The sequence below is a fragment of the Prolixibacteraceae bacterium genome (genome assembly GCA_019720755.1).
Classification (GTDB): Bacteria; Bacteroidota; Bacteroidia; order Bacteroidales; family Prolixibacteraceae; genus Halosquirtibacter; species Halosquirtibacter laminarini.
Window position 1 is genome coordinate 2,768,228 of sequence record CP081303.1, and the last position, 230,686, is coordinate 2,998,913.

The 230,686-nt window shown below is 35.6% G+C and carries 201 protein-coding genes and 1 tRNA gene (2 of these 202 cut by a window edge); 67 read left to right on the forward strand and 135 right to left on the reverse strand.

What is annotated here, in order from left to right; genetic code table 11:
- Window positions 1-367: the 3' portion of a uracil-DNA glycosylase gene (ung, locus tag K4L44_10810; GenBank protein ID QZE13079.1), read on the forward strand. 296 nt of this gene lie to the left of the window's left edge; 367 of the gene's 663 nt are visible here — the last part of the coding sequence; its start codon lies off the left edge, out of view; its stop codon occupies window positions 365-367.
- 64 nt (window positions 368-431) lie between these two features.
- On the opposite strand, the gene K4L44_10815 is transcribed toward ung, so the two are convergent.
- Together K4L44_10815 and K4L44_10820 are read right to left on the reverse strand one after the other, a co-directional pair.
- Window positions 432-2,645, reverse strand: a complete 2,214-nt coding sequence (locus K4L44_10815) for a family 20 glycosylhydrolase (GenBank protein QZE13080.1) — start codon at window positions 2,643-2,645, stop codon at window positions 432-434.
- An 881-nt stretch (window positions 2,646-3,526) separates the two neighbouring features.
- Window positions 3,527-5,380, reverse strand: coding sequence for a DEAD/DEAH box helicase (locus tag K4L44_10820; protein ID QZE13081.1), 1,854 nt, complete (start codon window positions 5,378-5,380; stop codon window positions 3,527-3,529).
- A 315-nt stretch (window positions 5,381-5,695) separates the two neighbouring features.
- On the opposite strand from K4L44_10820, the gene K4L44_10825 reads away from it, so the two are divergent.
- Window positions 5,696-6,217, forward strand: a complete 522-nt coding sequence (locus tag K4L44_10825; GenBank protein ID QZE13082.1) for a CYTH domain-containing protein — start codon at window positions 5,696-5,698, stop codon at window positions 6,215-6,217.
- A 25-nt stretch (window positions 6,218-6,242) separates the two neighbouring features.
- The gene (locus K4L44_10830) at window positions 6,243-7,868 is read left to right on the forward strand and encodes an alkaline phosphatase family protein (GenBank protein QZE13083.1); all 1,626 of its coding nucleotides are present in this window, start codon (window positions 6,243-6,245) and stop codon (window positions 7,866-7,868) included.
- Window positions 7,869-7,950: 82 nt separating this feature from the next.
- On the opposite strand, the gene elbB is transcribed toward K4L44_10830, so the two are convergent.
- The 5 genes from elbB to K4L44_10855 form a co-directional block, all read right to left on the reverse strand.
- Complete coding sequence (gene elbB / locus K4L44_10835) at window positions 7,951-8,604, reverse strand: isoprenoid biosynthesis glyoxalase ElbB (GenBank protein ID QZE13084.1); 654 nt, start codon at window positions 8,602-8,604, stop codon at window positions 7,951-7,953.
- A 43-nt stretch (window positions 8,605-8,647) separates the two neighbouring features.
- Window positions 8,648-8,938 carry a hypothetical protein gene (locus K4L44_10840; protein ID QZE13085.1) on the reverse strand — a complete coding sequence of 97 codons (291 nt, stop codon included), beginning with the start codon at window positions 8,936-8,938 and terminating at the stop codon, window positions 8,648-8,650.
- 17 nt (window positions 8,939-8,955) lie between these two features.
- The gene (gnd, locus tag K4L44_10845; GenBank protein ID QZE13086.1) at window positions 8,956-10,407 is read right to left on the reverse strand and encodes a decarboxylating NADP(+)-dependent phosphogluconate dehydrogenase; all 1,452 of its coding nucleotides are present in this window, start codon (window positions 10,405-10,407) and stop codon (window positions 8,956-8,958) included.
- A 196-nt stretch (window positions 10,408-10,603) separates the two neighbouring features.
- Complete coding sequence (locus tag K4L44_10850; protein QZE13087.1) at window positions 10,604-11,716, reverse strand: 4-phosphoerythronate dehydrogenase; 1,113 nt, start codon at window positions 11,714-11,716, stop codon at window positions 10,604-10,606.
- 5 nt (window positions 11,717-11,721) lie between these two features.
- A complete protein-coding gene (locus tag K4L44_10855) occupies window positions 11,722-12,726 on the reverse strand; it encodes a Gfo/Idh/MocA family oxidoreductase (protein QZE13088.1) in 1,005 nt (334 codons plus the stop codon).
- Window positions 12,727-13,488: 762 nt separating this feature from the next.
- Between K4L44_10855 and K4L44_10860 the strand changes: the two genes are divergently transcribed.
- Both K4L44_10860 and K4L44_10865 read left to right on the forward strand, forming a co-directional pair.
- Window positions 13,489-14,526: a sugar kinase gene (locus K4L44_10860; protein QZE13089.1), complete on the forward strand. Its 1,038-nt coding sequence runs from the start codon at window positions 13,489-13,491 to the stop codon at window positions 14,524-14,526.
- Window positions 14,527-14,602: 76 nt separating this feature from the next.
- Window positions 14,603-15,274, forward strand: coding sequence for a bifunctional 4-hydroxy-2-oxoglutarate aldolase/2-dehydro-3-deoxy-phosphogluconate aldolase (locus K4L44_10865; GenBank protein QZE13090.1), 672 nt, complete (start codon window positions 14,603-14,605; stop codon window positions 15,272-15,274).
- Window positions 15,275-15,381: 107 nt separating this feature from the next.
- Here the strand turns inward: K4L44_10865 and K4L44_10870 are convergent, their stop codons facing one another.
- Entirely contained in the window at window positions 15,382-15,819 is a 438-nt protein-coding gene (locus K4L44_10870) for a hypothetical protein (GenBank protein ID QZE13091.1), read from the reverse strand.
- A 317-nt stretch (window positions 15,820-16,136) separates the two neighbouring features.
- On the opposite strand from K4L44_10870, the gene K4L44_10875 reads away from it, so the two are divergent.
- The 3 genes from K4L44_10875 to cysK all read left to right on the forward strand — a co-directional run bounded on the left by K4L44_10875 (window position 16,137) and on the right by cysK (window position 19,498).
- On the forward strand, window positions 16,137-17,057 hold the full coding sequence (locus K4L44_10875) for an ATP-binding cassette domain-containing protein (protein QZE13092.1): 921 nt from the start codon (window positions 16,137-16,139) through the stop codon (window positions 17,055-17,057).
- A 3-nt stretch (window positions 17,058-17,060) separates the two neighbouring features.
- The gene (locus K4L44_10880) at window positions 17,061-18,341 is read left to right on the forward strand and encodes an ABC transporter permease (GenBank protein QZE13093.1); all 1,281 of its coding nucleotides are present in this window, start codon (window positions 17,061-17,063) and stop codon (window positions 18,339-18,341) included.
- Between the two features lie 242 nt (window positions 18,342-18,583).
- On the forward strand, window positions 18,584-19,498 hold the full coding sequence (gene cysK, locus K4L44_10885; GenBank protein ID QZE13094.1) for a cysteine synthase A: 915 nt from the start codon (window positions 18,584-18,586) through the stop codon (window positions 19,496-19,498).
- 128 nt (window positions 19,499-19,626) lie between these two features.
- Here cysK and K4L44_10890 read toward each other — a convergent pair whose 3' ends face one another.
- Window positions 19,627-20,256: a flavodoxin family protein gene (locus K4L44_10890; protein QZE13095.1), complete on the reverse strand. Its 630-nt coding sequence runs from the start codon at window positions 20,254-20,256 to the stop codon at window positions 19,627-19,629.
- A 110-nt stretch (window positions 20,257-20,366) separates the two neighbouring features.
- Window positions 20,367-22,034 carry a formate--tetrahydrofolate ligase gene (locus tag K4L44_10895; GenBank protein ID QZE13096.1) on the reverse strand — a complete coding sequence of 556 codons (1,668 nt, stop codon included), beginning with the start codon at window positions 22,032-22,034 and terminating at the stop codon, window positions 20,367-20,369.
- A gap of 444 nt (window positions 22,035-22,478) precedes the next feature.
- On the opposite strand from K4L44_10895, the gene K4L44_10900 reads away from it, so the two are divergent.
- Window positions 22,479-23,744, forward strand: a complete 1,266-nt coding sequence (locus K4L44_10900; protein QZE13097.1) for a transposase — start codon at window positions 22,479-22,481, stop codon at window positions 23,742-23,744.
- Window positions 23,745-23,809: 65 nt separating this feature from the next.
- The gene (gene trxA / locus K4L44_10905) at window positions 23,810-24,226 is read left to right on the forward strand and encodes a thioredoxin (GenBank protein QZE13098.1); all 417 of its coding nucleotides are present in this window, start codon (window positions 23,810-23,812) and stop codon (window positions 24,224-24,226) included.
- Between the two features lie 202 nt (window positions 24,227-24,428).
- On the opposite strand, the gene K4L44_10910 is transcribed toward trxA, so the two are convergent.
- The 19 genes from K4L44_10910 to K4L44_11000 form a co-directional block, all read right to left on the reverse strand.
- Complete coding sequence (locus K4L44_10910) at window positions 24,429-24,749, reverse strand: DUF3467 domain-containing protein (GenBank protein QZE13099.1); 321 nt, start codon at window positions 24,747-24,749, stop codon at window positions 24,429-24,431.
- A gap of 11 nt (window positions 24,750-24,760) precedes the next feature.
- Window positions 24,761-29,017, reverse strand: a complete 4,257-nt coding sequence (gene rpoC, locus K4L44_10915; protein ID QZE13100.1) for a DNA-directed RNA polymerase subunit beta' — start codon at window positions 29,015-29,017, stop codon at window positions 24,761-24,763.
- 75 nt (window positions 29,018-29,092) lie between these two features.
- Window positions 29,093-32,905: a DNA-directed RNA polymerase subunit beta gene (gene rpoB / locus K4L44_10920; GenBank protein QZE13101.1), complete on the reverse strand. Its 3,813-nt coding sequence runs from the start codon at window positions 32,903-32,905 to the stop codon at window positions 29,093-29,095.
- 101 nt (window positions 32,906-33,006) lie between these two features.
- On the reverse strand, window positions 33,007-33,381 hold the full coding sequence (gene rplL, locus K4L44_10925; GenBank protein ID QZE13102.1) for a 50S ribosomal protein L7/L12: 375 nt from the start codon (window positions 33,379-33,381) through the stop codon (window positions 33,007-33,009).
- Between the two features lie 48 nt (window positions 33,382-33,429).
- Window positions 33,430-33,951 (reverse strand): 50S ribosomal protein L10, encoded by a 522-nt coding sequence (gene rplJ, locus K4L44_10930; GenBank protein QZE13103.1) that lies wholly within the window; start codon window positions 33,949-33,951, stop codon window positions 33,430-33,432.
- 14 nt (window positions 33,952-33,965) lie between these two features.
- Entirely contained in the window at window positions 33,966-34,658 is a 693-nt protein-coding gene (gene rplA / locus K4L44_10935) for a 50S ribosomal protein L1 (GenBank protein ID QZE13104.1), read from the reverse strand.
- Between the two features lie 22 nt (window positions 34,659-34,680).
- Window positions 34,681-35,118, reverse strand: a complete 438-nt coding sequence (gene rplK, locus K4L44_10940) for a 50S ribosomal protein L11 (protein QZE13105.1) — start codon at window positions 35,116-35,118, stop codon at window positions 34,681-34,683.
- Window positions 35,119-35,145: 27 nt separating this feature from the next.
- Window positions 35,146-35,694, reverse strand: a complete 549-nt coding sequence (nusG, locus tag K4L44_10945; GenBank protein ID QZE13106.1) for a transcription termination/antitermination protein NusG — start codon at window positions 35,692-35,694, stop codon at window positions 35,146-35,148.
- An 18-nt stretch (window positions 35,695-35,712) separates the two neighbouring features.
- The gene (secE, locus tag K4L44_10950; protein QZE13107.1) at window positions 35,713-35,904 is read right to left on the reverse strand and encodes a preprotein translocase subunit SecE; all 192 of its coding nucleotides are present in this window, start codon (window positions 35,902-35,904) and stop codon (window positions 35,713-35,715) included.
- Window positions 35,905-36,049: 145 nt separating this feature from the next.
- A complete protein-coding gene (gene tuf, locus K4L44_10955) occupies window positions 36,050-37,231 on the reverse strand; it encodes an elongation factor Tu (protein ID QZE13108.1) in 1,182 nt (393 codons plus the stop codon).
- Between the two features lie 78 nt (window positions 37,232-37,309).
- A tRNA-Tyr gene (locus tag K4L44_10960) sits at window positions 37,310-37,392 on the reverse strand.
- 102 nt (window positions 37,393-37,494) lie between these two features.
- On the reverse strand, window positions 37,495-37,797 hold the full coding sequence (locus K4L44_10965) for an HPF/RaiA family ribosome-associated protein (protein QZE13109.1): 303 nt from the start codon (window positions 37,795-37,797) through the stop codon (window positions 37,495-37,497).
- A gap of 17 nt (window positions 37,798-37,814) precedes the next feature.
- A complete protein-coding gene (locus K4L44_10970; GenBank protein ID QZE13110.1) occupies window positions 37,815-38,696 on the reverse strand; it encodes a tyrosine-type recombinase/integrase in 882 nt (293 codons plus the stop codon).
- A gap of 114 nt (window positions 38,697-38,810) precedes the next feature.
- Complete coding sequence (rpsU, locus tag K4L44_10975) at window positions 38,811-39,002, reverse strand: 30S ribosomal protein S21 (GenBank protein ID QZE13111.1); 192 nt, start codon at window positions 39,000-39,002, stop codon at window positions 38,811-38,813.
- A 372-nt stretch (window positions 39,003-39,374) separates the two neighbouring features.
- A complete protein-coding gene (locus tag K4L44_10980; protein QZE13112.1) occupies window positions 39,375-40,151 on the reverse strand; it encodes a helix-hairpin-helix domain-containing protein in 777 nt (258 codons plus the stop codon).
- Between the two features lie 246 nt (window positions 40,152-40,397).
- On the reverse strand, window positions 40,398-41,753 hold the full coding sequence (locus K4L44_10985; GenBank protein QZE13113.1) for a sodium-dependent transporter: 1,356 nt from the start codon (window positions 41,751-41,753) through the stop codon (window positions 40,398-40,400).
- A gap of 290 nt (window positions 41,754-42,043) precedes the next feature.
- Window positions 42,044-43,414 (reverse strand): sodium-dependent transporter, encoded by a 1,371-nt coding sequence (locus tag K4L44_10990; protein QZE13114.1) that lies wholly within the window; start codon window positions 43,412-43,414, stop codon window positions 42,044-42,046.
- A 1,175-nt stretch (window positions 43,415-44,589) separates the two neighbouring features.
- Window positions 44,590-45,669 carry a class II fructose-bisphosphate aldolase gene (gene fbaA / locus K4L44_10995; GenBank protein QZE13115.1) on the reverse strand — a complete coding sequence of 360 codons (1,080 nt, stop codon included), beginning with the start codon at window positions 45,667-45,669 and terminating at the stop codon, window positions 44,590-44,592.
- A gap of 147 nt (window positions 45,670-45,816) precedes the next feature.
- Complete coding sequence (locus K4L44_11000) at window positions 45,817-48,120, reverse strand: BamA/TamA family outer membrane protein (GenBank protein QZE13116.1); 2,304 nt, start codon at window positions 48,118-48,120, stop codon at window positions 45,817-45,819.
- Window positions 48,121-48,313: 193 nt separating this feature from the next.
- On the opposite strand from K4L44_11000, the gene K4L44_11005 reads away from it, so the two are divergent.
- Window positions 48,314-49,084: an RNA methyltransferase gene (locus K4L44_11005; protein QZE13117.1), complete on the forward strand. Its 771-nt coding sequence runs from the start codon at window positions 48,314-48,316 to the stop codon at window positions 49,082-49,084.
- Between the two features lie 60 nt (window positions 49,085-49,144).
- Here K4L44_11005 and K4L44_11010 read toward each other — a convergent pair whose 3' ends face one another.
- On the reverse strand, window positions 49,145-50,287 hold the full coding sequence (locus tag K4L44_11010; protein ID QZE13118.1) for an outer membrane protein assembly factor: 1,143 nt from the start codon (window positions 50,285-50,287) through the stop codon (window positions 49,145-49,147).
- Between the two features lie 128 nt (window positions 50,288-50,415).
- On the opposite strand from K4L44_11010, the gene K4L44_11015 reads away from it, so the two are divergent.
- Both K4L44_11015 and K4L44_11020 read left to right on the forward strand, forming a co-directional pair.
- Window positions 50,416-52,056, forward strand: coding sequence for a hypothetical protein (locus K4L44_11015; GenBank protein QZE13119.1), 1,641 nt, complete (start codon window positions 50,416-50,418; stop codon window positions 52,054-52,056).
- Between the two features lie 17 nt (window positions 52,057-52,073).
- Window positions 52,074-53,450 carry a hypothetical protein gene (locus K4L44_11020; GenBank protein ID QZE13120.1) on the forward strand — a complete coding sequence of 459 codons (1,377 nt, stop codon included), beginning with the start codon at window positions 52,074-52,076 and terminating at the stop codon, window positions 53,448-53,450.
- Window positions 53,451-53,496: 46 nt separating this feature from the next.
- Here the strand turns inward: K4L44_11020 and K4L44_11025 are convergent, their stop codons facing one another.
- From K4L44_11025 to hydE, 3 genes are all read right to left on the reverse strand, one after another.
- On the reverse strand, window positions 53,497-54,825 hold the full coding sequence (locus tag K4L44_11025; protein QZE13121.1) for a hypothetical protein: 1,329 nt from the start codon (window positions 54,823-54,825) through the stop codon (window positions 53,497-53,499).
- A gap of 634 nt (window positions 54,826-55,459) precedes the next feature.
- Window positions 55,460-56,035: a rubrerythrin family protein gene (locus K4L44_11030; GenBank protein QZE13122.1), complete on the reverse strand. Its 576-nt coding sequence runs from the start codon at window positions 56,033-56,035 to the stop codon at window positions 55,460-55,462.
- A 72-nt stretch (window positions 56,036-56,107) separates the two neighbouring features.
- Window positions 56,108-57,172, reverse strand: coding sequence for a [FeFe] hydrogenase H-cluster radical SAM maturase HydE (gene hydE, locus K4L44_11035; GenBank protein ID QZE13123.1), 1,065 nt, complete (start codon window positions 57,170-57,172; stop codon window positions 56,108-56,110).
- 210 nt (window positions 57,173-57,382) lie between these two features.
- Here hydE and mnmA point away from each other — a divergent pair, with 210 nt between their 5' ends.
- From mnmA to K4L44_11050, 3 genes are all read left to right on the forward strand, one after another.
- Window positions 57,383-58,564, forward strand: coding sequence for a tRNA 2-thiouridine(34) synthase MnmA (mnmA, locus tag K4L44_11040; protein ID QZE13124.1), 1,182 nt, complete (start codon window positions 57,383-57,385; stop codon window positions 58,562-58,564).
- A 114-nt stretch (window positions 58,565-58,678) separates the two neighbouring features.
- The gene (locus tag K4L44_11045; GenBank protein ID QZE13125.1) at window positions 58,679-59,719 is read left to right on the forward strand and encodes a hypothetical protein; all 1,041 of its coding nucleotides are present in this window, start codon (window positions 58,679-58,681) and stop codon (window positions 59,717-59,719) included.
- Window positions 59,720-59,801: 82 nt separating this feature from the next.
- Window positions 59,802-60,851 carry a hypothetical protein gene (locus tag K4L44_11050; protein ID QZE13126.1) on the forward strand — a complete coding sequence of 350 codons (1,050 nt, stop codon included), beginning with the start codon at window positions 59,802-59,804 and terminating at the stop codon, window positions 60,849-60,851.
- Window positions 60,852-60,968: 117 nt separating this feature from the next.
- Here the strand turns inward: K4L44_11050 and K4L44_11055 are convergent, their stop codons facing one another.
- The 7 genes from K4L44_11055 to thrS all read right to left on the reverse strand — a co-directional run bounded on the left by K4L44_11055 (window position 60,969) and on the right by thrS (window position 67,986).
- Window positions 60,969-61,487, reverse strand: a complete 519-nt coding sequence (locus tag K4L44_11055) for a GNAT family N-acetyltransferase (protein ID QZE13127.1) — start codon at window positions 61,485-61,487, stop codon at window positions 60,969-60,971.
- A gap of 30 nt (window positions 61,488-61,517) precedes the next feature.
- The gene (locus K4L44_11060) at window positions 61,518-62,918 is read right to left on the reverse strand and encodes a hypothetical protein (protein QZE13128.1); all 1,401 of its coding nucleotides are present in this window, start codon (window positions 62,916-62,918) and stop codon (window positions 61,518-61,520) included.
- A gap of 2 nt (window positions 62,919-62,920) precedes the next feature.
- The gene (locus tag K4L44_11065; protein QZE13129.1) at window positions 62,921-64,588 is read right to left on the reverse strand and encodes a hypothetical protein; all 1,668 of its coding nucleotides are present in this window, start codon (window positions 64,586-64,588) and stop codon (window positions 62,921-62,923) included.
- A 169-nt stretch (window positions 64,589-64,757) separates the two neighbouring features.
- Entirely contained in the window at window positions 64,758-65,102 is a 345-nt protein-coding gene (rplT, locus tag K4L44_11070) for a 50S ribosomal protein L20 (protein ID QZE13130.1), read from the reverse strand.
- A gap of 105 nt (window positions 65,103-65,207) precedes the next feature.
- A complete protein-coding gene (gene rpmI, locus K4L44_11075) occupies window positions 65,208-65,405 on the reverse strand; it encodes a 50S ribosomal protein L35 (GenBank protein ID QZE13131.1) in 198 nt (65 codons plus the stop codon).
- 25 nt (window positions 65,406-65,430) lie between these two features.
- A complete protein-coding gene (infC, locus tag K4L44_11080; protein QZE13132.1) occupies window positions 65,431-65,982 on the reverse strand; it encodes a translation initiation factor IF-3 in 552 nt (183 codons plus the stop codon).
- 54 nt (window positions 65,983-66,036) lie between these two features.
- Window positions 66,037-67,986, reverse strand: coding sequence for a threonine--tRNA ligase (gene thrS / locus K4L44_11085; GenBank protein QZE13133.1), 1,950 nt, complete (start codon window positions 67,984-67,986; stop codon window positions 66,037-66,039).
- A gap of 574 nt (window positions 67,987-68,560) precedes the next feature.
- On the opposite strand from thrS, the gene K4L44_11090 reads away from it, so the two are divergent.
- The 6 genes from K4L44_11090 to K4L44_11115 all read left to right on the forward strand — a co-directional run bounded on the left by K4L44_11090 (window position 68,561) and on the right by K4L44_11115 (window position 76,684).
- Window positions 68,561-70,759, forward strand: a complete 2,199-nt coding sequence (locus K4L44_11090) for a S9 family peptidase (protein QZE13134.1) — start codon at window positions 68,561-68,563, stop codon at window positions 70,757-70,759.
- An 82-nt stretch (window positions 70,760-70,841) separates the two neighbouring features.
- Window positions 70,842-71,309, forward strand: a complete 468-nt coding sequence (locus K4L44_11095) for a hypothetical protein (GenBank protein ID QZE13135.1) — start codon at window positions 70,842-70,844, stop codon at window positions 71,307-71,309.
- Between the two features lie 627 nt (window positions 71,310-71,936).
- Window positions 71,937-72,512, forward strand: a complete 576-nt coding sequence (locus K4L44_11100; protein QZE13136.1) for a TMEM175 family protein — start codon at window positions 71,937-71,939, stop codon at window positions 72,510-72,512.
- 71 nt (window positions 72,513-72,583) lie between these two features.
- Window positions 72,584-72,844, forward strand: coding sequence for an N-acetyltransferase (locus K4L44_11105; protein ID QZE13137.1), 261 nt, complete (start codon window positions 72,584-72,586; stop codon window positions 72,842-72,844).
- A 16-nt stretch (window positions 72,845-72,860) separates the two neighbouring features.
- A complete protein-coding gene (locus tag K4L44_11110; protein QZE13138.1) occupies window positions 72,861-73,493 on the forward strand; it encodes a CDGSH iron-sulfur domain-containing protein in 633 nt (210 codons plus the stop codon).
- Between the two features lie 1,517 nt (window positions 73,494-75,010).
- Window positions 75,011-76,684: a transposase gene (locus K4L44_11115; protein ID QZE13139.1), complete on the forward strand. Its 1,674-nt coding sequence runs from the start codon at window positions 75,011-75,013 to the stop codon at window positions 76,682-76,684.
- A 147-nt stretch (window positions 76,685-76,831) separates the two neighbouring features.
- Here K4L44_11115 and miaA read toward each other — a convergent pair whose 3' ends face one another.
- A complete protein-coding gene (gene miaA / locus K4L44_11120; GenBank protein QZE13140.1) occupies window positions 76,832-77,752 on the reverse strand; it encodes a tRNA (adenosine(37)-N6)-dimethylallyltransferase MiaA in 921 nt (306 codons plus the stop codon).
- A gap of 83 nt (window positions 77,753-77,835) precedes the next feature.
- Here miaA and K4L44_11125 point away from each other — a divergent pair, with 83 nt between their 5' ends.
- Window positions 77,836-78,402, forward strand: a complete 567-nt coding sequence (locus tag K4L44_11125) for a hypothetical protein (protein ID QZE13141.1) — start codon at window positions 77,836-77,838, stop codon at window positions 78,400-78,402.
- A 37-nt stretch (window positions 78,403-78,439) separates the two neighbouring features.
- Window positions 78,440-78,895 (forward strand): SsrA-binding protein SmpB, encoded by a 456-nt coding sequence (gene smpB / locus K4L44_11130; protein QZE13142.1) that lies wholly within the window; start codon window positions 78,440-78,442, stop codon window positions 78,893-78,895.
- Between the two features lie 47 nt (window positions 78,896-78,942).
- Here the strand turns inward: smpB and argF are convergent, their stop codons facing one another.
- Both argF and K4L44_11140 read right to left on the reverse strand, forming a co-directional pair.
- Entirely contained in the window at window positions 78,943-79,944 is a 1,002-nt protein-coding gene (gene argF / locus K4L44_11135; GenBank protein ID QZE13143.1) for an ornithine carbamoyltransferase, read from the reverse strand.
- Window positions 79,945-79,964: 20 nt separating this feature from the next.
- A complete protein-coding gene (locus K4L44_11140; protein QZE13144.1) occupies window positions 79,965-80,933 on the reverse strand; it encodes a carbamate kinase in 969 nt (322 codons plus the stop codon).
- Between the two features lie 264 nt (window positions 80,934-81,197).
- Here K4L44_11140 and K4L44_11145 point away from each other — a divergent pair, with 264 nt between their 5' ends.
- Window positions 81,198-83,708: a DNA translocase FtsK gene (locus K4L44_11145; GenBank protein QZE13145.1), complete on the forward strand. Its 2,511-nt coding sequence runs from the start codon at window positions 81,198-81,200 to the stop codon at window positions 83,706-83,708.
- A 42-nt stretch (window positions 83,709-83,750) separates the two neighbouring features.
- Window positions 83,751-84,383, forward strand: a complete 633-nt coding sequence (locus K4L44_11150; GenBank protein QZE13146.1) for an outer membrane lipoprotein carrier protein LolA — start codon at window positions 83,751-83,753, stop codon at window positions 84,381-84,383.
- Between the two features lie 66 nt (window positions 84,384-84,449).
- Here K4L44_11150 and K4L44_11155 read toward each other — a convergent pair whose 3' ends face one another.
- A complete protein-coding gene (locus K4L44_11155) occupies window positions 84,450-85,064 on the reverse strand; it encodes a WbqC family protein (GenBank protein ID QZE13147.1) in 615 nt (204 codons plus the stop codon).
- Between the two features lie 542 nt (window positions 85,065-85,606).
- Between K4L44_11155 and K4L44_11160 the strand changes: the two genes are divergently transcribed.
- Window positions 85,607-86,107, forward strand: coding sequence for a sigma-70 family RNA polymerase sigma factor (locus K4L44_11160; GenBank protein QZE13148.1), 501 nt, complete (start codon window positions 85,607-85,609; stop codon window positions 86,105-86,107).
- A gap of 303 nt (window positions 86,108-86,410) precedes the next feature.
- Here K4L44_11160 and K4L44_11165 read toward each other — a convergent pair whose 3' ends face one another.
- The 3 genes from K4L44_11165 to K4L44_11175 all read right to left on the reverse strand — a co-directional run bounded on the left by K4L44_11165 (window position 86,411) and on the right by K4L44_11175 (window position 88,253).
- Window positions 86,411-86,986, reverse strand: a complete 576-nt coding sequence (locus tag K4L44_11165; protein ID QZE13149.1) for an FKBP-type peptidyl-prolyl cis-trans isomerase — start codon at window positions 86,984-86,986, stop codon at window positions 86,411-86,413.
- 173 nt (window positions 86,987-87,159) lie between these two features.
- The gene (locus tag K4L44_11170) at window positions 87,160-87,543 is read right to left on the reverse strand and encodes a hypothetical protein (GenBank protein QZE13150.1); all 384 of its coding nucleotides are present in this window, start codon (window positions 87,541-87,543) and stop codon (window positions 87,160-87,162) included.
- Window positions 87,544-87,620: 77 nt separating this feature from the next.
- Window positions 87,621-88,253 (reverse strand): peroxiredoxin, encoded by a 633-nt coding sequence (locus tag K4L44_11175; protein ID QZE13151.1) that lies wholly within the window; start codon window positions 88,251-88,253, stop codon window positions 87,621-87,623.
- A 246-nt stretch (window positions 88,254-88,499) separates the two neighbouring features.
- On the opposite strand from K4L44_11175, the gene K4L44_11180 reads away from it, so the two are divergent.
- Entirely contained in the window at window positions 88,500-89,510 is a 1,011-nt protein-coding gene (locus K4L44_11180) for a YitT family protein (protein QZE13152.1), read from the forward strand.
- 160 nt (window positions 89,511-89,670) lie between these two features.
- Here the strand turns inward: K4L44_11180 and K4L44_11185 are convergent, their stop codons facing one another.
- The 5 genes from K4L44_11185 to K4L44_11205 form a co-directional block, all read right to left on the reverse strand.
- Window positions 89,671-90,789, reverse strand: coding sequence for a hypothetical protein (locus K4L44_11185; GenBank protein ID QZE13153.1), 1,119 nt, complete (start codon window positions 90,787-90,789; stop codon window positions 89,671-89,673).
- A gap of 104 nt (window positions 90,790-90,893) precedes the next feature.
- Window positions 90,894-93,122, reverse strand: a complete 2,229-nt coding sequence (locus K4L44_11190; protein QZE13154.1) for a patatin-like phospholipase family protein — start codon at window positions 93,120-93,122, stop codon at window positions 90,894-90,896.
- Window positions 93,123-93,158: 36 nt separating this feature from the next.
- Entirely contained in the window at window positions 93,159-93,734 is a 576-nt protein-coding gene (gene nadD, locus K4L44_11195; GenBank protein ID QZE13155.1) for a nicotinate (nicotinamide) nucleotide adenylyltransferase, read from the reverse strand.
- Complete coding sequence (gene gmk / locus K4L44_11200) at window positions 93,734-94,309, reverse strand: guanylate kinase (GenBank protein ID QZE13156.1); 576 nt, start codon at window positions 94,307-94,309, stop codon at window positions 93,734-93,736. Before gmk ends, nadD begins: the two co-directional genes overlap by 1 nt.
- 18 nt (window positions 94,310-94,327) lie before the next feature.
- Window positions 94,328-95,203, reverse strand: coding sequence for a YicC family protein (locus K4L44_11205; GenBank protein QZE13157.1), 876 nt, complete (start codon window positions 95,201-95,203; stop codon window positions 94,328-94,330).
- A gap of 307 nt (window positions 95,204-95,510) precedes the next feature.
- On the opposite strand from K4L44_11205, the gene K4L44_11210 reads away from it, so the two are divergent.
- Window positions 95,511-96,350 carry a hypothetical protein gene (locus tag K4L44_11210; protein ID QZE13158.1) on the forward strand — a complete coding sequence of 280 codons (840 nt, stop codon included), beginning with the start codon at window positions 95,511-95,513 and terminating at the stop codon, window positions 96,348-96,350.
- A gap of 35 nt (window positions 96,351-96,385) precedes the next feature.
- Here the strand turns inward: K4L44_11210 and murB are convergent, their stop codons facing one another.
- The 4 genes from murB to K4L44_11230 form a co-directional block, all read right to left on the reverse strand.
- The gene (gene murB, locus K4L44_11215; GenBank protein ID QZE13159.1) at window positions 96,386-97,399 is read right to left on the reverse strand and encodes a UDP-N-acetylmuramate dehydrogenase; all 1,014 of its coding nucleotides are present in this window, start codon (window positions 97,397-97,399) and stop codon (window positions 96,386-96,388) included.
- Between the two features lie 66 nt (window positions 97,400-97,465).
- Window positions 97,466-99,406 (reverse strand): DNA topoisomerase (ATP-hydrolyzing) subunit B, encoded by a 1,941-nt coding sequence (gyrB, locus tag K4L44_11220; GenBank protein ID QZE15996.1) that lies wholly within the window; start codon window positions 99,404-99,406, stop codon window positions 97,466-97,468.
- Between the two features lie 196 nt (window positions 99,407-99,602).
- Window positions 99,603-101,387, reverse strand: a complete 1,785-nt coding sequence (locus K4L44_11225) for a hypothetical protein (protein ID QZE13160.1) — start codon at window positions 101,385-101,387, stop codon at window positions 99,603-99,605.
- A 12-nt stretch (window positions 101,388-101,399) separates the two neighbouring features.
- A complete protein-coding gene (locus tag K4L44_11230) occupies window positions 101,400-104,591 on the reverse strand; it encodes a tetratricopeptide repeat protein (protein QZE13161.1) in 3,192 nt (1,063 codons plus the stop codon).
- 202 nt (window positions 104,592-104,793) lie between these two features.
- Here K4L44_11230 and K4L44_11235 point away from each other — a divergent pair, with 202 nt between their 5' ends.
- The gene (locus K4L44_11235; protein QZE13162.1) at window positions 104,794-105,459 is read left to right on the forward strand and encodes an ATP-binding cassette domain-containing protein; all 666 of its coding nucleotides are present in this window, start codon (window positions 104,794-104,796) and stop codon (window positions 105,457-105,459) included.
- A 41-nt stretch (window positions 105,460-105,500) separates the two neighbouring features.
- Here the strand turns inward: K4L44_11235 and K4L44_11240 are convergent, their stop codons facing one another.
- From K4L44_11240 to K4L44_11275, 8 genes are all read right to left on the reverse strand, one after another.
- The gene (locus K4L44_11240) at window positions 105,501-106,175 is read right to left on the reverse strand and encodes a PorT family protein (protein ID QZE13163.1); all 675 of its coding nucleotides are present in this window, start codon (window positions 106,173-106,175) and stop codon (window positions 105,501-105,503) included.
- 95 nt (window positions 106,176-106,270) lie between these two features.
- Window positions 106,271-106,720 (reverse strand): GAF domain-containing protein, encoded by a 450-nt coding sequence (locus K4L44_11245; GenBank protein ID QZE13164.1) that lies wholly within the window; start codon window positions 106,718-106,720, stop codon window positions 106,271-106,273.
- 7 nt (window positions 106,721-106,727) lie between these two features.
- Complete coding sequence (gene pyrI / locus K4L44_11250; GenBank protein ID QZE13165.1) at window positions 106,728-107,180, reverse strand: aspartate carbamoyltransferase regulatory subunit; 453 nt, start codon at window positions 107,178-107,180, stop codon at window positions 106,728-106,730.
- A gap of 6 nt (window positions 107,181-107,186) precedes the next feature.
- Window positions 107,187-108,098: an aspartate carbamoyltransferase gene (pyrB, locus tag K4L44_11255; GenBank protein ID QZE13166.1), complete on the reverse strand. Its 912-nt coding sequence runs from the start codon at window positions 108,096-108,098 to the stop codon at window positions 107,187-107,189.
- Window positions 108,099-108,243: 145 nt separating this feature from the next.
- Window positions 108,244-108,858, reverse strand: coding sequence for a YigZ family protein (locus tag K4L44_11260; protein QZE15997.1), 615 nt, complete (start codon window positions 108,856-108,858; stop codon window positions 108,244-108,246).
- A 52-nt stretch (window positions 108,859-108,910) separates the two neighbouring features.
- Window positions 108,911-110,398, reverse strand: coding sequence for a chromosomal replication initiator protein DnaA (gene dnaA / locus K4L44_11265; GenBank protein QZE13167.1), 1,488 nt, complete (start codon window positions 110,396-110,398; stop codon window positions 108,911-108,913).
- Window positions 110,399-110,697: 299 nt separating this feature from the next.
- Window positions 110,698-111,882 (reverse strand): MlaD family protein, encoded by a 1,185-nt coding sequence (locus K4L44_11270; GenBank protein QZE13168.1) that lies wholly within the window; start codon window positions 111,880-111,882, stop codon window positions 110,698-110,700.
- Window positions 111,883-111,913: 31 nt separating this feature from the next.
- Window positions 111,914-113,020, reverse strand: a complete 1,107-nt coding sequence (locus tag K4L44_11275) for an N-acetylmuramoyl-L-alanine amidase (GenBank protein ID QZE13169.1) — start codon at window positions 113,018-113,020, stop codon at window positions 111,914-111,916.
- Between the two features lie 178 nt (window positions 113,021-113,198).
- On the opposite strand from K4L44_11275, the gene K4L44_11280 reads away from it, so the two are divergent.
- Window positions 113,199-115,799, forward strand: a complete 2,601-nt coding sequence (locus K4L44_11280; GenBank protein QZE13170.1) for an LPS-assembly protein LptD — start codon at window positions 113,199-113,201, stop codon at window positions 115,797-115,799.
- A 153-nt stretch (window positions 115,800-115,952) separates the two neighbouring features.
- Window positions 115,953-116,858 carry an RluA family pseudouridine synthase gene (locus tag K4L44_11285; GenBank protein QZE13171.1) on the forward strand — a complete coding sequence of 302 codons (906 nt, stop codon included), beginning with the start codon at window positions 115,953-115,955 and terminating at the stop codon, window positions 116,856-116,858.
- Window positions 116,859-117,029: 171 nt separating this feature from the next.
- Here the strand turns inward: K4L44_11285 and K4L44_11290 are convergent, their stop codons facing one another.
- A complete protein-coding gene (locus K4L44_11290) occupies window positions 117,030-118,562 on the reverse strand; it encodes an arylsulfatase (GenBank protein QZE13172.1) in 1,533 nt (510 codons plus the stop codon).
- A 158-nt stretch (window positions 118,563-118,720) separates the two neighbouring features.
- Window positions 118,721-120,904 carry a sodium-translocating pyrophosphatase gene (locus K4L44_11295; GenBank protein ID QZE13173.1) on the reverse strand — a complete coding sequence of 728 codons (2,184 nt, stop codon included), beginning with the start codon at window positions 120,902-120,904 and terminating at the stop codon, window positions 118,721-118,723.
- Between the two features lie 507 nt (window positions 120,905-121,411).
- On the opposite strand from K4L44_11295, the gene K4L44_11300 reads away from it, so the two are divergent.
- The 5 genes from K4L44_11300 (at window position 121,412) to K4L44_11320 (ending at window position 124,676) form a co-directional block, all read left to right on the forward strand.
- Entirely contained in the window at window positions 121,412-121,849 is a 438-nt protein-coding gene (locus tag K4L44_11300; protein QZE13174.1) for a hypothetical protein, read from the forward strand.
- Window positions 121,850-121,989: 140 nt separating this feature from the next.
- Window positions 121,990-122,403 carry an IS630 family transposase gene (locus K4L44_11305; protein QZE15998.1) on the forward strand — a complete coding sequence of 138 codons (414 nt, stop codon included), beginning with the start codon at window positions 121,990-121,992 and terminating at the stop codon, window positions 122,401-122,403.
- 59 nt (window positions 122,404-122,462) lie between these two features.
- The gene (locus tag K4L44_11310) at window positions 122,463-123,338 is read left to right on the forward strand and encodes an alpha/beta fold hydrolase (GenBank protein QZE13175.1); all 876 of its coding nucleotides are present in this window, start codon (window positions 122,463-122,465) and stop codon (window positions 123,336-123,338) included.
- A 65-nt stretch (window positions 123,339-123,403) separates the two neighbouring features.
- Window positions 123,404-124,225 carry an AraC family transcriptional regulator gene (locus K4L44_11315; GenBank protein QZE13176.1) on the forward strand — a complete coding sequence of 274 codons (822 nt, stop codon included), beginning with the start codon at window positions 123,404-123,406 and terminating at the stop codon, window positions 124,223-124,225.
- 73 nt (window positions 124,226-124,298) lie between these two features.
- Window positions 124,299-124,676: a carboxymuconolactone decarboxylase family protein gene (locus K4L44_11320; protein ID QZE13177.1), complete on the forward strand. Its 378-nt coding sequence runs from the start codon at window positions 124,299-124,301 to the stop codon at window positions 124,674-124,676.
- A 267-nt stretch (window positions 124,677-124,943) separates the two neighbouring features.
- On the opposite strand, the gene K4L44_11325 is transcribed toward K4L44_11320, so the two are convergent.
- Window positions 124,944-128,171 (reverse strand): PDZ domain-containing protein, encoded by a 3,228-nt coding sequence (locus K4L44_11325; protein ID QZE13178.1) that lies wholly within the window; start codon window positions 128,169-128,171, stop codon window positions 124,944-124,946.
- 109 nt (window positions 128,172-128,280) lie between these two features.
- Between K4L44_11325 and K4L44_11330 the strand changes: the two genes are divergently transcribed.
- The 3 genes from K4L44_11330 (at window position 128,281) to K4L44_11340 (ending at window position 131,382) form a co-directional block, all read left to right on the forward strand.
- On the forward strand, window positions 128,281-129,987 hold the full coding sequence (locus tag K4L44_11330) for a glycoside hydrolase family 18 protein (protein ID QZE13179.1): 1,707 nt from the start codon (window positions 128,281-128,283) through the stop codon (window positions 129,985-129,987).
- A gap of 106 nt (window positions 129,988-130,093) precedes the next feature.
- A complete protein-coding gene (locus K4L44_11335) occupies window positions 130,094-130,903 on the forward strand; it encodes a hypothetical protein (GenBank protein QZE13180.1) in 810 nt (269 codons plus the stop codon).
- A gap of 74 nt (window positions 130,904-130,977) precedes the next feature.
- Entirely contained in the window at window positions 130,978-131,382 is a 405-nt protein-coding gene (locus tag K4L44_11340) for a hypothetical protein (GenBank protein ID QZE13181.1), read from the forward strand.
- 133 nt (window positions 131,383-131,515) lie between these two features.
- Here the strand turns inward: K4L44_11340 and K4L44_11345 are convergent, their stop codons facing one another.
- Window positions 131,516-132,127: a DEAD/DEAH box helicase gene (locus tag K4L44_11345; protein ID QZE13182.1), complete on the reverse strand. Its 612-nt coding sequence runs from the start codon at window positions 132,125-132,127 to the stop codon at window positions 131,516-131,518.
- Between the two features lie 529 nt (window positions 132,128-132,656).
- Here K4L44_11345 and K4L44_11350 point away from each other — a divergent pair.
- Together K4L44_11350 and K4L44_11355 are read left to right on the forward strand one after the other, a co-directional pair.
- Window positions 132,657-133,793 (forward strand): ISAs1 family transposase, encoded by a 1,137-nt coding sequence (locus K4L44_11350; protein QZE13183.1) that lies wholly within the window; start codon window positions 132,657-132,659, stop codon window positions 133,791-133,793.
- An 86-nt stretch (window positions 133,794-133,879) separates the two neighbouring features.
- Window positions 133,880-134,248 (forward strand): hypothetical protein, encoded by a 369-nt coding sequence (locus K4L44_11355; GenBank protein ID QZE13184.1) that lies wholly within the window; start codon window positions 133,880-133,882, stop codon window positions 134,246-134,248.
- Between the two features lie 481 nt (window positions 134,249-134,729).
- Here K4L44_11355 and K4L44_11360 read toward each other — a convergent pair whose 3' ends face one another.
- The gene (locus K4L44_11360; protein QZE13185.1) at window positions 134,730-136,304 is read right to left on the reverse strand and encodes an alpha-L-fucosidase; all 1,575 of its coding nucleotides are present in this window, start codon (window positions 136,302-136,304) and stop codon (window positions 134,730-134,732) included.
- Between the two features lie 553 nt (window positions 136,305-136,857).
- On the opposite strand from K4L44_11360, the gene folP reads away from it, so the two are divergent.
- The 8 genes from folP (at window position 136,858) to K4L44_11400 (ending at window position 142,557) form a co-directional block, all read left to right on the forward strand.
- Window positions 136,858-137,640, forward strand: a complete 783-nt coding sequence (folP, locus tag K4L44_11365) for a dihydropteroate synthase (protein QZE15999.1) — start codon at window positions 136,858-136,860, stop codon at window positions 137,638-137,640.
- Window positions 137,641-137,668: 28 nt separating this feature from the next.
- Window positions 137,669-138,460, forward strand: a complete 792-nt coding sequence (cdaA, locus tag K4L44_11370; protein ID QZE13186.1) for a diadenylate cyclase CdaA — start codon at window positions 137,669-137,671, stop codon at window positions 138,458-138,460.
- A 52-nt stretch (window positions 138,461-138,512) separates the two neighbouring features.
- Window positions 138,513-139,118: a ribosome biogenesis GTP-binding protein YihA/YsxC gene (gene yihA / locus K4L44_11375; GenBank protein QZE13187.1), complete on the forward strand. Its 606-nt coding sequence runs from the start codon at window positions 138,513-138,515 to the stop codon at window positions 139,116-139,118.
- Between the two features lie 116 nt (window positions 139,119-139,234).
- Window positions 139,235-140,170: a ribose-phosphate pyrophosphokinase gene (locus K4L44_11380; protein ID QZE13188.1), complete on the forward strand. Its 936-nt coding sequence runs from the start codon at window positions 139,235-139,237 to the stop codon at window positions 140,168-140,170.
- Window positions 140,171-140,289: 119 nt separating this feature from the next.
- Window positions 140,290-140,868 carry a 50S ribosomal protein L25/general stress protein Ctc gene (locus tag K4L44_11385; protein QZE13189.1) on the forward strand — a complete coding sequence of 193 codons (579 nt, stop codon included), beginning with the start codon at window positions 140,290-140,292 and terminating at the stop codon, window positions 140,866-140,868.
- Between the two features lie 100 nt (window positions 140,869-140,968).
- The gene (pth, locus tag K4L44_11390) at window positions 140,969-141,532 is read left to right on the forward strand and encodes an aminoacyl-tRNA hydrolase (GenBank protein ID QZE13190.1); all 564 of its coding nucleotides are present in this window, start codon (window positions 140,969-140,971) and stop codon (window positions 141,530-141,532) included.
- A 50-nt stretch (window positions 141,533-141,582) separates the two neighbouring features.
- Window positions 141,583-141,996 (forward strand): RNA-binding S4 domain-containing protein, encoded by a 414-nt coding sequence (locus tag K4L44_11395; GenBank protein QZE16000.1) that lies wholly within the window; start codon window positions 141,583-141,585, stop codon window positions 141,994-141,996.
- 15 nt (window positions 141,997-142,011) lie between these two features.
- Entirely contained in the window at window positions 142,012-142,557 is a 546-nt protein-coding gene (locus tag K4L44_11400) for a DUF4924 family protein (protein ID QZE13191.1), read from the forward strand.
- Window positions 142,558-142,719: 162 nt separating this feature from the next.
- Here K4L44_11400 and K4L44_11405 read toward each other — a convergent pair whose 3' ends face one another.
- From K4L44_11405 to K4L44_11435, 7 genes are all read right to left on the reverse strand, one after another.
- Window positions 142,720-145,227 carry a Smr/MutS family protein gene (locus tag K4L44_11405; protein ID QZE13192.1) on the reverse strand — a complete coding sequence of 836 codons (2,508 nt, stop codon included), beginning with the start codon at window positions 145,225-145,227 and terminating at the stop codon, window positions 142,720-142,722.
- A gap of 96 nt (window positions 145,228-145,323) precedes the next feature.
- Window positions 145,324-146,553, reverse strand: coding sequence for a metallophosphoesterase (locus K4L44_11410; GenBank protein ID QZE13193.1), 1,230 nt, complete (start codon window positions 146,551-146,553; stop codon window positions 145,324-145,326).
- Between the two features lie 145 nt (window positions 146,554-146,698).
- On the reverse strand, window positions 146,699-147,409 hold the full coding sequence (locus K4L44_11415; GenBank protein QZE13194.1) for a YebC/PmpR family DNA-binding transcriptional regulator: 711 nt from the start codon (window positions 147,407-147,409) through the stop codon (window positions 146,699-146,701).
- Between the two features lie 107 nt (window positions 147,410-147,516).
- On the reverse strand, window positions 147,517-148,812 hold the full coding sequence (locus K4L44_11420; protein QZE13195.1) for an NYN domain-containing protein: 1,296 nt from the start codon (window positions 148,810-148,812) through the stop codon (window positions 147,517-147,519).
- A gap of 120 nt (window positions 148,813-148,932) precedes the next feature.
- Window positions 148,933-150,930 carry an excinuclease ABC subunit UvrB gene (gene uvrB, locus K4L44_11425; GenBank protein ID QZE13196.1) on the reverse strand — a complete coding sequence of 666 codons (1,998 nt, stop codon included), beginning with the start codon at window positions 150,928-150,930 and terminating at the stop codon, window positions 148,933-148,935.
- Between the two features lie 2 nt (window positions 150,931-150,932).
- Complete coding sequence (locus tag K4L44_11430; GenBank protein QZE13197.1) at window positions 150,933-152,000, reverse strand: hypothetical protein; 1,068 nt, start codon at window positions 151,998-152,000, stop codon at window positions 150,933-150,935.
- A gap of 97 nt (window positions 152,001-152,097) precedes the next feature.
- Window positions 152,098-152,703: an HAD family phosphatase gene (locus K4L44_11435; GenBank protein ID QZE13198.1), complete on the reverse strand. Its 606-nt coding sequence runs from the start codon at window positions 152,701-152,703 to the stop codon at window positions 152,098-152,100.
- Between the two features lie 142 nt (window positions 152,704-152,845).
- On the opposite strand from K4L44_11435, the gene K4L44_11440 reads away from it, so the two are divergent.
- Entirely contained in the window at window positions 152,846-153,229 is a 384-nt protein-coding gene (locus tag K4L44_11440) for a hypothetical protein (protein ID QZE13199.1), read from the forward strand.
- A 2,450-nt stretch (window positions 153,230-155,679) separates the two neighbouring features.
- On the opposite strand, the gene K4L44_11445 is transcribed toward K4L44_11440, so the two are convergent.
- From K4L44_11445 to K4L44_11455, 3 genes are read right to left on the reverse strand one after another with little or no spacing between them, the layout of a single operon-like run.
- Window positions 155,680-156,159 (reverse strand): SEC-C domain-containing protein, encoded by a 480-nt coding sequence (locus K4L44_11445; GenBank protein QZE13200.1) that lies wholly within the window; start codon window positions 156,157-156,159, stop codon window positions 155,680-155,682.
- 7 nt (window positions 156,160-156,166) lie between these two features.
- Window positions 156,167-157,042 (reverse strand): carbon-nitrogen hydrolase, encoded by an 876-nt coding sequence (locus K4L44_11450; GenBank protein QZE16001.1) that lies wholly within the window; start codon window positions 157,040-157,042, stop codon window positions 156,167-156,169.
- 27 nt (window positions 157,043-157,069) lie between these two features.
- Window positions 157,070-158,107, reverse strand: a complete 1,038-nt coding sequence (locus tag K4L44_11455; GenBank protein ID QZE13201.1) for an agmatine deiminase family protein — start codon at window positions 158,105-158,107, stop codon at window positions 157,070-157,072.
- 153 nt (window positions 158,108-158,260) lie between these two features.
- On the opposite strand from K4L44_11455, the gene K4L44_11460 reads away from it, so the two are divergent.
- Complete coding sequence (locus K4L44_11460; GenBank protein ID QZE13202.1) at window positions 158,261-160,696, forward strand: TonB-dependent receptor; 2,436 nt, start codon at window positions 158,261-158,263, stop codon at window positions 160,694-160,696.
- 236 nt (window positions 160,697-160,932) lie between these two features.
- On the opposite strand, the gene K4L44_11465 is transcribed toward K4L44_11460, so the two are convergent.
- Both K4L44_11465 and K4L44_11470 read right to left on the reverse strand, forming a co-directional pair.
- Window positions 160,933-161,511, reverse strand: a complete 579-nt coding sequence (locus K4L44_11465; protein ID QZE13203.1) for an ISAs1 family transposase — start codon at window positions 161,509-161,511, stop codon at window positions 160,933-160,935.
- A 146-nt stretch (window positions 161,512-161,657) separates the two neighbouring features.
- Window positions 161,658-162,179 (reverse strand): transposase, encoded by a 522-nt coding sequence (locus tag K4L44_11470; GenBank protein ID QZE13204.1) that lies wholly within the window; start codon window positions 162,177-162,179, stop codon window positions 161,658-161,660.
- A 34-nt stretch (window positions 162,180-162,213) separates the two neighbouring features.
- Between K4L44_11470 and K4L44_11475 the strand changes: the two genes are divergently transcribed.
- Window positions 162,214-162,657 (forward strand): hypothetical protein, encoded by a 444-nt coding sequence (locus tag K4L44_11475; protein ID QZE13205.1) that lies wholly within the window; start codon window positions 162,214-162,216, stop codon window positions 162,655-162,657.
- On the opposite strand, the gene K4L44_11480 is transcribed toward K4L44_11475, so the two are convergent.
- A complete protein-coding gene (locus K4L44_11480) occupies window positions 162,605-163,819 on the reverse strand; it encodes an ISL3 family transposase (GenBank protein ID QZE13206.1) in 1,215 nt (404 codons plus the stop codon). The genes K4L44_11475 and K4L44_11480 overlap by 53 nt on opposite strands.
- A 72-nt stretch (window positions 163,820-163,891) precedes the next feature.
- Here K4L44_11480 and K4L44_11485 point away from each other — a divergent pair, with 72 nt between their 5' ends.
- The gene (locus K4L44_11485) at window positions 163,892-164,641 is read left to right on the forward strand and encodes an ISAs1 family transposase (protein QZE13207.1); all 750 of its coding nucleotides are present in this window, start codon (window positions 163,892-163,894) and stop codon (window positions 164,639-164,641) included.
- A gap of 219 nt (window positions 164,642-164,860) precedes the next feature.
- Here the strand turns inward: K4L44_11485 and K4L44_11490 are convergent, their stop codons facing one another.
- On the reverse strand, window positions 164,861-166,366 hold the full coding sequence (locus K4L44_11490; protein QZE13208.1) for a RagB/SusD family nutrient uptake outer membrane protein: 1,506 nt from the start codon (window positions 166,364-166,366) through the stop codon (window positions 164,861-164,863).
- A gap of 11 nt (window positions 166,367-166,377) precedes the next feature.
- A complete protein-coding gene (locus K4L44_11495) occupies window positions 166,378-169,455 on the reverse strand; it encodes a SusC/RagA family TonB-linked outer membrane protein (GenBank protein ID QZE13209.1) in 3,078 nt (1,025 codons plus the stop codon).
- A 1,554-nt stretch (window positions 169,456-171,009) separates the two neighbouring features.
- Between K4L44_11495 and K4L44_11500 the strand changes: the two genes are divergently transcribed.
- Window positions 171,010-173,136, forward strand: a complete 2,127-nt coding sequence (locus tag K4L44_11500) for an RNA-binding transcriptional accessory protein (protein QZE13210.1) — start codon at window positions 171,010-171,012, stop codon at window positions 173,134-173,136.
- A 134-nt stretch (window positions 173,137-173,270) separates the two neighbouring features.
- Here the strand turns inward: K4L44_11500 and K4L44_11505 are convergent, their stop codons facing one another.
- Window positions 173,271-173,522 carry a hypothetical protein gene (locus tag K4L44_11505; protein QZE13211.1) on the reverse strand — a complete coding sequence of 84 codons (252 nt, stop codon included), beginning with the start codon at window positions 173,520-173,522 and terminating at the stop codon, window positions 173,271-173,273.
- 233 nt (window positions 173,523-173,755) lie between these two features.
- Between K4L44_11505 and K4L44_11510 the strand changes: the two genes are divergently transcribed.
- The 3 genes from K4L44_11510 to K4L44_11520 all read left to right on the forward strand — a co-directional run bounded on the left by K4L44_11510 (window position 173,756) and on the right by K4L44_11520 (window position 181,544).
- On the forward strand, window positions 173,756-175,405 hold the full coding sequence (locus K4L44_11510; protein QZE13212.1) for a sodium:alanine symporter family protein: 1,650 nt from the start codon (window positions 173,756-173,758) through the stop codon (window positions 175,403-175,405).
- A 1,344-nt stretch (window positions 175,406-176,749) separates the two neighbouring features.
- The gene (locus K4L44_11515; protein ID QZE13213.1) at window positions 176,750-179,899 is read left to right on the forward strand and encodes a TonB-dependent receptor; all 3,150 of its coding nucleotides are present in this window, start codon (window positions 176,750-176,752) and stop codon (window positions 179,897-179,899) included.
- Between the two features lie 25 nt (window positions 179,900-179,924).
- On the forward strand, window positions 179,925-181,544 hold the full coding sequence (locus K4L44_11520; protein QZE13214.1) for a RagB/SusD family nutrient uptake outer membrane protein: 1,620 nt from the start codon (window positions 179,925-179,927) through the stop codon (window positions 181,542-181,544).
- Window positions 181,545-181,674: 130 nt separating this feature from the next.
- Here K4L44_11520 and K4L44_11525 read toward each other — a convergent pair whose 3' ends face one another.
- The 35 genes from K4L44_11525 to rpsL form a co-directional block, all read right to left on the reverse strand.
- Window positions 181,675-182,826 (reverse strand): BamA/TamA family outer membrane protein, encoded by a 1,152-nt coding sequence (locus tag K4L44_11525; GenBank protein ID QZE13215.1) that lies wholly within the window; start codon window positions 182,824-182,826, stop codon window positions 181,675-181,677.
- Between the two features lie 225 nt (window positions 182,827-183,051).
- Window positions 183,052-184,371 carry a citrate (Si)-synthase gene (locus K4L44_11530; GenBank protein QZE13216.1) on the reverse strand — a complete coding sequence of 440 codons (1,320 nt, stop codon included), beginning with the start codon at window positions 184,369-184,371 and terminating at the stop codon, window positions 183,052-183,054.
- 94 nt (window positions 184,372-184,465) lie between these two features.
- Window positions 184,466-184,936, reverse strand: coding sequence for a 50S ribosomal protein L17 (gene rplQ, locus K4L44_11535; GenBank protein QZE13217.1), 471 nt, complete (start codon window positions 184,934-184,936; stop codon window positions 184,466-184,468).
- 6 nt (window positions 184,937-184,942) lie between these two features.
- On the reverse strand, window positions 184,943-185,935 hold the full coding sequence (locus tag K4L44_11540; protein ID QZE13218.1) for a DNA-directed RNA polymerase subunit alpha: 993 nt from the start codon (window positions 185,933-185,935) through the stop codon (window positions 184,943-184,945).
- 18 nt (window positions 185,936-185,953) lie between these two features.
- Window positions 185,954-186,562 (reverse strand): 30S ribosomal protein S4, encoded by a 609-nt coding sequence (gene rpsD, locus K4L44_11545; GenBank protein QZE13219.1) that lies wholly within the window; start codon window positions 186,560-186,562, stop codon window positions 185,954-185,956.
- 30 nt (window positions 186,563-186,592) lie between these two features.
- The gene (rpsK, locus tag K4L44_11550; protein ID QZE13220.1) at window positions 186,593-186,982 is read right to left on the reverse strand and encodes a 30S ribosomal protein S11; all 390 of its coding nucleotides are present in this window, start codon (window positions 186,980-186,982) and stop codon (window positions 186,593-186,595) included.
- 12 nt (window positions 186,983-186,994) lie between these two features.
- The gene (gene rpsM / locus K4L44_11555; GenBank protein QZE13221.1) at window positions 186,995-187,372 is read right to left on the reverse strand and encodes a 30S ribosomal protein S13; all 378 of its coding nucleotides are present in this window, start codon (window positions 187,370-187,372) and stop codon (window positions 186,995-186,997) included.
- A 31-nt stretch (window positions 187,373-187,403) separates the two neighbouring features.
- Window positions 187,404-187,520 carry a 50S ribosomal protein L36 gene (rpmJ, locus tag K4L44_11560; GenBank protein QZE13222.1) on the reverse strand — a complete coding sequence of 39 codons (117 nt, stop codon included), beginning with the start codon at window positions 187,518-187,520 and terminating at the stop codon, window positions 187,404-187,406.
- 13 nt (window positions 187,521-187,533) lie between these two features.
- Complete coding sequence (gene infA / locus K4L44_11565) at window positions 187,534-187,755, reverse strand: translation initiation factor IF-1 (GenBank protein ID QZE13223.1); 222 nt, start codon at window positions 187,753-187,755, stop codon at window positions 187,534-187,536.
- Complete coding sequence (gene map, locus K4L44_11570; GenBank protein QZE13224.1) at window positions 187,734-188,546, reverse strand: type I methionyl aminopeptidase; 813 nt, start codon at window positions 188,544-188,546, stop codon at window positions 187,734-187,736. Before map ends, infA begins: the two co-directional genes overlap by 22 nt.
- Before the next feature lie 11 nt (window positions 188,547-188,557).
- Window positions 188,558-189,898 carry a preprotein translocase subunit SecY gene (secY, locus tag K4L44_11575; GenBank protein ID QZE13225.1) on the reverse strand — a complete coding sequence of 447 codons (1,341 nt, stop codon included), beginning with the start codon at window positions 189,896-189,898 and terminating at the stop codon, window positions 188,558-188,560.
- 6 nt (window positions 189,899-189,904) lie between these two features.
- Window positions 189,905-190,351 carry a 50S ribosomal protein L15 gene (rplO, locus tag K4L44_11580; GenBank protein QZE13226.1) on the reverse strand — a complete coding sequence of 149 codons (447 nt, stop codon included), beginning with the start codon at window positions 190,349-190,351 and terminating at the stop codon, window positions 189,905-189,907.
- 25 nt (window positions 190,352-190,376) lie between these two features.
- The gene (rpmD, locus tag K4L44_11585; protein QZE13227.1) at window positions 190,377-190,556 is read right to left on the reverse strand and encodes a 50S ribosomal protein L30; all 180 of its coding nucleotides are present in this window, start codon (window positions 190,554-190,556) and stop codon (window positions 190,377-190,379) included.
- 11 nt (window positions 190,557-190,567) lie between these two features.
- Window positions 190,568-191,083, reverse strand: a complete 516-nt coding sequence (rpsE, locus tag K4L44_11590) for a 30S ribosomal protein S5 (protein ID QZE13228.1) — start codon at window positions 191,081-191,083, stop codon at window positions 190,568-190,570.
- 8 nt (window positions 191,084-191,091) lie between these two features.
- A complete protein-coding gene (rplR, locus tag K4L44_11595) occupies window positions 191,092-191,448 on the reverse strand; it encodes a 50S ribosomal protein L18 (GenBank protein ID QZE13229.1) in 357 nt (118 codons plus the stop codon).
- A 19-nt stretch (window positions 191,449-191,467) separates the two neighbouring features.
- Entirely contained in the window at window positions 191,468-192,022 is a 555-nt protein-coding gene (gene rplF, locus K4L44_11600; protein QZE13230.1) for a 50S ribosomal protein L6, read from the reverse strand.
- An 18-nt stretch (window positions 192,023-192,040) separates the two neighbouring features.
- A complete protein-coding gene (gene rpsH / locus K4L44_11605; protein QZE13231.1) occupies window positions 192,041-192,439 on the reverse strand; it encodes a 30S ribosomal protein S8 in 399 nt (132 codons plus the stop codon).
- Window positions 192,440-192,462: 23 nt separating this feature from the next.
- Window positions 192,463-192,732: a 30S ribosomal protein S14 gene (gene rpsN / locus K4L44_11610; GenBank protein QZE13232.1), complete on the reverse strand. Its 270-nt coding sequence runs from the start codon at window positions 192,730-192,732 to the stop codon at window positions 192,463-192,465.
- Window positions 192,733-192,737: 5 nt separating this feature from the next.
- A complete protein-coding gene (gene rplE / locus K4L44_11615) occupies window positions 192,738-193,286 on the reverse strand; it encodes a 50S ribosomal protein L5 (protein QZE16002.1) in 549 nt (182 codons plus the stop codon).
- Window positions 193,287-193,297: 11 nt separating this feature from the next.
- A complete protein-coding gene (rplX, locus tag K4L44_11620) occupies window positions 193,298-193,621 on the reverse strand; it encodes a 50S ribosomal protein L24 (GenBank protein QZE13233.1) in 324 nt (107 codons plus the stop codon).
- A gap of 13 nt (window positions 193,622-193,634) precedes the next feature.
- A complete protein-coding gene (rplN, locus tag K4L44_11625) occupies window positions 193,635-194,000 on the reverse strand; it encodes a 50S ribosomal protein L14 (GenBank protein ID QZE13234.1) in 366 nt (121 codons plus the stop codon).
- Window positions 194,001-194,002: 2 nt separating this feature from the next.
- Window positions 194,003-194,257 carry a 30S ribosomal protein S17 gene (gene rpsQ, locus K4L44_11630; GenBank protein QZE13235.1) on the reverse strand — a complete coding sequence of 85 codons (255 nt, stop codon included), beginning with the start codon at window positions 194,255-194,257 and terminating at the stop codon, window positions 194,003-194,005.
- A gap of 11 nt (window positions 194,258-194,268) precedes the next feature.
- Window positions 194,269-194,469, reverse strand: coding sequence for a 50S ribosomal protein L29 (gene rpmC, locus K4L44_11635; protein ID QZE13236.1), 201 nt, complete (start codon window positions 194,467-194,469; stop codon window positions 194,269-194,271).
- Window positions 194,469-194,903, reverse strand: a complete 435-nt coding sequence (gene rplP, locus K4L44_11640) for a 50S ribosomal protein L16 (protein ID QZE13237.1) — start codon at window positions 194,901-194,903, stop codon at window positions 194,469-194,471. Before rplP ends, rpmC begins: the two co-directional genes overlap by 1 nt.
- A gap of 28 nt (window positions 194,904-194,931) precedes the next feature.
- Window positions 194,932-195,639 carry a 30S ribosomal protein S3 gene (rpsC, locus tag K4L44_11645; protein ID QZE13238.1) on the reverse strand — a complete coding sequence of 236 codons (708 nt, stop codon included), beginning with the start codon at window positions 195,637-195,639 and terminating at the stop codon, window positions 194,932-194,934.
- Between the two features lie 10 nt (window positions 195,640-195,649).
- A complete protein-coding gene (rplV, locus tag K4L44_11650; GenBank protein ID QZE13239.1) occupies window positions 195,650-196,057 on the reverse strand; it encodes a 50S ribosomal protein L22 in 408 nt (135 codons plus the stop codon).
- Window positions 196,058-196,072: 15 nt separating this feature from the next.
- On the reverse strand, window positions 196,073-196,342 hold the full coding sequence (rpsS, locus tag K4L44_11655) for a 30S ribosomal protein S19 (protein QZE13240.1): 270 nt from the start codon (window positions 196,340-196,342) through the stop codon (window positions 196,073-196,075).
- Between the two features lie 22 nt (window positions 196,343-196,364).
- Window positions 196,365-197,189 carry a 50S ribosomal protein L2 gene (gene rplB, locus K4L44_11660; GenBank protein QZE13241.1) on the reverse strand — a complete coding sequence of 275 codons (825 nt, stop codon included), beginning with the start codon at window positions 197,187-197,189 and terminating at the stop codon, window positions 196,365-196,367.
- Window positions 197,190-197,195: 6 nt separating this feature from the next.
- The gene (gene rplW / locus K4L44_11665; protein QZE13242.1) at window positions 197,196-197,486 is read right to left on the reverse strand and encodes a 50S ribosomal protein L23; all 291 of its coding nucleotides are present in this window, start codon (window positions 197,484-197,486) and stop codon (window positions 197,196-197,198) included.
- An 11-nt stretch (window positions 197,487-197,497) separates the two neighbouring features.
- Window positions 197,498-198,127 (reverse strand): 50S ribosomal protein L4, encoded by a 630-nt coding sequence (rplD, locus tag K4L44_11670; protein QZE13243.1) that lies wholly within the window; start codon window positions 198,125-198,127, stop codon window positions 197,498-197,500.
- Complete coding sequence (gene rplC, locus K4L44_11675) at window positions 198,127-198,747, reverse strand: 50S ribosomal protein L3 (GenBank protein QZE16003.1); 621 nt, start codon at window positions 198,745-198,747, stop codon at window positions 198,127-198,129. Before rplC ends, rplD begins: the two co-directional genes overlap by 1 nt.
- Before the next feature lie 20 nt (window positions 198,748-198,767).
- Window positions 198,768-199,073, reverse strand: coding sequence for a 30S ribosomal protein S10 (gene rpsJ, locus K4L44_11680; GenBank protein ID QZE13244.1), 306 nt, complete (start codon window positions 199,071-199,073; stop codon window positions 198,768-198,770).
- Between the two features lie 21 nt (window positions 199,074-199,094).
- A complete protein-coding gene (gene fusA / locus K4L44_11685) occupies window positions 199,095-201,203 on the reverse strand; it encodes an elongation factor G (GenBank protein ID QZE13245.1) in 2,109 nt (702 codons plus the stop codon).
- Window positions 201,204-201,238: 35 nt separating this feature from the next.
- On the reverse strand, window positions 201,239-201,715 hold the full coding sequence (gene rpsG / locus K4L44_11690; protein QZE13246.1) for a 30S ribosomal protein S7: 477 nt from the start codon (window positions 201,713-201,715) through the stop codon (window positions 201,239-201,241).
- Between the two features lie 193 nt (window positions 201,716-201,908).
- Window positions 201,909-202,286, reverse strand: coding sequence for a 30S ribosomal protein S12 (rpsL, locus tag K4L44_11695; GenBank protein QZE13247.1), 378 nt, complete (start codon window positions 202,284-202,286; stop codon window positions 201,909-201,911).
- A gap of 406 nt (window positions 202,287-202,692) precedes the next feature.
- On the opposite strand from rpsL, the gene K4L44_11700 reads away from it, so the two are divergent.
- Complete coding sequence (locus tag K4L44_11700) at window positions 202,693-204,846, forward strand: elongation factor G (GenBank protein ID QZE13248.1); 2,154 nt, start codon at window positions 202,693-202,695, stop codon at window positions 204,844-204,846.
- An 819-nt stretch (window positions 204,847-205,665) separates the two neighbouring features.
- Here K4L44_11700 and K4L44_11705 read toward each other — a convergent pair.
- Window positions 205,666-206,940: a gliding motility-associated C-terminal domain-containing protein gene (locus K4L44_11705; protein QZE13249.1), complete on the reverse strand. Its 1,275-nt coding sequence runs from the start codon at window positions 206,938-206,940 to the stop codon at window positions 205,666-205,668.
- 254 nt (window positions 206,941-207,194) lie between these two features.
- Here K4L44_11705 and K4L44_11710 point away from each other — a divergent pair, with 254 nt between their 5' ends.
- The 6 genes from K4L44_11710 (at window position 207,195) to dnaJ (ending at window position 213,943) form a co-directional block, all read left to right on the forward strand.
- Window positions 207,195-209,519 (forward strand): exodeoxyribonuclease V subunit gamma, encoded by a 2,325-nt coding sequence (locus tag K4L44_11710; GenBank protein ID QZE13250.1) that lies wholly within the window; start codon window positions 207,195-207,197, stop codon window positions 209,517-209,519.
- 67 nt (window positions 209,520-209,586) lie between these two features.
- On the forward strand, window positions 209,587-210,219 hold the full coding sequence (locus tag K4L44_11715; GenBank protein QZE13251.1) for a DUF4290 domain-containing protein: 633 nt from the start codon (window positions 209,587-209,589) through the stop codon (window positions 210,217-210,219).
- Window positions 210,220-210,245: 26 nt separating this feature from the next.
- Entirely contained in the window at window positions 210,246-211,556 is a 1,311-nt protein-coding gene (gene murA / locus K4L44_11720) for a UDP-N-acetylglucosamine 1-carboxyvinyltransferase (protein ID QZE13252.1), read from the forward strand.
- Window positions 211,553-212,071, forward strand: coding sequence for a TlpA family protein disulfide reductase (locus K4L44_11725; GenBank protein ID QZE13253.1), 519 nt, complete (start codon window positions 211,553-211,555; stop codon window positions 212,069-212,071). The genes murA and K4L44_11725 overlap by 4 nt, the downstream gene beginning before the upstream one ends.
- A gap of 140 nt (window positions 212,072-212,211) precedes the next feature.
- Window positions 212,212-212,787, forward strand: coding sequence for a nucleotide exchange factor GrpE (locus tag K4L44_11730; protein ID QZE13254.1), 576 nt, complete (start codon window positions 212,212-212,214; stop codon window positions 212,785-212,787).
- A 1-nt stretch (window position 212,788) separates the two neighbouring features.
- Window positions 212,789-213,943 (forward strand): molecular chaperone DnaJ, encoded by a 1,155-nt coding sequence (dnaJ, locus tag K4L44_11735; protein ID QZE13255.1) that lies wholly within the window; start codon window positions 212,789-212,791, stop codon window positions 213,941-213,943.
- 40 nt (window positions 213,944-213,983) lie between these two features.
- Here the strand turns inward: dnaJ and K4L44_11740 are convergent, their stop codons facing one another.
- The 7 genes from K4L44_11740 to K4L44_11770 all read right to left on the reverse strand — a co-directional run bounded on the left by K4L44_11740 (window position 213,984) and on the right by K4L44_11770 (window position 220,373).
- Entirely contained in the window at window positions 213,984-214,340 is a 357-nt protein-coding gene (locus K4L44_11740) for a hypothetical protein (protein QZE13256.1), read from the reverse strand.
- Window positions 214,341-214,430: 90 nt separating this feature from the next.
- Window positions 214,431-215,009, reverse strand: a complete 579-nt coding sequence (locus K4L44_11745; protein QZE13257.1) for a sigma-70 family RNA polymerase sigma factor — start codon at window positions 215,007-215,009, stop codon at window positions 214,431-214,433.
- Between the two features lie 90 nt (window positions 215,010-215,099).
- Entirely contained in the window at window positions 215,100-216,449 is a 1,350-nt protein-coding gene (gene lepB, locus K4L44_11750; protein QZE13258.1) for a signal peptidase I, read from the reverse strand.
- A gap of 11 nt (window positions 216,450-216,460) precedes the next feature.
- Entirely contained in the window at window positions 216,461-217,174 is a 714-nt protein-coding gene (gene dapB / locus K4L44_11755; GenBank protein ID QZE13259.1) for a 4-hydroxy-tetrahydrodipicolinate reductase, read from the reverse strand.
- 155 nt (window positions 217,175-217,329) lie between these two features.
- Entirely contained in the window at window positions 217,330-217,896 is a 567-nt protein-coding gene (locus tag K4L44_11760; protein QZE13260.1) for a hypothetical protein, read from the reverse strand.
- 20 nt (window positions 217,897-217,916) lie between these two features.
- Complete coding sequence (locus K4L44_11765; protein QZE13261.1) at window positions 217,917-219,326, reverse strand: redoxin family protein; 1,410 nt, start codon at window positions 219,324-219,326, stop codon at window positions 217,917-217,919.
- 12 nt (window positions 219,327-219,338) lie between these two features.
- Window positions 219,339-220,373: a hypothetical protein gene (locus K4L44_11770; GenBank protein ID QZE13262.1), complete on the reverse strand. Its 1,035-nt coding sequence runs from the start codon at window positions 220,371-220,373 to the stop codon at window positions 219,339-219,341.
- Window positions 220,374-220,664: 291 nt separating this feature from the next.
- On the opposite strand from K4L44_11770, the gene K4L44_11775 reads away from it, so the two are divergent.
- Window positions 220,665-222,023 carry an SPOR domain-containing protein gene (locus tag K4L44_11775; GenBank protein QZE13263.1) on the forward strand — a complete coding sequence of 453 codons (1,359 nt, stop codon included), beginning with the start codon at window positions 220,665-220,667 and terminating at the stop codon, window positions 222,021-222,023.
- Between the two features lie 331 nt (window positions 222,024-222,354).
- Here K4L44_11775 and K4L44_11780 read toward each other — a convergent pair whose 3' ends face one another.
- From K4L44_11780 to K4L44_11800, 5 genes are all read right to left on the reverse strand, one after another.
- Window positions 222,355-223,521, reverse strand: a complete 1,167-nt coding sequence (locus tag K4L44_11780; protein ID QZE13264.1) for an RNA methyltransferase — start codon at window positions 223,519-223,521, stop codon at window positions 222,355-222,357.
- A 71-nt stretch (window positions 223,522-223,592) separates the two neighbouring features.
- A complete protein-coding gene (locus tag K4L44_11785) occupies window positions 223,593-224,522 on the reverse strand; it encodes a serine acetyltransferase (GenBank protein QZE13265.1) in 930 nt (309 codons plus the stop codon).
- Between the two features lies 1 nt (window position 224,523).
- A complete protein-coding gene (locus K4L44_11790) occupies window positions 224,524-225,051 on the reverse strand; it encodes an ATP-binding protein (protein QZE13266.1) in 528 nt (175 codons plus the stop codon).
- Window positions 225,044-225,658, reverse strand: a complete 615-nt coding sequence (gene pnuC / locus K4L44_11795) for a nicotinamide riboside transporter PnuC (GenBank protein ID QZE13267.1) — start codon at window positions 225,656-225,658, stop codon at window positions 225,044-225,046. The genes K4L44_11790 and pnuC overlap by 8 nt, the downstream gene beginning before the upstream one ends.
- A gap of 218 nt (window positions 225,659-225,876) precedes the next feature.
- Entirely contained in the window at window positions 225,877-227,481 is a 1,605-nt protein-coding gene (locus tag K4L44_11800; protein ID QZE13268.1) for a S41 family peptidase, read from the reverse strand.
- 348 nt (window positions 227,482-227,829) lie between these two features.
- On the opposite strand from K4L44_11800, the gene K4L44_11805 reads away from it, so the two are divergent.
- Complete coding sequence (locus tag K4L44_11805; protein QZE13269.1) at window positions 227,830-228,306, forward strand: Lrp/AsnC ligand binding domain-containing protein; 477 nt, start codon at window positions 227,830-227,832, stop codon at window positions 228,304-228,306.
- A gap of 111 nt (window positions 228,307-228,417) precedes the next feature.
- Here K4L44_11805 and rlmB read toward each other — a convergent pair whose 3' ends face one another.
- Together rlmB and K4L44_11815 are read right to left on the reverse strand one after the other, a co-directional pair.
- Entirely contained in the window at window positions 228,418-229,161 is a 744-nt protein-coding gene (gene rlmB / locus K4L44_11810) for a 23S rRNA (guanosine(2251)-2'-O)-methyltransferase RlmB (GenBank protein ID QZE13270.1), read from the reverse strand.
- Window positions 229,162-229,198: 37 nt separating this feature from the next.
- Window positions 229,199-230,686, reverse strand: partial view of an ABC-F family ATP-binding cassette domain-containing protein gene (locus K4L44_11815; GenBank protein ID QZE13271.1) — the 3' portion only. 468 nt of this gene lie beyond the right edge of the window; the window shows 1,488 of its 1,956 coding nt (coding positions 469-1,956); its start codon lies off the right edge, out of view; its stop codon occupies window positions 229,199-229,201.

The window sequence follows — 230,686 nt, forward strand, 5'->3', positions numbered from 1 at the left end:
GGATGTAGGAGTTCCTTATACCACCAATGGCAACCTTATCCATTGGGCAAAACAGGGAGTCTTTATGCTCAATGCCACCTTAACAGTAGAGGCCTCGAAAGCAGGGTCACACCAAAAGAAGGGATGGGAAGTATTTACCGATAGTGTGATACAGACGATCTCTCAAGAGAAAGAGCATGTGGTTTTTATCTTATGGGGAGCCTATGCACAGAAGAAGGCAAGTCTTATTGATTCGCAAAAGCATCTAATTCTAAAAGCGGTGCATCCTAGCCCCCTTTCAGCACATAGAGGTTTTTTCGGAACCAAACCATTTTCTCAAACAAACACGTTCCTCGAAAGTCATCAACAGACACCTATCGCGTGGTAAAAAAAGGAGGTTGTCATTTTTATAGATGACAACCTCCTTCTCTTCAATGTAACAATCTTACATTTTACTCTACAATCAATTCATCAACATATATTGAAGCATAATCTCCTCTTTTCTCGTGCCACATAGGAACAATACGAAGATTCTTTGCAATCAATCTAATATAACGTGCTTTGGTTCCTTTAGGGAAACATGAAACGTTCACCACATGTCGCGTTCTATTATGGATTTCCTGTTCATATACCTCCTTGAAGATCGTCTTGAACGACTTTCCATCCGTAGAGATCATATAGGTCACAGAAGACGGCATAAAAGCACCTTTAGACAGATCCACCAACCAGTTAGAAGAGAGTTTAGAGAGAGGATGCAAACCTCCAAGATCCATGGACACATCCACGTCGCTAAGATCCATACGCTGGAAAAGGCGAGTATACCCATCACTGATATTCATTCCACCACCACTTCCATCAAGCTTAGAGAATGGATACTTCACTGTAATATAGCGGTGAATACCAAGATGTTTTAGAAAGTGTTTGTCTAGCATTACCCCCGGATTATCATTCTTGTCAAAAGAACAAGCTTTCAGGTCATAATCATTATCAATAACAATAGGTTCCTCATACATAGGCGACATGGTCGTTGGAGTTCTTCCATCTAATGTAAAATGTATTGGAGATCCATCCTCATTGAACATATGTAGAACAAGCTGTCCCGCTTCATTAAAATCATTATAAGAGTAAACAACCCTAGAAAGTTGACCATATTCTACATGATAATAAGAGAGCAACTTCTCATACTCAAAGATATCCTCTCTAAATCGATTCCAATTGGTATGGTTTGTTCCCATCCAACCTCTATCCGAAATAGCCAAAAGACGTGGAAATATCTTTGTTGTCATCTCATCGAAAGAGGATGATTTTGAAGCATCCATTAAAGCACATGAACCGACTACATCATTTTTATCAATAAAGTTTCCTTCGACATGTGGATTAAACTCATACACATCATTTAATGTTACTAATTCGGATTCATGAATACCATTCTTCATTTCCGAAAGGTTTTGTGGCTTGTCTAAGTTATAAAGAGTAATCGGAGCTTCCACAACACGCATTCCCTTCTTTAGGTTCAGATAAGAAGCCGCTGTAGATTGGGTCACAATAGAGAGAGCATTCTTGCGATCAGAATATTTCCAACCATCATTCATAAAGATCAACTCTATCCCTTTGGCATAGAAGTCGGCATCTATCTTTTTTAATAATAGGGATAGATTCTCATTATATTTATCGATTAGTTCGTCCCTCTTTGGATCAATTAATGAAGACTCACCTACCTCAGAGTTGATCTCTAATTCGCGAACATTTCCTATACAGATATTTTTTGCAGAAAATAGAGTAGTCACTTCATCGTAAACTTTTGTTACGAATTTATGCACCATCTGATCCGTTATATTTAAATAGCACTTCACATGATAATCTGTTTTATCGATCGCATCATCATAAGAAGAGTAATCACAATATTGAGGATAATGTGATTTTACCATTTCATTATCAAAAAACAGATCTACTTCTGGAATGATTGTAATGTTACGACGTTTGGCATAATGAATTAAATTCGAGATATCATTATGGCTGTACGACTCTTTAGGATGACTGTTTAAGTTTGGAAACGAAGGCAAATTTAATCGAAGATTTTCTCCTTTACCCAAAACAAGGATAAGCTTGTTCATCTTAGAAAATGCCATATAATCCATGATTTTCTTCAACTCTAAAGTTGGCATATAGCGCTTGCTAACATCTAAACGAAACATTCTGTTGGAATAAGTAGGTTTGTCCCGGATGTAGACACATGGAAAACAGTAGTTCCCTTTCTTATCCACCTTAACCAATTGTCTTAAGGTTGTAATCGCATAGATAATACCCCCAGTATCACCTGCCTTGATATTAATTCCATCGTCGGATATCTTCAGAGAGTAAGCGTCTTTGGCAAAACCAAGTTTTCTATCGTAAGTGATCTTAATATCAGCATCCTTAAACGAAGGTGCTTTTGATATTTTCACATTACAATAGCCATGGATAAATCGTGAGAGCTCTTTCTCTTGCAACAGGATAAAAGCACTGTTACTCTTATAGGTAATATTATCTCCCAACGTAAAATACCCTTCTCCATTGGTGACAGAGAAAGGTGATGGAATTATCGAATACAACTTCTTATTCGTACTCTCTGTTTGACAACCTGAAAACAGTAGAATTAAAAGAACACAACGCAACAGATGCTTCATAATTATATAATTTTACTTGTGATATAAAAGTTCCTTTTATATCACATCAACAATCTTAACATAAAAAGCAGAATTCTATATCCTGCCTTACACCAACTAAATTACATAATTAATATGATTATCCAAATTATGTAATTCGCATTATGAACGAGAAATAAATACTCTTAATCAAATACAATTTTATGAAAACAAACAATAGTTAACATTACTAAATATTTCATTAATCATAATTTATTAATTAATCATAATCAGAGACTTAAAACAAGAAACAACATATTATATATAAAGCAAAATGATCCATCACAAACAGCATAAAGCCAAATAAATAGGATGAAACTATTTACAGAAAAGACAGATGAAAATCGGCACAAAGATGAAGTAAAAGAGAAAGAATACACCAATACTTTTTATTACATCTTTTAACTTTTACAATAATGTTTATGCACATCCTTTTTTTAAAAATTATTTAAAAAAAAAGCCAATTATTATAGAGGACAGTACAAATAGAATAAACATATTAATTATACACTGTAATGATATGTATTAAAAAAGAGTTGTAACAGAAACGTTCGGTTATTGGCATTTTGTAAGGTATTCTATCGACTTCTACATTTAGAGTCATCATCCGAGATAGGACTAGATGAGTAAAAAAGAGTTGGTGTTTAATCTCATATCAAGAAAGGATAGTAACAACAAAGAGATTATTACAATAATTTAAAGAGACAAAAAAGAGTCAGGTATATTATATGAGAGCAAATTTATGTTATGGATACTTACATACTATAAACGGCAAAAACAGATGAAATAGAGGGCTAAAAACAAAAAAGGCTGTAACATAAATGTTACAGCCTTTTATATGGTAAGTCACTAAAATAAGCCTATTAGTTGCTTCTTTTAAAACTACGTCTTTTGTTTCCAAAACGACGGCTACCACCTCCATTATCATGGATGTTATCATCACCACCGCTGAATCCACGTCTACCACTACGACGTTCTCCACCTTTACGGTCAGAACCACCACGACGTTCTCCACCTCTACGGTCAGAAGAGCCACCACGACGTTCTCCACCTCTGCGATCAGAACCGCCACGACGACGCTCTCCACCACCTTCGGCTTTCTCCACTCTAAGTCCTTTTCCTTCGAATTCGAAGCTAGAAGAAGAATTTATAATTTGATCTTCAGAGCTATTCTCTACTTCGAAGAATGAATAAGCCGATTTGATATCAATCGCACCAATCATATGACCTCTCATACTAGAAGATTCACAGATGATACGAACCAAAGCACCTTTATTCAACCCATCAAGATGCCCCGCATTGATAAAGAAACGAGACATACCACTTTTAGAAGTAGAAGTAGAGCTAGTGCGTGCACCACGATCTTCTCTAGATCTCTTAGAAAGCTGTTTGAAAGTACAAGAGATATCACGAGCATCACGATAATAATCTAAGAATTGATTAAACTCTTTAGATACAATCTTTTTGATCAATTCTTCTCTTGACAACTCATCAAGCTTTTCAGATACTTTTTCGATATACTGATCAATCTCTTCATCATGAACAGTAACATCTTTCAAGTTATCAACAAGTGAATACAACTTAGATTGACAGATATCCTCGATAGAAGGAATCTCTTTCTCCACAAATTTTGCTTTCACCATTCTCTGAATATCCTGCAGACGACGTAGTTCTTTGCTTGTAATAAAGGCAACAGAAGTTCCCTTTTTACCAGCACGACCAGTACGACCACTACGGTGAGTATACACCTCTGGATCATCAGGTAACTTATAGTGAATAACATGTGTAAGATCAGAAACGTCAATACCACGAGCAGCAACATCTGTTGCCACCAACATTTGAATGCGTTTCTTTCTAAATGATTTCATCACAGAGTCTCTTTGTGCTTGAGACAAATCACCATGAAGAGAATCAGCACTATATCCGTCTCTCATCAATTTATCAGCAATCTCTTGTGTTTCCATTCTAGTACGACAGAAAACAACACCATAGATATTTGGCTGAAAATCGATAACACGTTTTAATGCTTCATAACGATCTCTTTCTTTAACAGGATAATATTCGTGTGAAATATTATTTGAAGTTTCATTAACTGCACCAACCGAAAGTTCTTTTGGGTTGGACATGTAGTCTCTTGAAATCCTTTTTACTTCAGATGGCATGGTTGCAGAAAACAACCAAGTCGATCGATGAGCTGGTGTGGCACTCAATATGGCATCTAATTCTGACTTAAATCCCATATTCAACATCTCATCAGCCTCATCTAACACTGCAACCCTCACTTGACTCAACTGTGCTTTACCACGGTTGATTAGGTCAACAAAACGTCCAGGAGTAGCAACAATAATATGTGCACCTTTCCTTAGTTCTCTAATTTGCAATGCAATATTAGCCCCACCATATACAGACACGACACGGATCCAAGACATTTTCTTGGAGAAATTATTCAAATCTTTCTCGATTTGAAGACACAATTCACGTGTAGGACAGACAATGACACCCTGTGTGTCACTAATAGTAGAATCAATACTATTCAATAATGGCAGACCAAATGCTGCGGTTTTCCCAGTTCCCGTTTGAGCCAATCCGACAAAATCAGACTGCTCCTCTAGCAATAAAGGGATCGCTTCAGACTGAATTGGTGTAGGTTTCTCAAAACCTAACTCTTTTACTCCTAAAACCAACTCTTCGCGTAATCCTAATGTTTCAAAACTCATATGTTCTCTAAAAAATAAGACTGCAAAAATAGACTATTTTATTCAGCTTCACAACTTATTGTAAACTTTATATTGCAATCGCAACTAAAAGATAAAAACATCTCATAATCAGGAACTTAAGATTAAAGCATTCAAAAACCTTTCTCTAAGAGGATAGAAAGCAGAGAGTAATTAGGAAAGTTGGACACGAAACAAGAAGCAAACCGTCCTCTCTTTTTCTAAATAATTACACAAAAATACGACCTCATAAGACCATAAGAAACCATAATAATAGATATTCGAAAGGCTTTTTTAGATCCTTGTTTGTCACAAAGAATGGTTATAGCTACCTTTGAAAACATAGAGTTAGATAATATATATAATCGAAGCATTACGATGGGGAAAGAGATAGAAAGAAAATATATTGTATCAGAAGATATCGATCTTGACAAATACACATTCTCTATCATAGAACAGGGATACCTGTCTACTGATCCAGATAAAACAGTTCGTATAAGAGTTAAAGATGATCATGCTTTTATTACGATTAAGGGACGAAACAAAGGTATTGAAAGAGAGGAATTCGAATATAAAATTCCGGTACTCGAAGCAAAACAGATGTTGGAGATGACCCCACATAAAATATCTAAAAGACGTTATTATATACAACACCATGGGCACCTATGGGAACTAGATATTTTTGAAGGAGAAAATAGTGGATTAAGAATGGCTGAGATCGAACTCAATAGCTCTAATGAAACATTCTCTACTCCACCATGGGCAATCGAAGAGGTTTCTGAAGATCCTAGATATTTTAACTCTCAACTATGTCTACATCCTTTTTCGAAATGGGAATAAAATAATCAATAACACAACACACATAATGAAATTTTTTACACGAATCGCTTTATCACTTTTCGCAATCTTCACCTACACCGCCTCTTTAGCACAGGATACCAATACAAAAGTGGTGGTGAATATCTTTGTTGAGAATATGCGAAACGACTATATCACTCGCTTTTGGTCACACCTAAGAGAGGATGGTTTCAAAAGATTCTATAATGATGGATATGTCTGTAGCAATGTAGAGATGAGTCAATCTGTCATGGAAAGATCTAGCTCTATAGCCACTCTCGCAACAGGAACTTGGCCTCAGTCGCACGGAATTGTCAGTGATCAATGGTATGATTGGCTGAACAGCAGCAAGGTACAAGCAGTAGAGGATCCATACTTCTTTACAGTGGGTAGTGACTCTGATGAGGGAAAAGCCTCCTCTAAAAACCTTTTGGTTTCGACCCTTTCAGACCAGATAAATAAGATCTCTCTTCAGAAAAACCGAACTTATACTGTCTCATTGAATCGAAATACAGCAGTTTTGGCTTCAGGACATAAATCCGAAGGTGCTTATTGGTTAGATAATCAAAGTGGTAACTTCATCTCTTCGTCCTTCTTTTTGGAGACTTTTCCAGAGTGGGCTTTTCTTTTTAATAAAAAAAGATTGATCGATGATTATGCTTCTCGCAAATGGGAGCCACTACTGCCCTCTACAGAGTATTCAGAGAGTATTGAGGATGACTATATCTTAGAAAAAGGGTATGCACAAAGATACAACTCTTTCCCCCACAACATCGAGAATTTAGTAGAGAAGAGCGGGAGCTTCAAGATCCTGAAATCGACTCCCTTTGGGAATCAACTTGTAACAGATTTCACAAAACAACTTCTTGTTTCTGAAGCTTTTGGAAAAAATAAGACATTAGATCAGTTAAATGTTATATTCTCAACGATGGACAAACAGGCAATTCACTTTGGGCCAACGTCTATGGAGATGGAGGACACTTTTCTAAGATTAGATGCAAACATCGCCTCTCTACTCAAGTTCATGGATCAAAAATATGGCAAAGGGAATTACCTCGTTTCGTTGGCAAACTTTAACCCAACGCAATATGGAATTGAATATCTTAAAGAAGAGCTAAAAATGCCAGTCTCTTATTTTGATCCAAGTTCCGCTACAGCCCTACTTAAATCATTTTTGAATATACGTTTCGAAAAAGGCAATTGGATATTAATGTCAGATAACCAACAGATATTTTTTGATCGCGAACTGATCAGAAAACGTAAACTTGATATCTCTACTTTTCAAAAAGAGACCGCACTATTTTTAAAGGATTTTGAAGCGGTAGCACAAGCATGGAGTGCCTCAACCCTGTTACAAACAGACTTCACATCAAAAGTAAATGCTCCTTTTAGCCATGGTTTCAATGCCAAAAGGTCGGGAGATGTGGTTTACAAGCTGAAGTCAGACTGGGCAGTAAAAGATAGATATAGTTCGCCATCTTATTACGGAGAGAAACAAGGGATGTTTCTATTTCTTGGAAATGGGGTTCAAAGAGCACTCGATCCGAAACAATACAATACCATTGATCTAGTTCCAACCATTAGCTATCTGCTATCCATTCCATCACCAAGTAGTTGTAGTGGGAAAGCCATTATCCCTGTAAAAAGAGACTAATTGATAGAACCAAAATAAAAAAGGCGAATCTCTTTCATATAAAGAGATTCGCCTTTTTTACATACTGTATCGTAATACAATCCTATTCGTTCCAAAGTTGGATAATCTCATCCACCATATTCAAAGCTCCTTGGAACACTTCTGCAATCGAAGCATTCAACATGTAACAAGGAGAAGTAACAAGGCGATACTTTGCATCGATAATTACCTCACAATTATCTGTCCTATGATGAACACCTTCCATCTCTTCGATCATCTTAACTGTATCAGGATCATTCCCGATAGTTACATCCGCTTGAGGAAGTACTTTGGCAATCATCGCAGGCGAGATACATAGTGCCCCAATAGGTTTCTCTAACTGAACCATCCATAAGATTACCTTACGAATATCTTCATTGACCTCACATGCAGCACCATCAAAAGCAAGCGTAGATAGGTTTTTCGCAACACCAAAACCACCAGGAAAAATAACTGCATCAAAAGTTTCAGCACTAAACTCTCCTATCTCTTTGATATCTCCTCTTGCAATACGAGCAGACTCAACCAGTACATTTCTGTCCTCTTGCATCTCCTCTCCAGTCAAGTGATTTATCACATGATACTGTGGAATATCAGGAGCAAAACATTGTGCTTCGATTCCTCTCATCGAAAGAGCAATTAATGTAGAGGTTGCTTCATGGATTTCCGATCCATCAAAAACACCACAACCAGATAAGATTACTGCCACTTTTTTCATAATGATATCTATTTAATTTGAATATTATTTTCAAAACGAGATACTATCTACCTCTGCTAAACTTGACATGTAACAAGGCACCCAAGAAGAGAGAGTATAATGCTCCTGCAAAGATAAGCATCGCATTAGAGATGTCGTAACACCATGCTGCTTGCTGATAATGTACTAAACAGTAAAAACCAAAAATGAACCATGCGACAGATTGCGCATAGTTCAATATCCAATTAAAGAATTTGGCAATTATTCCCTTTTTAGGTACTGGAGCTGGTCTAAAGAACACAAATAGTGCAGAGACACTCCAGCAACCAAGGATTAAATATACCCACTCGTTCATATTTTTTTTATAAATTGTTATACGTTATATGTTGAAGAAGCAGTATCCCCTCCTCTACCAGTCCAGTTCGTATGATGGAATACACCTCTTGGCTTGTCTTTACGCTCATAAGTATGCGCTCCAAAATAGTCACGTTGTGCTTGTAACATATTGGCAGGAGAATCCGCTGTTCTAAATCCATCAAAATAGGATAAAGCCGAAGAAAGAGCAGGTATAGCAATCCCATTTGCTACTGCCGTAGCAACGACATTTCTCCATCCTTTAGAAGCTCTCTCCAATTTCTCTCTAAAGAAATCATCAAGCATCAAATGTTCTAATGTTGGATTGTTGTCATAAGCCTCCTTAATCTTTCCTAAGAATGCCGATCTAATAATACAACCACCTCTCCACATTAAAGCAATACCACCATAGTTGAGCTCCCAATTATTCTCTTTTGCAGCTTCTCTCATCAGGTCGTATCCCTGTGCATAAGAGACAATCTTAGCTCCTAGCAGTGCAGCTTCTAGATCATCAATAAACTGTTTTACATCGCCCTTAAATGAGATTTCAGGGGTGTTATAAACAGCATTTGCATTCACTCTAAGTGATTTCTGTGAAGATAGACATCTAGCAAATACAGACTCTCCTATAAGAGTCAATGGAATCCCTGCATCTAAAGCAGAAACAGCAGTCCATTTTCCAGTACCTTTCTGTCCAGCAGCATCTAAAATATTCTCTACCAATGGTTCGTTATTCTCATCTCGATAAGCCAAGATCTCTGAAGTGATCTCGATAAGGTAACTATCCAAATCTCCTCTATTCCACTCCGTAAAGATACGACTCATCTCATCATGGGATAGTTGCAACACTCTCTTCATCAAGTCGTAGGCTTCACTAATAATTTGCATATCACCATACTCAATACCATTGTGTACCATCTTAACAAAATGGCCAGCACCATCTGCACCAACCCAGTCACAACAAGGAGTTCCATCCTCAACTTTTGCAGAAATAGCTTGGAAAATATCCTTAATAAGTGGCCATGCTTCTGGTGAACCACCTGGCATTAATGAAGGCCCAAGAAGTGCTCCCTCTTCGCCACCTGATACACCACTACCGACATATAAAAGATCATGAGATGTAACCTTTTTAGTTCTTCTAATAGTATCTGGGTAGTGAGAATTTCCACCATCAATAATAATATCTCCTGGCTCGAGAAGTGGCATCAATTGATCAATCAAAGCATCCACAGCTGCACCTGCCTTAACAAGCATCATCACTTTACGTGGTCTTTCTAAGGAGGCAACGAAAGATTCTAATGAGTCGGCACCAATAAAGTTCTTTCCTTTTCCTCTACCTTGAACAAAATGCTCCACCTTAGAGACTGTACGGTTAAAAACAGCCACAGTATAACCTTTACTCTCCATATTGAGAACGAGGTTCTCTCCCATCACAGCCAATCCTATTAATCCTATATCTGCTTTTTTCATATTATTTCTTCTCTAAAACTTATTTAAACAATAATCTTATAGTCTTACTCAATGATGACGGATGCCTATCATGGGTAAATATGACATGAACAAATGTAACGAGAAATAAAAAAAAAGACAAACTGATCCTATTATATCTTTTCTCTATTACATCATAGTTATCCTCTATATATCTATCTATTTTCTACTGCTACAACTAAAGTAAATTAAAGTTCAATTTTGCAAGCACTTCTTGAAATGGATAGTCTTTAGTTTTTACAGTATACGCAGGAAACTCACGGCGAAGAGGATAATCTCCTCTCTGCTGTTCGAAGGTTGCCACATGATGTTTTAATAGATCCACCTCCTTTTCTATCGGATAAGTATGATAAATAGTGTTCCATAATGCACTACGTCCTCCGTGGACATCGATATCAATAATAGGACACACTGGTGGTTCGATACCCTCAGGAGACCAGTCGAGAAGAGGAAGTTTAAAATATGCAGCCATAGAGTGAACACTCATCGTGGTTCCCATCGCTTTTCCATCTCTAGAATATCCTGCAATATGAGGTGTTGCTATAAAAGCAAGATTAAGTAACTCTTGATTAATCGCAGGCTCATCTTCCCAACAATCAATAACAACCTCTTCGATCATCTTCTCTTTGAGCGCAAGTAAAACAGATTCGGTGCTGAATACCTCTCCTCTACAAGTATTACAAAGTATCGGTGTACGAGAACATTCATTTAGAAACTGTTCATCAACCATATGAAATGTCTTATGCTCTCCTTCCATCGATAGAGGTACATGAAACGTAATGATATCACACTGTTCTTTGATCTCTTTTAAGCTCACAAAATCCATATAAGATCCAGACTGTTCTAATGGCGGATCGCAAAGTAGTACACGCATTCCTAAAGCCGAAGCATATTTCGCCACTTTACTCCCCACATTACCTACTCCTACAATACCGAGGGTTTTTCCTTGTACATCCACCCCTTTATTTATAAAAAGTAATGCAAAAACGGCAGCCATATACTGTGCGACAGACCAAGAATTACATCCTGGTGCATTTTTCCATATAATCCCTTTCGAAGCACAATAGTCACGATCAATATGGTCGAATCCAATTGTTGCAGTGGCAATAAATTTGACCTTAGATCCTTCAAGTAAAGATCTATTACATTTGGTTCGCGTTCTTATAATTAATGCGTCCGCATCTCTAACTAATTGAGGAGTAAAATCGCTACCTCCAACATAAATTACTTTTGCATATGGTTCAAAAACACCTTGAATAAAGGGTATCTTGTCATCAATTATAATCTTCATAATTTTCACTTTTTGTCAGTATAATATTGCTTCACCATAGACCACATCGCCCAATTGGTATTCATTGCAGACATTCCTGTACTAGGACAGTTCCCTTCTCCTAGCAGTGCTGACACAACAGTTTGTATTAGGTTCTGTTGCACATGCTCTGGTCGAGGATAATCCATTGTTTCAACCACTTTACCATCCTTCACAATCTGTATTGGAGTAAATTGGAAGGTGGACATATGAATCTCTCCACGTTCACAAGTTATTACAATTTTATCAGAAAAGTCCTCATAATTGGCATCAAACATCCAACGGCCTTCACCCTCAACTCCATTCTCGAAGCAGAAAGCCCCATGAACTCGCTCCTCGGCTTCGTGTAACTTACGCACATTCTCGGCACGCCCTCCCACCTTTAAGATAGGACCAAAAAGATACACAAGATAATCTAATGTGTGTGAACCCAAATCATAAAAAAGACCCGCGCCAGCCATTTCAGGGATTACCCTCCATGGCAATTCTTCGCTATATTTTTCAGATGAGTGATGTTGAAATAGCTCTACATAAACCCTCATCGGTTTTCCTATCTCACCACTTTCAATAAGACTTTTAACTTTCAGAAAACCAGGCAATGCTCTACGATAATAAGCGACAAAAAGAGGGACTCCTGTTTCCATCGACACTTGATTCATCTCGACACACTCTTCAAGGGTTGCAGCCATCGGTTTCTCCACATAAGCAGGTTTACCCGCTTTCATTGCTTCAATAGCATATTTAGCATGTAAATGAGGTGGAGTGGCAATATATACAGCATCTACTTGATCACAATGAATCAAATCAGAAGCATTGGTAAAAGTGAGTGGCACATGATGTCTCTGTGCATAATCTTTCAGCTTTACAGAATCTCTTCGCATAACAGCGACTAACTCAGAGTTAGGGACTTTATTAAAAGCAGGCCCACTCTTCTTCTCTGTAACGTTACCACACCCGATAATTCCCCATCGGATCTTTTTATTTGTATTCATAGTGCGTTCAACTTTTTCAGTTTAAAATGAGAGTCTCTTTTTATGATAAGATAAATCCTATTGCATTTAGAGTAATATGGATAGAAAAGATCACATGCAAAAGAATATTAATTGTCACAAATCTCTTAATCATCTTAATGGATTCATAATGATAAGTTCTTCTCCATCCTAATACCAATCTAACGCGAAATAAGCAGTCAAAAAACGCTCTCTTTTATTATTCAATAAAAGTAGTTCAATGGAACAACTTGACCAATAGCACTTCTTAAAAGATACCTCTATTAATATTTTTAAATAAGATCTTTCTGTCAAAACCATTCAATTACATCATCAAAAAAGAGATCCGGACAGAGATACATGTAATATATTAAGGATGCGTTCTCCCTAGAAAAGAGTACAAAGGAAAAGATTATAAACCTCGGATTTATCGATTATTTCCATTCCTCCCTTGAAAAATATTGTCGTTAATAAACAGTTACTTCTATCCAATCAAAACAGTTATGCAATCGAATTAACAAAACATGCCGTAAAACAGCTACTCTAAAACAAAGTACATATAATACTATAAATCAATATATTACAATCAACACACAATAAAACTCTAAAAAAATACTAACAAAAATAATCATGAAAATATTTTGGATTTTAAAATGAATGCCTACTTTTACAATCGATTGCACAAGCAAATAGTAAAATTATTATATAAATCCATCACAACTCCATGTAAAAGTGGAGAATAGTGACCAAAGTTATTATCAGACGATGACAAAAAAAGTAGTTACTTTCGGAGAGATTATGTTGCGTCTAGCAACTCCAGGTTATTTACGTTTTTCTCAATCAAAAGAGTTCACTGCAACTTTTGGAGGAGGAGAAGCAAACGTAGCAGTTTCATTAGCTAACTATGGTATTCCTGTAGACTTCGTAACTCGCCTTCCAAAGAATGACATTGGAGATTGCGCAATGAAAGATCTTCGCAAATATGGTGTAAATGTTGACAATATTGTTTGGGGTGGAGAGAGATTAGGTATCTATTTTTTAGAAACAGGAGCTGTAACAAGGGCATCAAATGTAGTTTATGACCGTGCTCATTCGGCTATCTCTTCAATCGAATTAGGAATGATTGATTGGGATGAAGTTTTCGCTGACACACAGTGGTTTCACTGGACTGGTATTACACCAGCTCTTTCTCAAGAAGCTTGCGATGTACTAGCAGAAGCTATTAAGAAAGCAAACGAAAAAGGAATTACTGTATCTACTGATTTGAACTACAGAAAGAAACTTTGGAACTATGGTAAGACTGCAAATGAAGTGATGCCAGATCTAGTAGCTGGTTGTGACGTAGTTCTTGGTAACGAAGAAGATGCTGCAATGGTTCTTGACATTCACCCAGAAGGTGTGGACGTAACAGGAGGTCATGTAGAAGGAGCTGCATACGAATCAGTTTCTCGTCAAATCATGGATCGTTTCCCACGTGTAAAGAAAGTGATCACTACACTTCGTGGATCAATCTCTGCAAACCATAACTCATGGGCAGGTGTACTATATGATGGAGAAAAACTTTATGAATCACCACAATACCAAATCACTCACATTGTAGACCGTGTAGGTGGTGGAGATTCATTTATGGGTGGACTAATCTACGGATTAATCTCTTATCCAAATGATGATCAAAAAGCACTTAACTTCGCTGTTGCTGCTTCTTGTTTGAAGCACACAATCTACGGGGACTACAACCTAGCAACCGTATCAGAAGTTGAAAAGCTTATGTCTGGAGATGCCTCTGGACGTGTATCACGATAAGTATTTAAGAAATCTGAATTATTAAAAAGTACTGTGGTTATTAAAACCACAGTACTTTTACTCAAAACAAGAAACAATGGCTCGTTTTAGCAAGTTAGAGGTAATTGCACAAATGAAAGAGACTGGCATGATCCCAGTTTTTTTCCACAATGATATAGATGTTTGTAAGAATATTGTAAAAGCATGCTACGAAGGTGGTGTACGTGTATTCGAATTTACAAACCGTGGAGATTTTGCTCACGAAATTTTCGCAGAATTAGTAAAATGGGGTGCAGTAGAAACTCCAGATATGATTCTAGGTATTGGATCTATCGTAGAAGCAGCAACAGCTGCTCTTTATATTCAATTGGGAGCAAACTTTGTTGTAGCACCACTTCTTCATGAAGAGACAGCAAAAGTATGTAATCGTAGAGGTATTCTATGGTCTCCTGGATGTGGATCTGTTTCAGAAGTAGGAAAAGCTCTAGAGCTTGGTTCTGAAGTTGCAAAGGTATTCCCAGGATCACAGGTTGGTGGACCAGCTTTTGTAAAATCAGTAAAAGCTCCAATGCCATGGGCTCTAATGATGCCTACAGGTGGAGTTACTCCTACTAAGGAGAACCTAGAAGGATGGTTTAACGCAGGTGTTACTTGTGTTGGTATGGGATCTCAACTAATCACAAAAGAGATTATCAAAGGAGCTAAGTATGCAGAGCTTACAGCACAAGTAAAAGAAGCAATGGCAGTAATACGCGATTTGCGTTCATAATATCTTCTCTTTGTTGATAAAGATTAAGACCTCTTTAATTTAGCAATTGACTAAAAGAGGATGTTCTCGTTTGAACATCCTCTTTCTTCATATATAGCTATCCCTATTTACTTAATATAGAGACCTATTCCTAAACCAAAATTTGTTGTTGTATTGAATTGAGCAGATACAAGAAACTTACTGACTCTAAGTCCAAGAAATCCTCCATATTGGAAATTATCAGTGTTATATAAGCTTTGTCCATATCCGACCATTGGACCAATAGATAAAAAATTTCCTAGCTGAACACCTACCACATTATAGAGACATCCCTTAGATATCGCATTCTCCTCAAATGCATTTTTATGATCCGAAGTGCTCTCCCCATATATTCCCCATAAAAAATTAGAATTAAAATAACCAATGGTTCTAATAGATCGATTATAAGTATCCACACTATGGATATATTCGATCGAGAACCTCATTTTTTTTCTTTTCTCTGGGATTGATTTACCAAATAAGTTTAACGAACTTAGTACTATTAATAATAGAAATAAAGATCTCATCTCCTCCCCCCTTTCTCCTTCTTTTACAATTCTCCTTTATAGATAGAACAGTAGAACATACGCTTAGTTTATTTCAAATCTCTTTTTAACACATAAAATGGTTGATTAGCAAAAAAGTATTAATATAATTAATGTCAGTACTTAAAGATAAATTTCAAATCAAGCAGATAGAACAGAAGATATTATCCTTACAAAAGTGCTTATACTCTTGATATCTAATTAAAACAATAAACTGTTTTTAACATTTAGTTAATAATCAATCATATAAAAAAACAATTTATATTACTATTATTAAGGATGAATAAAAATAAAACCCTATGAATATACTTGAAGTCAAAGGCGTGTCTAAAAAATATGCCAATCACCTTGCTCTAGATAATGTAAGTCTTTGCATTAAACCAGGCGATATATTTGGTCTTTTAGGTCCAAATGGAGCTGGAAAGACGACACTCATTAGAATGATTAATCACATAACAGCCCCAGATACTGGAGAGATTCTTTTTATGGGAAAGAAACTTACACGCGAGATGGTTCGTAGTATTGGATATCTTCCAGAAGAGAGAGGGCTCTATCCAAAGATGAAAGTTGGAGAACAGGCTGTATACTTAGCACAACTGAAAGGGTTAAGTCGACACGAAGCACTCAAAAGACTCAAGGTATGGTTTGAAAAATTTGATATCATCAGCTGGTGGGATAAAAAGGTAAATGAATTATCCAAAGGAATGCAACAGAAAGTGCAGTTTATATGTACTATTGTTCATGAACCAGACTTACTTATTCTTGATGAGCCATTTAGTGGTTTTGATCCTATCAATCAACAAATGCTTCAAGATGAGATTCAAAGATATAGCAATCAAGGCAAAACGATTATCTTCTCGACCCACCAAATGCATGCTGCAGAGAATATTTGTGATAAGATGGCTTTAATCAACAAGTCGAAGAAAATATTAGATGGGGATATAAAAGAGATAATTAAAGAGTTCGGTTCCGACAAGTATCAGGTGCACTATAATTCCAATACTCCTCTATTTCAAACACCTATTGAAGGAGTCAATCTAATAGAAAATGAGTCAGTCGATAGCAGAAGTAAATTGACTTTTGAAACGAAAGACAATACGGGCATAAAACATGTTATTAATACAGTACTTCAAGAAGGTTCTCTAATTGAATTTAAAGAACTTGTTCCAACTGTACATGAGATCTTCATTCAATGTGTATCTAACAACAACCAAAACTAGACTATGAATCCTATATCACTTGTTATAAAAAGAGAATACTTAACTCGAGTTCGCAAGAAAACATTTATTCTCTTCACAATACTAACACCTTTAATTGCTATCGGTATTAGTGTCATTCCTGCCTTGATCATGTCGAATACAGAGGCAACGAAGACCAAAATAGGTATTCTTAATAACTACGAAGAGATAAGCTACATATTTAAGGACTCTGATAATATTGAATACAAAACAATTACATCAGATATCAGAGATACATATCTTGCAAGCGATGTACTAAAAAAAGAGTATGATGCAATATTAGAGGTTCCAGAAAACATCATGGAGAAAGATCAAGTAAAGTTGATCTCCTATAAGCTACTCTCATTCAATGTGAGTACTAGATTAAAATCAAAGATATCCAATGCTATAACAAAGATTAAGACTGAAAATATCGTCAATAAGTATGATATCCCTGGACTTGACTCTGAATTTGCTAATGCAAAAACGAGTATAAAGATAAAAGAGCAGATCATTTCCGATGATGGAGAGAAGAAAGATAGCTTTTCAGGAGTTGCTTCGGGAGTAGGATATATCCTAGGCTTTATGATCTATATGTTCATCTTCATCTATGGAGGAATGGTGATGCAATCTGTGATGGAGGAGAAAAAGAATCGTATTGTAGAGGTTCTTATCACATCTATCAAACCTTTCCATCTAATGTTAGGTAAAATTATTGGAATTATATGTGTTGCACTTACCCAAATATTAATATGGGTTTCTCTATTTGGACTAGCACAACTATTTATGAGTTATGGAGCTCAATTGAGTCCAGAATTGATGCAAAATGGTTTCCTTAACGACATCAAAAATGGTATTGAGGTATTAAACTTAGGATATATTGTATCGCTTTCTATTTTCTATTTCTTAGGAGGAGTATTAGTATATAGCTCTTTAATGGCTGCTATTGGAGCAGCAGTAGACAATCAAGAAGATACGCAACAATTTATGTTTATTATCATTGCACCATTACTTATTGGTATTATCCTTATTGGATCTGTGATTCAAAACCCTACAAGTTCTCTTTCAGTATGGGCTAGTATTATTCCACTTACATCCCCTATCGTGATGACTGCAAGAATTCCATTTGATGTCCCATTGATAGAACTAATCGCATCCATGCTTTCACTAATAGTATTCTTTGTCTTATGTATTTGGTTCGCAGCAAAGATTTATGCAACGGGAATCCTTATGTATGGAAAAAAGGTCAACTTTAAAGAGATATGGAAATGGATAAGACACTCTTAATAAAAACAGATAATTTTGTCTTTATATTATTTTTATCTATATTGTCAAAAAATAGTTAATTGTAATGAATTTTATCAAAATAAATATGTGCTGCTGTTATAGATCCACCCAAAGGAGGCTATAGCTTTGCTGTGCATACAATATAACACAAAAAAGGCCTTCTTAATTAAAGAAGGCCTTTTTTTATGAAACAAAAAATTAGTTCAAACAGTTAATATATAACTTACAAAATCCTTCACAAAATGAAAGTACATAATATCTTAGAGACTATCGGCAACACGGAACATCTTAAAATAAATAAGCTTTATAGCCTGGATTACAATATCTACACAAAAGTAGAGAAAAACAATCCTGGTGGAAGTATCAAAGATCGAATTGCCCTCTCAATGATCGAAAAAGCAGAAGAAGATGGACTGATTACTCCAGGTAAGACAACCATCATTGAGCCAACATCAGGAAATACTGGAATCGGATTGGCATTAGTAACAGCCGTGAAAGGATACAAGCTTACATTGGTTATGCCAGAATCGATGAGTCTTGAAAGAAGAAGAATCCTTACCGCATATGGTGCGAAATTAGAATTAACACCGAAAGAGAAAGGAATGAAAGGGGCTATTGAACGTGCAGTAGAGCTACAAAAGGAATCAAAAGACAGTTGGATACCTTCCCAGTTTGATAATCCGGCTAATAATGAAATTCATATCCAAACCACTGCACAAGAGATATTAAAAGACTTTCCAGAAGGGATTGATTATCTAATTACAGGAGTTGGAACAGGGGGACATATCTCTGGTGTATCTAAAGTACTAAAAGAACACTTTCCAAACCTTAAGACATTTGCAGTAGAACCAGTGGATTCTCCAGTTATCAGTGGAGGAAATCCTGGACCTCACCCAATACAAGGAATTGGAGCAGGATTTATTCCAAACAACCTAAAGTTAGAGTATATAGATGGGACAATACAAGTATCGAAAGAAGCGGCATTTGAATATGCACAACGATCAGCAAAAGAGGAAGGACTATTTGGAGGAATTTCTTCGGGAGCATCGCTAGCAGCCATCGCACAGAAACTACCTGAAATAGAAAAGGGTTCAACGGTACTTACATTCAATTACGATACTGGAGAAAGATATCTATCTGTTGAAGGACTATTCTAAATAGATTATAGTGTTTTGCTTAAGTCTTTTCATTCAATCATTAATGAATCCATTGAGACTAATACGAAAGCCTTAATAAAATAGAAAAGAGGGATGCTTTTATACGAGCATTCCTCTCTATTTATTATCTAAAATAATGTCGGAAGATCATCATTTTGAACCTTCTTTACTTTCTTTTTCTTCGGTGCAACGCGATCTAACAACCAAGACATATTCTCACCTAGTGTAGTAATCGTATTAAGTCCCTCTTCATCCTTTAAAACATCTCCTGGCATCTTGCCATGTGCAATATTCCAATAGCTACTTCCAGGAACAATCATTTGATTGATTAAGAAGAAATTGTTCATTGCATCAAAAGCACTAATCTCTCCAGCACGACGCACAGCAACAACCGCAGCTCCTACTTTCTTTGCTAATTTATGGTCTGCACTTCTAGTAACATATCCTGATACATCTATTAATGCCTTCATCTCAGTAGTAATGTTTGCGAAATAGACAGGAGAACCTAAGATAATTCCATCAGCTTCCACCATCTTTTCAATACAACCATTCAAGAAATCATTGTTAGAATAACATTTCAAATCTTTTTTCTCTCTACAAACACCACAAGCTCTACAACCATTTATTTTATCACGATCAAGTCTTATCATCTCTACTTCGTGACCATGATTACTAAGAGTTTCTAACAAATGGTTAATCAGAATATCAGTATTACCTCCTTTGCGGGGGCTACCACTAAAAGCAACAATTTTAGCCATGACTTATCTATTTTTGGGTCTTACGGTGAAGATAAAAATTTCAACTGCGAATATCTACCACAGAGTATAAATATTCGCAGCTTATACTACCTAAATAAAATCATTTTATATTAGAATAGACCTGAAATCGATCCATCATCAGTGATATCAATCTTTTCAGCAGCAGGAGTAGCAGGCAATCCAGGCATTCTCATAATACTACCAGTAATTGGCACAACAAAACCAGCACCAGCAGAAATCTCAATACTACGAACAGTAACCACAAAATCTTTAGGACGTCCTAATAATTTAGGATTATCGGATAAACTCTTTTGAGTCTTTGCGATACAAATTGGCAAATGAGATAGCCCTAGTTTCTCTATCTTCTTTAGATCTTTCTTTGCCTGAGCTGTATAATCCACAGCGCTAGCCCCGTAGAAAGTGGAAGCAACTGTTTTAATTTTCTTCTCTACAGACCAGCTCCAGTCGTAAAGAGGCTCTACTTTGTCAATATTTTTTTCACATGTATCTACTACCATTTGAGCCAACTCTAGACCACCTTGGCCTCCTTTTGCCCAAATATCAACAGCAGAAGCCTTCACTCCCATTCGTTCGCATGCATCAAGAATACAAGCAACCTCTTCATCAGAATCAGTAGGAAACTTATTGATTGCAACTACAGGATTCTTACAGAACTTCAACATATTCTCAATATGTTTCTCTAAGTTTGGAATACCGCGCTTTAGGGCATTCACATCTGGTGTAGTCAATGTCTTTACATCCATCTCACCATGATACTTTAGTGCTCGCACCGTCGCAACTAGAACTATAGAATCGGGAGATAAATTACCGTACTGACATTTAATATCAATAAATTTCTCGGCACCTAAGTCGAACCCAAAACCAGCCTCAGTCACAACATAGTCGGAGAGAGACATACCCATTTTAGTAGCTAAAATAGAATTTGTACCTTGAGCAATATTTGCAAATGGACCACCATGGATAATCGCTGGAGTACCTTCGATAGTCTGAGCAAGGTTGGGCTTAATAGCATCTTTCAATAAGGCAGCCATGGCTCCTTCAGCATTTAAATCTCTCGCATAAATTGCATCTCCAGAATAGGTAAAACCAACAAAGATATTTCCTAAACGTTTCTTTAGATCTGAAAAACTTGTTGCCAAACAAAGTATAGCCATCACTTCTGATGCAGCAGTAATATCAAATCCAGTCTCTCTAGGAACGCCAGAAGTAGTACCTCCTAGTCCTAAAACAACATTACGAAGGGCGCGATCATTCATATCCATCACACGCTTCCACTCCACAGTACGTGGATCGATACCAAGAGATCGAGTCTTACTTTGCAAATTGTTATCTATCAATGCAGCCAAAAGGTTATTTGCTTTTTCAATAGCAGAAAAATCGCCAGTAAAATGTAGATTGATATCCTCCATAGGAAGAACTTGAGAATATCCTCCTCCTGTTGCACCCCCTTTTATTCCAAAAACAGGGCCCAAAGATGGTTCACGTAAAACAGCAGTAGTCTTTTTATTGATACGATTAAGAGCTTGTGAAAGTCCTATAGAAACCGTTGTCTTACCCTCACCTGCTGGCGTTGGAGAGATAGCAGATACTAAAATAAGTTTACTTTTTTTTACTGCAGTTTCATCAATTAAACTTAAAGGTAACTTGGCTTTATACTTACCATATTGTTCTAAATTGTCGGCATCAACACCAAGTTGATTGGCAATATTTACAATCGGTAACATCTCAACCCCTTGCGCAATATCAATATCTGTCATCGTGTGTATATTAAAAGAAAAGTTGTAACTCAATTTTACAATAAAAATAGGAACAATATTAGATAAACAAACAGCGAGAGGTACGAAAATATAGAGAATTTCTACGGATATAATTCTTTTCTTTAAATAAGGTTTCTACTAGACATGCTAACAGAACATTAACGAATATAAATACTTACTTCAAAAACAATTTCGTAAATTTATCACTTTAATTAAAAGTTAAGTGATCCCTATTTATATATAGTCTTTTTTTTAAGCATACATATATAAGGTAACATTACATCAATACATAGATCTATTTTTTATTTGACTACCTCCCGAAAAAAGTTGTATTATTACTGCAAGTATCTGACATTCACAATATAATATATGTGTAAAAACGAGGAAAGCTAGATTAAAAATGTTATTTTAAGTGTGAAAACATAATCATTTAAAACCTAGCTCATGAACAAGATACTTACAAAACAAATACAGAACAAGCTAAGTCTATATTTTTGTAAATTAAATAGTCATTTAACCAAACCAGAATTACGTTGTACACGTGAGATAACAACAGGTATTCTTAAGACAGGGTCTGTTATTATCAATCAAATAGCAACAGCTATAGGTGATTCTATAGACAAACAACAAACGACCAAAAGGCTTCGAAATCATTACAATAAAAAAGGTTTCTTTTTAAAACTTCTTAGAGGCCATATGGATTGTGTGTCAGATACAATTCATGAAGGAGACTACATTCTATTTGATGGATCAGATATTCAAAAGAAATATGCTAAGACCATGGAAGGTCTGGATTTTGTAAAAGATGGAGATGAGAAAAATAAGGTTGGATTAGGTTATTGGCTTATGAATGTTGTACATATTGATAAGGCCAATAAGATGACACCTTTGTATAATAAGCTGTACAGTTTCGATCATGGAGCCAAGAGTGAAAATAATGAAGCAATCGAAGCATTAAAAGAAGTAGATAATGCTATTTCAAAGAATGTAACTTGTGTGTTTGATCGAGGATTTGATCGTCAGATTATTAAGGATTATGTTGTTAGTCAACAAAATAACTTCATAATCAGATTGAAAAAGAATACCAAATTAATATACAAAGGCAAAGAAACTACTGTATCTACAATTGGGAAAAAGATTCCATTCTTCATGGAATTAACTGCCAATAAAAGAGGCAAAAACAAAAGTAAAAAGATAAACTTTGAGTGTGGTGCTGTTAAGGTTAAATATAGAATAAAGCAGAGGGAATTTGAGCTATGGCTTGTTGCTACAAAACGCAAATCAGGAGGGAAATGTTGGTTATTAACCAACTCACCTAAGCATACAATAACAGAAGTTATTAGTGAAGCTTTTCAAGCATATGGCTTTCGTTGGAAAATAGAAGAATACCATAGACATATCAAATCAAGCTATGATTTAGAGAATATACAAATAAAGAAGTTTGATGGACTGCAATGCATGTTGGCAATTTTAACCATTGCAATGGGAATCCTTTATAACACATTAGAGTCCATGCATCTAAGGTTGTTGCTAGATAGCAAAATTAAGATACTTGATAAAAACAAGGTATCTGAACTCAGAAATTTTATCTATTATAAGATAAGTACGATAATTAAAATTTTATTGGCAAATGTTTACACAAAACATATAATACAGAGTAAACAGACACAAGTAGACGTAGGACAAATGAGACTCAATCTAGATTTCTGACTAAAAAAACGGGAGGTAGCCAACTATTTTTTATATATTGTCCCAACTAAATATTAAACACGAAGATGAAGAAACTATTATTTATTGCATTTTTAGCACTATCAACTTTCACAACATTGACAGTGAATGCAAAACCGGCAACGGCACAAGACGACGATAAAATTGAAATCGAATTTAACGAAGCAAACCAGTCATTTGACAAGTTACTTCAATCAAAGCTACCTATCGTAGTAGATTTCTATGCAACATGGTGTGGACCATGTAAGCGTCAAGCTCCAATTCTTAAAGAGTATGCTAAAGAAAATAAAGGGAAAGTACTTGTAGTGAAAGTCGATGTTGACAAAAACAAAGCAGTAGCGAAAAAGTATGGTATCAGATCGATCCCGACTCTTTATATTTTCAAAGGTGGTAAAGCTAAATGGCATGCTACTGGAGTTCATACTAAAGATCAAATTCAAAAGGAAGTAAACAAGGTGAAATAGTACACTTCACCTAATATTATAAAAGGGTTGCTGTTATAGCAACCTTTTTTTTGTATCAATACATATCGAATGAATATATCTTAAGGCAATAGAATATATAGAACAGATAAGATGGCATTTGAAATAGCCACAATACACGTATCATATGTAAAGAGCAATAAAAAAAGGGAATTACTAAAGTAATTCCCTTTTATGTATCTAATTATGCCTCCCCTGTAGGACCTCCGAAACTCATTGGTGGTGGAGGTGTATTTACCTCTGCATCATGAAGTTTAATCGGACCTAACTGAGACTCATAACGTCTTATGTTTTCTTCTAAAGTCAAAAGAAGTCTCTTTGCATGTTCAGGACACATCACAATTCTTGATTTTACCTTGGCTTTCTCAATGCCAGGCATCATTCGGATGAAATCCAATACAAATTCAGAACTAGAGTGAGAAATCACTGCTAAATTCGAATAAGTACCTTCAGAAACCTCCTCAGGAAGTTCAATACTAATAGACTGATTCTCTTCTCTATTCATACGATTTAATTTTAATCTTTAGAATCTACCAAACGATCATAATCTTCCTTAGAACCAACCACTAAATTACGATACAATTGACGTCCTGTACCAGCAGGAATAAGGTGACCACAAATAACGTTCTCCTTCATACCCTCTAGATTGTCAACTTTACCATTAATGGCAGCCTCATTCAGAACTTTAGTAGTTTCCTGGAAAGAAGCAGCAGACATCCAACTCTTCGTTTGAAGGGCAGCACGTGTAATACCTTGAAGAATCTGACCTGAAGTTGCTGGAACAGCATCTCTAGATTCGATCACTTGCATGTCTTTACGACGAAGCTGTGAGTTTTCATCTCGCAACTGACGAGCATTTACGATCATACCTGGCTTCAAGTTTTCAGAATCACCAGAATCCAAAATAACTTTCTTATCATAAATCCAGTCATTCTCTCTCATGAACTCATGCTTATCAACCAAGTGACGCTCCAAGAATTTAGTATCTCCCGGATCATCAATCTCAACTTTACGCATCATCTGACGAACAATCACCTCAAAGTGCTTATCGTTAATCTTCACACCCTGCATACGATATACATCCTGTACCTCATTTACGATATACTCTTGAACCTTAGTAGGTCCTTCGATACGTAAAATATCAGATGGAGTAATTGCACCATCTGAAAGAGGAATACCAGCACGTACGTAATCATTCTCTTGAACAAGGATCTGACGTGATAGAGGGACAAGATATTTTTTGATATCTCCCAAACGAGTTGTAACAATAATTTCACGGTTACCACGCTTGATTTTACCAAAACTTACTTCACCATCCACCTCTGAAACAACAGCTGGATTCGATGGATTACGAGCCTCAAACAACTCTGTTACACGAGGCAGACCACCGGTAATATCACCTGCTTTACCAGAAGCACGAGGAATCTTCACAAGAACAACTCCCTTAGTCACAACCTGACCTTCATCCACGTTTACGTGACCACCAACAGGAAGGTTATAAGCTTTTATCAACTCACCATTCTCGTCAACAATACGCAAACTTGGGTTCTTAGTTCTATCACGATTCTCGATAATAACCTTCTCAGCAAAACCTGTTTGCTCATCAGACTCTTCACGATAAGTGATACCATCTTGAAGATCAGCAAATTCGATACGTCCTTCGTACTCTGTAATGATTACACCATTATAAGGGTCCCATTCACAGACTACATCGTTCTTCGTGATTTCATCACCTTCTTTGATAAACAACTTAGATCCATAAGGAAGAGAGTGAGTAGAAAGAGTAATGTTTGTATTCTTGTCAACAACACGAAGTTCTGCAAGACGACTCACTACTATCTCCACATTCTTACCATCCTCATCCACAAAAGGAACAGAACGCAACTCATCAATCTCTGCGATACCTTCATACTTAGCAACAACAGTAGATTGAGACGAAACATTACCTGCGATACCCCCTACGTGGAAAGTACGAAGTGTCAGCTGTGTACCTGGCTCTCCAATAGACTGAGCGGCAACAACACCAATGGATTCACCCTCTTGGGCCATACGAGCACTTGCAAGGTTTGTACCATAACATTTAGCACAAACACCTTGTTTAGACTCACAAGTCAGAACCGAACGAATTTCAACTCTCTCAATAGGAGAATCTTCGATCATCTGAGCAATCTCATCAGTAATTTGACCACCAGATCTAACAATTAAATCACCTGTCAATGGGTGGAAGATATCATGAACAGTACAACGACCAACGATTCTTTCATAAAGAGAAGCAACAACCTCCTCATTATTTTTTATTGCAGAAGCTGTTAAACCACGCAATGTACCACAGTCTTGTTCTGACACGATCACATCGTGTGCAACATCCACCAAACGACGAGTCAAGTAACCAGCATCGGCTGTTTTCAACGCAGTATCGGCAAGACCCTTACGAGCACCGTGAGTAGAAATAAAGTACTCAAGTACTGAAAGCCCCTCTTTAAAGTTCGCCAAAATTGGATTCTCAATAATTTGAGCTCCAGTAGAACCAGACTTTTGAGGTTTTGCCATCAAACCACGCATACCACAAAGCTGACGAATCTGCTCTTTAGAACCACGGGCTCCAGAATCAAGCATCATATAAACAGAGTTGAAACCTTGGTTATCAGAACTCAAAGTATTCATCACTGTATTTGTCAACTTCGCATTAACATGAGTCCAAGTATCAATTACCTGATTATAACGTTCGTTATTGGTAATGAAACCCATGTTATAGTTATTCATGATCTCATCCACTTCGTTGTAACCTTCCTGAACCATATCTGCTTTCGCATCAGGAATAACCACATCTGCTAGATTGAAAGACAATCCACCCATGTATGCCATACGGTAACCTAGGTTCTTGATATTATCCAAGAAATTCGCAGTTGTAGCATTATCAGTCACTTTCAAAATGTGAGAGATAATATCTCTTAGAGCCTTCTTAGTCAATAATTTATCCAAGTAACCTGCTTCTCTTGGAACAAATTGGTTGAAAAGAATACGACCTACTGTAGTTTCAATAAGTGTAATTTCAGACTCTCCTTTATCATTCAAATCGTAAGTTTTAACCTTTACGATAGCATGCAAATCAGCTTTACCCTCATTATAGGCAATCTCTACCTCTTCTGGAGAGTAAAAACATAGTCCTTCACCTTTAACTCCTCGACGTGGCTTAGTCATATAATAAAGACCAAGAACCATATCCTGAGAAGGTACAGTAATAGGAGCACCATTTGCAGGGTTCAACAAGTTATGAGCAGAAAGCATCAACAACTGGGCCTCAAGAATTGCAGCATTACCAAGAGGTAAGTGAACTGCCATCTGGTCTCCATCGAAATCGGCGTTGAAACCAGTACATGCAAGAGGGTGAAGTTGAATCGCTTTACCTTCAACAAGTCGAGGTTGGAAAGATTGGATAGATAAACGGTGAAGAGTCGGTGCACGGTTAAGCATCACTGGATGACCTTTCATCACGTTTTCTAGAATATCCCAAACAACAGGATCTTTTCTATCTACAATCTTTTTTGCTGACTTTACAGTCTTTACAATACCACGCTCGATCAACTTACGAATCACGAATGGCTTATAAAGTTCTGCTGCCATATCCTTAGGGATACCACATTCGTGGATCCTAAGAGTAGGACCTACAACAATAACCGAACGAGCTGAATAGTCAACACGCTTACCCAAAAGGTTTTGACGGAAACGTCCTTGCTTACCTTTTAGTGAGTCAGAAAGAGATTTAAGAGCACGGTTGTTCTCTGTTTTAACAGCATTCGATTTTCTCGAATTGTCAAATAGAGAATCCACAGACTCTTGCAACATCCTCTTCTCATTACGAAGGATCACCTCAGGAGCTTTGATTTCGATAAGTCTCTTAAGACGGTTATTACGGATAATAACACGACGATACAAATCGTTCAAATCTGAAGTAGCAAAACGTCCACCATCAAGCGGCACTAAAGGACGTAGATCTGGTGGAATTACAGGAACCACTTTCACAATCATCCACTCCGGACGGTTTCTTTTTTTCGATGCACGGAAAGCCTCTACAACTTGAAGACGCTTCAAAGCATCGTTCTTACGTTGTTGTGAAGTTTCAGTACTTGCTTTGTGACGCAACTCATAAGAGATAGAATCTAACTCTAAACGCTCAAGCAATGAGTAAAGAGCCTCAGCTCCCATCTTTGCGATGAACTTATCTGGGTCATCATCATCAAGCATTTGATTTTCTCTTGGTAGAGTATCTAGGATATCCAAATACTCCTCTTCCGTAAGAAAATCTAAATATTTAACACCATCATCACGCTTAACACCTGCGTTAATAACCACGTATCTTTCGTAATAGATGATTGTATCTAACTTCTTCGTTGGTAATCCTAAAAGATAACCAATTTTATTTGGTAGAGATTTAAAGTACCAAATATGGGCAACAGGAACAACCAAAGAGATATGTCCCATACGCTCACGACGTACTTTCTTTTCAGTTACCTCCACACCACAACGGTCACAAACGATACCACGATAACGGATACGCTTATATTTACCGCAGTGACATTCGTAATCCTTTACAGGACCAAAAATGCGCTCACAGAAAAGACCATCTCTTTCTGGCTTGTATGTACGGTAGTTAATTGTTTCAGGCTTAAGCACTTCGCCATGCGATCTCTCAAGTATCTCTTCTGGTGAAGAAAGACTGATAGATAGTTTAGAGAAGTTACTTTTAACCTTATTATCTCTTCTGAATGCCATAAAACAAAAATTATAAACTTATAGTTCAGCGTATGAAAAGGAAGGCATCGAAGACACCTCCCTTATTCAAATATATTATTCAAGGTCTACACTCAATCCTAATCCACGAAGTTCGTGAAGAAGAACGTTCAACGACTCAGGAATTCCTGGAGTAGGCATTGGATCACCTTTCACAATAGCCTCGTATGCTTTTGCTCTACCAATCACATCATCCGACTTCACAGTCAAGATTTCTTGAAGGATATTTGCAGCACCGTAAGCCTCAAGAGCCCAAACCTCCATCTCACCAAAACGCTGTCCTCCGAATTGAGCTTTACCACCCAATGGTTGCTGCGTAATAAGAGAGTATGGTCCGATAGAACGAGCGTGCATCTTATCTTCAACCATGTGACCTAGTTTCAACATATAGATAACTCCTACTGTTGCAGGTTGGTCAAAACGCTCACCAGTCTCACCATTGATAAGTCTTGTACGTCCAAAACGAGGAACACTTGCCTTATCACATAACTCAGTTATCTCATCTAATGTTGCTCCATCAAAGATAGGAGTAGCGAATTTACATCCTAACTCCATTCCAGCCCAACCTAAAACAGTCTCATAGATCTGTCCTAAGTTCATCCTTGAAGGTACACCTAATGGGTTCAATACGATATCCACTGGAGTTCCATCCTCAAGGAAAGGCATATCTTCTTGACGAACAATACGAGAAACGATACCTTTGTTACCGTGACGTCCCGCCATCTTATCACCAATCTGAAGCTTACGTTTCTTAGCAATATAAACCTTAGCCAACTGAATAATACCAGCAGGAAGTTCATCACCAATAGTAACGTTATAACGCTTACGTTTTGCTACAGCCTCAAACTCTTTATACTTCATGATATAGTTACGAACTAAAGATACGACCATTAAGTTCTTATCTTCATCCGTAGTCCAATCATTGGCATTCACTGTCATAAAGTCAATACCAGCAAGAAGTTTTTGAGTAAATTTAGTTCCTTTCGAAATTACATCTACGCCAAAATAATCCTCTACACCTTGAGAAGTCTTTCCTGTAACAATATTGAAAAGCTTATCAACCAAAATATCTTTCAAACGGTTTGCTTGAACATCAAACTCTTGGTCGATCTGCTCCAATAAAGGCTTAGTAGTAGATCTAGACTTTTTATCTTTCTGTACACGAGAGAACAATCTCTTATCAATAACCACCCCTTTTAGTGAAGGAGAAGCCTTCAAAGAAGCATCTTTTACATCTCCAGCTTTGTCACCGAAAATAGCACGTAAAAGTTTCTCTTCTGGAGAAGGATCTGACTCTCCCTTAGGAGTAATCTTACCAATAAGGATATCACCAGGTTTTACAACTGCACCAACGCGGATCAAACCATTCTCGTCTAAGTTACGAGTAGCTTCTTCACTTACGTTTGGAATATCAGAAGTAAACTCTTCTAAACCACGTTTTGTATCACGTACCTCAAGAGAATACTCATCAATATGAACAGAAGTAAATACATCATCACGTACGATACGCTCAGAAATTACAATCGCATCCTCATAGTTATAACCCTGCCATGGCATAAATGCCACCTTCAAGTTACGTCCTAAAGCCAATTCTCCTTGCTCAGTAGCATAACCCTCTGTAAGAATTTGTCCCTTCTTAACACGTTGGTTTGGAGAAACGATTGGTTTCAAGTCAATACATGTACCCTGGTTTGTCTTCTTATATTTCGGAACATTATAGCTCACTGTTTCGCCATTAAAGCTAACATAACGCTCCTCTTCAGTTGCGTCATAACGAACTACAATCTTACTTCCATCCACATAATCGATAACACCATCTTTCTCTGCAGAGATCTGAACACGTGAATCCTCAGCAACACGTCCTTCAAGACCTGTACCTACGATAGGCGACTGTGGACGCAACAATGGAACTGCCTGACGCATCATGTTTGATCCCATCAATGCACGGTTCGCATCATCATGTTCTAGGAAGGTAATCAACGATGCAGCAATCGAAGCAATCTGGTTTGGACCTACGTCCATCAAATCCACCTCATCGATTTCTGACATCGGATAATCTGCATCCAAACGTGCTTTCACACGAGGATTAACAAAAGATCCATCCTCTGCATAAGTAGCATTAGCCTGAGCAATAATCTTTCCTTCCTCTTCCTCTGCAGTTAGATAAACCACATCTTGATTATCCAAGTTCACTTTACCTTCGCTTACAGGACGGTAAGGTGTAGAGATAAATCCAAGATCGGTAATCTTTGCAAAGACACAAAGAGAAGAGATTAGACCAATATTCGGCCCCTCTGGTGTTTCAATTGGACACAAACGACCATAGTGAGTATAGTGAACGTCACGAACCTCAAATCCGGCACGATCACGAGATAAACCACCAGGTCCCAGTGCAGACATACGACGCTTGTGAGTCATCTCTGCTAGTGGGTTCGTCTGATCCATAAACTGTGACAACGCATTGGTTCCGAAGAAAGAGTTGATCACAGAAGACAAAGTCTTCGAGTTAATCAAATCTGTTGGAGTAAACACCTCGTTATCACGAACATTCATTCGTTCACGAATTGTTCTGGCCATACGAGCCAAACCAACACCAAATTGATTGTACATCTGCTCTCCTACTGTTCTAACACGACGGTTAGACAAGTGGTCAATATCATCGATATCTGTTTTCGAATTGATAAGCTTGATAAGATATTTGATAATCTCGATCATATCTTGGTTTGTCAAGACACGAGTATCTGAATCAATATCAAGATTCAACTTCTTATTAATACGATAACGACCAACCTCTCCTAAGTCATAACGAACTTCAGAAAAGAACAATTTATCAATTACGTCACGAGCAGTAGCTTCATCAGGCGGCTCTGAGTTACGTAATTGTCTATAGATATATAATACTGCTTCCTTCTCCGAGTTACAAGGATCTTTCTGAAGTGTATTATAAATAATTGCAAAGTCAGCTAGATTCTGCTCCTCTTTATGAAGAAGAATAGTTTTCGCTCCTGAATCTAGGATTTCATCCAAGTGCTCAGGCTCGATAACTGTTTCACGGTCGATAATGACTTCATTACGCTCGATAGAAACTACTTCACCAGTATCTTCATCTACGAAGTCCTCTACCCATGTTTTCAACACACGAGCAGCCAATTTTCTACCAACAATTTTCTTAATTCCAGACTTTGAAACGCGAATCTCATCAGCAAGTCCGAATATCTCAAGGATATCCTTATCACTTTCATAACCGATTGCACGTAACAACGTAGTTACTGGTAATTTCTTCTTACGATCGATGTAAGCAAACATGACACCATTGATATCCGTTGCAAACTCAATCCATGATCCCTTAAAAGGAATAATTCGAGCAGAGTAAAGTTTTGTACCATTGGCATGTACACTCTGACCAAAGAAAACGCCTGGAGAACGGTGTAATTGAGAAACAACCACACGCTCAGCACCATTGATCACAAAAGATCCACTTGGGGTCATATATGGAATTGTCCCCAAGTACACCTCCTGAATCACAGTGTCGAAGTCCTCGTGTTCTTCGTCAGTACAATACAATTTTAATCTTGCCTTAATTGGCACACTATAAGTCAAGCCTCTATCTATACACTCCTCGATAGTATAGCGAGGTGGATCGACTGAATAATCAATAAACTCAAGGACAAAGTTATTTCGAGTATCCGTAATTGGAAAATTTTCACGAAATACTTGATTAAGGCCCTCTATTTTTCTTTCCTCAGGCGATGCCCCCAACTGGAAGAACTCTTTGAAAGATTTGATCTGTACTTCTAGAAAATCAGGGTATTCGAAACGATTTTCTGCAGAAGCAAAACTGATCCTATTATTTACAGTTTGTGAAGACATGAATCAACCGAATTAATTGAACCTAAAACATAAACGCAAAAAGGCTTAGAACCCCGAATAGGGATTCTAAACCATAAACCTTCGTTAGAAAGGTCAACTTCTTATTTAAGCTCAACCTCAGCACCAGCTTCTGTTAGCTGTGTTTTAAGTGCTTCAGCTTCTTCTTTAGAAACTTTCTCTTTGATTGCTTTAGGAGCTCCGTCAACTAGTTCTTTAGCTTCCTTAAGACCAACACCTGCTAGGTCTTTAACCAACTTAACTACAGCCAATTTTGAAGAACCTGCTGCTTTCAAGATAACGTCGAATTCTGTTTGCTCTTCAGCAGCAGCTTCGCCACCAGCAACTGGTCCAGCAACAGCTACTGCAGCAGCAGCAGGCTCGATACCGTACTCATCCTTAAGGATAGTTGCTAATTCGTTTACGTCTTTTACTGTTAGGTTAACTAATTCTTCTGCAAGTTTATTAAGATCTGCCATTTTCCTCGAATTTAAAAATGATATAGTGAATAATTTATTTTCTTTTCTTTAAGCGTTTTTTTCCTCAAGTGCCTTAAGCACTCCAGTAATAGTTTGTCCAGATGACTGAAGAGCTGAAATAACATTCTTCGCAGGAGACTGAAGCAATGCGATAACATCTGCAACCAATTCCTCTTTCGACTTGATATTTACTAATTCTTCTAATGTTTCTGCACCAACATATACAGACTCCTCTACAAATGCTCCCTTCAATACAGGTTTGCCGTTCTCTTTACCAAAATCTTTAATCAATTTTGCTGGAACGTTACCAATATTCGAAAGCAGTACAGAAGTACTACCTTTCAATACGTCAAATAAGCCCGAAGCATCTTTATCTGATTCTTCAATAGCTTTGCGCAACAGTGTATTCTTTGCCACAACCAACTTTACTTCTTTCTGGAAGCAAAGACGTCTTAAAGCACTTGTCTGCTCTGCATCGAGTGCTTCTACGTCCGCCAAGTAAAAGTGACTATATGAATTCAACTGCTCTTTAAGTGACTCTACTAATTGTTGCTTTTCTGAGCGTCTCATACTTTCTTTTTTACTTAGTCAATAGACTTAGGTTCAACTTGAATACCTGGGCTCATTGTACTTGATAAGTAGATACTTTTAACGTACGTACCTTTCGCAGCCGAAGGCTTAAGTTTATTAATCATCTCAATAAACTCTTTTGCATTGTCAACAATTTGCTTAGGTTCAAAAGAAACTTTACCAATTGAAGTATGCACGATACCATACTTATCCACTTTGAAGTCGATTTTACCCATCTTAACTTCCTTCACAGCTTTACCAACCTCCATGGTAACAGTACCACTTTTTGGGTTAGGCATAAGACCACGAGGACCTAAAACACGACCTAGAGCACCTACTTTACCCATAACTGGAGGCATAGTAATGATTACGTCAACATCTGTCCATCCGTTCTTAATCTTATCGATATAAGCATCTAGACCTACGTAATCAGCACCCGCATCTTTTGCTTCTTGCTCCTTATCAGGAGTAACAAGAGCTAAAACACGAACTGCTTTACCAGTTCCATGAGGCAAAGTTACGACTCCTCGTACCATTTGATTCGCTTTTCTCGGATCCACTCCAAGGCGAACATCCAAATCCACAGAAGCATCAAACTTTGTTGAAGTGATATCTTTCACCAACGAAGCAGCTTCTTCTAGTGAATAGATCTTCCCCTGCTCCAATTTGGCAGCAGCAGCTTTCCTATTCTTTGAGATTTTTGCCATTTTTAAAAATAAATTTCATTAATTAAAAAGGTGCATCACCAGTTACAGTAATTCCCATACTACGTGCAGTACCAGCCACCATCGACATTGCAGACTCAACTTCAAAACAGTTAAGATCAGGCATCTTAGCCTCTGCAATAGCTCTCACTTGCTCCCAAGTAATCGATGCTACCTTGTTAACGTGTGGTTCAGGTGAACCTTTTTTAACTTTAGCAGCCTCTAAAACCTGTACAGCAACTGGTGGAGTCTTAACAACAAAGTCGAAAGACTTATCAGCATAAACAGTAATAATTACAGGAAGTACTTTTCCAGCTTGCTCTTGAGTTCTTGCATTGAACTGCTTACAAAACTGCATGATGTTCACTCCCTTAGCACCCAAAGCAGGTCCTACTGGAGGCGAAGGATTCGCAGCACCACCTTTAATCTGTAACTTAATTAACCCAGCAACTTCTTTTGCCATAATGTAATAAGTTGAAATAAATTATAACTACTCCTTTTCGACTTGCATATAACCAAGCTCCAAAGGAGTCTTTCTACCGAATATCTTAACCATCACTTTCAGTTTCTTTTTCTCCTCGTTGACTTCTTCAACAAGACCATTAAAACCATCAAATGGGCCATCGATAACTTTCACAGTTTCTCCCACTACAAAATCAACACCTGAACCATCAAGTGTCTCCTCTGCATCATCCATGGTACCTAAAATACGATTCACCTCGCTTTGACGCATCGGTATAGGCTCGTTTGTTTTTGTATCAGCTAAAAAACCGATCACATTCGAAACACCCTTCAAGATATGAGGGATCTCTCCAACCAACGAAGCCTCAATAAGAATATAACCTGGAAGCGAGATTCTCTCTTTAGTTATCTTCTTACCATTACGTATCTGATACACCTTTTCAGTAGGGATCAAGACCTGAGAAACATAATCCTGGAGACCTAAATTTGCGATCTCTGCCTCGATATATTCCTTGACTTTCTTTTCTTTACCTCCGACAGCCCGAAGAACATACCATTTTTTTGTATCCACACTCATTATCGACCTCCAGCAACATTAAAAGAATAAACCGTAAAGCATTCCCATCAACTCCTTAAAAGAGAAGTCAACAACAAACACCAACAGTGCAATAATAAAAGAAGCAATAATAACAACAAATGCACTATCAATTAACTCCTTTCGAGATGGCCAAGTCACCTTGTGAACCAACTCGTTATATGACGCTTTAATACTAGCAACTGCTTTCATATTTCGACTGTTTTTATTTAGACGAGTTTCTTGTCAGATGAAGATAATCGAAACCTAATATACCCCTACTGGCACATCTGTAAATTTGCGGTTCCCACAATTAGGAACCGCAAAAATATATTTAATTCATTGAAATAACAACAAATTACTTAACAATCTCAGTTACCTGACCTGCACCTACAGTACGTCCACCTTCACGAATAGCAAAACGAAGACCCATGTTCAATGCAACTGGGTAGATAAGCTCAACATTAATTGATACGTTATCACCAGGCATAACCATTTCAGTTCCTTCTGGAAGAGTAATCTCACCAGTTACGTCAAGAGTACGTAGATAGAACTGAGGACGGTATTTGTTGTGGAATGGAGTGTGACGTCCACCTTCTTCTTTCTTAAGTACATAAACCTCAGCTTTGAATACAGTGTGAGGAGTAATAGTACCAGGCTTAGCAAGAATTTGACCACGCTTGATATCTTTCTTATCAACACCACGCATCAATAGACCTACGTTATCACCAGCTTGTCCATCATCAAGAATCTTACGGAACATCTCAACTCCTGTACAAACAGTCTTTCTACCTTCAGCACCAAGACCGATAATCTCCATCTCATCACCAGTGTGAATAACACCAGTTTCGATACGACCTGTAGCAACAGTACCACGACCAGTAATAGAGAATACATCCTCAACTGGCATCAAGAATGGCTTATCCATATCACGTGGAGGAAGTGGAATCCAAGAATCAACTGCATCCATCAATTCCATAATTTTTTCAACCCACTCTGGCTCACCGTTCAATCCACCAAGAGCAGAACCTTTGATAACTGGAGATCCCTCGAAATCGTAGAATTCAAGAAGTTCAGTAACTTCCATTTCTACAAGCTCAAGAAGCTCTTCGTCATCTACCATATCAACCTTGTTCAAGAAAACAACGATCTTAGGTACGTTTACCTGCTTAGCAAGTAGGATGTGCTCACGTGTCTGAGGCATAGGACCATCAGTTGCAGCACATACAAGAATAGCACCATCCATCTGAGCAGCACCAGTAACCATGTTCTTAACGTAGTCAGCGTGACCTGGACAGTCTACGTGAGCATAGTGACGATTTGCAGTTTGGTACTCAACGTGAGCAGTGTTAATAGTAATACCACGTTCTTTTTCCTCAGGTGCATTATCGATTTGGTCGAAATCACGAGCTTCTGACAAACCTTTATCTGCCAATACTTTTGTAATAGCAGCTGTCAAAGTAGTTTTACCGTGGTCTACGTGACCAATAGTACCAATGTTAACATGGTCTTTGGTTCTTTCAAAATGTTCTTTAGCCATAACTCCAATAAAAAATTAGATTCTAAAAAAAATCAGTTATAAAATTATCTTTCGTGCTTAACTCTATTTAAACACACGTGGGGAGAGCAGGATTCGAACCTACGAAGTCATAAGACAGCAGAGTTACAGTCTGCCCCAGTTGGCCGCTTTGGTATCTCCCCATTTTCTTAACACAAAAACACACCACTTCTCTAGAACAGATGAAATGGTGTGCAAATGTAAAAACATTTTCAAGTAAAACACAAATTTACTTGAACTTTTTTCTATTTAAATCGAGACTTTTCTTTCACACGCTCCAACTGATGTTTCACAGCAGCAACAGCTAAATCTACAGCCTCTTCAAATGACACAGCATTTTTCTTTGCAAACAGGTAATCATGTTCTGGAATCGAAAGCTTAATTTCGGCTACCTTGTTTACTTTATCTTGATCAGACACGAGACGGAAAATCACTTCGGCGCCAATAATTGAATCAAAATACTGATCTAACTTTTCAACTTTTTTTTCAGTAAAGTCCAATAACTTCTGATCAGCTTTGAATTGTACAGATTGAAATGTTACTTTCATATATCATCCTCCATCTTTTAACCCCTAGAATGGGCTTGTTTGTAAACCTTCCTTAATTTATCAAAGGTAGTATGTGTATACACCTCTGTGCTCGCCAAACTTGCATGGCCCAACAACTCTTGAATTGCCCTCAAATCTGCACCCGAGTTCAACATATGCGTTGCATAAGAGTGACGCAACACGTGAGGGCTCTTCTTTGATATTGTTGATACTCTAGCAAGATAACGTTTTACAACCCTATAAACAAATTTATGGTATACTTGTTCACCCTTGTCTGTCAAAAAAAACACATCGTTTTTCTCATCAAAAAGACCATCACAAAACAGTAAATATCTAGACATCACATGAGATAACTCATCATTAAAAGGGACAATACGCTCTTTATTTCCTTTACCCAAAACCTTCATTTTTTTTTGAGCAAAGTCAATATTTCGTCTCTTTAACCCCACCAACTCCGACAAACGCATTCCAGTACCATACAAAACGTGTAATATTGCCTTGTCTCTCACCCCAGAGAAGTCATCCCTAAAATTGTCATGATCAAACAGATTATCCATCTCTTTGATACGAACGAAAAATGGAAGCTTTTTACGTATCTTGGGTAATACAACCAAAGAAGTTGGATCCTTCACCACATACCCATTAACCAAATAAAAACGGTATAGAGATTTAAGTGCAGATATTTTTCTATGGACGGTACGTGGTGCCATCCCTTTTCCCATAAGAAAAACCACCCATTCACGAATCAAAAAGCCATCAACTGTTTTCCACTCAAAATCATCAACCAATCCATGAGCAAAATCGATGAACTGATTCAAATCACTCTTATATGCTACAACAGTGTATGAAGACATTCTTTTCTCATGTTCGATATAGTTTAAAAAATCATTTAATCCCATAAGTTCTTCATTTGGTAAAATGTAAAGATAAAACTAGTTCAAGACAAAAAAAAGAGGATCATCTCACAATGGAGACAATCCTCTTTTAATATATTCTTAGCAAACAACTAGAAATTAATCTTCCTCACGGTGTAGTTGCTCGATATAGATAGCTTTTTTAACTTCTTCTCTTCTTACAACAGAAGGCTTAAGAAAATGCTTACGACCTCTTAACTCTTTAACTGTTCCAGTCTTTTCGAATTTACGCTTAAAACGCTTAAGAGCTCTCTCGATATTTTCGCCTTCTTTAATTGGTATTACGATCATTTTAAAAAATATTATTAATTACTATACTAAAAATAAAAATCTATTATAATTCAAAACATCCTATCGTAATCCCTTTTTTCAACTTCAATGTATACACCTCCAGTATATAACTTTAATTCAACAAATTTATATGGAAGGGAACACATGAAAGGATGATTTCCTAAATTCGTTCGCAAAATTACAAATTTTCGTTACACTTACAACTACTATAAGCTAAAAATCTACATTATTTTCACTTCTCACCCCAACAGATAACTCGATCAAAGAAGCGGAACTCAAAACACACTTCAAAACATCTAAAATAATAGAGTCACAAAAAGATCATTCCCCATCTACCAAAAGAGTCTAGTCGATAAAAAAGCCACAACGAAGTTAAAAATCCATGTAGTACCTTAAATACAAGTCGATCTGTGAATCATCATGAACACACGAGAGAAATTCACTAAAAGAGGCTATCCCCATATGTCTGGTCCGATAAGAGACAATCTGACCAATATCGTTTTTTAATAAATAAGGCAAATGAAACAACTCACTATAGGAGGCAGTATTCACATCTGTCTTTTCAATCTTCGTTCTGTCAATATAGAAAAACGAGCGACACAATTCCACAAACGATGTCGATACAAGATGCATATTTTCAACCTGTTTCCATGAAACAAAACCACCAATACGATCTCTATTATGGATCAACTCACGACTTTGTTCATAATAAGAAGCCCCCAAACAACTCACTACTCGAGACAAACTACTTGAGTTAAACTCACACCGAACCTTCGTTTTATCCACTTGAAACAAAACCAAAGGCAAAATATGTTGCTTCCACAAACTATCCTCATGGCAAAACTCACCAAAATGAGATCTAGACTTAAAGACGCCTCCTGCCTTTCGATATGACAAAATACGTGATCTTAAACGCACCTCCAATCCGAGCAATGCAAAAGAATCCACTGAGAGCTTATTGGGATCAAAAGCAAAACAATGACAACCATCCCATCGAATAGAGTCAATCTCTTCTTGGGTAATCCCTTTCTCCAAATCATAAAACTGATAGGTACTATTCGAAAGAGAGACTCTAATTATTACGATTAATACAAAGAGGGCAACAAAAAAACAATAGGATATAAAAACGCCCACACTACGATTTCTCATACCAATACATATTAATACAGCATCAGAACAAACAAACAATTGCGATAGTTCAAAACAAAAGATTCAACTCCAATAACTGCTTAAAACTACAATGTACGAAGAATGTAGGAAAGAAAACAAGCACAAAAGTCATCTAAAACAAGAGAAATGAACAGCAAGAAACTGAACAAGATTCTTAAAAATAGAGACAACAAAGGGGGTACTTTCAGTAAAAACACCCCCTTTATGAAACAGCAAAACAGTTTACTAAAACTTCAATAAGCCAATTGCATTAAGAAAGACCAATGCAATAGCAAAAGGAGCGATAAACTTAATGATAAACATATACAGTTTAAAGCCAAAGCTCTCCTTCTCTTCCTCTCCTAAAATCTCTTTTGAAATCGACTTTCTCGACCAAACCCAACCAGCAAAGATTACAATCAACATCCCCCCTAAAGGCAACAATATGTTGGAAGAGATATAATCAAAAAGGTTAAACAATGTCTTACCCGCTATTTGAACCCCTTTCATCGGACCAAACGACAGAGCACACATCGCACCAAGAATCGAGACACTCACAAAAGCAACAATAGTTGCTTTCAATCGAGACATGTTCAACTCCTCAGCAAAATACGCCACAATCACCTCTAACAAAGAGATCGAAGAGGTAAGCGCTGCGATGACCAATAAAAAGAAAAACAACACAGAAAAGAAATAGCCTCCAGGCATCTGTTGAAATACATTAGGCAATGTAATAAACACGAGTCCTGGGCCAGCATCTGGCTCAATCCCAAAGGCAAAAACAGCAGGGAAAATAGCAATCCCTGCCAAAACTGCAATCGCTGTGTCTGCCAATGATACAGATACAGCAGAAGTAAATAGATTCTCTTTCTTATTAATATAAGAACCATAAGTAATAATCGTTCCCATCCCCAAACTCAACGAGAAAAATGCTTGCCCCAAAGCCTCTAAAACAACCTTAGAGCTCAACTTAGAGAAGTCTGGATGAAACAAAAACCTTAACCCTTCTGACGCACCATCTAATGTCACAGCACGAATATCTAAGATAATAATAATCAAAAACAACAATGGCATTAATATCTTAGTATACTTTTCAATTCCTTTCTCAATCCCTGCAACCACAACAAGACCTGTAAGAAACAAAAACACCAAGGTCCAAACAACAGGCATATAGGTACTAGAGGTAAAAGCATTATAGACATTTTTTAAGGCAACCGGATCTTTCCCTACAAAATTATTGGCAAACGCATCATAAAGATATTGCAAAGTCCAACCAGCCACAGCACTATAGAAGGATAAAATCATATAGGCACCAACAACTCCCATAATACCGATAAGATACCATTTCTTCTTAGGAGCCAAAAAACGAAAAGCACCATAAGTGTTTCGTTGTCCTGCACGCCCAATAGACATCTCTGTTAACATTAAAGGCACTCCCAGAAAAAGGATAAAAAGCAGATAAAGCAAAAAGAATGCACCACCACCATTTTCACCTAACACATAAGGGAACCGCCAAATATTCCCAAGACCTATAGCAGAACCTGCTGCTGCTGCAATTACACCAAAGCGACTAGAGAATCCATCTCTATTATTATCTTGCATAAAATGAGATTATAATGAATTATTTTAATTTCAGAAACATGATTTTTATCAGAGTACAAAAATGCACTTTTTTCCTGCCCGATACAACAATTTTATACCAATTGTAACGTATAGCCCCCTAAACCAACCACATAAAACAAAAAAGGATGACCAACAAAGGGCATCCTCTTCTGTTTTTATTATGAATGATATAAAAATCAAGAACTATTGTCTTTTAAACGAAGAAGATATTTGAACCTTAAAATAAAAACACCTCTCTTACAGATCAACCACAGTCAAAATCTAAGAAGCTATATTTTAATACGACCAATGATATCAATAAGTCCGACAGCATGAATAAAAACCAACGCAATTGCAAAAGGAGCAATAAACTTGATAATAAACATAAACACTTTAAAAAGTGTCGTCTCCTGTTTTCCTTCTCCAAGAATCTCCGTTGCAATAGATTTACGAGACCATTTCCATCCAGCAAATAGCACAATGAACAATCCAGCAAGAGGAAGCAATATATTCGATGAAATAAAGTCAAACAGATTAAATATCGTCTTGTCTAAAACAGTAAACTCCTTCAGAGGACCAGAAGAAAGAGAAGAAAGCACACCAAATACACCAACACTAACAAAGGCTATTGCAGTGGCTGTTTTTCGACTCAACTTAAGCTCTTCTGTAAAATAAGAAACAACCACCTCTAGAAGTGAGATTGACGATGTCAATGCAGCAATCACCAACAACAAGAAGAAAAGTACAGAAAAGAAATATCCTCCAGGCATCTGCAGAAACACATTTGGAAGCGTAATAAAAACCAAACCTGGTCCTGAATCAGGACTAATACCAAAAGCAAACACCGCTGGGAATATTGCAACTCCAGCCAACACTGCAATCAATGTATCCGCAAGAGAAACCGAAGTAGCTGAAGAGAGCAAATTCTCTTTTTTCCCGATGTATGATCCATAAGTAATCATGGTTCCCATACCAAGACTTAGTGAGAAGAACGCTTGACCTAAAGCTTCTAATACTGCTTTTGAATCCAGCTTAGAAAAGTCAGGGTGGAACAAGAACTTTAGCCCCTCCTCTGCTCCATCCAATGTTACGGAACGAATATCTAAAATCACAATAATCACAAAAAGCAACGGCATCAAGATCTTAGAATACTTTTCAATACCTTTCTCTACACCTGAAACAACAACGAGTCCTGTTAAAAACAAGAAAACCAAGGTCCACACTGATGGAGCAACCGCACTAGAAGTGAAAGAATCATACATACCTTTCAGTTCGGCCGAACTCTTACCACTAAAATTATCCATCACAGCATCCGACAGATAATGCAATGTCCAACCAGCTACGGCACTATAAAATGACAATATTAAAAAAGCAGCAGCAACTCCCATTACTCCAACCAAATACCATTTTGTTTTTGGTGCTAAGACTCGAAATGTTCCATAAGGGTTTTTCTGTCCTGCACGCCCCACAGACATCTCTGTAAGCATAAGTGGAATACCAAGCAAGAAGATAAACCCCATATAAACAAGAAAAAAGGCTCCCCCGCCATTTTCACCTAACACATATGGAAATCTCCAAATATTCCCTAAACCAATTGCTGAACCAGCTGCTGCGGCAATCACACCGAAGCGACTGGAAAATCCATCTCTACTTTGTTGCATCTACTCTTTTGATAATACTATTAAACATATACAGGCCATACTGATAACAAAATATCACTATCTAGCATAACTTAATATCAACTTAAAACTAAATATGCAAAAATGCACTTTTTACATAAATGAACAAATAATTTCACGAACAATTTCATTTAAAAGAATAAATAGCGAGAAAGGAAGAGTGTTATAGAACAAATAACCACTTAAGTTTCATCGCTATTTGATTGAAATAAAACAAAATAAAAGATGCAATAGTAAACGAATAACCATAAAAAGCATCAGCAGAAAAAGACACATCAATGCAAGAATCTTATATCAAAATTATTAAGAAAGTACACGATAAGATCTTTTGGACATCCTTCACCATACGACTAAAGCATTTTAAAGGCATATTAATAGGGGATTCAACCCTACTTTGTTCATGGTTTGTTCATGGTTTGTTCATGGTTTGTCCATCGATTCTCCATCGATTCGATGAATGAAGCATGAACAAGCTATGAGTAACCCATGAACAAAAATGCCGTCAATCAGGGTTTAAATAGTATTCAATTGAAGGTAAAAATAACACAACACATATTCACTATATATCAGAAAACACCTCTGATACTAGTCATAAAAATGAATAAACGCGTTAATTATATTTCTCAAGCAATACATTACCCATCATCAATTAAATGCTAATTGAATAAAACAGGATAATAAAGAAATGATGATTCCTCAATAACTCAAGAAGTAAATAATTTAATTTTAGATATATTCATTCATTGAAACACTCTTTGTATCATGACGTTAAGATTTACCGTTAAACAAAACACAGTCTTTTTTATAAGAAGTAATGATATGACAAGGTATAGTATATGAATATAATTATGGGGAGTTACGATGCGTTATAATCCACAAATTCTAACTACTCAATATATATTGTATCATTGAGAAATAGAGCTAAAGAGAACAACATCAATACAATCACGTGCTAAAATAAACAGCATATCATCAAAAAAGTTATAAAATGCCGTAATGACAATTTAAATTTTGATTAAAGAACTCTATAAGGGAACAGAATAGAAAGAGTAGGCAAAATTGAGCATATGGCAGATATATGCTGAAAAAAAAGACACAAAAAAGGGTGAATCAAAAGATTCACCTTTTTTATATATCGCACAAACAAAAGTTTGCGATTAGTTTTTATCCAAACCATTAAGGTCAGAGTATGCTACTTGAAGACGAGCAATCATAGACTCTTGTCCTTTACGTAACCATACGCGTGGATCATAATATTTTTTGTTTGGCTTGTCATCTCCATCTGGATTACCAATCTGTGCTTGTAGGTAGTCATGGTTTGCAGCTTCGAAAACACGGATACCATCCCAAGTAGCCCACTGAGTATCAGTATCGATGTTCATTTTGATAACACCGTAACCAATTGCTTCACGAATCTCTTCTAGAGAAGATCCTGATCCACCGTGGAATACGAAATTAACTGGCTTCTCTGCAGTACCAAGCTTCTCTTGGATATACTTTTGAGAATCACCTAGGATAGAAGGCTTCAACACAACATTACCTGGTTTGTAAACACCGTGTACGTTACCGAAAGAAGCAGCGATAGTGAAGTTTGGAGAAACTTCCATTAGTTGCTCATAAGCATAACATACCTCTTCTGGTTGAGTATATAGAAGTGAGTTATCTACATCAGAGTTATCAACTCCATCCTCTTCACCACCAGTGATACCAAGCTCAATCTCTAGAGTCATACCCATTTTAGACATGCGAGCTAAGTATTCTTTACAAATAGCAATATTTTCTTCAAGAGGTTCCTCAGAAAGATCTAACATGTGTGAACTGAAAAGAGGAGAACCTGTTGCAGCAAAATGCTTTTCACTTGCATCAAGAAGTCCATCAATCCAAGGAAGAAGTTTTTTAGCAGCATGGTCAGTGTGAAGAACAACACGTACTCCGTAAGCTTCTGCTACAGTGTGTACGTGATGAGCAGCAGCAACAGATCCTAGGACTTGTGCTTGTTGACCATCTAACTTTAGTCCTTTTCCAGCGAAGAAAGTAGCACCACCATTAGAAAGCTGTACAATCACAGGAGAGTTTGCATTTTTTGCAGCCTCAATAACAGCATTAGCAGAGTCTGTTCCTACTACGTTCACTGCAGGAAGAGCGAAGTTGTTTTCTTTACAGATGTTGAAAAGTTTGGTTAGATCATCACCAGTAACTACACCTGGCTTAATCTCTTGAAATAAATTAGCACTCATAGCTTTGTAAAATTATTGTATAAAAAATCTGAATTTCTTGTAATTATTAACTACTTAATTTCAATCCATTATTGATTTAAATCAGAAGTCATGCAAATGTACAAATAAAAAACGAAACAGCATGTTGTATAGCAGAAAAATGACGACCTAGAATGGATATCCTATTGCAATAGATAGCGCAAAGTCTGACTTTTGAAATTTTCTATTCGCAGGAATCCATCGACTACCCTCTGGTTCAGAAGGATCACGTAGCTTCAAGCCGAGATCTGCACGTATAATAGCATAATCAAAATTTAACCTAACACCAACACCAGTGCTGACAGCAAACTCTTTATAAAATCGGTCGAAATCAAACTCTGCCCCCTCCCTGTTATCATCAATAGACCAAATATTACCAGCATCGAAAAAGAGAGCCCCTTCAAACATCCCTACCATTTTAAATCGATACTCAACATTTGCCTCTAATTTAACATCTCCTACTTGGTTTGGATATGAAGAAGGGTCTGATTTATAAGAACCAGGGCCAAGGGTACGAGCTCCCCAACCTCGAATATCATTGGCACCACCGGCATAATATTTTCGTTCGAACGGTAGCTGAACCGAGTTTCCATATGGGATACCAACTCCCATATATCCTCTAAAAACTAGTGTATTGTACTTATCTAACACGAGCCCACGTCGGGCATCCACATTAAACTTAACATATTGGGCATAAGGAGTATCAAAAAATGTATATTGAAGCTCTGGATTGCTATCAAATTGTGTTTTATCCTTATCCATCGAAGTATTAATCAACTGCAACAAGTTACCTGATGTTTCCAACTTCGTATAAAGATACCAATAGTCGGATCGCTTTCTCATATTCTGGGTATTATAAGTGTAGCTATAAGAGAATGCGAAAATAGAGTGGTCGGTATACGAACTTCGAATAGTTAGGTTTTCTATTGATGCTACGAATTCGGGGTCAAGCGCAAACATACGCACAAGATAGAGATCTAAGGGATTCACTTCGTGCGAAGAAAATTGACTAGACTTCCAACGATAACCAAATCCAGAACGAACAATTGTACGAGTATAGTCAGGGCGCTGTTGATAGTTGTAGGATAAGACGAATTGGGTTTGAGGAGTTGAGTAGTTAAACCAATTTCCGGAGTTAAATGGGAACCAGAATTTAGGGATGGTAAATTTGCCATCAACCCCCCCTTCAAGGGTATTAAATAGTTTAATGGTATCCTGTGTACCATAACGCTGTCGCTCTATTGCACCACTAAACTTTACATCGACTCTTTCGGCACTTTTAAAAAGATTTTTATGCTGGTATGCTAAATTCGTTCCAACCCCTAGATTACCCGACGTATTCGTCCCTTCCAATTCAAAAGAGTATGACTGTTCACTAGTTGGAGTAAGCTGCATGACACAATCCAGCAATGAATATCCATCATCGCTTCTCTGCTTGGTATCAATAAATTGGATATTCATAGCACGATATAGCTTCAACTGCGTAAGTTGGCTATAGGTTCTATCAACATTATAAGAGGAGTAAAATTCAGAATCATCGATATGGTTTGCCCTTATCACCAATTTCGGATTAATACGTAAATCGCCTTCGTATAAGAACATATAGTTGTCTATGCGCATGGTATCAAACTTAATAGGTTCCGATGACAAAATAAGCCGTTTGGGATCAAACTGAGGATATACTCGATAATGTCTAATTTTATATTTCTCATTAGGTCTTAATACCACTGAATCGTTCACAAGAACCCGCTTTGGCTGTACAACCATTGTTAAATCTACACTGGTACTACGCCCCAAAGTATCAGCTGTAAAGTATATTTCGTCTTCATCGAATTTATAGAATCCCTCTTTTTGAGACTCTTTCTTCATTTTATTACGAAACTTATCTAATTTATTGATATCAAACTTATCCCCTTTTCTTATCTCTTTCTCTGGCTTCACATTATTAACCACATTTCTCATGACGCTATCCTGAATATCCACAGTAAAATCGGAAATCAGATAAGGAGCACCAAGAGTGATAAAATAAGTAACATCCACCATGTTCTTTTTGAACTTCACAGAATCACGAATGGAGGCATGATAATAACCTAGATTTTTTAGGTGTTTTAACATTTCTTCCTTGCTACGTTCTGTTTTCGTATAACTAAAAACGACAGGGGGCTCCCCTATCCGAGTCCAAAAACTCTCTTTCTTTTTTCTAGGTGATAGATTATATAAACCTAAATGGAACTTCATAAAGCCTAAAATACGAGCGTTTGGTTCTTGACGCAGATAGGTATTTAAATCTTTCTTATCAATACCTTTTGTATCCATCTTAATGTGGACTTTATTTAAAAGATACTGATCTTTAGGCACATATTTTGTAGGGTTGCAAGCAACCATAAAGAAGACAAATGGAAGAAGAAGATATAAAAAGCTCTTTTTGAACATATTCAAATTATGTATATGTTATTACTTCATTAAAGAAGCAATCAACAAAGGGATGATATTCACTTTAACCAATATTCACAAAAATAGTCTATAAAATTGAGTTTTCAGAATTAAAAAGGTCAAATTAGAAATATATTTGATTATTCATTTGTTCCCATATGAAGGAACATTTACTTTTACAAAAAGTTTTTTTATGGAAGCAATATCGAAAAATCGAATCAAATATATAAAACAGTTATCACAGAAAAAGCATCGTAAACAAGAGCAGAAATACATTGCAGAAGGGGCAAAGATTATTGAAGATCTTATCCTTGCAGGTCAAAGCATGGAGACAATTTATGCCGATCCAGATGCCTATCAAAGGTTGTCCTCCATTGCAAGTAAAGCCAGCATACAGATCGTCAATGTAGATAACGAATCAATACATAAAGCTTCGGCACTTTCCACAGCATCTAATGCCATTGCCATAATCCCTATCAAGCAAGAGACGCTTGATATGACTGCCATTAAGAACAATCTTACGATTGCACTAGACAATATTCAAGACCCAGGTAATCTAGGCACTATTATTCGTATAGCAGATTGGTTTGGCATCGACACCATACTGTGTTCAAAAAACACAGTGGATGTATTTAATAACAAAGTTATCCAAGCCACTATGGGGGCTATTACTCGTATTAAAGTGCACTATGTAGATCTTCAAGACTGTTTAAAGAGTGCTACCGATCTACATATGCCAATATATGGAACATTTTTAAAAGGGGATAATATTTACACAAAGTCACTAAACAATCATGGGATTATCGTCATGGGAAATGAGGGTAAAGGAATTTCTGAAGAGATTGAGGCTATAGTCAATAACAAAATAACCATTCCATCATTCCGTCAAGAGAAAGGATCGGAATCATTAAATGTAGCTATGGCAACCTCTATTATTTGCTCTGAATTTAAAAGAAAAATATAATATTACTAAAAGAGGGAAGACTTCATCTTTCCCTCTTCCACGTCCCTTTGGTAACAGTATTTAGTTGCGTAACCAAGCACTACCGATGACGATTGAAAAAGCAAAGGTGTCTTTGCTCCACGCAAAATCGATCCCAGTCTTCATTCCAAACTTACGTGCTAATAGGTAACGGAAACCAAAACCACCACTGACTGCAACATCGTCTTCGAAAAAAGAACTTCCTGTTCCCCAAGCATCGCCCACTCCAACAAATGTAACACCAGACCAACGTTTATACAGAGAAAATTGATACTCAGCTTCTGCTTCAAACATCTGTTTATCCTGATAACGCATTATTGCAACTCCTCTCAGATTGACAAAAGGCTCCATATAGAAAGGGGCACCTGAAAAAGCGACATCATACTCTCCACGTATTCCTAAAGATTGTTTCTTGGTAATTGGGATATATCCGAAGAGATAACTATATAATCGAGAATAGTTATTATCAGCCCCTAACCATGTCCCACTATATTGATAATTCACTTCCCCTTTAATCCCTTTCGAAGGAGAAAAGAAGTTATTACGTGAATCATAAGACACCACCAATCCTATTTCACTCACGGTAGACTTAAAATCAAGATCTAAAAAAGAGACATTAGGAGATAAACGACTATCATTATTTACAAAAACATATCTTCCTCCAACAAAGAAGTTGGTGTTGTTTATACGATAAGAGCCATCTACAAATAACACCCAAGCATCCATCCCCAGCATCACCTCATGATTTTTAAGAAAATCAGTATAACCTCGGCCAAAAAAACGAAGGTTTACATCTCCATAGCCGAAGAAAGAGGTCAGGCGGAAACGATCCTCAAAAAAAGACTGTAGATGGTAGGCTCCAAGCATCCAGGAGCTATTTTCAGTCCCACCTCCGATCACTCCTGTCATGGTAGGAAACCCTTGACTTTCAGCGAAAGAACTATGAAAAAAAAGTGCGGTAGCATAACCTCCATATCCCACGGCAGGATTGGTCACAATACCGGGAACAGCTAAAAAGCCTGTCTTTGTCGCAAGGAAATCACTTACATCAAATGCACCATCCAATGAGTCTTTAAAAATCTTCTTAGTATGGTCATCTTTACTCTTTTCATCTGCAACCATTTGATGACTGAAAAACAAGAGAAAAAAGAGAAATAGAGTGGACTTAAAAAAAACAATTTTCATAATTATTTAATGTAAAAAAATTGTAAGAAACATACAATTATTGATTACTTTAAACATTTTAAAATCTATTAGTGTTATTACTCTTAATATACTGATATATAAATTATTTAATCTAAAGCCATCAACATATGATTTTAACAACCATCTCAAGGAATTGGTTCAAAATTGCGCCAATTGTAATCGCATCTGCTTTTTTTTCAGGATGTTCGAAAGACAATTACAAATTTGACAATATCGAAATTGAGGATATTAAGACACAAGTGTCTGCACCTGTAGCCAATGGAAAATTTCAGCTTTGGGATTTCTTCGAAGGGAATAGCAATGAAAATATTAAGAAAAGCGAAAGTGGAGATATCATTTTTACATACACAGAAAATGAGGTTATTAAATATGACCTTAGCGAACTTTACACTTTCCCAACAAGTATTCCTGCCGGAGATATAAACTTTGACATTCCAGCTATCCCATATGTACCAGGATTGACCATAACAGTTCCTCCTATTGAAGTGACAGAAAAGACTCCTGTCGTAACGACTTCTACTGACAACAGCTCACTTCAAGTATATGAAGCAAATATCACTACAGGTAAGTTGAAGGTCCATCTTACAAATCCTCATCCTTCATTGAATGCAGATATAGAAATGACACTAATAGGATCTACCCAAAAGACGACTAGTGGAGAGGAGGAGCTTGTCTTTAATTTGGAAGCTACTCCAGGAGTTAATAACGTGGAATTCGATCTAAATGACGTTACATTAAACTTTGACCATGAAGACAATGCAGATGTCTTACCTGTAAAAATAAAGATTCAATTCAAAGGGGATGTAAATCAAGCAACAGATGCTTCAAAAATGACACTATCTCTTCATATCGATGATCTCGTCTTTTACTCAATAGAAGCCAATTTAGGAAAACAAGAGATTAATATCGAGAACCAAGTAGTGGATGTCGATATTGATGCATTAAATGAACTTGGTGATGGACTTAAATTCACAAACCCAAGTATCGAAATTACAACCAAAACAAATATCTCTGCTTACTCTATATTGAATGCAAATATAGTTGGTTACAATACAGAACGTGATCCCGTGGACCTTAACCCTGCACCATACCATATTGTTACTCCTAGTAAAGAGGAAGGAAATATCCTTAAAGAAGGGAAATACATTATAAATAAAGACAACTCTAATATTGTTGATTTTATTGGCCTACCTCCGAATGAAAAAATAACATTTGATGGAAAAGTAAGTATCAATAAAGATTTAGATGGAAACAGTGTGGAGGTGACTCGAGACAATCCTAATATCATCTATCCTGACAGTCAATTTAAAGCCGACTTCAAAATGGAGTCTCCTCTACAATTTGAAGCTCATAATCTAAACTACAGCGATACTATCGATCTAAATGAAAATATAGAAGAGCTGGCGAATGTCAAGCTAATCTTTAAATACGAGCACAAACTTCCTTTAAACATTAGTGCTATAGCACAACCTTACAATAAGTCCAATAACACAAAAGTGGGAGACGAAATTACATTCAATCTCATCCCTAGTGCAGAGGTCGATGAAGAGGGAAATCCAATTGAAATGAAAGAAGGTTACTCTTACGTTAGCTTAACAAAGAAAGATATTGAAAACATTAATAATACAGATGCAATCATTCTCAAGTTAACGATTAACACCCCTGATGGTAAAAAAGCAAACCTTAAAGCGGATCTACCATTTAATTTTGAATTGGCGACTGAAATTGGAGTAGAAGTAAAAAACTAAAATAAACTGATAGAAAAATGAAAAGACTATATATATATATCATCGGCTTAATTTGCGGATTTACATTTGAAGCACAAGCACAGAATGCTACACTATTTAATTTAGATGGTCCAAATTCAATGGATGTCAATCCTGCCTATAAATTAGATAGTAGATCAACATTTTTTACGTTACCAGTACTTAATTATACAGATATTCAGTTCACTACAGGAAATCTAAATTTTTCTAATATTACAACCCAAACGGATGGAAAGAATATTATTGATTTTGATCTTATCCAACAAAATATGGGAGATAAAGAAATCATTTCATTAAATACAGAGATTGGTCTGTTTGGTATTGGAATCAAGAGTAGAAATAGTTACTATTCCTTTCAAGTGAAGGAGAAAGCAATGGGTTACTTTCAATTTGAACCAGGGTTGGCTAAATTAATCACTGAAGGTACTTCTATTGTCTACAATAACGACATTCCTCAAAAGTTCACAGATATAAATACGGGTAATATTGGTATTAACATGGTTCACTACCGTGAATTTTCCCTTGGCTATGACCGTATCATTAATGAAAATATTAATGTTGGAGTAAGAGGAAAATTCCTTTTTGGAATGGCAGGAATACAAGGAGATAACTTCAATATTAGAACAAGCTCTAACAACCTTTCGTCAATCGATATATATACTGCGGGGAAAATAAATGTAGCTGCTCCCATCGAATATACCATGAAGAAAGATGATAATGGGAAAGAGTATGTAGATGATATCGATACAAACTTCGATAGTGGTTATTTTACCAATACTGAGAATTTTGGTTTTGGAGTAGATTTAGGTATCACTTATAAGCTTGATTCATGTTGGTCTTTTGGACTAAGCGTCGTAGACCTAGGAGCCATTAGCTTTAAGAATAGTTCCCAAATATATCAAGAAGCTCATTATAATTACTCAGGTATTGATGTTTCTAATAGTGTAAATAACAACAACGAAAATTATCAAGATTTAGAAGATGCATCTGATAATTTAGTAGATGAAATTAAGGAGTCGTTTAGAGTCAGAAAAAGAGGAGACAATTTCTCTATGACACTTCCAATGAAGCTATTTGTCACTTCTACTTATCGTCATAATAAATGGTTGTCTGCAGGATTTTTAGGAAAATACCAATCCTTTAACGATATTTCTGAGACTATGATGCAGCTATCTACAACCATTAGTTGTAAACCATTACAATTCACGACAAACTACTCCTATTCAAACCTCTCAGGTAGTATGATTGGAATGGGTGGATCTCTTAAACTTGGTGTATTCCAAATATATGCCGTGACTGATAATATTTTGACCTATATCAATCCTAAGAAGGCGAGATTAGGATCTGTTCGTTTAGGAATGAATTTTATTCTATAGTTTTCAAACAAGAGGGTGACTAAGGTGCCCTCCTGTTTTTCTCCCCTCAATTCTTCTTAAGAAAAAATAGACACAGTGCATTGACTGTAAATGCAGATACGATTATCCAATTACCCCAACTATGCCCCATTAAAACTGCAACCTTTCCTATCAATGCAACAGAACCACCAAGTATCATTGCAACCATAGGATTACCTTTTGGCTTCTGTTTTAAGTATAATACGGCCAATACAGGGATGATGAATGCTCCTGAATAGAAAGATAGTGCAGTCAATAACATCTTAATAATAGAACCAATTTTAAGGGCAATTAATGTAGCAATAAGTCCTAGAAGGACTATGATGATTCTTGTACGTCTTAATGAAGATAGATCATCACTCTTCCTTATATCCATTAAGATGATAGATGCTGACAACAAAGTTGTATCAGCAGAAGATAATACCGCACTTAATAGAGACAAAGAACACAAGATAAAAATGGTTTCTGGTGCATATCCCTTTACAAATGCCATAAAATTAATTCCATTGCTATAAACAGGCATATTCAATCCATTAATGTACATGCCAACATAACATAAAACAAATGATAAGGGCAGCAAGAGAATCGCGACATTACGCACAGAATGCATTGCAACTTTCGATGAGGAGGACGAAAATATTCTGGTGTATATATCAGGACCTACTAAAAAAGTGGTGGAATAGGTCAATATCAAAATAAAAAGATCCCCTACACCAAAGGAAGAATTAAAGGGGAACGATTGCTGTAAAGGCTCTACGTGTTCAAAACCGTCTTTAAAAAGAAGAACTGCGGTGAAAACAAACAGACCGATATAGATAAAAACAGATTGTATTTTATCTGTCTTTATAATGGAAACTTGTCCTCCAAGAACAGTATAAGTAATCAAAACAAAACCTGCAATATATACACAGTTTTCATAAGAGGTTCCGGTTAAGGTGACCAAGATTTTTGCTGCTCCGATTATCTGTGCTGCAACGATCCCAACCCAAGCAATCGGAATTATAGCGGAAGAGATAAATTTAGCTTGATTTCCATAATAAGAACCTATTAATTGTGGTAACGTCAATTTTTGTTTATTATATATCTCCTCAACCTTAGGCACTAAAACCCATAGCCCTAAAGAGGCAGAGAAGAGAAACCATAAGGCTGCCCATCCTTGTGTAACAGTTAAATTAAGAGTCCCAAGAATTGCAGAACTACCAACAACAGTAGCCAATAAACTGCCTGTTATATCTACTTCCGTACCTTTTCTGCCTGCAACAATGAAATCATTAGAATTTTTAATTCTAAAATGAGATCGAAAACCTAAAGCAAAAAGCAGGAGTATGTATAGGCAAATTATAATATATAGAACCATAAAAGTAATTTGTATAAACAATATTCATTGTGACAAAGATAGAACAATCTTATCTTTTTAAATCAAAACGAACATGGATGATTACGAGTTCAACAGAAATCTTTATACTAAACAATAGACAATTATTAAGAAAAACTTATTCCATCATATTTTTTTAAAGTATTTATGATTCAATCATTATGAACAAATATATACAAGAGAATATTAATACTTAAAAAAGCAATTAATTGTGAATATTTATGAAAAACAAAAAAAGAAATTTACAATTCGTAAGAGATTAATAATCTTCTCACTAGAGAGGAGAAACAGCCAAACATCTTGCACAAAACATGCGACATTTTCTAGATATGAAAAAAGAAATAATATAGGGAGAAAATAGACTATAAAAATATAACTTATTGATTATTCGGCGAAAGAGAGTTGCTCAACCATGCTTAATTAATTATATTTTACTTTGGTTGTTATAAATAAATACATATATTTGTAGTACTTGAATTTAAGGGTAATTCTTTATGAATTCAAGGATTTGAGGTTAAATAATTTTTGTTGGTGGGAAGCAAGGATATTAATTATCCTTGCTTACTTTTTTTTATATCCTAAAGGTATTAACCGATTAATTAAGAATTAGTACCCATTAATAGTTATCCGCTTTAGGCTCAAAATAACTTTGTGGATGTAGACAAGTAGGACATGCTTTAGGAGCATTTTTACCAATATGTACATGTCCACAGTGGCGACAAACCCAAACAGTTTCTTCTTCACGAGCAAAGACTTCTTCTTTCTCAAGTCTCTCAATTAGCTTACGATATCTCTTTTCGTGTTCTGCCTCAACCTTAGCAACATTTCTAAAACAAGCTGCAATCGCTTTGAAACCCTCTTCCTCAGCAATATCAGCAAAAGTTGGATAAAGATCAGTCCACTCTTCATTCTCTCCATTAGCAGCTTCGTATAGATTCTGAACAGTAGTACCAACGATTCCTGCTGGATAAGTCGCAGTAATTTCTACTTCGCCTCCTTCTAGAAAAGAGAAGAATCTCTTTGCATGAACCTGCTCATTATAAGCGGTCTCTTCAAAAATAGCAGCAATCTGCTCATACCCCTCTTTTCTTGCTTGCTTAGCAAAGAAAGTATAACGATTACGAGCTTGTGACTCTCCAGCAAATGATTTCAGTAGATTTTGTTCTGTCTTTGTTCCTTTGATGCTTTTCATTACAATCAATTTTAAATTATTTATATAATAGAGAACAGTAATAATAGTCAATAGTTTTTTTTATTATGTAATTTAGATTCGTTCAAAGAAATGAGGGGAATCACCATACTCCCCAAAACCGATATCCCTATGAACCATAGACAATCGGGCTTCAAGACAACCTTTACATTCCCAAGCCTCTTCATCAATACAAGGTTTATTAGGATATAACTGATAATCAGCTCTTGACTTTTGTGGTGTGACATTAGGCATAATAATATTGGCACCTGCTCTAACTGCTTTCTCTCTTCCCATTGGATCTATTGCTTGTAAAGAGGTCGCAGCTGCGATATTGATAGTAGGCATCAACAATCTTAAAGAAGTAATCATTCTTAAAGAAAGGTCAAAACGATGCTTAAGATCATCGGAGGTCTCTTTTTTATCAAACAAAGGAGTATTAGGATGAGAAATAAAGGGCCCCATACCAACCATATCTATATCAAACGTTTTATAAAAAACAAGGTCATTCACCAAGTCATCAACTGATTGAAATGGAGCACCTATTAACACTCCTGTTCCCACTTGATAACCAATCTCTTTGAGAGAATATAGGGTACTTAATCGATTATCATAATCGTGTAAGGCATTATTCGGATGCCATTTATAATAGAGTTCCCTGTTCGATGTTTCAATACGAAGAAGATATCGATGGGCTCCATAATCAAACCACTTTTGAAGCGTCTCTTTAGACTGCTCACCTAAAGATAGTGTAATCCCTAAATGGTCTTTATATCGAGATTTGGCCTCTATTATAATCTCCGAGATCTTGTCTACAAATTGGATATCTGTACGCTCTCCTGCTTGAATCACGATAGAGCCATAGTTTTGTTCGTACGCAACATCAATGGCAGATAGAACATCTGAAACAGACAGTTCATAACGATGTGCTTCAGTATTCCCTTTGCGAATACCACAGTAATAACAATCCTTCACACAGTAATTAGATAGTTCTATTAACCCTCTGAAATAGACTTTATCACCTACATTATCTAAAGTAACTTTTTCGACTTTAGACAAGAGCTCTATATACTCCTTTTCATCAGTAATGAGGTAGCTTTTTAAAAGATCTTTTATATCATTATTATTATCGCTCAACATACTATCAATTCTATGGTGATTATACACCTCAAAGATAGTATTTAAATAATAAATGAATTGTCTATAAATGTTATACAAAAAAGAGAATATAAAAATTTAACATCATCTATCCCATGGATTACATTTTATTAATTGTACATTTAATTGAATTAAAAAGTAAAAGTTTTATTCAAAAACCCTATTTTTGTCACTTATTTTGAAGAGGACGAAATGAAGAAAAAAGTTGTAGTCGGTTTATCAGGTGGTGTAGATTCAAGTGTCGCAGCTTATCTGCTCAAAAAGGATGGTTATGAAGTCATTGGTGTATTCATGATCAATTACAAAGATACTGTTGGTACTTTAACTAGTAGTTGCACATGGGAGGACGATGTTGAATTTGCTTCAATGATTGCAAAAAAACTAGAGATTCCATTTCATGTGGTCGATCTCTCAGAACACTACAAAGAAAGAGTTATCGATTATATGTTCAGTGAGTATGAAGCTGGAAGAACTCCTAACCCAGATGTACTTTGTAACAGAGAGATGAAGTTTGATGTATTTCTTGATAAAGCACTCGAACTCGGGGCAGATTACGTAGCCACTGGACACTACTGTCAGAAATCTACCATCGATAAAGATGGACAAGAATATTCACAACTCATAGCTGGAGCTGATGGAAATAAAGATCAAAGTTATTTCCTATGCCAGCTTTCACAAGATCAGCTAAATAAAACTCTTTTTCCTATAGGCCATTTAGAGAAGCCTGTGGTAAGAGAGATAGCTAGAGAAGCAAAACTTATCACTGCTGAAAGAAAAGATTCTCAAGGTATCTGTTTTGTTGGAAAAGTAGACCTTCCAACATTCTTACAACAAAAACTTGAACCTAAAAAAGGGAATGTCATTGAAATTCCGAATACGTTCAGTGCAAAGAAAAGAGACTTTCCAATTGAAAAAGAGTCTTTCAATAAACATTGTTTTGAATATCCTTATAAACCTTGGAACGGAAAGGTTATAGGAGAACACAATGGAGCTCATTTCTATACTATTGGACAAAGAAAAGGATTGAATATTGGAGGATATAAAGAGCCTCTATTTATCATTGGAACTGACGTTAAAAGAAATATTGTATATGTAGGAGAAGGGAAAAAACACGCTGGACTCTACAGACAAGGCCTATTTATAGAACACACCGACATGCATTGGATACGTCCAGACCTAAAGCTATTTGTTGGATCAGAACAGAGAATGGACTTCAGAATTCGATATCGTCAACCTCTTGAGAAAGGGACAATGTATGTGGAAGAAGAGGGAGTATATGTTCTTTTTGACAATCCACAAAGAGGTATCACTCCTGGTCAATTTGCAGCTTGGTATGTAAATGACGAACTCATTGGTTCTGGGGTTATTAAATAACAAACAATATATTGTGTAACATTTTTTTGAACTCTTTATGTATAGAGTTGTTCATAAAAACAAAAACTGGTACTGTTTTTGACTAATCGTGAGCAACACTAAATATACATATTCATGAAGAAACTTTATTTATGTTTGATATTTGCATGCATTACATGGACTAATGTTTTTGCACAAGAGAAAAAAGAGAATGACCAATACCCATATAGCTTACCTATATGGGGAGATAAAGCATACGAAAGAGGAATTGATCTACCGTTACCCATCGGTATTGGAATCAATTATGTTTACAATGAGATGTACCTTGATATCACAGAGTTTGGCATGTCAGTCAATGGTTTAGATATGTCACCATGGCTCAATAAAGAGACTCTTGGTTTTCAACAAACAATGGCTTCATCCAATGGTATTAATCTTAGGATTGATGCATGGGTTTTACCATTTATCAATGTGTATGGTCTCTTTTCTCAGAATTCAGGTAGTACAGCGGTAAGCTTAAAACCTGATTTTTCTAACTTAGGAGCACAAGTCCCTGGTGCCTCGGGTTTGGAATTTCCTCTTTTTTCATCAACAGTTGATTTTGAAGCAACTGCATTAGGATTAGGTGCAACTTTAGTGTACGGATATAAGAATTATTTTATTTCTGGAGATATCAACCACAGTTGGACCAATACAGAGCTTCTAACCAATCAAGTAGGAGTACTTACATCATCAATTCGAGTAGGACACTCTTGGAAGATGGCAAAACAACGAAGATTTGTATTTTATGTTGGTGCTATGTATCGTGATTTTACCAAAGCTGAAGGAAACTCAGGTAGTATTAAATTCAACGAAGCACTTCCAGGGATAGATCAAGCATATGATGAATGGTACAACGGGTTAAGCAGAACGCAAAAAGCAGTTCTAAACGGGGTATATAATAGTATTGAAAAAGCTGTATACGATAAGACTGGTGAAGAAGTGAATATCGGGGATGGTAACCTATTTACTAGTGATATCGGTTATAATATTGAAAAAGATTTAATACAAAAGACCTCTATCGAATTTGGAGGACAATTTGAAATAAATAGACACTGGGCTTTAAGAGGAGAGTTTGGTATCGCTGATGAACTAAAGTTCATTCTATTTGGAATGAACTATCGCTTTGGCTTTTAGAAAGAGTCCAAGAATAACACAAAGGACTGTTCAATATTCATAAATTGAGCAGTTCTTATATTATCTATATTTAACTAAGAAAATGAGAGTAAGAAAATTTTTAATCATCATGGCCATGCTATGCGGGGGGATCGCTGTGGGCCAAGAAAACTTCAAAGTACCATTTGACAAGATAACCTTTAAAATTGATGGTCGTATTGACTACCAAGGACTAGACAATGAAGGGGATATCTCAAATGTAGATTCTAAGCAATTTATAACTTCGAAAGTTGTTTTACAAACAGATATCGATATATATAAAGGGCTTCACTTCTTCTATAGACAGCAATTTCGAAACTATAATGCATCTACTACAGATGGACTTGGAGGACAAATTGAAAAACTTGGAATTTCATACGAAAACAACAATTGGAAATTCACCGTTGGTAAACAGTGGTTCAATATTGGATCATACGAAGCACTTTACGATCCAAATGATGTATACATCTACAGTGGTGTAAACAACTTCCTTTCTGTTTGGAAAACAGGTATTAATGCTGCCTATAGATTCGATGGACAAGAATTGGGTGTCCAGGTTGTCAACGGATCAGAATCTATGAATATTGATGGTACATTTAATCAAGAAGACTTCTACTGGAATGTGTATTGGTATGGAGATCTTGGAGAGGGATTTGTAATGCCATTGGTAAACTTTGCAACAGATATGGATTTTGACAATTTCGGTATTCTATCAGAAGTAGGAGCTCGTTGGAACTTCGACAAAATAAAAATCGATACAGATTTTGCCTATGTCAAAAATATGAAAGGACAGACATTAGAAGATGAGACATTCTATTCAATTCCTTTACGATTCTATTACGAAGGGAAACACCTCCGCCCTGGAATCAAATACTTCTATGATAACAGAGAGGCTTATGACTCAAAGGGCATGGCTGTAGACGGTAAAAACTATACAGGCAACACAATTGAAGGCTTTATAAACTACTACCCTTTCGAAGGAAAAGATTTCAATCTACATGCTGTAGCAGGATATTCTCAATATGACTCTACAATCAATGATGACGAACAAAGCACATTTAAAGTCCTCGTTGGTATTCGTTTTGGGTTTGATGTTTTTGGAAATAAACACTAGTCCCAAAGATATGAAAAAGGAGAAGGTTTATATACAACCTTCTCCTTTCGCTATCTCTAGTGAAACAGGTATTTCCCTCATTAAGGAAACACTTTAAATTAAATCCAATAACTCTTCTTAATCCTCTAATAGTTTGTCATAACAAACAAAAGGTGTCTCTGTCTTAGCAAAATAGACCTGACCACAATAGCCATAACCTAATCTTTCAAAAAGACGTTGTGCTGATTTATTTAAAATGTTGGTATCAATTCTTATGTAGTTTGTTCCACTTTCTCTAGCAATATCTTCAGCCTTTTGAAAAAAAGATTCAGCAACACGTTTCCCTTTGAACTGTTTAGAAATAGCAATACGATGAATACCCCAATATTCGCCACGCTTTTCCCATACAAGCGTATCATATTCAGGAGTATGCTCCATATTAATCGCAGCTACACCAGCAATAACATCCCCACACACAGCAACCCATAATTCATTTAAAGAGATATCATTTAAGAAGACATCTTTCGTCGGATAGTTTACACTCCATTGATAGTTTCCATTTGCATTCATATACTTAACGGCATCCTTTACAATCGCTAAAATATCTGGGATATCCTGACATGAAGCTTTGCGGATTGAAACCACTATATTTTCCATATACAAGCTTTTCAATAATATATATGAGCACTAATATACGTGAGATTCATGTCTATCCAAAACAAAATAGACTCCAAAACTTACAGAAGAGTGTAAAGGGGAATTAATACTCGTTAAAGGAGATATATTGCTTATCGAACCATATATACTCCAGTTTCCAATATCCAAATTAGAACTAAAGCCAAAAGTCGGGTTATCATATCTCCAACCACAATTGGTTGAGACACGAAAATATTTATAACAATACCTTAACCCAATGGTTGGAACAATCGAAAAGACTCCTTGGTAAGATTGCATGTTCAACCATACATAAGACTCAAAGTTTTTAGTAAATAAATATGTACTACCAAAATTAAAGTGAAGAGGAAGCGTTTGAGAAAAGGGATGACTCATATTCTTTAACTCCAGCTGGCTGTCAGTCTTCTCTATCATTGCCTGTACAGCTTTATCAAAAGGAAGATATTGAATATTGTCCTCATTTATGGAATTAGAAATATCTGCCCCTTCTAACTGTATCTTGCTATTGGTATATATTTGAGAAACATTCGACTTATAAGAGATCGATCCTAAATCTAATAAACTCACAAAAAGAAGCCAACGTTTAGAAGGAGCATATTCAAGACCTAAATCCAAAGCTAGACCTAGATTATCAAAATTAAACCAATAGGATGAGTCAAAATTATATTCAAAATTACGAAACCTAGATCCCGAAAAATCATTTTTATATAACTCATAAGATATCGGAGCAGAGACATTGACATTCATATTTACATCAATATCTAGCCGGTCTAAACTCTTTGACGAACTTTTAATATAAGCATTGCTTGAAGAGACAGATGCCAATCCTGTCAATAGTTTCATCCGAAAACCAAAACGAAGATCGGAAGAGATATTCCTTTGAAATCCAAAAGCAAACTCCCTATAATGCATTAAATCTAAAGATACTGGACCTGTATTTTTATTTCTATAGGCCAAAGTATTACTTTCATTAGGTTCTATGGTAAACCCATTTAAAACAATATCTAGCATCTCTTTATGAAAAAGCTGCTGGTGATAAAAGACCTCATTTACTGAAAACATAAACGAACCTTTCTGATTAGAAGTAATAAATGAAAATAGATTTACCTGCCCTCCTGAAGAGAAGATACTTGTATTATCCATATTCGTATATATCTTATTTAGATCGACAGCCAATTTCCCATCAGAACCATACGAAGACTTATCAATAATGTCATTATATGATAATCCACCCATTGAGCCATTAACCTCAACACAAAGCAATGGTAAAGAAAAAAGAATCTTATTTTCACCAATATTATAGGCAGGATTAATTTTGACAGAGGCAATAGTAGACACTCTGTATAGATTTGCATCTTGAGCATTCAAAATATTCCCAAGAAAACAGAATAACAACATGTAGAATATTCGCATAATCATCTTGAGATTGTATTGTGATATTGGTTTTTATAAGAAACGGCAAAATCAAGATTGATAAAATCAGAAGCCAACAGGTCTATATACCGACCTTCTAACGTATTGGACTTAAGTTTAACAATAAGCTTATGACAAACACTTAAATGTTCTATACTCTCTTCTGAAAGCGAAACCTTAAGTATTCCTTTGGCAATACGAAGAGGACGACCATGCTCATCTATTGTTGGAGATAGTATTTCTCCAAGATGTATTGCATCCCCTAATACAACAGAGCTCTTTCCTTTTTCTTTTTGAGTATAACAAACAGGATACACATCCAACACCATTGTTAGAGGAATTTTATTAGAATATTTTAGATACAAAGTAACATCAGAAATATCTTCAAGATTTAATGGCGAAAAGTCAATGGTATCTCGAAACACCGTCTCATCAGAACGAAAAGCAATGGGAATAGATATTTGGGCATCAGCTTCAAAGGTTGCTCCTTGGTATATCATATTAGGATGAGTAGGATTCACTACTGGTAAAAAACCATTTTCAGGTTTATTCAAAAACACCCTTCCTCCAATCGTTAAATATTTAGAAGGAGGTAAAGAGAAGAGTTTATCAATATTGGAAATATGCTTGTCAAATGTAAATGCCCCATAGGCTACTGATCCTATATTGGTCCAATGCGGAATAAAAACTCTTGCATTAGGAGCCTCTAAACTAAAGATGTTTCCATTATTATCTTCGGCATCGATGTCAACCTGCAATTCCGCATCTACTGAAATCCCACATCGTGTAGAGATCTCAATCTCAGGATTCGTAAAATATATACCACTACTTAGTTTATCAAACACTGGAAAATCGAAATCAAGCTTTGATTTGGCTATATCAATAGTGTGTTCTCCAATATCCCCTACAAACGAGCTATAACTTATATCGTTCATGCTTATCTGAACATCAACAGAACAATCACGTACCGATGAATCATCCAATTTTGGAAACTCCAGATAATACTCTTTATCGATTTTCTCTGCAAAACTATTACTCTGAAAATCTAACTTTTTGTTCTTTATCGGAATAATTAAAGGAGTTGTATAATCATCTAAAGCTATTTCAAATTCCATCGGTACTTCTCTATCATCAAGACTCATTAAATTGCTGATCTTAACTTTTAGTATCGCACCATCTAGACCTCCATGTTTCTGCACACCGATAGATAAAGAACCAGAAGATATCACTGCACTATACACTTGTAACGATGGATTATCTTCGTTTTCAAATGAGAGATCATAAGATCTTTGGAAAGCATATCGATCAGTATTCCGAAAAAGAGAGGCAATGATATTCTTTTCATCAATAACAATCTGGTCATCTGCAATAGTCAAATAAGAAGGAAGTGAAACCAAGGGATCTACATTGTAACCAAACACATTTCGTTGCTGATATGAGAATAGCATATGCTCATTCTCATCTTTAGATAGAAGTTTTTTTGATTCACCTCCAATTAACCCCCACACTTCAAAAGTCCCACTGGAAACAGGAGCTGCAACATTAAACTCCGCTTGAATATAGCTGATTTCATCAAAATGATAATCATCTAAAGCGCAAGAATTACACAGAATAATTAGCAATAAAACAAGAGAATGCCTCAAAGACCTTTCAACAAAACGTAATAACATATAAAATCTTAATACTAGATTATATTCGAATATAATACATAATATTAAGACTAACATAAAAAAATATCATAAATGAAGCTGTTTATAAAACATGAATCATATAAAAAAAGATCGACGTGAACGTCGACCTTTTAATATATAGTGCTTAAATCACCTAATCAAGAAGATATTATTTTACTTTATTCACAATTGCTTTGAAAGCAGCAGGGTGATTCATCGCTAAATCAGCAAGAACCTTACGGTTAATCTCGATGCTGTTTGCCTTAAGAAGACAAATAAATTGCGAATAAGAAAGACCTTCCATACGTGCAGCAGCATTGATACGCTGAATCCACAAAGCACGGAATGATGATTTCTTCTTCTTTCTATCGCGGTACGCATAGCACAAACCTTTTTCGTAAGTATTCTTTGCTACCGTCCAAACATTTTTTCTAGCTCCCCAATAACCTCTAGTTTCTTTAAGAAGCTTTTTTCTACGAGCGCGTGACGCTACGTGGTTTACCGATCTTGGCATAATTTTAAATTTTGGAGCGACTTAGCGTTTCACTAAACATTAGTGAACACTTATACTGAGCTAAGCAACTCTAGTTAAATACAATAAAAAAAATCTTTAAAAAGATTACTTCATGCAAAGCAACAACTTGATGTTGTTTTCATCAGCTTTACATACAGTTCCGAAGTAAGTAAGATTTCTCTTACGTTTCTTGCTTTTTTTAGTCAAAATATGACTTTTATAAGCATGTTTTCTTTTAATTTTTCCTGACCCAGTAAGCTTAAAACGCTTTTTAGCACTAGGATTCGTTTTCATCTTAGGCATGACTCTGACCTCTTTTGAATTAATATTATTTCTTCTTCTTCGGTGAAATAAACATGATCATACGTTTACCTTCAAGTTTTGGTAGTTGATCTACTTTACCGATCTCTCCCAAATCTTGAGCAAATCTCAATAGTAGGATTTCGCCTTTCTCCTTAAACAGAATCGTACGACCTTTAAAAAAGACATATGCTTTTACTTTAGCACCTTCATTAAGGAACTTTTCAGCATGCTTCAATTTAAAGTTATAATCATGATCATCTGTGTTCGGACCGAAACGAATTTCTTTCACTACCACCTTAACCGCTTTCGCCTTCATTTCCTTTTGTTTCTTCTTTTGTTGATAAAGAAACTTTTGGTAATCAATGACACGACAAACAGGCGGATCGGCTTTTGGAGAAATTTCTACCAAATCCAAATCAAGCGCATCAGCAATCTTTATTGCTTCGTTTGTACTATAAACCCCAGGGTTTTCAATATTATCACCAACAAGACGTACCTGAGGTACTCTAATATATTGGTTAATTCGGTTAGCGGGTTTTGTTTCTTGATGTTGAAATCTTCTACCGCGTGGTCTCATTCCAGCTATGGCTAAATCCTCCCTACTTTAAGTTTTGTAATTCTAATCACGTTTTTATTCATAAATAGATCCTAGTTGAGAACGAACTTCGGCAGAGATAAAGGAAGCAAATTCTTCCATTGTCTTAGAACCTTGATCTCCCTCTCCTTGACGTCGAACAGAAACAGTATTATTTTCCGCTTCTTGTTCTCCAACAATTAGAAGGTATGGGATACGTTTCAACTCGTTATCACGAATTTTACGCCCAATCTTCTCATTTCTATCATCTACAATGCTGCGAATATCGCAAATATTTAGATAATTTGAAACTTTTTTCGCGTAATCATTATATTTTTCACTGATAGGTAGAATCACCACTTGCTCAGGTGTCAACCAAAGTGGGAACTTACCAGCAGTATGTTCAATCAATACAGCACAAAATCGTTCCATTGATCCAAATGGAGCACGGTGTATCATTACAGGACGATGATGCTTATCATCAGCACCGATATAAGTCAAATCAAAGCGCTCAGGCAGGTTATAATCCACCTGAATTGTACCCAACTGCCAACTACGACCAAGGGCATCTTTTACCATAAAGTCTAGCTTAGGACCATAAAAAGCGGCTTCACCTAATTCGGTTACTGTATTCAATCCTTTCTCTTCACACGCTTCAATAATTGCACTTTCCGCTTTCTCCCAATTTTCGTCAGCTCCGATATACTTTTCAGTATTACTTGGATCACGAAGAGAGATCTGCGCCGTGTAATCTTTAAAATCTAGTGCTTTGAAAATGATAAATATAATATCTATCACCTTCAGAAACTCTTCCTTCAATTGATCTGGACGACAGAAGATGTGTGCATCATCTTGTGTAAAACTTCTCACACGAGTTAAACCATGAAGCTCTCCACTTTGTTCATAACGATATACAGTTCCGAACTCAGCCATACGAACAGGAAGATCCTTGTATGAGCGAGGTTTGAAGCGATAAAGCTCACAGTGGTGAGGACAGTTCATTGGTTTCAACAAATACTCTTCGCCTTCTTGAGGAGTACTAATTGGTTGAAATGAATCTTTTCCATACTTCTGAAAATGACCAGAAGTCTTATACAAATTCACATCTCCAATGTGAGGAGTAATCACCTGATCGTATTCAAAACGTTTTTGCACACGCTTCAAGAAATTCTCAAGAGCTTCTCTTAACTGAGCACCTTTTGGCAACCAAAGAGGAAGACCTTGTCCAACTTTTTGTGAAAAAGTAAACAACTCCATCTCTTTACCGATCTTACGGTGGTCACGTTTTTTAGCTTCTTCCAACTGATGTAGGTATTCCGTTAGCATTTTTGCTTTAGGGAAAGTGATACCATACACACGAGTTAGCATTTTATTTTTTTCGTCACCTCTCCAATAAGCACCTGCTACGCTCAACAATTTAATTGCCTTAATATAGCTAGTGTTTGGCAAGTGAGGTCCACGACAAAGGTCTGTAAAAGCCCCTTGATTATATAGAGTGATGGTTCCATCCTCAAGATTGGAAATAAGTTCCAACTTATAAGGATCCTGTATCTCTTCAAATCGTTTTAATGCATCGGTTTTAGAGACATCTATACGGACGATATCGTTTTTCTGACGCGCTAATTCCACCATCTTCTTTTCGATCTTTTCTAGATCTTTTTCTGTGATGGTTTTACCTTCTGGCAGATCAACATCGTAATAGAACCCATTCTCGATCGTAGGTCCGATTCCGAATTTCGTATCAGGATAAACCGTTTCAATCGCTTCAGCCATAAGGTGAGCAGATGAGTGCCAAAAAGCCTCTTTTCCGTCACGGTCATCCCACGTATTGAGTTTAATTGAAGCATCTGATTCAATTGGGCGCTTTAAATCCCATATCTCTCCATTTACGGTCACAGACAAAACATCTTTTGCAAGTCGGTTACTAATTGACTTCGCAATGTCAAGTCCGTTCACTCCTGACTCAAATTCTTTTACCGAGCCATCGGGTAAGGTTATATTAATCATTGACATTATTATAATTTAAAACTGGCTTCAAAGATACACATTATCAGAAATAATTACTCATATTAATTACAGATTATCTTAGAATAACAGAAATCAACAAAAAGAATAGTCTCAACCTCTTTAAAAAGAGGACCTTTCATCTCAACACACACACCGACAGAGCTTTTCATTTAGCACTCTAATATAATAGACAGAAGCTCCAATAGACAGCGATCATAAAAAATTTGGGGATTTTTATAATCTCGAAAATTTAGCCCATGGATATTGCCTTAAAAAATGACAAGTCACATGTAAAGGAATTAAGTGTTCACAGCACAGAAAGCAATAAAAAAAACACCTCCCAATGAGGTCACGAGAGAGTGAATACTCAACAAAAACAAATTAATAGAACTATTTCAACAACAGTAAATTCCATTACCTTTATCATATATTATAGTATAGATCTTTGTTTTCTTTAGAACTCCTTAATACCTTTGAAAGGTTATAGTAAACATGAGCCAAACGACTACAACCTTTAATGGTAGTGGGACTCATAATTTTTTAATACAAATCATTTAACAACAGAACAGGCCTTATGAAGCAGCTATTGTTTTCGGTCCTAGCGATCTTTATATTCTCTTCCAGTATTTTTGCACAGAGCAAAAAGATATCTTTTGAAGATGTCGTTACAAACTACTCTTTTTATGCCAAAAGGATCTATGGAATCCGAAGCATGAACGACGGGCTATCTTACACTACAATTGAAGAAAATGGCTCTCAAATTGTAAAGTATAATTATAAAACAGGCAAGAAGGTAGCGGTTCTATTAGACTTGAACAAAATAGAGGATGCTCCAATAAAATCATTCTCTGGTTACGAATTTTCGGCGAACGAAAGCAAAGTACTTTTAAAAACTAAGGTTCACAAAATATATCGACACTCCTTCACAGCCGAGTATTACGTATATAACTTCGTAACCAAGAAGCTAGAGATTCTCTCTAAAAATGGACCCCAGCAGTTGGCAACCTTCTCTCCTGACGGGAACAGAATAGCTTTTGTTAGAAAGAATAACTTATACGTCTCTACATTATATTTTGGTACAGAGTTTAAGATCACCAAAGATGGAGAGTTTAATAAGATAATCAACGGAGCACCAGATTGGGTATACGAAGAGGAGTTTGGATTCAATAAAGCCTTTGCATGGTCGCCAGACAGCAAGAAACTAGCGTATATCAAATTCGATGAATCGAAAGTAAAAACGTTTAGTTTTCCTATGTATAAAGGAAGCCATCCAACATTTCCTGAATACAAAGAGTATCCAGGAGAATACACATACAAGTATCCTAAAGCAGGAGAGGCAAACTCTGAGGTTAGTGTACACATCTACGACATCAAAAAGAAAAACACTATTAAAGTAGATATAGGAGAAGAAAAAGACCAATACATCCCACGACTAAGATGGACCTTTTCAGGTTCTGACCTAGGAGTCATCCGACTAAATCGTCGTCAAGACAAACTAGAACTTCTTCTAGCGAATCCATTTTCTGGCGATACTCGTTTGGTTTATACAGATAAGAATCAGAGATATATCGACGAAAGCACCTACGACTATTTAACATTCCTACCGAATGACAAAGAGTTTGTGGTAGGGTGCGAAAAAGATGGTTACATGCACTTGTATCTATACGACAAGCTAGGGGGACTTGTAAAGAAACTTACTCCTGGCGACTACGATGTAACACAGTACTATGGCTATGACAGCAAACGAAAAGTATTCTACTATCAAGCTGCTAAAAGAAATGCCATGCAAAGAGAGGTGTACGCGACCTCATATAATGGAAAAAAGAACTATTCCATTGCAGACAAAAAAGGAACCAATAATGCAATATTCAGTAAAAATTTCACCTATTTTATCCACACATACACTAGTGTTAACACTCCTGTTGTCACTAGTTTAAAAGATAGAAAAGGGAAGACATTACGTGTTCTTGAAGACAACAATAAACTGAATAAAAAGATTGCGCAGTATCAGATGCCAACCAAAGAGTTCTTCACCTTCAAGAACAAAGAGGGCGTCTCATTGAATGGTTATATGATCAAACCATCTAATTTTGATAAAAACAAAGATTACCCACTTCTAATGACTCAATATAGTGGACCAAACTCACAACAAGTGTTGGATAAGTTCAATATCGATTGGTACTACTATATGGCAGAAAAAGGATATATAGTAGCATGTGTTGATCCAAGAGGGACTGGTGCTCGTGGTGAAGAGTTCAGAAAATGCACATACATGGATCTTGGACATCTAGAGAGCGACGACCAAATTGATGCTGCAAAATACTTAGGTAGTCTAAACTATATTGATCAGAAAAACATTGCCATCTGGGGATGGAGCTATGGTGGATTCATGTCAACTTTATGTCTAGCGAAAGGGGCAGATGTATTTAAGGCTGCCATTGCGATTGCTCCTGTAACAAATTGGAGATTCTACGACTCAGTATACACCGAGCGTTACATGAGAAGACCACAAGAGAATGCGGATGGATACGACAAAAATTCACCGATCTATTGGGCTCCAAAAATAAAAGGAAAGTATCTTCTATGTCATGGCACAGCAGACGACAACGTACACTACCAAAACAGTGCAGAGTTGGCTGAAGTATTAGTACAAGCGGGCGTTCAATTTCAGATGATGAGTTACACAAACAGAAATCATAGCATATATGGTGGGAATACACGAAATCATCTATACAGATTATTCACCAACTTCCTTGATGAAAATCTAAAGTAATTTTGTTTAACATCTGTAATAAATCTAAAAGCTTGCATACCAATAGAGGAAAATGGTATAATCACTTACAAATTTATTACAGATGATAAAAACAAACAAGGTCATAGGGATATTGGCTATCATGCTAATGTTAGCAGTAGACGTACAAGCAAAGAAAGTGATCAAGATTGTAACAACTGTAGAGTCTATTGTTCCAATGGGAATAGGTCGTTCTAGAATTATTGAAGAGAAATCTGAAATTAGCTCTAAGAACCTTACTACCGACAGAAAAGATGGAAAAAAAAGTTCTCAAAAAGATGTTTCTAGGAAAGCGATTAAAGTAAAAAAGTTTGACGAAACAAAGCTTCTTAACTTTTATAGCATGACTGGTATCAATTTTCAGAATATCGCCTCAAACGATGCAGTGATCTCAGATAAACTAACAAACCTTCTTGCAGAGGGCTGGGAACTACTTCATGTAACGAGTGCTGTAGAGAGCGACTCAGGAGATGGAGACCACAAAGGAATTTTTGTAACTAGATTCATCTTAGTAAAAGATATTGAGGACTAATACTTCTCATAAAATCTTAATTTCAAAAACCTGTTTATCATCATTAGATCATAAGCAGGTTTTTTCTTTTTTTATACTAGTAGAATTCTCCACTATAACATATCAGGCCATAGGCATACAAGTAAAATAGCAAGTAGATAAGCACCGAATTATACTATATCGTTTCAATTTTCATCCAAATAGACAACGATTACTCATCTTTAATGTGAGCAAGAAGCCTCTAAAAGACCCTGCAAACTTTAGCTTATCAACATGATATTCGAAATTTTGAAATTTACCTACACTCTCTCAACATAAATAATCCCCCAACCCTCTGAATCAAATTTATAGGATTACATATTTACAATAAACCCATTTGCTACAACAAAAAAAGCAATTGTGTAGATCACACATAAACATCGTTATATTATGATTGTTTATCTCCTCTTTCCTCCCTCCCCTATGATGTTATACATTACAAATATCTTTTATCAATTTCATTGGTTCTGTATCATAACCTATCACAAATAATCGCAACTCAAATAGAGAATAAAAGTATCTATTTATAACGATAAGGAGAGTAGTTCAATATTTTATGAACTTACCCTCGATCAGCTTGTTTTTGTAAGAAACAAGAATAAAGTTACCATGAAGACATCTAGACTAGAGGCGTTTAGCGATGCCGTAATTGCGATTATTATTACTATTATGGTCCTTGAGATGGAAGCACCACACACCTCTTCAATAGAAGAACTTGTCCCCCTACTGCCCACACTCTTTGCTTTTGCTATCAGTTTTATCATTTTAGGGATCTATTGGAACAACCATCATCACCTTTTGCATGCGGTTCGCAAAGTAAATGGAAAGATCCTATGGGCAAACCTGCATCTCCTGTTTTGGTTATCCTTATTCCCTTTTGTAACAGGTTGGGTTGGACACAATCTTTTTGCTAAGATCCCCACTCTTTTTTATGGTATAGTACTACTAATGGCTGCAATAGCATATCGCATTCTTATAATCACAATCATAAAGAGTGAAGGGAAAAGGTCATTTATTTCTCGATACATCGGCAATGACAATAAGGGTAAAATAACCATTGTAATCATTCTTTTGGCCATTCTAAGTAGCTTCTTTTTTCCAATAGTTTCAATGATATTATATCTAGTGATTACACTAATTTGGATTGTTCCTGATCGAAGAATAGAAAGGAACATCAAAAGATAGGCATTTGATTACAACTGGGTGCATTATACGATTTCAACTAAAAAAAATTCTTATGAAAGTAATTCAAGAAAATGAATAAGAAGAATGGGCTTTTTGATATTGAAAAGGATGATAAAAGGATTGCTTTAATGACTTACACTTGGGCAGGGGATAAAATGTTTATTATCGATCACACTGAAGTCTCAACGGAATATATCAATCAAGGACTAGGAAATATAATGGTTGAAGGTGCAGTGGTTTTTGCAAGAGAAGAAAGTGTTAAAATTTATCCATTATGCCCCTTTGCGAAACATGTTTTTGATACCGACAATACTTTTGATGATGTCTTATAACTAAAATAGATATACCATGAAAAAGAAACAATCTCAAATCATTCTATCAAAATATAGTCCATTAATGGCTGTAGATGCAGAGTTATTTACACAAGATGGGAATAAACTTCCTACACCAAGAGTATTCTCTTTATGTCGATGTGGTGCATCTAATAATAAACCATTTTGTGACGGAATGCACGCCACCATTCGTTTTTCAGGGGAACGCAAACCAAACAAAGCATTGCATAAAAAACCTCAAGAATACAAAGGGAGTAAAGTAACTGTACACGATAAAAGAGCCCTATGTTGCCACCATGGCACATGTAACCTTATTGGAGTATTTACCCATGAAAAACCATGGATCAAACCAGATAATGCAGAACGAACTGAGGATGTAGTTGAAATAGTTAAGAAATGTCCTACAGGTGCTTTAACTGCAACCATCGATAATAAAGAGATAAAAAATTGGTTTGAACAACAAAAAATAATCATACAGAAGAATGGCCCCTATTATATTCAAGGAGGAGTTAAATTAATCGATGATCAAGCCACGGATACAGTACTTGTCACAGAAGATCATTATGCATTATGTCGCTGTGGTGCATCGAATATTAAACCTTTATGTGATGGAACACATACATCAATCAATTTTAAAGATGAGAAGTAAATGACTCAAAATAAGACCACTGTAAGGGCCAATAAAAAAGAACACGGACATGAAGACAATGAACCTATGATTCTATATTTTGTAAACATTAAGAAAACACGACGTTGGTCGCAATAACATCAAATTCAATGTATACGACCTATACATTGGATTTGTTCAGTTCAGTAGTAATTTAAGGAACTCTTATCCAAGCCAATGGCAATAGGACTCAATACATGTATCATGAAATAGTAAAGTTATTTTATATCGCTACAGGATTGAAGACCTTTTATTCTCAAAACATATACATAGTTTCTACTCCAGATAGCTTAAATAGTTCTCTAAAGACAAACGTAATAACCAAAGGGATCCACTAGGATAAAACATAATATCATATTCAACCAATAGCCATTTCGTATTCATTTTTGTCATCTTCAAATTTCATCCTTCTCTTTATAATCATTATAATACCCTATCATCGACTATTTTATGATCTAGTTATGTCCCATTGTTTGATTTTATGAGTTCTATCATAATAAATTCTTTTAATCAATTATGAATGCTTCTTCATTACCTTTTTACAGTCAAAAAAGAATCAAGCATTTTACTTTTAAGTAGACATTGCATATCTTATTATTATCCCAACAGAGTTATCTAAAGCATTTACCGTGAACACATTACAAAAAAAAACAACATCTAATAAAAGGCGGAAAAACACTCACAAGTACCGATATATATGGGTTTACTATTTCTGCAATAAGGTTTTATAAAAATAAATATCATCCTTTCTGTAATATTTGAGATTATTTCGATACTTATAAATCAAAATCATTTTTAAATTAAAATCTAATTTTAACACTAGATTTACACTATTTTAGAAAAATATAAAGTATATTATACGATATAATAATAAATCGCACGCAACTTCATGTAGGATTTTCGGGGGATAAGCCTCATGAGGGTGACGGTTTGCTGTAAGGTTACTCATTTTAATGAGTAACCTTTTCTTTTTTCTTTCATACAAATAGAAGAAGGATCACATATTTTGATTTATTCTATAAAGTGGGACTACAACAGAAAAAAGAGGTTAAATATAAATACTCAAAAAGTAATTTTTTAAGGAAGTAAATCGAGAGAAAACCAATCCAATATAGGGTCTCAACAATTCTAAAAAAAAGGGACACATAGTGGGTTCGACTACTCTTCCGTTACTCTTTGGTTAGGGTTTGGTTACTAAAAGGGTAACCAAACCCTAACCAAACCCTAACCAAAGGGTAACGGAAATAGGGATCAATGTATAGAGAAGAGAGGTTCAAAATGGGAGGAATTTACCTCTTAAAAAGTCATCGGATACCTGTTGAAAGAAGTTGTCAAGCTAAAAGTTCAGAACCCATAGATATTATGGTTGAATATTATTACACAATGTGGAATACAAACAAACTATAGATATGAGTCCACTCCGAAAACCTTACGCCTAATATAATATATTGTTAATTAAAGTGTTATATTTATGGTATTAAGAACAATAATAATCCAAAATGTTTAAACGTAGTCCTGCCAACAAACAACTAGATATGTTTGATAGTCCCTCAATAATTGAAGGATTACCATCTCGTGCATCAAATATCTATCATGATGACAATCATTGGCACAATCAATTTAGAAAGCTCGTTGTTTATCAGATAAGTGAGGATATTTTTGCGCCGATCTATTGTCAAGATAATGGATGTCCCAACTATCCTATTCGTATTCTTGTTGGTATGATGATTTTGAAAGAAGGTGCTGGTATAAGTGATGAAATGTTGTTTGAAAACTGTCAATTCAATCTACTTTACCGATCAGCGTTAGGACTTTTACATGCTTCTGATTCTATTCCTGCACAATCTACTTATTATAAGTTTAGACAACAAGTAAAAGAATATAATGAGAAGAATGAATCTGATTTATTTGAAGATGTTTTTACACAAATCACTTCTTCTCATATAGAAATACTTGGCATTAAGAGTGATACTATAAGAATGGATAGCAAACTGCTGAATAGCAACATAAAATGGCTTTCTCGATATAGTCTAATACATGAGACATTGTCCTTGTTTCTGACAAAAGGTTGCAATAATTTTAATTTCTCTGATGATCTTAAACCTCATATTTCAGATGTGGTCTCAACAGATGGAGATAAGGTTGTTTATCGCAATTCAACAGATTCAATTAAACAAAAGATCGTGGATCTTGGGATACTCATTTCAAATATTCTTAATGAATATACTGGACCTGCCAATAGTTATTACGATAATCTATTACGTCTATTTAAAGAGCAGTTTTTCAAAGATGATCAGGGAGTTACCACTCCAATAAAAGGAGAAGATTTATCTGCAAAGAACATGCAAACTCCGTTTGATACGGACTGTGATTATAGAAATAAAGCAGGTGATAAATGCAAAGGGTATTCAGCTAATTTGACAGAAGTAGTTGGAGACAATGGACTTCCTAATATCATTACTTCTATACAAGTAGAAAAAGTATCTCATTCGGACACTGCTCATTTTAAGGGATCAATAGAGAGGACACAAGAAGTATTGGGATATAATGTAATAAACATTCATGCAGATGGGGCTTATAATAGTGAGGAAAATCAAGAATATTGTGCAGAAAACAACCAACACCTATATCTACATGCCATACAAGGTAAAGAAGGACGATTTCGGTTTAGTTTAGAGGCACAAGTTCTAAAAGTGTTTGATAATAAGCATCAACGGTATGTTGATTATACAAAATACAAAGGAAAAGATGAGTTAGATAGATATAAAATATATTTAGAAGAAGGCAAGTTTCGCTATTTTAAATTGACTGAGGTTGAGAAAAGTCTTTTAAGGCAAAGAATAAAAGAAACCCCAATAGAAAAGCTTCAAATAAGGAATAATGTAGAAGCGAGTATTTTTCAATTAGGTTTTCATTGTAATGGAAAAAACACTGTCTATAGAGGATTGATAAAACATCAAATGTGGGCAGTAGCTAGATCATTATGGGTGAATTTTGTTCGAATAGTAAAATACTATTCCGAACTAAACATTTCGATGGTCATAAACATGCTTAAATGTAAATTGTGTGATCTTTTTATTGCGAAAATGACTTTATTAGAAAGTGTTATTGTTACTAAGATTCAGATTCAGTTTTGTAGACTAAAAAGTCCCAAAATACGCATAATCCTATAATTCCATAAAAGGGGTTCTCGTGGGGGACTCATAGATATAAAAAAAAGACCTTGTAACATATTTATTCCTACAAAGTCTTTCAGTGAAGAAAACAACTATCGTAATGTGAGCTACTTTTAAAGAGCAACACTTTCAGCAGATTCCATTCTATTTTAAGAAAGATAAAACACGATCACATTTTTGCTCTAAAGGCAAATGTCCATCAATCCAATGGATCTCGAAACCATTCTTTTCCATTCTACGATACCATGTCATTTGACGTTTAGCAAACTGATGAATTGCAACATTAAGTCCATCTACGAGACGTTGTCTGGTTATTTTACCAATGAGATATTCTGTAATAAACTTATACTCTAAACCGTAATAGATCAACGATTCAGGGGCGACGCCACTATCTATCAAACCTTTCACCTCTTCGATCATTCCTTCTTCAAGGCGTTGATGCAGACGCTGGGTAATGCGTTCTCTTCTCTCCTCTCGTGAAAAATCTATTCCCACAATAAGACTGTTGATCTTAGGGAAAGAGAGGTCTAAGTCGGGGTGCTCAACCGTATACTCTTCTATTTCGATGGCACGGATTACTCTCTTCTTATTTTCGATATCGCTATTGTTATGAACACGTTTAAGAGCAGACAACCTATCAGTTAATTCTTGAAGAGACATCTCCTGTAAAGAGTCACGTAATTCTTGATTCACTGGCACTTGAGCCAATTGATATCCTTTCAAGACTGCCTCAATATACATACCAGAACCACCACAAAGGACAGGAAAGATATTGTTTGACCTCATATTCTCATAGACACTCTTAAAATCTTTCTGATATTCAAAAACATTATATTGCTCTCCAGCATCAAGGATATCAATCAAATGATATGGAACCTCGACCCCATCCACGGTATAATCTTCTAAATCTTTCCCAGTTCCAATATCCATCCCTCGGTAAACTTGACGAGAATCTGCAGAGATCACCTCTCCATTAAGTTTATGAGCAACTAGAGTACCTAGGGACGTTTTTCCAGTAGCAGTAGCCCCTAGAACTGTAATCATATCATATCTATCCTTGTACATGTTTTCTAAATATTAAAGCATCGATTGTAATTGAATTACAAAAATATCACTATTTTTAATACAAGAAGAGAAAACCACAATAAATGACAAGAAAACAGATCACCACCACACTCCACATCGTTCAGAATATTCTTAGTGTAGATAAGAAAAAGATTGCTAAAGTTGAACCATGTATCCAATATCGTAATAGCCAAATACTGTTAGGCATTATGATAATAGGATATGTATTGACAATTTTAATAGAACATTTTTTTCACATAATATTAGATACTCCTGTTCGAACCAACAGCCTATATCTCATTATTACCAAGCCTATTATATTATACACAACCCTATGGCTCGGTTCTTGGACAACCTATAAAGCGAAGGGGGTAACCCATAGCAATCTTCCACAAAAAGATATTTTTTCACATAGTTTATACGCGTATTTACCAGTATGGATCGTATTAATCATCACCACGATCATTCCTTGGTTATATATATTGTGGATTTTTGCACCTTATGGTATTTATGTACTCTATCACTTAATAAGTGCTAAAAAAGAGCATACAAGAGAAAACGCGATTCGACTTACTATTGCAACGGTTTTACTATATTTGTGCTTTTATCTTGGAACCTCACTCCTTTTAAGGATCATTGTATTAAAATAGGGAAGAGATAAAAGCGATTAACATTTCTTTTTAGATCATGAAAATTCAGAAGACTGTAAATATAAAAAATAAACGTGCCACATTCGATTATGAAATCATCGAACGAATGGTTGCCGGAATAAGTTTGGTAGGAACAGAGATCAAATCTATCCGTCTCGGGAAAGCAAACTTATCAGACTCATTTTGTTATTTTGAGAGATCAGAACTATATGTTCGTAATCTTTCTATTTCCGAATATGATTATGGAACCCACTATAACCATATCGCGAAGAGAGAACGAAAACTCCTTCTGCAAAAGAAAGAGATACGCAAATGGGAAAGGAAAATTAAAGAGACAGGATTGACTATTATCCCACTACGCCTTTTTATTAATGATAGAGGTTTTGCGAAGATGGAGATTGGTTTGGCAAAAGGTAAGAAGACTTACGACAAGAGAGAGACACTAAGGCTGAAAGATGCCAAACGTGAAATGGATCGTAGTAATAAGCACTAAAAAAAAAGGATTTCCATCCAAAAAGAAGATGGAAATCCTAGGACTTATTACAAACCTAACGTTGCAACCATCACTGCCTTGATGGTATGCATACGATTTTCTGCTTCGTCGAACACGATAGAAGCATCACTTTCAAACACTTCATCAGTAACTTCCATTGCTGTAAGACCAAACTTTTTATTAATATCTTGACCTACTTGTGTCTCGTTGTTATGGAACGAAGGCAGACAATGTAAGAACTTAACATCCTCGTTTCCTGTCATCACCATCACCTCTTTGTTTACCTGATAAGGTTTCAATAGTTCAATTCTTTCTGCCCATACTTCATCAGGCTCACCCATAGAAACCCATACATCAGTATAGATAAAATCACAATCTTTCACTGCTTCAGCTACCGAATCTGTAATGGTAATTTTAGCCCCTGTTTTCGAAGCAATCTCTTGACAGCGATCTTGTAACTTCTGCTTAGGCTGACATTGAACTGGAGCTGCGGCTCTAAAGTCCATACCTAGTTTTGCAGCCCCAACCATTAGAGAGTTGCCCATGTTGTTACGAGCATCTCCAAGATATGCAAACTTAACATCCTTAAGGTCTTTAGAGGTATGCTCCATCATAGTTAAGAAGTCAGCCAATATTTGTGTTGGGTGAAACTCATTGGTAAGACCGTTCCAAACAGGCACACCTGCAAACTCAGCAAGCTCATTTACAATTTGTTGTCCATAGCCACGATACTCAATACCATCATACATACGGCCTAAAACACGAGCAGTGTCTTTCATCGACTCTTTGACACCAATTTGAGATCCAGAAGGGCCTAAATAGGTAACTTGAGCTCCTTGATCATATGCAGCAACTTCGAAAGCACAGCGTGTACGAGTAGAGGACTTTTCAAAGATTAGTGCAATATTTTTACCTTTCATGGTAGGCTGCTCATATCCACCAATTTTGGCACGCTTAAGATCTGCAGCTAAATCGAGCAGATATTTAATCTCCTTTGGAGAGTAGTCAAGGAGAGTTAAGAAGCTTCTGTTTTTTAGATTAAATGCCATAATATTAAAGTTTATCGGTTTTATGCTTGATTTGCTTCTTCATAGTGAAGCGTGATTTTAGTTCCATAGCTCTTGTCTTGCAATTTCGTTGCTTCGGTAATAATGGCTTTCTCACCACCATTTTTCACAAAATCAAGACAAGCATTTACTTTCGGTTGCATAGTACCTTCACCAAAAGCTCCTTGATGGCCATATTCTACGGCATCGTTATAATCAAGAAACTCCAGAACCTTTTGGTTCTCTGTACCATAACTTGAATATAAATATGGAACATCAGTTAAGATATAGAATTCATCGGCATGAACACTAGCTGCAAGAACAGAAGATGCCATGTCTTTATCAATCACACCTTCTACAGGTACTAGATTGTTTATTTGATCATAGTAAACAGGAATACCTCCCCCACCACTGGCAATAACAATAACTCCTCTATCACAAAGCTCTTTAATCCAATCGGAATTCATTACTGAGATAGGAGTCGGAGATGGAACAACTCTTCTATAAGATCCCTCTTTCTTAGACGAAGATTTGAATTGCCATCCGTTCTTCGACTCAAGATCATCTTTTTGCTCTTGATTGTATGTTGGTCCTACTCGTTTGGTCCAATTTGTAAATGCTGGATCATCAGGGTCTACCTCTACCATTGACGACATCGTTATGACTTCGCGTTGAATATGATATTTTTTCAACATATTACGAAGATTTCGTTCAATGGTATATCCAATTCCTCCTTGGGAATCAGCAACACACACATCTAAAGGCATCGATGGAATGCCATACTCCTTCGTACCTGCTTCGTTTCTAAGAAGGATATTTCCAACTTGTGGCCCATTGCCGTGCGTGATGATTAGGTTATAATTCTGTTTTAATAAAAATACAATATTTTCTAGAGTATCCATTGTATTTTTATTCTGCTGATCCATATTCCCCTCTTGGTTTGAACGCAAAAGAGCGTTACCACCAAGGGCTATCACTGCAAGTTTTGTCATAATTACAAATATTTAAGGAATCATTGGTAACAATTAATAGAACTAAAATAAAGCATTTAGCATCTATTAACCAATGACTTGACTACTGCTAAAGAACATTGTTCTAACGAATAAAAGTCATATTATTTCCGAATTGTTTCACATAAATAGACAGATAGGTCACTTTTTAAGAGAAATTCTTCTTTAACTATAAAACTAGTACCATACAAAAGATTAAATTTGTAATAACGAATAACATTTTTCATCATATTTTTTGAATAAGGAATGACGAATAAAAAAAGTAATAAAATAGGTAATATATTTTCTAGACTTAAGAACCTAAAACCTGGAGGTAGAGTAAAGCTAATCTTAGCACTTCTCTGTTTTGCATTTGCACTTTATCTTTTAATCTCTTTAGTTCTGTTCTTTATACTTGGAAAATCAGATCAAAGTGCACTACATGTTACAGTCCAAAATATTTTATCAGATCCAACCAATTCAATTCACAATATTGGAGGGAAATCGGGGATCTATCTAGGGGACTTCCTAATTAATAGATACCTTGGAATAGCTTCGTTTGGTTTTGTTTACTTTTTTGTTTTACTAGGTTTTTTAGCTCTTGGAGGAAAGAAACGTTTTCTTATTCGTACCATTAAGCTATTCGTTGTCATGATGTGGACAAGTGTAACACTCGGTTACCTTTTTGTCTCCTTCTACGAGAACTCAAACTTCTTTCCAGGAGGAGCATATGGATTATACTATAGCCAATGGCTAAATACTGCTGTAGGTAAATTAGGAACATTTTTGATTCTTACCCTATCCGCAATTATCTATATGATCTATGAGTTTGAGAAGTTCCCGGATCATTTAAAAGGATTTATGGAGAAATCAATAGATTTTGTATCCTTTGGGAATAAGAAGGTGATTGATTTCTTTAAATCTCTTAGCTTTAAGAAGAAGATTAAAACCGATCTAGCAAATGTGGTTTCCAATAATGAAGCAACATTGGCAGAAGAGCATGATAATACAGAAAACAATTTTGTAGAGAAGGAAGAGGTCACTCAAGAAATGATCAAAGAGCAAGAGCACTCCTTTCCTGTCAGCCAAAACGAGCCTATTCCAATTGAATCAAGCCTAAGAGAGTCAGAAATATCCATTCCTGATATAAGTAGTGCAAATGATCTTGTCTCGCCAACTCCTTCACCAGGCGAGGTGGTTCAACCAAAATTAAATTTAGAGGTAGCAGAGGTGGTTCACGAAGAACAGGTTCAGACACTCGAACGCGATGAACTAGAGGATTACGATCCTACATTGGAACTCTCTTCGTATAAATTCCCTGGATTAGATCTTCTTCGTCAATTTGATACGCAGTCGAACATCGTTACAAACGAAGAGCTACAAGAGAATAAGGAGAGGATTGTAGAGACACTACGTAACTACAATATCGAGATACGTAGTATAAAAGCAACGACAGGTCCAACCATTACGCTATATGAAATCATTCCTGCTCCAGGGGTTCGTATAAATAAGATCAAAAATCTCGAAAATGATATTGCCCTTAGCCTTGCCGCATTGGGAATTAGAATTATAGCTCCCATTCCTGGAAAAGGGACAATTGGTATTGAGGTTCCGAACCAAAAAGCAAAGATAGTCTCAATGAGGGAGATTATTGGATCGAAGAAATTCTCTGAATCTGATTATGAGCTGCCAATAGCATTTGGGAAAACAATTTCAAATGAGGTCTACATGGTGGATCTGGTAAAGATGCCTCACATTCTTGTTGCAGGAGCTACTGGTCAAGGTAAATCCGTTGGACTTAATGCGATGATTACATCACTTCTTTATAAAAAACATCCATCTCAATTGAAATTTGTTTTTGTCGATCCTAAAAAAGTCGAATTGAGTCTTTATTCAGTGATTGAGAACCATTTCCTTGCGAAGATGGAGGATGAAGAGGAGCCAATTATTACGGATGTCCAAAAGGTAAAAAACACCTTGAATTCAGTATGTATTGAGATGGACAATCGTTACGATCTTTTGAAAAATGCACATGCCAGAAATATAAAAGAGTACAATAAGAAGTTTATTGAGAGAAAGTTGAACCCAGAAAAAGGACATCAATTCCTCCCTTATATTGTCGTGATTGTAGATGAATTTGCAGATCTTATCATGACTGCAGGGAAAGAGATTGAATCCCCAATTGCACGTATTGCACAATTAGCTCGTGCAGTAGGTATCCATATGATCATTGCCACACAAAGACCATCGGCGAATATTATCACTGGCCCTATTAAGGCAAACTTCCCAGCACGTGTTGCATTTAAAGTGGCTTCCATGATTGATAGTCGAACAATTCTTGATTCTCCTGGAGCAAACCAATTGATTGGTAAAGGAGATATGCTAATTCAAACAGGTAGTGAGATGACCCGAGTTCAATGTGCATTTATTGACACTCCTGAGGTAGAAGAGTTGGTTGAATTTATCGGACAACAACGTAGCTATCCAACTGCATTCCTTCTTCCAGAATATAAAGATGAATCGTCTCAAATGAGTGACGATGCAGACTTAGAAAATAGAGATGAACTTTTTGAGGAAGCAGCCCGTTTAATGGTAATGAATCAAGTTGGTTCGACTTCGGCCATTCAACGTAAGTTCTCTATTGGATATAATCGTGCAGGAAGGATTATGGATCAGTTAGAGTATTCTGGAGTCGTAGGACCTAATGAAGGTTCTAAAGCTCGCAAAGTACTTATTCCGGACGAAACAAACCTTGAAATGTTATTGCAATCTCTCTAAATGTTAACTATATTGTGGCACGATATTTATATTATATAAGACATGAAAAAAGCATTTATAATTCTTTCAATACTTTTAACATCATCTTCCCTTTTTGCACAGACAGATGGTAAGAGTATTATTGATAATTTTACCAAGACGCTAAAATCATATCCATCCATAGAAACAACTTTTGATTTTACTTTAGAGAATAAAGAGGCAGAGATTAGTGATACAAATTCTGGTAAATTGGTTATCAAAAATGAAAAATACAGACTTGACATGCTTGGGATTCAGATCTATTCTGATGGAAAGACTAGCTACTCTTTTATGCCAAGTACCAACGAAGTTAATATTACCAATGTCGGAGCAGGAGAAGAGGGTTCGGTAGATCCTTCTAAAATGTTTAACATGTACGAAGAGGGAATGAAAGTTACCCTTCTCAATACTGTGAACAAAGGGAATTTAAAAGAGTATGAAATTCAATTAGTTCCTGAAGAGCAGGATAATTTTGAGAAAATTATTGTATATATCACCTCTGATAATAGACTAAAGAAAGCGATCACTTATGCGATGGACGGAAATGTTTACACAATCTCTATTGAGAAGATGGTGACAAATAAAACATTTGAAGATACATACTTTAAGTTTGATACTTCTAAATATCCAGAAGTAGATGTGATTGATATGCGATAATCAATCCATTACATATTTTTAATAAAAAGAGGATATTTCATATGAAATATCCTCTTTTTATATGTCCTAAAGATAAAGATAAGATTCTGTACCTTGGTTAAATAGTAGATCTACAATCGACAAATTTGGGACAAACCCCTCTTTAGCAAAAATCATTTGCCTATAAGGCTTTGAAATAAAATGGGGATCATCTAGTGGCTTTTTGGGTGTAATGAATAGTCGCTTATCTTCTACTGCAAGTACTGGATCAATTTGGTTTTTCAATAGATGTACAACCGAAACATCTAATAGGTCTAATACCACCGATTCCAACTCCATATTAAAGTCCCAAAGATACTCATAGTGATTGGTATAAAATGGTTCAAAATAGTCTCTATAATATTCAAAATATGGAGAGTGATTATAAGAAGATAACAGAGCACCCCAATGTTGCTTTTGCCAATCAATACCATAAGAAATCTTCACATCTCTAATGATTGTTTTATTCTTGGCAACGACAGGGATTGTAAGACTCTGTACTCCATTGGCACTTAGAATCTGACATCGATTTCTAAATGTCTGCTTTTGATACCTCTCGGTATCATCATAAATCGTATTTCCATGTTTCATTCGATAAAAATAATGGTGGATATTGCCAAGATAAGAGATGGCAAGTATGGTATCTAAATTATGATCTGTCATATTATAAGCTTATTATCGCTGCAAAAATAGTGAGAACCAACCACTTTACAAAAAGAGACCAATAAAGGTCCAATATAATTATTTATCCTTTACATATTAATTACACTACTTTTTATGTAACACCAACACAACATCACAAAACCCTGAAAATATGAACTATAGCGTAATATAAAACTTAAACAAAAGGATAATACTATCACCAATATACTCCTAAAAAGTTTTTTATGTACGATACAAATGAAAAATAGAGTTTACTATGCATGTAAAAGTTGACCATCAATAATAACAACTATAGTAGACTAAAAGAACACCTTAAAAATATTTAATCAATTGAGATACAGAGTTATTAAATAAGGCACAAATGGAATAAATACAAATATTTTCAGCCTTGCATCTAACAATCTTTAATATATTATGATTGATTAACATTAAATTATTACCTACAATTGTTAAATTACACAAAAGACCTTTTTATCCTTATTTATTTTTCATATATTTATATAAGTGAAAAACATAAGATATTAACCCAAAACCTCGAGATTATGACAAAACTTCAGTTTCAAAAATCATTGGTCAGTTTAGAAGAGAGACTTTATTTCTATGCGCTGAGTCTTACAACAAACCAAGATGCGGCATCTGATTTGGTACAGGAGACATTTCTTAAAGCATTAAATTATCAGAACAAATTTCGAGAGGATACTAATTTTAAAGCTTGGGTCTATACAATAATGAAAAATACATTCATTAATGATTATAGAAAAAAGCAAAGAAATAAAACGAGTCTTGAGAGTAACACCAATGAATATCTTCTTTCGATTGCTAGTAATCGTGTTTTTGTAGCACCTGATGCACAACAGGAGATTAATGAGATTCATAGAGCAATCGATAAATTGCCAGAAAATATCAAGACTCCATTTATACTTTTTCAGAAAGGGTACAAGTACACAGAAATATGTGATATTTTAGGGCTTCCAATGGGAACTGTAAAAAGTAGAATATTCTTATCACGTAAAAAACTAGAAGAGCAGTTTATTACTAAATAATTCATAGGATATTGATTCCAAAAAACAAAAACCTAAATTGTATTTGATAAGGGTGGCCAATAAATGGCTACCCTTTTTTGTACCCATCTATGTAATATTTTAAAAGATATAAAACAGAGATACAAGATCACAACAAATAAATTTATCTCAAAACCACAACTGGCAACAAAATATTAATACCATTTGACTTATCAGTGTGTTACAAATTAAGACAAAGCCCAAAGAGTCAATCATCAAGACAAAGAAAAAGGGATAAGTCATGAAAACTTATCCCTTTTGAGTGAGATTATAATGATTTATGAATTAGCATCCACAGCCTGATCCACAGCCACCTTCATTATCTCCACAGCCTGACCCACAGCCTTCAGAAGATGAACCACATCCACATCCACCACCAGGATTGTAAACAGCTTCAAGTTCTTCGACAGTAGGCTCCTCAACAGAAACTATTTTACCTACGAAGAAAAGCTCTTCTCCAGCTAGAGGATGGTTGAAATCCATTTTCACCTCTTCATCTTGTACTTCAAGAACTACACCTGTCATGCGACGACCATCAGAAGTCATCATTGGAATCATTTCTCCAACTTTAATACGCTCCTCGTCAAATTTACCTTCTGTTACAAAAACAGATTTAGGAAGATTGATGACAGCTTCTTCGTTAACTTCTCCATAAGCATCTTCTTGAGACAAGTTGATTTTGAACTCTGCACCTTCAGTAAGTCCATCAATCGCTTTCTCAAATGCAGGAAGCATCTGATTTGTACCATAGATGAATTGAAGAGGGTTCTCTAATGTTGCAGACTCGTAAATCTCTGAATCAAATGAATCAATACGTAGATCATAGATTAGAGTAACCTTTTTATCTTTTGCAATACTCATAGTATTTCTCTTTAATGATTTAAAACAATAGGACAAAGAAAGTATAAATAGCTCAAGAAATAAAAGATTTACACCTTTTTATCTTCTATATACACATTTCACAACTAGTCTAAAAATAAAAAAAGTCCTATACCTAAAACTGGATATAGGACTCTTCCTTAAAAAGAATGATATTAGTCAACAACCTCAACAACAACCTCATCACTCTCCCAAAGACCGTGCTTAGTGCAGTATGCATGAGCCATTAACTTCATAGTTGATTTAGTAGGAACTACATAGAAATCAATTTCTGTTTGACCTGCAGCACTTCCTAGTGCACCAGCCATAAATTCAGCTTTCGCTAACATTCTTTCACCATCCCATAGTTGTACCCAAGAGATATAGTGATCAAAATCATCAGGATGAAGATACTCTTCACCAACCTTCACTTTCACTTTATATTTTTCCCCCTTTTTAGCAGGGCCATCAACATGTACAAAAGCAGAGTGACGATCGATATAATCTTTTTTTGCTTCTCTCTCTATTTGAGAAATATCTTCATATCTATTAATCTTCATAACAAGTTATTTTTAAGTTACCACATTTCAATTATCAAAACAATGTAGACAAAATAATGTTCTACATCAAATCAAAATTACTTAGATAAATACTCAGCTACACCCTCTTGAGTTGCTTGCATTGCATCATCTCCCTCTTTCCAGTTTGCTGGACATACTTCACCATACTTCTCAAAATGTTGAAGTGCATCAACCATACGCAAAGCCTCATCTACACTACGTCCTAGAGGAAGGTCGTTAATAACTTGGTGACGTACAACTCCTGCTTTATCGATTAGAAAAAGACCTCTGTAAGCTACTGCAGCACCATTAAAAGATACTTGACCTGTAACATCGTCGATCACCTCTTCCCCAGCAAGAACGCCGTAATTTTTAGCAATAGATTTAGAGACATCAGCTACAATAGGATATGTAACCCCTTGGATACCTCCTTTATTTTTTTCTGTTTGCAACCATGCGAAATGAGAAAATTCTGAATCAATAGAACATCCAACAACTGCTACTCCACGTTTCTCGAACTCTGCAAGTTTGTTTTGAAATGCAATAAGCTCAGTAGGACAAACAAATGTAAAATCTAAAGGATAAAAGAAGAACACCACTTCTTTTTTTCCGACAAATTGGTCCAACGAATACCCTTCAACTATCTGATTTCCATCTACTACTGCTGCTGCGCTAAACTGTGGTGCTTTTTTACCTACTAATACTTGCATAATATATAATTTTTTAATGATTGACTTTTTCGTTTGTTACTAAGACAAATATAGGGTAGAAGAAGGCCTTGAGCCAAAGAATCCTATTCGATATAATTTATAGGCACATCGATAATACTTATAAGTCATACAAAAAGCCAATCAAGCATCTGTAAACGAATAACTAACATAACTGAACAAAGGATTCATTGCAATAATAGCAATGAATAGGTTGATATGATGAAATTTTAAAATATGTGATCAATTATGAATAATATTTGGTTTGCCTCTAATTTACTTTTCTATATTTGCGAAAAACGTACCATTTTTAACCAATTTAAATCAACGAATATGAGTTTTATCCCAAAACAACGTATTTTCTCTAAACAGTGGTTTATAGATTATGGACTCATTGTCCTTGGATGCTTTTTAATGGCTATCGCCTATGATTTTTTCATTACACCGCATAAGATAGCCCCAGGTGGAGTATATGGTATTGCTATTGTAGTTCACCATATAACAAAAGGATTCTTTGATGCATTTCCAGAAGGGCTTCCTGTTGGAGCAACAGGATTGATCTTAAATATTCCTTTAACAATTGCAGGAATTTGGATTTTAGGTCCAAGATTCGGAGTAAAAACGATTTTAGGATTTGCAATATGCTCTATTCTAATCGATGGAGTAACTTGGTTACGTGTAGACGGTGAAGCTCCACTTGTGAATGATGTTCTATTATCCTGCATCTTTGGTGGAGTACTCATAGGGGTTGGACTAGGGCTTATATTCAAAGCGAAGGCAACGTCTGGAGGTTCCGATATTATCGCGATGATAATCCAAAAATATAGTGGATGGTCATTAGGGAAACTGATGATCTTGGTTGACTCGATGATCGTTTTAATTGCATTGGTTGCTTTTGAAGATTGGAAAATTCCTCTTTATAGTTGGCTAGTAATCTACATTACAGGTAAAGCCATTGATGTTACCATGGAAGGGGTTGATTACAATAAAGCTCTTATTATAGTCTCGAAAGAATACGATCAGATTAAAAATCACATTCTCGTTGACCTAGAAAGAGGTGGAACCTTATTACACGGAAAAGGGATGTATAGCGACGAAGAGAAAAAGATTATTTTCACCGTCATTTCAAGAAGAGAGGTTCCTATTCTAGAAGAACATATACAACGTGTAGATCCCGACGCATTTATTACCATAATGAATGCTAGTGAGATTCTTGGTGAAGGATTCCATTCACTAACGCAAAAAGTAACAAAAGATTAATCAAAAAGAGGCTTTCTTATAATGAAGAGAGCCTCTTTTTGTAGATATATATAAACCTTTAATAATTCCTCGATTGGTTAAAAGGTACAGAGGAATAAAAAATATAGGGTTGTCATTTGCAATTGACAACCCTATAATATTATCTTCTTAAAATAAGTGCTTAGATAGTCTCAAATGCACGAATCCATTCTATCTTCATTTGAGAAGGTTTTACAGACTCACTTTTTGCACTAACTAAAGCTGCAATCTCCCATTCAGATTTACCGAAGTTTCCAGAAGTACGAGCAACCTCAATATTGTTAAGATACCAAACAATACTTTTCGATTCTATCTCGACCTTATAAACATGCGTTTTTGTAAAATCAATAGATGATAGCGAAGCAGGTGAGTTACTGTCATTCATTCCAAATCCAACGGTTTTATTACCTGTTCTAAAGATATCAATAATCTGTCCACCGACCTTATCTCTTAGTAACATCGTATTTACAAGATCTCTTTGTGGTTGAAATCTAGCAGCGACTTCAAAAGACCACGTAGCCGATTTAATAGAGGATTTACTCAACATAAAACCAGATACAAAAGGAAACTTACGAGGGATAAAGCCCATCGATGACGACCACACCTTTCCTTCCACCGTTTTCGACAACAAAGAGATTATACAGTTGGATCCATCTGAAACTACTGCACTCTCATCGTATGCTTGGAAATCATCTAGTTGAGAGTAACTTCCACCAGACACTTCACTAAAATCTGGAGACAAAGACCATTTGTCTTGAAGATGTTTTTGCGAAGCAAAAGTTTCATCAATAAAAAGATTGTGTGAATTGAAGAAATTTAATGACTCATCTACCGACAATGATTCATATTTAAGGACTAAATCATTTTCTGATAGTCTACGGTATGTTGTTAGCTCCTCTGAATCTTCTTCATTATCCTTTTTCAATAGATGGGTTAAAGTAGCTTTTAACTCCATATAGTGAACTACTTCAAAAGGCTGGTTGTCAATATTCACCGTGTTTAGTGTGAGAAACTTTTTTATCTTACTTTTCTTTTCAAGCTTTTCAATCTCTTTTTGTAGATCTTTACACTCTTTATTTTCTCTCTGTTTAGTAAGATCACCAAATTGATTTTTAAGTTTAAGATACTCTTGAACCAACTCATGATTTGCTAACGAATCTAAAGAGTACTTTTTTTCTAGAAGATTGCTCCATTCAGTGGTAATCTTCTCGCTCTTTGGGATCATTCCCAATTTATATTTTAATCCGAATAAAAAGCTCATCTTATATTCTTAAATTTAATAATTTGCTATTTATAGATAGTTGTACAATCCTTGCTAAAGTTAAGTAAAAACTATTTAACATAGCATTACAACAGGTTGCTTTTTTAAAACCAATAGCCAATTGAAAAGAAAGCATTGACACGACTACTTTGACTAGAAGAGCCGACACTTAGCTCTACAGGCCCAATGGGGCTATCATAGGAATATTTCAGGCTAGCACCGTAAAGTGGATATTCCACCTCACTAGCCACTGTAGAAACCATAGAATTCGTAAACGATTCCACATTTAATGCAACATTTATTAATGCAGTAATATAGTTGTCTTTAAATATTTTAAATCTAAAATCAGAGCCAAAGATCAAGCCATTTTTAGTCAATATCTGCATATTACGTAAACCATTGAACGGAATTTGATTGGACAGTAACGAAGTACTAGTATCTCCACCTATTGCTGTCATTAAATAGCAAGGCATTTCATCCCAAGTAACAAAGCGTGAGTTGACATAAGGAATCCAAGTAAAGTATTCAGAAAATGAGATGTATTTCTTTACATTAAACTGAAGAATTAAATGATCAGCAAAAGAGTTATCTGAAAATACATCCTTCACCAAAGTCATTAAATTACCATTGACTTCCCAACCATTATTTGCAAAATATGCCCTATCTTTTGAGTCATACTTTAAATAGACAAACATTTTTGAAAAGGTTTCATCGGAGACATCGTCATCAGTCAACGACGAACTTACAACATTAGACACATTATACCAATCTTGTCCAACTCCAAAACCGATCAACATTCTATCGTAAATAATGGAGTGTGCATCCACATTAAATGTGATATACATATAATCTATTTCCCCATTGACTCTTCCATAACTATCATATAAAGGAAGACGTTCATCTTTTACCATAAAATTAGAACCTAGGCCAATATGGTGTCCTCTATCCATATTATATTTTAAACTGAATGAAGATCTATGAGATAAAATTAAATCTGAAGATAGACGCGAACCAAATGTAGACCTACCGAAAACAGTCGTATTAATTAACAGTCCTGCATTGTTCTCTGTATTGTAGTGAGCACCGACATTGAGCCAAGCATTATCTGCCTCATCTACATTTATAGAAAGGATATATCCACCATAACCATCTTCTTTCAACTCATAAGTCACCTGGTTATAATATCCCGTACCATAAATTTGATCGACTCCACGATGAATTTGATTTAGATTTGAAACGACACCAGCATCAATCTGAAGACGTCCTAAAACTTCCCGTTTGTTCACTTTGTCAGCACCATTGACCTCAATACCGGAAATAAAATAGCGATCCTTTCCACGAGGAAGAACCTTTGACAAATTCTTTCTCTCTGCTCTTAGACCTAACGAATCTCTAAACTGAATTAATTTTGGTAATATCTTTCTAGCATAATCCTCACCTATACGTATTAAAGAATCAACAAGCTCTGGTTGGAAATCCATGGCTGCATACTCTTCGATAGGAGGACGTAAATATAGATCACAATCATTCTTATTTAATTCATAAGTGTCCTTGGCCATCCATGTTGTAGCATTATCAAGGATTGAATATACACTCTTAATCTCGTCCCTTTTTAATAAACGAGCCTGTATATCCACACCAATAATTACATCTGCCCCCATGTCTCGACAAACATCTACAGGGAAATTATTAACCATCAACCCATCAAGTAGCATATGATCATTCCAATCAACAGGTGTAAATACCCCTGGAATAGCCATACTTGCACGAATGGCATTCTTTAGATTCCCATGAGAGATCACAACTTCTTCTCCAGTTAAAATATCAGAGGCAACACATCTAAAAGGAATAGGCAACTGGTCAAAATCAATATCTCCCTCATATTTAAAACATAGGTCAGAGAAAAACTTTAATACATTTTGTCCATCGAGAATCCCTTTGGGTAGTTCTAGCCCCTTTTTAGAGATAGGTATAGAGAAGTAATAACGTGAATCCTCCTCTTTAACAAAGATTGGGAAATGCTCTCTATTCACGTGATCATTCATTAAGCTTAACCAATCGGCAGTACGTACGATACTATCAAGTGCAGTAGCATTATATCCCATTGCATAGGCACCACCAATGATTGCACCAATACTAGTTCCTGCAATATAATCTATCGGAATATCATTCTCTTCTAAAACCTTTAGTACACCTATTTCAGCAAAACCTTTGGCTCCACCACCGCTAAGAACGAGTCCAACTTTAGGCCTCTTCTCCGTTTTCTGAGAATAAACAGACCAGGGGATTAATACCGAACATAAGATAAAAACAAGTAAGAAGTGTCGAATCATTGCGTTATAAGGTTTAGAAACAATTACAGGCAAAAACTATATTTTAATATAAGATACAATTTTTTGTTCAATACAAGAAGGTACCAAATCCTTTATTTGTTCACCGTTCTCTATCTTTTTTCTAATTATTGTCGAAGAGATATCAATGGTAGAAACATTTAACCAATGTATTCCTTTATTTTTCATGAACGTTGTTGAACCCTGAATATCAGTCTCTCTTGGGAAAATATATAGAGTAAACTCTCGAAGAAGGTTCTCTGCATTATACCAAGTATTAAAGTTATGAAAATTATCCCCTCCTACAAGAAGAGAAAAGGTGTTCTCAGTATATGATTCTTGTAGTGCCTTAAGTGTGTTGTAGGTGTATAATGGAAAAGAAAGAGTCTCCTCTATCTCTGTAATAAATACATTCGGACAATCTCGATAAACCTCTCTTACTAAAAGTTTACGAAAGTCTAAAGGCCATAAGTCGGAAGAGCTTTTGTGTGGATTAAGAGGTGTAACAGATATCCATACCTGATCCACCTCTTTTCTCTCTATAAGCTCCTTAACCAAAGAAAAATGTCCATTATGAAATGGACTAAAACTTCCTGAAAAAAGAACTATATGCATTAATTACTTTTATTTATAAATTTATCGACCACACTTTCCGCTTCTTCAAAAGCCTTGTCAATCTGATCGTTTATAAGAACGTAATCAAATTTGGTTTCAAAAGAAAGCTCATATTCGGCCTTTTCAATTCTCTTTTGTATTACCTCTTTAGAATCTGTAGACCTTGCATGTAATCGGTTTTCTAATTCCTCGACACTAGGAGGTTTTACAAAGATGGATAATGCAGAATCACCATAATAATTCTTAATATTCACCCCGCCAACGACATCCACATCAAAGAGAACATGATTACCTTTCTCCCTTATTCTCTCTACTTCTTCAAGTAAAGTACCATAGAAAGTTCCTTCATAAACCTCTTCCCACTCCAAGAAAGCACCTTCGTCAATTTTTTGTCTAAAAGTATCAGTAGAGAGGAAATAATAATCTGCACCATCTTCTTCTGTATGTCGTGGAGAACGACTAGTAGCAGAAACAGAAAATTCTAATGAGCTCTTCTTTGATAATAAATGTCTAACAATTGTAGTCTTACCTGACCCTGACGGGGCAGAAAAAATAAATAATTTTCCTTTCTTCATCAACACGATTATTTATTATTAAAGCACATTCAATACTTGTTCCTTAATCTTCTCTAAAGAATCCTTCATCATAATCACTTGCTTCTGTATTTCAGCATGATTTGCTTTGGAACCTAAAGTGTTTATTTCACGACCCATTTCCTGAGAAATAAAACCTAACTTCTTGCCAATAGCACCAGAAACCTTTAAAGTTTTAGTAAAGTATTCACAATGGTTTATCAGTCGCACCTTCTCTTCGTTAATATCAAATTTCTCTATATAATAGATCATCTCCTGCTCGAAACGATTACTATCAAATTTATCGACTTTAGTTAGCTCTTCAATGTGATCCATTAAACGAGAACGAACAGTCTGAACTCTCTCTGTTTCAAATTTTTCTACTTCAGGAAGAAGATTCTCAATCAACGATAAGTTCTCTCTTATATCTTTATCAAGAGCCACGCCTTCTTGTTGACGGAATAAGATAATCTCTTCTAAAGCGACATGAATAAGTTTTACAATCTCTTTCCATTCCGCATCATTTAACTCCTGGTATTCTGTTTTTAAAGCATCAGGAAGTTGAATAATCGAGTTGATTACACTCGCATCTAATGGCACTTCCATCTCCTCAGATAGTTGAGTTAACTGCTTATAATAACTCTTCAGTACAGGCCCATTGATATGAGTAGAAGATTCCTCTCCTAGATTTTCATAAAAAAGGTTGAATTCAACTTTCCCACGAACTAATTTTTCAGAAATTAACTTACGAACCTCGATATCTTTTGCCTTATAAAGACTTGGAATTCGAGCATTAATATCCATTTGTTTACTATTTAAAGACTTTATTTCAATGGTTATCTTCCTAGCCCTAATCTCTTTTTCGGCTTTACCATAGCCTGTCATTGAATGAATCATAATAAATTACTTTTGAACACAAAATTAATCAAATAGTTAGACTGCAACCACTTTTCACAAAAGAAAAAAAAGTCATAAATAATCATCTCATCAAATTATTTTTATTGCGAAAACAATTTCATAATATAACAAAATACACCATCTAAAGTTTTTTATCGTAATCAACTACACCTTTTTACGATATTCTGTAAGCTGTAGGAAATATATTAAATTGAGTATTTTGAAATAAATTTTTGTTATAACCTTTTTTTTAAGAAATTTAGCCCCTCAATTAATTATAGAACACGAAATATTTTGAATATCAGAAATGGGAAGCCTTTTAGAACTTATTAAACAAAGAAGATCAACTAGGACCTTTGAAAATACTCCTATGTTGGGGAAACTTTGTCACGATGTGCACCAAATAGTTCATAAAGACAATATTGGTCCGTTTAAAACGCCAATTTCTATTAAGTTCATCGATAGACAAGAGTATATCAAACAAAATAGAAATATGGGGACTTATGGTCTTGTTAAAGGAATAAGGAACTGTATAGTTGGAATCTTAGATGAAAGAAGTTCTAAAGGAATGATCGATTATGGATATATTATTCAAAAGAAAATTATTCAATTTATACAGTTGGATCTTGGAACATGCTGGATGGGAGGTTCTTTCAATCGTTCAGAATTTAAAGAGGCCTTGAATATATCAGATTCGAAATTTATTCCTGCAATTATCCCAATTGGAAAAACACATTCCAAATCACTTCTTGAAAGAGCACTTTGCTCATTAGTGAGATCAAAAACTAGAAAACCTTTTGATTCTCTCTTCTTCAAGAATAATATGGATACACCAATTACAGATATTCAAGCTCACGACTTATATATACCTCTTGAAATGGTTCGATGGGCACCTTCTGTTGATAATTCTCAGCCTTGGAGAATAATTCTTAAAGACAATTGTGCTCACTTCTTTATGAAAAAGATACAACCTTTAGAGTCCTCAATTGTACATATTGATCTAAATATGATAGATATGGGAATTGCAATGTCTCACTTTGAAATGGGATGTAATGAAGTTCATAGGTTCGGCAATTGGAAAGAACAAGATCCCAACTTCGATTTGGATCCAAAATACAAATACATCATTAGTTGGAATTTTTTTTAGATAATAAAGGCAGAGAAAATACTCTGCCTTTATTATTAAACGTATATTACTTCTGGTTCAAGAGTTACCCCAAACGAGTCGTAAACATCTCGAATTATCTTTTTTGCCAAAGAGACAATCTCACTGCCCCTGGCATTACCAAAATTAACCAATACAAGAGACTGTTTCTCATGAACTCCTACCGCTCCATCACGATAACCTTTCCATCCACAATACTCAATTAACCAACCTGCTGCAAGTTTCACAGTATTATTAGGTAAGTCATAAGTTACTAGATCTGGAAAATTTGCTTGAAGCTTATGTGCGAACTCTAAAGCTACAATAGGATTTTTAAAGAAACTTCCACCATTCCCTATATCTTTAGGATCAGGTAATTTACTCTCTCTAATATCTATTACTTTCTGCCTAATTTCTTGAATAGAAACACCTAAATGAAGCTCTTTTAACGCACCATAATTTAACTTTAAAAGATGGTCTTGAAGTGTGAGTTTAAAACGAACACTTAATACTATTATCTTCGATTTAAGATCATTTTTGAATATAGAGTCACGATAACCAAAGTGACACGATTCGTTAGATAATGTTTGTATACTTTCAGTCTCAAGATTCCATAGAGTCACTGACTCTATGGAGTCCTTAGCTTCGACTCCATATGCACCTATATTTTGAACTGGTGCAGCTCCAACAACTCCAGGTATTAAAGATAAATTCTCAACACCTCCCCATCCATGCTGTACACAATAACCAACAAATTCATCCCAATCAACTCCTGCACCTGCTTCAACATATACATGTTGTAAATCTTTCTCTACAACACGAATATGCTGTATCGAGGGGTGCAAAATCAATCCTTTAAAATCATCGGTAAACAATAAATTACTTCCTCCTCCTACAACAAAAAAAGGGAGGTCAGAATATTGTTCTTTTAATAGAGTGTTGACCTCTTCCACATCATCTAATTCATCAAATGAGAGAAAGAATTTTGTTTTTGCATCAATACCAAAGGTGTTGATTTCTCTCACTGAGAAGTCCTCTTTTACTATTATCATAAAAAGCGGAGTCTAGTAAACTTTAATAAAAAAAACCGCTCTAAGTTAAGAACGGTTCAATATATTTTAAACATCGATATTTGCATAAACAGCATTCTCTTCGATAAAATTACGTCTAGGAGCAACTTCATCTCCCATCAGCATCGAAAAAGTATGATCGGCTTCTGCCGCACTATCAATCGTAACTTGTCTTAACATACGTTGTTCTGGATCCATCGTTGTATGCCATAATTGTTCTGCATTCATTTCACCAAGACCCTTATATCGCTGAACGTGTACGGAGCTCTCATTTCCATGCCCCCATTCTTGGACCAATCGATCTTTCTGAGGGTCTGTCCAACAATACTCTTGTTTCGAACCTTTTCTCACTAAATAAAGAGGTGGTGTGGCAATATATAGATACCCATTTTTTATTAACTCCTGCATATAGCGGAAGAAGAATGTCATAATAAGTGTTGCAATATGAGAACCATCCACGTCGGCATCGGTCATGATTACAATCTTATGATATCTTAGTTTGGAGATATCCAATTCCTTCTCATCATCTACTGTCCCTACACGAACACCAAGAGCGGTATAAATATTACGGATCTCCTCACTTTCAAAAACCTTATGAGTCATCGCTTTCTCCACATTCAAGATCTTTCCTCGTAAAGGTAAGATGGCCTGAAATTTACGATCTCTACCCTGTTTTGCAGTACCGCCTGCAGAATCACCCTCGACAAGAAATACCTCACAAGCCTCAGCATCTTTAGAAGAACAGTCGGCCAACTTCCCTGGAAGACCTCCACCAGACAAGACAGTTTTACGTTGAACAAGTTCTCTTGCTTTACGTGCAGCATGACGAGCTTGAGCAGCAAGAATAACCTTATTAACGATCATTTTAGCAGCTTTAGGATTCTCTTCAAGATACAGAGATACCATTTCCGATACCGCTTGATCAACACTTAAGCTTACTTCAGAATTACCTAATTTTGTTTTGGTTTGTCCTTCAAATTGAGGCTCAGCAACCTTAACAGAAACAACTGCAGTTAGCCCTTCTCTGAAATCATCTCCACTGATATCGAACTTCATTTTACTAAGCATTCCACTTTGGTCAGCATAATTTTTTAAAGTACGAGTAAGTCCACGACGGAATCCAGTAAGGTGAGTACCTCCTTCAATTGTATTAATATTATTTACATAAGAATGAATATTCTCTGTAAATGAACTATTATAACACAAAGCAATCTCTACTGGGATATTATTTTTCTCCGTATTTATATGGATTGAGTTTTCAATAATTCGATCTCTATGACCATCCAAGTAGTCAACAAATTCAGCAAGACCTCGATCGGAGAAGAACGTCTCAGATTTAGGAACTCCCTCGTCATCGACCAAACGCATATCAATCAATCGAAGATCTATACCTGCATTCAAGAAAGCTAGCTCTCTCAACCTCGCAGATAACACTTCATATTTATAGACAGAAACAGTAAAGATAGAATTATCTGGCATAAAAGTGATTGTTGTTCCTGTTCTATCTGTTTCGCCAACTATATGAACCTCATTTTGGGGTTTACCACAACAATACTCTTGTTCCCAAACCTTTCCATCACGATAAACCTCAGCTTTTAAGTATGTAGACAATGCATTCACACAAGAAACACCTACCCCATGAAGACCACCAGATACTTTATAAGAATCTTTATCGAATTTACCTCCTGCATGCAATACAGTCATTACAACTTCAAGAGCTGATTTCTTTTCTTTAGAGTGATATTCAGTAGGAATACCACGTCCATTATCCTCAACTGTAATAGAGTTATCTTCATTAATTGTAACAGTGATACTGTCACAATATCCAGCTAAAGCCTCATCAATAGAGTTATCTACAACTTCATATACCAAATGATGAAGACCTTTTACATTTACATCCCCAATATACATTGCAGGACGTTTTCGAACGGCCTCAAGACCTTCTAGAATCTGGATACTATCTGCAGAGTAGCCAGAGACTTCATTCATTTTATCGTAATCTAAATCACTCATATATCTAATATTCTAATATTTTCTAATTAATCTCATTCCCATTTATTTATACAAAGAGGACAAAGGAGAACCTTATACAAATTTATGAAAAAAGACATCAGCAAATATACTGAAAATAGTTCTATTTTTAGCACTCTTAAATCAAAGATACAGCCTTTTTAAAGTAAGCTAATTAGAAGTTCCATGTAGCACCAAGTTTAAATTCAAAACCATTCTCATTATAACCTAACCATTTCTGATAATTCTGATTTAGAAGATTTTCAAAATCACAATATACAGTCAGGTTGTATGGGAGCTCATACTTTGCTCCAACTCCAATATTCCAATATGATTTTATTAAAACTGCATTATTTGCCTGCTTAGCAACATTCTCTTTACCCACACCATTATCAACAGTATTAATAGAATACACCATTCCATTTTGTTCCCCAACGAAATTAACCTTTGAATTTAAAGAGAGACGAGGAGTTACTTGGAAATGTCCATTTACATCAAATTCAAATTTTGGCTTATAATAAAGTGAGTCGCTATCGAGACTGTAATTATTATATTGAAAACCTGCAGATACGAAAGTCTTTTTTGAAAGAACAGCATTCAGTTTTAGACCAAGTGTGGTAGTATTAATATCCTGATAGAATACATTAAATCTATTATCATATACCTCAACACCATTATCCTCTACATACTTTTGCATTCCCCAATAGTGCTCATTTCCCACCACCTTATATTTCACAAAAGCATCATAGCTAATAATAGAAGCAAAGAGACCCTTCATTCCAAAGGACATTTTCAGCTTTTCTTTAGAATCCATTACCCTTTGTGAATTATTAATATAACTATTTTCAAAAATCATTTTACTATAGCTATTATTCTTAATGCCACCGTTCAAGGATAGATAAAGTTTCATATAACCTTTTAGAACATCATAATCCACATGAATCTCTGGGTAAACCAATATATTGTTCCCAAAAACAGAGTCAAATGAGCCATCAACACCAATCCCCACAGACCCTACAAAGAGGTCATTTCTAAAACTCACATTTGGAACGAACCTAAAAAAGAGATCCTTTGCTAAATCAGTTGGGAAAGCATGGCTACTATTAGACAATCCATCATAGACAAATTGAAAATCAACCCCACCATAGAGCTTATTAAACTTCTTCAATAGATCAAGGTCGAGAACAACATTATTTTCCACTTGATCATAGTTTGTTTTCAAATATGTATATTTTACAGCAGAATTAACAGAGACCTTGTCTGCAGGCTTTTCTGTTTTAAATGTCACTCCTATAGAAGCATGATTTTGTGAAAATCGGTCGCCATAATGATATGGATTTTGTGAATCATCTAGAATTGCCGAAGGGACTTCTCCCACATAACCATAGTAACTATTAAAATGATTTCCATACCCCACATCAACCCCTAATACTGATTCCTCAAGGAAGAAACGTGATGAAAGATCTACGAGTGTATTAGATCTTGGAGCACCTACTTTTTGACCAGAATCTAACTTTATATTCCCAAATTGCGAATTATGAAATACATTAAATCCGAAAAGGTATTTTGAAGCGTTCTTATTATTATAAACAGCTTCAAAGAGAGGTGAGATATAAGTACCAAAACCAGCTTTTAAATAACCATACCCCTTTCTATCATAAGTAGGCAAATCCATCTCAGCAGGTTTCATCTTGGCAAGTGTTATATTCTTACTAATAGGGTGTCCTAGCATATCATATTTCACATCCACTTTTTTACCCTGCTTCTCCAGCTCTGGCTCATCCATGATCTTCTGAACATTCTCGTAAACCTTGCGTTCACTTTCGAATTTAAAAGACTTATTAAAGCCAATCTTTGTTTTTGTACTGTCCTGCATTGCGGTAATAGATGAGGCCTTAGATTGCATCATATTACCGAATGAAATGACAGCTATAAATATTATAACAGTTATTTTTTTCATTTTTCTCAATCATTAAAAATGGACAGTTCCTGTTTTCCCAGGTTCCTTTTTAGTTGAATCACTCTTTGGTGCAGCACTCTTCTGCTCCTCTTGAATAATGGAATTATATATCTTCTCTAATTCATTCTTATGTTTGGCATCAATATTAAGATTCTGATCTAAGATTCCTTTCAACCAAACCTTTGCACTTAGCTTATCATTCTTCGCAATCATTGCTTGACATGCAACAATATAGTATCGAGCAAGAACATTTGGATTGGGACCTACTTTAGGACCGTACACCTTTAATAGAAGATTAATACAATCATCATAAGCTCCTTTTTGGTACAATAAAACACCTCTACGATATACAGAATTAACACTATAGGTATCATTATAGTCAATATACTTAACTCGTTCCATCGATTTTAATGCAAGGTCATCTTGTCTCATCTTTAAATAAGAAAGTCCCTGAAGATATAGAACTTCATTTTTAAGCGATGTAGACAAGTTTCCATAGTTTTTAATCTTCTCTGCACCCTTGACAACATTATTCCATTTTGCAGCCGCAAAAGATGCTCTAATATAACCAATAAAGCCTGTAACGTTCGCCTCCTTATCTCCTTCAATCCACATCATTCGCTGATATTGAAGCACTGATTCATCATAACGCTTCTCTTTCATCAGATAAGAAGCTGCATTTTTCAAAGAAGAAGCATAAAAAGGACCACGTCCCATTCGTATGATCATATTTGTATACATATATGATTTTTTCGAATCACCTAGAGAATCATAGAACTCAACTAAATAACGACAAATTTCACGTCGATATTTTCCATTAGGGAAACTGTTTAAATACTTCTTAAGCGATAATTCGTATGCACTCGTATGGTTATAACTAACAAGATCATTGTCTTTAGCACCACTTGCCAATAGAACATTTGGTTCTCTTTTAGCATCTATTTCCGATAAGGGTTTTGATCGACTAAACTGACTAAACTCAACAGTTTCATTTAATCGAACCTTTCTAGAGTAGTGACTTTCTATTGCTTGGAAAGCCAAAACATCTCTATCGATATCGCTCTTACTTACAGAAATATGATTTTTCTTTACGTAATCGACAAACCCATCGGGATCATTATTATTGACATATACACTACGAAGCTTAGCTAATGCCCTTTCTCTTTTATCCGAAGAGGGATAGTTTTCAATAAGAGACTTTAATGCATCTGAAGCCGCGGAATAGTTATGCTCTCTAATATAAATTCCAGACAAGCCTAGAAGAGCTTCGGGGACATATTGACTATCATTTGACTCTACTACCTTTTTAAACTCACCTTTAGACTGATCTATAGCATTTCTATTTCGCAAAGATTTTCCAATCTGAAGATGAGAATAAACAGCATAAATAGAATTTGGAAAATATTTCAACAATCTCTGCAGCGTCTCCTCCTCTTTGCTTGTATTATTGGTAATATTATAAATATTTGCAGATTGAAATAGAGAATAATCTGGATTACTTGAATTTAAATGATATGCCCTATCATACTGAGCTAAAGCAGTACCAAGTTGATTCATCACATAAAAACAGTCTCCATTACGATTATAACTATCTGCTAGAATAGGTTTGCTTGAATCCTTATATCCATAAATAAAACGTTCGAAATATTTCTGAGCAGATTTATAATCTTTCTGCATGTAATAACAATAACCAATACTATAGCTTACCTTGGTCCCTTGTTTACATAGGTATGCACCTGGTGAAGCTTGATACTTTTTATAATAAGTCAAGGCTTTATCATAATCTTTAAGATAATAATAACTCTCTCCACTCCAATAATAAGCAGTAGCTTCTTCTCTCTCGCTTTTAAAATTGTATTTCCCTGCTTTATTAAACATATCTATCGCATTACGATACTCTCCTAGCATAAAACTGTTAAGAGCTAATCGATTGCAATTTATCTCATATGCTACTTGCATTTCAGGATATATAGAAGGGAGTGTCTCAATAATCTCTAGTGCTTTTTTGTGATTTGGAGTATTACTAAATGTTAGTGCCAAAAAGTGGTAGGCTTCTCTATTACGATCACATAGCGGATACTTTTTTACATAATCTCTAAACATATCCAAAGGATCATTCGTTGCATTCCAATTTTGTAAGTAACTGATTTTTGTCGCTAGAAAAAATGAATCTTCTGAGATCTTTTCGTCATAATCCATTTTGGATGCCTTTAATAATGCATTAAGAGCATTAGACTTATCCCCTAACTCATCACAACAAGCCCCTACATGGTATAAGCTATTCTGTCCTAAAGCACTTTTATTATCCGCAACACGCACGAATATATCTTTGGCTTTTTCATACTTTTTGGCATGAAAAAGACAGTAAGCATAATAGTAATCTGATTGATCATTCTTACTTGTAGCTAATTTATCATATTCAACAAAATAAGGAAGTGCTTCTGTATAATCTGACTTTAAGTAATAAGCCTCACCAATAAGTCTAGCCATATCCCCTTTAAAAGCACCTTCAGACTCCTTATACAGAGCCTTAGCCATAGTCAAAGCTTGATCAATCGAACCTTTTTTCAACAATATCTGACATTTATATGTATCGACAAACCCTTTAAACTCTGGATCATCTTCGATTTCAGACAAGTGCGATAAAGAGTTCGCATACATTCCTTCCTCATAAAAGATAAAAGCCAAATATGAATGGGCAGCATGATCATACATCGACGATTGAGTCCTATCACTATTGGAAACCACATTTTGCAAATCGGATCTCGCTTGTTTATATTCAGATCTATTTAGATAACAAAAACCCCTTTTATAATAAAACTCATCTAATTTGGTTTCATCTAATTTGGTTTCATCTACATTTTTCAAATACAAAAGTGCATCATCATAAGAAGCATTTTCAAAATACTTTGATCCTAGCTCTAAACTTCCCGAAGTAGCCAATTTACTACCAGCATAATGATCAACAAAATTATGCATCAATGTATATCCTCGTTTCTGATTTAAATGCAACGAACATGAAGCATAATAATAAGCAGACTCTGCTTCATAATTATTTTGTAAGGTATTGGCATGCATTATCTTTTCAAATTCGATAGAAGCTTTACCATAATTACCACTATTGTACATTTCTAATGCCTTCTCAAACCTCTCAGACACATTCAACTGAATTATCTGTGCTTGAGAGATATACGCAGAAAACATAAATCCAAAAATTAAACATAGTGTTCTTTTCAATCCGCCCATTTTGTATGTTGATTTATGTCTATTAGTATTTTATTATAGGTCCAAACATGATTCCCCAACATAAAATTGGGTAAAATCTTCTCAAAAATGCATATTTTTGAACTATTTAGGGTAAAAAATCACAAATTATTTAACATCAAAAAAAATAACATATTTATAAATGGATATACTACTAGATATAAAAGATGCAACGCTAGTACTACAAAACAATGTTATACTTGAAAATATCGACCTTCGTATTAAACAAGGAGACTTTGTTTATATAATAGGAAAAGTTGGAACAGGAAAAACAACACTCCTAAAATCAATCTACGGAACGATTCCTATAAAAAAAGGACAGATTTTTTTTGACCATAAAAATGTGGGACTGATTAAGCAAAAAGAGATGTATCTACACCGAAGAAAAATTGGTATGATATTTCAGGAGTTTCACCTTCTAGAGGATAGATCTGTATTTCAGAACTTAGAATTTGTTTTAAAAGCAACTGGTTGGACCGATAAAAAAACGATAGAAAATCATATCAATACAACACTCGAATGGTGCAATATCGAATCATTAAGAAATAAATTCCCTAACGAACTATCGGGAGGTGAAAAAAATATTGCGTCCATCTCAAGAGCTATAATAAATGATCCCAAACTAATATTAGCAGATGAGCCTACACAAAACCTAGATCCAGAAACGGCCACATCTCAACTAGAACTATTAAACAGAATCAATCAAACAGGCACGACAATAATAATGTCAACTCACAATCATTCACTAATCAACAAATACCCTAAAACGACCTATAAATGTAAAGATAAAAAGTTTACATTGTTATAAACAGAAATAGGTGTTTTCAAAACTGAAAACACCAAAACACTTTACTTATGAAAATCATACAACCATGACAATGTAATACCTATATTTTGATTCCTAGAAGATGCATAACCAATAGTACCATCATCAAAAACATTTAGAAGACTTAATGTATATCTTCCTTCAAGAAGAATTGCCTGGTGAGAAAAACGATACTCTAAACCAGCTCCTCCACAAAATGCAAAATCAAAAGTCTTGTCCAAAGGAACACCATAATAATTTTGAGGTTTGGCACCTGGTACTGTAACCTCTTTTTTCTCTTCTTCTGACAAAAGAAAAGAGACCGATGGTCCAATATTGATAAATGCTCTAAAATTTTTCTTCCCTATCGAGATATGAGTCATCACAGGAACTTCAATGTAGTTTAGTCGACGTGAATAAGTAATTCCCACCCTATCCTTTTCTTGCCATCCTTTCTGCGTATAGTTTATTTCAGCCAAAATCCCAACATGCTCTTCAGACATATTACGAAAAACCAATCCAACCTGATATCCATTAAAACTACTAGCATCAGTAGGCAATTGAGTATATGGGTTCGTATTCGGGTAGAACTTCATCCAAGAAATTGAAGAACCCCCTTTTACACCAATATAGTTGTGAGCTTTTCTATAAAACTGACCATAACTAGACTGACAAACAGTCAAGAAAAAAAACAATAGAAAGAAGTAGTATCTCTTCATAAAAAAAACATTAACACATAGTGCCTACCAACAATAGGCAAGTTACGGACGATGTATAAGGATATTTTATTTCAAATATCCTTATACATACGAACTTAATAATATTTTGACAATAAATTTGAAACTTGTTCCAAGAAACATTGATCTTCATTTGTAAATGGAGCAATCGAACGAGAATCTATATCGATTTCTGCAACAAACTTACCCAATTTTTTGATCGGAACAACCACTTCAGATTGAACATCTACACTACAAGAGATATAATTACTCTCCTCTGAAACATCTTGAACAATCATTGTTGAATTTTTCTCTGCAACTTGTCCACAAACACCATTTCCTACAGCAATCTCCAAATGATCGGTTTTATTCCCTACATAGGGTCCTAAGACAAGAATACCTCTATTAAGATCAAGCTCATAAATACCAACCCAATCATAATGATAAACTTCTTCTTTCAAAACATCTACAACAAAAGACAGTGCATCCAACTTCTCTTTCCCATCAATGCCAAGCTCCAATTTCTCTAGTACAAGATTAAAATCCATGTAAATACTATTTAAGTTCTAATTGATCCCCAAAGGTAATCTTTTCACAATAGTGACACTTTAATGCAAGAGGCTCTGTAGATACTACTGCAAAATGTGTTGTCACATCTTCAAAGTTAGTAATACATTTTGGATTAAAACACTTTGCGATAGCATCAATTTTGGTCGGAATAGACACATTTCTCTTCTCTACAACCTTATAATCCTTAATTACGTTCAGTTTAGCAGAAGGGGCAATCAATGCAATTTTATCCACTTCATTATCATGGAAAAAGCGATTCTCGATCTTAACAATACCCTTCTTATGAACTTGTTTGCTCTCTAGATTATTCCCTATTGTGACCATATCAGAACATAAGTCAAGTTCTAATATTGCGATAACTTTAAATAGTACATTTGGAGAGATATGATCAATTACAGTACCATTCTTTATAGCACTTACATTTAATATTTTTTGCATAACGAATTACTTTAAACCTAAAACATGTGAAATTATTGCCATACGAGTATATACACCATTCTTGGCTTGATCAAAATAGTAAGCCTTTGGATTCGCATCCACGTCTGTAGCGATTTCATTTACACGAGGAAGTGGATGTAGAATACGTAAGTTATCTTTAGTATTCTGCAACATCTCATTCTTTAGGATATATACATTTTTCACCTTCTCATACTCTAACACATCTTGAAAACGCTCTCTCTGAACTCTTGTCATATACATTACATCTGCCTCTGAAATAATATCTGTAAATTCTCGATGCTCAAAATAACGTATGTTCTTCTCTTTGAGATAAAGCTTATACACCTCAGGCATCGAAAGCTCTTTAGGTGCTACAAAATTGAAAATTGGATTATCAAAATGAGACATGGCTTCAAGCAAACTATGCACGGTACGACCATATTTCAAGTCCCCAACTAAAAACAAGTTAAGATTATCCAATGTCTTTTGAGTCTTCTGGATAGAGTACAAATCTAACAATGTCTGGGACGGATGTTGATTAGAACCATCACCAGCATTAATTACTGGAACAGAAGACACCTCGCTTGCATATCTAGCACTTCCTTCAATTGGGTGGCGCATAATAATCAAATCGGAATAACTACTAACCATTTTTATGGTATCATGCAATGTCTCTCCTTTAGAAACACTAGAAGATGAAGAATCAGTAAATCCGATTAAACGCCCTCCAAGACGATTGATTGCAGTCTCAAAACTCAATCTTGTACGAGTAGATGGTTCAAAAAAAAGTGAAGCTACTACCTTCCCCTTCAACAATTCTTGATTAGGATTGGCTTCAAAATCAGCTGCTAGTTCTAGTATCCTAAGATACTCTTCTTTTGTAAAATCGGTAATCGATATTAAACTCTTAGTTGTCATAAAAGGTGAATTAATGGACAAAAAAAATACCAATAGTAATGAAACTATTGGTATATATATAAAATAATAAAGTGACTATCTCTTCGATTGAAATAATCTCGATATTCTATTCGATCAATATTTAAATTTATCACACTCATAAACTCTAAAGAACACCTACATTTTCTACAGTTACACTATCAATTTTCTTAAACCGTGAAACAATAGAATTTGTTTTCGTTTTTCTAATTGGTAAAACAATACTACACATCAAATCATACTCTGAAGAGATCTGTTTTAAAGATTCATCTTTAATCACCTTCATCACATCATTCATAACGAGATAATCAAAAGTAACTTGAATTAGATCCTCAACGATCTTCTCAATTACCTGAGCATTATCAATAACATCCAATGTACTCTTCTTATAGGCATTAATCAAACCAGGCACACCTAACAATGTTCCTCCAAAATAACGAACTACAACCACTAATACATTCGACAACTCATTAGACAATAACTGACCCAAGATAGGCTTCCCAGCACTACCTGAAGGCTCTCCATCATCATTTGCACGAAACTCATCTCCTTCAACGCCCAATCTATACGCATAACAGTGGTGTCGCGCACTATAATGCTCTTTCTTTAGTACGTCAATGATAGGCTTCACCTCAGATTGATCATAAATAGGATAGGCATAAGCGATAAACTTACTCCCTTTATCCTTAAATAAACCTTCTGCAGTTCCTTCAATGGTTTTATATGTATCTTTTAATTCTATCAAAATTTACCTAAAAAAAAGCAAACATAAATTATGTCTACTTTAAATATATCTATACTCGTATCTGAGATTCAATCTCAGATAAATATTTTTGAAATTTCTTATCTGTTTCCCGCAAATTAGTAATAGCCTTACAAGCGTGAAGCACTGTAGCATGGTCTTTTTTACCGATCTGTGCACCAATGGACGACAAAGAAGAATCAGTCATACTCTTTGCAAAATACATAGCAATCTGTCTTGCCTGTACAATTTCTCTCTTTCTTGTTTTTGCTTGCAATTGCTCGGGTTTCATCTTAAAGTAATCACAAACCGTTTTAGTAATCACTGGAATAGAATACTCCTTCTTAGCTTGTTTAACCAATTTTGATATTGCATCATTTGCCAAACTAACATCAATATTCTTATTATTTAATGTCGACTGAGCTAAAAGAGATATGATTGCCCCTTCTAATTCTCTCACATTATTTTTTACATTATTGGCAATATACTCTACAACAGAATCTTCAAGATCCAATCCATTCATTAATGCTTTCTGCTTCAATATTGCCACTCTAGTATCAAAGTTAGGCTCCGTTATATCAGCAGTAAGTCCCCATTTAAATCGAGTCAATAATCTCTCCTCCATTCCTTTCAATTCAACTGGAGGTTTATCTGAAGTCAAAATTAATTGTTTCTTATTTTGGTGCAGATGATTAAAAATATGAAAAAACGCAAGCTGCGTTTTTTCTCGTCCTGCAAGCTCTTGTATATCATCAATAATTAAGACATCAATCATTTGATAGAAATGTAAAAAATCATTTCTATTATTATTCTTAGTAGCCTCAGAAAATTGAGTCATAAATTTATTCGCAGAGACATAGAGAACTGTTTTCTCAGGAAAATTAACTTTCACCTCATTACCTACCGCCTGGGCAACATGAGTTTTACCCAGTCCTGAGTTACCATAAATAACTAATGGATTAAAAGCTGTTCCTCCAGGATTCTTTGCAATTGCAAATCCAGCGCTTCTAGCCAATTTATTACAATCTCCTTCGATAAAATTTTTAAAATTATTCACCGAATTTAATTGTGGGTCTATTTGAATCTTTCTAATCCCTGGAATAACAAACGGGTTTTTTATCGAATGATCTTTCTCAGCAGGTTGCATACGCTGAGCACGAGACCCAACGCTACTTTTAATAGGAACTTCATGCACAGTAGAAGTCTTTGATACAGAAGCTGTAGGCATAGTGGCCGTTGGAACTTCCACTTTTAAATTTACTGCATTCTTACTTTGTAGACTTGCATGATCCATCTTCACATGATAATCCAATTTTGCACCAAAACCTAAGTGAAGTCTCAATGCCTTTCGAAGAATATCAATAAATTGTTCCTCTAAATATTCATAGAAAAATGGACTAGGAACTTGTATAGTAAGAACCATACCCTCTAACTTTATAGGAATAATTGGTTCAAACCAAGTCTTATAGCTTATTGCAGGTATATTCTCACGAATTACCCCCAAACATTTACTCCATATTTCTACGTGATCTTTATTCATTTAATATATTAAAAAGCACAAAATAAATCTCCAAAAAAACTTAAAATTCTAGAGACAATAATCAGTTAACAAAAATTAAAAGGTGTCATACACATACAGTGAGTACAAATATCGAAAATTAATTGTTTATAAAAAAAAGACAAAATATTAGGTTTTCATTATTTAATTACATCTGACTGTAAATCAGTAACTTACACAAGTTACTGATTTGCAACACAATACAGTATATTAGTAAATAGAAAGCTCCACAGAGTCGAGACTTTTATTCAATCTCAACTTAAAGCAAACAAATCTTAATTTTAGTCAAACGCTTTATCTAAAGAAACTTCACGTTTCCCTTTATAAGCAACTAAATTTGCCGATGGGAAGAATACTTTTATTTTATCAAATTCTTTTCGAGCATAAGATAAATCATCAAAATAGTTTGATATCCATAGATCCTTTTTATTATTCAATCGATAATCTACCAAAAGCTTCATATTCTCTTCCTTCACCAAATGATTTTCAATCGTAACAGCTAATGAAATGCCAGATTTCAGTTTCAAATTATCCAAATCAACAAGAAACACCTTTCTTCCTAAACTTACGGCACTCAATTGAACGTATCTTTCTGGATATTTCTTAAAGTCTTCAACTAAAGAGTTTACCCCTTTGATCGTCTTCTCCAATTCATTATAAACACCTTCTTCGTTCAGAAGTTTGCCCGCAGTACCTTTTCCTTTAGCCAACTTTCCTGCTATAGTACGTAGATCTAAAACAAGAGAATCAATACCACTATTGTTTAGAGTAGATGCTACAGACTGTAGTTCATGAATCAACACGTTCACATTCAGTAAAGTTCCTTTAATAGAGTCTGTAATTGCCTCCGAATTTGCAACAACATGATTAAAGTGATTCTTATTTACTTTCAACACCTCGGATAAATCTCGTGTAATATTATTAAGATTAGAGATGGAGTTCGAAATATCTAGTTGGGTTTCTGGTGTAAGAATATTATTTAAAGCCGTCATAGTACTATCTGCATCAAGAACCAAAGTCTCTACGTGCTTCTGAAGAGGAGAAAGTCGTTTATTCAGTTCTGAAACCAAATCAGGCTCTACTGCTCCTTTTAAGACTTTATTCGATCCACTCGGATCAGAAGTCACATTCTCAAGACGAACTGCTTTAGAACCCAAAAAATCTGTACTTACGATCTTTGCAATCACCTCACGACCTAAAGGAAGATCGTCTCTTACATCCAAAGCAACAATCATTCGATCCTTTTCAGTATCTATTTCAATTTTAGAAACAACACCAACTTTTAACCCTTTGTAAAGAATCGGACTACTTTCAACAAGTCCATTAATATCTTCATAATATGCATGGTAACGATTATCTCCAAAAAAAATCCCTTTACCCTTCAAAAAATTAAGACCTAGAACAAAAACAACAAGAGTGATAACAAAGACCAACCCAATTCTAATATTTCTCTTATTTTTTATCATAAATTATTTAATCAAATTATACGATGAAAGACTATTTGATAATCTTTCTCTTACCACTTTTTGTCAAACCAACCACAAAAGCACTATTCACAAATTGCTTGACACTTTTCAAATTATCTTTTGCTATTTCAAATGATTTAAAATTTCCATAATAATAACGATACCATTTACCCTCTTTTATTTCTATGACATTCCCTGTTAATTCTTCAAACTTCTCAAGACTAATAGCATGACCAGAAGCAGCAACCTGAATCGCATAAGACATCTGAGAAACATCAGTTTTAATTGACTTCTTTGCTTTATCTAACGAAAAACCACTATTTTTTGTTTTATAGACTACTCCTCCTTGCTTCTTAATATATCGAAGAACTGATTTTGTTATGATTTGAGCACGTTGATTAATATAATCACTACTCTTCATCTCCAAAGCTTCTTCGGCATTACTAAGATATCCAACTTCAATCAATACACTTGGCATATCTGTCTTTCTTAAAACCAAAAATCCAGCCTGTTTAACTCCTCTGTTTTTCAATTTATGTTTATTAAGCTCTTCATTCATCAACTCGGTAAAATATATACTTTGTTGAAAATTTTCATCCTTAACCATCGTCATCATTATATACGATTCTGGAGAAAATGGGTCAAAGTTTTCATACGTTGATTCATAATTATCCTCAAGCAAAATTACACTATTTTCATTCTTAGCAACCTCATTCTCTCGATCGAGTGCACCCACACCTAAAGTGTAGATCTCCGTCCCTTTAATTTTTGGATTACGACATGAGTTTGCATGTATAGATATAAAGAGATCTGCCTTAGCCGAATTAGCAATCTCTGCACGCCTATTTAATTCTACAAATCTATCATCCATTCGAGTCATGATAACTCTCAAGTTTTTATAATTTTTTAATCTATTATGCAAAACTAGGGACAAATTTAAAACCACATCCTTTTCAAATGTTTTATTTCGTATTGCCCCTGGATCTTTTCCACCATGACCTGCATCAATAACCAAAACAAACTCCGATCTTTTAGCTGTTGCGAAAAGAGATAAAGTTGAGAAACAAGTGAAAAACAAAACAACACCTATCTTCGTTAAATTTAAATAGACATTCGTATTTAAAACAGTGATTTTCATAAATTGTAATTAGGATAATAACAGACGAGACAAATATAACTATTAAATTAAAAAACTTTAAACTACTTTTGATGAAGGGATTTTATATTTTTGCAGCAAGAGCACTCATCTGTGCAGGTATGTACAGTTATTAATACGGCCTACAGATAAACTTTGTCAAACAACAATTCAATATATCTTGAAGAAAAATAGTTTTATATTATCTTTTATTTTATGCTTTCTATGGATCAACACCTTAGTCCAAGCAAAACTTGAAAGCCACATCAATTACTCATTCGTAATTCAAGACTCTATATATGTAGTACAAGATTCTCTAAAAATCAAACAAGACACTACACGAAACGATTCCATTGCAAAAAAGTCAAACACCATTGATGCACAAATCATATCAACGGGAAAAGATTCCATTGTCGTTATGCCTCGTAAAGGGAAAACAGTCTATTATGGAGACGCATCTGTGATTTACAAAGACCTCTCTTTAAAAGCTGCTTACATTGAGATGACCATGGATAGTTCTGAAATATTTGCAAAAGGGATGCCTGATTCTACAGGAACTATTATTGGAAAACCTATTTTCAAACAAGGTAGTGATGAATTTGATGCAGAAACCATACGTTATAATTTTAAAACAAAAAAAGGGATTGTCTCGGGCGTGGTAACAGAACAAGAGGGAGGAACAGTAAAAGGAGGAAAAACAAAAATGCTTAATGATTCTGTTTTTTGTATGGTTAATGGAAGATACTCAACATGCGATCACATCGACCATCCCCACTTTTATCTTCAATTAACTAAAGCAAAAGTCATTAAGAATAAAAAAATTATCTCGGGACCTGCTTATTTGGTCATAGAAGATGTATCATTAAAATTCCTATTTATCCCATTTGGATATTTTCCAAACCAAAAGAAGTATTCTTCAGGTATTTTAATCCCATCCTATGGTGAAGAGCAAAACAGAGGATTCTTTTTACGTGATCTAGGATATTATTGGGCAGCAAGCCCATATTTCGACTTCCAAGCTCTAACGGATATATACTCTAACGGATCATGGGGTATCAAGGGAAAATCATCTTATAAAAAAAGATATAAATTTAATGGCAATTTCAACCTTCAATACTATAGCAATATTTTTGGAGAAAAAGGAATAACAACTGGAAAGCTAGCTTATCGAAAACAAAATCAGTTTAGTGTAAGATGGAATCACAGTCAAGATTCAAAAGCTAACCCTACGCAAAATTTTAGTGCTTCGGTAAATCTTTCATCTCAATCTTTTAATCAAGATAATGCAACAAACTATAACGACTACCTTTCTAGTACACAAAACTCTAGTATATCATACTCTAAAAACTGGCCTGGAACTCCATTTAGTTTCACATCAACCTTGAATGCATCACAAAACACGAGTGATAGTACAATAAACTTGACATTACCAAACATCTCTTTTAACATGTCAAGAGTACGTCCTTTTAAACGTGAAAATATGGTTGGTGGAGCAAAATGGTATGACAACCTTTCATTAAGTTACTCTTTGACAATGGCCAATAGCATCAACACCAAACAGGATCAACTAATGAGCTCATCTCTCAGTAAAGATTGGAGAAACGGTGTAAAGCATAGTATTCCTATTTCTACAAGTGTTCGATTCTTAAAATATATCACCGCTACGCCAAGTTTCTCATATAACGAAAGATGGTATACCTATTCCTCAGAACAATATAGGATGTCAGACGGAAAGGTTGGAAAAGATACAATTCCTGGGTTTACTAGAGATTTTGACTACTCTTTTAGCATTGGAACAAGTACGACTCTTTATGGTATGTACCAACCAATTAGCAAAAATTCTAAAATTAAAGGAATTCGACATGTAATGCGACCGTCAATCAGCTTAAGTTACCGTCCTGATTTTAGTGACCCTAAATATGGAATGTATGGTAGCTATATTGACAAAAATGGGAAAGAGGTAAAATATTCATACCATAGTGATGGTATTTATGGATATGCTGGATCAGGTAAATCGGGAACTATTTCATTCTCACTGGACAACAACATAGAGATGAAAGTACTTAACACCAAAGACACAACTTCGAATGAACCGTATAAGAAGATCCCTCTTTTAGATCAACTCTCGTTTAACACAAGCTATAATTTAATGGCTGATTCATTGAATCTTTCACCAATTCAAGTGAGAGGTAGAACCAAAGTAGCTGGAATAAACATTAATTTCGGTACCACTCTTGATCCATACTACTTTGATAAAAATGCAGGAACAAGAGTTAATAAATTTCTTGTCAATGAAACAGGACGTTTGGTTAGAGCAACAAACGCAAACCTCTCTTTCGGTATGGACTTTCACTCTAAAAAAGGAGAAGCAAAGAAGAATAATGACTCTGACAAACAGGTGGAAGATCCCTATATGCACATGACGCATAATTACGCAGATTTTGACGTACCTTGGAATTTCTCATTTGATTATGCGCTTAACTACTCCCATTACGATCCGAGAAACGATGCAAGTATTTCTCAAACACTAAATTTTAATGGGGACTTTAACCTAACAAAGAAATGGAAGTTCTCATTCAATTCAGGATACGATCTTCAAAAACGTGAGTTCACATTTACTCGCTTTAGTATCTTTAGAAACTTACATTGTTGGCAAATGTCATTTGATATGGTTCCTTTTGGTTATCGTCAAAGTTACACATTTACCATTCAAGCAAGTTCTTCAATGCTTAAAGATCTAAAACTAACGAAAAGAAAATCGTTCTACGATAAACAGTACTAAACTATAGCAAGAATATACGATACTGCAATTAAATCTTAAGATTAACGCAAACTTACAAACCTTTTTTAGACAAAGATTTGTAAGTTTGCGGCATCAAAGTTTAAATGCTTAAATATGACCTTTTTACTGCAAAGGGTTTATGGATAATATAAAATGAAAAAAAAGAACTCAGATTTTCACAATAAATCTAAACGTAATACGACCGAGTATAAAGTAGGAGAAGAAACTTCTTTAATGGAATTTTTACAAACTAAATTTCCTGATCGAAGTAGAAATTCAATCAAACAACTACTCCATAATCAAGTCATATTAGTAAATGATGAGGTTGCGACAAAACATGACCATGCCATAAAGAATGGAGATGTGATTACACTTCTTCCTGTTAAAAAGGTAAAGAACAAACGTATTAGAGGTATTGAAATCCTTTTTGAAGACAAATCTCTATTGATTATAAATAAACCTGCTGGTTTGTCTTCAATGCCATATGGACATGGATTAAAAGACTCTGTTTTCTCCATACTTACGTACTATGTGAAAGGCAAAAGTAAACGTCATGAGATCTACAATATCCACCGTATCGATAAAGATATCTCTGGAATTATGGTTTGGGCAAAAAATGAGCTTATTGCCGAGCAGATAAAAGAGAGTTGGATGACAACTCCTCCTAAAAGAGGCTTTTTTGCAATTGTAGAAGGACAGATTAGTCAAAACAAAGGAAAAATAACCTCATTTTTAAAAGAGACACCACAAAAAATTGTCAAATCAAAACAGGACATTTCCTTTGGTAAAGAGGCGACAACAAACTATGAGGTTATAGATGCCAAAGGGGCTTTTACACTAATGAAATTTTGGACTAAACAACCATTTAAACATCAATTTAGAGTACATGCAAAAGAGCTCAATGCTCCTATTCTTGGAGACAAATTGTATGGTTCAAAGAGAAATAATCTAAAAAGAATGGCTCTTCATTTTGGGGAGCTTAAGATGATCCATCCTGTAACAAATAAAACGATTGATATCGATACAGATGTCCCTTCAGACTATCAAAAGCTATTCTAAGAATCTCTTATATTAAGAATAAAAAAAAACTCAATACAAGCTATATAGGCTTACATTGAGTTTTTTTATTTGATGAAATGAAAGAGATTAATAGTAAAGATCCCTCATCTAAAGCATTATCGATATCCCAGTCAACGATTCAACTACTTATTTCACCATACATACCAAAGACTACTGTTCAAGTGCCTTTAACACAAAACTCTTGTTCACGGGAGTTTCATGTGACTCTTTCATAATCTGTGCCATCTCTTTTGTTATCTCTGGATATTTATCTGCAACATCGTGAAGCTCCTGAATATCTTTAGATAGATCATATAGCTCTATTTTCATATTCCCCGCTTTAATATTTTTTCGTATCGCTTTCCAATTTCCTTTTCTAACTGCCTGCTCTCCCTTCAACTCAGGAAATTCCCAGTAAAGATATTCATGCTCCTTCTGATTTTGATTATCTCCCATAAGAGTGGGGTAGAATGATATTCCATCAAGTTCAGAACGATCATAATCAAGCCTAGTGATATCGCAAATCGTTGGGAAAACATCATAGAAAGATGAAATATGATCAGAAATCTGATTCGTTTTAATCTTACTTGGCCATGAAGCAATCATTGGAACTCTAATCCCTCCTTCATGAACAAAACATTTACCCCAACCATACTCATTTTTAAAAGGACCATTACTATCAAACCATTTAGACTCCGTTCCTCCATTAAATGTTGCACCATTATCTGATGCAAAGACGATTAATGTATTCTCATACCTTCCAGTCTTTTTTAAGTGGTCTATCAACTGTCCAACTCTTTCATCCAAATAACTTATCATCGCAGCATAAGTTGCTTTCGGGTATTGAACAGGAAAATATCCACTTGTCCCAAGATAAGGTTTCTCATCCCCAAACTTCTTTCGATAATAATCAACCCACCTTTGAGGTGCTTGTAATGGCACGTGTGGAATAGGCGAAGCCCAATACATAAAAAATGGAGAATCCCTAGGAGTATCATCAATAAACTCAATCATCTTTCCAAACATAAGATCTGGAGAGTAGTCATTTAAATTGAAATCAGCATACGATTCACTTATATTCGGATCAGCACCTTTAGCAAGCTTGGAATGTGGAGCTACAGATCGATTATTCAGATATACTCTATGATCCCCATCATACAGATGCATCGGATAGTATGTATGAGCATTTCTCTGGCAATTATAACCATAAAAGAAATCAAACCCTTTTTGAATCGGTGTAGCACTCGTTTGAGGAGCTCCTAAACCCCACTTCCCAATCATTCCTGTACGATAACCTGCTTTTTGTAAAAGCGCAGGAAAGATCGTGGTCATATCGCTTAGTGGTCTTTGCCCTTCAAGAGTAGAATCTCGTTCACAAGCTTCATAACTCCAAACATCTCCTCGTGAGGTCCACTCATCATTGCCTCTTATTTCAGCATGACCTCCATGTTTTCCAGTCAACAAAACACAGCGTGATGGAGCACATACTGGAGCACCAGCATAGTGTTGGGTAAAACGTATACCATCTTTTGCTAGGCGATCAATATTGGGTGTTTCGATCTTCGTTTGTCCATATATCCCAAGATCTCCATAGCCGAGATCATCTGCAAGTATATATACAATATTTGGCCTTTTATCTTCGGTCTTACAGCCTGTGACCAGATGCAAAGACAACAGTCCTATAAATAGTTTAGAGTAGTTCATATCTAATTGTGTTTATTCTTAAATAAGTCTATTTAAACAAACTAAGATGGAATTTAATTTACGATTCTCAAAACAATTTATATAACTATAACAATGTTTATTCTCACTTACCTTTAAATTATGACAAAGGTAAGTGAAAACAATACATAAAGAATCAACTATAAAAGATGGAACGCAACAGTCACTCCAGCCATTACAATAGATACCATACTCATCAATTTAATTAAAATATTTAAGCTAGGACCAGAAGTATCTTTAAAAGGATCACCAACAGTATCTCCGATAACTGTTGCTTTATGAACATCACTTCCTTTTCCACCTAGATTACCTTCTTCTACATATTTCTTAGCATTATCCCAAGCACCGCCAGCATTTGCCATAAACACTGCTAGGACGAAACCACTTGCCAATCCTCCAACAAGCAACCCCATTACTCCAGAAACACCTAATACAAGACCAACAAGTATCGGAACTATTATTGCCAATATAGATGGCCAGATCATCTCAACCTGTGCTCCTTTGGTAGAGATCTCTACACACCTAGCATAATCCGGCTCCTGTTCTCCTTTTAATATACCAGGAAAAGTCTTAAATTGTCTACGTACCTCCTCAACCATTTTTTGTGCAGCACGACCCACAGCATTCATTGTCAATCCACAAAATAAGAAAGCCATCATACTACCAATAAAAAGTCCAACAAGCACCTTGGGATTCATTAAGTTCACTTCATAATAGTGCATAAAATCCACAAAATTTGCTTTATGAAGAGGTATATCTACCCCATCTACAACCAACACTTCATTTCCTAAACGCAATAACCCGACCTTAAGCTCTTCAATATAAGAAGCCAAAAGAGCTAAACCTGTTAAAGCAGCAGAACCAATAGCAAACCCTTTACCTGTTGCAGCAGTAGTATTTCCTAAAGAATCAAGTGCATCCGTTCTTTTTCGAACCTCTTCTCCAAGACGACTCATTTCAGCATTTCCTCCAGCATTATCCGCTATCGGGCCATAAGCATCGGTCGCCAACGTAATCCCCAAAGTGGAGAGCATTCCAACCGCTGCAATGCCAATTCCATAAAGACCAAGGCCAATATTATCAAAACTAAAATGAGATGCAAATAAGAACGACAACATAATTCCAACAACGATTGCCATCACGGGGATTGCAGTAGAGATCATTCCAGTACCAATACCTGAGATCACAACCGTCGCAGGGCCTGTCTCAGCACTCTCTGCTATTTTTTGGGTTGGTCGATAAGCTTGTGAAGTATAATATTCAGTACTTTTACCGATAATCAAACCAACGATCAATCCCACAACAATCGATCCTCCAATCCATAAATTCATATCCAAAAGGTATATGATACCAAAGGAGAAAATAGCGATTAACACCGAGCTGAAATTAACCCCTTTTCCTAAAGAACGAAGCAATTGATTTTGGGTAGCATTCTCATCGGTTCGAACCAAAAAGATCCCGACAATAGACAATATAATACCCACCGCCGCGATCAACATAGGAGCAATTACTGCGTTAAACTGAGCCTGTTCAGAAAGATGATAAGCTGAGGCACCAAGAGCAGCAGTCGCCAAAATAGAACCACAATAGGATTCATACAAATCGGCCCCCATACCAGCAACATCTCCTACATTATCTCCTACATTATCAGCAATTGTAGCAGGATTACGTGGATCATCTTCAGGAATACCTGCTTCCACTTTTCCAACTAAATCGGCACCTACATCCGCAGCTTTGGTAAAAATACCACCGCCAACACGTGCAAAAAGAGCCTGAGTAGAAGCACCCATACCAAAAGTCAACATCGTAGTCGTTAGTACAGTCATTTTTTCGGCTACAGGTAGAGAATCAAACGCATATTGAAGAAGTACAAACCAAACGGAAATATCTAGCAAGCCAAGTCCAACGACCACAAGCCCCATTACCGCTCCAGAACGGAAAGCAATTTTGAGTCCAGAATTTAATGACTCACGAGCAGCATTCGCCGTTCTTGCGGAAGCCATAGTAGCAGTACGCATTCCTATAAACCCAGCAAGTCCTGAGAAAAAACCTCCAGTCAAGAATGCAAACCAAACCCACTTATTTTGCAATCCAGGCCCATAGGCCATCCATGCAAATAAAATACACAGAGCCAAGAACACCCAAGCAACCACTTTATATTGTTGCTTTAAATAAGCTTTAGCTCCATCTCTAACGTGTTTTGCAATACGTTTCATTTCAGGAGTACCTTCATCCTGCTTCACCATATTTTTATAGAAAAAATATGCAAAAGAGAGAGCAAGAATAGACGCAACAGGTACGATCCAAAAGAGTGTCATTTCCATAGTCTTAATGTTTTATTTAAGTTAACTAGTTAAACTAAAGTTATAAACTAAGAAACAAACATCAAAATATAACGAGCTATTATTGGATATGTTACAGAGAAAAAACTAATAAAACACAAGGTTGTCTCCAAGAACTATTTATAATCAGATAGATGGCTAGAAGATTAACTTTTTCCATTACTAACAAAACAAATTTAAACGATCCGATTTCACTCTCCTTAACGCTTCATTTTTTTAAATAATTCGATTTCACCAAGAATATTAGAAACGAGATACATTTTCATGTCACAATCAATTAAAGAAGATAAAAATTTATTGACATATAAATATCTCAGGCATTTCATGTAGTGATAGCTTTTTATTCTTCCCCTCTTCGACATTTGCCATCTTGAGCAAATCACAGAAAATTCTTTTCTCAATAAAGTAGAAGTTGGATGTAATAAGTAAGTCCACATAATTACAGATAGTTTTTTTTCATGATTAAAATAGATGTTGTTTCTTTGAGACATGCGATATATAAAGTTAACACAGGATGCAGTTCTAAAACTAACTGCTCTATATGAACATTCAGACAACAAGGTGGAAAGAATGCGTTCACATTGCCTATTACTGTCCAATAGTCACTATTCTATGGTTGATATTTCAAGGATAATGGGAATATCTGTCATTACAGTATCACGTCTATTTGACAAGTGGTTAGAATATAATTTTGATGCACTTAGGATTAAACAAGGAAGAGGAGCAAAGTGTAAATTAGCTGGATTCGATGATATAATCAAAGATTTAGTAAAAACAAATAATCGTAATCTATCTTATATACTTCATCATTTGAAAGAACATTATAATCTTACCATTTCAAAAGAGACTTTAATACGTTTTTTAAAAAGATCGGGTATGTATGGAAGCGAGTCCGGCGATCACTCAAGACAAAACGGAATGATATAGACTTCCAACTAAAGCAACATCAACTAACAGAATTACGTAAGTGTGAGGATTCAGGATACTTAGATTTATATTTCGTTGATGAAAGTCACTTTAGTCTAACTCCTTATGTTCCATATGCATGACAGGACAAGAAGAGTCAAATATTACTTCCGTCATCAAGAAGTAAAGCTCTTAATGTTATAGGAGCAATGAATCGTAAAAATGAGATATTTTATGAAGTACATGAAACAACAATTAATAGTGATATTTTGATCTCATTTATAGATAAGTTATGTAATCAGATAACAAAGAAAACAATACTAGTCCTTGATAATGCGCCTATTCATAGATCCAAAAAATTTAAAGCAAAAATAGAAGAATGGAATGCTTTAGATCTTTATATCTATTTTATTCCTCCATATTCTCCAGAACTTAATATCATAGAAATACTTTGGAAACACATCAAATACTTTTGGCTTGAGTTTAAAGCATATGAAAGCTACAATTCTCTGAAAAAATGTCTATTGGAAACACTAGGAGCATTTGGTTTAGAACATACCATTAATTTTGCATGAGTACTTAAAAAAGGCAAATGACATACTTATTTTTAAAAATTCTATTTAATAATATCATCATGAAAAACATATCATTTTATTCAGAAAAATCGAAAATTTCAGGACTACTATATACACCAGATAATTTTAATGAACACCATACCTATTCAGCAATACTTCTATGTCATGGATTTGCTGGAATCAAAGAACTTCTAGTGGACAATTATGCAAAAGAGTTTGCTAAGCATGGTTTCGTTGCAATGTCTTTCGATTACAGAGGCTTTGGAGAGAGCGAGGGAGAAACGGTTATCGATCCTCTGAATCAAATACAAGACATCTATAACGCATCAGAATATCTTCGACACCAAACATTTGTCGACACAAACAATCTTTCTCTTTGGGGGTCATCACTAGGAGGTGCCAATGCTATTCTTGCATCTGCAATGGATTCAACCTATGCAAGCATCTGTGTTCAACTGACTTTCGGAAATGGAGAGAGGGTGGTTACCCAAGGAGATGAAGCAACGAAAGAAGCAACACTTGGAATGATACGCAAACTTTGGGGTAGAGAAGTATTAAACAACAAAGGAATGATGGTGCCATTAAATAAGATGCTACATGACGAGCAATCATTAATTTTTTTGAAAGAAAATGCAGAAGCATTTCCTGCGCTATTATCTAAAATACCATTTAGCACGTTGAAAAATACATTTAGACTCAAAGCAGAGAAATTCATACCCTTAGTAGAAGCACCAATCCTAATTGTAGGTGCTGAAAATGACGATGTCAATCCCATAATGGAGAGCCATCATCTATATGAAAAAGCAATCGAACCCAAAGAACTTCTTATCATAGAAGAAGCAGGACATTATGATGCATACAGAGGAAATGCATTTGATATGATTGTTAAAAAACAGATTGCATTCTTCAAATCAAATAAAAAACAACAAAAATAAGCGATCTACATTGTTTGAAATCGAAAAATGTAGATCGTCCTTTATCCTAACAAATTGCTGACATTATGAAAACCTATTCCTTAGAAGATATTATCATCTCTTCATGTAACAACCACAGCATATATATAGGAACGTTTCAAGAGACAGAAGATCCTGATATAGAATGGCCACATCGACACGACTTCTACTCACTTGTATGGTTCACTGAAGGATATGGAATCAATGTAATTGACTTTAAAGAATATCAAATCAGACCCAACCGACTATTTTTAGTCAAACCCAACCAAGTACACAATTGGTCCTACTCCGAAGACACCAAAGGGCATATTATCGTCTGTGAGCAACATATGATTGATCATGCATTCCTCTCTCTTTTTTGCCAATCCTATATCGACATATTTCCTTCAGAAGAACGCTTTCTTCTGAACACTTTTACAACACTATTATCAGACGATTCCCTTGAAGACGATATGAGAGAAAAGTTAATAAATATAGGAATAAACTACCTTTTCGCACATATTCATCGCAACCATAAACCGCCCAAGTTATTAGAAAAAGAGAGTCAAATCATTCTTCAGTTTAGTGAACTTATATATCAAAATATTTCAGAAAATATCCCAATAAAAACATTGGTAGAGAAACTTAAGATCACAAATGATCAACTCTCATTGATATGCCAAAATAGATTGGGGAAAAGTACAAAATCACATATCTTAGAGTTAAAAATCACAGAAGCTAAACGACTGTTGTACTTCTCCCAACGATCCATTAAAGAGATATCCTATCAATTAGGGTTTGAAGACAACTCCTATTTTGCACGGATATTTAAACAGAAAGTTGGAGTAAGCCCCAAACAATTTAGAAATAAAAGTACCATCAATACCTAGAAAAGTCCTACTCCAAACACTATGAGTTACACTACTTTTGTTCTATCAAATTTATCACGTAATAATATCAAAGATGAACAAAACTGAACGTTTCAACACAGGGTGGTCGAATATAAAAAAGATTGATGGAAAAGCAGGAATACAAGTAATAGAAAGCCTCAAAGAGATATCTCCCGATCTGGCCAAATACACTATTGAATATCCATTTGGAGATATATACAATCGAAAAACATTACATTTGCGAGCAAAAGAGATGTCCGTTGTTGCAGCTTTGGCAGCTATGGGAACAGCACAACCTCAACTGAAAGTTCATATTCATACTGCTCTAAACATAGGTATAACAAAAGAAGAAATTGCTGAAATCATGTTAATAATAAGTGTCTATGCCGGTTTCCCCGCAGCTTTGAATGGGACGTTTGCATTAAAAGAGGTGATGTATGAAAGAGACTAAAGACAACTAAATATCAAGATTCTTAAAATAGTTAAAGGGAAAGATAATTCTATACTTTACAAACCTCGTTATCATAGCAATTCTCATCAAAAGTAAATTACTATCAGGCAGATGTCTAGAAAACTAAATAACCTTCCTAAATATCTCCCTGATAGTAATTAACTTTCACTCCATACATCTGCCATATTTACACTATGAACTCAGTATAGGTAATTATCATTCATGACACATCAATAAAAAGGTCGCCTCGATGGACGACCTTTTTCTCTATTTTGTTTTATTTGGAAACTTAGGAATAGAAGGATGTTTGGGAGGATCACTTTGTAATTGTTTTGTGATAACCTCAATTGCTTTATTTAACTGGGCATCATTCCCAAGATAAAGTTGATGAGGATCATTCTCTACAATAATATCGGGGGTCACTCCTCGACCTTCAATAATAAATTCAGATCCATCCACCGCAAAAGGAGCATAAGAAGGAGTCACGATATGACCTCCATCCACACACCTTATATAACCAGAATAACCAACAACACCACCCCACGTACGAGTTCCAATGATAGTTCCCAAACCATTCTTCCTAAAACGATATGGGAAAAGATCACCATCTGATGCAGAATATCCATTACACAACAACACCTTAGGTCCAACATGCGTTCCCACAGGACTCACACTTCCCTCTTTTTGATTCGTGTGCATTGTATAAAATGTTGGGGTTCGTTTCAAACGTTCTGTGATCATAGGAGAAACATTTCCACCTCCATTAAAACGATCATCAATAATCAATGCCTTTTTTTGGAGTTGTGAATAGTAAAGACGTGCAAACATATTTAATCCATGAACCCCCATGTCTGGAATATGAATATACCCAACCTTTCCATTAGTTGCTTTAGATACTTTATCAATATTCGACTGTACCCAGTTATAGTAGTATAACGGATCTTCACTTGCAATTGGTTTTACAATAATAGTTCGTGCACCTTTAGTACTTGGAGTGGAATTCACATCAAGAGCAACAGTCTTACCTGCCATTCCAACCAATGCTTCATAAACAGATCCCAGATGAGAAACATCTACCCCATTCACGCGTATAATAAAGTCTCCCTCCACTACATTTAAACCAGGCGCTGTCAATGGAGATTGTATATGCTGGTCCCATGTTGGAGCTTTTAATATGTTCGAGATCTTAAAATAACCATTAGCTACCTTTGTTAAGGTAGCCCCTAAATATCCACCATAAACCCTTTTTGGTTCAGGATGCTCGCCATTTGCAGAGTAAGCATGACCGATATTCAACTCTCCAATCATCTCTCCAATGATATAGGTCAGATCAGAGCGATGGCTCACATAAGGAAGCAAAACAGCATATTTATCATGAATATTCTTCCAATTAACCCCTTGCATATTCTTTGCATAAAAGAAATCTCTCATCTGTCTCCAACACTCATTGTAAATTTGTTTCCACTCTTGACGTAGATCTAAAACCCCATTCATCTGCGACAAATCTACCACATTATCCATCTTAACAGGAGATTTCATCGAGGTAGTAACCTTTATCTTTCCCTGTTTATAGATTACAAATTTCTTCATATCATCTGTTACCGACCAAGAGAAATTACCAATCTTAGTCTCTTTCTTCTTCTTAAAATCAAATGCGTAAACATTAGAACCAGATCTACGAGTATATCTATTGTAGTATACAAAATTTCCATCAGATAGGATATTCCAATAAGCACCAGAAGGAACAGGAAGAAAAACCATACGATCAGCAGGATTACTAAAATCGATGGTTACTCGCAACGTCTCTTTACCAGACTCTTTCTTCTTTTCTGTGCTTTTCTTATCAACAATAGGATCATCCTCTAATGAAAATGGTGAAGAAGTATTATTATTTAAAATAAATAGACAAAGGTTATTCATATCATTATAGACATGATTCCACTCTGTTTCACTATAGGTTGGATTAAAACTTTGACGAGTAGAGAAAAAGAGATACTTTCCATCTTTACTAAATGATGGAGACCCCACATCACTCCATCCATCTGTTATATAGTGAATCTTTTTATCCGATAGACCATAAATAGCTATTTTATCCATACTCTTTTGAGGCTCTACAAAGGTGATCCATTTGCTATCTGGCGACCAAGAACAGCGACCATACACACGGATATCTGAATGAGCAAGTTTCACTACTTTTTTAGTGTCAACAACAATATAATAAAGGTTATTACTTTTATCTCGGAAGATCAATTTCTTTCCATCAGGAGACCACTGTACACCATACAAATAACTCTTAATCCGAGGAGTCAAACAAACCTCTTTGTTTCCATCAAGCCTATTTAGCCAAACGCGGAACTCTCCATCTTTGTCTGAGATATAAGCATATGCATCTCCTTGAGGAGACCATGCACCAGTATGATCGTTCGCTTTACTATTTTTTGTAAGATTATAGGTTACACCTTCATTGGTTGGTACAGAAAAAAGTTCTCCTCTGGCTTCAATCAACAACCTCTTACCACCATTTGCCAAACTAATCCCTTCCACCTCTTTGGAGTAGTTATGCCAATTGCTTCTTGCGTAAACTTGATCATTTTTAATCTCTACAGACACTTTTGTGGATTTTCCAGTGGTTGTATCAAAAATCTTCAAGAAACCGCCTTGTGAAAAGATAATCTGCCTCTTGTCAAAGCCAGGAAACTTAATATCATAGTCTTTGAAATGGGTCACCTTCTTTTCCTGTTTTGTCTTGGTATTATATACGAAGAGATTTGCTGTTCTATCTCGATCTGACACATAATATATATCATCTCCAATCCACATAGGAAAAACATCTTGACTAATATTATCTACAATACGCTCCACTGAACCTTTCTTAGTATCATAGATCCATATATCATCAGCCATTCCGCCTTTATAGTATTTCCAAGTACGAAACTCTCTAAACACTTTATTCATAGCTAGCTTATCACCAGACTCATTATAAGAGCAAAAACCAGCCACTTCTAAAGGTAATTGGCGAACCTCCTTAGTCTCGATATTTACTCGGTATAATTGTCCAACAAAGCTGCCGCCCGTTTTCCATCGAGATCTAAAAATCACCTCATTGCCATCATTACTCCATCCCATCACAATATTATTTGGACCCATTCTATCACCAACATCATCGCGTTTCAATGTAGGAGTAAATGTCAACCGTTTTGGAACTCCTCCATCTGAAGAAATTACATACACCTCCGTATTCCCATCATATTGTCCAGTAAAAGCAATATGCTTTCCTGAAGGAGAAAAGTGAGCAAACATCTCATAACCAACATCAGAGGTTAATTGTCTTGCAACCCCACCGACTTTATCCACAGTATACAGATTACCAGCATAAGTAAATACAACTTGACTGTTGTGAATATCAGGAAATCTCATCAAACGAGCCTCTTTAGCGTAGGATTGCAAATAGAATGCGAGGCAAAAACACCACAATAGGGCTATTTTTCGAATCATAACATCTAATTAATTAGGTTTTAAAAAACTATATAAAATTTATTCTGTATGGCTATCCTTTATCATCAGATAGTCTATATTTGTCGACCACTTAAAAAAACAGTCTATCTTGAGTAAAACGTTACGCTACATCCTCTATTGTTTCACAATAATTATAATACAGTCCTGTATACAAGATGTAAAAAAGGATGCTGTTTTAACAACCGCGTCAATACTAAAAAAGAACAACCCTCACCTAAACAGAGACTATCATGCAACCATTCAAGACAATAACATTGTTTGGGACGCTAAAAAAGAGTTATTTAAAAAAGATATCATAGTCACCTTTAGGCATTCTGGAGATACTATGATACCTCAATCCAATACGCCATTCAATTTATCAAAAAAAATAGACCTTTGTGTTATATCTGACTCAATTAATACAAATAAAGCAACACATACCCCCTATCACTTCAAGTTTCGAAATCCTGTTCCAAAAGTAAAAAGGAGATGGTCGAACTTAAGATTTAAAAAAAGCAGCAAGACAGACCAACGCCTAATTATTGGCTATTTCCCATCATGGCTAGAATCAACCCCAACTCCGAATTCAAAACTACGCGAAGTCCCTGGATGGATCAATCACCTGTTTATAGCATTTGCTAAGCCTGAAATGAGATATAAAAAGAAAAGTTACTCCTTAAAACACACAGGTTTACAATTCCATTACCCTCACAAACAGGCAGGAACGATCCTGAAAAACTCCATTAAAGTACTCCATGCCAAAGGGATAAAAGTACTTCTTTCAATTGGTGGTGGAACATATTGCAATGATCTTAATCTTAAAAAGATTCACTGGAGAGAAATAAAAAATTTTGTGGATGATATGGGGTTTGATGGGATCGACTGGGATATTGAGCCAAAAGGAAGTTTCTACCGAGTTGGCGAAAAAAAATATATATCCTACTATATCGAGGTAATAAGAAAAAGCCGAAAGTATTTCCCACAGAAAAAATATATCATAGCTTGTGCTCCTTCTGGGGTCGGAGCATTAGGGGGAAGAATAAACAATGATCCGACATCTCCTTTTGCTTATGAAAAACGTAACCTAAGAACACAGGAATCAGACTACTTTCTTCGAAAAAACACCACCGAAGATAAAAGGCATAAAAGCATCTCCCTGTATGGATTTCGTTCCACCGGACATATGATTCCCGTGATCAAAAGAGTCGGATACCTTATTGACATAATTGCATATCAAGGTTATAATATTGGAGTAGCTAAAAACAGAGAGATCTTGTACGACTCCTATGCATATTACGGGGGAAAGTATGGATTTTCTGTAGCAGCAGGAACACATGTTCCCCTTGAAGGATGGGGACCATTTTACAAATACGGAAAAAAAGATGTGGCAAACCTATCAAAACATATTGCACAGAATCAATACGGAGGCTCAAAAGACGGACTAATGGTTTGGCATCTTCTAAGAAAAGAGTCTTTCCTCAACAATCGTAAAATGGCACAATTTTGGAGAAAACTAAAATGGAATATTTGGGGAGGAAGTTCTGCTGATGGATATCAGTTTCTCTATATTGCCGATAGAATATTTAAAGGAGATAACACAACCCATACCCTTTCTATCGCAAATAACTATCCTAAAGAGTATTTTACGACAATAAAAAAATTGAAGTCTCGTAAGAAAATAAGCGTATGGAGCCAAAATAGGTATTACAGCAAAGGTGACATGGTCTCGTTTAATGGTATCATTTGGAAAGCAAATAACTATAACGTAAACCAAATGCCTAAATACAATCCAATGAATCCATGGATTGCTTTTTAAACGCCAAAACTAGGAAACATTTTTTTTTAGCTATTTTTGTTTTAACAATTAAAAGGAACTATCGACAGGTACTTATTTAATACATTTAACTCGCTAATTCAAAAATATGGGATATCAAGAACAGAGAATTTGTGTTTGGTTCGAGAGCGAACAAGCACCTTTAACTCAAATTAAACATGGCGTCCTGCTTGCAGAAATAATGAAAAAAGAGCTATGTTTTTATCATATCTCCACCAATAAATCGACACATAGTAATATAGAAAAAGCAATGGAAGTCGAATCAAATAAAATCGTTGAAAGGGATCCTATTCAACGAATCACCATCGAAGTGAAAGAAGGAGTATTTCATAAAAATCTTATCGATACCATTGAAGAGCTTGATCTCCTCCTATTTATTTTTGATAAAAAAAGAGATCACAAGAAACTTAAAACATTGGGAGATACCACCATCCCCTACCTCTTTACGGACGAAAAAGTCAATTTCAAAAAAATATTTACTGACATTGTTTTCCCTATTGGATATGTGAAAAGATCAAAAGATTCTGCTCTTTGGGCCTCCTATATTGCGAGATACAATCATACTAACGTTACTATTCTGCAAGCAAATGATAAGGACAAAGACGACAAGCAACTAATTGAGACACATCTCTATTCTATCGAAAATTTATTTGATAAATTTCAATTTCAACACCAAATTGAAAATCTTGGAGCTTCTTCATGGAGAATGAACAGAAATACTTTTAGATCTGCTGAGAAACATGATGCAGGACTTATTATTATGGCACTATCTCTAGACAACCACTTTATCACGAAATTCATTCCGGGTTATCACGAAAGCTATATCAAAAGATCAAAACATATGCCAATTCTACTGATTAACTCGACTAGAGACCTATACACAATGTGTGGTGGTTAAAGAGCGATAAAGAGTCTACCTGTATCATCAATAGAATTTATAGAAAATAGAAAACTCTTTAATTTAAAACCAATATGAAACATCTTAAGATTTACATTATCCTCCTATCCTCCCTTTTTCTCATGAACACATCCTGTTCTGAGCAAAATTCTGAGACACAAAAGATCTCAAAAGACAATACAGAAGAGCTTACCATTCTATGGACCACAGATAATGCAAACACTGCAATAAACTTTATCTCTATGTATAGTGGTTTTGCCAACAGTAGAAAATTCTTTAGCAAAGTAAATATCATCATTTGGGGAAGAGCCAATGAACTGATAAAGGACAATGATGAAATACACAAGACAATAAAAGGAATGTTGAAATCAGGTATCAAAGTGAAGGCTTGTCGTGCATGTTCTGATAAAATGGGGACAACCAAAATATTAGAAGAATTAGGAGTAGAAGTCGATTACCTAGGGAATGAACTTACCTAAAGAATTAAAGAAAAACAAAATCTTTTGACGATCTAAAAAAATTAAGAGACTCATAATGATATGTAAAACACCATCTTAATAATAGAAAAATAGTTTAAGGAGGAGGCCTAATTATATTAGCCTCCTTTATTTCTTAGATAGTCACCATTCTTGGTCCCTTTAACACCCTCTCTTCAAAAATATCTAAAGATTCATGCCAATTTGTATAAGTAACAATATATTGAACTTTCTCTAACATATCCTCAAGGTGATACAATACAGGAATCTCAATCGATTTATCCATCTGATCAAAATCATCGACGTATATCGTCTGTATCTTAGTCATAGGAATACCTGTACAACTGATTAATTCCATCAAACGTCTGGGAGTCACAATAAGCAGGTCTAGCCCCTCATAGACCATATCTTTCTGGTACTGAAGTATTCCTTGATCAAATGCTGTAAAAACACGAAGACCAGTTCTTTTTGATAGGGACAAAAAAGATGCTTGTAACTCAAATGCTTTTTCTTTTGTTGCTGCCACAATGATAGCTCGAGGTGCTTCCTCGACAGGTTTCTTTAGTCGCTGAATCGCTCCCATTACCAACGCTGTTGACTTTCCTGCTTCAGATTCCGCTTGGATCAAAGCATCCGCTCCAGACTTGATAACCGACATGGCAAGCCCCTCAATCTCTTTGGGGGCTTGATCATATCCCATGGAGATTATATTATCTACTAATTCAGGAATTAACTTTTTAAGTTTCATATTGAAATCACTTCAATTTGTTTTATTTAAACACAAAATATTATTCGCAAAGCTACTCAAAGTAATCAAAAATATCATGTTTTTCTGTGATAAATGAATGCCAAACATAGAACAGAATACCCCATTCTGATGAGCAATTAGAATCATGTAAATCGAGAAGCTACTCAAAATATTTTATCCCCAAAAGAGGATGTATAATCAAGGACAATCTAAGTCTCCCCAATCAAAACAAACATTATTTCATATTCATTTACATTATTTTACATAAAGTACGTATATTGCGATCCAAAAACAGATGAAATTTATCATTTTATTCACCCTCCTTTGTAGTACAGTATTTGCCCAACAAAAGACAAAATCGTTTCACTTTGATATCTTAAAAGAGAGATCAAAGAGAACGAAAGTAAGCAGGGAAATTGCATTTAAGTAATAAATAAATATTGTTATCTTTGCTACGTTAGTTATGGCATATTCTGCCTTTTACATTCTGTATTATTATTCAAGGGAGATGTCCCTTTCTAAAAAAAACATGAGTGAAGCAATAGTAAATAATTATGATAATAAGTTTGCTCTTTATTTCCTTCCATTAGAAGATCCTCGAAGAATACAAAAAGGCAATTTTATGTACCCACTTATAGAAGTTCTATTTCTTTCATTGTCAGCTATATTAAGTGGTTTTAAAACCAATGAAGATATTGCACAATTTGGAGAGCTTAAAATCGATTGGCTCAGAAAATTTTATCCGTACGCATCAGGGATTCCATCACACGATACCATTGGTCGAGTATTTAGACATTTAGATTCGTCTCTCTTTAACGAGTGTTTTATCAAGTGGTCTTCAAGCTTAACAAAGCTTACATCTAATCAAGTAATAGGTATTGATGGAAAGACCATTAAGGGATCTGCTAATGCAAAGAAGAATGCAATTCATGTTGTCTCTGCCTTTGCCTCAGATAATGGTTTATGTTTAGGACAGGTTACCACCAATAAAAAGAGTAATGAAATAACAGCCATTCCAGAATTGTTAGATCTTATTACTATCAAAGGCATGGTTGTTACAACAGATGCAATGGGCTGTCAAACTGAAATTGCAAATAAAATACTAGAAAAAGAAGGTGACTATATTCTACAAGTAAAAGGTAATCAGAAGAAAACTAAAGAGGAACTTGATATTCAGTTTAATACAGATATTGTTTGTGATTCTAATATAACAGAAGACTTTGGTCATGGAAGAATTGAAACTCGTATTTGTGATGTAATAAATGACTTTGAAGATGCTCCTGTGTTGACCAAATGGAGAGGTATCCATAGTTTAATTAGAATAACAACCCAGACATTAGAATCTTCAACAAATAAAGAACGAAGTGATGTGAGGTATTACATATCCTCTTTAGATACAACAGCTGAGAGGTTTAATAAACTTATACGTTCACACTGGGCAATCGAAAATAATCTTCATTGGACACTCGATGTAAGCTTCAATGAAGATAAACAGCAGCGAAAAAAAGATCATGCAGCTGAAAATATGAATATGCTTTGTAAAATGGCTCTTAATATCTTAAAGTTGGATACGGAGAACAAAAAAACATTGAAATGGAAGAAAAATAGAGCCATATATGTCGATGAATATAGAGAAAAGCTTATCGCTCGTTCACAGACTTGTTAATTCTATCTAATATCCAACATGTTATAAATGCAATTTCCCTGGATGCTTTACCATTTCCAGAGCAAGTCCTTTTTACCCCTGCATCTGTGAACGATATTGTCGTCTACAAGGAGAGATGGTCAGAGATGCGGAACAGAACCTTCTTCGGAGATAAAATTTACATACATAATGAATTTAACCAACAAGTGAAGAGTCAGTATAATTCAGAAATGTTGACACCTATTAAGGCAATAAAAGGGATGCCTTTGATAATCAAACAAAGAATAAAAGCAGCAGATGATTTGTATAATAGAGCTGTATCTAAAATTAGACAACCTATTGAAGCAATGTTCTCTTGGCTAATCGAAAAAACAGATATACAAAGAGCTAGTAAAGTAAGTTCTACAAAAGGATTAATGGTACATGCATTCGGTAAACTAACTGCAACGTTTCTTAATTATGTTTTGAACCCTTGATTCGCATTATTTAAATATGGCTATCACATATATCATTTCAAAAAGCAAAGTAGATATATACAAATAACCAGCATTATATATGTTGCCATTGCGCTAATCTATTTAGGTGCTACTGCAATACATTTATCCAAGGTCTATCTATAACGTTTAAAACCATTACGCTGTAGATATTTAAATCAAAACCTTCATGAAGAGATTGAAAGTATTCCATAGAACTGTTTATTAAGTTCCATGGAGTTAGGAATAGATAGGATATTCTAAAAAAGCATGATATCTCTTTGTCAAGACAAATATATCCCAGACCGATCTACATAAAATTAGAGGCTTCCTTTTAGGTTTGCATTGGGCTAATAGAGAATTTCGTTATTAAAAAGGTCCAGAAAACAATCTTATATTAGCTTTTAGTAATACAAGATGTTCTCCGGACCTTTTATATATTAATTATCAGCAATCTACATTCTCAAAAGAAAACATTTATTAATTATAAATTCAAATTAACTTTGTATACCGTAGCCAAGTAGAAGTTATTGTTCTTTTTAGGCTTGATAACCAATGCATGATCATCGATAGACCATTTCAACTCTTGTCCGTCCATTGTTTCCACAGACTTAATCTTAGCGGCATCCAAACTGTGGAGCTCATGAAGATGGATGTCTTGCGCATCATTTTGGAAAGAAGTCACAAAGATTGTGTTGTTTTTAGAAGTATAACGATACTCCTTTTCATGAATTCTCATGCTGTGATTATTATAATGCACCTCTTTTTCTTCAATGATATCTCCAGTAAATTCACCGTATACCTTCCATGGCTTGGTATCATAAATCGCATCGCCATTGTGCTTTAACCACTTACCCATTGCTAATAATCGACGCTGCATTCCCTCTGGGATGGTACCATCTGCTCTAGGTCCAATATTCAATAAAAGGTTACCATTTTTACTTACGACATCCACAAGAAGACGTACAAGTTCTTCTGGTGTTTTATAAAGATCGTGTATCTCTTCGTTTTGCATATAAGCATAGGAAATACCAAGCGTAGCAGGGTTTTGCCAGTGAGCACCAATTTTGTCCACCGCCATATTATCCATCTCATCACAACCAACACCTTCAGGAAAATTACGGTGTTTTCCTTTGTTATTAAAATAAACCTCTTTACCCCACTCTTTCGCATGATTTAAGTAGTCGGAAATCATCTTTTTATAAGCATTCTCAAATTTCTCAACCTGAGGATCTCCTTTTGCTGCATATAAGATAGGGACATCGTCAATCCACATAAAATCTGGTTGATACTTATCTTCAGCCTCTTTCCATCTCGCGACATAGTCACTAATAAACTCATCACTATAGTCAAAAGGACCATACAGATCAGCAGCACTAGGGTCTCTTTTGATCTCCTCTGCCACCTGTTGAAATGGTTTATCATGTACCTTAAATCCATCGGTAAAACGACTTGGATGACGCTCTCTATGGTAAGAGATCCCAAACTTTAGTCCTTCACTACGTACCGCTTTTGCTAAATCTCCAATTAAGTCTCTCTTTGGACCTTTTTTAGTGGCACACCACTCTGTTAAATCGGAGTCCCAATTCACAAAACCATCATGATGTTCTCCTGTAGGAATTACATATCTAGCACCACTATTTTTAAAAAGTTCGGCCCACGCTTTAGGATTCCAATTCTCAGCAGTATATAGTTTAACCCAATCCTTATATCCAAACTCAGGAGGTGCAGCACCGAACTTCTTCTTAAAAAAAGAGACATACTTCTCTGGATGCTGGTACATATGATTTGTAATGGCTTCAGCATAACCTTTATTACCATCTTTATATCCTGCGACACTATAAGGCCCCCAATGTATAAAAATTCCAAATTTCCCACTCTCCCACCATGTTGCAGGTTTGGCTTTTGCCAAAGATTCCCAAGTCGGTTTAAACGTCTCTTGACAACACGTTTTAGTTTTCTCTTTTTTCTCTTTCTTTGCTGTTTTAGAAGCGCACGAGAAACAAAAAACTAGAGCTAGAGACAAAGCTCCATACATAGATTTTTTTAATTGACTCATTATTTATCCCTTTATATATTTATTCTCTTTTTTAACGCCAATAAACCTCTCATTTATTGGATATTTACATCGAGGTAAAAATATATGTTGCACCTCTCATATAGAATAACAAAAATCTCAATTCGTAACACAAATAATACAAAGGATCTAATTACAGTACCAAAACGATGAGAAAGACCCACTCCTTATAAAGTTAGGATAAATGAGTATAGCACTCCCATTAACATGGTTCACAAAATCAATCTATAACATTCAACAAACCATAGATCTATTGAGAGGGAAGAGTATTTTAAATTATTATAAGGTTGATCTATAAAAAAAAGAAGAAACGAATCATCTTTAAACAGAATATCAAATCGAAGATGATAAAGAAATCACAAAGTACGTTTTATTTTGCTATTTTTGTGAAATAAATCGGTGGACAAACAGTCGATAAAATTCATTCCTGAAATAATAGACGATGTTATTTAATCAACCAGAAAAATATTTCTTCAAAAAAAGAAGAACCATTCAACTTGATGGAAAACTAATTTCTCTAGAACTTCCAATGGTGATGGGAATTGTCAATATCACACCAGACTCTTTTTTTGAAGGCAGTAGATGTAACACAGAAAAAGAAATTATTGAATCAGCTCGTCGTATGATTAACGATGGCGCGTCTTTCTTAGATTTAGGAGCCTACTCAACAAGACCCGGAGCAGCTGAAGTTTCAGTAAGTGACGAAATAGAACGACTTGATTTTGCGATGAATGCCATCAGAGCTCATTTTCCATCGGTTCCGATTTCGATTGATACTTTTCGTAGCGAAGTAGCCAAAGAGATTATTTCAAAACATGGGCCTTGTATCATTAATGATATTTCTGGCGGGACATTAGACTCTAATATGTTTGCAACAGTGGCTGAACTTAAAGTTCCTTATATACTAATGCATATTAAGGGAACACCACAAAACATGCAAGAAAATCCGACCTATGAGGATGTCTTTAAAGAGACTCTTCACTTCCTTTCGGAAAGAGTTGCAACTTTACGTAGTATGGGAGTAGCCGATATTATCATAGATCCAGGGTTTGGGTTTGGGAAAGATATCGATCATAACTATCAACTATTAAACAAGTTAGATGGATTTAAAATACTAGAAGCACCAATCCTTGTTGGTATATCTAGAAAATCAATGATATATAAACCACTTAATATCTCCCCTCAAGAGGCACTCAATGGAACAACAGTAATCAACACCATGTCCTTAATACAAGGAGCGAACATACTAAGGGTTCATGATGTTAAAGAAGCAGTGGAGTGCGTTCAAATAGTCTCGATGACTAAATGTTTTAAATAATAAATAATCCCATTAAAATTTTATCCTTTTGAGTTTATTCATCACCATACGTCTTTTAGATTTTATAGACATACTTCTGGTATCGATACTGCTATATAAGCTATTCAAACTTATTAGGGGGACAATTGCGTTCAATATTTCAATGGGGATTTTTACGGTCTATCTACTTTGGTTGCTAGTAAAAGCATTGAAGATGGAACTTATTAGTACGATCTTGGGTCAGTTGTTTGGCGTAGGAGTGATTGCTCTAATCATTGTCTTTCAACAGGAGATTCGTCGCTTTCTTATCATGTTAGGGTCTCAATACAAACTTCATAGATGGATTAACTTTGAGAAAATTCTCAATTTTGATAAAGAGCAAGAGAAGGCAGAACACTCAGAGGTTGTTGAAATCATTGTCTCTGCATGCAAAGAGATGGGAGCCACTAGAACAGGCGTCCTTATTGCAATACAGAGAAAAGCCAACTTGAATGAATATGTTGAAACAGGAGAGTTAATTCAAGCTAAACTATCGAAAGAACTTCTTAAAACAATCTTCTTTAAGAACTCCCCACTACATGATGGAGCTGTAATTATTCATAAGAACACGATTGTTTCTGCACGATGTATTTTGCCTGTTACAGACCAGAGAACATTGTCTCCAGACTTAGGACTTAGACATAGGGCAGCCATAGGAATGTCTGAAATGACCGATGCAATTATTGTAGTAGTTTCGGAAGAGAATGGAAGTATTAGTATCGTTCGAGATGGTCAAATCTTTAGACGTCTCAATAGCGAAGATTTTTCGAAACAACTCTACAAACAATTTGAAGAAGAGTAGTTTATCTACATATATTTTTAAAAAGTATTTATCGTTATCATAATATATTGTCATGCAAATTAAAACGGCCAAGTTTGTCATTAGTAACACAGATCCTTTAAAATGCCCTCAAAGTAGTAAACCAGAGTATGCATTTGTTGGAAGATCGAACGTAGGAAAATCGTCTCTGATCAACATGCTTACGAACCAAAAGAAATTGGCTAAGACTTCGGGTAGACCTGGAAAGACACAGCTTATTAATCACTTTATTATCAATGAATATTGGTATCTAGTGGATCTACCAGGGTATGGTTATGCTCAAGTATCTAGAACACAAAGACGTAAATGGCAAGATTTTGTAAGAAGTTACATACAACATAGAGAAAATCTTACTTGTGTCATGGTATTGGTTGATGTTCGACTTGAACCACAACAACCAGATACCGATTTTATCGAATGGCTTGGAGTAAATGGAGTCCCTTTTGCAATTATCTTCACCAAAGCAGATAAGATCTCAAAAAATCAATTGGCCAAAAATGTAGCACATTACAAAAAAGAACTACTTAAAACGTGGGAAGAACTTCCTACAACCTTCATCACTTCATCTGAGACAAAAGAGGGATCAAAAGAGGTATTGAGCTATATTGACCAAATTAATGAGCAATTAAAGAAGCGATAGTTTCATTAGCTAAAGTACATTACTAAATTTAACAGCGGTTTCATTGGTTATTCTTTTTTCATTTTATTAGTTTTGCCAACAGAATCCAATCACTAATTTGATTATAAATCTGAGAGATGTCTGTAGACAATAAATTAAAAATCTTTTCGGGTACTGAAACCCAATATTTGACAGAGAAAATTGCATCACATTTAGGTGTAGAAGTTGGAAAATCTGCTTGTCCAAGATTTGCAGATGGTGAATTTGAACCATGCTACGAAGAGACAATTCGTGGAGCGGAGACTTTCATCGTTCAATCGACATTCCCACCTTCTGATAATTTGATGGAACTTCTTTTGATGGTAGATGCTGCAAAAAGAGCTTCGTCTAAACAAACTGTTGCAGTAATGCCATATTTTGGTTTTGCTCGTCAAGACAGAAAAGACAAGCCTCGTGTTTCTATTGGTGCAAAATTGATCGCAGACATGCTATCGACAGCAGGTATTGACCGTTTGATCACAATGGATCTTCATGCAGATCAAATTCAAGGTTTCTTTAATGTTCCTGTTGATCACCTAAGCTCTACAACAATTTTCATTCCTCATATCCAGAATATGAATTTAGAAAATCTTGTTATAGCTTCACCTGATGTTGGAGGTTCTAAAAGAGCAAATGTATATGCAAAACATTTGGGAACAGAACTTGTCCTTTGTCACAAAACGAGAGCAAAAGCCAATGTTATTGGTAATATGACTCTTATCGGAGACGTAAAAGGAAAAGATGTTATCATCGTTGATGATATGATCGATACTGCAGGAACTATTACTAAAGCTGCAGATCTTATGAAGGAGATGGGTGCTACAAGTGTTCGCGCATTTGCTACTCATGCGGTACTTTCAGGTCCTGCTTATGAACGCATTGAAGCATCAGGACTAGACGAGGTTTATTTCACAGACACTATCCCTCTTCACAAAGAATCAGCGAAAATTAAGGTTCTTTCATGTGCTGAAATGTTCGCTAATGTGATTCGTAATGTATACGATAATCAATCAATTAGTAAATCGTTTATCTAATTTTTTGTTATCTTTGCCAATAGTTTTTTAATATCATATAATTAAAGGGTGTGATGCAGCAAATTGCTTTTATATCAAATTGCTGAGTAAGCATCTGTAACAATTAAAATAAAATAACAATGAAGTCAGTTTCTATTAACGGTTCAGAAAGAAAAGAGATTTGCAAAAAAGCAACCAAAGCTTTGCGTAACGCAGGACAAGTACCATGTGTACTTTACGGTGGTAAAACTCCAGTACACTTTTCTGCTGAAGTTAATGAGTTCCGTAAAATTGTTTTCACTCCAGACGTTTACCTTATCGATCTAACTATTGATGGTAACGAGTGTAAAGCAATCATGCAAGACATTCAATTCCACCCAGTTTCAGACGAGATCCTTCACGTTGATTTCCTTCAAATTTTTGAAGATAAAGCAGTGAAGATTAATGTTCCTGTTAAACTTGAAGGATTTGCAAAAGGTATCCAACAAGGGGGTAAGTTGAAGCTAAACCTTCGTACTCTTCGTGTTAAGGCTCTTCCACAAGATCTTCCTGATACTATCTCTATCGATGTAACAGAACTTGGTCTTGGTCAAAGTTTCCGTGTAGGAGATGTTGATTCTGAAGGTCTTGAACTTCTAAATTCTAAGTCTACTCCTGTTGCAACAGTAATGATTACACGTGCTGCACGTGCTGCAATGAATGCTGCAAAAGGGAAATAATTTATGAGTGTGATGCATTACGCATCTCAGTCAATGATATAAAAGTTTGTAAGGGTAGTTTACTACTCCTTGCAAACTTTTTTTAATATTATATAATCACATGAAATATCTAATTGTTGGTATCGGAAATATCGGTACTGAATATGAAGAGACTCGTCACAATATAGGCTTTAAGGTATTAGACCAATTGGCTAAAGAAAATGATGCCACTTTTAAAGCAGAAAAACATGGTGCTATTGCTGAAGTAAAATACAAAGGAAGAACATTAGTTCTTTTAAAACCATCAACTTATGTTAACCTTAGTGGTAAAGCCGTAAATTATTGGATGCAACAAGAGAAGATTTCTATTGAGAATATCATGATTGTGGTGGATGACCTTGCTTTGCCTTTCGGAAAATTAAGAATCAGAGCCAAAGGAAGTGATGCAGGACATAATGGGATAAAAGATATTACAAAAGTTCTAGGTCGTGCTGATTATCCTCGCCTGCGCTTCGGAATTGGTAGTGAGTTCTCCAAAGGGAAACAAATAGATTATGTTCTTGGAGAGTGGAGTAAAGAAGAAAAATTAGACCTATCTATCCGCATGGATGCGGCAATAAAAGCTATTGAATCTTTTACCACAATAGGTATAGAAAGAACCATGAATTTTCATAATACGAAATAATAGCTATCTTCATATATTAAGATAAATTATTCACTTTTTCGTAATAGATAATAGTCATGGATGAACAAGTAAGAGTAGATAAATGGCTCTGGGCTGTTCGTATCTTTAAAACAAGAAGCATTGCTGCTGAAGCCATAAAAAAAGGACGAGTTACTGTTAATAGAAATCCTGTTAAGAGTTCTCGTACTGTAAAGATTGGGGATACTGTAGAGGTAAAGAAGCAACCTATAACATATACTTTTAAAGTAGTAGGTATTATAGGCAAAAGAGTTGGTGCAAAACTCGTTCCTGATTATATGAAAGACATCACTCCTGAATCTGAATTAGCGATACTTAAAACACAAAGGTATGTTATGAATGGTCTCAGAGATAGAGGAACTGGTAGACCAACTAAAAAAGAACGACGAGATATCGATCAATTCCAAGATTATGATGACCTCTTTGATGAGGAGGAAAACTTTTGATTAAAATAGACTCAAATGTATATTGCAGAAAAAAAGAAAAAAGAAAATATTGCAGAGTATATTCTGTATCTATTTCAAATAGAAGACCTAATTCGTTCCCAGAAATTCTCTGAAGATAATATTCGAAAAAATATTGTCAACCAATACCCTGTTGAAGACCTTGAAAAAGAAAAGATACTCCATTGGTATTTGAACTTCGCAGAGATGATGAAAAGAGAACATATCGAAGAGAGTGGTCACATGCAATTTGTCACCAATCAGATGAATGATCTTTTTGAATTTCACACTCTTATTGTTAAAAGCAACAAGTATCCTGAGTATCATAAAACATATATGGATATTCAATCAATCCTTGTTGAAATTGCATCTAAGATGGGAGATCAAGCCATTAATGAAATACAGGTTTGTTTCTCATTTCTATATGGTGTAGTTCTTCTTAAATTGCAGAAAAAAGAGATAAGTGAAGACACATATAATGTTTCAAAACAAGTTTCCTCTCTTCTTGGAAAGATCTCTTTATTATACAATAAAAATCAAGAGGAGGAGCTGGACATATATTAAGTCTAGATCCCTATATATATTTTAAAGTTATTTACATTAAAAATAAAGCACTAATTTAAGAGGTGTTCTATCTTTAATGCTATTGATATAAAAAAGAGGATTCTATTAAAATCAAATAGAATCCTCTTTTTTTATATGTTTAATAATGGTACAACTGGTTTTCTAATTTAACGTTACAATAGAAATTCCTGAGCCTCCAAATTGAACAGGAGCATCTTTCACATTGCGAACCATTGGCTCTGCTTGCAACTGTTTTCTGATAAGTTCTCTTAGGATTCCACTTCCTTTACCATGCAATATTCTAAGCTCCTTCTCACCCAGAGTGATCGCCTTATCAACAAACTGCTGCACTTTACGCAGAGCATCTTCTGCCCTCTCTCCTCGGATATCAATCTCAGCCTTAAAAGTCAACTTCTCTTCTGATATCTTATCATTAATAATACCAAGAGTTTTATTCTTAGTGATCTTCTTAGCCGTACTTGCAGAGACGACCTCAATCTTATTCAATTTTAGGACGGATCGAAGCATACCAAAAGCAACGATTACCTGGTTACCTTCAATCTCTAATACTTCTCCGACATTAGATTGTCCTTTGATTCGAACGCCACAGCCTATTTCTAATTTGTGATCTTTAATCTTTGAGATCCCCTCTTCTTCTTTTCTTACAGTAGAACTTATGCTCTGTCCTCCCTGTTTAGACACTTTCTTCTTAATAAGGCTCTCCTTCTCCTGAAGTTTCTTCATCTTTCGATGAATTTTTTCATCATGAATGGTTGTATTGGTTGCAACATCCTCCTTAAACTCAGAAAGATTCTTTCTTAATTCGCGAGTCTTTTCTTTATCAGCTTGACTTTCTCTAATTTCACGAACGGTCTTTTCAATAATTTTATTTGAACTCTTTAGAAGAATGTCCGCCTCTTGTTTGGCTCTTTCAATAATATCTTTACGCTGTTTGTTAGCCTCTTTAATGTCATGTTGATATTTCGAAGACATCTCCTCTAACTGCTTCTCTAGTTTGCGAATATCAGTTCGCTTGTTCTCCCAATAACGTTTATCACGAAGAACCTCTCTTAAGTGCTTATCAAAATCGATATGATCCTTTCCAAGTTTATCTGTAGCCTCTTGAAGGATAGATTCAGGCAGTCCTATCTTACGTGCTATTTCAAAAGCAAATGAGCTACCAGGTCGACCTATCGCTAATTGGAAAAGAGGCTCCATCTTATGCGAATCATATAACATCGCACCATTCTCTATTCCATCACAAGAGGAAGCAAAGTGCTTCAGGTTTGTATAGTGGGTTGTTATCACTCCGTAGACCTTCTGTTTGTTCAATGTATTCAAAACAGATTCAGCAATGGCTCCCCCTAACATCGGTTCAGTACCTGAACCAAATTCATCAATTAAGATTAAGCTATTTTCTGTAGTATTTCGTAAGAAATACTTCATATTGGTAAGATGAGAACTATAAGTACTTAGATCGTTATCAATAGACTGCTCATCTCCAATATCCACAAATATCCCATCAAATACACCTATATGACTTTCAGAATCCATTGGAGCAAGCATACCTGTTTGGATCATATACTGTATTAATCCTGCACTTTTAAGACACACCGACTTTCCACCTGCATTCGGTCCAGAAATTAATAGAATACGTCCTTTTCTATCTAAACAAATATCTAGAGGAACAATCTTACGCCCCTCTTTCCTTAAGTTACTTTCAAGAACAAGGTGCCTCGCTTTATGCCACTTCATTATAGGATACTGCTTTAAACGCGGTAAAACACATTCTGTATCCTTTGCAAAAACAGCTTTAGCTCTAATAAAATCAATAGTTCCTAATATTGTATGTGAATTCAATAGAGAATCAACATAAGGACGAATAGAGTCTGTAAATTCAGTTAGTATCCGAATAACTTCACGTCTTTCTGCATACTCTAATTCTCGGATTGCATTGTTGGTTTCAACAATTTCACTTGGCTCAATATAAGCAGTCTTTCCCGTTGCAGACTCATCATGAACAATCCCTTTGATCTTTCTTTTATGAGAGGCAGAGATCGGAATTACGGCACGTCCATCACGCATACTTACAGATACATCAGAATCGACATAGCCATCTTTCTGCATCCTTCTAAGAATAGAATTCATCGTCTTAGAGACAGAGGACTGACGAATAATTATCTCTCGACGTATTCGAGACAGTTCAGCAGATGCATGATCTTTAATTTTACCATGTTTGGTTAAAATATCATCTATGCGTTGATATATAAATGGAAATATTTCAATCTCTTTAATTACATCTTTTAGAGATTTAAAATCTTCGGGTTCACTATTTTTAAAGAAGTTAACTACCCCTCTTACTGATTCCAATGATTTTTTTAACTCAAATAGCTCCGATTCATCAACAAAAGTTCCTTCAATCTTTGCTTTATGTAATGCAGGCCGAATATCACCAAAATTTATGGAAGGAAATTCCCGATCTCCCTGAAGGATAGAGAGGAATTCATTAGTCTCAAATAGAGCTGTTTTAATTGTTTTATGCACTTTCATAAAACCAAACTCGCGACAAAGCTCTCTTCCAAGATGACTCAGACATCTCTTCTCTAACATGATTCGAATCTGATCAAAACCTATTTTTTGTTCGAAATTCGAAGGGTATATATTATACATTCTTAGATTGTTTATTCTAGACGAAAAGCAATACTTTTCATTTCATTTGCAAGCACAAAGATAAAAAACTGACCTTAGCGATAAAAAAAGATGTCGTTATTCTTTATGTTTCAACGTAATTAATGTGATCTCAGGCCAAATCCCAACCCTTCCAGGATATCCGATGGAACCAAACCCTCTATTTACATAGAGAACTTCATTTCCTCTCTTATATAGTCCGACCCATAAAGGGTAGACATATTGAACAGGGCTCCACTTAAAGTTCCCAACCTCAATACCAAATTGCATTCCATGGGTGTGGCCACTAAGGGTGAGATCGATTTCATTATTCTCTTTCGATATTTTTTGATCCCAATATGATGGATCGTGAGACATCAGAACTTTAAAGAATGAGGGTGGAATACCATCAAAGGCCTTCTGGACATCCCCTAGTTGTGGGAAAGGTGGCTTCCCCCAATTTTCAACACCACCCAAAACGATGGAATCATTTTGATTTTGTATGTACACAGAACTATTTTTCAACCAATGAAACCCCATCTGTTTCTCTAATACATCTAATATCTTCTCTTTATCCTCTTCCAAGAATAGAGTGTTTTGATAACGCTTGTTCTCATAATCATGATTCCCCATGATGGTATATTTCCCATACTTTGCACTTAATTTGGAAAATATAGAGACATACTTTCGTGCCTCCTCTGCCCTAAAATTCACCAAGTCTCCTGTAAACAAAATTAAGTCCGGGGAGAGTTGATTAATCTCAGACACCACATCTTCTAAAGGTTTTATTCGATCAAAAGTACCAAGATGCATATCGGATAGTTGAATTATTTTAAAACCATCAAATGACTTAGGTATTTTCGATGAAGCAACAACCTGTTCTCTTAATTTAAAATTATATTTCCCCCATACAACACCATACAATAAGGAGACACATAGAAGACCAATAAGAGATACAATCCCTAAGGTATAATACCTACGTATTGCACCAACAGATCCATGTGATCCTGTAAAATATTGATAAATCCATGTACCCAATCTAAAGACATCTCCCAATAAGAAAAAGATGGACATCAATATCTTTGCCAAAAGAATAGCAAACACAAAAGCAACCATCAAATTATATCCTAAGGTTGCATTTACAATCACTGTAGTTCTAGCCAAATAGATGATATAAAAGAGTAAAGTGTAAACGATTACAGATAGAGCCCAATATCCCCAACGTAAATAGGAACTTTGAGATGTAAAAGTGGTTGTAATCCATCGAAAAGAGTAGATATCACTAATAAATAGGATAACAAATATGATATAAAATGAGAGAAAACGCATAGAAGCTTTTTGATGAACAATCTACCTAAAACTATATAAAGAAACAATAAAAGAAGGGCAATGTTTATAGGATATGAAGTGCAATAAAAAAGGCGGAAATTGATCGTTCAATTTCCGCCTTATAATAATATACTATTATTAATGATTATGCCATGTTATGGAAAACATTCGACACATCTTCATCCTCCTCTAATTTCTCAAGAAGTTTGTCTACATCAGCTCTTTGCTCTTCAGACAAGTCTTTAGTATCAGTTGGAATACGTTCAAACTCTGCTCCTTTAATTTCAAAATCATTCTCTTCAAGGTACTTTTGGATATTACCATAAGACTCAAAAGGAGCATAAATTACAAGAGAATCATCCTCTTCGAAGATCTCTTCTACCCCAGAATCAATCATCTCAAGTTCTAGTTCTTCTAAATCAAGTCCCTCTCGTGCAGCAACCTTGAAATGGCATTTATGTTCAAACATAAATTCAACAGAACCTGTTGTACCTAAAGAACCATTACATTTATTGAAATAGCTTCTAACATTAGCTACGGTACGTGTATTGTTATCCGTTGCAGCCTCAACCATAATTGCGATCCCATGAGGAGCATACCCCTCATAAGTAATCTCTTTATAGTCTTTCTGGTCTTTAGAAGAAGCTTTCTTAATAGCACGTTCAACATTATCTTTAGGCATGTTCGCTGCTCTAGCATTTTGAATCAATACCCTCAAACGTGCATTGGACTCTGGGTTCGGCCCAGCATCTTTCACTGCGATAGCAATCTCTTTACCCAATTTGGTAAAAGTCTTGGCCATTGTACCCCAACGTTTAAGCTTTCGTGCTTTTCGATATTCGAATGCTCTTCCCATTGTATTATAAGTTTTTTTATTAATTCTATATTTGAGACGCAAATTTACAACGTTTCTATTTCAAACATAGTTTTTTATAAAAAATATTTATGTAAGAACTATAAAAATCACATTTTTTCGGCCATTTCCACCTCTTGAGGAACCTCCATTACAGACATAAACACATCCTCATCCACATCTACAATCAACTTTTCTAATTTTGCTTTCATCCCCTCATAAAGAAGCACTTTAGCTTCCATTACATCCATCGGGGCAAAAGTCAGTTGTTGCTCTGAAATTCTCTTATCCTCAGGAAATCGTTCAAAACAATCTGCAGCAACCATCGACAAAAGACAGTTCTTTATCTCATTATCAGAATATGGCATCAATGAGTCAAGCTTTTCAATAAGTTCTGACAAAAGATTACCCTCATAAGCCAAACGATATTGATCAATTAAAGCAACCACTTTATCAAAAACTTCTTCATTAAAGGATTTAAACATTGGAGTCCCTTTAGAAAGGATTTTTCTATAAAATTCTTTGTTATGAATATTCGAAAGTTTGGTAACATATGACTCATCAGAAAAACCATTAATACTATGTTTTTTACTTACCATTCGATATTCACTTGGTGCCTTAAATATAATCTTACAGTTTGACTCATAGGTAATAAAACGAAGGAAATCAATCAATCGAACAAAGCCCAATGAGAAATAGTTAAAAGACTGAAGTCTATAGTCCATAATTTGACTAAATATCGAAATATTAAGCCCAGCACCACTCAATAAAAGTGCAGCATCATGATTATTTGAAAGAAAAACCAAACACTCTTTTGCAATTGCAATCACATGCTCATTGCTAACAAAATTTACAGGTTCATACTGCCTTATAAACGACATGACAATAGGGTCATTCGCATTTACACCATCTACTTGTAATTTAGGTTTGGTAGAAGGCTCTTCCAACCACAAAAACCTATCACTTACTGCTTCGAAAATCTTATTGGTCGCTTTACGATATGCACATCCAATTACATATTTACCATGTTCATGAAGTTTCTTGGCTAAAGAAGAAAATCCTCCATCCCCACTTACAATAACAAAATTCTTAATATGATCATGAGTAAAAGCAATCTCAACTGCATCAATCGCTAACTGAATATCGGATGCATTTTTTTGAGTTCCCCTACCAAAACCAAACATTTGAATTGGCTCTATACCGAGCTCATTAATATCATCTCTTAAGTGTTTTAGTCTCGGATCACTCCAATTTGCATAAGCCTTTTGAATACACGGAAGACCATCATTAAGCTCTTGAATACTATGAAATATCTCTTTCAAAGACAAATTTTGGATATACTCGGTCTTGCCGTAGCCACCTATTAAGTTTTCAATGTCGTAAAGTATTGCGGTGTTAAAATTCATAAAAATCTAAAATTATGTAAGTTGGCTAATCATGATAATGGTCAATGTGTGCTCATTCATACTAATTTAACACTTATATACATAAAATGAAAATCACACACATTAATAATTTATTATTATTTATGTGTTCTGCTTTTTCAGCTCAAAAAGAATATCTCGAAGACGGGCAGCTTCCAAGAAATCGAGATTTTTAGCAGCCTCTTTCATCTTGTATTCCATCTTAATAATCTCTTTCTCTAAATCATTTGATTTCGCATAAGAAACACTTTTCTCAGCAACAAGATGTTTTGTCGGATCGAATCTCTTACTATCAGCTAATTTCTGACTTTGTCCAACAATCTCCCTACTTGCCTTCACAATAGGCATCGGCTCGAGCCCATTATCTTGATTAAACTTAGATTGCTTCACTCTCCTAGACTCTGTTGCATCAATCGTCTTCTGCATCGATCTAGTAATTTTGTCTGCATACATAATTACTCTTCCATTCACATTACGAGCAGCACGTCCAGCAGTCTGTGTTAACGATCTTTCAGATCTAAGAAACCCCTCTTTATCTGCATCAAGAATCGTAACTAGAGACACCTCAGGTAAATCTAACCCTTCACGAAGTAAGTTAATTCCAACCAAAACATCATAAAGTCCTGCACGCAAGGCCTCCATTATTTCAATACGTTCTAGCGTGTCCACATCAGAATGAATATAAGCAGTAGAGATCCCTAAATCTACCAGATATTTTGTCAACTCTTCCGCCATACGTTTGGTTAAAGTTGTCACAAGGATCCTCTCTCCTTTGGCTTTAACCTTATAAATCTCCTCAATCAAATCATCCACCTGATTGGTAACAGGTCGCACCTCAATAATAGGATCTAATAACCCTGTTGGACGAATCACCTGTTCCACAATCACTCCTTCAGACTTCTCCAACTCATAATCTGCAGGGGTAGCACTGACATATAGAATTTGGTTTATAATATCCTCAAATTCCTCAAATTTAAGGGGTCTATTATCTAATGCTGCAGGCAGACGAAAGCCATACTCTACAAGGCTCGTCTTTCTAGATCTATCCCCTCCATACATGGCTCTAATTTGTGGAATAGTCACGTGACTTTCATCTACAATCATTAGGTAGTCCTTTGGGAAATAGTCGAGTAGACAGAATGGTCGTGAGTTCACCTCTCTCCCATCAAAATATCTTGAATAATTCTCCACTCCAGGACAATACCCTAACTCTCGCATCATCTCTAGATCATATTCTGTTCGATCTTTTATTCGCTTTGCCTCTACAGGTTTCCCCTCTCTTTCGAAGTATGCAATCTGTTTTACTAGATCATCTTGAATTTCACGAATAGATCTCTGCGTTCTTTCTTGTGTTGTTACAAATATCGTAGCAGGAAAGATAACCATCTCTTCCATCTTATCAACCACTTTAGCAGTCAATGGATCAATCGAGAACAACTCGTCAATCTCATCTCCCCAGAAGCAAATTCTATATGCATAATCAGCATAAGCTGGATAGATATCTATAGTATCTCCTTTTACCCTAAAATTACCTCTTTCAAATTCAACTTCAGAACGAGAATACATAGCATCTACCAGACTTCGCAACAATGCATTACGACTTATGGTATCTCCCACTTTTACCTCGGTAACATTATCATGAAAATCTGCAGGATTACCAATACCGTAAAGACATGACACGGAAGATACAACAATCACATCACTGCGTCCGGATAACAATGCAGAAGTAGCACTTAAACGTAGTTTTTCTATCTCTTGATTGATAGACAAATCTTTTTCAATATAAGTATCCGTTGTCGGAAGATACGCTTCAGGTTGATAGTAGTCATAATAAGACACGAAATATTCCACCGAATTATTCGGAAAGAACTGTTTCATCTCCGCATACAATTGGGCTGCCAATGTTTTATTATGACTCAATATTAATGTAGGTTTTTGAGTCCGTTCAATAACATTAGCCATGGTAAATGTTTTACCAGAGCCTGTCACACCAAGTAATGTCTGATGTACAACCCCTTCTTCTACACCTTGCGACAAAGCATCGATAGCTGCAGGTTGATCACCCATCGGTGCAAATTCGGATACTATATTGAATTCCATTTTTACTCTTTTGTCAAAATAATTTTAATAGGATAGTGATCACTAAAGCCACCATAATAGTGAGGACCTCCATAAGTCTTTGATGGGGATGTACGCCCTAAGTCTGAGAAATAAGTAAACCACTTTTTAATAAAAATACTACTAGGATAGTCTGTATCCATTTTATCAGGAGAAGGCATTACCACCTTATAACCACTTTTCTTCTTTAACAAATTGGATGAAACAATCATATTATCAAGCATGTTCCATTTGCCATGATAATTATAAGTTCCTTTACCTTGTTTGTCAAGATAGTACATCATATTAAAAAGAGTTCCATCATTAGAAACTGTAGAAAGATCACTAGGTACTTCATTTGCTCTTAAAACATCTCTCAATGCAAGTTCATCAGGATCTTCATTCATATCCCCCATAATGATAATATTTGCCTGTCTATCATCCCCCAGTACTTGATCCACATCCCGACGCAATAACGATGCTGCAATCATTCTTTTAGGCTCAGACTTTTCTGAACCTCCTCTTCTAGAAGACCAGTGATTTACATATATGAAAAATGATTCTCCGTTAAGTTCCCCTTTCACTCTTAAGATATCACGAGTAGTAAACTTTGGATTAGACAACATGGTTACTGGAATTACCTTCTCCTCTTTCACTTTAAATACTTTCTTGCTATATAGCAATGCAACATCCATACCTCTATAATAAGGGCTCTCAAATTGAGAGATACCATAATCTCCGCCTTTTAATGCCTCGCTATTAACAAGATCGGTCAAGACGGCTCTATTCTCAATCTCGCACAAGCCAATAAGAGCAGGTAATGTCCCCTCTCCTGAAGCCGAAATTACTTTAGACAAATCCACAATCTTCTTTTGATAGCGCTCTTGTGTCCACTTATTTCTCCCCTCAGGTGTAAAATCATCATCTTTGGTCTTCGGGTCATCATGCGTATCAAACAAATTCTCCACATTATAACTTAGAACAAGGATCTTTTTTTCATTTTGGTTGCTACAACTAAATAAAAACAACAGTAAAGGTAAGATAGTAAACAGGTTTAAGATAGTCTTTTTCATAGGTAAATGATTTATTATTTGAAAATGATTTATTCATAAGCATAGTACAAAAGCAGAAATTAAAAAGATCTGATTTAACTCATAATTTCAAAATAGACTACTCTCCGATGGTGGTTCTATAATACTGTGTCACATCCACAACATGCATTCCCGCTGTATTTCCAGCTTCTATCCCCAAGGCACCATCTTCAAAGACCATACAATCTTTGGGTGTCACTCCAATTAAAGAAGCAGCTTTTAGAAAAGTCTCAGGATGGGGTTTATGTTCTGTCACATCCTCAGCACACACCATATTCTCTATTAAAAAATCCAAGTCTAGAGCCGTTAAAACCTTCGTAGCAGAAAATCTATCTCCTCCAGTACCACAAGCCATAGGCAATATATCTCTGTATTTATGAATCAAATTAATAACAGGTTCTACTCCTACAACTTTATTCATGTTTTCTAAGTACATCTCCTCCTTTACACGAACAAACTCAGAGGGATCCCAATCTTTACCAAACCGATCCTTTACAATCTGACATGTCTCTAAAGCAGGAATACCAGCAAGTTCTAAAAAGAGCTCCTTGGTATAATTCACACCAAACATACGTCCAACTTTTTGAAAAACTTTAAAGTGAAGTGGCATGGAATCAGCAATCGTTCCATCAATATCAAAAATGAGACCTTTGATATTCTCGTCAACTATAATTTCTCTTTGCATAACCGAAAAACATTAGAGAGACAAAATTACAAAAAATAGATACGCTACAATTTAGTTCGCTTTCATTTATTTCGGATCTCTACTATATTTAGGCTACTTTTACCTTTCAAAGAAATGAAATATATACTTTAACGAATTAAATATGAAAAGTGACATCTATCTAATTGCATCACTTCCCCAATGGGCAATATTCTTAGGCATAATAAGTTTTTTCTGGGGACTTATTGAGAAAAAAGCCAAATATTGCAAAATCGGAAGTATTCTTTTTGCCACAACGGGAATTATTGCAGGTATTTCTCTTTTAATAGGAGACTTTGGAACGATCACCACACCGACCGAAACGGGAGCTATTCTTAAAGTATTATGCCTCAGCGCAATACTACTTGGTCTTGTTTCTGTTATTCATCTCAATATTCAGTGGAAAAAGTCCAAAAACAATACTTGGTTAACCATCTTCACGATACTGCTTGCCTTAACCAATTTCTTCATGTACTATAATGTATTACATGGGATTTTTGAAAAATAAGGCATAAAAAAAGGACAGCACCACCTGTCCTTTTTACTGAACAATAAAACCAACAAATTCAAATAATGAATCCTAAACTACACTCATTTAGTCTCACATATTAAGAAAACAATCTAGGAGTAAAGATGTTCAAACTCGAACAATCATTTTCATCAAGAAAAGCGAATATCCTAGATCTCCACTTTAAACAGATAAGGCACTTAAGGACAATGACACATTATCTGAAATCTTAGCAAATAATTTATTTATATAGATCACAAAGGAAAGGAAGTGAAAGTATTTTGATTCGTTACTACACTACTCTTAATTTATCCTTTCTTTACCCTTTGGTTACCCAAATAGTAACCAAAGGGTAAAGGAAGGGTAAAGGAAGGTGCCTACAAAACCATTCTTAAAACGCTCTAAGCAAAATCAAATACACTCCTAATATGCATAACCCCATATTTACTTGAGACCTTTTTCAAGGATATCGTTGTAATAACCATATTATAACGAACATGAAGCAATCTATAAATCAAATAGGATAATCCCTTAAATATTTAGCTCCCCTGAAAGAGGATCAACCAAATTTTCACCTAAAGAACAACTGATCTTCAAATATTTATTCGAACCTGCAATGTTCGTTTTAAGTTTTTCATACTTATAAAAATAACGAGTATACATTACTTGTTTGATGAGACATATAGTTATCCACCGAATAAAAGAATGATTGATACAGAGAGAATGAGATCATTTAATATCCCAATGAGGAGTTAAGAAAGAGGAAGAGCCAAACTTAAATAAATCTTTGACATAAAAAAAAGGATAGAGTCCCCACTCCATCCTTTCAAACCTAACTAACTAAACCAATAAAACTAACTAAATCCAAACTTATGAATTTAAAACACATTGCAAATGTAATGTTTTAAAACATACACTCCAAATATTTTATCAAAAATATTACAAAACATGGCAAATAAGTTGTTCTTAAAATAAAAACAAGACAATATTTAGACAATTCTATCTTGAGTCATTTGGCTAAAATGAGTGTATTTTATTAGAACACAATATTTTAAACAAAAAAAAGGATAGAGTCCCCACTCTATCCTTTCAAACCTAACTAACTAAACCAATAAAACTAACTAAATCCAAACTTATGAATTTAAAACACAATGCAAATATAATGTTTTAAAACATGCAACACAAACGAATTGACGAAAATGTTACAAAACACAAAAAAATAATTGCATCAATAAAAAATATCTTTGATCACTCACACATAAAGTGAATATTACAATGAACTAAACCAATAAAAACGATCTAAGTAAAATCTAGAAAAACAGACTCAATCCTAGATAATAATAAAATCTGTATATCATTAATAACAAGACTCCATTACAAATTGTTCTCAAAGAAATAGATTTTTTTATTTAAAATATTTGTTCTTCGTTTCATTCCATTATTCTTAATAATACAAATGAGAAACAAAAGAAGAAAACGATGAAGATATCTTCGTTTACTACACAAAGTCCAAAACTTACTTTCTCTTCTTTCTAATATTTTGTGAACGTCAAAATAAATAGCCTAGAATAACATATAAGTATTGGATTCACAAAGCAGACAATTCAAGAGGCATTACTTTTAAGCAGGGGAGCTAAAATATACGAAACGATCTACGTTTCTGCTCAAATGGAAGGATATCATTGTATAACAATGAAAAGCATAACTCTAAAGACAAGGATCAAGTAGATACAAAAAAAAAGAGGATGTCCTATCTAAGGACACTCTCTTTCAAACCTAACTAACTAAACCAATAAAACTAACTAAATCCAAACTTATGAATTTATAAACACATTACAAATGTATAGTAGCGCTGCTGTAATTACAAAATTATACTGTTATTGTTTTATGAACAAAATCTTAAAATAGTATTAACATTTCAAACACATCAGAAAAAAAAGAATGCAACATTACTGCTGCATTCTTAAAATCAAACCTATAAAACTAACTAATCCAAATCATTGAATCTAAAAACACATTTAAATTTAATGACTTTCCTCGGGAAAAAAGGTGATATATATTTGTTTCACCAGATAACTTATAAGTCTACGAATTTAATGAACCTCAGGTTTCTCAATAATCAAACAGTATCACACTTTTTGGATTAACATAAACTTCACCCAAATATACCCTAGTATTTCCTTCTAATTTAATTCACGAGCGACCCTAAATATTTCAGAAGGTGCTTTACTAAGGAGATAAATATGAGTCCCTCCGCATATAGAGAGAAATTTAAATCTCACTAAGGAATTTTTACTAGAATATAGTCTAATTATTTTAAAAATACTGATCATAAAAACCTCATCATTCTTTATATCGAATTCGAATGAATACAGAAAAGCCCATGAACTCATCTTCCAATAGATATTTGGGAGACGAGTTCTGTTCTTAAACGGGTAACCAACAATATTCTACTTACCACAGCATTTCTTAAACTTCTTTCCACTCCCGCACCAACAAGGCTCATTTCGCCCCATTTTACGTGAAGAGCTAATGGTTGGAGTATCTACCACTTGTTGGGTTGTCGCTTTCCCTGAAGTATAGTACCACTGCGAATCGTCTTTAATAAATTGAGAATGTTCTTCCAAAATCGTTTGTTCCATTCCCTCTTTATAGTACGCTTTAAAGTGGACCTCCCCATTATCTTGACTCATATTTGAAGAGATCACATCTAATTTAGTATATGTTACTGCATCACACCATGCCTTTAGATCAGACATCGTATTTGGCTTCTCTATACGTTCAGTATCTAATATATAAGAAACTTCGCCTAATGAAAAAGCAGTAAAGCGAGATCTCATTAATGTCTCTGGACTATCCGCAACCTCTTTTCTTGAAATATAGCGACCACAACAATCATTGTAGTCATCAATCTTCCCACAAACACACATAAATATTCTATTTTAAAAATCTTTTTAATAATCCTTTATACGAATCGATTCTTCGATCTCTAAAGAAAGGCCACCATCTTCGGACCTGTTCACATCTCTCCATATTTAACGATACCACTTCTGTAGCTTCGCTATCCTGTCCCGCTTCAAATAGAAGTTCTCCTTGAGGGCCAGCAACAAAACTATTGCCCCAAAATTGAATACCAGAAGTAGCTTTCGAAGAATCCAACTCTCTTCCTACCCTATTCACTGAAATCACAGGGATACCATTTGCTATGGCATGTGCACGCTGTGAGATAACCCAAGCATCACACTGCCTCTTTTGTTCGGCCTGGTCATCCATATCAGACCAACCTATAGCTGTTGGATAAATCAATACTTCTGCTCCAGCAAGAGCCATAAGACGTGCAGCTTCAGGATACCATTGATCCCAACAAATTAAGACCCCCAAACATCCAACCGAAGTATCAATCGGTTCATATCCTAGATCGCCAGGAGTGAAATAGAATTTCTCATAAAACCCAGGATCATCTGGTATATGCATCTTTCTATAAGTCCCTGCAATAGTACCATCATTTTCAAAAACAACAGCAGTATTATGATATAACCCAGCACTACGCTTTTCAAACAGCGAAGTCACCAAAACCACCTTATATTTTTTAGCAATTGCTCCATAGAAAGAGGTCGACGGCCCAGGTATTGTCTCTGCAAGGTCAAAAAGATCGGGATCTTCTGTTTGACAAAAATAGGGTGTATTATGAAGCTCTTGTAATACAATCAAATTAGCACCTTCTGAAGCTAATTGCGCTATCTTCATCTCTAAGGCTCTTTTGTTGTCTTCAACAAGAGCCACACATCGTTGTTGGATTAAACCAACCTGAATCGATTTTTTCATCTTATTCAGAATATATTACATCAAAATAAAACCTTCTGGATATTGCATTGTAACACAATGCAAAGAACCATGTTGCTTGATTAAAACACGACAATCTATACCAATCACCTTCCTTTCAGGAAAACAATCTTGTAATATAGAAACAGCTTCTTCATCCTTCTCATCCTGATATGTAGGAACCAAAACAGCTCCATTTAATATCAAAAAGTTGGCGTAAGTCGCAGGAAGCCTCATCTTCTCATCATATTTTGCAGAGGGCCAAGGTAAAGCAACCAGATTATATGGCTGACCATCACGATCTCGGAATCGGGATAACTCTTTTTTCATGGCATCCAACACTTTATAATGATCATCATTAGGGTCATCGCATGACTGATATACAATAGTATCCTTCGAAACGAAACGAGCAAGCGTATCAATATGACTATCTGTGTCATCCCCTTGAAGTGCCCCACTTTCGAGCCACAAAAAATGATCTACTCCAAGATCGGAAGACAATCTCGCCTCAATATCCTCCTTCAGATAAGTTTCATTTCTATTCTCAGATAATAGACAAGTCGTCGTAGTCATACATGTTCCAGCACCATCCGACTCAACTGCTCCGCCCTCTAAAACAAAGTCTAAATTCGACCTTCTCTCTACCGAAGGATGAAAAACTCTTTGTTTATAGAGACTCTTACCTATTAGGTTATCTAAGTTCGAGGCAAACTTCAATCCCCAACCATTGAATTTATAATCCAATATCTCTCGTTTCTCTCCATGGAATATAGACAAAGGAGCATGATCTCTTGCCCAAGTATCGTTACTAGAAACCTCAACAACTTTGGTAGGATAATCACAAGACAATGTAGACAGGATAGACTCAACGGATTCAATATCCTGAGCAACAACCAACAATGGTTGAAATTGAGTAATCGCCATGACCAACTGTTTGTAACAATCCAAAATCTCCTCATACACATCAGCCCAATCTGTACCTAGATGTGGCCAAGTTAGCTGTATTACTGACTGTTTTTCCCACTCAGCAGGCCAACGTTTCTTTCCACGAATCATACAATCTTTCATACTACAAAGAAACAAATATTCGTCATATCCTGTTTCTCAATACAATGAAAATATTTCTACAAAAAAGTCCTTTCTCGGTTAAACCTTTCACAAAAGAGGATGTCTAAGTAAGTAATTCGAAACATTACAATTTATAATAACGTGAAGAATATAACCTTTATTTTCATCTTGACATTTGTCCTAAACATTCCATTATGGGCAAATCCGAACACTCCTCAAAAACCCTCTAGGGTCATTGCTGCACGTGTAGTGGACAACAAAACCAAAGAACCTATTGAATATGCAACGGTAACTCTCTTTAAACTTCCTGAAAAAAAATTAGTTACCGGATTGGTTACCGACGCTAAAGGAAGGTTTATCTTCAAAAAAGTTGAGAATGGAACTTACTCTATCAGAGTGAATTTCTTGGGATACGAGGAGTACCTCTCTGATAATCTCACGATCACTGACAACAAGAACTTTATTCGCTTAGGACAGATATCCATGAAACCTAATTCTAAAGTTTTGGGGGAAGTCTCGATTGTTGGAGAAACAAGAGATATTGACTATAAGATAGACAAAAAAGTAGTAAATGTTTCCAAACAACTTACTGCAACAGCTGGAACTGCTGTCGATGTACTAGAGAATGTCCCTTCAGTTACTGTAGATGTAAATGGGGATGTAGCACTAAGAGGGAGTACTAGTTTCACAGTACTCATCGATGGGAAACCTACAATTTTAGATGCCAATGATGCATTAAAACAGATTCCATCTGCTTCCATCAAGAATATCGAATTAATCACCAACCCTTCTGTTAAATTTGATCCTGACGGAACTTCTGGTATCATTAACATCATCACCAAAAAGAACAAACTGACAGGGATCAGTGGTATGGCAAGTATCAGTGCTGGGACCTTCGACAACTACAATGGGAACATGCTTCTATCTTGGAGAAAAAATAAGTTCAACTTTACTTTAGGAGCAAACTACAGAAATGGAAACTTTCCAATGGATGTAGAGAACAGAAGAAAGACCTTCAACAACGATACGACTTGGGTGACATCCTCAGAGGGAGAAGGAAAGAGGAATTTTAACATGAACTCAATCAATGCTGGAGTAGAATGGAACATCACAAACCAAGACATGGTTTCTGTTTCTGCACGTTTAGGTAAGTTCCAAATGAACATGGGATCAGACCTAAACTATACTGAAACGATTTCAACCAACAATAGCACTATCTCAGAGAAAAAATATATCAGCTCTGAAGATGCCGATAGAGAGAGAGAATTCTATTCTGTTAATACAACTTACTCTCATAGCTTTCCTAAAGAAGGACATAAAATTGATGCTCAATTTAACGCTATGGGCCGAGAGGCGTATGATAATTCAGGGAGTCAACTGACAGATATGGATGGAACAATTACCGATGGAAAGACCAATATCGAAGAGGGCCCAAATAAAAAGTATGTAACCAAAATTGACTATACCCTACCTTTACCCAATGATAGTAAACTAGAAGCAGGATTCCAAAGTAGGGTTTCCAATAGTTCCGATGATACCAAGCTGTACAACTATGATACGGCAACAGGACAGGACGTAATCGATGATAGATACTCTAGAGTTACCGACTACAATAGAGATATCTATTCGATGTATGCCCAGTATAATACAACCATTAATAACTTTGGTATCCAAGCAGGGTTCAGAGAGGAGTATACAAATAGAGTAATATCCTCTGATGTGGACAATAGCGAAACAACCATTAAAAGATGGGATTGGTTTCCTACTTTACACCTCTCATACAAGCTTTCGGAGACAGATCAAATTATGACCTCGTATACCAAACGTATTCATAGAACTAGAGGTTACTACCTTGAACCTTTTATCACTTGGGTTGACAACTTCAATGTAAGACAAGGAAATCCAGGACTTGAACCAGAATTAATCGACTCTTACGAAGCAACCTACCTTAAAGATTTTGGTAGAAACTATCTTTCAGTCGATTTATACTATCGTATCACGCACAACAAAGTAGAGCAGATTCAAAGTGTTTACGAAGACAATGTCATCATGAGAACACCTGAGAATGTTGGACAGGACTACTCATTTGGTACCGAAATAACACTAAGCGTATCTCCATTCAAGTGGTGGAAGATAAACCTAATGGGAAACCTATACGACTATCGTGTAGAGGGACAGATGAATGACCAAGACTTCTCACGAAGTAGTTTTAACTGGACAGGACGTTTTAATAATACCTTCATCATCAACAGAACAACCTCATTCCAAATTAACAACAGCTATCAGAGTGGTTCGGTTACAGCGCAAGGAAGCAAAGAAGGATACTATAGCATGAATATAGCAGCAAGAAAGTCATTCTTCGACAGAAAGCTCAATGCAACGATCCAGATGCGTAATGCATTGAATACAATCTCAAGAGAATCTTTCTCAGAAGCTCCAGGACTAGAAACCTACAATAAGTCAACGTATGCATGGCCAATGTTGAATTTAACACTCAGCTATACATTTAACAACTTTAAGCGCAACTTCAAGAAAAGAGGAGACGGTGAAAGCGATATGGATATGGAAGATTTCTAAAAACTTATATTCTGGATGTCCACCTAAGATTATATACCCCCGTTTATTTAAAAAAGCAACCATCTAAAGTTACTCAAGATGGTTGCTTTTTTTATACAGTTTAGATTCTCCTTACGATCACTAAATGATGATACAAAATAGACCGAATAAATTACATTAGTGAAGCAATTTCTATAAACTATACCAGTTAAGCAGCAGGGAAATTGCATTTATAACTTATTGGATATTAGATAGAATTAACAAGTCTGTGAACGAGCGATAAGCTTTTCTCTATATTCATCGACATATATGGCTCTATTTTTCTTCCATTTCAATGTTTTTTTGTTCTCCGTATCCAACTTTAAGATGTTAAGAGCCATTTTACAAAGCATATTCATATTTTCAGCTGCATGATCTTTTTTTCGCTGCTGTTTATCTTCATTGAAGCTTACATCGAGTGTCCAATGAAGATTATTTTCGATTGCCCAATGTGAACGTATAAGTTTATTAAACCTCTCAGCTGTTGTATCTAAAGAGGATATGTAATACCTCACATCACTTCGTTCTTTATTTGTTGAAGATTCTAATGTCTGGGTTGTTATTCTAATTAAACTATGGATACCTCTCCATTTGGTCAACACAGGAGCATCTTCAAAGTCATTTTTTACATCACAAATACGAGTTTCAATTCTTCCATGACCAAAGTCTTCTGTTATATTAGAATCACAAACAATATCTGTATTAAACTGAATATCAAGTTCCTCTTTAGTTTTCTTCTGATTACCTTTTACTTGTAGAATATAGTCACCTTCTTTTTCGTAACTACTCAGGTTCATTTATAGTTTAGCCTCCATTCGCTAAAGAATGGAGGTTCAGAAAATATATAATGTGTAAATTATTGTAACTACTCAGGTTCATTTATAGTTTAGCCTCCATTCGCTAAAGAATGGAGGTTCAGAAAATATATAATGTGTAAATTATTTTATTGCCAACTGACCTTAAGATGGTTTTGAGATAACCAATGAGCAATCATTCTCACGACACTCTTTCCTTGTTTTTTAAGTGTATCAACAATAGAGCGTAACATGGCATACCTTTGGGCTCCTTCTTCTGTTCGATAACCTGCAGATACTTTTTGTTTTATTTTAATATTACGTATTGACCTTTCGGATGCATTGTTGTCAAAAGGAACTTCGTAATACTCTAAGAAAGTAAACACACTATCAATCCTTTTAATTAATCGACTCCGTAATGTCTTGATCTCATCTAGCTGATCGTCATACTCGTCATTTTTCAACAGTAATAAAAGCTGTTCTTTAAATATTGATTTTTCTTTTAAAGGATATTGGTTCTTGGCTGATTCTCTCTTTAATTTCATGGCTTTATAGAATATATTCAAAATATCCTCTGCCCAACTGTTATTCGTTTGTTGTTTAATGTAGATTAATTCTCGTTGCAGGGCTTGTTCATGAATTGCTGAAATGATAAAAGGTCGACTATTCATATTATATTTGGATTGCTAAAAACAGATATAAATTATGAATAACGACCTTTCAAGTGCCGAAATTAGAAGATTCTATGAGAAATTACAAGTTAAATTAGTCGATAATCGGAGTCATGTAGGACGAAAGCATGAATTGGCATTTGTGATTACGCTTTTTATTATCTCAATTCTAACAAGTTCCGATCATCTTAGCATAAATAAGATTCATCGTAATATGGTTCGTTATTATGAGAAGTTATGTATCTGTTTACATAAAGATGTTGATCATTGTATAAGTCGAGTTCAGTTGACAAGAATTCTGTCTGAGTTTGATTATGAGTCCTTTTTGACAATTTGTGATGAAGTATACTCTTCTACAGAATGGATATCTATTGATGGTAAAGAACTTCGAGGTAGTATCGATTCTAAAAGCAATAAAAAGAGGTTCATCCACATTTTGCGTATATATCTTGATGCATTGCTTTTATTTTTAACATAAAAAAATCTAAGTCACGATAGCCATATGCTTGTCTTTTTAAGGTTTTAATCTTGTTATTTATTCCTTCTAAAGGCCCCGTGGAGATATTGCACTTATACCAATTTAGAATTCCTGTTTTGTGTTTGGTCAATAGTTCTACCATTTTCTTAAGCTGAGGGATTTCAGTCTCATTTGCCTCTTCTATCCATTGTTTAAGTAATTTTGAAGCGTCTCTAATATTATCTTGATTCCATAATTCCCTCAATTCTTCTTTCAAATAATATGCGTAAAACAAGGTGGTATTCGTTTCTAATACTTTTTCAAGTCTTGAGTCTTCCCCTTTCTGAAGATTGAGATTCTCTGGGTTTTTTAACAATAGCCAACGACTTCCTTTTAAACTTTTCTTGATAACCTTATCCTTCTCTTTGTTGTAAAGATCTCTTCTAATTTTACTTATAGTCTCATTTAGTTTCTTTATTATATGGAAATGGTCAAATACCATAGTAGCTTTAGGTGCATTGGTCTTTACTGAAAGGATATAGGCAGCTGACATATCAATAGCAACAGATTCTATTTGGACTTTATTGATCTTTATTCGTTTCCAAAATGGAACCAATGATTCGGAACCTTTACCTTTTCCTACATGCAAAACGACTCCTTTATCTAAGTCATATACACAAGTCATGTATACATGTCCCTTCCTCACTGCGAATTCATCGATAGCAATATGTTTCACCCCCTTTAGCCCAGGAGAATGATATTTTGATTTTAAGTGAGACTTAATGATATCTTTTACAATATTCCAGTTAAGATCTAAAAGTCGACTGATTGACTGAATCGTCATATGAGAAGAGAGAAGTAAAACCATCTTCTCTAAAGATCGAATATAGGACTTCTGCTCTTTTGCAAACCTTAAATGTTCCTGACGTACGATCTTGCATTTCTTGCAATAAAGGCGTTGAACATCTATGATAATAACGCACTTCTTTTTGCCTATCATTGGCCCCTTGAAACTACGTTCAACAACTCCACAACAAATAACATGCATTCTTTTACAGCGACTACAACGTAGTTTGTCTTTTTTTGTTTTAACTTTAAGTTGGATGGTATCTCCAACATAGGATGTGGATAATAATTGCTGGTCTTGTAATCCTAAACAATGATATATACTACTGGTATTCATAGTCTATAGCGTTTTATATAAGAAATAACTATAGAATATGTTTACCAGTCTTTTTGTTCATATACGCAATTCATGGAAGAACCTAAAAAGAGAGGGTTAAGTATTGTTTACTCTATTGGTCATAACACAAATGTACAACAGTTATTAGGTTTTTATGATGGGACAAAAGAGAGTGAAAAGAGTATTGTTTATGATCATATTCTTGAGTTGCCAGAGCAGGCAAAGATAACACTCGACGCAATGCACAATTCAGAAAATCTGTTGTCTAATATTCACCAAAATAGTCGATTCTATTTGACTCAAATAAAGTCAAATCAGAAGAAATTAAAGGATGACTTAGTGCATACATCCAATCATATAAAAGTAGGTGATGTGATGACAGAAACAGACAAATCGCATGGAAGAATAGACATTAGAAGGTACGAAATATTCCCAATCAATACAGAGATGTTAGAGCCTAGATGGAGTAATAGTGGTATATGTAATATGATTAAAGTGACAAGAGAGAGTCACAATGTAAAGAGAGGTAGAAGGAGTACAGAAACACGATATTATATCACCAATTATAATGGGGAAATAGGTGAAATTGCTGGTGCTATTAGAGGTCATTGGAAAATAGAAATAATGAACCGTATTCGTGATGTTAATTTTGGAGAAGACAAATTAAAGTCATTAGATCATGGATTACAAAAATCAATATCCTCTGTTATGTTGTTTATTTGTAGTGGATTAATGAAAATAAATAGCTACAATAACTTGAATATTTTAAGAGAAGAGCTTGTGCGCAATACTGATAAAATACACGATTTCTTCGCCGCTTAAATTTCATGAACAAGCCCTGTATCTGTATTTCCTTTGGAAGCAAAGACAAATTTGCTGTTAGAGTCAAAATTGAAGTACGATTCGATCGTAAGTAATTCTTCAACAAATTAGATCAATAGTCTTTATATACAAAAATAGCCTACAAGATTGAACTTGCAGGCTATTCTTTTCATTACGTTTTTTCTCAATTAACTTTTAAGGTTAATTGGGCATCCACATTTATTTGGTTGGTTGACCATCTTTAAGATTCGCATTGATATCTTGCTCTCTTTCTGGAACATGCCATCTAAATCTCTGAGAACCATCAGGAATAGTTTCAGGAATAACGTTTGTCTCATCACGTACTAATCCTTTTCCTAGACGAAGAACTTCTCTCATATCATGTCCTTCACCAAACAACTCTTTTCTTTTCTCCAATAAAATCTCCTCTAACAGAGTATCGCCAGTACTACCACTTTTCACAGCACCTTTTATACTTCGTTTTTGGATATCAAATAAAAGATTTTGTGCTTCTGTATTTTTACCCATACGAGCAAAACACTCAGCCTGAACTAAAACCATTTCAGCACCTCTAATATAATTGTAGTCTCCAACAGCAAGATCTCCTTGAATATCTTTTCTAAGTACAGCTCCTCTTCTTGGAAATTTACCTCCTGCAGAATATGCATCATGACTTTTCATATATCCAGCTGCAGCGCTATAGCCACCATCTTTACCTTTATATGGATAGTAAGCATTATAATTAGGTTGTTGTATAAAAAAAGCAGTTCTTAGATCGTTAGAGCCAAACTTCTTAACCAATGACTTATTGATTAACAAATCCTCTCCCATTCCGTCATAAGTATCATGATAAGAAAAGAAATCTCGATAAATAGATCTTAATACTTTAGTATTCGAAAATGCCAAAATAGTTTCTGAACTAATATGAGAAATACCTGTAGCATACTCTTCTGACGACATTAATGTCACGCCTTCCATAGCCATTTTTGCCTCTTTTTGGGCCATATCCCAGTTGTGCATATCAAGATAAATACGAGACAACAGCGCATGCACTGCATTGGTATTCATGTAGTTCTGATTATTATCACACCCTTGAAGAGATTTCAATGATTCATTAAAAAGAGCAATTGATTTTTTATAAATCTCATCTAACGTATTTCTTTTAGGCTTTACACTATAATCTACATAATCTACAAATGGAATAGCCAAAGATTTACCATTATCCACATGGTATGCATTTGCATAAAATCGAGCAACATCGGAATAAACCATTGCCATTACTGCCTTAGCGTCAGCCAAATAGAAATCTTTCAAATCTTTGCCAACTGCTTTTTCGATATTTTCTTCATTTTTAATTATCGAGTTACAGACCTCTGTAATCCCATAAGTTTGTTCCCAAACAGTAGCACTCCATCCAGTAGTTGCTGAATTTTTAAGTGCAGCTACATCACTAAAGGTCTGGTTCCATTTATTTCCATATACGACATCATTAGAGACAAAAGAACCACACAGAGGCATTCCTGCTTGATAAAGACTCCCCGTACTGTTGTTCTTACCCGCAAGCAAATTATATATCCCGATTCGTGTTGCTTTGATCGAACTTGCATTGGAGTAAACTTTATCAGCTTCTAGTTTAGAAGTTAATTCAGGAACTAAAAAATCCTCACTACAGCCTCCTAAAAACAAGGTAAAAAGTAGTATATATAAAATTCTATTTTTTTTCATCTTCAAGTCAATTAAAAGTTAATATTTACACCAAATCTCACAGTCCTATACATAGGTAAAGTATAACTAGAACCATTACCTGAAAGACTGATCTCTGGATCTCCGGACTTCATATCAGTTAGGATAAATAAATTATCAGCATTCACATAGAATCGAAGATTGCTCACTCCCACCTTTTTTGTTATCCTAGAAGGTATAGTATAACCTAATGTTACGTTCTTCACCTTTAGAAAATCACCGTCAACTAAGAAACGTGTTGAAGTAGAAGAGGAGTGCGACTTGTTGTCCCAAATATTCTGAGGTATATCTGTAATATCCCCTTTCTTTTTCCATGAATTCATCGCTTCCACAGCGGATACTCCTGTTTTACTTGATCCATCATGCATCAAGTGAGCATAAGCATAGTCGTATACATTGCCACCAACAGAATAGATGATCTGGCAGCTTAAATCGAAACCATAGAATTTGAAATCATTATTAAAACCACCAAAGAAATCTGGGGTAGATTGACCTACAAAATATTTGGTTGCACTACCATAATCAGATGTCTTCACTTTAGAAACAGCTCCTGTTTTTGGATCCTTTTGATCCATATACCATTGAGGCTTTCCATTGTCTGGGTTTACACCTGCCCAATCTCTGATAAAATACTCATATCTTGACTTTCCTTGAACATATTTTTTTGTTCCGCTAACCCAAGACTCTGGAATTTCTACAATTTCATTGATATTCTTCGTAAATGTCAGAACTGTATTCCATTGAAAATGCTTTGTTTTAACCGCCAATGCATTAATTTCAAACTCAATACCTCTATTCTCAATTTCACCAACATTTTTAGTAACCGAACTGAAACCAGTTGTATATGGAATAGGACGATCCATCAAAAGAGAACTTGTATTTCTCTTATAAACTTCTAAAGTACCAGAGATACGGTGAAGAAGAGAGTAATCGATACCTAGAGATAAGTTATCTTGTTTCTCCCATCCCAAATCATAATTTGGTAAGTTATTATGAACAATACCCAGATCAGAAAGATAACTATAGCCAAATCCATAGTAATCCCCATATTTATAGGATCCAATGCCATCATTTCCTGTTACTCCATAAGAGCCACGTAATTTCAAATTATCAATCACATCACTCTCTTTCAAAAAGTCTTCCTGTGAAATTCTCCATGAAGCTCCTACCGACCAGAAATTACCCCAACGGTTGTTCGGTCCAAATTTTGAAGAACCATCTCTACGGAATGATCCATCAATATAATATTTATCCATCAAGCTGTAACGAATACGTGACAAATAGGATAAGGACGTAGATTCTAAGGTTGATGAAGAAGGTTTCTGTGGATCGACCCCATAACTCAATTCATTACTAACATCCCCCATAGGAAGGCCATAAATACTTGCTCCTGTAGTATTTTTATGATAATAGTAAGATTCTGCACCCGCAAGAATTTCAATATGGTGTACTGCTGCAAAATCGGTCTCATAAACAAAATCGCTATGTGCATAATATCTTCTAGTAAAGACGTCACTTCTATAAGAACGACCATTGTTTGTAACCCCAGATCCATGTAGATTGTTCGTATAAGAAGAACTTCTAGATCCATAAGCTTTTGCGGAACCATTTACATTTAAAGTTAATCCTTTCGCTGGCTTAATTCTTATAAAAGGGGCAATGTACGCACTGAAGTAATAATCATTAGATTCATCTAATTCCATAAGACCAACTGGATTATAACCCTGATAATTAGGATTATCATAGTTATACTGCTTATTTCCATTATAATCTAGATCATACGCATACTCATATGTCCCATCAGGTTTCTCCTTCACCTTTTTCATCTTATACATTGGAGCAGTAGGAGTGATAGAATTAGACATATAATACATGTTATTCTCATTTGCAGCATCTGTATATGTTCCAGAACCTTGATAATAGCTTAAGTTGATTTTTAAACCCATATCTACAATTGGTGAAACTTTGGTATCAAAAGAGAATCTTGAATTGAAGTTATCATATTTTGATTCTTCCACAAAACCTTTATACTTAGAATAGAAGTTAGACCAACTATAGTTTGTTTTGCCATTGTTTCCTCTAATAGAGAAAATATACTCATCCAAATCTGCTGGTTTTAATACAGCATCTCTCCAATTGGTAGAGTATAACAATTGTGCTTTCTCGTCTAATTTACCATCAGCACCAATTGGATATGTCATATTGTAAGGATTATGTCCTAATTTAGCATTGGTCTTTTGGTTACTATAATTGGTACAGAACTCATCATCTTTTCCATAACCCTTCGCATAATTATAGAGTCCTTCATGAATATATTGGTAATGCTGTCCTGCATCCATATAATCAAAGTCAGGATCAATTGGATCGATATTTGATTTTTTATAGGAGAACTGAATCTGTGGTTTTTTAAGCTTCGATCCTGTCTTGGTTGTGATCAAAATAACTCCATTCGCTCCTTTAGAACCATAAAGAGCAGTAGAAGAAGCATCCTTTAATATGGTCATACTTGCGATATCTTCATCACTTGGAGTAGGAGCACCAATAACCCCATCCACAACATACAAAGGTCCAGATGAAGCATTGAAAGATCCATATCCTCTAATACGAACCGAACCTCCTACAACCTGAACACCAGCTACGGTACCCTGAAGAGCCTTTGTAATACCTCCAGAGGTTTTTAAAACTTCTTCCGATTTTACGGTTGTTGCAGATCCAGTAAAGCTCTCTTTCTTCGCAGTACCATAAGCAACTACAATCACATCATCTAAATCTACCTGTGAGGATTTTAATTGAACTTTAAATTCTGTTTTTGATCCAATAGTTAATTCTTGTTCCGTCATTCCTACATAAGAAATTCTTAAAACCTTAGAATCATTTGGAACTTTTAGTTGGAATTTTCCATCATAATCTGTTACAGCACCGATAGTAGTACCTTTAACTACAACAGACGCTCCTGGAATAGGGGAGTTATCCTCCGCAGATGTGACAACACCTTTCAAGACCTTGGACTGTGCCCAAGAAGATTGCACACACATTAGAATGCATACAAATAACATTAATACTCGATTCATAGATGTATTATATTTGATTTAACATATATATATCACACACACAATGGTGTTTTTAGATATATCTAGTTTAAGAGAAGAGGATTCAATGTTTTATTGCCAAGCAACAAGGGTTATTGAACCACATAAACTTCTCTTTTTTTACATTAATGAAGTCGTGAAACAATGAAGATTCTACTACGTTATATATAGAAGTAAGAATAGTTTGAGTTGATATAATTATATCGTATAATTACCAAAAATTACTAGATGGGTACTACTCAAATGTGCTCCATTTTTTCCAAACTCCTGAGTCCGCCAACTCGGGAGTTTTCACTTCATTAGCGATTTCTATAAGCCAAGTTAATAATATTTTTAATATATATTTACACAAATCTACGACTATATGCTATTTTTTAACTTTAAAGTTGCAAATTGTGACTTTTTACATACTTTTTGACTATATCTCTCAAAAGAGCATTAGTAAAGTATGACATAAGTTATATGAAAAAAAAGCAATTACATGATATAAGTTATTTACAAAGATAGAATAGATTCTATGGTGTATTTATACAATATCAATATTACCTTTCTTCGTCGACACCTTACATTAAACTATTTTTAATATTTGCATTTAAATCACAACCATTATTTTCAATTTACCCCATCACAACGATACCAATAACAGATCATAATATATGTATTACATTGTCATCACAATGATAAGATGAATTAATAAATATTAAACCACAACCACAAAAACATTCATATCACCACATTGACAATAGATTACAAACCTATATCTCAAAATAATCGAACAAGAATCTCTATTCAATTTGCTTTTTCGCCTAAGAACAAATTCGTTCTAAAAATTATTATATGTGAAAAAACATCACATATAATAGTAAACTCTTGTATCATCCACTCTTCAAAAAAAGAGAAAAAACAAACAATTGAGTATTAAAATATGACTATCTAAACTTGGATACAGACCATCAATGGAATTTATGGCGTTCAATAATTAATGTGCGGCTAAACTTTTTGTCCTGTAAAAAATCGAATTTTCAAGGCATTCGTGGATTCATTAACATTTGCAACACTTTCTCTGATAATGCCCCTGACAGATTACACTCCTAGTTTAACTATGGATTGAAGGGTACTTTGTCCATGGTTTGTCCATGGTTTGTCCATACTTTGTCCATCGATTCTCCATCGATTCGATGGTTGAAGCATGAGTAAGAGATGAACATTCCATGAATAAAGTGATATTCAAACTAGGGTTAAGGCAGATTGATATACTCATGTAAGATGCAGAATGAGGCTATTGCAAACTGACAGGAAAAGGGTGTAATTTCGATTCTTTGCTTTCTACAGCTGATATGCATAAGGTCATCATTCTCCTTAATGTCTCCGTTATTTTTAAACTTATAAACGAATTTCTTATCTTTATATATCAATAAACATTCATTATCTCTGATTACACTTCATGAGTAATGAAGTTGATACAATAAGAAATATATCTTTGTTCTCAATTCGAACATATATTCCAAGTTGTAATTTATCACAATCTTCATATCTATGACATCTCTCGAAATTAAACATATAAGCGAATCGCTAGGACTTCGCTCATTTCAAGTTGAAAATACGATAGCACTTTTTGAGGAAGGTGCAACAGTCCCGTTTATCGCACGCTATCGCAAAGAACGTACCGACTCTTTAGACGAGGTTATTATCGCAGAGATACAACAATGTAAAGAGAAATGGGATGTCCTGAATAAAAGGAAAAAAGCAGTTCTAAAAAGTATTGAAACTCAAAATCTTCTAACCGAGACATTGAAAACTCAAATAGAAGAAGTAACGGAAATACAACAATTAGAAGACATCTATCTTCCATACAAACCTAAACGCCGCACCAAAGCTACGATTGCCAGAGAGAATGGGTTAGAACCATTGGCAAAGATGCTAATGAAACAAAACAATGCAAATATCGAACATGTTGCAGAGAAATATCTAAATAACAACATTCAAAAACCTTTAGAAGCTATAGAAGGAGCACAGAATATTATTGCAGAATGGGTCAATGAAAACGCCATTGCTAGAGATATTGTTCGTGATGGTTTTCAACGAGAATCATCTATCGAAGCTAAAGTTGTAAAAGGGAAAGAGGAAGAAGGAGATAAATATTCTAACTATTTCGAATGGAGAGAAGCAATCTCAAAATGCCCTTCACACCGAATGTTAGCAATGAGAAGAGCCGAAAAAGAGGGGGTGCTCAAGATTGCAATTTCATCAAATAATGATAGAATCACTTCGCGATTGAATGGGCTTTTTGTTAAGAAAAACGGCACTTGTCATGAAATGATAGAAGAGGCTGTTCACGATGGGTATAAACGTCTTCTGATGCCTTCGATCTGTACTGAGGTTTTGAAAAACAGCAAAGAGGAGGCTGACAAAGAGGCAATTTCTGTTTTTTGTGAAAATCTGAAGCAACTACTGCTCTCAGCCCCATTAGGCGAAAAGCGTATTATGGCACTAGACCCAGGATTCCGTACTGGGTGCAAATTAGTATGCCTTGACCAACATGGTTATCCTAGACACAACGAAACCATTTTTCCTCATAAAGGAAAATTAGATTACCAGAGAGCACAGAAAAAGGTAGCACAACTTGCCAATGCCCATAAAATTGATGCCATCGCGATTGGAAATGGAACTGCAAGTAGAGAGACAGAAGCCTTTATTAAAAGAGTCCCTTTTGATCGAGACCTTTCTGTTTTTATTGTAAGCGAAGATGGTGCTTCAATCTATTCCGCTTCAAAAGTTGCAAGAGATGAGTTTCCTGAATACGATATTACTGTAAGGGGTGCTATATCTATTGGTAGAAGACTCATGGATCCACTAGCGGAACTAGTAAAAATAGATCCACAGAGCATTGGCGTTGGTCAATACCAACATGATGTAGATCAAAAATTATTAAAAGAGGGATTGGATAGAGTGGTCTCTTCTTGTGTGAACCGTGTTGGAGTCAATGTAAACACAGCCTCAACACACCTTCTACACTATGTCTCTGGATTGGGACCTACTTTGGCAAAAAACATTGTGGAGTATCGTAAAGAGAATGGAGCTTTTACCTCAAGGAAACAGCTAAAGAAGGTGAAACTGATGGGGGATAAATCTTTTGAACAGTGTGCAGGCTTTCTACGAATTGATTCGGCTGCAAATCCTCTAGACAATTCGGCAGTACACCCAGAAGCATATTCCATCGTCACCCAAATGTCCAAAGATCTTGGCGTAACCACAGAAGCGCTTATTGGGAATGAAAACCTATGCGATCAGATCGACATCTACCGTTACGCAACTGAAAAACTTGGAGTTCCTACGCTTTTAGACATCATAGAAGAGCTAAAAAAGCCAGGAGTAGATCCGAGAGATGAAATAGAGACATTTAAGTTTGCTGAAAATATCTTTAAGCTAGAAGATATTACTGTTGGAATGATCCTTCCTGGAATCGTTACCAATATCACAAATTTTGGTGCATTTGTTGATGTAGGTATAAAACAGCAAGGACTGGTACACATATCTGAAATGGCAGACCGTTTTATCTCCGATCCAAATGAAGTGGTAAAATTACATCAACATATTAAGGTAAAAGTGATAGATATTGATCTAGCTAGAAAGCGTCTACAACTCTCTTTAAAACAGATTTAGTTTTTAAATTCGGATTAAATTTTCGTTTTATTTATAAGACAAAGGAGTCATTCTAATAAATAAATGACTCCTTTCTTTATTAAGATACAAGCATGCTATCTAAGTAGTAAGATACTCGCTATAAAGAGAAAGAATTAGTCTTCCTCTTCATCCAATAATTCCTCTTGATAATCAAGTTCTGCTTCAAGAAAGGCATCAGCTTGTGCAATTAGATCTCCAATAAGTTCAACGGACTCAGGCTGATCATCAAACCAAACAATAACGGGTTTAGAAGGGATTCCTTCATCTCCTGACTCTACAATAAAACGAGGAGTCTCTGTGTGTAACACGTAAACCTTATCAGGATCTACTTGGGCGTTATCTGCAATTAAAAACTTTGGTAACATAGCTATTCTCTTTAGACAAGAAGCTAAAAACAGCTTCTTTATTTCGTTTGACAAAGCTATAAATTATTTCATCTAAATGGTCAAACATTAATTTTTATAGAAATAAATACAAAAAGTAGATCAATAGAGGTATAATTCACAATTAATATAAAATTATATACATATATTTAAATTTTGTGATAGTATCGAATTGTAATATTATCACAGACTTCGACAATCAAATGCAAATATATATGAACTATTTCTTACACTTAATTCAATTTCTACAAGACAATATTAGTGGATCACTGTGGTTTGTTCTTCTTCTACTAGGAACAGGATTATTCTTTACAATCTATTTAGGATTCCCACAAATAAGACACCTTGGCACATCCATTAATATTCTTAGAGGAAAATATGATAACCCAGATGACAAAGGAGACACTTCACACTTTCAAGCACTTACCACTGCTTTATCGGGAACGGTCGGAACAGGAAATATCGCAGGAGTTGCTTTTGCTATTCACCTTGGAGGCCCTTCTGCCCTATTTTGGATGTTGATCACAGCTCTGCTGGGAATGTGTACTAAATTTGTAGAGGTTGTTCTTTCTCATAAGTATAGAGAAATAAATGATATGGGGACTATTTCTGGTGGTCCAATGTACTATATGAAAAATGGGCTAAAATGGAAATGGATGCCTATCGTCTTTGCGATAGCAACAATCATTTCAAGTTTTGGTACAGGGTGCCTACCTCAAGTAAACAGTATTGCAAACTCGCTGTTTGCAACTTGGGGAATAAATAAAATTCTCTCTGGTGCAGTCCTTGCATTAGTTTTGGGATTGGTAGTACTCGGTGGGATAAAGAGAATTGCGAAGGTCACAGAAAAATTAGTCCCTTTTATGGCAATTCTTTACTTAATCGGTGCACTGTCCGTTTTAGCTTATAATTATGAAAACATAATTCCATCTATTGAATCAATATTCTCTGGTGTATTTACTGGGAGTGCCGCAACTGGGGGCTTTTTAGGGGCTTCACTGGCTTTTGCTTTCAACAGAGGGGTAAACAGGGGCCTTTTTTCAAATGAAGCAGGACAGGGATCCGCTCCTATCGCACACGCTTCAGCAAAATGTTCAAATCCCGTACACGAAGGCTTTGTAGCACTTTTAGAGCCTTTTATTGATACAATCATTATCTGCTCAATTACAGGGATCACCCTTTTGAGTTCGGGAGTATGGAATGAGAAGATCGAGACCCCTTTTGAGAAAACCAATACTGTTATTCTAACTCAAAAATATGATGAGAATAATTCAGATGATCTCAACAAACTCAAGTCATATATTGTAGGAGAATCATCTATACCAACATTTGATGGAGAGCTTACAGTAGTTGATGGCAAGATCACGAAAGAAGTTTCAATTCTGCATGCACATTCCATTGCAGAAGAGGTTGTAATCTATTTTAATAACAAACCATACAATGGGACTTTGTCCGTTCACAACGGACATGTTAAACTTGGAATGGAATATGTGATTCAAGGAAAATCATTAATACATAGTGCTCCGCTTACGACAGAAGCTTTTACGAGAGGTTACTTTGGAAAATATGGTAAATATATTGTTAGTATCGGCTTACTCATGTTTGCTTTTTCTACAGCCATAGCTTGGGCTTATTATGGATCTACTGCTGTGATCTATCTCGTAGGAACCAAATACGTCAATGTATTTCTACTATTATATGTGATTGGATTCTTTATCGCGGCATTTGCTGACACCACCCTCATATGGGCAATCTCTGGAATAATGATCGCTTTAATGACCATTCCGAACTTAATAGGTTTGCTATTTATGCACAAAGAGATAAAACAGGAACTTAAAGACTTCGAGAAAACAAGCAATAAATAGAACCGACACTTCTAAAAAACCATATCGAAGAATAAATACCCTCACACTAGTAGTTGGAAACTACTCAGAATCTTTTATAGCCTAGCCTCTATTCTTTAGTGAATAGAGGAATTCTAGATGGCGATCAAAGATTCCGTTTCTTTGTTCGTCAAAAGGAGCAGAATATTAAGGATTGGAAAACAGTAAAAGGGAAAGATAAATCATATCCTATATTAACATTGAAATAGGACTTCATAAACACATTAAAAGGATGTCATATAAGGACTTCCTTTTTTCATGAATAAAAGACAGATATCTGAACCTATTAATTAAAATCAAGTACTAAATTGGCTATACCTTCAAATCAGGTATAACTATAATAAATCAAGAAAATGTATTTAATATATGACCACATCCAGTAACTCATGTAATAATAAATAAAAACTTGATCTTTTCATCCAATTATCATAAAAAGACATAAATATCTGGATATTTATGAAGCAAAATTGATACAATAGAAGAGGTCGAAAAATCAAGCAGATAAGTTATTTTAAGTTATAAGAAATATACAAAGAGGTCATCAACAACTAAATATAATGTGAATTTATGTAAACACAATATATTTATTATTACAAATTAAAAACAATACTTAATAAGCCTATAAGCTATTAATAGGTAGGGAAAACATGCATTATTTAATAATGTATAAGAGAACTAAGATCATTTATCAAGATATAGATCTTAAATAAATATATAGACAAGTATAATAGACACAAAAGCCTACTAAATAAGACTCAATCCTATTTTACATACAATTATCGAGACCTTAACTACTGCACATTTTAGTACTAATAATTATCAAGAATTAAAGTCATTATACTTTTAAAATAAAAGGTATACACACAACCTAAATTTAGAATCTAATCAAACAACATAATTATCTATAAATCCCACAATAAAGGTTAATTATCGTAAAGTTAGATATATCCTCATATAATATTGTTAATATTATTTTTAATATTGTAAAATAGATAAGACATAAATAGAATAAAAAAACTCCCATGTTTGCCGACACAGGAGTTTTGGAAGAAGCTTGCAGAGATACAAACTCCTTTAATCTAACAAAAGGTAATGTTACAGTATTTCTACTATATGACAAAATATTAAAACCTTAAAGTTTTGTTAATTTCTTCCTTCATTTATGTATTTCTGATACAGACGAAGTATACTCTTTGACCAAAGCAGTCATCGGGTACACAAGTCTTTTTTCATCTTCTTTTTTCAATTATTGGATAAAAGGATATTATCCATAGGGGGATTTTACCCCCTTATTGGATAGCATGTTAAATCAAATATAGTACATCTATGAATCGAGTATTAATGTTATTTGTATGCATTTTATTATGTGTACAATCTTCATGGGCACAGTCTCATTCTATCAAAGGAACTGTGAAATCAGCAGAAGATAGCTCACCCATACCAGGAGCATCTGTTGTAGTTAAAGGAACCACCATTGGTACGGTGACTGATATTGATGGTAAGTTTCAACTGAAAGTACCACAAAGTTCTAAGACCATAAGGATTTCATATATTGGAATGGAAGAGCAAGAGGTTACAATTGGGAACAAAATGGAATTTGTAATTCAACTAAAGAATTCTCAAGTAAACCTAGATGATGTGATGGTAGTCGCCTATGGTACAGCAAAAAAAGAGAGTTTTACAGGATCTGCTAGTGTTGTATCTGCAAAAAAATTAGAGACACGCCCTTTAACTTCGGTAAGTCAAGCACTAGAAGGCTCTACAACTGGTGTACAAGTTACAACAGCAACTGGGCAACCAGGAGCAGCACCAACAATTAGAATTCGTGGTTTTGGCTCATTAAATGGTGATGCAAATCCTCTTTATGTATTAGATGGAGTTCCATACAACGGCTCATTATCTGACATAAACCCAGATGATATCGCATCCATGACTATCTTAAAAGATGCATCATCTTCTGCTCTTTATGGTTCTCGTGCTGCAAATGGTGTAATTCTTGTAACAACAAAAAAAGGAAAGACAGGGAGTAAAACATCTGTCAATGTAAAGGCTCTTTACGGTATGGTAAGCCGTGGAATACCTCAATATGATAAAGTTAAGGCGAAACAATATTATGAGCTATCAACTGAATCTTTTAAAAATTCATTAATCAAAGGAGGCGCAACACCAGAAGATGCTCTATCAAGTGCAGTAGCAGGGATATATTCTCAACTTAAATATAATCCATTTAATGTAGCCAATGATAAAATTATGATGCCTGATGGAACGATTAATCCAGATGCATCAGTAGTAGCTCCAGATTTAGATTGGTTTGAACCACTAGAACAAACAGGTAAAAGACAAAGTTACACTGCTTCAGTTTCATCGAGTAATGACAAAGTAAGTAATTACCTATCTCTAGGATATTTAGATGAAGAGGGATATGTGATTAACACAGGTTATAAGCGTTTCAACTCACGTTTGTCAACAGACTATAACGTAAATAATTGGTTAAAAATTAGCAATAACCTATCATTTACAATGAGTGAGTCAAAATTTAGTGTTGGAACAGGAGACTCTAGCTATAACAACCCATTCAACTTCAGCCGACGTATGGGGCCTATTTATCCTGTATATATCGTAGAACCTCAAACAGGAAAATATATCTTGGATGAATATGGTAATAAGCAATATGATATAGGCGAAGGCTACGCTGATTATGGAATTAATGCAAGGCCATCTGGTGCAAACAATGGGCGTCATGTGATCGCTGAAATGAAGTACAACAATGAGCAAAGCAAAGTGAACACTGTATCAGACCGTTTTATGGCATCAGTACAGTTGGTTGATGGTTTGACATTAAGTACTAATGTTGGTATTGATGTGAGAAACTATAGGAATAAGAGCTTCGAAAATACAATTGTTGGAGATGGTGCACCATCTGGCAGATTTACGGATTATAGATACATCACGACTACAATCACAAGTAACCAATTGCTACAATACAAAAAAGAGTTTGATTCAGGACACTCTATTGACATACTAGTAGGTCATGAGAGCTATATGTATGACAACGAGATTATTCGCTCAATGAAGAAACAAGTTATTGCTCAAGGGATTTATGAATTAGCGCAATTTGTTACTCCAACAGATGTAGAGGGGTACGCAAATCAAAAACGTATTGAAAGCTACTTAGGGCGTTTAGAATATAACTACCAAAACCGTTATTATTTGTCAGCATCTTATCGTCGTGATGGATCATCTGTGTTTGATAAAAAGAATCGTTGGGGAGGATTTTTCTCTGTGGGAGGTTCATGGAGAATTAAAGAAGAGGCATTCCTTCAAGAAGTTGACTGGATCACAAACTTAAAGTTAAGAGCTTCTATTGGTGAGGTAGGAAATGATAGACTAGGATATTATGCTTCACAGGCACTATATGGAACAAATCCAAACGGAACAAATCCTGGATTAATTTGGACTAGTATTGGAAACCAAGCGTTAAAGTGGGAGGTAAATACAAGTTATGACTTTGCATTAGAATTTGAGGTTTTTGAAGGCCTTCTTTCGGGTTCCGTTGAATATTATAAAAAAGATTCTAAAGATCTTCTATACTCAATGCCATTAGCTCCATCTCAAGGATTTACGAGTCAGAGTAGAAATATTGCGTCATTGAGTAATAGTGGTATTGAAATTGGATTAAACACGAAGTTGTTGAATAAAAGAAATATCAAGTGGGATTTAGACCTACAAGTGTCAACCATTAAAAATGAGATTACGGAGATCCCTGACCCATTTGTAACAGGTTCAAAAAGATGGGATGTCGGACACTCAATTTATGACTTCTTTTTATATGACTACTATGGTGTAGACCCTGACAATGGAGATGCTCTTTTCTATAAGTATAAGGAAAATGAAAATGGAAATACCTCAAGAGAATATAATGAAGATGGTTCACCAGTTCTCGTAAGTAATTATCAAGATGCAGGGAAAGGATATATCGGAGAATCATCCATTCCTGATTTTTACGGATCTATTGGAACCAATATCCAAGTAAAAAACTTTACACTATCTGCATTAGCAACATACTCTATTGGAGGTAAAATTCTAGATTACAACTATGCGTCACTCATGAACTCACAGGACTTGGGCTCTGCAATGCACGTAGACCAAGCAGATGCATGGAGAAAAGAAGGGGATATTACAGATATACCAAGACTTGAAAAAGATAATAGTATTCTTGCTCCTTCAACATCATCTCGATGGTTAACAGATGCATCATACTTAGCTCTAAAAAATGTAACATTGAGCTATACATTCAATCCTGAACTACTAAAAACAACAGGTATTAGTAGATTGCGTTTATATGCATCAGGCGAGAACTTATTTTTATGGTCAAAACGTACTGGTATGGATCCACAACAATCATTCTCGGGAACAACCAGCAACAAGTTTATTCCATCTAAGATTATATCATTTGGATTAGATGTATCATTCTAATTATATCTATCAAAAATTGTATCAGATGAAAAAGATTATATATATATTTTTATTGGCATTCACCTTTGCTTGTAGTGAGGACTTTTTAGATGTAACACCAACAAATGCTGTAGGAGAAAAAAATGTTGTTACATCTCCTGCAAACCTTCGTACTGCACTAAATGGAGTGCATCGTTTAATGTACCAGCAGTCACCTGTTTCGAAAGGAGCTAACCGAGCGGGAGAAGGCTACTTGATGCCGCTTTTAGAATTTGGTGCTAGTGACATGTTACACTCATCAAATGGTAATGGTTGGTTTAGATTTAGACTAAAATGGCAAACACATATTAATGCAGACTACTTTGACTCACGATATCCCTGGATTCATTACTACTATCTGATAGCAAATGTGAACAACATTTTAAAGGCAGCAGATACGATGACTCAAACAGAAGATATCAAAGATGTCCTTGGACAAGCTTACGCTTATCGTGCATATGCATACTTTCGTTTAGTACAACTGTATGGTAAGAGTTATACTTGGGGGAATCCTACCACAGATTTAGGAGTTCCTATTGTTCTAGAGACAAAAGCACCATACGAAGGAACTAAAAGAGAAACTGTGCAGAAGGTATATGAACAAATTATAGCTGACATAACAGAATCAGTTGACCTCTTAAAAGATGTATCTGTTGCTTCGGACATCTCTAATATTACACTACACACTGCCGAAGGAATCGCAGCAAGAGTATACTTAACAATGGGTAATTGGGTAAAAGCAGCTGAATTCTCAGCTAAAGCAAAAGAAGGTTATGCTCTAATGAATGAAGAGCAATATATGAAAGGTTTTAATAGTGGAGAACTACCTGAAATGATGTGGTCAGGGCATATTGTAAGTGATCAAACAACCTACTATTATGCATGGTTCTACTATATTGGAACAAACTTCAATGGTAGCCAGAATCGCGGAAATCCTAAAATGATAAACAACAAACTGTTTGCTGAAATTTCAGATACAGATTACAGGAAAAAGCTTTGGCTAGAGAATGCACCAGATGCATTTGCGGGTGCATTGAGAGATCCTAATTATAAGCCAGATTATCCTGCAGGAGCCACTAAAGAGGACTCAGTTGCATTAGAAAAAATTGCTAAGGATAATTTTAATAGTGATCGTAAGGAATTACTAGACAAATATGGTATGACATCAGGTTTTTATACAGTCCCTTACATGTCTGTAAAGTTTAAAAACAAAAATGCAGGATCTATTGATTCAGATGACGTCATGTACATGAGGGTATCAGAGATGTTCCTAATAGAAGCAGAAGCATTATGCCATGTAAACAAAGATAGCGAAGCTGCTGAAGTACTATTCTCATTAGTGTCAAAAAGAGATCCAGATTACGTAAGAAGCACCAAAACAGGAGATGCATTACTTCAAGAAATACTTCTTCAAAGACGAATCGAACTATGGGGAGAAGGACATAGATGGTTAGATATGCTTCGTAATGATGTCGAACTAAATTTAGAAGGAACAAATGCAAGTAAAACATTATATTCAGACGGATACAAACAAGCAAAACCTTCTGAAAACTCACTTTGGTTATTCAAAGTTCCTACTGAGGAGCTAAATGCAAACAGTAATATTACACCAGACCAACAGAATTAAATTAATAAACTTCTCTCATGTAAAATGAGAGAAGTTTATTTTGGTTGAAAACTTCTAAAAAATAACACCTAATCGTCTGGAAGTCATCTATCTTAGTGGTAATTCGATTACATTCACATTATGAAGTATACTAGAAAGCCTCATTAAAATTAAAATATAGTCCTTTGGTATTTTGTCCTACCCCAAAGTCTATACGAAAATTCATTCTTGGTTGGACCTCTAAACGATAACCAATTCCAACATTTGGCAAAACATTCTGCATATCAGTCACACTAGAGCCCATAGTACCAGCACCTGCCCAAAGAGTCATTCCACTTTTACTTAGATCGCCATTCGCTTTTTGAAATGTATATCTATATTCAGCAATACCATATAACATCGCATTATCTCTATATTGCCCCCAAGTATAACCTCGTAGATCAAAAGGAGTTCCTAACTGAGACAATTCTGCCCAAGGGACATCATTTGTCGCAACACGCCCACGTACCTGCCAAGCCAAAGTAGACCCTTTGCGCTTTATTTGTTGATATTGCCTATAATCTAAGTCATAAACTTGATAATTAGAGCTACCTCCAAAGTTAGTAGAATAGGCAGTAGCAGAAGCCTTAAGATACAACCCACACCAAGAATTAACAGGGATATCTCGTGTATCATATTCTAGAATAACCCCAAGACCACTATTGAATCTTTGATCATTATTAAAATACCCATCATCAAATGCAGTAGCATCCCCCTCATCGTCAGCCATTGAATAGTTACTTGCATCTGTATAATTCAAATCAACATTCAGACCAAGATAAAGATCCTTCTTTAAACGGAACATAAATCGAGGGTTTACCCAAAACCATGTTCTATCATAGCCAGTCATCGTAGACTCTTTTTCAAAAGTACTTCCATTATCATATCCCTTACCCCAATAATTGTCAGGCATAGATTTAAACCAAAAATCACCAGTTAAACGAAATTTATCTTCATTCCAAAAGGAAGTAAGCCTCGCATTAAATATAAAGGCACCAGTCGTTGAATAACCAACAAATACGGGCAGAGATGAACGTTGAATCAGGGAATCCTCAGGATTGGTCTTAAAAGACATTAAACCGCCAGCAGATATAAGGAATCCAAGTTCTGGAGTATAACTAGGAGCTACCAAGGGAGAAATCCAAAACTTTCCATCCTTCATAGCTTTTGCTTTTCTTACTTCTTTAGATATTGATTTATCTTTTGCCTGTAAATTGATAATCGAACCAAAGCAGACAACGAGAATAATAATTGCTCTATACATGTTTATACTGTTTTAAATAATACAGCTAAAATATATTATGCAAATAGAACTAGTTTGTTATATAAGCTCAATATGATATCCACATTAGCTCATAAAAGGGTGAAAGATTGAGTGTATGATAAAAGTTAAAATTCTTAGAGAAATATACAAAATGAGTATAAAAAAAAAGATTGATAACAAGAACTTAGACTTATTATCAATCTTAATATAAAAGTGGAATACTAATTAGTCTTCAGAATTAGCATATTCAGTAAACCAATCTAATGTTTGAGAATTTGGGCGCTCAATTGGAAGCGATAGGAAACGATCCCAGATCAATTGTGCCCCAACTCCAAGAGCACGGCTCACACCAAACATGACGGTATAGAATATATAGTCTTTGATTCCATAATGCAATAAAAGTGATCCAGAAAATGCATCCACATTAGGCCACGGATTCTTGGCTTTACCTCTCTCTTGAAGAACAGCTGGAACCACTTTATAAAGAATATTAACGGTGTGGATAAGCGGATCATTCTGAACATACTTATCTGCAAAATCCTTCTGTGTTATAAAACGAGGATCAGTGGCACGCAAAACAGCATGTCCATAACCAGGAATAACATTACCATCATCCAAAGTTTTCTCAACAAAGTCGTGAATTTCCTCTTCAGATAGTCCCTCTTCAAAAGTTCTATTATAATGCTTATACATACTCTTAATCCAACGAATTACTTCCTGATTTGCATAACCATGCAAAGGTCCAGCCAACCCTATCATACCAGCAGCATAAGAATAAAATGGATTACTTAATGCAGAGCCAACAAGATGCGCAGTATGGGCAGAAACGTTACCCCCTTCATGATCAGCATGAATAAACATATACATACGAAATAATTTAAACTCTTCTTCAGAATTGAACCCCATCATATGAGCAAAATTCGCAGACCAATCAAGATTTGGATCCAAAGCAATTACTTCTCCGTCGCAAAATTCTTTTCGATAAATATACGAAGCAATAACAGGAAGTTGAGCAATCATATTCATAACATCCTCATAAGTAGAATCCCAATAGTCCTCTTTTCGAAGACCAACGCGATGTTGCTTTTGGAATTGAGATTGAGTAGCTGCAGCTAGAATACCTGTAGAAAAGCGAGTCATTGGCTTTGATGTCTTTGGAAGCGCATCAATTGCCCGAAAGACATGTTCAGGAACTTCTGATCTCTGAACCCAATCTTTACGCATATACTCAACCTCCTCCATTGTTGGAACTTCTCCAGTTAGGAGCAGGTAAAATACCCCTTCTGCTAAAGGCTCTCCTTCAGTATTATAACGTGGTAGGACTTTATATAATTCGGGGAGTGAAAAGCCTCTATAGCGAATTCCTTCATATTGATCCAGTTTAGAGGTTACAGTTAAAAGAGAAGTAACGCCTCTCATACCACCAAGAACATTTCCGATGGTCACTTCGTCAACAATAAGGTCACGAGACTCTTTCAATAAGTCTTGAAGTTGGGCCCGCATAAGTGAGCCTTTTTCAAATAAACGTTGTTTAATGTAGTCCATATATATTTAGGGTTAATTGTTATCATACCTTGACTACATAACAACAAAAAAGGGAAACAAATGTTTCCCTTTTTTCTCTTAGAGTATCTTAAAATTACTCAGCTGAAGCATCAGTTGCAGGAGCTTCTGTTGCAGCATCAGTAGATTTCTTACGACGTCTACGTGATTTAGCAGCAGGCTTAGCATCTTTAGCATTCAACATAGCCTCATTATAATCTACAAGTTCGATAATACACATCTCAGCATTATCACCAAGACGGTTACCTGTTTTTAGAATACGTGTATATCCACCTGGACGATCAGCTACTTTTACAGAAACCTCGCGGAACAATTCTGTAACAGCAGTTTTACTTTTCAGGTAACTAAATACAGTACGGCGATTGTGTGTAGAGTCATCTTTTGACTTAGTAATCAATGGCTCGACATACATACGCAAAGCTTTCGCTTTTGCAACAGTAGTAGTAATACGCTTGTGTAGGAGAAGAGAGCAAGCCATGTTTGACAACATTGCTTTTCTGTGAGCGCTCTTTCTACCCAAGTGGTTAAACTTCTTATTATGTCTCATTTTCTATTATTCCTTGTCTAATTTATACTTACTTATATCCATCCCGAAATTGAGATTCATGCTATCCAATAGTTCATCTAGCTCTGTAAGAGACTTTTTACCAAAGTTACGGAACTTAAGAAGATCATTTCTATTGTACTGTACAAGGTCACCAAGTGTATCCACGTCGGCTGCCTTTAAACAGTTAAGAGCACGAACTGAGAGATCCATATCAACTAAGCGAGTCTTTAGCAATTGACGCATATGAAGAACCTCTTCATCAAACTCTTCGTTGCCGAATTTCTCCTCATTATCTAATGTTATCTTCTCATCAGAGAATAACATAAAGTGATAGATTAGAATTTTGGCAGCTTCCTTAAGCGCATCTTTAGGATGAATAGATCCATCAGTAGTTATCTCTAACACCAATTTCTCGTAATCAGTTTTCTGCTCAACACGGTAGTTTTCTACAGCGTATTTAACATTTTTGATCGGAGTATAGATTGAATCAATTGGAATAATACCCAAATCATCTTCTACTGGTTTATTTTCAGTACTTGGAACATAACCTCGACCTTTTTCGATAGTTAACTCCAACTGAAGTTTCACTTCTGGGTTCATTCTACAGATCACAAGGTCCGTATTCAAAACTTGAAAGTTAGAAGCAAACTTATTAATGTCGCCAGCAGTAAATTGCTCCTGACCGAAGAGTGAGATAGAGACTTTTTCACTGTCAAAATCTTCTACTTCTTGTTTAAAGCGAACTTGCTTAAGATTAAGAATTATTTCAGTTACATCTTCAATAACTCCTTCAATAGTAGAAAATTCATGCTCAACGCCTTCGATCTTAATTGTAGTGATAGCGTATCCTTCTAAAGATGACAACAGTATTCTTCTTAAAGCATTACCAACAGTAATACCATACCCTGGTTCTAGAGGACGAAACTCAAATTTACCAAAGGTTTCTGAAGAATCCACCATTATCACTTTGTCTGGCTTTTGGAAAGCTAATATTGCCATAAATCTTAGATTATATCGTTATTTAGAGTACAACTCGACGATTAGTTGTTCCTTAATATTCTCAGGAATCTCTGTTCTTTCAGGACGATTCAAGAATTTTCCAGATAAAGCAGCAGAATCCCATTCTAACCATGAGTACTGACCACCACGATGAGACGCAAGAGAATTTGAAACCACCTCAAGTGATTTTGATTTCTCACGAACTCCAACAATATCACCAGGACGTACACTATACGAGGCAATATTCACTACACTACCGTTAACGGTAATATGCTTGTGTGATACTAGCTGACGTGCTGCAGAACGTGTAGGTGCGATACCTAAACGATACACTACGTTATCTAGACGACACTCTAACAATTGCAACAACACCTCACCTGTAACACCTTTAGATGAGTTAGCTTTCTTGAAAAGCGTACGAAACTGACGCTCAAGAATACCATAAGTATATTTTGCCTTTTGTTTTTCCTTCAACTGAAGACCATATTCAGAAGTCTTATTTCTTCTCTGATTTGGTCCATGTTGTCCTGGAGGATATGCTTTACTCTCTAGAACCTTGTCAGGTCCAAAAATTGCTTCACCAAATCTACGTGCGATTTTCGACTTTGGTCCAATATATCTAGCCATTTAATCTTACTTTAATAAGTCTTATAAAAATTATACTCTACGACGCTTAGGAGGACGACATCCGTTGTGTGGCAACGGAGTAACATCAACAATCTCTGATACAGTAATACCAGTATTATTGATAGCACGGATAGCTGACTCACGTCCATTTCCTGGCCCTTTAACGTATACTTTTACTTTACGTAGTCCTAGATCGAAAGCTGTTTTAGCACACTCTTCAGCAGCAACCTGTGCAGCATAAGGAGTATTCTTCTTTGATCCACGGAACCCTTTTTTTCCTGCTGATGACCACGAAATAACCTCACCGTTATTATTAGTCAAACAGATGATGATGTTGTTAAAAGAAGAGTGGATATGAGCTTGCCCAATAGCCTCTACTTTAACAACTCTTTTTTTAGTATTACTTGACTTTTTTGCCATAATCAGTTAACCTTATTTAGTTGCTTTTTTCTTATTTGCAACAGTTTTTTTCTTACCCTTACGTGTACGAGCGTTGTTTTTTGTCTTTTGTCCACGCAATGGTAGTCCAATACGATGACGAATTCCACGATAACATCCAATATCCATCAATCGCTTGATGTTCAATTGAATTTCAGAACGTAATTCACCTTCAACAGTAAAATCACTATTGATCAAACCACGGATCGCTTGGAATTGTTCATCCGTCCAATCCTTCACTTTGATGTCCTTATCTACACCAGCCTTTTCAAGAATCTCAACAGAAACACTGCGACCGATACCGTAGATATAGGTCAATGCGATTTCGCCACGTTTATTAACTGGGATATCTACACCAACAATACGAGCCATAAAATTTGTTTTTAAACTTTAGATTAAAGAATTATCCTTGACGTTGCTTAAACTTAGGATTTTTCTTGTTGATTACATACAAACGTCCTTTACGACGCACAATCTTGCAGTCACTACTGCGCTTCTTAATCGATACTCTAGTTTTCATTATAACTTAACGATTAGTTTTTATATCGAAATGTGATACGCCCCTTAGACAAATCATAAGGAGACATCTCTACTTTCACTTTATCTCCAGGTAAAATTTTAATATAATGCATACGCATTTTACCTGAAATATGTGCTGTTAATACGTGACCATTGTGTAATTCTACACGAAACATTGCATTTGACAATGATTCAATAATAGTCCCGTCCTGTTCTATAGAAGGCTGCTTCGCCATAAGAATTTATTTTTTTTAAATTGATTCTCCACAAAACAAAAATCAGTCAAGGTTTCAGCACCACATGGTCTTACGACGACAGTATGCTCATAATGAGCAGCGTAGCCACCATCTTTTGTTAAAACACTCCACCCATCTTCAGACAAGAATAGATCTGTTTGATATTCTGTCAACATAGGTTCAATTGCGAGTGTTAAACCCTTAAAAAGTTTCTCACCCATTCTTGAACGGCCAAAATTACGCACAAAAGGTGACTCATGCAAATTTTTTCCAATTCCATGACCACCAAACTCTTTGACAATCCCAAGATCATCTCGTTTGGCAACAGATTGAATTGCATGACCAATATCACCAAGACGTTTTCCCTCTTGAGCAATTTTGACGGCGCAAGATAAGCTTTCATACGCTGATTTACAAAGATTAATGTATTTTTCCAACACATTCCCTACTAAAAAAGTAAAACAGCCATCGCCATAGTACCCATCTAGGTTCACGCCACAATCGACAGATACAACATCGCCATCTTGAATAATATATTCAGATGGCAAACCATGTAAAACACAGTCATTGACTGAGACACAAATAGAATTTGGAAAATTATTATAACCTAAGAAACCAGGAGTGGCTCCTTGTTTGCGAATATAACATTCAGCAACGGCATCCAACTCTAGAGTTGAGATGCCGGGTTGAATAAGTTTTGTTATTTCAGCTAAGGTTTTACTTACAAGTAGCGAACTTTTTCGTATGAATGAGATTTCTCGTTCTGTTTTGTAATAGATGGGCCCATTCATTATGAAAAAGTTTATATTGCTGCTGCTCCACCAACACGTCCCTTAATACGACCATCTTTCATAAGACCATCATAGTGACGCATTAACAAATGTGATTCGATCTGCTGCAATGTATCCAAAACAACACCTACTAAAATCAATAGTGAAGTTCCACCAAAGAAGTTTGCAAATTGGCTATTAATACCAAGCATCATTGCAAAAGCAGGAAGGATTGTTACGAATGCCAAGAAGAAAGATCCAGGCAATGTGATACGTGACATAACTGTATCTAAGAACTCAACAGTCTTTTTACCAGGCTTAACACCAGGAATAAAACCACCATTCTTTTTCATATCTTCTGCCATTTGAACAGGGTTCACAGTAATAGCAGTATAGAAGTATGTAAATACAATTACAAGTAGTGCCATAACGAAATTATACCAAAATCCAGTAATATCGCTAAAAGCAGATACAGAACTACTTACACCGTCTGATCCAGAGAAGCGTGCAAAACTAATAGGAACAACCACAAGTGCTTGTGCAAAAATGATAGGCATAACACCAGCAGCATTCACTTTCAAAGGAATATACTGACGAACACCACCATATTGTTTGTTTCCTACAATACGTTTAGCATACTGTACAGGAACTTTACGAGTACCTTGTACCAATAGGATAGAAAGCATAAATACAACAAAAAGAAGAATAAGCTCTACCACGAACATTAAGAATCCAGCACCTTGTTCTGCCATACGTGAACCAAATTCAGCCACAAAAGCAAAAGGAAGACGAGAGATAATACCGATCATAATGATTAAAGAGATACCATTACCAATACCTTTATCAGTAATTTTCTCTCCTAACCACATTACAAACATAGAACCTGCACACATTAAGATCATGGCAGGTACAGTAAAGAAGGCGCCTTCAACTGCGAAGGCGCTTTCTGGTAATTGGTAATGCAAATTCGTTAGATAACCAGTTCCCTGTAGTAAAAGAATTCCTACAGTTAGGAAACGCGTAATTTGATTAATCTTATTACGTCCTGATTCTCCATCTCTTTGTAAACGTTGAAAGTATGGAACAGCGAGACCCAAAAGCTGAATAACAATCGAAGCGGTAATGTAAGGCATAATACCTAATGCAAAGATAGATGCATTAGAGAATGCTCCTCCCGAGAATGTATTTAACAGACCTAACAAACCGTCAGCTGTTTGATTCTTCAAATTACCTAGTTGCATTGGATCAATACCTGGTAAGGCAATAAATGATCCTAAACGATAAACCAATAACAACAATAAAGTAGTATTGATACGAGTACGCAACTCTTCGATCTTATAGATATTCTTTAGGGTGTCGATTAACTTTCTCATATAGGTTTAGAGTATTTCTGTTGTTCCAGATAACTTTTCAATAGCTTCTTTTGCACTTTTTGAAAAAGCGTTTGCTTTCACCTCTAATTTAGAAGTAATTTCCCCATTTCCCAAGATTTTTACCAAATCATTTTTAGAAACAAGGCCAGCTTTCACCAACAACGCTTTATCAATAGTTGTAGTCTCATACTTATCAGCAACAGCTTGAAGAGATCCCAAGTTAACTCCTTTGTACTCTACACGGTTGATGTTCTTAAAACCAAATTTAGGAACCAAACGTTGTAGAGGCATCTGACCACCTTGGAAACCAACTTTGCGGCTATATCCTGATCTAGACTTAGCACCTTTGTGCCCACGTGTCGAAGTACCACCGAATCCTGAACCTTGACCACGGCCAATACGTTTGTCAGAGTGAGTGGAACCTTTCGCAGGTTGTATATTGTGCAACTCCATATCTAGTTATTTTTTTATTTGTTAATTATAATTCAACGACCTTCACTAGGTGTTTAACAACATTAATCATACCTAGAATTACTGGAGATGCATCATGCTCAACACTACCATTAAGTTTACGCAAACCAAGTGCTTCTAGATTACGCTTTTGAGTCTTAGTAGCTCCAATCGCGCTTTTTACTTGTGTTACTTTTATTTTTGCCATTGTGTTTTGAATTATCCGTTAAACACTTTGTCAAGAGAAACTCCACGGTGTGCTGCAATAGTGCGAGCATCGCGAAGCTCTGCAAGAGCATTAAAAGTAGCCTTTACCAAGTTGTGAGGATTCGAAGAACCTTTCGACTTAGCTAGGATATCGTGAACTCCAGCACTCTCTAGTACTGCACGCATCGCACCACCCGCTTTCACTCCGGTACCGGAAGAAGCTGGTTTCATGAATACACGCGCACCACCAAATTTTGCATATTGCTCGTGAGGAATAGTTCCTTTAAGAACAGGTACATTGATCAAGTTCTTTTTCGCAGCGTCTACCCCTTTAGAGATAGCCGTTGTTACTTCATTCGCTTTACCAAGACCCCATCCTACGACTCCGTTCTCGTTACCTACTACCACAATAGCAGAGAAACTAAAGGTACGACCACCTTTTGTCACTTTAGTAACACGGTTAATAGCAACCAATCGATCTTTAAGTTCGATGTCGCTTGTTTTTACGTTACGAATATTTTGTGCCATTGTAATAATTAGAATTTAAGACCGTTTTCGCGAGCAGCGTCAGCAACTGCTTTTACACGTCCGTGATACAAATATCCATTTCTATCGAATACTACTTGAGTTATTCCTGCTGCGATAGCTACTTCAGCTGCTTTTTTACCAACAGCGGCAGCAACCTCAGACTTAGATCCCTCAAGGCTTGCGATCTCTTTACATAATGACGACACAGATAACACTGTTTTACCCGCATTATCGTCAATAAACTGAACAGAAACCTGTTTGTTACTGCGATATACGCTCATACGAGGAGCAGCTGCCGAACCAGAAATAATTTTTCTGATTCTTTTCTTGATCCTGGCGCGTCTTTGTAGTTTTGTTAAAGACATGATTTTCTAATTCTTATAATTATACTTTTGCAGACTTACCTGCTTTACGACGTAGTTGCTCACCATCAAACTTAACACCTTTTCCTTTATATGGCTCTGGCGTACGGAATGAACGGATTTTAGCAGCAACTTGCCCAATTAACTGCTTGTCACAGCTCTTCAAAGTAATAGTAGGATTGCTACGCTTATCTGTAACGGCCTCTACTTTAACTTCGTTTGGTAGTTGCAAATAGATGTGGTGAGAGTATCCAAGAACAAGGTCCAATAATTGACCTTGATTCTCAGCACGATAACCTACACCTACCAACTCTAATTTGATCTCGTATCCCTTAGAAACACCAATCACCATATTGTTGATTAGCGAACGATACAATCCATGCAAAGAAGCATGACGCTTCTGATCTGTTGGACGAGATACGACTACTTTATTCTCCTCTACTGAAACAGTGATATCAGCATCAACTTTTTGAGTTAACTCTCCAAGTCCACCTTTCACTGTTACAACATTGTCGTTAGAAACACTAACTGTTACACCAGCAGGGATTTCAATAGGTAATTTACCGATCCTTGACATTGAAAATTCTCCTTTTGATTAATATACGTAACACAATACTTCTCCACCGACATTAAGCTCGCGAGCTTCTTTGTCAGTAATAACTCCCTTCGAAGTAGAAAGAATTGCTACACCTAGACCATTCAATACACGTGGCATAGTGTCTGTGTTAGCGTATCTTCTCAAACCTGGCTTACTAATTCTCTTCAATCCTTTGATTGCAGGAATTCCAGATTCTGGATGATATTTCAATGCTATCTTAATACTTCCTTGATAGTTCTTCTCGTCATCAAATTTGTAACTTAGGATATAACCTTTATCCTTAAGAATTTTGGTCATTTCCTTTTTGATCTTAGATGCTGGAATTTCCACAACGCGGTGTTTCGCTTTTACGGCATTCCTTAATCTAGTCAAAAAATCAGCTATAGGATCTGTCATTTTTTTAAACTTTTTTTAAGAGATTACCAACTTGCTTTTTTAACACCTGGAATTAAACCAGCAGAAGCCATTTCTCTGAAGCAAATTCTACTGATTCCAAACTGACGCATATATCCTTTCGGACGTCCAGTCAATTTACAACGATTGTGCATTCGTACTGGAGAAGCATTTTTAGGAAGCTTCTGCAGTCCTTCATAATCACCTTCAGCTTTAAGTTGACTACGCTTTTCAGAAAAACGAGCTACTAGTTTCGCACGTTTTACCTCGCGGGCTTTCATTGATTCCTTAGCCATATCTCTTATTTCTTTTTAGCGTTTTTGAAAGGCATACCAAATTCACGTAACAATGCGTACCCTTCTTCATCAGTGTTCGCTGTAGTTACGAATGTAATATTCATACCAGAAATTTTATTGATTTTATCCATCACAATTTCCGGGAAAATGATCTGCTCTGTGATACCCAATGTATAGTTACCTCTTCCATCCAATTTACCTTGAATACCTTGGAAGTCACGAATACGTGGAAGTGCTACAGAGATAAGGCGATCTAAGAATTCATACATGCGCTCTTTACGCAAGGTAACTCTTGCACCAATAGGCATCTTCTTTCTCAACTTGAAGTTAGAGATATCCTTTTTTGATACAGTAGAAACTGCTTTTTGACCAGCAATCAAAGTCAACTCGTTTAATGCGATGTCAACTAATTTCTTGTCAGCAGTAGCAGCTCCGATACCTTGGTTGATAACAATTTTCTCAAGTTTTGGTGCCTGCATTACAGACTTATAACCAAACTCTTTCATCAAGGCAGGTAGAACCTGCTCTTGATATTTTACTTTATAAGTAGGCATATTTGTTGTCATCACTTAATCTCCTCTTTTGATTTTTTTGAATAACGAACTAATTTACCATCCTCATTAAGTCTGCGACCAACACGAGTAATCTCTTTTGTAGACGCATCTACGAACATCAAGTTAGAAATATGGATTCCAGCTTCTTTCTTGATGATTCCACCTTGAGGATTTTCGGCATTAGGCTTAACATGCTTAGAAATAAGGTTTACACCTTCAACAATAACACGGTCGGTTTTCTTGTTTACTTCAAGAACCTTACCTGTATCGCCTTTTCCTGATCCAGCAATAACCTTAACGGTATCCCCTTTTTTTATTTTAAACTTTTTTTGCATTATATTGTACGATTTACAAAACTTCAGGTGCTAATGAAACAATCTTCATGAAGTTGTCACGCAACTCACGAGCTACAGGCCCAAAGATACGAGTTCCGCGCATTTCACCTGCAGCATTCAACAAAACAACTGCATTGTCATCAAAACGAATGTAAGATCCATCTGGACGACGAACCTCCTTCTTTGTACGTACCACAACTGCTTTAGAAACAGTACCTTTCTTGATGTTACCAGAAGGAATAGCACTCTTAACAGTAACCACAACTTGGTCACCTACAGAGGCATAACGTCTTTTAGTACCACCTAATACACGAATAACCAAAGCTTCTTTTGCACCACTGTTATCAGCAACAGCACATCTACTTTCTTGTTGTATCATGGTTACTTAGCTCTTTCAATAATTTCTACCAATCTCCATCCTTTTTTCTTACTTAAAGGACGAGTTTCCATAACTTTTACGGTATCGCCGATATTACAATCGTTCTTATCGTCTTGAGCATACAATTTAGAAGTTTTATTTACGAATTTTCCGTAAATAGGGTGCTTCTCTTTGCGATGCACAGCAACTGTAATGGTTTTGTCCATTTTGTTACTAACGACAACTCCGATACGTTCTTTTCTAAGGTTCCTTTCCATCGTCATCCTTATTACTTAGTTTCACTAATTTGACGTAGACGCAAGATCGTCTTCAAACGTGCAACAGTTCTGCGGCTTGCACGAATACTTTGCGGGTTGTCCACTGGACTAACCGCATGATTCATCTCCATTCGAACCAATGCCTCAGATTCAGTTGCGATACGCTCTTGGATCTCTGCTGTACTTAATTCTTTAATTTCAGAAGTTTTCATTATTCTGCATTTGATGATTCAACAAAATCACGACGAACAACAAATTTTGTCGTCACAGGTAGCTTCTGAGCAGCTAAACGTAGTGCTTCTTTCGCAAGGTCAAATGGTACACCATCAACCTCGATAATCATACGTCCAGGTGTAACAGGAGCAACAAACGCCTCTGGAGCACCTTTACCCTTACCCATACGAACCTCAGCAGGTTTCTTTGTAATAGGCTTATCTGGGAAAATACGAATCCAAATTTGTCCTTGACGTTGCATCTTTCTTGTTACGGCAATCCTCGCTGCTTCTATCTGACGCCCTGTAATCCATGAAGTCTGTAGTGACTTAATACCAAAAGTACCGAATGAAAGTTGGTTACCGCGTTGAGCGTTCCCCTTCATCCTTCCTTTTTGGACTCTTCTGAATTTTACTTTTTTAGGCTGTAACATCCTTTACTAATCTTAGATAATTAACAAATTACTTTCTACGCTTCTTAAAACCTCCGCGCTTATTACCACCACGGTTATCGCGTGGAGCTTGTACTGGAGCAAGTTCAGGTTTTCCATAGATCTCGCCTTTGCAAATCCAAACTTTAACCCCTAAGAGTCCAGTTTTTGTCAATGCTTCAACAAGTGCATAGTCAATATTTGCTCTAAGTGTATGTAGAGGTGTTCTACCTTCTTTGTACATTTCCGAGCGTGCCATCTCAGCGCCATTAAGACGACCTGAAATCTGAACCTTAATACCTTCTGCTCCCATTCTCATTGCTGAAGAAATTGCCATCTTAACAGCACGGCGATAAGCGATACGGCCTTCGATTTGGCGAGCGATATTTGTAGCTACAATCTTAGCATCAAGCTCTGGTCTCTTGATTTCAAAAATGTTGATCTGAACATCTTTTTTAGTGATCTTCTTAAGCTCTTCTTTAAGCTTATCTACTTCCTGACCACCTTTACCAATAATAATACCAGGGCGAGATGTTTGTACGGTAATAGTAATAAGCTTTAGAGTACGCTCAATCATAATTTTTGAAATACTCGCTTTTGCCAAACGCGCATTCAAATACTTACGAATTTTAAAATCCTCGGCAAGCTTATCTCCGTAATCATTTCCTCCGAACCAGTTTGAATCCCATCCTCGGATAAATCCCAATCGGTTTGCTATCGGATTAACTTTTTGTCCCATGTATTATTATTTATTCTTCAACAACATTATTACTTGCTAAGCGAATAGTAACGTGGTTCGAACGCTTACGAATTCTGTGAGCACGTCCTTGAGGTGCTGGTTGAATTCGTTTCAATGAACGTCCACCATCCACGAACACTTCTTTAACATACAAATTACTCTCTTCCAAACGAACTCCTTCGTTTTTTGCCTGCCAATTAGCAATAGCAGAAAGAAGTAACTTCTCTACTTTTCTAGAAGCCTCTTTTGAAGAGAACTTCAAGATATCTAATGCGCGATTCACTTCTACACCACGAATCATATCCACTACCAAACGCATTTTGCGTGGCGAAGTAGGACAGTTACGCAACATAGCTGAATACTGTTGTTTTTTCGCTTCTTTAAGCTTTATCGCATTATTATGTTTTCTTGATCCCATCGTGATACAGATTTACTATTTTTTCTTATTACCACCATGACCGCGGAAAGTACGCGTTGGAGCAAATTCTCCAAATTTATGTCCCACCATATTCTCTGTCACATAAACTGGAATAAATTTGTTTCCATTATGCACTGCAACAGTATGTCCGACATAATCCGGAGAAATCATTGAGCTACGCGCCCAAGTCTTTACAACGGTCTTTTTACCTGACTCATTCAATGCTGCAACCTTCTTATCAAGGTTAACATCAATAAAAGGTCCTTTTTTTAATGAACGACTCATAACTTGTACTTACTTTTGCCGATTACTTCTTTCTTTTTTCTACAATATACTTATTCGAAGCTTTTTTCTTCGAACGAGTTTTGAAGCCTTTAGCCAATAGACCCGTACGTGATCTTGGGTGACCTCCAGACTGACGTCCTTCACCACCACCCATTGGGTGATCAACTGGGTTCATTGCCACACCACGAACTCGTGGACGGCGTCCCAACCAACGTGAGCGTCCCGCTTTTCCTGAACGCTCTAACGCGTGATCCGAATTACTTACTGCTCCAATTGTAGCACGACATGTAGTAAGTACCATACGAGACTCGCCCGAAGGTAATTTTACAATAGCATATCTGCCTTCACGTGAAGTCAATTGTGCATATGATCCCGCTGAACGAGCCATAACACCACCTTGACCAGGATGAAGCTCAATATTATGAATAATAGTTCCAAGAGGAATATTTGATAGAGGAAGAGTGTTTCCTACTTCAGGAGCTACATCATCACCAGACATCAACTGTTGTCCAACAGCTAATTTGTTTGGTGCTAAAATATAGCGCTTCTCACCATCAGCATAAACCAACAACGCGATACGCGCAGTACGGTTTGGATCATACTGAATAGATTGAACTGTCGCAGGGATACCGTCTTTATCTCTTGTAAAATCGATAACACGATATTTTCTCTTATGCCCTCCACCTATATACCTCATTGTCATCTTTCCAGAGCTATTACGACCTCCGGATTTCTTCATGGGCTTCAACAATGATTTCTCAGGTGTGTCAGTGGTAATCGTATCAAAAACACCAACGATCTTGTGTCTCTGACCGGGAGTTACAGGTTTAAACTTTCTTACTGCCATTTCCTATTAAATATTGCTGTAAAAATCAATTACGCCACCTTCTTTTAAGGTAACGATCGCCTTCTTAAAAGATGCAGTTTTACCGTTTTGCACACCAGTTTTGGTGTAACGCATCTTACGCTTTCCTGCATAAACCATAGTATTAACAGAGTCAACTTCAACCCCATACATAGCTTCTATGGCTCTTTTGATCTGGCCTTTATCTGCACTCTTCAAAACAACGAAACCGTAAGAGTTCAAAGTCTCTTGCTGCTCCGTCATTTTTTCTGTTACTATAGGTCGAACTAAAACATTCATTGCCTAAATCGTTAAATATTAAATACTTCCTCCAACTTATTCACAGAACTTTCTACGAAAAAGATGTTTTTCGCACGTAGAACATCGTAAGTATTCAAGTCAGATACTACAATAACATCTACATTCTGTAAATTTCTGGTCGACAAATATATGTTTTTATTTGCATCAGATAAAACAATTAACGACTTTTTATCATTAATATTCAAATTCTTCTGCAAAGAAACCATTTCTTTCGTCTTTGGAGACTCAAAAGTAAAATCTTCTAGAACTTTAATAGCTCCCTCGCTTGCCTTATATGTTAAAGCAGATTTACGAGCTAAAACTTTCACTTTCTTATTCAACTTGAAACCATAGTTTCTTGGACGAGGCCCGAAAGCACGTCCACCACCACGGAAAACTGGAGACTTGATACTACCCGCACGAGCAGTACCAGTACCTTTTTGTTTTTTGATCTTTCTTGTTGAACCAGAAATATCAGCGCGCTCTTTAGACTTATGAGTCCCTTGACGTTGATTAGCCAAGAACTGTTTTACATCCAAATAGATCGAGTGATCATTTGGTTCGATAGCGAAGATCGCATCATTTAATTCAACTTTGCGACCTGTCTCTTGTCCTGCTAGATTTAATACACTAATTTCCATTACTGCTCAATTATTAAGTAAGACCCTTTAGCTCCAGGAACGGAACCTTTAACAATTAACAAGTTACTCTCAGGTATTACTTTCAAAACTTTCAAGCTTTCAACCTTAACAGTCTTGCCACCATCACGACCTGCCATACGCATACCTTTAAATACACGTGCTGGGTAAGAAGCCGCTCCAATAGAACCTGGTGCTCTCAAACGGTTATGCTGACCGTGAGTAGCTTGACCTACTCCAGCGAAACCATGACGCTTAACTACACCTTGAAAACCTTTACCTTTAGAGATACCTGAAACGTCAACCCATCCATCTGTACTAAATACATCAAGGGTTACAACATCACCAAGCTGAAAATCCATACCTTCTGCAGAAAACTCAACTACCTTTTTCTTAGGAGCAGTGTTCGCTTTTTTAGCGTGACCTTGCTCTGCTTTAGTAGCATGCTTCTCTTTTTTGTCCTCAAAACCCAACTGAACAGCAGCATAACCATCTACTTCTTCAGTACGAACCTGAGTTACAACACAAGGACCAGCCTCAATCACAGTGCATGGAATATTCTTCCCCTCAACACTGAATACGGAAGTCATTCCGATTTTTTTTCCAATTAATCCAGACATAATTCTTTAATTGTCTAAAATTATTAAAGTTTAATTTCTACTTCAACACCACTTGGCAACTCAAGTTTCATAAGTGCATCAATGGTTTTTGCAGTAGAACTGTAAATGTCGATCAAACGCTTGTAAGTTGACAACTCAAACTGCTCACGTGATTTCTTGTTCACGAAAGTTGAACGCAAAACAGTAAAGATACGTTTGTGTGTTGGAAGTGGAATAGGACCACTAACTACAGCACCAGTAGTTTTAACTGTTTTAACAATCTTCTCAGCTGATTTGTCTACAAGATTGTGATCGTAAGACTTTAATTTAATCCTGATTCTTTGACTCATTTCGAGATAAATTACTATATATTACAACAAATCTGTTCGACCTTTCACATTCTCCAACACCTCAATTGCGATGTTCTTTGGTACCTCCTCATAATGAGAGAAAGTCATTGAAGAAGTTGCACGACCAGAAGACAATGAACGCAAAGTAGTTACATAACCGAATTGCTCTGAAAGAGGCACTTTTGCCTTCAATACACGAGCAGTACCACGAGAATCCATGCTCTCTACTTGACCACGACGGCGGTTTAAGTCAGAGATAATATCACCCATATACTCTTCAGGAGTAACAATTTCTAGTGCCATCATTGGCTCCAATAATGCTGGAGAAGCTTGAGATGCAGCACTCTTAAATGCTTGACGACCTACCAATTCGAAAGACAACTGATCTGAATCGACCTGGTGGAAAGATCCATCATAAAGAGTCACTTTTAAACTCTCAACAGGATAACCAGCCAAAGGACCATTCGCCATAGCCTCTTCGAAACCTTTCTTTACAGATGGGATAAATTCCTTAGGAATAGTACCACCCTTAATTTTATCCACGAACTCAAGACCAACAAAAGTCTCATCTTCAACAGGTGCTACACGCACATGAATATCCGCAAATTTACCACGTCCACCCGACTGCTTTTTGAATGTTTCACGCAAAGCAACTTCTGAACGAATAGTTTCTTTATATGATACTTGTGGTTCACCTTGATTACATTCCACCTTAAACTCACGCTTAAGACGATCAATAATAATCTCCAAGTGAAGCTCACCCATACCACGGATAATAGTTTGTCCTGAATCTTCATCAGTATTAACCTGGAAAGTTGGATCTTCTTCAGAAAGCTTAGCAAGCCCCATACCCATCTTATCCATATCCTTTTGAGTCTTAGGCTCAATTGCTACACCGATCACAGGATCAGGGAAAGTCATCTGCTCAAGAACCATTGGAGCATCCAATGCACACAATGTATCTCCTGTACGAATGTCTTTAAATCCTACTGCAGCACAGATATCACCAGCCTCAATTTTCTCTCTTGCCTCTTGCTTGTTTGAGTGCATTTGGAAAAGACGAGAAATACGCTCTTTCTTTCCAGTACGTGCATTAAACACATAAGAACCTGAATCAATAACACCAGAGTACACACGAATAAAACACAAGCGACCTACGAATGGGTCAGTTGCAATTTTAAATGCCAATGCAGACAAAGGCTCAGTAGCATCTGGTTTACGAGTAATTTCAGAATCATCATCCAAAGAAGTACCTACAGTCTCCCCTTTATCAAGTGGAGATGGCAAATACAAACAAACAGCATCTAGAAGAGTCTGAACACCTTTGTTTTTGAATGAAGAACCACACATCATTGGAACTACATCTCCAGCAATAGTAGCTTTACGAATCACATCATACATCATCTCTTCAGTGATGCTATCAGGATCTTCAAAGAAACGCTCCATCAAAGCTTCATCCTGAACAGCTACAGCTTCAACCAACATTTCTCTATATTCATTAGCTTGATCCACCATATCAGCAGGAATCTCCTCAACAGAGTAATCCGCTCCCATAGTTTCATCATGCCAAACAATTGCTTTCATTTTCACAAGGTCAACAATCCCTTTGAAAGTCTCTTCAGAACCAATAGGCAACTGAATAGCCACAGGATTTGCACCTAATTTAGTTTTAACATCATTAATAACGTTAAAAAAATCGGCACCAGAACGGTCCATCTTGTTTACGTAAGCAATCTTAGGCACACCGTACTTATCAGCTTGACGCCAAACAGTCTCTGATTGAGCCTCAACACCACCAACAGCACAGAATGTAGCTACTGTACCATCCAAAACACGTAATGAACGCTCTACTTCAACAGTAAAGTCAACGTGACCCGGAGTATCGATGATATTAATCTGGTGCGTGTCACCGGCATAATTCCACTCAGTATATGTCGCAGCAGAAGTAATAGTAATACCACGCTCCTGCTCTTGCTCCATCCAATCCATTGTAGCTGCACCATCGTGCACCTCACCAATTTTGTGAGTTCTACCAGTATAGAACAAAATACGTTCTGTAGTGGTAGTCTTACCAGCATCAATGTGAGCCATGATACCGATATTTCTAGTAAATTTTAAATCTCTAGCCATTATATACTTATTGTATAAATAGATTCAACCAACAATTAGAAACGGAAATGAGCAAACGCACGGTTAGCCTCTGCCATTCTATGAGTATCTTCTCTTTTCTTATAAGCTCCACCCTCTTCGTTGAACGCAGCCATAATCTCAGCAGCCAATTTATCGGCCATTGTTTTACCTGAACGCTTACGAGCAAACAAAATCAAGTTTTTAACTCCGATAGCCAATTTACGTTCTGGACGAATCTCCATTGGCACCTGGAATGTAGAACCACCAACACGACGGCTCTTAACCTCAACACCAGGAGTAATATTTTGGATTGCTTTTTTCCAAATCTCTAGTGAAGACAATTCTTCATTTTTCATGCGACTATCAACAATGTCAAGTGCATCATAAAAAATGCGGAATGCCACACTTTTCTTACCATCTTGCATCAAGTCATTAACGAACCTAGTTACCATGGTATCGTTAAATTTTGGATCCGGTAAAAGGACCCTCTTTTTTGGTTTTGACTTTCTCATCTTTTAGCTAAAATGTTTGTGTTATTCGAATTGGCTGTTAAGCTTCAGGCAGCCTACCTTTCTATAAATCTTTGAAACCAGAACGGAAATCAAACCCTTACTCAACCAAACCACTAACAAACAACTAAGATTTTAAATAAATTACAGTTTCAACACACTGTCGAAACAACTTTTTTAAATCCTAATCTAGAAATTACTTCTTCTTAGGTCTTTTCGCTCCATACTTAGAACGACGCTGAAGACGTCCCTCAACACCTGCTGTATCTAACGCACCACGAACTAAGTGATAACGCACACCTGGTAAGTCTTTAACACGACCACCACGTACCAATACGATTGAGTGTTCTTGCAAGTTGTGTCCTTCTCCTGGAATATAAGCGTTCACTTCTTTTCCGTTTGTTAGACGAACCCTTGCAACTTTTCTCATTGCTGAGTTTGGCTTCTTAGGAGTAGTTGTATACACACGCACACAAACCCCGCGACGCTGTGGACAAGCATCCAACGCTGGAGATTTGCTATTCTCCACTTTGCTTGTACGTCCTTTACGTACTAACTGTTGAATAGTAGGCATAAAATTTAATCTTTATTAAACTATAAGTTTTAAAATTAAAACGGCAGTGATACACTTTAAACAAAAGTAGTTGAAAACACAACACACTTCTGCATGTCTCACTAAGCCAAAAATCGAGGGGCAAAACTACTAATTTCCAAGACAAAAACACAGCTTTTCTAAAAAAAAGATCATTTTTCTCTATTTTTTTCTATATTAATGGGTAATAAATCACCAGTCAAGCACAATTTTCCCATCAAACATGCACAAATCTTCTTAAGATACATTTGTTTTCTCAAACGAAAAGCCACTCGTAACATGCTGTTAAACAGATCAAAGTAACAACACAAAAATAAACAATTAAGTTCTTCTTTATGTAACTTTAGTCACATGTAACAAATAGTATCAACCTTAAATACATTTGGCTATGAAAACATACAAAACATCAGACATCCGAAACCTAACCTTGATTGGTGGTTCCGGATCAGGTAAAACGACCCTATGTGAATCTATGTTATTCGAAGGAGGAGTGATCAAACGAAGAGGATCAGTTCAACAACAAAACACTGCATCAGACCACACCACTGTCGAACACGAATACCGCAACTCTGTTTTTAGCTCAGTATTGTTTACGGAATACAACGATAGAAAACTAAATATCATCGATACTCCAGGTATGGATGACTTTGTCGGAAACGTGATTCCAGCATTGAGAGTAGCAGCAACGGGCATAATGGTGATTAATGCTCCTGAAGGTATTGAGGTTGGAACTGAAATTGCAACACGACAAGCAAAGAAATTCGAAACACCAATAATTTTTGCAATAAATCATCTTGATAAACCTGAGATACATTGGGAATCTCTTATCGCCGATCTTAATCAAGGATACCAAAACCACATTGCTCAAATTCAGTACCCGGTAAAAACAGGAGAAGGTTTTCACAAAGTGGTAGATGTTTTGAAAATGAAACTTTATCAATGGGGAACAGATGGAGGAGAACCAGAGATTCTTGATATCCCTGATTCAGAAATAGAGAAAGCCAACGAGCTACATAACGAGCTCGTAGAAAAAGCTGCTGAGAACGATGAAGCATTGATGGAGCTCTACTTCGAAAAAGGTTCTCTTACTGAAAATGAGATGAGAGAAGGGATAAAAAAAGGGATGCTTTCAAGAGAACTATACCCCCTATTCTGTATCTGCTCTGAGAAAGATATGGGAGTTCGCAGACTAATGGAATTTATCTGCAATGTAGCGCCAGCGCCAAATGAATTGAAACCCAAAGAGACCATTGATGGCAAAAAAGTTGTCGTAGACGAAAACGAAAAAACATCTCTTTTCTTCTTTAAAACATCCGTGGAATCGCATGTAGGTGAGATAAGTTACTTCAAAGTAAACTCAGGAACACTTAAAGAAGGAGACGAACTTCTAAACACGACAACTGAAAACAAAGAAAAGATAAGTCAGCTATACGTATCTGCAGGAAAAGACAGAACAAGAGTTTCTCAACTTCACGCAGGAGATATTGGAGCAACAGTAAAATTAAAAGAGACAAAAACAGATCACACACTATGTGACAAAAGTGAAAACTATAAATTTAGAAATCTAAGATTCCCTAAACCTCGATACACAACTGCTATCAGAGCGGTGAATGAATCTGATGACGAAAAAGTTGCTGAAATTCTTCAGAAATTAGCACAAGAGGACCCAACATGGCAGATAGAATATGCTAAAGAGTTGAAACAACTATTAGTTCACGGACAAGGAGAATATCATATAAACACCCTTAAGTGGTACTTCGACCACATTTACAAAGTGGAGATATCACTAGAAAGACCTAGAATATCCTACAGAGAGACAATTACCAAACCTGCTACCGCGAATTACAGACATAAAAAACAATCTGGAGGTTCAGGTCAATTTGGAGAGGTGCACTTAATCATCGAACCATATACGGAAGGAGTAGATCCTAAAAAGAGCTTTAAGTTTGGTGAGAAGGAGATTAAACTTAACATTAGAGGTAAAGAAGAGCATCCTCTTAAGTGGGGTGGTAAATTGATATTCTGTAACTGTATAGTCGGGGGGGTCATCGATGCAAGATTCTTACCAGCAATACTAAAGGGAATTATGGAAAAGATGGACCAAGGACCTCTTACTGGTAGTTATGCTCGCGATATCATTGTTTATGTCTATGACGGCAAAATGCACCCTGTCGATTCAAATGAAATTTCATTTAAAATAGCAGGTAGAACCGCATTTAGTCAAGCATTCAAAGAAGCAGCACCTAAAATCCTAGAACCTGTATATAACATTCAAGTACATGTCCCTTCGGATAAAATGGGTGACGTAATGAGCGATTTACAGAGTCGTAGAGCTCTGATTCTTGGAATGGAATCTAGTGGCAACTATGAGGTAATCAATGCTCAAATCCCATTAAAAGAGACCTATAAATACTCAACAGCACTTAGTTCACTTACAAATGGACGTGCTATGTTTTCCATGGAGTTTGCACAATATGAAAAGATGCAAGCAGACGTACAGAAACAGATCCTTGAAGAGCACGAAGAGCTCGAAACAGTATAAGAGATCTATTTAGCTACAATTAAATTACATAAGGTGTGTCTTCAAAAGACACACCTTCTTTTTTGTCTCAAATTAAAATAAAACATAACGAATACATCGCGATGGTTCTATAGCATTAAAGCCCCATATACCGCGCTAAAGTAACAACGTAGGGAAAACCCTTACAGTAGAAATAAGTTGATACAACTTCAGTATATCAAGGACTATGAACGGAATATGTAGACCGAATAAACTTTGTTGTTCATTCCTATTATTTTCTCCAATACAAAAACCTAATCAACTATAGGATAAAGACGTGTTTTGGATACCCTTTGGTTACTCTGAGAGTAACCAAAGGGTAACTAAAGGGTAGAGGAAGGGTATCCAAAGTACGGATCAAACCACTAGAAAAGACATCTAGAATAGAGAATAATTTAAACAGGATAAATTGCAGAAAACATAAAAAGCAGAATTGCAGAAAAATGACATACGATTAAGAAATCATTGAGAAAAACATGCTAAGATCACATCGTATGAAGTAGGAATAGAACAATATACTAGAGTTTATATATGTTTTATTTATAAGCATCAGGTACAACACACATAAAGTACCATGAACACCATATACGATAAAAGGGCTCATATAATAACGATTATAGTTCAAACAGAATAATAGATGAATTGAATAACACGCGTATTCGACGACAGGAGAAAAAGAGGTAATATTGAAGAGAAAAGGGAGATATCATGACACATGAGGACATAAAAAAACCTGAAGAGTAGAAAACACTTCAGGTTCTATATATCAGATCTATAGAAATTCTAAGAAAAGAAAATTCATTAGTTATTAAAAAGGTGAATGGTTCCTTTTTGTGTATATGCAACATCGTCTCTACCTTGTGACTTAATAGTATAGAAGAAAACCCCAGTATTAAGTTGTTTTCCGTTATAGGTCCCATCCCATTTGAAAACATAATAATCTTCAAAAGCCATATTAGAGATAGAAGCACTATAAACTTTCTTACCCCATCTATTAAAGATCTCTAAAGTGACATTCTTAAGCGATTTGGCTTCTATCAATAGGAGATCATTTAAGCCATCCCCATTAGGAGAGAAAGCCTCTGGGACTTTCAGCGAAGAAACTTCAATTTTCAATTTTGGATCTAAACGATAAGTACTAGAACAAACCAATCCTTCTGGATTCGTTTTGTATCCTACCAACTGCACCATATACTCCCCAGGACTTTGATAAGTATAATTAGGAGAATCTATAGTAGAACGATACAAGGTAGAATCATAGGTCTCTGTCATGTTGTTGAGAGTCTCTTTCTTCAATACCTCATCTGACTTATATAGATTCCACTCATATTTCCCATCATCTTGGTCACATTCATTTACAAATGAAACTTTAAGGGGAGCCATAAAAGCACTCTCCCCATCTTGGTTGGTTGAAATGCTAAACTTAACAACAGGCTTCACTGGAGCATAGGTAACACGACTAGATAAACTTCGACCAAAATCGTCCGTGTAGGCAAGAGTATATTCTGATTCATAAAAGGGCAAATCATAAACCGTAGCATATGGCTGTGAAGAGATTAATTTTGCCCCTAAATTCCACTTATAAGTTTGTTTACAAGTCAAAGTAATTTTATCTAGGGTTTCAGGATCATAATATACCAAGTCTTTCTCTCCTTCGAATAAAGAGACGAGACGGAAAGAGTCGCAGTCGCTATCGACTATTTTTGAGCCTAAAGTGGCAGGTACAGAAAAAGACCAGAAATAGGATTTACTCACCACATCTCCCCCATTAAAAGCCTCAACCATATAGAGACCATTAATATCTAGTGTCGTCGTTGAAGGAGAAGAATTTCCAGAGAAGACCAGGTTAAACAAACCAGTATTTGAATCCATTAGACTCCACTTATAACTTGTTGCATCAGGATAGCTACAAGAGAAGCTAGCGTTCTTATTGTCAAAAAAATAGATATTATCTACTCTTGTGCTATGTGTATAGGAGGTCGACTGCATTCCAATACTATTACTTGACTGGAGTTGAGAAAACCCATTAAGGTAGCACATGAAAAATAGAACCAAGCTAAAAGAGAACTTCTTCATAAAATATTATTGATTTACATACTATATTTCAAAAGTATAACGAAAAAAAAGAACAAATCGTGTAATACAATGTTCGTTTTAAAGAATTAATTATATTTGTAGCATAAACTTCATGGATTGCATTGAAAAGAATTAATATATTCGAGGATAGAAAGCAAGGCAGTAGCCAACTTTGAACAGCAATCCATTTCTCATTGCTACTTCTTATTAAAAAGAATTCTACAAAATTGAAATTAAAATAATAAAACGCAATAGTGTACGATTATCTCGAAACATTGAACACCCCGCAAAGAAATGCGGTTGAAAATATTGAAGGTCCAACGCTTGTAATTGCTGGTGCAGGATCTGGTAAGACGCGCGTACTAACATATCGAATAGCACATCTGATAAACAAAGGTGTGAGCGAGAAACAGATTCTTGCACTGACATTCACAAACAAGGCGGCAAGGGAGATGAAAGAACGCATCTCGAATGCAGTTGGGGAGGAGTGTGCAAAAAATCTATGGATGGGCACCTTCCACTCTCTATTTTCAAAGATATTGCGTATTGAAGCCGAAATAATCGGATATCCTTCCACATTTACCATTTATGATACTCAAGACTCTAAAAGTGTGATTAAGAGTATCATAAAAAACAAAAAGTTGGATGATAAAATTTATAGACCAACCGTAGTTCAAAGTAGAATCAGTACTGCTAAAAACAATCTTGTCACTCCCCAAAGCTACCTGAACAATAAAGACATAAGAGAGGCGGATAAGATAAAGCAAATGCCACAACTTGGAGCGATCTACTTAGAATACACAAGAAGGTGTAAAAAAGCAGGAGCCATGGACTTCGATGACCTTTTACTGGAGACCAACATACTGTTTAGAGACCACCCTGAGGTTCTTGAGAAATATCAACGGCGTTTTCATTATATTTTGGTAGATGAGTATCAAGATACAAATTTCTCTCAGTATTTGATTATCAAGAAGCTAGCAGCATTAAAAAAGAATCTTTGTGTAGTGGGAGATGATGCACAATCGATCTACTCGTTTCGAGGAGCAAAAATTGAGAACATTCTTAATTTCAAAAATGACTACCCGGAGTTTAAGACGTTTAAGCTAGAGCAAAACTATCGATCCACTAGGACTATTGTAGAGGCAGCAAACAGTGTAATAAAAAAGAACTCTGAACAGATTCCAAAGAAAACATACTCTGAGAATGAGTTAGGCGAACGTATAGAACTCTTCAATACACTGACAGACAATGAGGAAGGAATCGAAGTAGCAAAAAGGATATTACAAATCAAAAATGCCACAGGATGTAATTATGAGAATTTCTCTATCCTGTATAGAACCAATGCCCAATCAAGGATTTTTGAGGAGTGTTTACGTAAAAGAAACATCCCGTACAAGATATTTGGAGGACTCTCATTCTACCAACGCAAAGAGATTAAAGATGTGTTGGCATACTTCAAGTTAATCGTAAATCCTCAAGATGATGAGTCACTAAAGAGGATCATCAATTTCCCAACAAGAGGAATCGGGGCTACCACAGTTACCAAACTTGAAAATGCAGCTGCATTCAATGATTTAAGTATTTTTGATATCGCATCCGATGCACACAACTGTCAGCTTGCAGGTTTAAATGCAGGAGCATTTCGTAAAGTACAAGCTTTTGTTGAGATGATCAACGACTTATCTAGCAAGGTAAATATGCTAAATGCGTTCGAAATGGTTGAATTAGTCTGTGAAAGAACGAATATTCTGGAAGAGTATGACTTTAACAAAAACCCTGAAAACAAAGGAAAAACAGAAAATATACAGGAATTAATGAACGGAATTAAAGATTTTACCGATAATTCGATGGAAGAAGGAAAATCTTTTTTAATTTTAGACTATATCTCGGAAGTTGCTTTACTTACAGATCAAGACAAACAAGGTGGTGAAGATACTGATCGTGTAACACTTATGACAGTCCATTCATCGAAAGGATTAGAGTTTAAGAACGTTTTTATTGTTGGATTAGAAGAGAAGTTGTTCCCTTCTATAAAAGAGACTTCACTAAACAAACAGGAACTTGAAGAGGAGAGGCGATTATTTTATGTCGCTGTTACTCGTGCAGAAAAGAAATTGTGTTTGTCTTTTGTAAAACAGCGATCTAAATGGGGGAAAATAGAATTTTGTACTCCAAGTAGATTTCTATCCGAGATTGACTCACAATATCTAAAAATGCCTTTAGAGTCCGAAAGTAATATTTTCATTAAACGAAAAGAGAATCAAAGAAAACGACTTGAGCAACATCAGTACGGACATCTTGAAACTCAGGACTCTATAATCAATAGCATTAAAGGTGTAAGATTAGATGGCAAGATTAAAAGAATGGAAGAGCTTGCACAAATTGATAAAAATGTGATTATCGGTGCAAATCCAGAGCAACTAAAACCACAAACACTTATTAAACACCAGCGTTTTGGAACTGGAGTAATTCTCTCAATAGAAGGAAAAGATGCAAATAAAAAGGCAGTTATTGAATTTGATGATAACGGAACCAAAACACTACTATTACGTTTTGCAAAACTTCAGATTATTGATTAATATAAGAAATATATATACATTCCTTGGTTGTTTCAGAAGAGACAAGCCAATCAACTACAATACTTAAATGGAATACAATTCTAGTAGAAAAAGATTAATTATGCCCGAATATGGTCGTAATCTCCAAAAGATGGTAGATCAATTATCGGGTATAAAAGAGAAAGAGCATCGAAATACTGCTGCACAAAAGATTATCGACATAATGGGAAATATGTACCCATATCTACGTGATGTGCCTGATTTCAAACACAAGCTATGGGACCACATTACAATCATGTCAAACTTCACCTTAGATATTGACTCTCCATATCCCCTTCCTACCAGAGAGAGCTTGTCAGAAAAGCCCAAAAGAGTACCATATCCACAACAACGTATTAGAAAAAAACATTATGGGCATCTGGTTGATAGAATGATAGCAAAAGCACTTGAATTTGAGGATGGTCAAGAAAAAGAGGAGCTCATTAAGTCTATCGCAAACCACATGAAGAAATCATACTTTTCATGGAATAAAGGAGTCGTTAATGACGAACAGATAGCAGAAGACCTTAAAAAGATGTCCGGCGGGAAATTACTACTAACAGACATTAAACTTTCGGAAGCACGTCAGTTTAACACCAACCGCAAAAGAACCCAACCGCAGGACAACAAGAAATTCTACAAGAAAAATAATCACCAAGGCTATAAAAAGCCTAAGCAATAAAATATTGACCATAAATCTTTGAATCAATGGCAAAATTTGTAATTGAAGGGGGACACACATTAGCAGGAGAAATTACACCTCAAGGCGCTAAGAATGAAGCACTACAAATAATCTCAGCAGTACTTTTAACACCTTCGGAAGTAATCATAGGTAATATTCCAAATATTCGTGACGTAAACAAGCTGATCGAAATTCTTGAAGATTTTGGTGTCAAAGTAAAAGATCTAGGAAACAAAACAAAATCATTTATAGCAAATGATATTAATCTAGATTACTTAGACAGTGAAACATTCAAGGAAAAGGCAGCAAGCCTTCGTGGATCTATCATGCTATTAGGCCCTCTTTTGGCAAGATTTGGAAAAGGGAAGATGCCTAAACCAGGTGGTGATAAGATTGGTCGAAGAAGAGTGGACACCCACTTTCAAGGTTTCCAAGAGATGGGAGCACAATTTTCATTTGAGCCTAAAGAGAGTTTTTTCTCTATTACAGCAGACAAACTTTATGGAGTAGACATACACCTAGAAGAGGCTTCTGTTACAGGAACAGCAAATATTATCATGGCAGCGGTTCTTGCAGAGGGAAGAACGACTATTTACAATGCAGCTTGTGAGCCATACCTACAGCAATTGTGTCGCATGCTAAATAGCATGGGAGCGAAAATCGAAGGTATAAAATCGAACTATCTAATCATTAATGGAGTAAAGAATCTTGGAGGTTGTGAACACCGTATGCTACCGGACATGATCGAGATTGGTAGTTTTATTGGATTGGCTGCAATGACACAGTCAGAGATACGAATTAAAGATGTCTCTTGGGAAAACCTAGGTGTTATTCCTCGTACATTCCAGAAGCTTGGTATCAGATTGATAAAAGATGGGGATGATATGATTGTTCCTAAACAAGACTCTTACCAAATTGAATCATTTATCGATGGGTCTATCATGACCATTGCGGATGCACCATGGCCAGGGCTAACACCTGATTTACTAAGTATCATACTAGTTGTTTCAACCCAAGCGAAAGGAAGTGTATTGATACACCAGAAGATGTTCGAAAGCCGTCTTTTCTTCGTGGATAAACTCATCGATATGGGAGCACAGGTAATTTTATGTGACCCACATAGAGCTACTGTTATTGGGCTTGATAGGATGCAAGCATTAAGAGCAACAAATATGGCCTCTCCTGATATTAGAGCAGGCGTAGCACTTCTTATTGCTGCTCTCTCAGCGAATGGTGTTTCATCCATTTCGAATATTGACCAAATAGATCGTGGATACGAAGATATCGATAAAAGACTTCAAGCAATTGGAGCAAAAATATCTCGAGTAGAAGAATGAGATTAAAATTTATTCTAATTGTAGGGATGCTCTTTTATACCATGTCTCAAGGTAGTCTTAAAGCACAAAAAAGAATCGATGCTGGACAAAAAATAGAAAACATTGTTCTTAAAGACACCAAGCGAGAGAAAAGAAGTATCACAGAACTACAAGGGAAAGTCGTTTTAATACATTTTTGGGCTTCATGGTGTCCAAACTGTAGAATCGAAAACAAGAAACTCATTGAACTATACGAGAAGTATAAAGATAGGGATTTCACTCAAGGACAGAAGTTTGAGATTTATGCAATCTCTTTAGATAAAAAAGAACAGCAATGGCTCAAAGCGATTGAGCATGATGGGATAAGTTGGAAATATAACGTTTCTGACTTGAAAGGATGGTATGGTAAATATCCTACACGCTTTCAGTTACAATATGTACCATATAATATCCTTATTAATAAAAATGGCACTATCATTGCCAACAATCTAAAGTTCAAAGAATTGCAATCACGACTCATTAATATGTCAAAATAACATATATATATATTGGAAATACGACGTAGATTACTGCAAAAACGTCATTCTCGACATAAATAAGTCGTAATAACTGACAATAATTCAGCTGCTCAATAATGGCAAAATTATTGTACAAAAGAGATCAAAAATATAATACTATGAGTGAGAAGAAAGTGAAACCAGAAGAGCAAGAAGAGATAAAAGATATAAATGCAGAAGAGACTCAACAGGAAGAAAATATAACTGAAGAGGGTCAAGAAGAAAATACAACAGAAGAGACTACAGAAGAACCAAAAAGCGAATCTCTACTTCTAGAGGAGCAGAAAGACAAATACATGCGCTTATCTGCTGAGTTTGACAACTATAGAAGAAGAACGCTTAAAGAGAAGATGGAGTTGACAAAGTCAGCTGGAGAAAAAGTGATTGTTGATATCCTTCCTGTTGTTGATGACGTGGAAAGAGCAATCAGCGCAATGGTTGTTACGGAAGACAATAAATCAATCAAAGAAGGAGTGGATCTAATCCACAATAAGCTAAAAGAGTTCTTGAAAAAGAATGGTGTGCAAGAGTTAGGACAAACAGGAGATGACTTCGATACGGACAACCACGAAGCACTAACAAAGATTCCTGCACCAACAAAAGAACTAAAAGGTAAAGTGGTAGATGTAATCCAAAAAGGATATACTCTGAACGATAAAGTCATTAGATTTGCTAAAGTAGTCATAGGAGAATAAGATGAGTAAACGTGATTATTATGAGGTTCTCGGTGTTAGTAAATCAGCATCGGAATCTGAGATAAAAAAAGCATATAGAAAACTAGCTATCAAATATCATCCAGACAAGAATCCTGATGATAAAGACGCTGAAGATAAGTTTAAAGAAGCTGCTGAAGCATATGATGTTTTAAGCAATGCAGAAAAGAAACAACGCTACGACCAATTCGGTCACGCTGCATTTGATGGTGCTGCAGGTGGTGGAGGCTTTGGTGGAGGAGGAATGTCAATGGATGACATCTTCTCTATGTTTGGCGACATCTTCGGTGGCGGAGGTGGAGGTTTCAGCGGATTCAGTGGCTTCGGCGGTGGCGGAGCTCCTCGTAGAAACCGTGGATCTAACCTACGCGTAAGAGTTCGTCTTACCCTTAAAGAGATTGCTGAAGGGGTAGATAAAAAGATCAAAGTTAATAAATATGTCCAATGTACAACCTGTTCAGGTACTGGTGCTAAAGACAATAACTCTTTCCATACATGTGCTAAATGTAGTGGTAGTGGAAGGGTTACTCAGATCGTAAACTCTTTCCTTGGACAGATGCGCAGTGAGGCAGTATGTCCTGACTGTGGTGGAGATGGTAAAACAATTATCAACAAATGTACAGAATGTCATGGAGATGGTATTGTTAAAGACGAAGAAGTAATTCATGTTCGTATTCCTGCTGGGGTAGCAGAAGGAATGCAACTTAACGTATCAGGTAAAGGGAACGCAGCCAAAAGAGGTGGAGAACCTGGAGACCTACTAGTTGTTATAGCAGAAGAGAAACATCCTGAACTTATCAGAGATGACAACGATCTTATCTATAACTTATTTACAACATTCCCGAATTTAGCACTAGGTACAGAGGTAGAGATACCTACTATTGACGGAAAAGTGAAGGTTAAACTAGAGGCAGGAACACAACCGAATAAGATACTTCGCTTGAGAGGAAAAGGACTTCCTGATGTGAATGGTTATGGTAGAGGAGATATACTTGTGCAGGTGCATTTATGGGTACCAAATAAGCTAACCAAAGAGGAGCAAGAACTTCTAGGACAGCTAAAAGAACAGCCTAATTTTAATAAAAGTCCAAGAGAGCATAAAAGCTTTAAGGATAAAATCAAGGATATGTTTAAATAGTAATTAAAAAAAGCGTTCTAATATAGAACGCTTTTTTTATTTATAACTTGATGTCGTCCTTAGATTTAAGGACACTAACTACAAGCGGTTTATGGACCTTTGATATTAGTGGAAGAATATTTCGCAACTCCATAATCTTCAATTCACTTATCGCGTTGTCAATCTCTTGAGAAAGAATAACAAGATTATTAAACTCATCCGTAAACAATTGCAATTTGTCGATATGCCTTCTCTCATCCCCCTCTAAATCATCTTCCAAAAATCTTTCTACAAGATTAAAAGGCACTTCATGATTGTTTAAGTAAATAGATGATATACGTATCAATGCATTCCGCATAGAAAGAATATCCTCTTCAGAAATTGCTAAATCAATTTCACTGTCAAGATAATGATCCATATCAAATAAACGTAAAGGGTTTCATTGTTAAACTCAACTTTTCAATGTTATGTTTGAAATAGACCTCATTACAACAAAGAATAATGTATGCTATAGATCAGAAATGTGATTGAATTCCACATCACTTTGGATGCTCTTTACAAGAGCTTCCTTACATCTAAATTTTTTCTTCTTTGCATATTGTTCAGATTTAAGTCCCATCACTCTGGCAATATCTTTCAGGGGGACTTTTTTAAGAAAAAGAGTCATCAATTTTTTACAATCTTCCCCCATCAACTCAAAATGTTTCTGATACAATCGATAACGATCATTCATTAGAATAACATTCTCGATATCGTCTTCTAATTCAAACTCATTAAATAAAGCATCTCCAATGAGTTCTTGCGGTATACGATCTCTGTTGTGAAGTTCTTTGAGCCATAAATTGCGACATATCGCATACAAATAAGTCTCAAAAGAACATGTCAAAGAGAACGAAGGCTCTTGAACTTTTCTATAAACAACAATTAAAGCCTCTTGGAAGATGTCATTGGCATCCTCTTCAGTTCCACTATTACGTTGGATATAGAGAGAAACAATACGAAAAGAACTACGATAGATTGAATGCAAAACAACATGGTTTTGACTCTGAACACCTGCTATTATTTCTTCATTTGTAAGTTTGGTCATTGTCTAAGGGTTTATACAAAAAAGGGTACATAGGTACCCTTAATAGATTCACTTTAAAATGATTTTAATTAGACTAGTTAAAAAAGGTATCTATTTCACAGAAGAGAAAAGACGACTCCAACGAATATTGTCAGGGAAACTCTTGAATTTATCAACAGAGAACCATACAAAGACAGCTTTACCGACAATATGATCTTCAGGTACAAATCCCCAATATCTAGAATCAGCACTATTATGTCTATTATCTCCCATCATCCAATAATAGTTCATCTTGAAAGTATAACGATCAACAACATGGCCATTGATATATATGATTCCATCTTTTACAACTAAATCATTGTCCTCATAAACATCAATCAATCTACTGTAAAGCGATAAATTTGAGAGATTTAGAGATACTGTAGCACCTTTCTTTGGAATGTAAATAGGGCCATAATTATCTTCATTCCATTGATATTTTTCATCAAAAGGAAATACAGAAGTGGTTGGTTTTGTTGCTTCGTACTTTACAATAGATTGAATTCCTTTATATTTATGTAATTTATCCACCATTTCAGAAGTCAAAGGCATCTGGTAAATCACACCATTTGTTGCAATATCATCAGGAGCAACACCGATCTTATCAAGTACTTTAGGGTTTATACGAGAACCATCAGTTCGCAACTGATACTCATACTGTAAATTTTCAACTCTATCTTGTTGTTTTCCATTAATGTAAGCAACACCATGAATTATCTGAAGAGAGTCACCAGGGGTGGCAATACATCTTTTAATATAGTTCTCACATTTGTCTACAGGACGATGTAAAATATCACCGAAAACACGTTTGTTTGTATTCACTTCTTTCCAGCCATAAGCACGCACCAATTGGTAATAACTTTGATTCTGCATCTTAGAAGCGACAGTATCCCCTTCTGGGTAGTTAAAAACAACCACATCATTTCTATTCACATTTCCGAAACCCTTTAGGCGATGATATGGCCATTGAACCGCTTCTGAAAAAGCAGGAGTAGATTTTGTAAATGGTAAAGTATGATGAACAAGAGGAAATGCAATAGGAGTATTTGGTACCTTAGGACCATAACTTACTTTACTTACAAAAAGATAATCTCCAACAAGCATAGATTTTTCCATCGAAGAAGTAGGTATTGTATAAGCCTCAATAAAGAAAGCACGAAGGAAAGTTGCCGCTATCACAGCAAATATAATTCCATCAACCCACTCTTCTGTTTTAGTCATCTTCTCCCCTTCAGGACGACGTTTTTTCCAGAATGTCCAATTAACCTTATTCGTAATGTATAGGTCAAAAATAATGAAAAGACCAGGAAGAAGGTAGAAATTACCAAGCCATACTAGCCATAGGATGTAAAGGATACTATAGATCACAAAACGAATAAAGTTTTTGCGATTATCCCGTATTTTAGTTTGAATAAAACTCATAGACAATTATATTATAAATTCAGGAGGTCTTTCATCGACAAAACACCCTTCTTATCATAAGCGAACTCTGCAGCAATAACAGCACCAAAAGCAAAACCTTGACGACTTTTTGCACTATGAGTGATCACAATTTCATCCACTTCAGACTCATATTTTACTGTATGGATTCCAGGGACTTCTCCCCTTCTCTCTGCTTCAATATGAACTTGAGCGTCGTTTGCTTTATCAAGTGTCCAAGAAGACTTACGATCCAATGTATCAAATAGTCCCTCCGCAAGAGTAATTGCTGTTCCACTAGGAGCATCTAGTTTTTGAGTATGATGAACTTCCACCATATCGACGTCGTAATCAGGAAAACTGTTCATCATTTTACCTAATTGCTTATTCAGCTCAAAAAATAGGTTTACTCCCAAGCTAAAGTTAGAAGCATAGAAGAAGGTGCCATCTTTTTGATTGATGGTATTATAAACCTGCTGTTCTTGCTCAAGCCAACCAGTAGTTCCACTAACTACAGGAACACCAGCTTCGAAGCATAGCATATAATTGTTCACAGCAGAATCAGGGTTGGTAAATTCAATTGCAACATCAATTCCTTTTAGATCTGCAGCAGTAATTGTATTCGCATTCTTCACATCAACGATCAATGAAATGTCATGACCACGATCTAGGGCAATCTTTTCGATTGTCTTCCCCATCTTTCCATAACCAATTAAAGCTATCTTCATAATTATATTATTTTCAATTTACAGTTCGATCAATAAATGCAAATCTATCCACGAACAAATTCAATTGTTATAGGGACAAAGATACATATTGAAAGTCATATTGTGAAACAAAATAATTGCTACAGCTTTATACAATAGCTGTAGCAATCAATGAATTATCGTTCACTATTCTTTAGTTCTTTTTCAAAAGTTTTTTTGAATTTCTCATAATCATAATCTAGACGTAGTTTGTCATCGTTAGACATTTTGTCATAGATAGGATTAAGAAGATCGTCCATACCAATTTCGAAACAAAGATACGTTTTATAAGTACCTTTCTTTGTTTTAGTTACTTTCTCACAAATAGTACGATAACCAGAGATCTTTTGATTGATCACTTCGCGAGAAAGGCCTTCATATCTACGTTGAACCTCTTCTGCGTTCACTGTCGACTTAGAGCTATAATAGTTATCGACTACAGACTTGAAGCTCACCTCTATTTTAGAAGCTAATTCTTCCAATGTATTTGTACGAGCCATTCTTTTAGACATCACTTGATCGGTACTTTCTCCCAAAGAGCTAGCACGTATCAATTTATCGGTTGAACGATACTCGTCACCAGAACAATAGGTCGTAATAAGAACTTCTTCTTCAGAAGAGGATACTACTTTTTTACTAGAGCTACATGAAGAAACGATCAATGCAGCAAACATTAGGAAAGAGAAAAAACTTAATTTATTCATATTATTATAATTTACAAGATTTATTTTTTGTCTAATTTCTCAGCTAAAATATTCATTAATGTCTCCACTCCAATATCTTTAGCCACAATCTTCATGTCTTGATCTAATAAGAACAACTTTGGTGTGGTGGTTACATTATAGTAATGATGCATAAAGGAATTTCCATACATATCATAAACATTAACCCAATCATTTAAATGTTTTTCAGATAAGAAATTTTTCCATTTAGCGGTATCTTGTTGTGTATTTACAGCGAAGAAATCGACACCGTCAGCAAAATATTTAGTGAAAGCTTTTTCATAAAGTTCGGGAATTAGTTTTTTACAATGGCTACAATTCGGTTCCCAGAAGACAACAACATGTAACTGACCATGCATATCAAAGAGAGATATATCACTACCATCAGGACGTTGTAGATGTAGGTTGTGTGCATTAGCTCCTATTAAAACAGGAGAAATGGAGGTAACCTTATCTTTGATCTTCTTATAATTGACAGAATCTACTAAGGCTTGCCCTGATCTTAACTGGTTTTGAGAAGCAATTTGAACAAATACCTTATCCATTCCCATTATCTTCGAATTGATCGAACTTGTTAAAAGATAATTGGCAACAAACTTATACACCTCGTCATTTTGCTTACTCTTTTCAATCACATGCAAAAGAGCAGGTCCAATAGAGTCTGGTGTAGGAACTAAGATATCTTTTAAGTATTTATCCATCGTATTTTGTAAAATAGGAGTACGAACAAAAGCTGCATTGGAAAGATTTATATGATCAAAATAATGAGCTACCATAAATTGGTATTGTCGTTTCCATAGAACAGTATCCTTCTTCGCATTACCATAAAGAGCCTTTGGTAACTTAACGGGCTGAGTAGCACGAATAAAGTCAGAGTAAAACACCGTTGATGAACGACTGCTTTCTTTCTGTATAAAAGCTTGAACATCCTTATTCAAAGATAAAATACGATCCTTTATTGACTGAACACTATCTTTGTTTGTTTTGTAGACCTTATATTGCATCTGATAACTTTTCATTCTCTCTCTTGCAGCAGAAAGCCAATCTTCGTATAAGAGAAAATATTCAGACTCTTTGGAGCCATCAATTTTACGAATATTTAATTGGCTTGACAAACTTCCATATACTGTAAAATCGAAGTCATTGGAGATAAGAATTTCTTTATGATGTTCTTTATCAACATATAGAATATATAGCCCCGCACCTTTGACATTCTTTGTAGGAATTACACCTTTCCCACTATCTAACATCACACTATCAAGGAGAAAAATCTTAGACCCTTCATAGGTTGCTAAAAATATCTTCTTCTCCTCTTGAACTCCTTTTAAAGTAACATCAATATCAGCTTTGGCAACTTGAACCAAAGAAATTGTAAAAAGGAAAAGGAAAGTCACACAAGTTTGAAGTCTCATAAATTCGTTTTTTTACTCATTAAATAAAGTTCCACGCTGAAGTTTTAAATTTAAAAGCACCGGAATTGAGATATAAGTATTCTTCTTATGATATATCGTAGAACCATCCTGAGTACTCTTTTCGTAATCATTTAGATCAAGATTATCATCTATCATTGCATTCATTAAATCTAATTGAATCTCAGAAAAACTATCAAGAATATGTTTCATATGTAGATCCCCATCCACAATATCCAAGTTGAGTTTACATCCACCTTCTACAATATCACCCAAAGAAATTGTTGAGAGATCTGAATATAAAGAAAGACTTGACGTAATCGTATGAAGTGAAATAAACGATTGATTTGCATTTATCCTCACATTATCTATAGAATCTACCGTCACAACACATTCTTTACTTTTAATCTTAGATCCTTTAAAATATCCTAGAGAAACTTTAGCTTGTTTTGCATCTATAGTCGCCTCTTTTATATATTTAACATTAAAGATTCCGCCTTTTTGAACCACATCTGCCTGATAAATGGTATCAGAATTGATATCACAATAGTCAAACTTCATCTTTACTTTTGAATAAGCTTCAGTTCCAACCTGATTAAGTAAATTGATTTGACAATAAGTTGCATCAATATTTAAAGAAGATGGCCATGAATCCATATTGAGTTTTGAGAAAATCATCTTAATAGATAAAGGACAATAAGTAGGCACTCCGATACGATAATTAAAACGATACTTTCGAACCGTGTTTGTTACTTGTCCACGAGTCTGACTTATTGAAAGTAATCCATCATTAATATGATGCAATACATCATAATCTTCAAGCTCTTTGTTTGCCTTATTCTCCGCAATATTGTCCATCGTAATTCGAACATCTACAAGCAATGAATCGTTGGTCGTTTCGTAAAAGACTACATTCCCATACTCTAAATTTAGAGCAATAGAATCAAAGGCATTTTTATTAACTCTAAAATGAATCTCCTTGTCAGTTGAAGCATTTGTATTGGAAATAATAAGAAGCCCAAATACGAATAATAATATATACTTACACATTATAAAAATGATTGGTTAAAATAGTGACCCAATGTCACCTCAATGAACAATACAATTGATCAATAGTTTAGGGTAACATCTATTACAAAAATAATTAACAAAAATGGAACCAAACCACGTTTACAAAGAGAATATCGTAATTTATATAAAGAAATAAGATATTTTTGCATCTTTACATCATTGTAAAATAATAATATTATATTTATATAATAAGTTCAAACTTTCAGATACTTAGTTAATTAGTACAATAGAATCATTTGAATACATAGAATATCAATCATCTATATGATTATGAAAAGACAAATACTACTTTTTTTTCTGATTACGACGGTTATTGCATCCAATATGAGTAAAACTTTTGCTCAAGAGACAAAAAAAGAGGAGAAGCCACAGAAGAAAGAGGCCAAACTCACCAAACATCGCATTGAAAAAGCATGGACTATTGAAGCCGGAGGCGGTGTATCGACATTTTTTAAAGAGAATATGGGATCAAATATAGACTATAAGAGCATCGCACCGATAGGTCATTTTGCGGTGAATAGAGCTATTAACGACATCTTCATTCTAGGATTAGAAGGAAACTATGGCATGATTTTAGGGCAAGAAGTACAACCAACAGTTATCGATGGTCGATTTAATATGCTGATAAATTTCTCAAACTGGGCCAACAAAGATGTTGTGGACTCTCGCTTTACATTCTATGGTAAAATCGGAGGTGGTATCAATTACTTACAAAATCAAACATTACCAGCACTAGAAAAAAACTGGGCTATTGCTGGAGGAGCAGGTATAATTGTGGATTACAATATGTCTAAACATTTCGCCCTTAGACTCCATGCCGATGGAAACATTATGAAGCGTCAATATTACACAGGAGGAAGCGACAAAGATTACAATTTTAATCGTATGCCAATATACCTAAATGCAGGTCTAAGCCTTGCTTATAAATTTAATTTTGCCAAGGATAAAGAGCAGAAGATGAAGAAGCTTATTCGAAGTCAGAATAAAGAGTTCTTCCGAAAAGATGTTCATGAGTTTGATATCAAAACCAAAGAGAGTATTGGGCAAGGAGAAGAGTGTTTGGTAGAGGTTAACGTAATCAAAGGAGACTTCAAAGCAGATGCGAAACTTGAAATTGAACTACTTCCTGGTATCATGGGCTATAATGAAAAAACTGGCAAATACGATCTAGAGACAATAAAGATTGTGGATGATAACATGACAGCCAAAGATACGATACATTATCTATTCAAGTTAAAAGCCACACAAAAGTTTGATCGTGGTCTATATGTGATGGGTACCTATTCATATATAAACAAGCATAAGAAAAGACAAAAGGTCAAAATAGAGTCGGCGGTTTATAAATCTAGTAAATGGGAATTTAGAGTACAGCTAGCTGCTTTCAGTCAAATACCATTTACAAATGAAACTGCTCATAAATATTTCCGTATTGATGCAGAAATTATTGACGAAGACACTAATGGAGTCACAAAATTCCTGATAGGAAGATTTAAGTCATACGCAAAAGCGAAGTCATATTGCAAAAAAATACAAGAAGACACCACTATTCAAGATGCATTCGTTGTTGGCTACAAAGATGGGATAAGAATAAAATCCCTCAAAGGACACCATTTCGGAAGTTATAAATAGCAACTATTTAGACAGCTACAATGAGTACAACTTATTGTAGCTGTAATCGATACCTTATATAAGTGATAGAAAATGGCAATCCGAGTTCGTTATAGAGTATACAAGTCCAAATATGAGGTTATATAATCTACGATGGATGTTATCAGTGATTTCTCATACGACTCTACGAATAGTAATCGAATATTAAAGATAAGTTCTAAACAAATATTACTATAATATTTTGAATGGCGATCATTAATGCTCTGACACATCACTATATATACAAATTAAAAAAAAAGGCTAACCCATTGAGGATTAGCCTTTTTAATATATCTCAGATAATCAATCTCCATTAATTATCTTCTTCCTCTAGATACTCTGAAGGACGTTTCTTCGATCCTTCATAAAGCTCATAGTGATTGAAACTACACTCTAAAGAACCATTAAAAAGTTTGATCTTTTGGCTAGTTCTTAAACCAACACTCTTAAATCCTTCTTTAGAAGAAGATAGAATCCAAGCATCATAACCAGTAAACTCTTTCTTAAGAGTATCTCCAATAGAACGATAAAGATTCTCAATATTTTGAGGTTTCATACGCTCTCCATAAGGAGGATTTGTAATGATTGTACCGCCATCAACCAGACACTTCAATTCACGAATATCCTTATGTTTTAGGTGAATACACTTAAATAAGTTTGCATTTCTAATATTCTTCTCTGCAATTTTAAGTGTACCAGGATGAACATCAGAACCAAGAATAGGATAATCGAACTCCTTTTCATAGTCCGCATCGTATACATTCTCAAATGCATCGGCATCAAAATCAGGCCAGTTTTCAAAACCAAAGCTTGATCTATAAACCCCAGGAGGAATACCATAAGCAATCATCGCAGCCTCAATAAGAAGCGTACCAGAACCACACATAGGGTCTACAAAAGCACTATTTTGATCCCAATCACTAAGTAGAATCATACCAGCAGCTAATACTTCACTTAGAGGAGCATCATTCTGTCCGATTCTATATCCACGACGATAAAGAGCCTCTCCTGAACTATCTAAAGAAAGAGAACACTTATTACCCATCAAGTGCACATGAACTTTAATATCAGGATTTTCTGGATCAACAGAAGGTCTTTTCTTGTACTTCTTTCTAAACTGATCCACAATAGCATCTTTAACACGTAAAGAAACAAACATGGAATTAGCAAATAAATCAGAGGTAACAACTGAATCTAAAGCAAATGTCTTACCTAAAGTTAGATATTGCGTCCAATCTACTTTTGATGCTTCTTCATATAAAGAGTCTCTGCTCTGCACATCAAACTCATAAATTGGTCTCAGGATTCTTAAAGCTGTTCTACAACAATAGTTTGCACGATACAACATCTCTTTATCCCCCTCGAAACTAACTGCTCTTCTTTGTTCTTCAACATTAGAAGCTCCTAGATCGATTAACTCTTTTGCCAACACTCCTTCTAAACCAGCGAATGTTTTGGCTACGTATTTGTAGTTTTCCACAATAGAACTTTTACCCATTATAATTCACACAAAAATAGACGAATTCCATGAAAATCAAACATAGAACGAATTCAAATTCCTCCTCCATCATTAAATTTTTCAATTCTTGATCTTCCTTGTATTACTCGACCATAAGGCATTACATCTTCCGTGACCCAAACATTCCCCCCAATAGTAGCGTGATGTCCGACTGTAATACGCCCCAAAATCGTTGCATTTGAATATATTACCACATCATCTTCAACTATTGGATGACGAGGCACACCTTTTATCGGATTGCCATTCTCATCCAATGGGAAACTCTTAGCACCTAGAGTAACCCCTTGAAACAATTGAACTCTATCACCAATAATACATGTCGAACCCACTACTACCCCTGTTCCATGATCAATAGAGAATGACTCTCCAATATTGGCAAGTGGATGTATATCTATTCCAGTCTCAGAGTGAGCAAGTTCAGATATAATTCGAGGAATCATTGGCACTCCTAATTGATACAGTTTATTGGCGATTCTATAGTTACAGATAGCCTTTATAGAAGGATAACTAAACACCACCTCACCTCGATGTGATGCTGCGGGGTCGTTTAGGAATGCAGCCTCCACATCTTTTGACAACATTTCTCGTAGATAAGGAATGGACTCAATAAATCGAATCGTAATATCTTTACTTTTTTTTTGACGTTCGCTTAAAAGGGACATAGACCTTTTTTGATTGCAAGAAAAACACAATCCTGCCAGAACTTGATCTACTAAGGATTCATAAACCTGATCAACAAGTAGTCCTGTGTAATATTTTAGAGTATTAGTATTTAAAGGTATAAAACCATAAAAACCTGGAAAAATTAACTGCCTTACTTTCTCAACTATCTCCTTTAAAACATCTATACTTGGCAGAGGTTCATTGTCATAATGTTCGTGACAAACTTGTCCATAAGATGTTGGAGATGAAAGAGAATTAACGACGTAATCAAACCTCTTCTTTACATCATTCGTATCCATTCTAGTCCGTATTAATCCGTAATAATTTTTCTACTTCACTTTTAGCACGAAGAAATCGATCTTCACCCACTTCAGAGACCTCCACGTAATTACATTGGTAATGCTCTAGCTCCTCTTTATATTTTTGATGTAGTTTCCATCTCATCTCCCCTCCATTCTCTCTAACAGGATCCTCTACCCAAGGAAGATCAGGAGTCAAAAGAAGATACAGATCAGCCTTATGGTCAGCAATATGAGCATCTACAAAATCAGGCATTTGTTTATACATCTCAAAAAGCCATACCTTCGTTATTATCAACCAACTATCATAGAATACAATAGAATCCGAAAGTTGTTCGATCTCTAGGTCCTCTTCTACTTGATATTTTGCAATGGCCACTACATCATCATACTGGTAAGTATAGCCATGTTCCTCAACATAAGTTCGAGCATACTCTGGAATATTAGTCCCTTGAAAGTATTTAGCTAGCATTTCTGATATCGTCGATTTGCCAACAGATTCTGCACCAGTTACGACCACTCTAAGCATTCGAAGCTATTTTTGTCGGTTTCATTTGTTTTTTCCAAGTAACAAATCCAACCACGGCCAACACAGTATATGTTCCCATCAAAAGAGAAGTAGGGACCATACCTTTATAAAGATAGATTACCATTGACACGAAATCAATCACAACCCAAAAGATCCACTGCTCTAATATCTTTCGAGTCATCATCCATGTGGCAACAATGCTACATGCTGTAGTAAAAGCATCCACAACAGGAACAGGAGAATCTGTATGATATTTTAAAACATACCATATAACGAAATATAGGATCAAAGAGGAGATAGAGATACCAACCCACTCCTTTTTATTCGCTAATCTTACTTGAACAGCAGGATTCTTATCATCGACCTTTCTCATCCACATATACCAACCATAGAAGCTAATTACGACATAATAAACTTGTAACGACATATCCGCATAAAACTTATTCACAAAGAATACATATACGTAAAGAGCCGAAGTTAATATACCAAAGAACCAAGTCAATAGATGTTCTTTTATAGAACAGAAGATATATAAAAAACCAAGAATTGCACTTATCCATTCAAGGTGTCGATCTGTAGTTAACCAACCTAATATTGAATCAATCATACTATTATTTTAAACAAAGTGTAAAGATGCAAATAATTTAGCGATTCCCTAAAAAGAGATAAACCTTGCATCTTTTTATTTAAAAATTACAATTTAATAATACAACCAAAAAGCACGAATTAAACAATAACCAATTGTCAAACACAATAAAACCTTTTAAGATTAGAAGAATCCTAATCTTAAAAGGTTCAATGAAATAATGACCTATAGTCATTGATCTATCCTTTTTTACCCAAGAGTTTCTCTTCATACTTTTTAGGGTGATGTATGAGATCTAACGCCTCTTTGATCTCAGAATCGTCAGTATTCAGAATCTCATAGAATGCTCCTCTAGGATAAAGAAATCTAGCCATTATTGCCCTGAAATGTAACGAAATCATCTTATTTGACTGCTTATCATTTACCACCTCCAAATCTGGCAATTTATTCTTTGCTTCCGATTTCAGCTCATCTATAACTTCGATAGGAATAACATAACTCGTTTTGTAAGATTCAAAATCAGGATACTTTGCTTTAATAGAAGTCCGCACTTTATTTAAATAGTTAAATACAAATGGATAGAAGATATCTTCTCGAATCAAAGTATTTATATAGGAGTAGCTAACAGTTGAATCTAAAGGAATATAGATATCAGGAACAATTCCCCCTCCACCATAAAACTTACGTTTATTACGCAAAGTATAGTAGACTCTAGATGAGTCACGCACAACTTTTGTAGAATCAAACAGCTCCCCATCTTTGATACGATTGCTTAGATCCGAATAATAGACCTTACGACCTTCTCCATATGGCTTCTGGATATTACGACCTGCTGGGGTAAAATAGTGTGCGACAGTCAAACGAATCAATGATCCATCTGTCAACATAAAAGGCTGTTGTACTAGACCTTTCCCAAAGGAACGACGTCCTATAACCAATCCTCTATCCCAATCTTGGACAGCCCCAGTCACAATCTCACTAGCTGAAGCAGAACCTTCATCAATTAGAATAATTACTTTACCTTTCTTAAAACTTCCATCCGAATCTGAATAATACTCTTTTCTAGGATTGTGAAGACCTGAAGTATACACCAATAGTTTTTCTTTGGGGAAGAACTGGTTCGAAATACCAATAGCAGCACGAAGGTATCCTCCTCCATTACCACGAAGATCTAAGATTAGGTTGTCAATATTGTTATCATAACCAAGTTTTTTTAAAGAAGACAAGAACTCTATTTCCGTTTTTGCACCAAAACGATTTATCTTAATATAAGCAGTAGTAGGATCAGCCATATAAGATGCATCAACACTATAAATAGGGATCTTGTCACGAACTACAGTATAGTTCATCGGTGCAAACTTTCCTCTCTTTATAAATAACGATACTTTAGATCCCTTTTCACCTTTTAAGACCTCAAATACTTTAGAATTAGTAAGGCCGATACCAGCAATATTCTCTCCATCTACTTTTATTATTTTATCTCCAGCATGGATCCCAACTTTCTCTGAAGGGCCACCTGAGATAGTACTCATCACAACTAAAGTATCATCTGAAATATTGAACGATATTCCAATCCCTTCAAAACTTCCATCAAGAGCTTCATTCATCTTATCCACCTCTTCAGAACTAACATAAGTAGAATGAGGATCCAAATCAGATAATACTTTTTTAATTGCAGTTTGGGTTAATGACTTAATATCAACACTATCAACATAGTACTCATCAACAATATTCAACACTCTTGCATACTTTACAGCTTGCGTCCTCAAATCATCTCCATCATTTTGTGCATAAATACAAGAGGAAAATAAAAGAAGTAGTAACAACAATAGAGACTTATTCATAATAGAAACGTTTTTGGAACAAATTTTTATCATAGATATTTATATAACAAGACAGAATTCATTTAGTTTTATTCACACTTAATTTATCTACGATCATTAACCACATTGCGATTGCTTTTAAAAAACGATATGTCTTAAGATACAACAGGTGACAACATAGCATAATTACAGATCATCCAGAATGCAAAGAAATACATAGATAAAAAGAAAAACATATTATAAAACATATTATTTAGAACCGCTAAATAATTGTTTATTGACACACTCAAATAACATTTTGTTTATCTTTGATAATGAAAACAAGCAATGAGATAGATTTCTGAATGAATAATTAAGTATATTATAAAAATGAGCAATAAAGGTAAACTAGACGATATAGATTTAAAAATACTGGATATCATTTCTCAGAATGCACGTATTCCATTCAAAGATGTTGCTGAAAAGTGTGGAATTTCAAGAGCTGCAGTACACCAACGTGTCAATAGACTTATTGAGATGAAAGTAATTGTTGGTTCTGGATACCATATCGATCCGAAAAAAGTGGATTATAGCACGTGTACTTATGTGGGAATATTTTTAGATCAAGGAGGCCTCTATCCTACAGTAGCTGAAAAACTAAAAGAGATTCCTGAGATTGTAGAGTGTCACTATACAACAGGTCAATATGCTATCTTTGCAAAAGTATATTCTAGAGATAATGAGCATCTTAAAGATATATTGATCCATCAAATTCAACCAATAAAAGGGATTACTTCCACAGAAACCATTATCTCTTTAGAAGAGACTTTTCGTCGTGAAGTGCCAATAATTTTGAATCACAATTAAGAGGAGCACGATGAAAATATCGAGTTGGAAAACGTGTTTGCATAAGACATAAAAACAATAAGGAGCCTCTAAAGGCTCCTTATTTATAATCTTAAAAATAACAATCTACAGTTATCCTCTCTGTCTTACCACTTCAAAAAGCAATACTGCCGCTGCTGCAGAAACATTCAGTGACTGAATTTTTCCCTTTTGAGGGATGGCAACTTGCTGATCTACTACTTTCAAAATTCCTGGAGTCACCCCCTTGTCTTCAGATCCCATAACAATTCCTACAGGAGAAGTAAATTCACACTCATAATAGAAGCTTTTTGATTTCTCCGATGCAGCAACACATTTTACACCATACTGTTGAAGTGTAAAAACGGCATCTTTCAAATGCTTAACTTTACACACAGGAATGGTAAGAAGTGCACCTGCTGATGTCTTGATCGATTCTGCATTAATACGAGCAGAACCAGACTCAGGTATAATGATAGCATCCACACCAGCAATCTCTGCAGAACGTGCGATAGCACCAAAATTACGAACATCAGAAATTCTATCTAGAAGTAGAAATAATGGACTATAATCGACTGTATTTACCTTTTCAGCAACCAACATCTCAAAATTTGCAAATTCTATCGGAGACACATATGCAATAGCTCCTTGGTGATTATTTTTTGTAACCTTCTGCAACTTCTCAATAGGGACCATCTGAAAAGGAATCTCATTTGCTCTTATAAGTGCAAATAGCTCATTATACAGCTCCCCATTACTATCTTTTTTTAATAATATTTTCTCAATTGCTTTACCCGAATGGATAGCTTCCATTATGGCTCTAATTCCAAAAATATAATCATTTGCCTGCGAACTCATCTCTCAATATTTATTTGATTACTTATTTTATATTTATCTACCAGGTTCTTAACGTGAGGACTGAATCAAGTTTCTCACTACAATCTTCCCACGTCTCCATTTCAACATCAAGATCATTTTTAAGAGCATCATACCTCTTAAAAAATTCCATATCCGTTCCTTTTGATGGATCCTTTTCCACCTCATCATCCATCTTTTCTATCTCTGATTCGAGACGCTCAATATTATTTTCAGCTCTTTGTAAGTCACGTTCAGCTTTCGATATTTTTTTATTTATCTCTTTCTTTTCAGCATAACTTAATGACGTAGTGCCTTCATCGCTTCCATTTTCCGACTCAGATTTCTTTGTGGCAACAATTTGCTTTAAGAGTACACTCTCGGCAGCTAGCTCTTTTTGTCTCATAGCCAAATAGCCATAGATACCATCATTATGGTGACGTAATTTCTTATCACGAAATTCTACAACATCAGAAACAAGACCATCAAGAAACTCTCTATCATGAGATACCACAATTACCGTTCCTTCAAAATCAACAATCGCTTGTTTTAAAAGCTCCTTAGATGAGATATCAAGATGGTTGGTAGGCTCATCCAGAATTAGCAAATTAACAGGTTCTAAAAGAAGTTTGATCATTGCTAATCTAGAACGTTCTCCCCCAGACAAGACTTTAACCTTCTTATCCACATCTTCTCCGCTAAACATAAAAGCGCCCAAAATATCTCTTACTTTGGTACGCATATCACCAACAGCAATATTGTCGATAGTCTCAAAAACAGTTAATGTCTCATCCAACAAAGATGCTTGATTTTGAGCAAAATACCCAATCTTTACATTATGACCAAGATTCACTGCACCATCAAAAGCAATCTCTTGCATGATCATCTTCACCATAGTAGACTTACCCTCACCATTCTTTCCGACAAACGCAATTTTTTGTCCACGTTCAATCTCAAGATCCACTTTATCTAAAACCAAATGATCATATGATTTAGAAGCCTCTTTGGCATCAACCACAATAGTACCTGAACGAGGTGCTGGAGGAAACTTGATATTGAGAGAACGTTTATCTTCTACATCAAGTTCAATTCGTTCCACTTTATCAAGCTGTTTAATACGAGACTGTACCTGAACAGCTTTGGTCGCTTTATAGCGAAAACGTTCGATAAAGTCTTCAGTATCTTTAATCATCTTTTGCTGATTCTCATACGCTGCTTCCAGCTGTTGTCGTCTCTCTTTACGCAGAACGAGATATTGGCTATAATTGGCCTTATAATCGTGAATAGAACTCATACTTATCTCTATTGTTCTATTCGTAATATTATCAAGAAAAGCCCTATCATGCGAAACCAAAACAACGGCACCATGATAATCTTTCAAGAAATTCTCCAACCACTGTATCGATTCAATATCCAAATGATTCGTTGGCTCATCCAAAAGAAATACATCAGGTCTCCTCAATAGAATTTTGGCTAACTCAATACGCATTCTCCAACCACCTGAGAATTCCGATGTTTGTCTCTGAAA

Excerpts from the sequence above, each read along its gene's own strand:
- K4L44_10815 (QZE13080.1), bottom strand. The coding sequence starts at position 2,645 with ATGAAGCATCTGTTGCGTTGTGTTCTTTTAATTCTACTGTTTTCAGGT.
- K4L44_10820 (QZE13081.1), bottom strand. The coding sequence starts at position 5,380 with ATGAGTTTTGAAACATTAGGATTACGCGAAGAGTTGGTTTTAGGAGTA.
- K4L44_10825 (QZE13082.1), top strand. The coding sequence starts at position 5,696 with ATGGTTATAGCTACCTTTGAAAACATAGAGTTAGATAATATATATAAT.
- K4L44_10830 (QZE13083.1), top strand. The coding sequence starts at position 6,243 with ATGAAATTTTTTACACGAATCGCTTTATCACTTTTCGCAATCTTCACC.
- elbB (QZE13084.1), bottom strand. The coding sequence starts at position 8,604 with ATGAAAAAAGTGGCAGTAATCTTATCTGGTTGTGGTGTTTTTGATGGA.
- K4L44_10840 (QZE13085.1), bottom strand. The coding sequence starts at position 8,938 with ATGAACGAGTGGGTATATTTAATCCTTGGTTGCTGGAGTGTCTCTGCA.
- gnd (QZE13086.1), bottom strand. The coding sequence starts at position 10,407 with ATGAAAAAAGCAGATATAGGATTAATAGGATTGGCTGTGATGGGAGAG.
- K4L44_10850 (QZE13087.1), bottom strand. The coding sequence starts at position 11,716 with ATGAAGATTATAATTGATGACAAGATACCCTTTATTCAAGGTGTTTTT.
- K4L44_10855 (QZE13088.1), bottom strand. The coding sequence starts at position 12,726 with ATGAATACAAATAAAAAGATCCGATGGGGAATTATCGGGTGTGGTAAC.
- K4L44_10860 (QZE13089.1), top strand. The coding sequence starts at position 13,489 with ATGACAAAAAAAGTAGTTACTTTCGGAGAGATTATGTTGCGTCTAGCA.
- K4L44_10865 (QZE13090.1), top strand. The coding sequence starts at position 14,603 with ATGGCTCGTTTTAGCAAGTTAGAGGTAATTGCACAAATGAAAGAGACT.
- K4L44_10870 (QZE13091.1), bottom strand. The coding sequence starts at position 15,819 with ATGAGATCTTTATTTCTATTATTAATAGTACTAAGTTCGTTAAACTTA.
- K4L44_10875 (QZE13092.1), top strand. The coding sequence starts at position 16,137 with ATGAATATACTTGAAGTCAAAGGCGTGTCTAAAAAATATGCCAATCAC.
- K4L44_10880 (QZE13093.1), top strand. The coding sequence starts at position 17,061 with ATGAATCCTATATCACTTGTTATAAAAAGAGAATACTTAACTCGAGTT.
- cysK (QZE13094.1), top strand. The coding sequence starts at position 18,584 with ATGAAAGTACATAATATCTTAGAGACTATCGGCAACACGGAACATCTT.
- K4L44_10890 (QZE13095.1), bottom strand. The coding sequence starts at position 20,256 with ATGGCTAAAATTGTTGCTTTTAGTGGTAGCCCCCGCAAAGGAGGTAAT.
- K4L44_10895 (QZE13096.1), bottom strand. The coding sequence starts at position 22,034 with ATGACAGATATTGATATTGCGCAAGGGGTTGAGATGTTACCGATTGTA.
- K4L44_10900 (QZE13097.1), top strand. The coding sequence starts at position 22,479 with ATGAACAAGATACTTACAAAACAAATACAGAACAAGCTAAGTCTATAT.
- trxA (QZE13098.1), top strand. The coding sequence starts at position 23,810 with ATGAAGAAACTATTATTTATTGCATTTTTAGCACTATCAACTTTCACA.
- K4L44_10910 (QZE13099.1), bottom strand. The coding sequence starts at position 24,749 with ATGAATAGAGAAGAGAATCAGTCTATTAGTATTGAACTTCCTGAGGAG.
- rpoC (QZE13100.1), bottom strand. The coding sequence starts at position 29,017 with ATGGCATTCAGAAGAGATAATAAGGTTAAAAGTAACTTCTCTAAACTA.
- rpoB (QZE13101.1), bottom strand. The coding sequence starts at position 32,905 with ATGTCTTCACAAACTGTAAATAATAGGATCAGTTTTGCTTCTGCAGAA.
- rplL (QZE13102.1), bottom strand. The coding sequence starts at position 33,381 with ATGGCAGATCTTAATAAACTTGCAGAAGAATTAGTTAACCTAACAGTA.
- rplJ (QZE13103.1), bottom strand. The coding sequence starts at position 33,951 with ATGAGACGCTCAGAAAAGCAACAATTAGTAGAGTCACTTAAAGAGCAG.
- rplA (QZE13104.1), bottom strand. The coding sequence starts at position 34,658 with ATGGCAAAAATCTCAAAGAATAGGAAAGCTGCTGCTGCCAAATTGGAG.
- rplK (QZE13105.1), bottom strand. The coding sequence starts at position 35,118 with ATGGCAAAAGAAGTTGCTGGGTTAATTAAGTTACAGATTAAAGGTGGT.
- nusG (QZE13106.1), bottom strand. The coding sequence starts at position 35,694 with ATGAGTGTGGATACAAAAAAATGGTATGTTCTTCGGGCTGTCGGAGGT.
- secE (QZE13107.1), bottom strand. The coding sequence starts at position 35,904 with ATGAAAGCAGTTGCTAGTATTAAAGCGTCATATAACGAGTTGGTTCAC.
- tuf (QZE13108.1), bottom strand. The coding sequence starts at position 37,231 with ATGGCTAAAGAACATTTTGAAAGAACCAAAGACCATGTTAACATTGGT.
- K4L44_10965 (QZE13109.1), bottom strand. The coding sequence starts at position 37,797 with ATGAAAGTAACATTTCAATCTGTACAATTCAAAGCTGATCAGAAGTTA.
- K4L44_10970 (QZE13110.1), bottom strand. The coding sequence starts at position 38,696 with ATGGGATTAAATGATTTTTTAAACTATATCGAACATGAGAAAAGAATG.
- rpsU (QZE13111.1), bottom strand. The coding sequence starts at position 39,002 with ATGATCGTAATACCAATTAAAGAAGGCGAAAATATCGAGAGAGCTCTT.
- K4L44_10980 (QZE13112.1), bottom strand. The coding sequence starts at position 40,151 with ATGAGAAATCGTAGTGTGGGCGTTTTTATATCCTATTGTTTTTTTGTT.
- K4L44_10985 (QZE13113.1), bottom strand. The coding sequence starts at position 41,753 with ATGCAAGATAATAATAGAGATGGATTCTCTAGTCGCTTTGGTGTAATT.
- K4L44_10990 (QZE13114.1), bottom strand. The coding sequence starts at position 43,414 with ATGCAACAAAGTAGAGATGGATTTTCCAGTCGCTTCGGTGTGATTGCC.
- fbaA (QZE13115.1), bottom strand. The coding sequence starts at position 45,669 with ATGAGTGCTAATTTATTTCAAGAGATTAAGCCAGGTGTAGTTACTGGT.
- K4L44_11000 (QZE13116.1), bottom strand. The coding sequence starts at position 48,120 with ATGTTCAAAAAGAGCTTTTTATATCTTCTTCTTCCATTTGTCTTCTTT.
- K4L44_11005 (QZE13117.1), top strand. The coding sequence starts at position 48,314 with ATGGAAGCAATATCGAAAAATCGAATCAAATATATAAAACAGTTATCA.
- K4L44_11010 (QZE13118.1), bottom strand. The coding sequence starts at position 50,287 with ATGAAAATTGTTTTTTTTAAGTCCACTCTATTTCTCTTTTTTCTCTTG.
- K4L44_11015 (QZE13119.1), top strand. The coding sequence starts at position 50,416 with ATGATTTTAACAACCATCTCAAGGAATTGGTTCAAAATTGCGCCAATT.
- K4L44_11020 (QZE13120.1), top strand. The coding sequence starts at position 52,074 with ATGAAAAGACTATATATATATATCATCGGCTTAATTTGCGGATTTACA.
- K4L44_11025 (QZE13121.1), bottom strand. The coding sequence starts at position 54,825 with ATGGTTCTATATATTATAATTTGCCTATACATACTCCTGCTTTTTGCT.
- K4L44_11030 (QZE13122.1), bottom strand. The coding sequence starts at position 56,035 with ATGAAAAGCATCAAAGGAACAAAGACAGAACAAAATCTACTGAAATCA.
- hydE (QZE13123.1), bottom strand. The coding sequence starts at position 57,172 with ATGTTGAGCGATAATAATAATGATATAAAAGATCTTTTAAAAAGCTAC.
- mnmA (QZE13124.1), top strand. The coding sequence starts at position 57,383 with ATGAAGAAAAAAGTTGTAGTCGGTTTATCAGGTGGTGTAGATTCAAGT.
- K4L44_11045 (QZE13125.1), top strand. The coding sequence starts at position 58,679 with ATGAAGAAACTTTATTTATGTTTGATATTTGCATGCATTACATGGACT.
- K4L44_11050 (QZE13126.1), top strand. The coding sequence starts at position 59,802 with ATGAGAGTAAGAAAATTTTTAATCATCATGGCCATGCTATGCGGGGGG.
- K4L44_11055 (QZE13127.1), bottom strand. The coding sequence starts at position 61,487 with ATGGAAAATATAGTGGTTTCAATCCGCAAAGCTTCATGTCAGGATATC.
- K4L44_11060 (QZE13128.1), bottom strand. The coding sequence starts at position 62,918 with ATGCGAATATTCTACATGTTGTTATTCTGTTTTCTTGGGAATATTTTG.
- K4L44_11065 (QZE13129.1), bottom strand. The coding sequence starts at position 64,588 with ATGTTATTACGTTTTGTTGAAAGGTCTTTGAGGCATTCTCTTGTTTTA.
- rplT (QZE13130.1), bottom strand. The coding sequence starts at position 65,102 with ATGCCAAGATCGGTAAACCACGTAGCGTCACGCGCTCGTAGAAAAAAG.
- rpmI (QZE13131.1), bottom strand. The coding sequence starts at position 65,405 with ATGCCTAAGATGAAAACGAATCCTAGTGCTAAAAAGCGTTTTAAGCTT.
- infC (QZE13132.1), bottom strand. The coding sequence starts at position 65,982 with ATGAGACCACGCGGTAGAAGATTTCAACATCAAGAAACAAAACCCGCT.
- thrS (QZE13133.1), bottom strand. The coding sequence starts at position 67,986 with ATGATTAATATAACCTTACCCGATGGCTCGGTAAAAGAATTTGAGTCA.
- K4L44_11090 (QZE13134.1), top strand. The coding sequence starts at position 68,561 with ATGAAGCAGCTATTGTTTTCGGTCCTAGCGATCTTTATATTCTCTTCC.
- K4L44_11095 (QZE13135.1), top strand. The coding sequence starts at position 70,842 with ATGATAAAAACAAACAAGGTCATAGGGATATTGGCTATCATGCTAATG.
- K4L44_11100 (QZE13136.1), top strand. The coding sequence starts at position 71,937 with ATGAAGACATCTAGACTAGAGGCGTTTAGCGATGCCGTAATTGCGATT.
- K4L44_11105 (QZE13137.1), top strand. The coding sequence starts at position 72,584 with ATGAATAAGAAGAATGGGCTTTTTGATATTGAAAAGGATGATAAAAGG.
- K4L44_11110 (QZE13138.1), top strand. The coding sequence starts at position 72,861 with ATGAAAAAGAAACAATCTCAAATCATTCTATCAAAATATAGTCCATTA.
- K4L44_11115 (QZE13139.1), top strand. The coding sequence starts at position 75,011 with ATGTTTAAACGTAGTCCTGCCAACAAACAACTAGATATGTTTGATAGT.
- miaA (QZE13140.1), bottom strand. The coding sequence starts at position 77,752 with ATGTACAAGGATAGATATGATATGATTACAGTTCTAGGGGCTACTGCT.
- K4L44_11125 (QZE13141.1), top strand. The coding sequence starts at position 77,836 with ATGACAAGAAAACAGATCACCACCACACTCCACATCGTTCAGAATATT.
- smpB (QZE13142.1), top strand. The coding sequence starts at position 78,440 with ATGAAAATTCAGAAGACTGTAAATATAAAAAATAAACGTGCCACATTC.
- argF (QZE13143.1), bottom strand. The coding sequence starts at position 79,944 with ATGGCATTTAATCTAAAAAACAGAAGCTTCTTAACTCTCCTTGACTAC.
- K4L44_11140 (QZE13144.1), bottom strand. The coding sequence starts at position 80,933 with ATGACAAAACTTGCAGTGATAGCCCTTGGTGGTAACGCTCTTTTGCGT.
- K4L44_11145 (QZE13145.1), top strand. The coding sequence starts at position 81,198 with ATGACGAATAAAAAAAGTAATAAAATAGGTAATATATTTTCTAGACTT.
- K4L44_11150 (QZE13146.1), top strand. The coding sequence starts at position 83,751 with ATGAAAAAAGCATTTATAATTCTTTCAATACTTTTAACATCATCTTCC.
- K4L44_11155 (QZE13147.1), bottom strand. The coding sequence starts at position 85,064 with ATGACAGATCATAATTTAGATACCATACTTGCCATCTCTTATCTTGGC.
- K4L44_11160 (QZE13148.1), top strand. The coding sequence starts at position 85,607 with ATGACAAAACTTCAGTTTCAAAAATCATTGGTCAGTTTAGAAGAGAGA.
- K4L44_11165 (QZE13149.1), bottom strand. The coding sequence starts at position 86,986 with ATGAGTATTGCAAAAGATAAAAAGGTTACTCTAATCTATGATCTACGT.
- K4L44_11170 (QZE13150.1), bottom strand. The coding sequence starts at position 87,543 with ATGAAGATTAATAGATATGAAGATATTTCTCAAATAGAGAGAGAAGCA.
- K4L44_11175 (QZE13151.1), bottom strand. The coding sequence starts at position 88,253 with ATGCAAGTATTAGTAGGTAAAAAAGCACCACAGTTTAGCGCAGCAGCA.
- K4L44_11180 (QZE13152.1), top strand. The coding sequence starts at position 88,500 with ATGAATAATATTTGGTTTGCCTCTAATTTACTTTTCTATATTTGCGAA.
- K4L44_11185 (QZE13153.1), bottom strand. The coding sequence starts at position 90,789 with ATGAGCTTTTTATTCGGATTAAAATATAAATTGGGAATGATCCCAAAG.
- K4L44_11190 (QZE13154.1), bottom strand. The coding sequence starts at position 93,122 with ATGATTCGACACTTCTTACTTGTTTTTATCTTATGTTCGGTATTAATC.
- nadD (QZE13155.1), bottom strand. The coding sequence starts at position 93,734 with ATGCATATAGTTCTTTTTTCAGGAAGTTTTAGTCCATTTCATAATGGA.
- gmk (QZE13156.1), bottom strand. The coding sequence starts at position 94,309 with ATGAAGAAAGGAAAATTATTTATTTTTTCTGCCCCGTCAGGGTCAGGT.
- K4L44_11205 (QZE13157.1), bottom strand. The coding sequence starts at position 95,203 with ATGATTCATTCAATGACAGGCTATGGTAAAGCCGAAAAAGAGATTAGG.
- K4L44_11210 (QZE13158.1), top strand. The coding sequence starts at position 95,511 with ATGGGAAGCCTTTTAGAACTTATTAAACAAAGAAGATCAACTAGGACC.
- murB (QZE13159.1), bottom strand. The coding sequence starts at position 97,399 with ATGATAATAGTAAAAGAGGACTTCTCAGTGAGAGAAATCAACACCTTT.
- gyrB (QZE15996.1), bottom strand. The coding sequence starts at position 99,406 with ATGAATGAAGTCTCTGGCTACTCTGCAGATAGTATCCAGATTCTAGAA.
- K4L44_11225 (QZE13160.1), bottom strand. The coding sequence starts at position 101,387 with ATGAAAAAAATAACTGTTATAATATTTATAGCTGTCATTTCATTCGGT.
- K4L44_11230 (QZE13161.1), bottom strand. The coding sequence starts at position 104,591 with ATGTTTTCTGCGTATATCTCTCAAGCACAGATAATTCAGTTGAATGTG.
- K4L44_11235 (QZE13162.1), top strand. The coding sequence starts at position 104,794 with ATGGATATACTACTAGATATAAAAGATGCAACGCTAGTACTACAAAAC.
- K4L44_11240 (QZE13163.1), bottom strand. The coding sequence starts at position 106,175 with ATGAAGAGATACTACTTCTTTCTATTGTTTTTTTTCTTGACTGTTTGT.
- K4L44_11245 (QZE13164.1), bottom strand. The coding sequence starts at position 106,720 with ATGGATTTTAATCTTGTACTAGAGAAATTGGAGCTTGGCATTGATGGG.
- pyrI (QZE13165.1), bottom strand. The coding sequence starts at position 107,180 with ATGCAAAAAATATTAAATGTAAGTGCTATAAAGAATGGTACTGTAATT.
- pyrB (QZE13166.1), bottom strand. The coding sequence starts at position 108,098 with ATGACAACTAAGAGTTTAATATCGATTACCGATTTTACAAAAGAAGAG.
- dnaA (QZE13167.1), bottom strand. The coding sequence starts at position 110,398 with ATGAATAAAGATCACGTAGAAATATGGAGTAAATGTTTGGGGGTAATT.
- K4L44_11270 (QZE13168.1), bottom strand. The coding sequence starts at position 111,882 with ATGATAAAAAATAAGAGAAATATTAGAATTGGGTTGGTCTTTGTTATC.
- K4L44_11275 (QZE13169.1), bottom strand. The coding sequence starts at position 113,020 with ATGAAAATCACTGTTTTAAATACGAATGTCTATTTAAATTTAACGAAG.
- K4L44_11285 (QZE13171.1), top strand. The coding sequence starts at position 115,953 with ATGAAAAAAAAGAACTCAGATTTTCACAATAAATCTAAACGTAATACG.
- K4L44_11290 (QZE13172.1), bottom strand. The coding sequence starts at position 118,562 with ATGAACTACTCTAAACTATTTATAGGACTGTTGTCTTTGCATCTGGTC.
- K4L44_11295 (QZE13173.1), bottom strand. The coding sequence starts at position 120,904 with ATGGAAATGACACTCTTTTGGATCGTACCTGTTGCGTCTATTCTTGCT.
- K4L44_11300 (QZE13174.1), top strand. The coding sequence starts at position 121,412 with ATGCGATATATAAAGTTAACACAGGATGCAGTTCTAAAACTAACTGCT.
- K4L44_11310 (QZE13175.1), top strand. The coding sequence starts at position 122,463 with ATGAAAAACATATCATTTTATTCAGAAAAATCGAAAATTTCAGGACTA.
- K4L44_11315 (QZE13176.1), top strand. The coding sequence starts at position 123,404 with ATGAAAACCTATTCCTTAGAAGATATTATCATCTCTTCATGTAACAAC.
- K4L44_11320 (QZE13177.1), top strand. The coding sequence starts at position 124,299 with ATGAACAAAACTGAACGTTTCAACACAGGGTGGTCGAATATAAAAAAG.
- K4L44_11325 (QZE13178.1), bottom strand. The coding sequence starts at position 128,171 with ATGATTCGAAAAATAGCCCTATTGTGGTGTTTTTGCCTCGCATTCTAT.
- K4L44_11335 (QZE13180.1), top strand. The coding sequence starts at position 130,094 with ATGGGATATCAAGAACAGAGAATTTGTGTTTGGTTCGAGAGCGAACAA.
- K4L44_11340 (QZE13181.1), top strand. The coding sequence starts at position 130,978 with ATGAAACATCTTAAGATTTACATTATCCTCCTATCCTCCCTTTTTCTC.
- K4L44_11345 (QZE13182.1), bottom strand. The coding sequence starts at position 132,127 with ATGAAACTTAAAAAGTTAATTCCTGAATTAGTAGATAATATAATCTCC.
- K4L44_11350 (QZE13183.1), top strand. The coding sequence starts at position 132,657 with ATGAGTGAAGCAATAGTAAATAATTATGATAATAAGTTTGCTCTTTAT.
- K4L44_11360 (QZE13185.1), bottom strand. The coding sequence starts at position 136,304 with ATGAGTCAATTAAAAAAATCTATGTATGGAGCTTTGTCTCTAGCTCTA.
- folP (QZE15999.1), top strand. The coding sequence starts at position 136,858 with ATGGGAATTGTCAATATCACACCAGACTCTTTTTTTGAAGGCAGTAGA.
- yihA (QZE13187.1), top strand. The coding sequence starts at position 138,513 with ATGCAAATTAAAACGGCCAAGTTTGTCATTAGTAACACAGATCCTTTA.
- K4L44_11380 (QZE13188.1), top strand. The coding sequence starts at position 139,235 with ATGTCTGTAGACAATAAATTAAAAATCTTTTCGGGTACTGAAACCCAA.
- K4L44_11385 (QZE13189.1), top strand. The coding sequence starts at position 140,290 with ATGAAGTCAGTTTCTATTAACGGTTCAGAAAGAAAAGAGATTTGCAAA.
- pth (QZE13190.1), top strand. The coding sequence starts at position 140,969 with ATGAAATATCTAATTGTTGGTATCGGAAATATCGGTACTGAATATGAA.
- K4L44_11400 (QZE13191.1), top strand. The coding sequence starts at position 142,012 with ATGTATATTGCAGAAAAAAAGAAAAAAGAAAATATTGCAGAGTATATT.
- K4L44_11405 (QZE13192.1), bottom strand. The coding sequence starts at position 145,227 with ATGTATAATATATACCCTTCGAATTTCGAACAAAAAATAGGTTTTGAT.
- K4L44_11410 (QZE13193.1), bottom strand. The coding sequence starts at position 146,553 with ATGCGTTTTCTCTCATTTTATATCATATTTGTTATCCTATTTATTAGT.
- K4L44_11415 (QZE13194.1), bottom strand. The coding sequence starts at position 147,409 with ATGGGAAGAGCATTCGAATATCGAAAAGCACGAAAGCTTAAACGTTGG.
- K4L44_11420 (QZE13195.1), bottom strand. The coding sequence starts at position 148,812 with ATGAATTTTAACACCGCAATACTTTACGACATTGAAAACTTAATAGGT.
- uvrB (QZE13196.1), bottom strand. The coding sequence starts at position 150,930 with ATGGAATTCAATATAGTATCCGAATTTGCACCGATGGGTGATCAACCT.
- K4L44_11430 (QZE13197.1), bottom strand. The coding sequence starts at position 152,000 with ATGAAAAAGACTATCTTAAACCTGTTTACTATCTTACCTTTACTGTTG.
- K4L44_11435 (QZE13198.1), bottom strand. The coding sequence starts at position 152,703 with ATGCAAAGAGAAATTATAGTTGACGAGAATATCAAAGGTCTCATTTTT.
- K4L44_11440 (QZE13199.1), top strand. The coding sequence starts at position 152,846 with ATGAAAAGTGACATCTATCTAATTGCATCACTTCCCCAATGGGCAATA.
- K4L44_11445 (QZE13200.1), bottom strand. The coding sequence starts at position 156,159 with ATGTGTGTTTGTGGGAAGATTGATGACTACAATGATTGTTGTGGTCGC.
- K4L44_11455 (QZE13201.1), bottom strand. The coding sequence starts at position 158,107 with ATGATTCGTGGAAAGAAACGTTGGCCTGCTGAGTGGGAAAAACAGTCA.
- K4L44_11465 (QZE13203.1), bottom strand. The coding sequence starts at position 161,511 with ATGAACCTGAGTAGTTACGAAAAAGAAGGTGACTATATTCTACAAGTA.
- K4L44_11470 (QZE13204.1), bottom strand. The coding sequence starts at position 162,179 with ATGAATAGTCGACCTTTTATCATTTCAGCAATTCATGAACAAGCCCTG.
- K4L44_11475 (QZE13205.1), top strand. The coding sequence starts at position 162,214 with ATGAATAACGACCTTTCAAGTGCCGAAATTAGAAGATTCTATGAGAAA.
- K4L44_11480 (QZE13206.1), bottom strand. The coding sequence starts at position 163,819 with ATGAATACCAGTAGTATATATCATTGTTTAGGATTACAAGACCAGCAA.
- K4L44_11485 (QZE13207.1), top strand. The coding sequence starts at position 163,892 with ATGGAAGAACCTAAAAAGAGAGGGTTAAGTATTGTTTACTCTATTGGT.
- K4L44_11490 (QZE13208.1), bottom strand. The coding sequence starts at position 166,366 with ATGAAAAAAAATAGAATTTTATATATACTACTTTTTACCTTGTTTTTA.
- K4L44_11495 (QZE13209.1), bottom strand. The coding sequence starts at position 169,455 with ATGAATCGAGTATTAATGTTATTTGTATGCATTCTAATGTGTGTGCAA.
- K4L44_11500 (QZE13210.1), top strand. The coding sequence starts at position 171,010 with ATGACATCTCTCGAAATTAAACATATAAGCGAATCGCTAGGACTTCGC.
- K4L44_11505 (QZE13211.1), bottom strand. The coding sequence starts at position 173,522 with ATGTTACCAAAGTTTTTAATTGCAGATAACGCCCAAGTAGATCCTGAT.
- K4L44_11510 (QZE13212.1), top strand. The coding sequence starts at position 173,756 with ATGAACTATTTCTTACACTTAATTCAATTTCTACAAGACAATATTAGT.
- K4L44_11515 (QZE13213.1), top strand. The coding sequence starts at position 176,750 with ATGAATCGAGTATTAATGTTATTTGTATGCATTTTATTATGTGTACAA.
- K4L44_11520 (QZE13214.1), top strand. The coding sequence starts at position 179,925 with ATGAAAAAGATTATATATATATTTTTATTGGCATTCACCTTTGCTTGT.
- K4L44_11525 (QZE13215.1), bottom strand. The coding sequence starts at position 182,826 with ATGTATAGAGCAATTATTATTCTCGTTGTCTGCTTTGGTTCGATTATC.
- K4L44_11530 (QZE13216.1), bottom strand. The coding sequence starts at position 184,371 with ATGGACTACATTAAACAACGTTTATTTGAAAAAGGCTCACTTATGCGG.
- rplQ (QZE13217.1), bottom strand. The coding sequence starts at position 184,936 with ATGAGACATAATAAGAAGTTTAACCACTTGGGTAGAAAGAGCGCTCAC.
- K4L44_11540 (QZE13218.1), bottom strand. The coding sequence starts at position 185,935 with ATGGCAATATTAGCTTTCCAAAAGCCAGACAAAGTGATAATGGTGGAT.
- rpsD (QZE13219.1), bottom strand. The coding sequence starts at position 186,562 with ATGGCTAGATATATTGGACCAAAGTCGAAAATCGCACGTAGATTTGGT.
- rpsK (QZE13220.1), bottom strand. The coding sequence starts at position 186,982 with ATGGCAAAAAAGTCAAGTAATACTAAAAAAAGAGTTGTTAAAGTAGAG.
- rpsM (QZE13221.1), bottom strand. The coding sequence starts at position 187,372 with ATGGCTCGTATTGTTGGTGTAGATATCCCAGTTAATAAACGTGGCGAA.
- rpmJ (QZE13222.1), bottom strand. The coding sequence starts at position 187,520 with ATGAAAACTAGAGTATCGATTAAGAAGCGCAGTAGTGACTGCAAGATT.
- infA (QZE13223.1), bottom strand. The coding sequence starts at position 187,755 with ATGGCGAAGCAGCCTTCTATAGAACAGGACGGGACTATTATTGAATCA.
- map (QZE13224.1), bottom strand. The coding sequence starts at position 188,546 with ATGAATGGGCCCATCTATTACAAAACAGAACGAGAAATCTCATTCATA.
- secY (QZE13225.1), bottom strand. The coding sequence starts at position 189,898 with ATGAGAAAGTTAATCGACACCCTAAAGAATATCTATAAGATCGAAGAG.
- rplO (QZE13226.1), bottom strand. The coding sequence starts at position 190,351 with ATGGAGTTGCACAATATACAACCTGCGAAAGGTTCCACTCACTCTGAC.
- rpmD (QZE13227.1), bottom strand. The coding sequence starts at position 190,556 with ATGGCAAAAATAAAAGTAACACAAGTAAAAAGCGCGATTGGAGCTACT.
- rpsE (QZE13228.1), bottom strand. The coding sequence starts at position 191,083 with ATGGCACAAAATATTCGTAACGTAAAAACAAGCGACATCGAACTTAAA.
- rplR (QZE13229.1), bottom strand. The coding sequence starts at position 191,448 with ATGTCTTTAACAAAACTACAAAGACGCGCCAGGATCAAGAAAAGAATC.
- rplF (QZE13230.1), bottom strand. The coding sequence starts at position 192,022 with ATGTCAAGGATCGGTAAATTACCTATTGAAATCCCTGCTGGTGTAACA.
- rpsH (QZE13231.1), bottom strand. The coding sequence starts at position 192,439 with ATGACAGATCCTATAGCTGATTTTTTGACTAGATTAAGGAATGCCGTA.
- rpsN (QZE13232.1), bottom strand. The coding sequence starts at position 192,732 with ATGGCTAAGGAATCAATGAAAGCCCGCGAGGTAAAACGTGCGAAACTA.
- rplE (QZE16002.1), bottom strand. The coding sequence starts at position 193,286 with ATGCCTACTTATAAAGTAAAATATCAAGAGCAGGTTCTACCTGCCTTG.
- rplX (QZE13233.1), bottom strand. The coding sequence starts at position 193,621 with ATGCAAAAAAAGTTTAAAATAAAAAAAGGGGATACCGTTAAGGTTATT.
- rplN (QZE13234.1), bottom strand. The coding sequence starts at position 194,000 with ATGATACAACAAGAAAGTAGATGTGCTGTTGCTGATAACAGTGGTGCA.
- rpsQ (QZE13235.1), bottom strand. The coding sequence starts at position 194,257 with ATGGAAAGGAACCTTAGAAAAGAACGTATCGGAGTTGTCGTTAGTAAC.
- rpmC (QZE13236.1), bottom strand. The coding sequence starts at position 194,469 with ATGAAAACTTCTGAAATTAAAGAATTAAGTACAGCAGAGATCCAAGAG.
- rplP (QZE13237.1), bottom strand. The coding sequence starts at position 194,903 with ATGTTACAGCCTAAAAAAGTAAAATTCAGAAGAGTCCAAAAAGGAAGG.
- rpsC (QZE13238.1), bottom strand. The coding sequence starts at position 195,639 with ATGGGACAAAAAGTTAATCCGATAGCAAACCGATTGGGATTTATCCGA.
- rplV (QZE13239.1), bottom strand. The coding sequence starts at position 196,057 with ATGGGATCAAGAAAACATAATAATGCGATAAAGCTTAAAGAAGCGAAA.
- rpsS (QZE13240.1), bottom strand. The coding sequence starts at position 196,342 with ATGAGTCGTTCATTAAAAAAAGGACCTTTTATTGATGTTAACCTTGAT.
- rplB (QZE13241.1), bottom strand. The coding sequence starts at position 197,189 with ATGGCAGTAAGAAAGTTTAAACCTGTAACTCCCGGTCAGAGACACAAG.
- rplW (QZE13242.1), bottom strand. The coding sequence starts at position 197,486 with ATGAATGTTTTAGTTCGACCTATAGTAACAGAAAAAATGACGGAGCAG.
- rplD (QZE13243.1), bottom strand. The coding sequence starts at position 198,127 with ATGGAAATTAGTGTATTAAATCTAGCAGGACAAGAGACAGGTCGCAAA.
- rpsJ (QZE13244.1), bottom strand. The coding sequence starts at position 199,073 with ATGAGTCAAAGAATCAGGATTAAATTAAAGTCTTACGATCACAATCTT.
- fusA (QZE13245.1), bottom strand. The coding sequence starts at position 201,203 with ATGGCTAGAGATTTAAAATTTACTAGAAATATCGGTATCATGGCTCAC.
- rpsG (QZE13246.1), bottom strand. The coding sequence starts at position 201,715 with ATGAGAAAGTCAAAACCAAAAAAGAGGGTCCTTTTACCGGATCCAAAA.
- rpsL (QZE13247.1), bottom strand. The coding sequence starts at position 202,286 with ATGCCTACTATTCAACAGTTAGTACGTAAAGGACGTACAAGCAAAGTG.
- K4L44_11700 (QZE13248.1), top strand. The coding sequence starts at position 202,693 with ATGAAAACATACAAAACATCAGACATCCGAAACCTAACCTTGATTGGT.
- K4L44_11705 (QZE13249.1), bottom strand. The coding sequence starts at position 206,940 with ATGAAGAAGTTCTCTTTTAGCTTGGTTCTATTTTTCATGTGCTACCTT.
- K4L44_11715 (QZE13251.1), top strand. The coding sequence starts at position 209,587 with ATGGAATACAATTCTAGTAGAAAAAGATTAATTATGCCCGAATATGGT.
- murA (QZE13252.1), top strand. The coding sequence starts at position 210,246 with ATGGCAAAATTTGTAATTGAAGGGGGACACACATTAGCAGGAGAAATT.
- K4L44_11725 (QZE13253.1), top strand. The coding sequence starts at position 211,553 with ATGAGATTAAAATTTATTCTAATTGTAGGGATGCTCTTTTATACCATG.
- K4L44_11730 (QZE13254.1), top strand. The coding sequence starts at position 212,212 with ATGAGTGAGAAGAAAGTGAAACCAGAAGAGCAAGAAGAGATAAAAGAT.
- dnaJ (QZE13255.1), top strand. The coding sequence starts at position 212,789 with ATGAGTAAACGTGATTATTATGAGGTTCTCGGTGTTAGTAAATCAGCA.
- K4L44_11740 (QZE13256.1), bottom strand. The coding sequence starts at position 214,340 with ATGGATCATTATCTTGACAGTGAAATTGATTTAGCAATTTCTGAAGAG.
- K4L44_11745 (QZE13257.1), bottom strand. The coding sequence starts at position 215,009 with ATGACCAAACTTACAAATGAAGAAATAATAGCAGGTGTTCAGAGTCAA.
- lepB (QZE13258.1), bottom strand. The coding sequence starts at position 216,449 with ATGAGTTTTATTCAAACTAAAATACGGGATAATCGCAAAAACTTTATT.
- dapB (QZE13259.1), bottom strand. The coding sequence starts at position 217,174 with ATGAAGATAGCTTTAATTGGTTATGGAAAGATGGGGAAGACAATCGAA.
- K4L44_11760 (QZE13260.1), bottom strand. The coding sequence starts at position 217,896 with ATGAATAAATTAAGTTTTTTCTCTTTCCTAATGTTTGCTGCATTGATC.
- K4L44_11765 (QZE13261.1), bottom strand. The coding sequence starts at position 219,326 with ATGAGACTTCAAACTTGTGTGACTTTCCTTTTCCTTTTTACAATTTCT.
- K4L44_11770 (QZE13262.1), bottom strand. The coding sequence starts at position 220,373 with ATGTGTAAGTATATATTATTATTCGTATTTGGGCTTCTTATTATTTCC.
- K4L44_11775 (QZE13263.1), top strand. The coding sequence starts at position 220,665 with ATGAAAAGACAAATACTACTTTTTTTTCTGATTACGACGGTTATTGCA.
- K4L44_11785 (QZE13265.1), bottom strand. The coding sequence starts at position 224,522 with ATGGATACGAATGATGTAAAGAAGAGGTTTGATTACGTCGTTAATTCT.
- K4L44_11790 (QZE13266.1), bottom strand. The coding sequence starts at position 225,051 with ATGCTTAGAGTGGTCGTAACTGGTGCAGAATCTGTTGGCAAATCGACG.
- pnuC (QZE13267.1), bottom strand. The coding sequence starts at position 225,658 with ATGATTGATTCAATATTAGGTTGGTTAACTACAGATCGACACCTTGAA.
- K4L44_11800 (QZE13268.1), bottom strand. The coding sequence starts at position 227,481 with ATGAATAAGTCTCTATTGTTGTTACTACTTCTTTTATTTTCCTCTTGT.
- K4L44_11805 (QZE13269.1), top strand. The coding sequence starts at position 227,830 with ATGAGCAATAAAGGTAAACTAGACGATATAGATTTAAAAATACTGGAT.
- rlmB (QZE13270.1), bottom strand. The coding sequence starts at position 229,161 with ATGAGTTCGCAGGCAAATGATTATATTTTTGGAATTAGAGCCATAATG.